Origin of the sequence: Nonomuraea sp. B1E8, from assembly GCF_039871515.1 — a bacterium.
Lineage (GTDB): Bacteria > Actinomycetota > Actinomycetes > Streptosporangiales > Streptosporangiaceae > Nonomuraea.
This window is the reverse complement of the sequence record NZ_JBDPLS010000018.1, coordinates 1-167,719: the sequence shown is the minus strand read 5'-3', so window position 1 is coordinate 167,719 and position 167,719 is coordinate 1. Positions and strand designations below refer to the sequence as shown.

Annotated in this window: 152 protein-coding genes, 2 pseudogenes and 1 riboswitch; of the genes and pseudogenes, 85 read left to right on the top strand and 69 right to left on the bottom strand. The window is 71.7% G+C overall.

What is annotated here, in order from left to right; translation table 11 throughout:
- A partial coding sequence (locus ABGA98_RS40640; protein ID WP_347622310.1) for a helix-turn-helix domain-containing protein occupies positions 1-117 on the bottom strand: 117 nt, incomplete at its 3' end.
- Between the two features lie 149 nt (positions 118-266).
- Here ABGA98_RS40640 and ABGA98_RS40635 point away from each other — a divergent pair.
- Positions 267-695: a hypothetical protein gene (locus ABGA98_RS40635; protein ID WP_347623805.1), complete on the top strand. Its 429-nt coding sequence runs from the start codon at positions 267-269 to the stop codon at positions 693-695.
- Positions 696-1,148: 453 nt separating this feature from the next.
- On the opposite strand, the gene ABGA98_RS40630 is transcribed toward ABGA98_RS40635, so the two are convergent.
- The 5 genes from ABGA98_RS40630 to ABGA98_RS40610 form a co-directional block, all read right to left on the bottom strand.
- Positions 1,149-1,682, bottom strand: coding sequence for a pyridoxamine 5'-phosphate oxidase family protein (locus tag ABGA98_RS40630; protein WP_347623804.1), 534 nt, complete (start codon positions 1,680-1,682; stop codon positions 1,149-1,151).
- Between the two features lie 55 nt (positions 1,683-1,737).
- On the bottom strand, positions 1,738-2,829 hold the full coding sequence (locus ABGA98_RS40625) for a serine hydrolase domain-containing protein (RefSeq protein ID WP_347623803.1): 1,092 nt from the start codon (positions 2,827-2,829) through the stop codon (positions 1,738-1,740).
- Positions 2,830-3,240: 411 nt separating this feature from the next.
- Positions 3,241-6,708: a DNA-directed RNA polymerase subunit beta gene (gene rpoB / locus ABGA98_RS40620; RefSeq protein ID WP_347623802.1), complete on the bottom strand. Its 3,468-nt coding sequence runs from the start codon at positions 6,706-6,708 to the stop codon at positions 3,241-3,243.
- Positions 6,709-6,894: 186 nt separating this feature from the next.
- Positions 6,895-7,890, bottom strand: coding sequence for a WYL domain-containing protein (locus tag ABGA98_RS40615; RefSeq protein ID WP_347623801.1), 996 nt, complete (start codon positions 7,888-7,890; stop codon positions 6,895-6,897).
- A gap of 85 nt (positions 7,891-7,975) precedes the next feature.
- Positions 7,976-8,215 (bottom strand): hypothetical protein, encoded by a 240-nt coding sequence (locus ABGA98_RS40610; protein ID WP_347623800.1) that lies wholly within the window; start codon positions 8,213-8,215, stop codon positions 7,976-7,978.
- Positions 8,216-8,307: 92 nt separating this feature from the next.
- On the opposite strand from ABGA98_RS40610, the gene ABGA98_RS40605 reads away from it, so the two are divergent.
- The 3 genes from ABGA98_RS40605 to ABGA98_RS40595 all read left to right on the top strand — a co-directional run bounded on the left by ABGA98_RS40605 (position 8,308) and on the right by ABGA98_RS40595 (position 10,768).
- Positions 8,308-9,294 (top strand): glycoside hydrolase family 11 protein, encoded by a 987-nt coding sequence (locus ABGA98_RS40605; protein WP_347623799.1) that lies wholly within the window; start codon positions 8,308-8,310, stop codon positions 9,292-9,294.
- Between the two features lie 396 nt (positions 9,295-9,690).
- Complete coding sequence (locus ABGA98_RS40600) at positions 9,691-10,230, top strand: TetR/AcrR family transcriptional regulator (RefSeq protein WP_347623798.1); 540 nt, start codon at positions 9,691-9,693, stop codon at positions 10,228-10,230.
- Positions 10,231-10,285: 55 nt separating this feature from the next.
- Positions 10,286-10,768, top strand: a complete 483-nt coding sequence (locus ABGA98_RS40595) for a nitroreductase family deazaflavin-dependent oxidoreductase (RefSeq protein WP_347623797.1) — start codon at positions 10,286-10,288, stop codon at positions 10,766-10,768.
- 17 nt (positions 10,769-10,785) lie between these two features.
- Here ABGA98_RS40595 and ABGA98_RS40590 read toward each other — a convergent pair whose 3' ends face one another.
- Positions 10,786-11,259 (bottom strand): Rrf2 family transcriptional regulator, encoded by a 474-nt coding sequence (locus ABGA98_RS40590; protein WP_347623796.1) that lies wholly within the window; start codon positions 11,257-11,259, stop codon positions 10,786-10,788.
- A gap of 58 nt (positions 11,260-11,317) precedes the next feature.
- Here ABGA98_RS40590 and ABGA98_RS40585 point away from each other — a divergent pair, with 58 nt between their 5' ends.
- Positions 11,318-12,061: an NAD(P)H-binding protein gene (locus ABGA98_RS40585; protein ID WP_347623795.1), complete on the top strand. Its 744-nt coding sequence runs from the start codon at positions 11,318-11,320 to the stop codon at positions 12,059-12,061.
- A gap of 285 nt (positions 12,062-12,346) precedes the next feature.
- Positions 12,347-12,490: riboswitch (cyclic di-AMP (ydaO/yuaA leader) on the top strand.
- 12 nt (positions 12,491-12,502) lie between these two features.
- Positions 12,503-13,225 (top strand): GH25 family lysozyme, encoded by a 723-nt coding sequence (locus tag ABGA98_RS40580; RefSeq protein WP_347623794.1) that lies wholly within the window; start codon positions 12,503-12,505, stop codon positions 13,223-13,225.
- Positions 13,226-13,278: 53 nt separating this feature from the next.
- Here the strand turns inward: ABGA98_RS40580 and ABGA98_RS40575 are convergent, their stop codons facing one another.
- The 4 genes from ABGA98_RS40575 to ABGA98_RS40560 form a co-directional block, all read right to left on the bottom strand.
- Positions 13,279-14,019, bottom strand: a complete 741-nt coding sequence (locus ABGA98_RS40575; RefSeq protein WP_347623793.1) for an isocitrate lyase/phosphoenolpyruvate mutase family protein — start codon at positions 14,017-14,019, stop codon at positions 13,279-13,281.
- A gap of 123 nt (positions 14,020-14,142) precedes the next feature.
- On the bottom strand, positions 14,143-15,558 hold the full coding sequence (locus ABGA98_RS40570; protein WP_347623792.1) for an amino acid permease: 1,416 nt from the start codon (positions 15,556-15,558) through the stop codon (positions 14,143-14,145).
- A gap of 125 nt (positions 15,559-15,683) precedes the next feature.
- Complete coding sequence (locus tag ABGA98_RS40565; RefSeq protein WP_347623791.1) at positions 15,684-16,139, bottom strand: hypothetical protein; 456 nt, start codon at positions 16,137-16,139, stop codon at positions 15,684-15,686.
- Between the two features lie 145 nt (positions 16,140-16,284).
- Positions 16,285-16,914, bottom strand: coding sequence for a hypothetical protein (locus tag ABGA98_RS40560; protein ID WP_347623790.1), 630 nt, complete (start codon positions 16,912-16,914; stop codon positions 16,285-16,287).
- A 183-nt stretch (positions 16,915-17,097) separates the two neighbouring features.
- On the opposite strand from ABGA98_RS40560, the gene ABGA98_RS40555 reads away from it, so the two are divergent.
- Together ABGA98_RS40555 and ABGA98_RS40550 are read left to right on the top strand one after the other, a co-directional pair.
- Entirely contained in the window at positions 17,098-18,303 is a 1,206-nt protein-coding gene (locus ABGA98_RS40555) for a histidine kinase (RefSeq protein ID WP_347623789.1), read from the top strand.
- A complete protein-coding gene (locus ABGA98_RS40550; protein ID WP_347623788.1) occupies positions 18,303-18,905 on the top strand; it encodes a response regulator transcription factor in 603 nt (200 codons plus the stop codon). Before ABGA98_RS40555 ends, ABGA98_RS40550 begins: the two co-directional genes overlap by 1 nt.
- 6 nt (positions 18,906-18,911) lie before the next feature.
- Here the strand turns inward: ABGA98_RS40550 and ABGA98_RS40545 are convergent, their stop codons facing one another.
- Positions 18,912-19,352 carry an Lrp/AsnC family transcriptional regulator gene (locus ABGA98_RS40545; RefSeq protein WP_347623787.1) on the bottom strand — a complete coding sequence of 147 codons (441 nt, stop codon included), beginning with the start codon at positions 19,350-19,352 and terminating at the stop codon, positions 18,912-18,914.
- 80 nt (positions 19,353-19,432) lie between these two features.
- Between ABGA98_RS40545 and ABGA98_RS40540 the strand changes: the two genes are divergently transcribed.
- Positions 19,433-20,200, top strand: coding sequence for an AzlC family ABC transporter permease (locus tag ABGA98_RS40540; RefSeq protein WP_347623786.1), 768 nt, complete (start codon positions 19,433-19,435; stop codon positions 20,198-20,200).
- Complete coding sequence (locus tag ABGA98_RS40535; protein ID WP_347623785.1) at positions 20,193-20,519, top strand: AzlD domain-containing protein; 327 nt, start codon at positions 20,193-20,195, stop codon at positions 20,517-20,519. The genes ABGA98_RS40540 and ABGA98_RS40535 overlap by 8 nt, the downstream gene beginning before the upstream one ends.
- Positions 20,520-20,531: 12 nt before the next feature.
- Here the strand turns inward: ABGA98_RS40535 and ABGA98_RS40530 are convergent, their stop codons facing one another.
- Positions 20,532-20,771 carry a hypothetical protein gene (locus tag ABGA98_RS40530; RefSeq protein ID WP_347623784.1) on the bottom strand — a complete coding sequence of 80 codons (240 nt, stop codon included), beginning with the start codon at positions 20,769-20,771 and terminating at the stop codon, positions 20,532-20,534.
- Between the two features lie 56 nt (positions 20,772-20,827).
- On the opposite strand from ABGA98_RS40530, the gene ABGA98_RS40525 reads away from it, so the two are divergent.
- The gene (locus tag ABGA98_RS40525; protein WP_347623783.1) at positions 20,828-21,262 is read left to right on the top strand and encodes a serine hydrolase; all 435 of its coding nucleotides are present in this window, start codon (positions 20,828-20,830) and stop codon (positions 21,260-21,262) included.
- A 32-nt stretch (positions 21,263-21,294) separates the two neighbouring features.
- On the opposite strand, the gene ABGA98_RS40520 is transcribed toward ABGA98_RS40525, so the two are convergent.
- The gene (locus ABGA98_RS40520) at positions 21,295-22,479 is read right to left on the bottom strand and encodes a transposase (protein ID WP_347623782.1); all 1,185 of its coding nucleotides are present in this window, start codon (positions 22,477-22,479) and stop codon (positions 21,295-21,297) included.
- A gap of 180 nt (positions 22,480-22,659) precedes the next feature.
- On the opposite strand from ABGA98_RS40520, the gene ABGA98_RS40515 reads away from it, so the two are divergent.
- Positions 22,660-23,082 (top strand): hypothetical protein, encoded by a 423-nt coding sequence (locus ABGA98_RS40515; RefSeq protein ID WP_347623781.1) that lies wholly within the window; start codon positions 22,660-22,662, stop codon positions 23,080-23,082.
- Positions 23,083-23,131: 49 nt separating this feature from the next.
- Here ABGA98_RS40515 and ABGA98_RS40510 read toward each other — a convergent pair whose 3' ends face one another.
- Positions 23,132-24,364: a DUF418 domain-containing protein gene (locus tag ABGA98_RS40510; protein ID WP_347623780.1), complete on the bottom strand. Its 1,233-nt coding sequence runs from the start codon at positions 24,362-24,364 to the stop codon at positions 23,132-23,134.
- Positions 24,365-24,666: 302 nt separating this feature from the next.
- Between ABGA98_RS40510 and ABGA98_RS40505 the strand changes: the two genes are divergently transcribed.
- From ABGA98_RS40505 to ABGA98_RS40490, 4 genes are read left to right on the top strand one after another with little or no spacing between them, the layout of a single operon-like run.
- On the top strand, positions 24,667-25,233 hold the full coding sequence (locus tag ABGA98_RS40505; RefSeq protein WP_347623779.1) for a hypothetical protein: 567 nt from the start codon (positions 24,667-24,669) through the stop codon (positions 25,231-25,233).
- A 29-nt stretch (positions 25,234-25,262) separates the two neighbouring features.
- On the top strand, positions 25,263-25,961 hold the full coding sequence (gene cseB, locus ABGA98_RS40500; protein ID WP_347623778.1) for a two-component system response regulator CseB: 699 nt from the start codon (positions 25,263-25,265) through the stop codon (positions 25,959-25,961).
- Positions 25,958-27,220 (top strand): HAMP domain-containing sensor histidine kinase, encoded by a 1,263-nt coding sequence (locus ABGA98_RS40495; RefSeq protein WP_347623777.1) that lies wholly within the window; start codon positions 25,958-25,960, stop codon positions 27,218-27,220. The genes cseB and ABGA98_RS40495 overlap by 4 nt, the downstream gene beginning before the upstream one ends.
- Positions 27,221-27,235: 15 nt before the next feature.
- A complete protein-coding gene (locus tag ABGA98_RS40490; protein WP_347623776.1) occupies positions 27,236-27,658 on the top strand; it encodes a DUF4440 domain-containing protein in 423 nt (140 codons plus the stop codon).
- Positions 27,659-27,789: 131 nt separating this feature from the next.
- On the opposite strand, the gene ABGA98_RS40485 is transcribed toward ABGA98_RS40490, so the two are convergent.
- Positions 27,790-29,328 carry an AMP-binding protein gene (locus ABGA98_RS40485; RefSeq protein WP_347623775.1) on the bottom strand — a complete coding sequence of 513 codons (1,539 nt, stop codon included), beginning with the start codon at positions 29,326-29,328 and terminating at the stop codon, positions 27,790-27,792.
- Between the two features lie 161 nt (positions 29,329-29,489).
- Here ABGA98_RS40485 and ABGA98_RS40480 point away from each other — a divergent pair, with 161 nt between their 5' ends.
- Both ABGA98_RS40480 and ABGA98_RS40475 read left to right on the top strand, forming a co-directional pair.
- Entirely contained in the window at positions 29,490-29,663 is a 174-nt protein-coding gene (locus ABGA98_RS40480; protein ID WP_347623774.1) for a hypothetical protein, read from the top strand.
- A 4-nt stretch (positions 29,664-29,667) separates the two neighbouring features.
- On the top strand, positions 29,668-30,693 hold the full coding sequence (locus tag ABGA98_RS40475) for an aminotransferase class V-fold PLP-dependent enzyme (protein ID WP_347623773.1): 1,026 nt from the start codon (positions 29,668-29,670) through the stop codon (positions 30,691-30,693).
- A 19-nt stretch (positions 30,694-30,712) separates the two neighbouring features.
- Here the strand turns inward: ABGA98_RS40475 and ABGA98_RS40470 are convergent, their stop codons facing one another.
- Positions 30,713-30,997, bottom strand: a complete 285-nt coding sequence (locus ABGA98_RS40470; protein ID WP_347623772.1) for a hypothetical protein — start codon at positions 30,995-30,997, stop codon at positions 30,713-30,715.
- Between the two features lie 389 nt (positions 30,998-31,386).
- On the opposite strand from ABGA98_RS40470, the gene ABGA98_RS40465 reads away from it, so the two are divergent.
- The 14 genes from ABGA98_RS40465 to ABGA98_RS40400 all read left to right on the top strand — a co-directional run bounded on the left by ABGA98_RS40465 (position 31,387) and on the right by ABGA98_RS40400 (position 47,976).
- The gene (locus tag ABGA98_RS40465) at positions 31,387-32,376 is read left to right on the top strand and encodes a LacI family DNA-binding transcriptional regulator (RefSeq protein WP_347623771.1); all 990 of its coding nucleotides are present in this window, start codon (positions 31,387-31,389) and stop codon (positions 32,374-32,376) included.
- A 171-nt stretch (positions 32,377-32,547) separates the two neighbouring features.
- Entirely contained in the window at positions 32,548-33,768 is a 1,221-nt protein-coding gene (locus ABGA98_RS40460; RefSeq protein ID WP_347623770.1) for a CaiB/BaiF CoA-transferase family protein, read from the top strand.
- A 74-nt stretch (positions 33,769-33,842) separates the two neighbouring features.
- Positions 33,843-34,712: a hydroxymethylglutaryl-CoA lyase gene (locus ABGA98_RS40455; RefSeq protein WP_347623769.1), complete on the top strand. Its 870-nt coding sequence runs from the start codon at positions 33,843-33,845 to the stop codon at positions 34,710-34,712.
- Between the two features lie 266 nt (positions 34,713-34,978).
- Entirely contained in the window at positions 34,979-36,328 is a 1,350-nt protein-coding gene (locus ABGA98_RS40450) for a sugar ABC transporter substrate-binding protein (RefSeq protein WP_347623768.1), read from the top strand.
- 73 nt (positions 36,329-36,401) lie between these two features.
- Positions 36,402-37,313: a sugar ABC transporter permease gene (locus ABGA98_RS40445; protein ID WP_347623767.1), complete on the top strand. Its 912-nt coding sequence runs from the start codon at positions 36,402-36,404 to the stop codon at positions 37,311-37,313.
- Positions 37,303-38,100 (top strand): carbohydrate ABC transporter permease, encoded by a 798-nt coding sequence (locus tag ABGA98_RS40440; protein ID WP_347623766.1) that lies wholly within the window; start codon positions 37,303-37,305, stop codon positions 38,098-38,100. The genes ABGA98_RS40445 and ABGA98_RS40440 overlap by 11 nt, the downstream gene beginning before the upstream one ends.
- Positions 38,101-38,113: 13 nt before the next feature.
- The gene (locus ABGA98_RS40435) at positions 38,114-39,193 is read left to right on the top strand and encodes a glycoside hydrolase family 172 protein (protein ID WP_347623765.1); all 1,080 of its coding nucleotides are present in this window, start codon (positions 38,114-38,116) and stop codon (positions 39,191-39,193) included.
- Between the two features lie 71 nt (positions 39,194-39,264).
- The gene (locus ABGA98_RS40430; RefSeq protein ID WP_347623764.1) at positions 39,265-40,266 is read left to right on the top strand and encodes a LacI family DNA-binding transcriptional regulator; all 1,002 of its coding nucleotides are present in this window, start codon (positions 39,265-39,267) and stop codon (positions 40,264-40,266) included.
- A gap of 193 nt (positions 40,267-40,459) precedes the next feature.
- The gene (locus ABGA98_RS40425; RefSeq protein ID WP_347623763.1) at positions 40,460-41,875 is read left to right on the top strand and encodes an L-fucose/L-arabinose isomerase family protein; all 1,416 of its coding nucleotides are present in this window, start codon (positions 40,460-40,462) and stop codon (positions 41,873-41,875) included.
- Complete coding sequence (locus ABGA98_RS40420) at positions 41,865-43,631, top strand: DUF2961 domain-containing protein (RefSeq protein ID WP_347623762.1); 1,767 nt, start codon at positions 41,865-41,867, stop codon at positions 43,629-43,631. Before ABGA98_RS40425 ends, ABGA98_RS40420 begins: the two co-directional genes overlap by 11 nt.
- 55 nt (positions 43,632-43,686) lie before the next feature.
- Positions 43,687-44,508: an ATP-binding cassette domain-containing protein gene (locus ABGA98_RS40415; protein WP_347623809.1), complete on the top strand. Its 822-nt coding sequence runs from the start codon at positions 43,687-43,689 to the stop codon at positions 44,506-44,508.
- The gene (locus tag ABGA98_RS40410; RefSeq protein ID WP_132596622.1) at positions 44,505-45,563 is read left to right on the top strand and encodes an ABC transporter permease; all 1,059 of its coding nucleotides are present in this window, start codon (positions 44,505-44,507) and stop codon (positions 45,561-45,563) included. The genes ABGA98_RS40415 and ABGA98_RS40410 overlap by 4 nt, the downstream gene beginning before the upstream one ends.
- The gene (locus tag ABGA98_RS40405) at positions 45,560-46,537 is read left to right on the top strand and encodes a substrate-binding domain-containing protein (protein ID WP_347623761.1); all 978 of its coding nucleotides are present in this window, start codon (positions 45,560-45,562) and stop codon (positions 46,535-46,537) included. The genes ABGA98_RS40410 and ABGA98_RS40405 overlap by 4 nt, the downstream gene beginning before the upstream one ends.
- The gene (locus tag ABGA98_RS40400) at positions 46,537-47,976 is read left to right on the top strand and encodes an FGGY family carbohydrate kinase (RefSeq protein ID WP_347623760.1); all 1,440 of its coding nucleotides are present in this window, start codon (positions 46,537-46,539) and stop codon (positions 47,974-47,976) included. The genes ABGA98_RS40405 and ABGA98_RS40400 overlap by 1 nt, the downstream gene beginning before the upstream one ends.
- 74 nt (positions 47,977-48,050) lie before the next feature.
- Here ABGA98_RS40400 and ABGA98_RS40395 read toward each other — a convergent pair whose 3' ends face one another.
- Positions 48,051-48,716 (bottom strand): helix-turn-helix domain-containing protein, encoded by a 666-nt coding sequence (locus tag ABGA98_RS40395; protein ID WP_347623759.1) that lies wholly within the window; start codon positions 48,714-48,716, stop codon positions 48,051-48,053.
- A gap of 288 nt (positions 48,717-49,004) precedes the next feature.
- Here ABGA98_RS40395 and ABGA98_RS40390 point away from each other — a divergent pair, with 288 nt between their 5' ends.
- Positions 49,005-50,315: a PP2C family protein-serine/threonine phosphatase gene (locus ABGA98_RS40390; protein WP_347623758.1), complete on the top strand. Its 1,311-nt coding sequence runs from the start codon at positions 49,005-49,007 to the stop codon at positions 50,313-50,315.
- On the top strand, positions 50,312-51,346 hold the full coding sequence (locus tag ABGA98_RS40385; protein ID WP_347623757.1) for a cobalamin-dependent protein: 1,035 nt from the start codon (positions 50,312-50,314) through the stop codon (positions 51,344-51,346). The genes ABGA98_RS40390 and ABGA98_RS40385 overlap by 4 nt, the downstream gene beginning before the upstream one ends.
- 44 nt (positions 51,347-51,390) lie before the next feature.
- On the opposite strand, the gene ABGA98_RS40380 is transcribed toward ABGA98_RS40385, so the two are convergent.
- Positions 51,391-52,647: a pectate lyase gene (locus ABGA98_RS40380; RefSeq protein WP_347623756.1), complete on the bottom strand. Its 1,257-nt coding sequence runs from the start codon at positions 52,645-52,647 to the stop codon at positions 51,391-51,393.
- 337 nt (positions 52,648-52,984) lie between these two features.
- On the opposite strand from ABGA98_RS40380, the gene ABGA98_RS40375 reads away from it, so the two are divergent.
- Positions 52,985-53,557, top strand: coding sequence for a TetR family transcriptional regulator (locus ABGA98_RS40375; RefSeq protein WP_347623755.1), 573 nt, complete (start codon positions 52,985-52,987; stop codon positions 53,555-53,557).
- 61 nt (positions 53,558-53,618) lie between these two features.
- Positions 53,619-54,119 carry a luciferase family protein gene (locus tag ABGA98_RS40370; RefSeq protein ID WP_347623754.1) on the top strand — a complete coding sequence of 167 codons (501 nt, stop codon included), beginning with the start codon at positions 53,619-53,621 and terminating at the stop codon, positions 54,117-54,119.
- An 18-nt stretch (positions 54,120-54,137) separates the two neighbouring features.
- On the opposite strand, the gene ABGA98_RS40365 is transcribed toward ABGA98_RS40370, so the two are convergent.
- The 5 genes from ABGA98_RS40365 to ABGA98_RS40345 all read right to left on the bottom strand — a co-directional run bounded on the left by ABGA98_RS40365 (position 54,138) and on the right by ABGA98_RS40345 (position 59,424).
- Positions 54,138-55,445, bottom strand: coding sequence for an FAD-binding oxidoreductase (locus tag ABGA98_RS40365; protein WP_347623753.1), 1,308 nt, complete (start codon positions 55,443-55,445; stop codon positions 54,138-54,140).
- Between the two features lie 224 nt (positions 55,446-55,669).
- Positions 55,670-56,611 (bottom strand): ThuA domain-containing protein, encoded by a 942-nt coding sequence (locus tag ABGA98_RS40360; protein WP_347623752.1) that lies wholly within the window; start codon positions 56,609-56,611, stop codon positions 55,670-55,672.
- Positions 56,612-56,731: 120 nt separating this feature from the next.
- The gene (locus ABGA98_RS40355) at positions 56,732-57,523 is read right to left on the bottom strand and encodes a citryl-CoA lyase (RefSeq protein ID WP_347623751.1); all 792 of its coding nucleotides are present in this window, start codon (positions 57,521-57,523) and stop codon (positions 56,732-56,734) included.
- On the bottom strand, positions 57,520-58,677 hold the full coding sequence (locus tag ABGA98_RS40350) for a CoA transferase (RefSeq protein WP_347623750.1): 1,158 nt from the start codon (positions 58,675-58,677) through the stop codon (positions 57,520-57,522). Before ABGA98_RS40350 ends, ABGA98_RS40355 begins: the two co-directional genes overlap by 4 nt.
- A 15-nt stretch (positions 58,678-58,692) precedes the next feature.
- Positions 58,693-59,424, bottom strand: a complete 732-nt coding sequence (locus ABGA98_RS40345; protein ID WP_347623749.1) for an IclR family transcriptional regulator — start codon at positions 59,422-59,424, stop codon at positions 58,693-58,695.
- Positions 59,425-59,674: 250 nt separating this feature from the next.
- Between ABGA98_RS40345 and ABGA98_RS40340 the strand changes: the two genes are divergently transcribed.
- The 7 genes from ABGA98_RS40340 to ABGA98_RS40310 all read left to right on the top strand — a co-directional run bounded on the left by ABGA98_RS40340 (position 59,675) and on the right by ABGA98_RS40310 (position 69,765).
- Positions 59,675-61,123 (top strand): aldehyde dehydrogenase family protein, encoded by a 1,449-nt coding sequence (locus ABGA98_RS40340; protein WP_347623748.1) that lies wholly within the window; start codon positions 59,675-59,677, stop codon positions 61,121-61,123.
- Positions 61,120-62,835, top strand: coding sequence for a thiamine pyrophosphate-binding protein (locus ABGA98_RS40335; protein ID WP_347623747.1), 1,716 nt, complete (start codon positions 61,120-61,122; stop codon positions 62,833-62,835). The genes ABGA98_RS40340 and ABGA98_RS40335 overlap by 4 nt, the downstream gene beginning before the upstream one ends.
- 107 nt (positions 62,836-62,942) lie before the next feature.
- Positions 62,943-64,085, top strand: coding sequence for an ABC transporter substrate-binding protein (locus tag ABGA98_RS40330; protein WP_347623746.1), 1,143 nt, complete (start codon positions 62,943-62,945; stop codon positions 64,083-64,085).
- 1 nt (position 64,086) lies between these two features.
- Positions 64,087-64,956: a branched-chain amino acid ABC transporter permease gene (locus ABGA98_RS40325; protein ID WP_347623745.1), complete on the top strand. Its 870-nt coding sequence runs from the start codon at positions 64,087-64,089 to the stop codon at positions 64,954-64,956.
- Entirely contained in the window at positions 64,953-66,758 is a 1,806-nt protein-coding gene (locus ABGA98_RS40320) for a branched-chain amino acid ABC transporter ATP-binding protein/permease (RefSeq protein ID WP_347623744.1), read from the top strand. The genes ABGA98_RS40325 and ABGA98_RS40320 overlap by 4 nt, the downstream gene beginning before the upstream one ends.
- Positions 66,755-67,456, top strand: a complete 702-nt coding sequence (locus tag ABGA98_RS40315; RefSeq protein ID WP_347623743.1) for an ABC transporter ATP-binding protein — start codon at positions 66,755-66,757, stop codon at positions 67,454-67,456. The genes ABGA98_RS40320 and ABGA98_RS40315 overlap by 4 nt, the downstream gene beginning before the upstream one ends.
- A gap of 242 nt (positions 67,457-67,698) precedes the next feature.
- Entirely contained in the window at positions 67,699-69,765 is a 2,067-nt protein-coding gene (locus ABGA98_RS40310; RefSeq protein ID WP_347623742.1) for a PQQ-binding-like beta-propeller repeat protein, read from the top strand.
- A 50-nt stretch (positions 69,766-69,815) separates the two neighbouring features.
- Here the strand turns inward: ABGA98_RS40310 and ABGA98_RS40305 are convergent, their stop codons facing one another.
- From ABGA98_RS40305 to ABGA98_RS40295, 3 genes are read right to left on the bottom strand one after another with little or no spacing between them, the layout of a single operon-like run.
- A complete protein-coding gene (locus ABGA98_RS40305; RefSeq protein WP_347623741.1) occupies positions 69,816-70,526 on the bottom strand; it encodes a TetR/AcrR family transcriptional regulator in 711 nt (236 codons plus the stop codon).
- A gap of 9 nt (positions 70,527-70,535) precedes the next feature.
- Positions 70,536-72,263 (bottom strand): TIM barrel protein, encoded by a 1,728-nt coding sequence (locus tag ABGA98_RS40300; protein ID WP_347623740.1) that lies wholly within the window; start codon positions 72,261-72,263, stop codon positions 70,536-70,538.
- A 12-nt stretch (positions 72,264-72,275) separates the two neighbouring features.
- On the bottom strand, positions 72,276-73,121 hold the full coding sequence (locus tag ABGA98_RS40295; protein WP_347623739.1) for a shikimate dehydrogenase: 846 nt from the start codon (positions 73,119-73,121) through the stop codon (positions 72,276-72,278).
- 322 nt (positions 73,122-73,443) lie between these two features.
- Between ABGA98_RS40295 and ABGA98_RS40290 the strand changes: the two genes are divergently transcribed.
- The gene (locus ABGA98_RS40290; RefSeq protein WP_347623738.1) at positions 73,444-75,555 is read left to right on the top strand and encodes an alpha-glucuronidase; all 2,112 of its coding nucleotides are present in this window, start codon (positions 73,444-73,446) and stop codon (positions 75,553-75,555) included.
- Between the two features lie 12 nt (positions 75,556-75,567).
- Here ABGA98_RS40290 and ABGA98_RS40285 read toward each other — a convergent pair whose 3' ends face one another.
- From ABGA98_RS40285 to ABGA98_RS40245, 9 genes are all read right to left on the bottom strand, one after another.
- The gene (locus tag ABGA98_RS40285) at positions 75,568-76,254 is read right to left on the bottom strand and encodes a hypothetical protein (RefSeq protein WP_347623737.1); all 687 of its coding nucleotides are present in this window, start codon (positions 76,252-76,254) and stop codon (positions 75,568-75,570) included.
- 20 nt (positions 76,255-76,274) lie between these two features.
- Positions 76,275-77,909, bottom strand: a complete 1,635-nt coding sequence (locus ABGA98_RS40280) for an extracellular solute-binding protein (RefSeq protein WP_347623736.1) — start codon at positions 77,907-77,909, stop codon at positions 76,275-76,277.
- Positions 77,910-77,955: 46 nt separating this feature from the next.
- Positions 77,956-78,831 (bottom strand): carbohydrate ABC transporter permease, encoded by an 876-nt coding sequence (locus tag ABGA98_RS40275; protein ID WP_347623735.1) that lies wholly within the window; start codon positions 78,829-78,831, stop codon positions 77,956-77,958.
- Complete coding sequence (locus ABGA98_RS40270) at positions 78,828-79,817, bottom strand: ABC transporter permease subunit (RefSeq protein ID WP_347623734.1); 990 nt, start codon at positions 79,815-79,817, stop codon at positions 78,828-78,830. Before ABGA98_RS40270 ends, ABGA98_RS40275 begins: the two co-directional genes overlap by 4 nt.
- Complete coding sequence (locus tag ABGA98_RS40265; RefSeq protein ID WP_347623733.1) at positions 79,814-82,177, bottom strand: glycoside hydrolase family 3 N-terminal domain-containing protein; 2,364 nt, start codon at positions 82,175-82,177, stop codon at positions 79,814-79,816. Before ABGA98_RS40265 ends, ABGA98_RS40270 begins: the two co-directional genes overlap by 4 nt.
- A 426-nt stretch (positions 82,178-82,603) precedes the next feature.
- Complete coding sequence (locus ABGA98_RS40260) at positions 82,604-83,386, bottom strand: SigB/SigF/SigG family RNA polymerase sigma factor (RefSeq protein ID WP_347623732.1); 783 nt, start codon at positions 83,384-83,386, stop codon at positions 82,604-82,606.
- A gap of 170 nt (positions 83,387-83,556) precedes the next feature.
- On the bottom strand, positions 83,557-85,179 hold the full coding sequence (locus ABGA98_RS40255) for a heparinase II/III family protein (protein WP_347623731.1): 1,623 nt from the start codon (positions 85,177-85,179) through the stop codon (positions 83,557-83,559).
- Positions 85,180-85,184: 5 nt separating this feature from the next.
- Positions 85,185-86,180, bottom strand: a complete 996-nt coding sequence (locus ABGA98_RS40250) for a hydroxyacid dehydrogenase (RefSeq protein ID WP_347623730.1) — start codon at positions 86,178-86,180, stop codon at positions 85,185-85,187.
- Positions 86,177-87,223, bottom strand: coding sequence for a LacI family DNA-binding transcriptional regulator (locus ABGA98_RS40245; protein WP_347623729.1), 1,047 nt, complete (start codon positions 87,221-87,223; stop codon positions 86,177-86,179). The genes ABGA98_RS40250 and ABGA98_RS40245 overlap by 4 nt, the downstream gene beginning before the upstream one ends.
- A gap of 336 nt (positions 87,224-87,559) precedes the next feature.
- On the opposite strand from ABGA98_RS40245, the gene ABGA98_RS40240 reads away from it, so the two are divergent.
- From ABGA98_RS40240 to ABGA98_RS40200, 9 genes are all read left to right on the top strand, one after another.
- Positions 87,560-88,843, top strand: a complete 1,284-nt coding sequence (locus ABGA98_RS40240) for an extracellular solute-binding protein (protein ID WP_347623728.1) — start codon at positions 87,560-87,562, stop codon at positions 88,841-88,843.
- A complete protein-coding gene (locus ABGA98_RS40235) occupies positions 88,840-89,820 on the top strand; it encodes a sugar ABC transporter permease (RefSeq protein WP_347623727.1) in 981 nt (326 codons plus the stop codon). Before ABGA98_RS40240 ends, ABGA98_RS40235 begins: the two co-directional genes overlap by 4 nt.
- Positions 89,817-90,638, top strand: coding sequence for a carbohydrate ABC transporter permease (locus tag ABGA98_RS40230; RefSeq protein ID WP_347623726.1), 822 nt, complete (start codon positions 89,817-89,819; stop codon positions 90,636-90,638). The genes ABGA98_RS40235 and ABGA98_RS40230 overlap by 4 nt, the downstream gene beginning before the upstream one ends.
- Positions 90,639-90,902: 264 nt before the next feature.
- Complete coding sequence (locus ABGA98_RS40225; protein ID WP_347623725.1) at positions 90,903-91,847, top strand: hypothetical protein; 945 nt, start codon at positions 90,903-90,905, stop codon at positions 91,845-91,847.
- The gene (locus ABGA98_RS40220; protein WP_347623724.1) at positions 91,844-92,938 is read left to right on the top strand and encodes an FAD-dependent oxidoreductase; all 1,095 of its coding nucleotides are present in this window, start codon (positions 91,844-91,846) and stop codon (positions 92,936-92,938) included. Before ABGA98_RS40225 ends, ABGA98_RS40220 begins: the two co-directional genes overlap by 4 nt.
- Positions 92,935-94,161, top strand: coding sequence for a cytochrome P450 (locus tag ABGA98_RS40215; protein ID WP_347623723.1), 1,227 nt, complete (start codon positions 92,935-92,937; stop codon positions 94,159-94,161). Before ABGA98_RS40220 ends, ABGA98_RS40215 begins: the two co-directional genes overlap by 4 nt.
- A 542-nt stretch (positions 94,162-94,703) precedes the next feature.
- Positions 94,704-95,096, top strand: coding sequence for a MerR family transcriptional regulator (locus ABGA98_RS40210; protein ID WP_347623722.1), 393 nt, complete (start codon positions 94,704-94,706; stop codon positions 95,094-95,096).
- A gap of 195 nt (positions 95,097-95,291) precedes the next feature.
- Positions 95,292-96,542: a mannose-6-phosphate isomerase, class I gene (gene manA, locus ABGA98_RS40205; protein WP_347623721.1), complete on the top strand. Its 1,251-nt coding sequence runs from the start codon at positions 95,292-95,294 to the stop codon at positions 96,540-96,542.
- Between the two features lie 69 nt (positions 96,543-96,611).
- Positions 96,612-98,900, top strand: coding sequence for a LuxR C-terminal-related transcriptional regulator (locus ABGA98_RS40200; protein WP_347623720.1), 2,289 nt, complete (start codon positions 96,612-96,614; stop codon positions 98,898-98,900).
- Positions 98,901-99,219: 319 nt separating this feature from the next.
- Here the strand turns inward: ABGA98_RS40200 and ABGA98_RS40195 are convergent, their stop codons facing one another.
- Entirely contained in the window at positions 99,220-100,797 is a 1,578-nt protein-coding gene (locus ABGA98_RS40195) for an FAD-dependent oxidoreductase (RefSeq protein WP_347623719.1), read from the bottom strand.
- A gap of 90 nt (positions 100,798-100,887) precedes the next feature.
- Between ABGA98_RS40195 and ABGA98_RS40190 the strand changes: the two genes are divergently transcribed.
- On the top strand, positions 100,888-101,469 hold the full coding sequence (locus ABGA98_RS40190) for a helix-turn-helix transcriptional regulator (protein ID WP_347623718.1): 582 nt from the start codon (positions 100,888-100,890) through the stop codon (positions 101,467-101,469).
- Positions 101,470-101,515: 46 nt separating this feature from the next.
- Here ABGA98_RS40190 and ABGA98_RS40185 read toward each other — a convergent pair whose 3' ends face one another.
- Both ABGA98_RS40185 and ABGA98_RS40180 read right to left on the bottom strand, forming a co-directional pair.
- Entirely contained in the window at positions 101,516-103,000 is a 1,485-nt protein-coding gene (locus tag ABGA98_RS40185; protein ID WP_347623717.1) for a hypothetical protein, read from the bottom strand.
- Positions 103,001-103,229: 229 nt separating this feature from the next.
- Positions 103,230-103,808, bottom strand: coding sequence for a hypothetical protein (locus ABGA98_RS40180; protein WP_347623716.1), 579 nt, complete (start codon positions 103,806-103,808; stop codon positions 103,230-103,232).
- Between the two features lie 332 nt (positions 103,809-104,140).
- Here ABGA98_RS40180 and ABGA98_RS40175 point away from each other — a divergent pair, with 332 nt between their 5' ends.
- Complete coding sequence (locus ABGA98_RS40175) at positions 104,141-105,223, top strand: TIGR04222 domain-containing membrane protein (RefSeq protein ID WP_347623715.1); 1,083 nt, start codon at positions 104,141-104,143, stop codon at positions 105,221-105,223.
- 186 nt (positions 105,224-105,409) lie between these two features.
- The gene (locus ABGA98_RS40170) at positions 105,410-106,327 is read left to right on the top strand and encodes a TIGR03620 family F420-dependent LLM class oxidoreductase (protein WP_347623714.1); all 918 of its coding nucleotides are present in this window, start codon (positions 105,410-105,412) and stop codon (positions 106,325-106,327) included.
- Between the two features lie 72 nt (positions 106,328-106,399).
- Here ABGA98_RS40170 and ABGA98_RS40165 read toward each other — a convergent pair whose 3' ends face one another.
- Positions 106,400-110,233: a S8 family serine peptidase gene (locus ABGA98_RS40165; RefSeq protein ID WP_347623713.1), complete on the bottom strand. Its 3,834-nt coding sequence runs from the start codon at positions 110,231-110,233 to the stop codon at positions 106,400-106,402.
- 138 nt (positions 110,234-110,371) lie between these two features.
- Positions 110,372-110,959, bottom strand: a complete 588-nt coding sequence (locus ABGA98_RS40160) for a helix-turn-helix domain-containing protein (RefSeq protein ID WP_347623712.1) — start codon at positions 110,957-110,959, stop codon at positions 110,372-110,374.
- Positions 110,960-111,093: 134 nt separating this feature from the next.
- Here ABGA98_RS40160 and ABGA98_RS40155 point away from each other — a divergent pair, with 134 nt between their 5' ends.
- Positions 111,094-111,471, top strand: a complete 378-nt coding sequence (locus tag ABGA98_RS40155) for a MerR family transcriptional regulator (protein ID WP_347623711.1) — start codon at positions 111,094-111,096, stop codon at positions 111,469-111,471.
- 70 nt (positions 111,472-111,541) lie between these two features.
- Here ABGA98_RS40155 and ABGA98_RS40150 read toward each other — a convergent pair whose 3' ends face one another.
- Positions 111,542-112,336, bottom strand: a complete 795-nt coding sequence (locus tag ABGA98_RS40150; protein ID WP_347623710.1) for a hypothetical protein — start codon at positions 112,334-112,336, stop codon at positions 111,542-111,544.
- A 163-nt stretch (positions 112,337-112,499) separates the two neighbouring features.
- Here ABGA98_RS40150 and ABGA98_RS40145 point away from each other — a divergent pair, with 163 nt between their 5' ends.
- Both ABGA98_RS40145 and ABGA98_RS40140 read left to right on the top strand, forming a co-directional pair.
- Complete coding sequence (locus tag ABGA98_RS40145) at positions 112,500-113,252, top strand: HAD-IA family hydrolase (protein WP_347623709.1); 753 nt, start codon at positions 112,500-112,502, stop codon at positions 113,250-113,252.
- A complete protein-coding gene (locus ABGA98_RS40140) occupies positions 113,249-116,155 on the top strand; it encodes a pyridoxamine 5'-phosphate oxidase family protein (protein ID WP_347623708.1) in 2,907 nt (968 codons plus the stop codon). Before ABGA98_RS40145 ends, ABGA98_RS40140 begins: the two co-directional genes overlap by 4 nt.
- 7 nt (positions 116,156-116,162) lie before the next feature.
- On the opposite strand, the gene ABGA98_RS40135 is transcribed toward ABGA98_RS40140, so the two are convergent.
- The 4 genes from ABGA98_RS40135 to ABGA98_RS40120 all read right to left on the bottom strand — a co-directional run bounded on the left by ABGA98_RS40135 (position 116,163) and on the right by ABGA98_RS40120 (position 121,167).
- Entirely contained in the window at positions 116,163-117,002 is an 840-nt protein-coding gene (locus tag ABGA98_RS40135; protein WP_347623707.1) for a universal stress protein, read from the bottom strand.
- A gap of 60 nt (positions 117,003-117,062) precedes the next feature.
- The gene (locus ABGA98_RS40130) at positions 117,063-118,190 is read right to left on the bottom strand and encodes an esterase-like activity of phytase family protein (protein WP_347623706.1); all 1,128 of its coding nucleotides are present in this window, start codon (positions 118,188-118,190) and stop codon (positions 117,063-117,065) included.
- A 179-nt stretch (positions 118,191-118,369) separates the two neighbouring features.
- Positions 118,370-120,244 (bottom strand): DUF6528 family protein, encoded by a 1,875-nt coding sequence (locus tag ABGA98_RS40125; RefSeq protein WP_347623705.1) that lies wholly within the window; start codon positions 120,242-120,244, stop codon positions 118,370-118,372.
- A gap of 116 nt (positions 120,245-120,360) precedes the next feature.
- Complete coding sequence (locus tag ABGA98_RS40120; RefSeq protein ID WP_347623704.1) at positions 120,361-121,167, bottom strand: putative protein N(5)-glutamine methyltransferase; 807 nt, start codon at positions 121,165-121,167, stop codon at positions 120,361-120,363.
- Between the two features lie 224 nt (positions 121,168-121,391).
- Here ABGA98_RS40120 and ABGA98_RS40115 point away from each other — a divergent pair, with 224 nt between their 5' ends.
- Positions 121,392-122,162: an NAD(P)-dependent oxidoreductase gene (locus ABGA98_RS40115; protein ID WP_347623703.1), complete on the top strand. Its 771-nt coding sequence runs from the start codon at positions 121,392-121,394 to the stop codon at positions 122,160-122,162.
- 41 nt (positions 122,163-122,203) lie between these two features.
- Here ABGA98_RS40115 and ABGA98_RS40110 read toward each other — a convergent pair whose 3' ends face one another.
- The 4 genes from ABGA98_RS40110 to ABGA98_RS40095 form a co-directional block, all read right to left on the bottom strand.
- Entirely contained in the window at positions 122,204-123,442 is a 1,239-nt protein-coding gene (locus ABGA98_RS40110; protein ID WP_347623702.1) for a cytochrome P450, read from the bottom strand.
- A 365-nt stretch (positions 123,443-123,807) separates the two neighbouring features.
- Positions 123,808-124,671, bottom strand: a complete 864-nt coding sequence (locus ABGA98_RS40105) for an SMP-30/gluconolactonase/LRE family protein (protein WP_347623701.1) — start codon at positions 124,669-124,671, stop codon at positions 123,808-123,810.
- 72 nt (positions 124,672-124,743) lie between these two features.
- Positions 124,744-125,382, bottom strand: a complete 639-nt coding sequence (locus ABGA98_RS40100; protein WP_347623700.1) for an NAD(P)H-binding protein — start codon at positions 125,380-125,382, stop codon at positions 124,744-124,746.
- A gap of 5 nt (positions 125,383-125,387) precedes the next feature.
- Complete coding sequence (locus tag ABGA98_RS40095) at positions 125,388-126,284, bottom strand: EamA family transporter (RefSeq protein WP_347623699.1); 897 nt, start codon at positions 126,282-126,284, stop codon at positions 125,388-125,390.
- Between the two features lie 77 nt (positions 126,285-126,361).
- Between ABGA98_RS40095 and ABGA98_RS40090 the strand changes: the two genes are divergently transcribed.
- The gene (locus ABGA98_RS40090; protein WP_347623698.1) at positions 126,362-126,865 is read left to right on the top strand and encodes a MarR family transcriptional regulator; all 504 of its coding nucleotides are present in this window, start codon (positions 126,362-126,364) and stop codon (positions 126,863-126,865) included.
- Between the two features lie 13 nt (positions 126,866-126,878).
- On the opposite strand, the gene ABGA98_RS40085 is transcribed toward ABGA98_RS40090, so the two are convergent.
- The 7 genes from ABGA98_RS40085 to ABGA98_RS40055 all read right to left on the bottom strand — a co-directional run bounded on the left by ABGA98_RS40085 (position 126,879) and on the right by ABGA98_RS40055 (position 134,325).
- The gene (locus ABGA98_RS40085) at positions 126,879-127,763 is read right to left on the bottom strand and encodes a pentapeptide repeat-containing protein (protein ID WP_347623697.1); all 885 of its coding nucleotides are present in this window, start codon (positions 127,761-127,763) and stop codon (positions 126,879-126,881) included.
- Positions 127,764-127,809: 46 nt separating this feature from the next.
- The gene (locus tag ABGA98_RS40080; protein WP_347623696.1) at positions 127,810-128,592 is read right to left on the bottom strand and encodes a GNAT family N-acetyltransferase; all 783 of its coding nucleotides are present in this window, start codon (positions 128,590-128,592) and stop codon (positions 127,810-127,812) included.
- A 42-nt stretch (positions 128,593-128,634) separates the two neighbouring features.
- Positions 128,635-129,354, bottom strand: a complete 720-nt coding sequence (gene uppS / locus ABGA98_RS40075; RefSeq protein ID WP_347623808.1) for a polyprenyl diphosphate synthase — start codon at positions 129,352-129,354, stop codon at positions 128,635-128,637.
- Positions 129,355-129,397: 43 nt separating this feature from the next.
- Positions 129,398-130,354: an RNA polymerase sigma factor SigJ gene (sigJ, locus tag ABGA98_RS40070; protein WP_347623695.1), complete on the bottom strand. Its 957-nt coding sequence runs from the start codon at positions 130,352-130,354 to the stop codon at positions 129,398-129,400.
- Between the two features lie 297 nt (positions 130,355-130,651).
- The gene (locus tag ABGA98_RS40065) at positions 130,652-131,839 is read right to left on the bottom strand and encodes a serine hydrolase domain-containing protein (protein WP_347623694.1); all 1,188 of its coding nucleotides are present in this window, start codon (positions 131,837-131,839) and stop codon (positions 130,652-130,654) included.
- Positions 131,840-132,179: 340 nt separating this feature from the next.
- The gene (locus ABGA98_RS40060; protein WP_347623693.1) at positions 132,180-133,610 is read right to left on the bottom strand and encodes a S41 family peptidase; all 1,431 of its coding nucleotides are present in this window, start codon (positions 133,608-133,610) and stop codon (positions 132,180-132,182) included.
- 214 nt (positions 133,611-133,824) lie between these two features.
- Positions 133,825-134,325: a hypothetical protein gene (locus tag ABGA98_RS40055; RefSeq protein WP_347623692.1), complete on the bottom strand. Its 501-nt coding sequence runs from the start codon at positions 134,323-134,325 to the stop codon at positions 133,825-133,827.
- 138 nt (positions 134,326-134,463) lie between these two features.
- Between ABGA98_RS40055 and ABGA98_RS40050 the strand changes: the two genes are divergently transcribed.
- Entirely contained in the window at positions 134,464-135,324 is an 861-nt protein-coding gene (locus ABGA98_RS40050) for an alpha/beta fold hydrolase (RefSeq protein ID WP_347623691.1), read from the top strand.
- 58 nt (positions 135,325-135,382) lie between these two features.
- On the opposite strand, the gene ABGA98_RS40045 is transcribed toward ABGA98_RS40050, so the two are convergent.
- The gene (locus ABGA98_RS40045) at positions 135,383-136,627 is read right to left on the bottom strand and encodes an MFS transporter (RefSeq protein ID WP_347623690.1); all 1,245 of its coding nucleotides are present in this window, start codon (positions 136,625-136,627) and stop codon (positions 135,383-135,385) included.
- A 61-nt stretch (positions 136,628-136,688) separates the two neighbouring features.
- Between ABGA98_RS40045 and ABGA98_RS40040 the strand changes: the two genes are divergently transcribed.
- The 4 genes from ABGA98_RS40040 to ABGA98_RS40025 all read left to right on the top strand — a co-directional run bounded on the left by ABGA98_RS40040 (position 136,689) and on the right by ABGA98_RS40025 (position 139,336).
- The gene (locus tag ABGA98_RS40040) at positions 136,689-137,060 is read left to right on the top strand and encodes a MerR family transcriptional regulator (protein WP_347623689.1); all 372 of its coding nucleotides are present in this window, start codon (positions 136,689-136,691) and stop codon (positions 137,058-137,060) included.
- A 199-nt stretch (positions 137,061-137,259) separates the two neighbouring features.
- On the top strand, positions 137,260-137,568 hold the full coding sequence (locus tag ABGA98_RS40035; protein ID WP_347623688.1) for a hypothetical protein: 309 nt from the start codon (positions 137,260-137,262) through the stop codon (positions 137,566-137,568).
- 99 nt (positions 137,569-137,667) lie between these two features.
- On the top strand, positions 137,668-138,510 hold the full coding sequence (locus tag ABGA98_RS40030) for an LLM class flavin-dependent oxidoreductase (RefSeq protein WP_347623687.1): 843 nt from the start codon (positions 137,668-137,670) through the stop codon (positions 138,508-138,510).
- A gap of 46 nt (positions 138,511-138,556) precedes the next feature.
- A complete protein-coding gene (locus ABGA98_RS40025) occupies positions 138,557-139,336 on the top strand; it encodes a TetR/AcrR family transcriptional regulator C-terminal domain-containing protein (RefSeq protein ID WP_347623807.1) in 780 nt (259 codons plus the stop codon).
- A gap of 21 nt (positions 139,337-139,357) precedes the next feature.
- Here the strand turns inward: ABGA98_RS40025 and ABGA98_RS40020 are convergent, their stop codons facing one another.
- Complete coding sequence (locus ABGA98_RS40020) at positions 139,358-139,720, bottom strand: DUF4180 domain-containing protein (protein WP_347623686.1); 363 nt, start codon at positions 139,718-139,720, stop codon at positions 139,358-139,360.
- A 49-nt stretch (positions 139,721-139,769) separates the two neighbouring features.
- Entirely contained in the window at positions 139,770-140,171 is a 402-nt protein-coding gene (locus ABGA98_RS40015; protein WP_347623685.1) for a helix-turn-helix domain-containing protein, read from the bottom strand.
- Between the two features lie 182 nt (positions 140,172-140,353).
- On the opposite strand from ABGA98_RS40015, the gene ABGA98_RS40010 reads away from it, so the two are divergent.
- Entirely contained in the window at positions 140,354-141,142 is a 789-nt protein-coding gene (locus ABGA98_RS40010) for a hypothetical protein (RefSeq protein WP_347623684.1), read from the top strand.
- Positions 141,143-141,198: 56 nt separating this feature from the next.
- On the opposite strand, the gene ABGA98_RS40005 is transcribed toward ABGA98_RS40010, so the two are convergent.
- A complete protein-coding gene (locus ABGA98_RS40005; RefSeq protein ID WP_347623683.1) occupies positions 141,199-142,542 on the bottom strand; it encodes a 6-phospho-beta-glucosidase in 1,344 nt (447 codons plus the stop codon).
- 10 nt (positions 142,543-142,552) lie between these two features.
- Positions 142,553-143,305: a DeoR/GlpR family DNA-binding transcription regulator gene (locus ABGA98_RS40000; RefSeq protein WP_347623682.1), complete on the bottom strand. Its 753-nt coding sequence runs from the start codon at positions 143,303-143,305 to the stop codon at positions 142,553-142,555.
- Positions 143,306-143,436: 131 nt separating this feature from the next.
- On the opposite strand from ABGA98_RS40000, the gene ABGA98_RS39995 reads away from it, so the two are divergent.
- The 5 genes from ABGA98_RS39995 to ABGA98_RS39975 are packed head-to-tail and all read left to right on the top strand — an operon-like array spanning position 143,437 to position 150,512.
- The gene (locus tag ABGA98_RS39995) at positions 143,437-144,663 is read left to right on the top strand and encodes a PfkB family carbohydrate kinase (RefSeq protein WP_347623681.1); all 1,227 of its coding nucleotides are present in this window, start codon (positions 143,437-143,439) and stop codon (positions 144,661-144,663) included.
- A gap of 4 nt (positions 144,664-144,667) precedes the next feature.
- A complete protein-coding gene (locus tag ABGA98_RS39990) occupies positions 144,668-146,065 on the top strand; it encodes an extracellular solute-binding protein (protein WP_347623680.1) in 1,398 nt (465 codons plus the stop codon).
- Positions 146,062-146,958 (top strand): sugar ABC transporter permease, encoded by an 897-nt coding sequence (locus tag ABGA98_RS39985; RefSeq protein ID WP_347623679.1) that lies wholly within the window; start codon positions 146,062-146,064, stop codon positions 146,956-146,958. The genes ABGA98_RS39990 and ABGA98_RS39985 overlap by 4 nt, the downstream gene beginning before the upstream one ends.
- Positions 146,955-147,755 carry a carbohydrate ABC transporter permease gene (locus tag ABGA98_RS39980; RefSeq protein ID WP_347623678.1) on the top strand — a complete coding sequence of 267 codons (801 nt, stop codon included), beginning with the start codon at positions 146,955-146,957 and terminating at the stop codon, positions 147,753-147,755. The genes ABGA98_RS39985 and ABGA98_RS39980 overlap by 4 nt, the downstream gene beginning before the upstream one ends.
- Positions 147,756-147,770: 15 nt before the next feature.
- On the top strand, positions 147,771-150,512 hold the full coding sequence (locus ABGA98_RS39975; protein WP_347623677.1) for a sugar-binding protein: 2,742 nt from the start codon (positions 147,771-147,773) through the stop codon (positions 150,510-150,512).
- A gap of 52 nt (positions 150,513-150,564) precedes the next feature.
- On the opposite strand, the gene ABGA98_RS39970 is transcribed toward ABGA98_RS39975, so the two are convergent.
- The gene (locus ABGA98_RS39970) at positions 150,565-151,371 is read right to left on the bottom strand and encodes a dihydrofolate reductase family protein (protein ID WP_347623676.1); all 807 of its coding nucleotides are present in this window, start codon (positions 151,369-151,371) and stop codon (positions 150,565-150,567) included.
- Between the two features lie 153 nt (positions 151,372-151,524).
- Positions 151,525-152,499, bottom strand: coding sequence for a pyridoxal-phosphate dependent enzyme (locus ABGA98_RS39965; RefSeq protein ID WP_347623675.1), 975 nt, complete (start codon positions 152,497-152,499; stop codon positions 151,525-151,527).
- Between the two features lie 338 nt (positions 152,500-152,837).
- Between ABGA98_RS39965 and ABGA98_RS39960 the strand changes: the two are divergent.
- The 3 genes and pseudogenes from ABGA98_RS39960 to ABGA98_RS39950 all read left to right on the top strand — a co-directional run.
- Positions 152,838-153,070, top strand: a pseudogene (locus ABGA98_RS39960) (sensor histidine kinase KdpD); the annotation flags it as partial.
- A gap of 13 nt (positions 153,071-153,083) precedes the next feature.
- Positions 153,084-153,371 (top strand): annotated as a pseudogene (locus ABGA98_RS39955) (winged helix-turn-helix domain-containing protein); the annotation flags it as partial.
- A 126-nt stretch (positions 153,372-153,497) separates the two neighbouring features.
- Complete coding sequence (locus ABGA98_RS39950) at positions 153,498-154,412, top strand: LysR family transcriptional regulator (RefSeq protein WP_347623674.1); 915 nt, start codon at positions 153,498-153,500, stop codon at positions 154,410-154,412.
- 12 nt (positions 154,413-154,424) lie between these two features.
- Here ABGA98_RS39950 and ABGA98_RS39945 read toward each other — a convergent pair whose 3' ends face one another.
- Together ABGA98_RS39945 and ABGA98_RS39940 are read right to left on the bottom strand one after the other, a co-directional pair.
- Complete coding sequence (locus ABGA98_RS39945; RefSeq protein ID WP_347623673.1) at positions 154,425-155,504, bottom strand: M20/M25/M40 family metallo-hydrolase; 1,080 nt, start codon at positions 155,502-155,504, stop codon at positions 154,425-154,427.
- A gap of 164 nt (positions 155,505-155,668) precedes the next feature.
- Positions 155,669-155,974, bottom strand: coding sequence for a hypothetical protein (locus ABGA98_RS39940; RefSeq protein ID WP_347623806.1), 306 nt, complete (start codon positions 155,972-155,974; stop codon positions 155,669-155,671).
- Between the two features lie 91 nt (positions 155,975-156,065).
- Here ABGA98_RS39940 and ABGA98_RS39935 point away from each other — a divergent pair, with 91 nt between their 5' ends.
- The 5 genes from ABGA98_RS39935 to ABGA98_RS39915 all read left to right on the top strand — a co-directional run bounded on the left by ABGA98_RS39935 (position 156,066) and on the right by ABGA98_RS39915 (position 158,241).
- Positions 156,066-156,797 (top strand): hypothetical protein, encoded by a 732-nt coding sequence (locus ABGA98_RS39935; protein ID WP_347623672.1) that lies wholly within the window; start codon positions 156,066-156,068, stop codon positions 156,795-156,797.
- 80 nt (positions 156,798-156,877) lie between these two features.
- A complete protein-coding gene (locus ABGA98_RS39930; RefSeq protein WP_347623671.1) occupies positions 156,878-157,045 on the top strand; it encodes an FAD-dependent oxidoreductase in 168 nt (55 codons plus the stop codon).
- A gap of 57 nt (positions 157,046-157,102) precedes the next feature.
- Positions 157,103-157,234: a hypothetical protein gene (locus tag ABGA98_RS39925; protein ID WP_347623670.1), complete on the top strand. Its 132-nt coding sequence runs from the start codon at positions 157,103-157,105 to the stop codon at positions 157,232-157,234.
- A gap of 16 nt (positions 157,235-157,250) precedes the next feature.
- Positions 157,251-157,601, top strand: coding sequence for a DoxX family protein (locus ABGA98_RS39920; protein WP_347623669.1), 351 nt, complete (start codon positions 157,251-157,253; stop codon positions 157,599-157,601).
- 166 nt (positions 157,602-157,767) lie between these two features.
- On the top strand, positions 157,768-158,241 hold the full coding sequence (locus ABGA98_RS39915) for a carboxymuconolactone decarboxylase family protein (protein ID WP_347623668.1): 474 nt from the start codon (positions 157,768-157,770) through the stop codon (positions 158,239-158,241).
- Between the two features lie 104 nt (positions 158,242-158,345).
- Here ABGA98_RS39915 and ABGA98_RS39910 read toward each other — a convergent pair whose 3' ends face one another.
- Positions 158,346-159,380, bottom strand: coding sequence for a helix-turn-helix domain-containing protein (locus ABGA98_RS39910; RefSeq protein WP_347623667.1), 1,035 nt, complete (start codon positions 159,378-159,380; stop codon positions 158,346-158,348).
- A 97-nt stretch (positions 159,381-159,477) separates the two neighbouring features.
- Between ABGA98_RS39910 and ABGA98_RS39905 the strand changes: the two genes are divergently transcribed.
- From ABGA98_RS39905 to ABGA98_RS39895, 3 genes are all read left to right on the top strand, one after another.
- A complete protein-coding gene (locus ABGA98_RS39905; RefSeq protein WP_347623666.1) occupies positions 159,478-160,377 on the top strand; it encodes an alpha/beta hydrolase in 900 nt (299 codons plus the stop codon).
- Between the two features lie 73 nt (positions 160,378-160,450).
- Entirely contained in the window at positions 160,451-162,289 is a 1,839-nt protein-coding gene (locus ABGA98_RS39900; protein WP_347623665.1) for an ABC transporter ATP-binding protein, read from the top strand.
- The gene (locus tag ABGA98_RS39895) at positions 162,286-163,992 is read left to right on the top strand and encodes an ABC transporter ATP-binding protein (RefSeq protein WP_347623664.1); all 1,707 of its coding nucleotides are present in this window, start codon (positions 162,286-162,288) and stop codon (positions 163,990-163,992) included. The genes ABGA98_RS39900 and ABGA98_RS39895 overlap by 4 nt, the downstream gene beginning before the upstream one ends.
- 45 nt (positions 163,993-164,037) lie before the next feature.
- Here ABGA98_RS39895 and ABGA98_RS39890 read toward each other — a convergent pair whose 3' ends face one another.
- Positions 164,038-164,628 (bottom strand): XRE family transcriptional regulator, encoded by a 591-nt coding sequence (locus ABGA98_RS39890; protein WP_347623663.1) that lies wholly within the window; start codon positions 164,626-164,628, stop codon positions 164,038-164,040.
- Between the two features lie 188 nt (positions 164,629-164,816).
- On the bottom strand, positions 164,817-165,380 hold the full coding sequence (locus tag ABGA98_RS39885) for a TetR-like C-terminal domain-containing protein (RefSeq protein ID WP_347623662.1): 564 nt from the start codon (positions 165,378-165,380) through the stop codon (positions 164,817-164,819).
- Positions 165,381-165,562: 182 nt separating this feature from the next.
- On the opposite strand from ABGA98_RS39885, the gene ABGA98_RS39880 reads away from it, so the two are divergent.
- Positions 165,563-166,729 carry an MFS transporter gene (locus ABGA98_RS39880; RefSeq protein ID WP_347623661.1) on the top strand — a complete coding sequence of 389 codons (1,167 nt, stop codon included), beginning with the start codon at positions 165,563-165,565 and terminating at the stop codon, positions 166,727-166,729.
- A gap of 65 nt (positions 166,730-166,794) precedes the next feature.
- Positions 166,795-167,598 (top strand): alpha/beta hydrolase, encoded by an 804-nt coding sequence (locus ABGA98_RS39875; protein WP_347623660.1) that lies wholly within the window; start codon positions 166,795-166,797, stop codon positions 167,596-167,598.
- Positions 167,599-167,719 lie beyond the last annotated feature (121 nt).

Sequence of the window (167,719 nt, the reverse complement as noted above, 5' to 3'; positions counted from 1 at the left end):
TTCCAGGGCTTTGTTGTAGACGAGGCGGACGCAGCCGAATGTCCGGGCAAGCTCGGAGGCTTGCTCGGGGGTCGGGTAGAAGCGGTACTTGTAGGCCCGCTTCACGATCCGCGCCATGCCTCACATCCTACCGCACGATCAGCTAACAATCGTGTGTGTGTTCTATACGGCGGTCCGCCTGGTGGCGCATCGCCTCACCCTGCCCTGCTCCGCAGGAGACCGATTCCTCCCCCGCCTGAAGGCGGGGGTCTCCTCGGAGGTATCCGATGAAGCATCTGCGAATCATTGCGGCATCCAGCCTGACCGTCCTGGGTGTGGGCCTCGCCGTCTTCACGATCTTCGCTTCCGCACCGAACAGCACCGCAACCACCCATCACCACCCGGCTCAACCCGTCGCGGGCCAACCCCTCCCCGGCGCCGGCCTGGACCGCATCCTCGCCGCCATCAGGTGTGACCGGCCGTCGGTTCAGGTCGATGCGAGCGAGCTACGCCAGGTGTCCTGCCAAACCGGCGCCGGCCGCTACGTCGTCATGACCTTCACCACGCGAGAGAACCAGGACGCGTGGTACGAAGGAGCCCGGGCCTACGGCGGGACCTATCTCGTAGGCGACCGGTGGACCGTCGTCTCCGACCCGAAGCTCCTGGCCGAGTCTCACGCTCAACTCGGCGGCCGCATCGAGAGCCACCAGCACTGAACGTACGCCCTGACCGGCCCATGCCGTCGGCGGTGACGTTGCAGGGCTTGTAGAAGCAGTGGGCGAAGTGGCCCGGCACGTCGAAGCCGGGAGGGCTGAGCGGCAGGTGCGGGTGCGAGTAGCAGTAGACGTCCTTGGCGACGGCTCCTCCGAGGCGGAGCTCCTTCGGGTAGCAGGGGTAGGTGATGGCCGGCTGGCTGTGGGCGAAGGTCTCGATCGGGCGGTCGTGGTCGACGCGGACGAGCAGCGCGATGAAGCCGCGCCGGCGGGCCGCGTGCAGGTTCGCGGGGTCCGTTCTCAGGATCTCCTCGTACGCGCGGGCGGCCTGGTCGAACTCCCCGGCCTTGAACGGCGCGTCCGCGTCAGCGCCGCGGGCTCGCGCCGTCGCCGCCCCGCCCGGCAGCGGCGCGGTGGCGGCGGCGTCCGCCGTTCCGACCGCCGGAGGGTCTGCTCTCAGCGCCACTGGTAGCGGGTTTGGGACGACTGGCTACCGGCGGCGAAGGCGAACGCCTTGTCCGGCCGGATCCGGTAGAGCTGAACATTTCCGGTCCGAATGGCTTCGCCGAGTTGATACCAGGTTCCGTCCTCGCGGGTGAGCTGCCAGCCATAGGCCTGTTCGAACGCCGTCGCCACGGCCTGCCTGGTGGCCTGGTCGGTGACCAGGCTCGCGGTGCCTTCGATGACGTAGTCCATGCCGGTCAGGGTGCCGGTTCCGGTGGTCAGCGCGCAGTGCGGGTTGGCGTTGAGGTTCTTGGCTTTCTGCTCGTTGTCGCCGGTGGTGAACCACATCGCGCCGAGCGCCCAGATCGCCAGCAACGGTGTCACGTGGGGGCGGCCATCCCGGCGCACCGTGCACAGCTGGAACTTCTGGGTGCGGCGCAGTGCCCACTCCGTCTCCTCCCACGGCGTCGGGCCGGCGCCTGGCGAGGAGAACGGACCGAGGCTGGTCTGCGGCGGGGTCGAGTCGCCGGCCATGTGAGTGGACATGATTGTCTCCTTGCGATCGTCGCGAACCCCGCCCCGGCGCGGCCGCGGGGAAAGCTCAGCGGGTTCCGGCGAGATGGTCGGCCAGGATCGTGGTGACCGACAGCGCGGTGTCGAAGTTCGGGACGAGCCGGGTTTTCGTCAGCGCGAAGGCGACTCCCCGCGTGGGGTCGGCGTAGGCGTAGCTTCCGCCGCCGCCCGGCCATCCGAGTGCCACGGAGTTCTCCACGGCAGGGGCGCCCATCCTGCCGATCGGGAAGCCCAGCGCCATTCGCGCCGGAGTGCCGAAAACCTGATCCGTACCCTCGAACGCGAGCGCGGACAGTTCCGCCAACCGGGCGGAGTCAACGAGCTTGCCCTGCAGCACGGCGTTGAACATCGCGGCAAGACCGTGCGCGGTGGCGATACCCACCGACGGTACATCGGCGCGCAGGATCTCGCCGTTGTTGCCGAAATCGGCACTCGGCCGGCTTTCCCACGGCGCGAGGATCGCATCACCGTCGTCCGGGGCGGCAGGCCATTGCCGCGCCCGCTGTTCCAGGCGCGCCAGCCCCGGCAGCGACTCCCGCGGAGCGGCGAAGTAGAGCTGCCCCTCGATACCCAGCGGCGCAGTGATCCACTCACGCAGCAGCTCGCCCATGGGCCGCCCGGTCGCGCGGCGGGCCAGCTCGCCGATGAGATAGCCGAAGGTGTAGGAGTGATAGCCCACGGCGGCGCCCGGCCGCCAGCGCGGCTCGGCGGCGGCCAGCGACTCGCACACCCTGGACCAGTCGGGAAGCTCGGCCGGGGTGATCTCGCGCGGCATGGCCGGAAGACCGACCGTGTGGGTCAGCACGTGCCGCAGTGTCGCCGTGGCCTTGCCGCGTGCACCGAACTCGGGCCACAGGTCCGTGACCGGGCTGTCGTACGCGAGGCACCCATGCGCGACGAGCAGATGCGCCAGCGTGGCCGCCATGTTCTTCCCTGTGGAGAAACTGAAGATCGGCGTACCGGAGGTGACCGGCCGCCCGGTGGCCGGGTCGGCCGTGCCCGCCACCGCGTCGACGATCAGCGCGCCATCCTGATAGGCGGCCACCTGCACAGCGGTCTCCGCGCCGGTGGCGACCAGCGTGTCGATATGACGCTGAATCTGTTCCTGTATCTCACTCATCGCAACCCTCGTCCATGTCACCGCTCGCGCGGAGAAAGCACCCCTCCGGCTTGCGGAGAATGCTGTGCCGCACACCGCGCGGTCACAGGCATCCTGGATGCTTCTCCCGAGGGGCATCTTCCGAAGGCAGACGACCGGCAACAGGAAAACTCATCGCCGAACGTGAACAGAGCTGCGGTCCGGTGGGTTGACCGTCACGAGCTCGTCGAGGTGGCCGTCGAGCCATCGCAGCGCGCGTACGCCGCCCCTTCGTCTCGCCGCGGGCCAGGCGCTGCCTCAGCGCCTGGCCCGCCGCCAGGGCGGCCACGTCAGCCTGATCGCCCGCCGGCCGCCACCGAGACTGACGCCGTGGGTCCGGACAAGTCCCGCGGTCGGCACGGATTCGGGGAGCTCATCCGGCAGGACAGGTCGTCAGACTTCTTCGACGCTGCTCGGCTCACGCCGGGACAGGTCGATTCCGAGCTCCTCCGCGGCGCGGAAGACGTCCTCGTCGGTGTCACGCATCTCGATGGACATGCCGTCGCTGGAAAGCACCTCGACGTTCAGGCACAGCGACTGCATCTCCTTGATGAGGACCTTGAAGGACTCGGGGATGCCCGGCTCGGGGATGTTCTCGCCCTTGACGATGGCCTCGTAGACCTTCACCCGGCCGAGAACGTCGTCGGACTTGATGGTCAGCAGCTCCTGCAGGGCGTAGGCGGCGCCGTAGGCCTCCAGCGCCCACACCTCCATCTCACCAAAGCGCTGGCCACCGAACTGGGCCTTCCCGCCGAGCGGCTGCTGAGTGATCATGGAGTAAGGACCGGTCGACCGCGCGTGGATCTTGTCGTCGACCAGGTGGAGCAGCTTGAGAATGTAGATGTAGCCCACCGAGATCGGATAGGGGAACGGCTCGCCGCTACGGCCGTCGAAGAGGCGGGCCTTGCCGCTCCGCTCGACCAGCCGATCCCCGTCACGGTTGGGGACCGTGCTGTCGAGCAGCCCGATGATCTCCTCTTCGTGGGCGCCGTCGAAGACCGGCGTGGCCATGTTGGTGCGCGGGGCGACCCTGTCGAAGCCCTTCTCGCGCAGCCGCCCGGCCCAGGCCTCCTGCACCCCGGAGATGTCCCAGCCCCTGGCGGCGATCCACCCCAGGTGGGTCTCCAGCACCTGGCCGACGTTCATCCGGCCGGGCACGCCCAGCGGGTTGAGGATGATGTCGACCGGGGTGCCGTCCTCCAGGAACGGCATGTCCTCGACCGGCAGGATCTTGGAGATGACGCCCTTGTTGCCGTGCCGGCCGGCCAGCTTGTCACCGTCGGTGATCTTACGCTTCTGGGCCACGTAGACGCGGACCAGCTCGTTGACCCCCGGCGGCAGCTCGTCGCCCTCCTCACGGCTGAACACCCGCACGCCGATGACCTTGCCCTGCTCACCGTGCGGCACCTTCAGCGAGGTGTCCCGCACCTCACGCGCCTTCTCACCGAAGATCGCGCGCAGCAGCCGCTCCTCGGGCGTCAGCTCGGTCTCGCCCTTCGGGGTGACCTTGCCGACCAGGATGTCGCCGGGCACGACCTCGGCGCCGATGCGGATGATGCCGCGCTCGTCGAGGTCGGCCAGGACCTCCTCGGAGACGTTGGGAATGTCGCGGGTGATCTCTTCCGGACCCAGCTTGGTGTCACGGGCGTCGACCTCGTGCTCCTCGATGTGGATCGAGGACAGCACGTCGTCCTGCACCAGCCGCTGGGACAGGATGATCGCGTCTTCGTAGTTGTGGCCCTCCCACGGCATGAACGCCACCAGCAGGTTCTTCCCGAGCGCCATCTCACCCTGGTCGGTGCACGGCCCGTCGGCGATCACCTGGTTGACCTCGACCCGGTCGCCCTCGGCGACGATGGGCTTCTGGTTGAACGAGGTGCCCATGTTGGAGCGCTTGAACTTCGCCACACGGTACGTCGTCTGCGTGCCGTCGTCGTTGAGCACCGTGACGTAGTCGGCCGAGACCTCCTCGACCACACCCGCCTTCTCGGCGCTGACCATGTCGCCCGTGTCGGTCGCGGCGCGGTATTCCATGCCGGTGCCGACCAGCGGCGCCTCGCTCTTGAGCAGCGGCACCGACTGGCGCATCATGTTGGCGCCCATCAACGCCCGGTTGGCGTCGTCGTGCTCGAGGAAGGGGATCATCGCCGTGGCCACCGACACCATCTGGCGCGGCGACACGTCGATGTAGTCGACCTCGCCGGCACGGGCGAGCTCGGTCTCGCCGCCCTTGGTGCGCACCAGGACGCGAGCCTCGGCGAACGACCCGTCGGGGTTGAGCACCGTGTTGGCCTGCGCCTTGACGAAACGGTCTTCCTCGTCGGCGGTGAGGTAGTCGATCTGGTCGGTGACCTTGCCGTCGACCACCTTGCGGTAGGGCGTCTCGACGAAGCCGAAGGCGTTCAGCCGGGCATAGGAGGCCAGCGACCCGATCAGGCCGATGTTGGGGCCTTCAGGGGTCTCGATCGGGCACATCCGGCCGTAGTGGGACGGGTGCACGTCACGGACCTCGAAGCCGGCCCGCTCACGCGACAGACCGCCGGGACCCAGCGCGTTCAGGCGCCGCTTGTGCGTCAGCCCGGCCAGCGGGTTGATCTGGTCCATGAACTGCGACAGCTGCGAGGTGCCGAAGAACTCCTTGATGGAGGCGACCACCGGGCGGATGTTGATCAGGGTCTGCGGCGTGATCGCCTCGACGTCCTGCGTGGTCATCCGCTCGCGCACGACACGCTCCATGCGGGCCAGACCCAGGCGGACCTGGTTCTGGATGAGCTCGCCGACGCTGCGCAGGCGGCGGTTGCCGAAGTGGTCGATGTCGTCGATCTCGACGATGACCTCTCCGTTGGCGCCCGGCATCGACTCCTCGCCCGCGTGGAGGCGGACGATGTACTCGATCGTGGCGACGATGTCGTCCTCGGTCAGAGTGCCCTGGGTGATCTCGGCGTCGACCCCGAGCTTCTTGTTGATCTTGTAGCGGCCCACCTTGGCCAGGTCGTACCGCTTGGGGTTGAAGTAGAGGTTCTCCAGCAGGGTCTGCGCCGACTCCTTGGTCGGCGGCTCACCCGGCCGCAGCTTGCGGTAGATGTCGAGCAGCGCGTCATCCTGGCCGGCCGTGTGGTCCTTCTCCAGGGTGGCCCGCATCGACTCGTACTGGCCGAAACGCTCGAGGATCTTCTCGTTGGTCCACCCCAGTGCCTTGAGAAGCACGGTGACGGCCTGCTTGCGCTTGCGGTCGATGCGCACACCGACGCTGTCGCGCTTGTCGATCTCGAACTCCAGCCAGGCACCCCGGGACGGGATGACCTTGCAGCCGTACAGATCCTTGTCGGACGTCTTGTCGACAGTGCGCTCGAAATAGACGCCAGGCGAACGAGTCAGCTGCGAGGTGACGACACGCTCGGTGCCGTTGATGATGAACGTGCCCTTCGGCGTCATGAGCGGGAAGTCGCCCATGAACACCGTCTGGCTCTTGATCTCACCGGTGGTGTTGTTGATGAACTCCGCCGTCACGAACATCGGGGCGGAGAAGGTCATGTCCTTGTCTTTGCACTCGTCCACCGAGTATTTCGGCGGCTCGAACCGGTGGTCGCGGAACGACAAGGACATGGTCCCCGAGAAGTCCTCGATCGGACTGATCTCTTCGAGGATCTCTTCGAGACCCGACTGGGTCGGGACGTCCCTGCGCCCGGCCTGGCGAGCCGCCTCCACCCGGGCCTTCCACTTCTCGTTGCCGAGCAGCCAGTCGAACGACTCGGTCTGCGGGGCGAGAAGGTCAGGAACTTCGAGAGGCTCCTGGATGCGCGAGAATGACACGCGACGGGGACCGGCGGGTATGGCGGAGGCGTTGCGCGAGGCTGCCAACAGAGGTCCTTCCGGAAGGCACGGACGGAATCGAACTGCGCGCACGCCAAGCGCCCGGCAGAAGCCGGGGGCGTCAGAGGGCAGCGCGAGGAAGCAGCATAACGCAGAAGAGAAACGAATGTCTACACTTAATATAAGTGTCAACCTCGCTGCCGCCTTCAGAATGTCACAGCCGGGTCGATCTCGTCAACTTCTCGCCGTCGCGGCGGCGGCGTAGCGGCGGGCCAGGTACGCGAAGGCGTCCTTGAGCTCGGCGGGGCCGACGACCTCGATGTCGGCGTCGAACCTGCCGATGGCGGCGGCCAGACCGGTCCATGACCACGAGCCCAGGACGAGCCGGCAACGGTCCGGCCCGAGCTCCTCGACGACCCCGTCGCGGGTGTATCGGGACACGTCGGCGGCGGGCGCCCCGAGGATCACCTCGCCGCGGCAGGGCCGGCCCTCAGCATCGCCGGAGCCCAGGAACCTGCCGGCCACGAAGGCGGCCACGTCACCCCCGGGCAGTTCGCGCGGGGTGAAGCGGGGTCCGGCAGGGGTGCGCGGGGTGATCCGGTCGGCGCGGAACGTACGCCAGTCGTCCCGGTCGAGGTCCCACGCGACCAGGTACCAGCGCCCGCCCCAGGTGACGAGGTGATGGGGCTGCACCCGGCGCGGCGGATCGCCCATGCCGTCGTCGTCGCCCCCCGGCGAGGACACGGGAGCGTAGTCGAAGCGCAGCACCTCGCGGCCGTGGACGGCGGCGCTGAGCGCCATGAGCACGCCGCCGCCGACCCGCGGGCCGGGCCGGGCCTCGGGCCGCTCCACGGCCGTGACCTGGAAGGTGTCGATCCGGCGGCGCAGCCGTGCGGGCATGACCTGCCGGACCGTGTTCAGCGCGCGTGCCGCGGCTTCCTCGATCCCGGCGCCGGTGGTGGCCGCGATCTGGAGCGCGATGGCCAGGGCGACGGCCTGCTCGTCGTCGAACAGCAGCGGAGGCAGTTCCGCGCCCGCGTCGAGCCGGTAACCGCCGTCGGGTCCCTTGAACGCCACGATGGGATAGCCCAGCTCGCGCAGGCGGTCGACGTCACGGCGCACGGTGCGCGGGCTGACGTCGAGCCGCTCGGCCAGCAGCGCCCCCGGCCAGTCCCGGCGCGCCTGGAGCAGCGAGAGCAACGACAGCAGCCGGGCTGAGGTCTTCGGCATGGTTCCCATGATGCCCCGAGTAGCGGCCACATCCTGGCCGCTACCGCTGCGACACCTGGGGCCAGGTGCTCGCCGCCGACGGTTTTCACGTGATGGCGTACGACGTGCCCGCGCACGTGCCGTGGAACCCGGGCGAGAACGCCTCGGCCAGGGCGGCGCCCGCCGAGAACTCGATCCGGTGCGGGCCGGCCCGTGGTCGTGCGCTCCGAATGTTTCGGCCAAACGTTGAAAGTTTCATGAACCGGGCACGGTACGACTCGCCGGTCATGCCCGCCGACCAGGCCAGATGCCCGCCCATGACACCGCCGGCCGGCCGAAAACTCACGTTCGCATGGGCGTCGTTGACAGCCTGCCAGGGCCGGACGAACACTGTCGCTGCCCGCCCCCAGCGAGCCCTCACGAGGAGGAAGCACGCACATGAACGACGCCCCCACCCCCCGCCGCAGACGCGGCCGCGCCAGGTTGTTCGCCGCCCGCGCAGGAGCCGTGGTGCTCGCCGTGGTCACCGCGATGTTGCCGTCCGTCGCCAACGCGGCCATCACCTCGAACCAGACCGGCACCAACAACGGCTACTTCTACTCGTTCTGGACCGACAGCAACGGAACGGTCTCCATGGAGCTGGGCTCCGGCGGCAACTACAGCACCTCATGGAGGAACACCGGGAACTTCGTCGCCGGCAAGGGCTGGAGCACCGGCGGACGCAGGACCGTGAGCTATTCGGGCAGCTTCAACCCGTCGGGCAACGCCTACCTGACGCTCTACGGGTGGACGAGGAACCCGCTCGTGGAGTACTACGTCGTCGACAGCTGGGGCACCTACCGGCCCACGGGCGAATACCGGGGCACGGTCACCAGCGACGGCGGCACGTACGACATCTACAAGACGACGCGCTACAACGCCCCCTCCATCGAGGGCACCAGGACGTTCGACCAGTATTGGAGCGTCCGGCAGCAGAAGAGGACCGGCGGGAGCATCACCTCGGGCAACCACTTCGACGCATGGGCCCGTAATGGCATGAACCTGGGCAGCCACGACTACATGATCCTCGCGACCGAGGGTTATCAGAGCAGCGGAAACTCCAACATCACGATCGGCTCCGGCGGCGGCAACCCCGACCCCGGCGACCCGGGCAACCCGGGCGGTTGCACGGCGACGCTGTCAGCGGGCCAGCAGTGGAGCGACCGGTACAACCTCTCCGTGTCGGTCAGCGGTTCGAACAACTGGACCGTGACGATGAACGTGCCGTCTCCGGCCAGGATCATCGCCACGTGGAACATCAGCGCCACCTATCCCAGCTCCCAGGTGCTGAACGCCAGACCCAACGGCAACGGCAACAACTGGGGTGTGACGATCCAGCACAACGGCAACCACACCTGGCCGTCCGTCTCCTGCAGCGCGGGCTGAGCCACCCCGGACCGTGGCGCGGCGCCCCCTTGACCCCTGACGCCGCGCCACGGTCATCAGGGGTCAAGGGGCAGTGCGGCTCAGCCGGCGGGTGGTCCCTGGCCCTGGGGAGCCCGGCGATCCCACGGGTGTCGCGGTCACAGCGGGGCGGTCCACCATTCGGCCGCGATGGACAGCCCGGCCAGGCGGAGCGCCTCGCGTTTCGCCTCGTCCGCGTGGCCGCACACCACCACGACCTGAACCGCGCCGCGCCGCCCGGCCTCCTCCGTGACCGCGCGCAGCAGGTCGGTGCCGATCGTGGTTCCGCGCCCGGTGCCGTTCTGCTACTTTGGCCGTATGACCAACTTGGCCGACCGACCAAATTCGCCCCGCGGGGATCGCCGTCGTGAGCAACTCGTGGCGGCCGGCATCGCGGTGCTGCGGGACGACGGCTGGCAGGGCGTCACGACCCGTGCCGTGGCACAGCGGGCCGGCACCAATCCCGGCCTGATCCACTACCACTTCGGCGGGCTGGCCGGGCTCCACACGGCGATCTTCCGGCAGGCCACCGATCTCATCCTGGGCCCGCTGGTCACCGAGCTGATGGAGGCCGCGGACGAGCGCGCGGCCCTGGCGACCGTACGGCGCCTGCTGCCCCAGGCGACCGGCGACGACCAGACGACCCGGCTGGCCGCCGAGCTGATCGCGGGCGCCACCCGCGATCCCGCGCTCGGCGTGGTGCTCCGCGACGAGTTGCGCCAGGCCCGCGCGCTGATCGCCGGCCGTCTCCGCGGGGCGCGTCCCGGCTGGACGGCGGACCGCCTGGACGGGGTCGCCACGCTGGTCGTCGCGGCGATCGACGGGCTGATGTTGCACTACATGATCGACGGCGACCTTCCCGTCGGCGCGGTGCTGTCCGCGGTGGAGGACCTGCTGGCGACGCCTGACCCCTCGTGAGCGCGGCGGAGGGTTCCCCCTCCGCCGCACACGGCCGACCTCGAAAGGACCTGTCATGGAGATCGTCAAGAAACCCGCACCGCCGACCGGGCTGCGCCGCAGGCTGTGGCGCCTTCCCATCGTGTTGTACCGGGTCGGCTTGGGCCGGCTGCTGGGGCAGCGGGTCATGCTGCTCACCCACACCGGCCGCGTCTCCGGCCGGCCCCGCCAGGCCGTCATCGAGGTCGTCCAGCACGACGAGCGGGGCTATGTGGCGGCCTCCGGGTTCGGGCGGCGTGCCGACTGGTACCGCAACGTCCTGGCCGATCCCGAGGTGACCCTGCACGTGGGCGGACGCGCTCTGCGGGCCACCGCCGCGCCGATCCCGGACGAGCAGGGCGCGGAGATCATGGCCACGTACGCGCCCCGCCACCCCGCCGCCGCCCGCCAGCTCTGCAAGATCATGGGCTTCGCGGTCGACGGCAGCGTGGCGGATTACCGGGAGGTGGGGCGGCACATACCGTTCGTCCGCTTCACCCCGCACGCCCCTGGCGCGTGACGCGACCTGATCTCCGGCTACGTGGTGCCCGACAGGCGCTGCCGGGTGCGGGCCGGCGCCCACTCCGGCAGCTCGGCGAGGATGTCGGCGAGGGTGACGTCGGCGAGGCTGGCCCGCCATGCCCGGTGGGCGTCGGCCATCTTCTCGGCGAGGACGCACATGCGCTCGCACTCCTCCGGGGGCAGCGCGCCGCGTCCCCGCTGACGGATCTCGCGGCACTCGTACGGCGTGGACCGGCCGTCGACGGCCTCGACGATCTGCAGCAGCGTGATCTCGGCGGCGGGCCGCGCCAGCCGGAAGCCTCCCCTCGGTCCGGTGGACGCGGCCAGCAGCCCGGCCTTGACCAGCTCCTTGAGCTGCTTGGTGAGGTAGGCCGCCGGGAGGTCGTAGTGGAGCGCGAGCTGCGCGGCCGACGCGCTGGCTCCCGGCTCGAGCTGGGCCAGCGTGGTCGCGCAGTGCAGAACCCACTCGGTGCTCACAGGCAGCTTCACGCCCCGATTCTATCGCAGCTATTATGGACCCGTTTAGTCCATAATTAAGGGGATCATCATGCGGATCGCAGTCGCCGGCGCGACCGGGAACATCGGGTCGCTCACCGCCGCGACCCTCGAACGCGACGGCCACGAGGTCGTGCGCATCAGTCGTTCGCTCGGCGTGGACCTGGCGACCGGCGACGGGCTCGACGACGTCCTGGCCGGTGCGGAGGCGGTCGTCGACGCCATCAACGCGCCGGCGGCCGGCCCGGAGGAGACGGTGGCGTTCTTCGGCGCCACCACGCGCACCCTGCTGGCCGCCGGGGAGCGGGCGGGGGTGCGCCACCACGTCCTGCTGTCGATCGTCGGGATCCATCGCGTCGAGGGCAACGCCCACTACGCCGGCAAGCGGGAGCAGGAGCGCCTCGTGGCCGCCGGGCCGGTGCCGTGGACGATCGTGCCGGTCACGCAGTTCCACGACTTCGCCGAAATGGTGGCGGGCTGGACGGAGCAGGACGGCGTCGCCACGATCGCGCCGCTGCTCGTCCAGCCGATCGCGCCCGCCGACGTGGCCGGCGTCCTCGCCGAGCTCGCGGCCGGGGAGCCTCGGGGGCGGTACGCCGACGTCGCGGGCCCCGAGCCGCAGGACCTGGTGGACATGGCCCGGCGCACCCACGAGGCGCGGGGCCGTACGGTGCGGCTCGTGCCGACGTGGTCGGGGATCTTCGGCCCGGCGATGGCGGGCGACGTGCTGCTGCCCGGCGAGGGCGCGCACATCGCGCCGACCACCTTCGACGACTGGCTCGCCGGGCAGGGGTAGCCGAAGGGCCCCGGCGCCCCCGGATGACCTGCCGGTGCCGGCGGTACGCCCACCGGCTCGCGTCACAGGGGCATCACGGGTCCCCTTCCGGTGGGACCCGCGTACGGTGCCGGAAAAACTTTGCCGAAGCCCTGGAACGCCTGCGAGAGCGGCGATCCAGGGCTTCCCCATGGCGAACGACATTGCATAGCGATTTGTACCGCTTGCAGCGTTTATGGGGCGTTATATACCTTCTTGGGATTACGGCATACGGCACAGGCGAACGCTTGCCGAACCGTTTGCCGCGACGTTGACAGGCCGAATCCGCACAGCGCGGAACCGGGGACCCACCTTTCCGGGGTGAATCGCACGCCAGCCGAGGGCTGCGCGCGTAGGGCACTTCCAAGCCCGAACCCGTCAGCTAACCCGGTAGGCACATGGAAGCAAGGAGTCAATCCCCCCATGCGCGAACTCACGCGACGTCTCACCCTGTCCGCCGCCGGCGCCCTGCTGGCCGGAACCACCGCCATCGCGGGCGTGAGCCTGCCCGCGCACGCCTCGCCCGTCGAGCCGGCCCCGGCCCAGGCGGCCGAGCAGCGCACGCTCACCTACGGCCAGGACGTGTCCAACCACCAGCCGCTGCACGACTGGGCCGCCAGCCCTGCGCAGTTCGGCATCATCAAGGCCACCGAGGGCACCGACTTCCGCGACGCCGCCTTCGCCAGGCACTGGAGCGAGCTGGGCAAGAAGGGCATCGTGCGCGGGGCGTACCACTACGCACACCCCGGCAACGACCCCATCGCCGAGGCCGACCACTTCCTGTCCATGGTGAACTCCCAGCCCTCCAAGCCCGGCGACCTGCTGGTGCTGGACCTGGAGACCACCGACGGCAAGTCCGTCGAGGAGGTCAACGCCTGGGCCAAGGCGTGGCTGTCGCACGTGAAGGCCGAGACCGGGGTCACCCCGATGTTCTACAGCGGCTGGAACTTCGCCGACACCTACGGCAAGGGCCTGGCCGAGTACCCGCTGTGGGTGGCCCACTACAGCAAGCCGAAGGGGACGGTGACGCCGCCCGCCGACTGGAAGACCTGGACCATCCACCAGTACTCCGACTCCCCCATCGACCAGAACGTCTCGGCGCTCACCCCCGACGAGCTGCGCGCCCTGGGCCGCACGTCGGCCTGACCGGGTTCGGGCAGGCGGGAACCTCCGCACAGCACCTGCCTGCCCGCCGCGGGTCAGGCCGCGTACGGGTCCTGGCCCGCGCGGATGCGGCCCACCATGGTCTTGAGCGCCTCCAGCGCGGTCAGGTACGTCAGCGGGCCGAAGGACACGCGGGCGACGCCGAGGGAGGCCAGCCTGCCCAGGTCCATGCCGGGCATGCAGGCGACGTTGACCGGCCCGGGGACGGCCTTGACGAGGTCGCCGACCACCTCTTCCGACGGGGCCATGATGGGGTAGACGCAGTCGGCGCCGGCCTCCAGGTAGCGGCGCCCGCGCTCGGCGACCTCCTCGGTCGAGGTGGAGCCGGTCAGGAACACGTCGACCCGCGCGTTGATCACCAGGTCGGGGCCCGCCTCCCGGAGGGCCGCGATGCGCGCGGCCTGCGTCCCGGCGTCGACGAGTCCCCCGGCCCGGTGGTCGGTGTCCTCGATGTTGAACCCGGCCGCGCCGATGGCGGTGAGCCGCTCGACGAGCTCGCCGGGCGGCAGGCCGTAGCCGGCTTCGGCGTCGACGGTCACCGGCACGTCCACGGCCCTGATGATCCTGGCGGCGATGTCGAACATCTCGCCGACCGGTGCGCCCTCGTGGTCGTCGCGTCCCAGCAGGGCGGCGATGGACGCGCTGGCGGTCGCCAGGGCGGGATAGCCGGCCTCGGCCACGACGGTTGCGCTGCCCGCGTCCCACACGTTGGGCAGGATCAGCGGGTCGCCGGGCTTGTGCAGGTCGCGCAGGAGAGCGGTGCTGGTCTTCGGCATGGTCGGTCCTTGCCTGTGAGGGTCATGTCCCTCTCTTGACTCCCGCGGCCTTCAGTTCGGGACGGCTGCACGGTGTGATCCTCGCCACAGCAGGCGACGTCAGGCGGACGGCTCGACGGCGCGTCAGCGCTCGCCCGTCCCGGCCGGCGACCGTTCCAGCGCGGAGTGCCGGCGGCTGTAGGCGAAGTAGATGACCAGCCCGAGCACGAACCAGGCGGCGAAGCGCAGCCACGTCACCGGGTCCAGGAACGTGATCAGCCAGATCGAGAAGACCACCCCGACAGCGGGCACGACCGGCATCCCGGGGGTACGGAACTCGCGGTGCAGGCCGGGCTGCCGGTAGCGGAGCACGATCACGGCCAGGCACACGACCACGAACGCCAGCAGGATGCCGATGTTCGTCAGCTCGGCGGCCTCCCGGATCGGCAGGAACCCGGCGATCACCGCGGAGGCGGCGCCCACGATCCAGGTGACGCGCGAGGGCACCCGCCGTACCGGGTGCACCTTGGCGAACCATCGCGGCAGCAGCCCGTCACGGCTCATCGCGAACCACACGCGGGTGACGCCGAGCATGAACGTGAACATCACGGTGAGGATGCCGATGATGGCGCCCACCGCGATCACGGACGCCAGCCCGGAGAGTCCGACCGAGGCGAACGCCGAGGAGAAGCCGCTCTCGGGATCGATCTCCCGGTAGTTCTGCATGCCGGTCAGCACGAGCGTGGCCAGCACGTACAGCACCATGGCGATGATGAGGGAGTAGATGATCGCCCTGGGCATGTGCCGCCGCGCGTCGCGTGACTCCTCGGCCGCGGTGCTCATCGCGTCGTAGCCGAACACGGCGAAGAACACGGTGGCGGCCCCGGTGATGGCCCCGCCGATCCCGAAAGGGAAGAAGGGGTGGTAGTTGGCGGTGTTGATGTGGAAGAAGCCGACCACGATGACGAGCAGCACGACGGCGACCTTCACCCCCACCACGAACGTCTCGAACCGGGCGGCGCTGCGGATGCCGAGGTTCAGCAGGAAGGCGATGAGCAGGCAGAGCAGCACCGCGAACAGGTCCACCACCCGGCCCTCGCCGGTTCCGGGCGCGCCGAGCATCCACGAGGGCAGCGCGAATCCCAGCTGCTGGACGAGGAAGCCGAAGTAGCCGGAGATGCCGATGGCGACGACCGCGACGATCGCGGTGTACTCCAGCAGCAGGTCCCAGCCGATGAACCAGCCGACGATCTCCCCGAGGACGGCGTACCCGTAGGTGTAGGCGGACCCGGCCTTCGGGATCATTCCGGCGAACTCGGCGTACGACAGCGCGGCGGCGGCGCTGGCGACGCCCGCGATGAGGAACGACACCAGAACGGCGGGCCCCGCGGTCTCGTTGGCCACCGCGCCGGCCAGCGCGAAGATGCCCGCGCCGATGATGCCGCCCACGCCGATGGCCGTCAGCTGCCACAACCCCAGGGTTCTGGCGAGCTCCCCCTCGTGCTCGGTGGCCATCTGCTCCACCGGCTTGCGCCTGAAGACGCCTCGCGACGTGACCATGACGCCCCCCAAGCGATCGTGTCCCCCGTGGATCCGCCTTCCCACCTGCGGCGTCAAGTAAGCTCACGCGCCGGGCAAGAGCGCGAGGGCAGCACCCGGCGAGGGGATGCCGCCCCGTTCACGGCTCAGGGCGTCTTGTACTCTGCCGCCCTGCCGCAGTAGCTGGTGCCGAACGGGGAGTTGCTGTAGCGGCACACCTGGACGACCACGCGGTCGATGGAGGTGACTCCGGTCGGGTCGGACAACCCGATCGAGACCGCCACGGTCGCGTCGTCCGCCTTCACCTCCTCGGAGTCGACGACGGTAGTGCCGTTGTAGGCGGTGAAGGCGGCGCGGGAGTGCATCGCGTCGGGGCCGCAGATCGACGGGCCGGCGCTGTCGGACAGGGTGCCCTTGACCTGGACCGTGGGCCGGATGACGGGCCCTTCGACCCACTCCAGCGTGCCCTCGGTGACGCCGTGGCGGCACCGGTCGCCTGCGTCGGCGGAGAATTCCACCGTCGCCCGGGCCGCCGCGGGCTGCGCCGTCAGCAGCACCGCGGTGATCGTGGCGGCGAGCCCGGCCCATAAGCGTGAACGCATGACATCGGCCTTCCGTGTGATGGGGTGCTTCCGGCCCTCCATCGTCGATCACGAGCCGGCGATGTTCCACCGCTGCGAGGCATTCCTGCGCGCAGTTGCAGTGGCCGCCCGCCCGGAGCGGCGCCGGCGTTCGCCTGCGATCCCGTCACACCAGGACGATCAGCTGCACGGCGACCACGACGTCCACGACGCCGCACCACTCGGCGTACGAACGCGCCACGGTCTTGTTCCGCCACAGGTGCACGAAGTCCCACACGCCGTGCAGCAGCCAGCCGGCCGCGACCACGTAGCGGCCCAGGTCGGGGTCGACGACCAGCCCGGTCAGCGCGAGCGCCGTGAACACCACCCAGCCCAGCGCCTGCAGCCGGAACTCCCCGGGCCGTCGCAGATGGCCGTCGAGCGCGCCCCACACCAGCACGATCAGGGCGATCGACACGAAGACGGTGGAGATCGCGACCACGTCCAGCATCCGCAGCCCGACGACGGCGACGAGCCCCACACCGAGCAGCGGCCACGTGAGAGCCCGCCTTCCCACCTTGGCGACGACCAGGTACAGCAGCGGCAGCAGGGTCAGCACCTGCGCGAAGATGCCCACCGCGCCCTCACCGCCGCCACTCGACGGCAGGGCGGTCATGGCCAGGGCGAGCGCCGTGGGCCAGCGGTTCAGCAGGAAACGAGCCCAGTGCGTGCGACCGGGTGTCCGGCGGTCCATGTGCGGCTCCTCATTCCCGGCGTGTTGTGCCGTCGTCTCGTCCATGTGGTGCGAGGTCGCCATGACGCGGCTCCTTCCGAATAGGGGGGCGGGGTATCCGTCCCACGTTCAGCCTGGCCGAGCGGGCTCGCCCGCGACAGGGCCGGAACCGCACGTGCAGGCCTCGATGTGTCACCCGCTCTGATGACATTTGTCATGCGGCGGTCAGGCGGCGGCCCGGACCCGTACTGCTGCGAGAATGGCCGCGTGCGTGACCTGCCGGCCGATACGGGGCTGCGGAGCTTCCGCCGCTTCACGTGGTGGACCCTGATCCTCCTCACCTGCTCCCTCCTGATCCTCAGCAGCGGGCCGTGGATCCTGAATCCGGGGGTTCCCGCGGCGGCCAGGCCGCCCGCCGCGGGCGGGCTGGCCGTCACCGCCGTGGCCGCCGCGGTCCTGTTCGGCCGCCGCCTGAGCGGCGAACCCGGCGGGTCCCCAGGCCGCGCCCCGGCGGTGTGGCTGGCCGCTGGCTGCGCGGGCGCGACCGTGCTCGGCGGGGTGCTGCTGGCCGCCCGCGGTTACGGAGCATGGTCCCTCGCGCCGGCGACGATGGCCTCGATCGCCGCGACGTACCTGCCGGCCGGGCGCCGCTGGACGCTGGTCGCCGCCGCGGCGGCCGCGGCCGGCGTCGCGGGCGGCGGCGTCGCGCTGGCCCTGGGCGACGATCCGCTCCTCGCCGCCGCCCTCCCCGCCGGGCTGGTCGCCCTGACCGGCTGGGTCACCCTCGGCATGTTGTGGTCCTGGGACGTCGCCGATCGGCTGAACCAGGCCCGCCGAATGTCCGCGGAGCTGGCGGTCAAGGACGAGCGGCTGCGCTTCGCCGCCGACCTGCACGACATCCAGGGCCACCACCTGCAGGTGATCGCGCTCAAGAGCGAGCTGGCCGCGCGGCTGGCGGCGGCGGACCCGGCGCGGGCCGCGGCGGAGATGCAGGAGGTACGCCGGCTGGCCGCCGACGCGTTGCGCGACACCCGCGCCGTCGTGCAGGGCTACCGCCGCACCACCCTGGAGGCCGAGATCGCCAACGCCACCAGGGTGCTCGCCGCGGCCGGCATCAACGCCACGACGCACGTCGACCCCGCCGGCCCCTCCGACCCGGCGGGCCTGCCGGAGACCGCCCGCCACCTGCTGGGCCTGGTGATGCGGGAGGCCACCACCAACGTGTTGCGCCACAGCCGGGCACGGCACGCCGAGGTCGGCTACCGGGTCGCCGGCGACCTGGCCCGGCTGCGCGTCGGCAACGACGGCGCCTGCGGCCCGCCCGGCACCGGCACGGGCCTGGCCGCTCTGGCCGAGCGCCTCACCGCGGCAGGAGGCGAGCTGACCTGGGAACACGCCGGCGACCGGTTCACCGTGACGGCCACGCTGCCGGTGGACGGCCGCCCATCACGTACGCGAAACTCGGAGGCGTGATGATCCGGCTGCTGATCGCCGACGACGAGGACCTCATCAGGGGCGCGCTGGCGGCGCTGCTGAGCCTGGAGGAGGACCTCGACGTCGCCGCCGAGGCGGCCACCTCGACCGACGCGGTGCGCCTCGCGCGCGAGCACCGGCCCGACATCGCCGTGCTCGACCTGGAGATGCCCCCGGCCGACGGGCTGCGCGCGGCCGGGGAGATCCTGGCCGAACTCCCCACCAAGGTCATCCTGGTCACGAGGCACGCCCGCCCCGGCGTGTTGCGCCGGGCCCTGTCGGCGGGGGTGAGCGGGTTCGTGCCGAAGACGACGCCGGCGGCCCGGCTGGCCGAGATCATCCGTGATGTGGCGGCCGGGCGCCGCTACGTCGACCCCGACATCGCCGCCTCCGCGCTGACCGAGGACGACTGCCCGCTCACCGGCCGCGAGCTGGAGGTGCTGCGCGCCTCCCGCTCGGGCGCCACCATCAAGGAGATCGCCGCCCAGGTCCACCTCGCGCCGGGGACCGTGCGCAACTACCTGTCGGGAGCCATGGCCAAGCTCGGCGTCACCTCCCGCCACGCGGCCGCCCACCGCGCCTGGGAGGAGGGCTGGATCTAGCCGCCGTCACGGGGCCGACTTGATGTTCTTCATCGTGAAGTTCGACGTGACGCCCCTGACGCCGGGGATCGTCATGACGTACTGGCTGAGGAAGGTCTCGTAGGCGGCCAGGTCGGCGACGGCCACGCGCATGAAGTAGTCGGGGGTGCCGAAGAGCCGGCGCAGCTCGACGACCTCCTCGGCCCGCGCCAGGGTGCGCTCGAAGCGCTCGACGGTCCCCGCGTCCTGCGAGTCGAGGGTGAGGTCGATCAGCACCTCGAAGGACCTCCCCACGGCGGCGGGGTCGATGACGGCCCGGTAACCGCGGATGACGCCGTCGGCCTCCAGCCGCTGGACGCGTCTCAGGCACGGCCCCGTGGTGAGCCCGACCCGGTGGGCCAGCTCGACGTTCGTCAGCCTCCCCTCGCGCTCCAGTTCGGTGATGATTGCTCTGTCTATCGCATCCACAGTAAGAACATTGCACCAGAGCGGCCTTGGCGGGCAACATCGGCAACCACATGGCGGGCGATATGCGAGACCATGGAGAGGTGCGACACCACGTTCCCTCGCAGGTCACCACGTCCCTCCCAGCCACCCGGCGGCAGCAGGTCGCCGCCGGGGTGCGCGACTCGTTCTCCGCCGGGCTGGGGATCCTCCCGCTGGGGATCGCGCTCGGCCTGCTGGTCGTCCAGGCCGGCCTGCCCTGGTGGCTGGCCCCGGCCCTGTCGCTGTCCGCCTTCGCCGGCTCCGTGGAGCTGCTGGTGGTGGGGATGGCGGCGACGGTCACGCCGCTCGGCGCGATCGCCCTGACCGTCCTGGTGGTCAACTTCCGTCACGTGTTCTACGCCTTCTCCTTCCCGCTGCACGTGGTCAGGCACCCGCTCGCCAAGGCGTACGCCGTCTACGCGATGATCGACGAGGCGTACGCGGTCAACGCCGCACTGCCCGAGGCCGAACGCTCGGCGCCCCGGCTGCTGGCGATGCAGATCGCCTGCGAGGCCTACTGGGTCGGCGGCGGCCTGGCCGGCGTCGCTCTCAGCACGGCGCTGCCCGGCCCGGTCAAGGGCCTGGAGTTCGCCCTGGTCGCCCTGTTCACGGCGCTCGCCCTGGACGCGGTCCGCTCGCGCCGCGAGATCCCGTCCGTGCTGCTCGCCGTGGCGAGCGTCGCGGCCGCGCTCATGCTGACCCCCGGCGTCGCCCTGTTCACCGCGCTGCTGGTGTTCCTCGCCCTGCTGCTGGCCCGCCACCTGCTCGCCACCCGCCGGGCCGCTGAAGGGACCGCCGGGGAGGCCGTCGGGGAGGCCGCCGGTGCCTAGCACGCCCTACCTGCTGGCCGTCCTCGCGATCGTGTTCGGCATCACCTTCGCCCTGCGCGCCGTGCCTTTCGCCGCGCTGCGCGCGCTCCGCACGTCGGCGACGGTGCGGCAGCTGTCGATGTGGATGCCGGTGGGGATCCTCGCGATCCTCGCCGTCACCACCCTGCACGGCACCATCGCCGCCGAACCACGGGCGACCCTCCACGCGCTGCTCGCCGTCGCCGTCACCGCCGGCGTCCACCTCGCCTTCGGCCGCCGCACGATCCTGAGCGTCGGCATCGGCACCACCGTGTACGTCGTCCTCGTCAACGCCTTCTGACCTCGCCCGGGGTCAGCGTACGACGGTCGTCTCGTACGTCTCGACCGAGTCACTTCCGAGCGTCAGCGCCGCCCCTCCGGCCAGAATCACGCCCAGTGCCGCCGCTCCCGCCAGAACCCGCCGCCTCCAGGCCCGCGTGCGCCGCACCGGCACGGCCTCCGGTGCCTGCGCCGGTGCGGGCTCGGGGCTGCGCACCAGCGACCCGATCAGCGCCCATCTCGGCCCGGTCCCGCCCGGCGAACGCCAGATCACGGTGCATCACCTGCTGGCCCACACGGCGGGCCTGCCCGAGGCGCTCGGCGACGACTATGACGTGCTGGAACCTGCGCGGCAACGGCGGCATCCTGTCCACCGCCCGCGACATGTTCCGCTGGCACCGCGCCCTGACCGGCGACGCCGTCCTGACGGACAGCGCCAAGGAGAAGCTCTCCACCCCGTACGCGCCGATGCCGAATTCGGAGGAGTCGTACGCGTACGGCTGGAGTGTGCTCGACACCGGCGACGGCCGGATCGCCTGGCACGACGGCGGCAACTCCTGGTCGCTGGCGACCTACGCCAGGTCCTTGGACGACGGCGTGATGGCGTTCTGGGTCAGCAACCACGCCTACCGGGACTCCCGGTGGTACCTCGAGGACCTGGAGCCGGACCTGACGCTGGACCTGCTGGATCACGCCCGCTCCGCCGCGCGACCCACGACCTGGGCGCGCCCGGCACCCTGCTGCTGCTCGGCCTCTACTGGGTGACTCCTCCGCTCCCTGACGGGAGCGGCTTCTCGCTAAGCCGCTTGCGCAGCCTGGCGAAGGGCAAGCCCTGCCCTCATGATGTTGACCGCCGCATTCACGTCGGCGTGTGCGGCATGCCCGCACGCCGTGCAGGCGAAGTCGGCTTGGGTGGCGCGGTTCTCCTTCGCACAGTGCCCGCAGCGGGCGCAGGTGCGGGAGGTGCCGGCGGGGTTCACCGCGATCAGCTTGCGACCGGCGCTTTCAGCCTTGTGCGCGAGGATCGTCAGGAACACCCCCCAGCCCGCGTCCAGGATGCTCCGGTTGAGGCCGGACTTGGCGGCGACGTTGCGGCCGGGGACTTCGATCGTGCCGGACGCCGAGCGGGTCATGTTCGCGATCCGCAGGTCCTCGTGCACGATCACGTCATAGATGCGGACCAGGGCGAGCGCGGCCTTGTGCGCGCCGTCCAGACGTTGCCTGCGCACCCTGGCGTGCAGCGAGGCCACGCGGGCCACCACCTTACGCCGCCGCTTGGAACCCCGTTCCTTCCGGGCCAGGACCCGCTGAGCGGCGGCCAGCCGGCCGACGGTGGCGGCCAGGTGACGGGGGTTGGCCACCCGGTCACCGTCGGAGGTGGTGACGAGCGACGCCACGCCCATGTCGATCCCCGCGACCGCGCCGGTGGCGGGCAGCGGTTCAGTCGGCACGTCGTCGCACGACAGCACCACGAACCAGCGGTTGCCTTCCCGCTTCACCGCGACCGTCTTCACCCGGCCCCTGACCGCGCGGTGCCGGTGAACGCGGACATGCCCGACCCCCTGAAGGCGCACGTAGGTGACGGTCGGGTGGCCGGGCTGGGAGTCCCACCGGCAGCCGTCGCCGTCCTTCGGCCACTCGACCGTGTCGAACCGGCCACGCCCCTTGAAACGCGGAAAGCCCGGCGCGCGTCCGGCCTTGACCCGGTCGAAGAACGCGCGAAACGCCTTGTCGAGCCGTCGCAGGGTGGCCTGCTGGGAGGAGAACGACCAACGCCCCTGCCCGTCCGCATCATCGGCGCGAATGTGTTTCAGCTCGGCCGACTGCTCCCCGTAACGGACGCTCACCCCCGCCCTGGCACAGGCGGTGCGCCGGTGCTCCAGAGCGGCGTTGTACAGCTGCCGGTGGTCCTCCACACACGCCGCCAGCGCCGCCGCCTGCCGGGCCGTGGGGCGCAGCAGGAACTTGAACGACCTGCGCACACCCCACCTCCCGTCACGTTCGGTAACGACACCGCCACGATACCGGCTGGCGCCGACAAAACCAGGAAGGACATCCGTGATGCGCGGACCTGACAGGTCAGGACACACTCGGGCCTTGACGGCCCTCCCGCTCCCGATTCACCCGTCGCCTCAAGTCGACGGTCCCCTCGGGAGACTCTGATGGTGTTCGGCGTCGGCGCGGTGCTCGGCGGGCTCGCGGCCGGCACGCTGCGGCGGCTGCCGCTCTGGCCCGTGACGGTCGCCATCGTGCTCGGCTGGGGGCTCCTGCTGCTGCCGTTCGCCTTCGATGTGCCGGTGGCCGTGACCGTCGCGTGTTTCGGGCTCGGCGGCGCGGTCTACGGGCCGTTCGTGGCGCTGTCGGTGACGCTCATGCAGGCGAAGTCGCCGCCGGAGCACCTGGCCGCGATGCTCGCCGCCCGCAGCGCGGCGCTGCTCACCGCATCGCCGCTCGGCACGGCGCTGGGCGGACCGGTCACGACGGCGCTGGGCCCGCGAGCCACGCTCGGCGCCTCGGGACTGGCCACCGTGCTGCTCGGCGCCGTCGCGTGCGTCCTGCTACTTGCCAGGCGCCGGGGCCGGTGAGCCGGGAAGGGTTCGCGCAGGTCCTCCCCGGCTCGGCCGCGCGCGCCGCCTAGCCGGCCTTGTGCCTGGCCGCCGGGGCGCGGTCCGGCGCGACCATGACGACCCGGTGAACCAGCCATTCCAGCGGCCCGCGCCGGATCCACCGCAACCACAGCGGCGAGACGGCGAACGCGAAGACCACCATGCCGGCGAACAGGGTGAAGGAGTAGGGCGGGTCGCCGGCCACCCGCTGGATGAAGACCTGGTGGGCGGCGTACCAGGTCAGCGCCAGGCTCCCGGCCGCGGTCAGCGGCCGCAGGACCACCTGCCAGCCGGGCCGCTCCAGCAGGGTGAGGAGCCCGGCCAGCAGCAGCAGCGCGACCCCGGTCATCATCGGCGCCATCGGGATGCTCAGCGCGTACAGCTGGTGCGGCGGCAGGGTCAGCACCGACGCCCACGGCTGCACCATCGGCCCGCCGGTCGACTTCATCATCGCCGCCAGCGCGGCCTCGGCGCCCAGCGGGACGAGCGCCACCCACGACACCAGCCAGCTGACGGCCACCAGCAGGGCGCCCCAGCCGGCCATCCTGACGCGCACGGCCGGGCTGCGCAGATCGAGCCGGCCGATGGCCAGCCCGGCCAGCAGCAGCGGGATCGCGTACGGCGTCTGGAAACCACCGCCCATCAGCAGCTGGTGAAGTTCGGCTAGCCAGTCCTGCGGGCTCAGCAGCACCGTCAGGCCGAAGGCCGGCTCGGCGCCGGCGGCGTTCATCGGGGAGATGGCCCAGGTGCGGCCGAAGTTCAGCACGACGAAGCAGAAGACGGGCAGCGCGGCCCCGAGGACGCCGGCGGCGGCCAGGAGCGTGCCCGGGCGCAGGCGTACCAGCGGTATCAGCATCAGCAGCCACACGGCGTAGAACTCGAGGATCGACAGGTTCATGCCGGACAGCTGGTCCACGCACAGGCTGATCAGCAGCAGCATGGCCGCGCGGATCGCGAGCCGTCTCCTGGCGGTCGTCAGCCGCTCGCCGTCCGGGGGCGCGGGCCCACCGGTCATCAGCGCCACCGAGATGCCGGCCATCAGCACGAACAGGCTCATCGACCGGCCGGAGACGGCGTGCTCGACCCAGTCGAGCACCGCCGGTTTCTCCGGCATGGGGGCCGGGCTCGACCATCCGGTCGGGCTGACGTGCATGTAGACCATGCCGACGATGGCCAGCGCCCGCACGGCGTCCAGCCCCAGCAGCCGCCCGCGCGGGGGCCGGGGTCGGTTCGCAGGCGGGGCGTCACGGGGAACGTCCACGGGATGGTTCATTTCAGGTCGGCCTCCCAAGGCAGGGACATGGTCCCGGCTTTCTCCGGGCGAACGTTTCGATGTCTTCTCTGTATGCGTCACGCAATTTCTTCGACGGGGCTCTCACGCGTTATCGGCCGCACGGTTTCCGGCCGCGGCACCGGCCCTGACGCCCAGGCCGGGATGGAGCGCGAAGCTCCATGGCGACCACCGTAAAGGCGGTCGCCGTCGATTCCTTTCCGCTTTTACATCGAAATGCCAGCGGTAATCCATAGGTCTTGTAACAATGCGCGGCAGGTATTATCTGCGGCATGTCGCTGAGAAAACCGTCCGCCGTCGCGGGAGCCGTGCTGTGCGCTCTCGCCCTGGCCGGGTGCGGGATCGATCCGCGGGTGCGGGTGGAGGGGCAGGCCAGCCATGACCGGGCCTCGCCCGCGCCGGCGCAGACGGCTGCCGGCGCGCCGTCCGACCTCGACGGCCTGCAGGTGCTGCGGGACGATCCGCGGCTGGGCACCCAGAGCACGTCCGCGATCAGGCGGTGCGAGCACGGCAAGTTCCCCGTCTACTCCGAGGAGATCTCCCTGTCCGGCGACTGGGGGCGCGTCCGCCTGGTGGCCGTCACCGTCTACACCTGCCCGGGCCGGAGTTGCGGATATGAGGGCACCCGTGGCACCTATGTCTACCGTCTCGCCGGAGATCAGCCGGGTGAGCGCGTCTACGCCCACGAGGGCGCGGGCAGCCGCGTCGAGGTCCGCGACGCGGCCCTGGTCCTGGTCCGGCCGGAATACCGGCCGGGCGACGCCGCCTCCTGCCCGACCGCGACGCGGACGACGCCGCTGCGCTGGAGCGGCCGCACGCTCGTCCTCGACGGCGCGTGAGACGACCCGAGAGGTTGAACAGGGATTCCATGGACGCCACCGAGACCCCGCACGTGTTGTTCGTCGAGGACGACGAGGTGATCAGGGAGGTGACCCAGCTGACCCTCGAACGCGACGGCCTGACGGTCACGACCGCCGCCGACGGGATGTCCGGCCTGGAGTCCTTCCGCGCCCGCACCCCCGACGTGGTGCTGCTGGACGTGATGCTGCCGGGCATGAACGGAGTGAGCCTGTGCCGGCGCATCCGCGAGGAGAGCCTCGTCCCGGTGATCATGCTGTCGGCCCGGGACGACGCCGTCGACGTGGTCGTCGGGCTGGAGGCGGGCGCCGACGACTACGTGACCAAGCCCTTCGACGGCTCGGTCCTGCTGGCCCGCATCCGCGCGGTGCTGCGCCGCAGCGCTCAGGGCGGCGCTCCGGCCGGGCGGCGCGCCCGCCCGCTGCGCTTCGGCGATGTGGAGATCGACGTCGACGGCATGCGGGTGCTGCGCGGCGGCAGGCCGGTGGCGCTCACCCCGACCGAGATGCGACTGCTGCTGCGCTTCGCCGAGTCGCCCGGCACGGTGCTCAGCAGGGACGTGCTGCTGGAAAGCGTCTGGGACTACGCCTACGGCGGCGACTCCCGGCTGGCCGACATCCACGTGCAGCGGCTGCGCAACAAGATCGGCGGCGAGCGCATCGAGACGGTGCGCGGCTTCGGCTACAAGCTGCGCGCGGAGGGCGAGTGAGGCTGTGGAGGGCGACGGGGCCGCGGCGGATGAGCCTGCGCTGGAAGATCAGTGCCACGGTCGCCGCGGTCAGCGTCGTCGTGGCGGTGGCGCTGAGCCTCATCGTCCATCTCGCCTACGCCCGCAAGCAGGCCGACGACGCCCACCGCCTGCAGGCCGAACGCATCCAGCTGCTGCTGCGCGAATATCACCGCGGCAGCCAGCCGGCCTTCGGCAGCCGGCTGGACGACCCGGCCGTGCCGGCGGACCTGCGCGCGGCGGCGCGGGACGGGAACGTCGCCACCGCGCTGCGCCAGACCTCCGAGGGCACCTTCATCTGGGCGGCGGCCGGCACCGGCGACCACGTGCTGTCGTTGCGCTCCGACTACCGGCACAGCCTCGATGACCTGGCCGCGCTCGACCGGGTCCTGCTGCTGGGCTCGGCCGCGGTCGTCGCCGGCGGCACCCTGGCCGGGATCGCCATCGGCGCGCGCCTGTCGGACCGGCTGCGCCGGGCGGCGACCGCCGCCCGCCACGTCAGCGCCGGCGACCCCACCGTCCGGGTGGGTGCGGCGATCGGCGGCCGCTCCCACGACGAGGCCACCGAGCTCGCCCACGCCGTCGACGCGATGGCCGGCGCCCTGCGGGCCCGCCTCGAAGCCGAACGCCGGGTCACCGCCGACATCGCCCACGAGCTGCGCACCCCGCTCACCGGCCTCACCACCGCCGCCGAGCTCCTGCCGCCCGGCAGGATGACCGACATCGTGCGGGAGCGCACCCAGGCCCTGCGCGCCCTCGTCGAGGACGTGCTGGAGGTGGCCCGGCTGGACACCGCCACGGAACGCCCCGCCCTGTCCGACGTCGCTCTCGGGGAGTTCACCACGCACCGCGCGGCGGCGCTCGCCCCGGACGCGCAGGTCGTGGTCCGCGCCGGCGCCGTCGTGGCCACCGACCCGCGCCGCCTGGAGCGCATCCTGGCCAACCTGCTCACCAACGCCACCCGGCACGGCCGGCCACCGATCACCGTGGTGGTCGACGGAGCTCGCGTCACCGTCCACGACCGCGGCCCCGGATTCCCCGGCCATCTGCTGCGCGACGGGCCGGCGCGTTTCCGCAAGAGCGGCGACCAGACGGCCGCAGGTCACGGCCTGGGCCTGACCATCGCCGCCGGTCAGGCCGGCGTGCTGGGCGCCCGGCTCACCTTCGCCAACCCGCCGGAAGGCGGCGCGCTGGCCACGCTCGACCTCGCCCCCGCAGGCGCCGGCGACCCCCGTCCGTGATATGATCATGTTGTCATGAACATTCATGACACTTCCCGGCCTCACGTGGTGCTCGCAGGCGACCCCGGCAGCGCCGCCGCCCGTTTCGTGGCGGCCATGAACGCCCGTGACATTCAAGCCTTCGACCACGTCTACGAAGACGGCGCCGTCCTCGTGCCGGTCCCCGGCCATCCCGTCACCGGCGCCGGCCGCCTGGCCGCCAACCAGCACCTGCAGAGTTTCGGCCTACCGATCGAGGCGCGCCCCCGGCACGTGTACGTCGCCGGCGACATCGCCCTGCTCATCGTCGACTGGTCGATGCGGGGCACCGCCAGCGACGGCAGCCGGATCGACATGTCCGGCACCGCCACCGACGTCGTCCGGCGGGGCACCGACGGCCAGTGGCGCTACGTCATCGACAACCCGCATGGGACGGCCTCGCTCCCCGAGAGCACCTGACCCCGCCATGCGGCAGGCGCGGGGGCCGGGGGAGCCCGGCGGGGCTCCCCCAGGGCGATGACCCCTGCCGCGCACCCGGCGGCTGGTGACCCCTGCCACGCGCCCGGCGGCCGGTGAGACCTGCGGCGGGCTCAGCGGCCGGTGAGCTGGGAGCGATCGACCTTGCCGGTCGGGTTGCGCGGGACCGACGGCACGAACACGACGTCGCGGGGCACCTTGAACCCCGCCAGTTCCGCCTTCACCGCGCTCTTGAGCTCATCGGCCGACAGCGTCACGCCCTCCTCGGCGACCACGTACGCCGCCAGGCGCCGGCCGTACTCCTCGTCGGGCACGCCCAGCACGGCCACGTCGGCGACGCCCGGCAGGCGGGCCAGGAGGTTCTCGACCTCCTGCGGGAAGACGTTCTCCCCGCCGGAGACGATCATGTCGTCGTCGCGGCCGTCGACGAACAGCAGCCCCCGCCCGTCCCGGTGGCCCAGGTCGCCGGTGCTCATCAGCTCGCCCGCCCGCGCGCCGAACGCCAGCCCGCCGCCGACCAGAACCCGCCCCGTCTCGCCTGCCGGCAGCTCCTCCCCGTCCGGTCCCGCGATCCGCACGGTGGCGCCGCGCGGCGGGCGGCCGATCGTGTCAGGGGCCTCCCGCAGGTCCTCGGGCGTGGCGAGGGCGGCCCAGCCGGCCTCGGTGGAGCCGTACAGGTTGTAGAGCACGTCGCCGTAGGCGTCCATGAACGCGGTGGCCAGGTCGGGCCGCAGCGCGGCGCCGCCGGAGACCACCACCCGCAGGCCGGGCAGGTCGCGGGGCTCGCGGGCCAGCAGCCGGGACAACATGGCGGGCACGGCCACCAGCGCGCCGGCCCGGTGCCGCTCCAGGGCGTCGAGCACGGCGTCGGGGTCGAATCGGCGCATCAGGACGACGGGGCATCCGAGCACGAGCGCGGCCGCGTACCAGAGGATGCCGAGCCCGTGGAACAGCGGCGGCGCGATGAGCATCGGCTCGCCGCCGCGCACCGGCACGGTGGCCAGCATCGAGACGAACGGCTCGGCCAGCTCCGCCACCGACAGCCGCCGGGGCGCGCCCTTGGGCAGGCCGGTCGTGCCGGAGGTGAGCAGCACCAGCCGTCCCGGCCGCCGCGGCACCGGAGCGGGCGGGACGCCGGAGCGCATGAGCTCGTCCAGGTCGCCGACGCGCCGCCCGGCGAAGTCCACGGGCGGCAGGCCGGGCGCGGCGACGAGCACGTCGGCCTGTTCGCGGCGCAGCACGTCGCGCAGGGCCGGCCCGGCCAGCCCGGTGTTGAGCAGCAGCAGGTCCGCGCCCAGCCGGGACACGGCCGCGACCGCCTCCGCGAACCCGCGGTGGTTGGGCCACATGACCGCCACCGTCGTACCCGGCTGCACGCCGAGCCGGTGGTGCAGGCCGGCGGCCAGCGCGGCGGCGCGCCCGTCCAACGCGGCGAACGTGAGCGCGCCGTCCTCGTCCACCACGGCCTGCCGGTCCGGCCAGCGCGCCGCCGCCATCGCCAGCCCGGCGGCCGGGGTCACGTGGAAATGCCGGTACGCCTCCACCACGCGGGCGAGCGCGGCCGGATGGGTCGGTCGCAGCAACCCGTTGCGGGTGAGGGCGACGGCGGCCCGCGCGCCGAATTCGCCCAGCTCGGCCAGTTTCTCGATCATCGCCGTACCCCAGGCCTTTCTCACGGGAGGAGGTACGCGTACCCGCCCAGCCCGGCCGGGAACCCGCGGCGCCGCGATCAGCCGCCGCCCCGCGGCATCCACGCCACCGCCACGCCGTGCTCACCCGTGCTCGTCCACACCTTGATCGAAGGGATCCCTTCGTGCAGCTCGCACACGTCTCCATCACGCCCGAAGCCAGGGCCGCCGTACGCTCCCAGCTCGGCACGTTGTTCACCGACCCGCCCACGCTCGACGGCGGCGGCTGGCGGACTGGACGGCCCGGCTCCCGGTCACGTGACCAGTCGGCGCTGGGCGGATCGGGCGGCCTACGCTGAACTCATGGACGCTGATCTCATCTCCACGGCCGGCGAGCTCTGGGACGCCGATCCGGGCTGGCTCAACACCGCCTCCTACGGCCTGCCGCCGCGGCGCGCCGCCGACGAGCTCCAGGCCGTGCTGACCGACTGGCGGCACGGGAGCAGCGACTGGACGCCCTGGGACGCCTCCGTCGCCCGTTCGCGCGCCGCGTTCGCCCGCCTCGTCGGCGCCCCCGTCGCCGACGTGTCGATCAGCTCCACCGTCTCCCAGATCATGTCCACGGTCGCCACGGCGCTGCCGCCGGGCGCGCGCGTGGTCGTGCCCGAGATCGAGTTCACCAGCAACCTGTTCCCCTGGGCGGTGGCCGCCCGGGTGGAGACCGTCCCCGCCGACCGGCTGGCCGACGCGATCGACGGCTCCACCAGCGCCGTCGCCTTCAGCCTCGTCCAGTCCGCCACCGGCCAGGTCGCGCCGCTCGCCGACATCGTGGCCGCCGCCAGGGCCTGCGACGCGCTCGTCATCGCCGACGCGTCGCAGGCCTGCGGCTGGCTGCCGGTGGACGTCGCCGGCATCGACGCGCTGGCCTGCGCCGCGTACAAGTGGCTGATGGCGCCGCGCGGCGCCGCCTTCGGCTACCTGTCGCCCCGCCTGCGCGAGCGCATGCGCCCCCTGGCCGCCGGCTGGTACGCGGGCGCCGGCGAGAGCGGCTCCTACTACGGCCCGCCGCTGCGCCTGGCCCCCGACGCCCGCGCGTTCGACCTGTCACCCGCCTGGTTCTCGTACGTCGGCGCCGCCCCCGCCATCGAGCTGCTGAACGAGCTCGGCGTCCAGCGTGTCCACGACCACGACGTGGCGCTCGCCAACCGCTTCAGGGCCGGGCTGGGCCTGGAGCCCTCCGACACGGCCATCGTCTCCGTGGACGCCCCGGGCGAGCGGCTGGAGGCGGCCGGCATCCGCGCGGCCGTACGGGCCGGGAAGGTACGCGCCAGCTTCCACGTCTACACCACCGCCGACGACGTCGATCGCGCCCTCGACGCGCTGGCCTGATCCGAGCGGGCGGCCGCGTTCACGTGCCGCCTGTGTGGTAGACCTCCAGCTCGGCGATCGAGGTGAACGTCCGGGTGCCGCCAGGGGCGCCGATGATCCGCACCCCGTCACCGCCGGTCGCGTCGAAAGCCAGCTCGTACGCGCGGAAGGGCCCCGCCGTGTCGTCGTACGGATATCCGGGGGTGATCCGCAGCCCGCTCACGTCCGTCCACTCGTGGTCCTTGCGCACCTGCACCCTGAGATCGGCGCCGAACCAGCCGCCGTCACCGAACATCTTCCCGCTGGTGAAGACGACCTTGTCCATCGTGTAGGCGCGCGGCCAGGTGTATCCCCACCAGCTGGCGCCCTTGCGCTCGTCGTTCCAGTCGTCCTCGCTGCGGGATCTGTCGCCGTCGTTGTAGTACGCGGTGTTGCCGAAGTGCGCGACCCTTTCGACGGCCGCGGTGCCCGGTGGGCCGATGACGGTGGGAGGTGTCGGAGAACAGCTGTGAGCAATCGATTTCTGGCCGAACGTACAAGCGTGGCGTGACAGGCGTCAAGCCCTCGCGTGCCAGAGACCGGGCGGGAGCCCGCCCCGCGGGGCCGGCATATTTCGAGAAAGTTTGAAGTGTGACAGGATGATCTTGGAGTTTTCCCTGCTGGACGCCGAAGGCCCGGGAGCGCCGAGCCCGGCGATGGTAGAAACTTGGTGCGATGCCCACTATCTACGATGTCGCCCGTGAGGCCGGCGTGTCCGCCGCCACCGTCTCGCGCGTGCTCAACGGCGCGAGGACGGTCGATCCCGCCATGGTCGCGCGGGTGCTCACCGCGGTCCGCGAGCTCGGCTACCGCCCCAACGCGGTGGCCCGCAACCTGCGGCGCAGCCGCACCACGCTCTGGGCCGTGATCATCTCCGACATCGGCAACCCGTTCTTCACCGCCACCGTGCGCGGCGTCGAGGACGTCGCCCAGCAGGCGGGCTACTCGGTCGTGCTGTGCAACAGCGACGAAGACCCGGCCAAGGAGGAGACGTACGTCGCGGCGGCGCTGAGCGAGCAGATGGCCGGGGTGATCATCGCGTCGTCGGGCAGCGCCAAGGCGGCGAAGAGCCTGCTCGACTCCCCCATCCCGGTCGTCGCCATCGACCGCCAGTTGCCGCGCGGCGAGGTCGACACCGTGGTGGTCGACAACGAGGCGGGCGCGCGCACGGCCACCCGGCACCTGCTCGACGCCGGCTACCGGCGCATCGCCTGCATCACGGGGCCCGAAGGTGTGAGCACCGCCGACCTGCGCCTGCGCGGCTACACCACCGCCCTGTCCGCGCAGCAGCCGCCGGCGGAGCCGCTGGTCGCCAGGACCGACTTCCGCGAGCAGGGTGGCTACGACGCCATGGCGTCGCTGCTGTCCTCCGCCGAGCGCCCCGACGCGGTGTTCGTGGCCAACAACCTCATGACGGTGGGCGCGCTGCGCTGCCTGGCCGACCGCGAGGTGCGGGTGCCCGGGGAGATGGGCGTGGTCGGGTTCGACGAGATCCCGTGGGCCGACCTGGTCCGCCCGTCGCTCACCACGGTGGCCCAGCCGACGTACGAGCTCGGTCGCATGGCCGCCCGCCTGCTCGTCGACCGCATCGCCACCCCGGCGGGCCGGCCCGCCACGGTCGTCCTGCCCGCCGAGTTGCGCCCCCGCCAGAGCAGCGCCCGCTGACCTGGCGCCCGGCCCGCATGTGCACCCCTAGGCCCACCTACGCGCCCTGCCATGGCGTCCTTATGGGGCGCGCTCCCCTTGTTTGTCCAAATATGGGCCTCTATCGTCACAAATAGGCTCTCATTCTCGTTAAATGAGCATCTTTACTCATTATTTGAGAAAGGCACTGTTGTGGACGAAGGAGACCAACCGCCGCTCGCCGGGATCCGGGTCCTCGAACTGGGCAGCTTCATCGCCGCGCCGTTCGCCACCCGGATCTTCGCGGACTTCGGCGCCGAGGTCGTGAAGATCGAGCGGCCCGGCACCGGGGACGAACTGCGCGGCTGGCGGCGCAGCAGGGGCCGGACGTCGATGATGTTCCGTACCATCGCCCGCAACAAACGTTCCGTCACCGTGGACCTGAGCACCGGCGAGGGCCGGGACATCGCGCTCGGCCTCGTGCGCCACTGCGACGTGGTCGTGGAGAACTTCCGCCCCGGCACGCTGGAACGTCTCAGGCTCGGCTCCGACGAGCTGACGGCCGTCAACGCCGACGTCGTGCTGGTCCGCATCTCCGGTTACGGGCAGACGGGGCCGTACCGGGACCGGGCGGGTTTCGGTGGTGTGGCCGAGGCGTTCGGCGGCCTGCGGCACGTCACCGGGCATCCCGACCGCGAGCCCGTCCGGCCCGCCGCACCGGTCGGCGACGCCCTGGCCGGCCTGTACGGCGCGATCGGCGCGCTGATGTTGTTGCTGGCCAAGGCGCGGGGGCGCCCGCACGAGGGGCCGCGGGTCGCGGACGTGGCGCTCTACGAGTCGGTGTTCATGGCCATGGAGTCGCTGGTCCCCGACTACGACGCGTACGACGTGATCCGCCGCCGCACCGCCGGCAACCTACCCGGCGTGGTGCCCAGCGGCATCTACCCCACCAGCGGCGGCGGATCCGTGATCATCGCGGGGAACTCCAGCGGCGTGTTCGGCCGGCTCATGACCGCGGTGGGCCGCCCCGACCTGGGCGCGGATCCCACGCTGGCCGACGGCTCCGCCCGCGACGCGCGCGAGCCCGAGCTCAACGGGGCCATCTCCGCGTGGACCGCCCGCCACACCGCCGCCGAGGCGGTCGACCTGCTCAGCCGGGCCGGCGTTCCCGCCGGGCCCATCTACGACGCCGCCGACATCGCCGCCGACGAGCACTACCGGGCTCGCGACATGCTCCGGCCGCTCAAGGTCACGGTCGACGGGGAGCCCGAGGAGATCCGCTTCCCCGGCGTGGTGCCGCGCGTGCCCGGCGCGCCCGGCGACGTGCGCTGGGCCGGCCCCGAGCTGGGCGCGCACACCGACCAGGTCCTGGGCGAGCTGCTCGGCTACTCGGCCGGCCGGCTCGGCGAGCTGCGCGCCAGGAAGGTGATCTGACATGCCCTGCCGGCGGCGCGAAGAAGGCGAACGGACCCGCCCGTCACCGGTGACGCCGGAAATGAGGGCCTGACATGCCCGTCGCCGCCGAAGTGACGGTCAACGACGTCGTGCTCAGGGACGGGCTGCAGGACGAGCCCGTCGTGGTCTCCGTGCCGGACCGCGTCGCCATCGCCGCCGCGCTGGCCGCCGCCGGGGTGCGCGCGATCGAGGCCGCCTCCTTCGTCAACCCGGCCAGGGTGCCGCAGATGGCGGGCGCGGAGGAGCTGTTCGCCGCGCTTCCCCGCGACGGCTCCGTACGCTACAGCGCGCTCGCGCTCAACGCCCGGGGCGTCGCCCGTGCGGTGGCGGCGGGAGCCGACGAGATCGTGCTCGTCGTGTCGGCCGGGCAGGGGCACAGCCTGGCCAACGCGGGACGCGGCGTCGAGGACGTGCTGGCCGGTTTCCGCGACGTGGTGGCCGGCCACCCGCGGGCCACCTTCACCGGCGGCGTCTCCACCGCGTTCACCTGCCCGTTCGACGGCGAGATCGCCCCGTCCAGATTGCTCGCGGTGGCCCGCGGCCTCGCCGGGATGGGCGTGGCCCGCATCGTCCTGGCCGACACGCTGGGCACCACCGAGCCTGAGCGGATCGCCCGTACGCTGGCCATGATCCGGTCCGCCCTGCCGGACGTGGAGTTCGGGCTGCACCTCCACGACGCCCGCGGCCAGGCGCTCGACACGGTCGACGCCGCGCTGGAGCTGGGCGTGACCCGCTTCGACGCCGCCGCCGGCGGCTACGGCGGTTGCCCGTTCGCGCCGGGAGCGCACGGCAACCTCGCGACCGAGCGCCTGGTGGCGCACCTGCACTCCCGCGGCGTCCGCACCGGCGTCGGCGAGGGCGCCCTCGCCGACGCGGTGGCCCTGGTCAGGGAGTGCCTGGCCCGGGGCACGCCGCCGGCGTGACACGCGGACCCCGGTCAGTGCGGGCCCCGCCTGCCCGGCCCTGCACCGACAATGGGCGCGCCCGGGAAACGGGCGGAAACGGCTCGGGGCCGGCGCGATGACGCGGGCAGCCGGCCGGACGGCGTCCGCGCAGGTCACGCGGAGATATCGATTCCTGGATCTGGCGAGCGGAGCCGTAGGGTCCTTGACGCTCGGCATGCCGACTTCTACATTCTCTGAGAAATCGATTGCTCGCCCCCGAGCACTCAACTCCAGGAGGATGCGATATGTCGGCCTTCGCGAGGGTGACCCGCCGATCGCTGCTGCGCGGCGGAGCCGTCATGTTAGGTTCGGCCGTGGCGGCGCCGCTGCTGTCGGCATGCGGGGGCGGTGACCAGGGCGGCAACCCGAAAGAGCTGACGTTCTGGAACTTCTACGGCCCCAATCCGCAGGCCGACGCCCAGAGCAAGTGGTTCACCGACCTCGTCGCGGAATGGAACGCCAACAACGACGTCAAGGTCAAGCTCCACTACCTGCCCGGGCCGGAATATCTGGCCGGCCGGGCGCTGCAGACCGCGTTCTCCGCCGGGCAGGGGCCGGACATCTTCCTGCTCAGCCCGGGTGACTTCCTGCGCTACCACAACGGCGGCGTGCTGACCGATCTCACGCCGTACCTCAAGACCGACCAGATCGCCGACTTCGCGGACGGCGCGCTCGACACCCGCAAGGTCGACGGGAAGATCTACGGCCTGCCGATGGAGCGCGAGCCGCTGGCCGTCTTCTACAGCGTCGACGCCTTCGAGCAGGCGAAGTTGTCGGAGGGCGACCTGCCGACGACCTGGGGCCAGCTGCTCGACGTGGCCGGCAAGCTGACCTCCAAGGACCGGTTCGGCCTGCTGTTCGAGACCATCCCCGGCTACTACCAGAACTTCACCTGGTATCCGTTCATGTGGATGGCGGGCGGCTCGGCGGTGCCGGAGAACGGCGGGCCCGGCTTCGACTCGCCCGCCGTGCACAAGGCGCTGAAGCTCTGGCAGGACAGCGTCACCGGCAAGATGTCCCCGCGCAAGCCGCAGGGCGACGGCGGCAACGACACCCCGGCCAACCTCGGCAGCGGGTTCGTCGCCATGCAGCAGACCGGCATCTGGGGGGTGTCGCAGCTGGCGCAGAACAAGAAGGACTTCGAGTACGGCGTCTTCCCGCTGCCCGTGCCGGAAGGCGGCACGTACACGACGTCGGTCGGCGGCTGGGCGTTCGTGGCCAACGCCAAGGGGGCCAACCCCGAGGCCGCGGCCAGGTTCATCGCCTGGGCCCTGGGCGGGAACGACGCCGAGGGCATCGAGCGGGGCCGCCGGTGGAACACGGTCGTCAAGACGAACCTGCCGGCCCGCACGTCCGTGCAGGAGGCCGCCAGGTCGGCCGGCGCCTTCGACGATCCCGCGCTGAAGGTCTTCCTGGAGAAGGTCGTCCCCGGTTCCAGGGGCGAGCCCCGTTACACCCCTGAGGTCTACAAGGCCGTGTCGGACGCCATCCAGGCCGCCCAGCTCGGCGGCGCGGATCCGGCCAAGGCGGCGGCCGACGCCGCGGCGAAGATCGGCACCTTCCTGAAGGGCTACAAGGGTGCGGCGATGTTGTGACCGGCGTGCCCCGTCCGCGGCGTGCGCGCCCCGGACGCCCGACCACCTGATCAGCGGAAAGAGGCGATAAGGCATGGCGACCGTTGCCGACCCCGGCACGGCGGTGCGGCGGCCGCCCGGCGCCGCGCCCCCGGTGTGGAACCGGCGCAGGCGCGAGGCACTCGCCGGGTACGCCTTCGTGGCGCCCGACCTGCTCGGCCTGATGATGTTCGTCGGGCTGCCCATGGCCCTTTCCCTCGGCGTCTCGCTGTTCAGCGCGGACGGCTTCGGCGGCTACACGTACGTCGGCCTGGACAACTTCCGGCAGATGGCCGAGGACACCCAGCTCTGGCAGAGCGTCAAGGTCACGCTGACGTACACGCTGGTGTTCGTGCCGATCGGTTTCGTGGTCAGCCTCGGCCTCGCGCTGCTGGTGCGCGACCACTTCCCCGGCGTCGGGCTGGTGCGGACGATGTTCTTCCTGCCGCACGTCATCAGCCTCGTCGTCGTCGGCATCGCCTGGCAGTTCCTGCTGGTCGACAAGCAGGGCGCGGTGCCCACGCTGCTGCGGCCCGTGGGGCTGGGCGACACGTCGTTCCTCGGCGATCCGTCGCTGGCGCTCGGGTCGCTGGTGGCGATCAGCATCTGGTTCCTGATGGGCTACAACATGCTGATCCTGCTCGGCGGGCTGAAGGACATCCCGAAGGAGTACGAGGAGGCGGCCGGCATCGACGGGGCCACCGCGTGGCAGAAGTTCCGCCACGTGATCTGGCCGCTGCTCCGGCCCACCAGCTTCTTCGTGCTGGTCAACTCGGTCGTCGGGTCGGTGACCGGGCTGCAGGCCTTCGACCTGGTCTATGTGCTGACCCAGGGCGGCCCCGCGGGCAGCACGTCGAGCGTGGTCTTCTACGCGTCGGCCCTGACCACGGTCGTCGTCGGGTTCCTCGTCGCGGCGACGGGGACGATGTTCGGGCTCACGAAGGGAGGCCGGTTCGATGCCGGTTAGGCTGCGCGCGATCGTCGGATACGTGCTGGCCATGGTCACCGTGGCCCCGGTGGTGTGGCTGCTGGTGGCGGTGCTGAGGCCGGCCGACGAGCTGTTCGACGTGACGCTGCCGAGCAGGCTGACCCTGGACAACCTGCTCTACGTGCTGACCGAGATGCCGATCGGCCGATACATGGTCAACAGCGCCATCGTCTCCGTGGCGGTGACGGTGATCGCGCTCGTGCTGCACTCGATGGCGGCGTACGCGCTGGCCCGGCTGCGGTTTCCCGGGCGGCAGGTGATCTTCTCGATGATCGTGTCCACGCTGCTGGTGTCGCTGCCGGTGATCCTCGTGCCGCTGTTCCTGGTGGCCAGGGAGCTGGGGCTGCTGGACACGTACGCGGGGCTCATCCTGCCGGCGATCTTCCACGCGTTCGGGATCTTCCTGCTCCGCCAGTACTACCTGACGATTCCGCGGGAGCTGGAAGAGGCCGCGGACCTCGACGGGTGCGGATATTTCCGGCGCTGGTGGCAGGTGGTGGTGCCGCTCAGCCGCCCGGTGCTCGCCTCGCTCGCCGTCCTGTTCTTCCTGGCCAACTGGAACGCGTTCCTCTGGCCGCTGACCGCCATCCAAGACCCGGAGCTGCGCGTGGTGCAGGTCGGGATCTCCACCCTCCAAGGCCAGTACGGCTCGGCCTGGAACTATGTCCTGGCCGCGACGGTGGTCGCGGCCGTGCCCACCTTGGTCGCTTTCGTGCTCGGCCAGCGCCGGCTCGTCGAGGCGATCAAGACCTCCGGACTGAAGTAAGGATCACATCAGCATGACCTATGGCGACTTCGGCAGCAGCCTGCGCGACCTGCCCCGGCTGCGGACGTCCAGGCGCAGGCGCGTCTCCAGCTACGACCGCACGGGCGGCAACGACGACCGGCTGAAGGTCGAGGCGGGCACCACCGTGACCCTGGCCGACATCGAGGGCCCCGGCTCGATCAACCACATCTGGTGCACCGTGGCGCTCCCCCAGCAGGACGTGCCCGACGCGGCGGACCTCGACTACCTGCGCCGCCTGGTGTTGAAGATCACCTGGGAGGACCAGGAGCACCCCAGCGTGCTGGTGCCGCTCGGCGACTTCTTCGGCATGGGCCACGCCAGGACGGCGAACTTCGTCTCGGCGCCGCTGCAGATGAGCCCGCAGAACGGCAAGGGCTTCAACTCGTGGTTCCACATGCCGTTCGCTAGCCGGGCGAAGGTGGAGCTGGTCAGCGAGCTGTCGTCCGAGCCGGTCTTCTTCTACTACTACATCGACTACGAGGTGTTCGACGCCGCCGCCGACGAGCTCGGCTACTTCCACGCCCAGTGGCGCTGTGAGCGGCCGACGGACGGGATCGAGCAGGGCGCGCAGAGCAACCGCGAGTTCCAGGTGGAGGGCGTCAACGACACCGGTGACGGCAACTACGTCCTCCTGGACGCCGAAGGGCGCGGCCACTACGTGGGCTGCGTGCTCAACATCCGCAACCTGCGCGAGACCAGCGACTGGAACTGGTATGGCGAGGGCGACGACATGATCTTCATCGACGGGGAGCCGTTCCCGCCGTCGTTGCACGGCACGGGCACCGAGGACTACTTCAACACCGCCTGGTGCCCCACGCAGACGTACCACGCGCCGTACCACGGCATCACCATGCCCGGCGGCGACAACTGGAGCGGCGAGATCTCGCTCTACCGCTTCCACGTCGAGGACCCGATCACGTTCACCGAGTCGATCAGGGTGACGATCGAGCACGGCCACGCCAACAAGCGCTCGGACGACTACTCGTCGGTCGCGTTCTGGTACCAGACGCTGCCGCACAAGCCGTTCGGGATCGCGCCCGTCGAGCAGCGGCTGCCGTTCCCGCCCCGGTAGTAATCGATTTCCAAGCGCCGCGATAGACTGCCGTAGCTCAGCTGCCGGGCCTGCCACGAGATGGGACGAGGTTGCTCAAAATCCAAGATGTCGCGCGACACGCCGGGGTCTCCGCCGCGACGGTCTCCCGCGTGCTCAACGGCCGTTCCACGGTCAACCCTGAGCTCGCGGCCCGCGTCCACGCGGCCGTCAGGGAGCTGGGCTACCGGCCCAACGGCGTCGCGCGCAACCTCAGGCGCCGGCAGACCACGCTGTGGGCGGTGCTCATCTCCGACGTCGGCAACCCGTTCTTCACCTCGCTGGTGCGCGGGGTGGAGGACGGCGGGCGGCAGTTCGGCTACTCGGTCGTGTTGTGCAACACCGACGAGAACCGCGCCAGGGAGGCCGAGTACATCGCGGTGGCGCTGGCCGACAACATGGCCGGCGTGATCATCTCCCCCGCCGACGACTCCACCGACATCAGCGCCCTGGTCGCCGCCGGCACCGCCGTGGTGACCATCGACCGCGAGCTGGCCGAGACCGAGGTCGACGCCGTGCTGGTGGACAACGAGAAGGGCGCGGAGATGGCCACGGCGCACCTGCTGGAGTCGGGCTACCGCCGCATCGCCTGCATCACCGGCCCGCGCCGGATGTCCACGGCGATGCGGCGGCTGCGCGGCCACCAGCGGGCGCTGCGGGCCTTCGGGCTGCCACAGGACCGTTCCCTGATCCGCCACGCCGACTTCCGCGAGGAGGGCGGCTACTCGGCCATGGCGGCGCTCCTGGACGAGGGGGTCGAGATCGACGCGGTGTTCGCGGCCAACAACCTGATGACCGTGGGGGCCGTGGAGTGCCTCACGGAGCGCGGCGTGACCATCCCCGGCCAGGTCGGGGTGATCGGCTTCGACGACATCCCCTGGGCGCGGCTGTTCCGCCCGGGGCTGAGCACGGTGCGGCAGCCGACGTACGAACTGGGGCGGGCGGCCGCGCAGCTGCTCGCCGACCGCATCGACAACCCGGCAAGGCCGGCCGCCCGCATGGTGCTGCAGACGGAGCTGCACCCCCGCGAGAGCTCCAGCCCTCGCGCCGGCTGACCCCTCCGTCACACCCGGGCCGGCGCCGCTCCCGCGCCGGCCTTTTCGCTGCTCGTACGTGGTAGCGCTACCAGGCGTTCACTGTTGCCATTCTGTGATGTGAAGCGGCATTGACGGTCCAGGAGGCGAGATCTAGCTTGGGTGGAAATCGATTTCTGAGCAATCGATTTCTAAGCATGGAGGTCAACCACCCGTGGCACGTATCGGAGTGCTGAGCATCTCGGACGGGCGCGACTTCGTCGCCCGCGATCTCGTGGAACACATCGACGCCGCCACCACCGCCCTGGCGGAGGCGTTGCGCAAGGAGGGGCACGAGGTGATCGTGGCTCCGGAGATCGTGTCGACCAGCGAGCTGGCCACCTCGCAGGCCCGCCGGCTCGCGGATCAGCGGCCCGACCTGACGATCTTCAACTACGCGGTCTGGGCCTTCCCGCATTTCACCATGCTCGCCGCCGAGGCCACTCCGGGGCCGCTGCTGCTGATGGCCAACATCGACCCCGCCCAGCCGGGCATGGTCGGCATGCTGGCCGGCGGCGGCGGTCTCGACCAGATCGGCAGGGTGCACGCACGGGCCTGGGGCGACATCGAGGACCCCGCCGTGAGGAGCCGCGTGCTGACCGAGGTGCGCGCCGCGCGGGCCGTCCGAGGGCTGCGCGGATCGACGTTCGGCCGGATCGGCGGCCGGCCCATGGGCATGTACACCGCCGTCGCCAACACCGACCAGTGGATGCGCACCTTCGGTGTGGACGTCGAGGAGATCGACCAGTGGGAGATCGTGCGCCGCAGCGAGAACGCGTCCCAGACCCGGGTGAAGGAGGCTCGCGAATGGCTCGAGACCAAGGGCAACGTCCACTACGACGGCAAGCAGCTCACACCTGACCTGCTCGAACGGCAGATCCGTACGTACTACGCGATGCGCGAGCTCATCGACGAGTGGAAGCTGGACTTCTCCGGCATCAAGGGCCAGCCCGAGCTGACCACCCACTTCTGCACGATGGACATCGCCGAGTCCTTCCTCAACGACCCCTACGACTGGGAGGGCCCGAAGGAGACGCACGTCTGCGCGACCGAGGCCGACATGGACGGCGCGCTGAGCATGCAGATCCTCAAGCTGCTGAGCGGCGACCCGGTCCTGTTCGCCGACGTGCGGCACTACCACGCCGACAAGGACGTATGGGACCTGTGCAACTCCGGCCAGCACGCCACCTGGTACGCCGCCCGCTCCGACGACCCCGCGGAGAACCTGGCGAAGACGCACTTCTACCCCGAGGTGTTCTTCTTCCCCGCCGGCGGCGCCAGCGTGCACCACCTGGCCGCGCCCGGCGCCGCCACGTTCGCCCGGCTCACCCGCAGGGACGGCGCCTACCGCATGCACGTGATGCGCGGCGACTTCGAGCTGTACGACGACGCCACGAACGAGGCCATGGCCAGGCAGTCGACGTTCGAGTGGCCGCACGCGTTCACCAGGCTGCACGTGCCGGCCACCGAGTTCCTCGGGCGGTTCGGCTCCAACCACATCCACGCCGTGCCCGGCGACCACGTCGCCGAGCTGCGGGCGGTCTGCACGCAACTGGGTGTCGAGTTCGAGGGGTTCGGCGATGCGGCTTAACACGATTCTGCCGGCGGCCGTCCTGGCGGCCGGGGCGTTGGCGGCCCCCGCGCAGGCCCAGCCGGCCCAGCCGGCCCAGCCGGCCCAGCCGGCCCAGCCGGCGTCGGGCAAGGGGCCGGTCGGGTGGGACGTCTACCGGCGGCTCGACCGGCTGCCGGAGCTGACGACCGGCGTGCAGACCGAACAGTTCTCCAGCTTCGACCGCACGGCCGACAACAACGACGGGTTCGAGGGCACGTACTCCTGCCTGCACACCTCCGGCCAGGGTTGCGTGATCGCCGAGCACACCGGCGCCGGCGAGGTGCAGGCCATCTGGTTCACCAGGGACGGCGGCGACGTCACGAAGACGGGCACGATCACCATCGAGCTGGACGGCCGCAAGGTCGTCGAGGCGAGCCTGCAGGACCTGGTGAACGGCAAGCTCGGCGCGCCGTTCGTCCATCCCCTCGTGGGCAACGCCGACCAGAGCTCGGGCGGCGTCTACGTCGAGGTGCCGATGCCGTACCGGGAGTCGATGCGCATCACGACCGAGCACAACCCGCTCTTCCACCACGTCTCCTACCGCACGTTCGCCGACGCCGAGGGGGTGCGCACGTTCGACCCGTCCGACAAGGCGCAGGACGTGATCGACCGGCTCAAGGCCGGCGGCGACCCCAAGCCCGCGCTCCCGGGCGCGCGCACCCACGACACCGCGATCGACCTCGCCCCCGGCAGGTCGGTCCGGCTCGCCCGCACGCACGGCTCCGGCCTGCTGTCGCAGATCAGGCTCCGGCTGCCCCAGGCCGAGCAGGTCCTGCCCGAGACCGAGGCCGACGAGGGCCGGGCCTTCGGCAAGGACGGCTCCAGCGAGTTCACCGTCACGATCGACCCCGGGAACGACGGGGTGCGGCTGACCCGGCGCATCGACCCGGCCATCGGCAAGCAGGTCGCCAAGGTGCTGGTGGACGGCCAGGAGGTGGCCCAGTGGCCGCCGAGCAAGGTCGGCGCCTCGGGCATGTGGGCCGAGGAGTCCGTCGACCTGCCGGCGAGCGCGACCAGGGGCAAGGCGCAGATCACGATCAAGAACGTGTTCCAGTCGTCCGACCTCGACTACAACGAGTTCACGTACTGGGTGGACAGCGGCGGCGAGCGCACCGACACCGTGGACGTGGGCGACGCTGCGGATGAGGCCGCGCACGACTACACGATCGCCGCGCAGACCTGGCAGGGCGAGCGGACCTTCGCCTTCCCGATGGAGGAGGACGAGCTCGCCAGGGTCAGGGCGGCCCAGGAGGTGCTGCAGGGGCTGCGGCTGCGGATCGCCTTCGACGGCAGGCGCACCGTGGACGCGCCGGTCGGCGAGTTCTTCGGCAGCGGGCACGCGATGATGCCGGTCAAGTCGCTGATGTACGCCGTCGACGCCGAGACGAGCACGATGTCGGCCTGGTGGCCGATGCCGTACGGGAAGGGCGCGACGGTCGAACTGCACAACGGCACCGGCCGGGCGATCGAGGGAGAGGCGTCGGTCACGTCGGCCGACCGTCCCATGGCAGTGCAAGATCGCCGAACGGCAGCTCATCGAGGTGGCCAAGGCGCTGTCGCAGAACGTCCGCGTCCTGGTCATGGACGAGCCGACCTCGGCCCTGGCCGACGCGGAGGTGCGGCGGCTGTACACGGTCATCCGCGACCTGACCGGGCGTGGCGTGGCCGTCATCTACATCTCGCACCGCCTGGAGGAACTGGAGGAGATCGCCGACCGGGTGGTCGTGCTGCGTGACGGCAGGCACGTCGGCGAACGCCCGGAAGTGGACCGGGACGAGCTGATCCAGCTGATGGTCGGCCGACCGCTGGGCGAGATGTTCCCGCGGGCGGACGGCGGCGGGACCGGCGAGGAACTGCTGAGGGTCCAGGGGTTGTCGGTGGCGGGCGAGCCCGGCTCCGGCCGTACCCCGTTGCGCGGGGTCTCCCTGTCCGTACGGGCGGGCGAGATCGTCGGCGTGGCCGGCCTGATGGGCGCGGGCCGCAGCGAGCTGCTGGAAACGATCTTCGGCGTGCACCGGCCGGCAGGGGGCTCGATGAGCCTGGGCGGGCGGCCGTACCGCCCGCGAAGCCCGAAGGGCGCGATCCGGCGGGGCGTCGCGCTCGTCGCCGAGGACCGCAAGGCGCAGAGCCTGGTGCTGGGCCACAGCATCGCCTTCAACGCCGGCCTGCCCTCGCTCGGGCGGTTCCTGCGCTTCGGCATGGTGGACGCCCGCCGCGAGCAGGCGGCCGTCGAGCGGCAGGTGAGCGAGCTGCGCGTCAAGGCGCCCGGCACCCGGTTCACCGTCGGGAACCTGTCCGGCGGCAACCAGCAGAAGGTCGTGCTGGCCAAGTGGCTGCTGACCTCGCCGTCACTGATCCTCATGGACGAACCCACCCGCGGCATCGACGTGGGGGCCAAGGCGGAGATCCACGCGCTGATGTCCGATCTGGCCGCCGGCGGCAAGGGCGTGCTGGTGGCCTCGTCGGAGCTGCCCGAACTGCTCGCCATGTGCGACCGGATCCTCGTGTTGTGCGGGGGCCGGATCACCGCGGAGTTCTCCCGGGCGGAGAACCCCACGCAGGAGGCGATTCTCGAAGCCGCCATGGCACGACAAAAGGTGACGACCCCATGACGACCAAGACCGCGCCGCCCACGCCCGCGAAGGCGCCGGGTGAGAACCGGCTGCGGCGCACGTTCTCCGCTCTCGGCGCGGCTCAGGCCTACATCGGCCTGGTCCTGATCCTCGCGGTCGGCATCGCGACGAAGGGCGACATCTTTCTCAACGAGACGAACCTCACCAACGCCGTCGGCGCCTTCGCCTCGCGCGGCATCCTGGCCGTCGGCGTCACGCTGGTGATCCTGACCGGCGGCATCGACCTGTCCGTCGGCTCGCTGCTCGGCATCGCCTCGATGACGGCGGCGATGATGTTGTCGAAGCATTCGCTGGAGCCGTGGCAGATCGTGCCGATCTGCATGGTGGTGGGCGCGTTCTTCGGCTTCCTGAACGGTGCGGGCACGGCCTGGCTGCGCATCCAGTCGTTCGTCATGACGCTGGCCATGTTGTCCGTCGTACGCGGCCTGGACCGGCAGGTCAGTGACAACGTCAGCGTCGGCACCCAGATCGCCGGGCCCGACGGGAAGCTGACGCCGCAGGCGGAGGCGTTCCAGTTGTTCGGCACGCCGGGGCACAACCTGTTCGACCGGATCTACTACCCGGTGCTGGCCTTCATCGTGGTCTGCGTGGTCTTCCACTTGATCCTGACGAAGACCCGGTTCGGCCGGCACGTGTACGCGGTCGGCGGCAACCCGACCGCGGCCCGCCTGTCCGGGGTCAACGTCACGGCGATCACGATCGCGGTGTTCACGCTGTCGGGCATGCTCGCCGGGTTCGCGGGGCCCATCGACGCCGCCTACAGCGCCTCGGCCGATCCGCAGGCCGGGCAGTCGTACGAGCTGGACGCCATCGCGGCCGCGGTCATCGGCGGCGCGTCGCTGGCGGGCGGCAAGGGCACCATCGCGGGCACGTTCGTCGGCGCCCTCATCCTGACGCTGCTGGACAACGTGCTGGGGCTCAACGCGGTCAGCGACAACTGGCAGCTCGTCATCAAGGGACTGATCGTCGTCGTGGCGGTGGTCCTGCAGCGCCCCGATCTCTTCAAGTTCTTCCGAGGAGGGTCTCGATCGTGAAGAAGGCCATCACCATCGCGCTGTGCGCGGTTCTCGCAGCGGCGTGCGCGTCGAAGGCGCCCGGCCCGTCGACGTCGGCGGACGACGGTGAGAAGAAGAAGTTCGTCGTCGGCTACTCGCAGTCGAACAACGCCGAGCCGTACCGGGCGCAGCTCAACCTGCAACTGCAGCACTTCATGAAGAAATATCCGGACATCGAGCTGCTGCCGATCGCCGACGCCAAGCAGTCGAGCGCCACGCAGGTCTCCCAGGTCCAGAACTTCGTCACGCAGAAGGTCGACGCGCTCATCGTCTCCCCCACGGAGCCCGCGCCGCTGACGGCGGCCGTGGAACAGGCGTGCCAGGCCAAGATCCCGGTCATCATCCTCGACCGCACGGTGAACACCGACTGCTACACCGCCTTCATCGGCGGCGACAACGTGCTCATCGGCAAGAAGGCGGGCGAGGAGGCGGTCAAGCTGCTGCCCGACGGCGGCACCGTCGTCGAGCTGCGCGGCATCATGTCCAACCAGCCGCAGATCGACCGCGACAAGGGCTTCCGCGAGGCCATCGCGGCCAACCCCAAAATCAAGATCATCGCCGACCGCGAGGGCAAGTGGCTGAAGGAGCAGGCCACCCCGATCATGCAGCAGTGGCTGGCCCAGCACGAGAAGATCGACCTCGTGTACGGGCACAACGACCCCATGGCGCTCGGCGCCTACCTGGCCGCCCAGGCCGCGGGCAAGGCCGAGCAGATCAAGTTCATCGGCATCGACGGCCTGGCCATCCCCGACGGCGGCATCCGCGCCGTGCAGCTCGGCCAGCTCTCGGCCACGTTCATCTACCCGACGGGCGCGGAGGAGGCGGCCGAGACCGTCAACAAGATCCTCCATGGCCAGCAGGTGGACAAGAAGCAGGTGCTCGGCACGACGCAGGTCACCAAGGTCAACGCGGCCGAGCTGTACAAGAAGTACGACCTGTCGGGGCAGGGCTGATGTTCCTCGGCATCGACATCGGCACCGCGAGCTCCAAAGGCGTGCTGGTGGCGCCCGACGGGACGGTGGTGGCCACGGCGGTGCGTGAGCACCGCACCGCCACGCCCCGGCCCGGCTGGTTCGAGCACGACGCGGACGAGGTCTGGTGGGCCGGCTTCCTGGCCATCGCCGGGGAGCTGGCCCGCCCCGACGTCGCCGCGCTCGGGCTCAGCGGCATCGGACCGTGCGTCCTGCCCTGCGCCGCCGACGGCACGCCGCTGCGCCCGGCCATCCTCTACGGCGTGGACACCCGCGCCACCGCCGAGATCGCCGCCCAGACCGAGCGGTACGGCGAAGCCGCGATCATGGACAGGTGCGGGTCGCCGCTCACCTCGCAGGCGGCCGGGCCGAAACTGGAATGGCTGCGGGGCCACGAACCCGGCGTGTGGGAACGGACCCGGCGCGTGTTCATGGCGCACTCCTGGCTGGCGTACCGGCTGACCGGCGCGTACGTGCTCGACCACCACTCGGCCAGCCAGTGCACGCCCCTCTACGACACCCGTACCCACACGTGGATCACCGAATGGGCCGCCGACATCGCGCCCGGGCTGGAGCTGCCCGCGCTCGCGTGGAGCGGCGAGACCGTCGGCACGGTCACGGACGCCGCCGCGGCCGGCACCGGGCTGCCCGCGGGGATCCCGGTCGTCGCCGGCACCATCGACGCCTGGGCGGAGGCCCACAGCGCGGGCGTCACCGCGCCGGGCGACGTCATGCTGATGTACGGGAGCACCATGTTCATCATCGAGGTGCTCGCCGCGCGGGCCGCCTCGCCGCACCTGTGGGGGACCGCCGGGGTCGCGCCGGGGACGTACAACCTGGCGGCGGGGATGGCCACCTCGGGGGCGATCACCGGATGGCTGCGCGACCTGACCGGCGCGTCGTTCGAGGAGCTCACCGCCGAGGCCGCGGCCGCCGGGCGCGGCGCGGAGGGGCTGCTCATGTTGCCGTACTTCGCCGGGGAGCGCACACCGCTCTTCGACCCGGACGCGCGCGGCGCCCTCGTCGGGATGACCCTGCGGCACGGGCGCGGCCACCTCTACCGGGCGGCGCTGGAGGCCACGGCCTTCGGCGTGCGGCACAATCTGGAGGCCATGCGCGCCGCGGGCGGCGCGGGCAAGCGGCTCGTGGCGGTCGGCGGCGGCACGCGGGGCGGGTTGTGGACCCGGATCGTGTCGGACGTGCTGCAGCAACCGCAGGTGCTGCCCGCGCACACGGTCGGCGCGGCGTACGGCGACGCCATGCTGGCCGCCCAGGCGTGCGGCGTGGCGAGCGAGGGCTGGAACCCGGCCGTCGCCACGGTCGAGCCCGATGTGGGCGCGGCCGCCGACTACGACCGGCTCTACCACCTCTACCGCGACCTCTACCGGTCGACGCGCCACATCGCCCACGCGCTCGCGTGAGCGTGCGCCCGGCCGGACACGATGACTTTCGTGAGGGGCCCTCAGCGGGACACGATCGGCTTCGTGAGGGGCCCTCAGCCGGACACGATCAGCTTCTCGATGCGCTCGGCGGCGGCCACGACGAGGTCGCCGTACTGGTGGCCGGGCCCTTCCCTGCTGACCCTCGACAGCGGGGCGGACAGGCAGAGAGCCGCCACCACCTCGTCGTTGACCCGGACGGGCGCGCTGACCGAGCTCAGCCCCAGCATGCGCTCGGAGACGCTTTCGAGCCAGCGCCGCTCGGGATGCGCGGGATCCGGCGGGTCACCGGCCTCCAGGATGCGCGCCGCCGAGCCGCGCCCGGCCAGCGGCAGGCGCGAGCCGACGGGCAGGGAGGCACGCAGCTCGGCCTCGGACTCCGCGCTGGCCACGCAGAGCCGGTGATCGCCGCGCCGCACCCAGATGGCCGCCGTCTCCCCTGTGCGCGCCCGCAGGTCGTCGAGCACGGGGCCGGAGACCGTGATCAGGCCTGAGGAGGTGAAGCGCCGACCGACGTGGTAACGCCCCTGGGGGTCACGGCGCAACAACCCGTGCTTGACCATGGACGCGGCCAGCCGCTGCGCGGTCGGGACGGACAGGCCGAGGTGGCGGGCCAGCTCGGTGGCGCTCATCGGGGCACGCTCGACGGTGTCGAGGATGGCGACCGCCCGGTCGATCACCCCGACCCCTGTGACCAGGTTTGCCTGCTCCTCATCCCTCACGGCACGACCTTAGCTCCGCCGGGCGAGCCGCGCCACGACACCGGTCAGTTCTTGATCCCGGTGAGCGTCACGCCGTCGATGGTGGCTTGTGGACGAGCTCGCCTCTGGCGGGCCGTCCTGCACCAGTGCAGGTGAAAGATACGGAAAGAAAGGATATGGCGGGACGGATGCCGTGCCCTGCTGCCCGTAGAGTGACGATTCGGACAGCGGTCGGGGACGGGGCACGATCTGGATGGTGGGGGACGACGGTCGCGGGCTCATGACGTGTTTTCCGCCGGGTTCGCCGGAATGACCGAGTGCCGGCGGACCGTCGAGGCGCTGCACGCCGAGCGCCAGTGGACGACGTACATGGTCGAGGCGTCCGGGGAGCTGCTGTCGTCCCTGAACCTCGACCGCTGCCTGGAGACGACGGCGCGCCTGGCCGCCCGGCGGCTCGCCGACGCCGCGCTGGTCGTGTTGCCGACGCCCGGCCGCAGGTTCGTGCTCGTCCGCTGCGATGCGCGAGGCGAGGTGGTCCGCGAGAGCGCGGCCATCGATACGCGTACGGTGCCAGGCCTCGACGAGGCGCTGCGGGGTTTCCCGCCGGTGCCGGCCCGCTGGATCGATCCGGCCGACGCCCCCGGCTGGGTGCTCCATGACGGATTCGGGGAGATCGGCTCGGTCGCCCTGGCCTCGCTGCCCGGCCGCGGCCTGCCCGCGGGCGCGCTGGTGCTGCTGCGGCACGAGCGCCGGGCCGGATTCTCGGACAACGAGGCGGTGTTCACGAGGCTGTTGTCCGCGTGGGCGGGTGCGGCGATCTCGGCCGCCCGCCTGTACGCCGAGCAGGAGGCCATCACCGAGACCCTGATGGCCGAGCTGCTGCCGCCTCCCACGCCAAGGCTGGAGGGCGTGGAGGTGGCGGCCCGATACCGGCCCGCGGGCGCCGGGGAGCGGATCGGCGGCGACTTCTACGACGTGCATCCCGTCGCGGGCGTGGGGGGCGAGTCGCTCGTGGTGCTCGGCGACGTGTCCGGCAAAGGGCTGGAGGCCGCCGTGCTCACCGGCAGGATCCGCAACACCCTGCGGGCCCTGTCGGCCCTGGCGGACGACCACCAGCGCGTGCTCGAACTGCTGAACGACGTCCTGATCGGCGACGGCGTCCCGACCCGCTTCGTCACCCTCGTCCTCGCCTCGTTCAAGCGCCGCGGCACCCGCGTCGAGTTGCGGCTGACCAGCGCCGGACATCCGCCACCGCTGATCCTGCGCAACGACGGCCGCGTCGAGACGGTCAGGACCGTCGGCACGCTGATCGGCCTGCTGGAGCACATCACCAGCGTCACCGCCTCGGTGGAGCTGGAGCCGGGCGAGACGTGCCTGCTCTACAGCGACGGCATCATCGAGGCCAGGGGCGGCCCGCTCGGCGACGAGTTCTTCGGCGAGGAACGGCTGTGCGAGCAGCTCGCGCAGTGCGCCGGCATGCCGCCGAAAGCGCTGGCCGAACGTGTCGAGATGCTGGCATCAGAGTGGGCCGGCGACGGCGAGCACGACGACATGGCGGTGGTCGCCATCACGGCGTGCCGCGACGTCCCACCCGGCGCGGCAGGAGAACGGCTCCCGTGAACGCCGGCATCGAGAAGCACGTCGAGACGTTGTGGGCGGCGGCGATGGCGGGCGACCAGTACGCCGCGATCGACGCGGCGACGGCCGCCATCGACGCCGGCGTCCCCATGGAGACCCTGCTGATGGACGTCGTCGCCGCCGTGCAGGCCCGTGTCGGCCACGAGTGGGCGGCCAACCGCATCACCGTCGCCCAGGAGCACACCGCGACCGCGATCAACGAACGTGTGCTCGACGCCCTGGCCCACCACCCGGCCATGAGGCAGAACCGGGCGCCGGGCAGGGGACGGGTCGCGGTGGCGTGCATCGACGGCGAGTGGCACGCGTTCCCCGCGCGGCTGCTGAGCGAGGTGCTGCGGGTGAACGGCTGGCACGTCGACTACCTGGGCGCGCAGATCACCACGCCGCACCTGGTCGCGCACCTGCACCGGACGAACCCGGACGCGGCGGCGCTGTCCAGCTCGCTCGCGATCCGGCTGCCCGCCGCGCACGCGGCCATCACCGCCTGCCAGGCGGCGGGCACCCCGGTGCTGGCGGGCGGAGCCGCCTTCGGCCACGACGGCCGTTACGCCCGGCTGCTGGGCGCCGACGCCTGGGCGCCCGACGCCCGTGCCGCCGTGGATCTCCTGGCCGCCGGGCCGCTGCCGCGCAGGACCGCGCCCGGCGCCAGCGGGCCGCCGCACCTCGCCGGACACGAGTACACGCGACTGGACCGGTCCGCTCCCGACCTCGTGAGAGGCGTCATGGACGAGCTGGGCCGGCACGTACCCGAGGTGGCGGCCTACACCGAGCGGCAACTCGGGCAGACCGCCGAGGACGTGGCCTACATCGTCGACTACCTGCGGGCCTCCCTCTATGTCGAGGATCCCGAGCTCTTCTCCTCGTTCCTGGAGTGGATGACGGGCATCCACACGGCGCGCGGCATCCCGGCACGTGTGGTGCTTGCCGCCGTCGACGTGCTGGCCGGCCTCCTCACGGGTTTGCCGCATGCCCTCGCCACGCTCGCGCGGGCGCGTGACGCGCTGCGCGCGTGAGAACCGGCGGGCGGGGCCCCGAGCTCGCCCAGGGCCCGCGGTGACTAACGCCAGGTGATGTCGGAGGAGGAGTAGAGGCAGTTCACGCCATCCGCCCCCTCGCCGATCTTCTCCGGCTCGTCGCCCTTCGGGACGCCCCGGTACTTCTCGCAGATCGTGGTGTCGTCGCCGTACACCGTGATCCGGCTGAAGCGGGCCGTGTCGCCCCAGTTCGTGTTGATGCCGGCCAGCACGTCGGTCGAGCGGGCGGTGACGCCGTCCATGACCACGTGGCGCTGGTAGGAGCTGGAGCAGTTGCCGCAGGCGCGGTAGAGCTTGCCCGCGTTGTGCACCTGGAAGTTCCTGATGGTCAGCGTCCCGGCGCCGTTGTGCTGGAACACCTTGTCGGAGGCGGACTTGGCGCCGCCGCCGTCCACCAGGTAGGTGGCCGACGAGCTGGACGACCTGAACGTGGCGGCGTCCTCACCGACGTCGTTCCACCACACGTTGCGGATCGTGCACGAGCCCTCGCAGTGGATGCCGTCGCCGGCCGGGGCGTCGATGATGACGTTCTGGATGGTGCCGCCGTTGTCCACGACGAACATCGGGTCCTGGCTCTCCCCCTGGCCGCCGTCGCCGATGCCGTAGTAGCGCTTCATGCCGCCGTCGAAGAACGTGCCGACGTCACGGGTCTCGGTGATGTGCACGCTGCCGGTGTCGGAAGGCCACTCGCCGCTGCCGTCGCCGCCTCCGCCGCCGCTGCCCATCTTGACGAGCTGCCACTGCTGGTTGGCGCCGCCGAGGTCGTCCCACTGGGAGATCCTGGCGCCGTCGCCGGTGCCCCACTCCCACACCTCCAGCGCCTTGCCGCTGTTGCGGTTGATCAGCCGGACGTGGCCGCCGTCGGAGTCGGCCAGGCGGAACTGCTGGTTGGCGGCGTTCAGGTCGGCCCACTGGACGATCTCCGCGCCGCCCTCCGTCGACCACTCGTAGACGTCCAGCACCTTGCCGCTGTGGCGGGACTTGAGCCGGTAGTAGCCGCTGCCGGAGCTGACGAACTGCCACTGCTGCTGGTTGCCGTCGTTGCGGGCCCACTGCACGATGGGCGCGCCGTCGTTGGTCGCGAAGTCGTACAGGTCGAGGGCCTTGCCGCTGTGCCGGTTGACCAGCACGTACCACGCGCTGGTGTCGACGCTGGCCGCCTGCGCCGGGAGCGGCGTCACGGCGATGGCGCCCACCATGGCCGTGAACACGGCCGTCAGCATGGCGGCGAGGGTCGCCGGCAGCCGGCGCCATCGCCTGGAACGGGGGTCACGTGTCAAGGTCGTCCTCCTCTGTTGGTAAGCGCTTTCCCAATGGGTGTGACACTGCCGGGATAGCCGAGTTCGTTGGGAGATCCGCCTTACTCGAAGGCCGGTTGTCGCCGTTCGAGCTTTGATCGCACGCGCCGGGGCCACCGTCAACCGGCCCTCAGAGGCATCCCCGCCGACCTGCGCGTTCCCGCGGTGAAAGTTTCATCCCCGAGCCCCGGCGGGATGGCCGGCCGCGCGCAGGATGCCCGCCGCTATCGCCTGGGAGGCGCTCCATCGGAAAGGGCGGGCGCCACCCGGTACGGCTGCCCGAGAAAGCGCGTACGAGTGTTGGCCTACAATCGTTGTCATGGCTTTCACCGAGAGATCGGCCGCCACACGGACCTCCATCCTCTCGGCCGCCAGGAAACTCCTCATCGAGCGGGGCTTCGAGGGCATGACGATCAGGGCCGTCGCCGCACAGGTGGGCGTCGACCCGTCGATGGTCATGCGCTACTACGGGAGCAAGGCAGGGCTGTTCAGCGCCGCCGTGGACGTCGACCTGCGGCTCGACCAGGTCGAGGAGCCGCCGCTCGACCGGCTGGGCGAGCTGCTCGTACGCCACTTCCTGGCCCGCTGGGAGGGTGACCTGTCCGACGACGTGCTGATCCTGCTGCTCCGTTCCGCGAGCACCAACCCCATGGCCGCCGAGCGCATGCGGGAGGTGTTCGCCGGCCAGATCGCCTCACAGGTGGCCCGGCTGACCGGGGCCGAGGGCGCGGCGCACCGGGCGGGGCTGATCAGCACGCAGCTGCTCGGGCTGGCGCTCACCCGTTATGTCCTGTGCCTCCCGCCGATGGCCGAGGCCGACACCGAGACTCTGGTGCGGGAGATCGGCCCGGTGGTGCAGCACTACCTGACGGGATCAGGCATCGCGGCGTGACGGTCAGCCGGGGGCCCACACCCTTATGTGGCTACATAGCGTACATGTAGTATTACTGAGTGTGAGCAGTCAAGAGACAGTGATATCCCTTCCGCACACGTTGCGGGAGCGGTGCGGCGACCGCCCCGCCACCTTTCCCGAGATCCCGCACCAGCAACTCGACCAGATCGCGCCGCTGGAACTGCAGGAAGAGTTGTGGCGGCGGATGGCCGGGCTCGGCCACGTACGCACCGGCGCCAGCGTCGTCTCCCTGCCGGAGACCCGCGCGCTGCACCTGGACCCGGAGCACGCGCTCGGGCCCGGCACGGCGTTCGTCCGCGACAGCACCGAGTTCGCCCACCTGCACGGCGCGTCCGACGGGAGCCTGCACCTGCTGCTGCCCGAGCGGGACGCCGCCGAGGCCGTGGCGCGAGGGTGGGGCGAGTTCCACCCGCTGGTGCTCGAGGGCCGCTGCCCGCCCACTCTGATCATGGTGTACGGCCCGCGCGACGACGACGAGCTGGAGACGGTGTGGGAGCTGGTGCGCCGCAGCCACGCCTTCGCCTCCGGCCAGATCCTCTGACCGGAGGCGAAGGAGTCGTCAGGCGAGCACGGGGAAGTTGGCGCGCAGCACGTTGTGCGGATCGCGGGCCCGCTTGATCTGCCGCAACCGGCCGGCGGCCTCCTCGGTGAAGGCCTGCGCGGCCCGCTCCCCCGGCGCCAGGAACGTGTACGGCTTGCGCCCGCTGACGTCCAGCTCCCCGGCGTACCACCCCTGCTTGGCGCCCACGGCCGCCACCAGCTCGGAGGTCGGCGCGATCCCGAACAGGTAGAGCAGGTACGGCTCCGCGAGCGGCCCGCTGGGCCCGGCGCCGGGCCGCTGCCGGGCGAGCGCGCCGCCGAGGTGCCTGATCTGGACGCCGACCAGCGGCTCGATCGGGCTGTCCAGCAACGTCGCCGCCGCCGCGTCGTCCAGGCCGGTCAGCAGCTCGGCCCGGGAGCGCCCCGGCCCGGGGTCGACAGGATCGGCGGTGATGTCGCCGAGGTCCGCCACGGCGACCGTGCCGCGCTTGTCGGCGATCACGTCGTCGATCCTGCCGAGCCGGCCGAGCAGCGCCCGGCCCTCGTCCTCCGTGCCGAGGAAGGCCAGGTCGAGCACCACCATGGGCGGCGCCTGCGGGAACTGCACCCGGTTGAACCAGAGGCTCAGCTCGTCAGGGGCCTCGGCGGTGAGCTCGCGGAAGGCCTCGAACACCTCATGGGAGCGGTGTCCCGGCCAGATGATCCGCCCGCCGTACAGGGCGGGCGCCGGATGCAGCTCGAACTCCATCGCCGTCACGACCGCGAAGTCGCCGCCGCCGCCGCGCAGCGCCCAGAACAGGTCGGGGTCGGAGTCCGCGGTCACCCTGGCCGGCTCGCCGTCGGCGCCCACGACGTCGAAGGCCCGCACGCTGTCGGCGGCGAAACCGTGCTTGCGGCTGAACCAGCTCAGCCCTCCGCCCAGGGTGTAGCCCGTCACGCTCACCACCGGGCTGCTGCCGGCCAGGCCGGTCAGGCCGTGCTTGCCGGCCGCCGCCAGCACCTCACCCCACCTGGCCCCGGCGCCCACCCGGGCCAGCCGCTCCTCCGGGCGCACCTCGACCTCGCCCAGCCTTCCGGTGCGCAGCAGGATGACGCCCTCGGTGTCGCCCGAGGCGCCGTGCCCGCTCGGCTGCGCGCTCACCGACAGCCCGGCCCCGGCCGCGTACCGCACCACGGCCGCCACGTCGCCGGCGTCGCCCGCCTCGACGACGGCGGCCACGGGTTGATCCACGGACAGGTTCCAGGCTTTCGAGGCCTGCTCGAATCCGTCGTCGCCGGGCAGCAGCACCCGGCCGTCCACCACGCTGCGCATATCGGCGTTCGTCATGATGTCTCCTTCAACGATCATCTCCCGATCCTGCCGGGGTCAACGCTATGACGAGTGACCAGGAGGAAACGTGACAGGTTCACATGGTCGGCCGGAAGGCGATCGTGCGCTTTCTCGCCCACGACTTCCCTCTCTCTTCTCCGCGCGCGACGGTCGAGTGGGAGCTTGACGACCTGGTTCCGTCTTTTGCTCATATGGTGGATCCCGGGGTTTAATCGCTCATCTCAGCGACAGAACGGGGCCATGCCGAGCACGGACCTGACGCCTCCCAGCAGGTGCTGGACGAAGTACCGGTCGCCCTCCATCGGCTCATCGGTCCACGCCTTGACGTCGTGCCCGAGGGTGGTCAGCCAGGCCTTGCCGCCGTCGTAGTACTGGCACCAGCTCACCGGATGATGCCGGCCGTGGCCGGGGTGCCCGAGGTTGCCGCGTACCCCGCGGGCCAGCGTGTTCTCGTCCACCTCGGCCAGCACCCGGACGTGAGTGGGCGCGGGGACGAGGTTGTACCACTCGTCGGAGAAGGTCCAGGTGCGGGGAAGCCCCTGGGTGGAGGCGTCGCGGCGGTTGGCGGTGACCACGGTGCCGGGCTGGTTGGCGCTGTGGTCGTAGAAGTTGGCGTTGCCGAGCAGGCCCTCGTACCAGGGCCAGTTGTACTCGGTGCCGAAGGCGTTGTGCACGCCGATGAAGCCGCCGCCAGCGCGGACGTACTGGCGCAGCGCGGTCTGGGCGGCGTCGTCGAGGGTGTCGCGGGTGGTGCTGAGGAACATCACCGCGTTGTAGTTCAGGAGCCGCCCGGCCGAGGCGAGTTGGGCGACGTCCTCGGTGTAGTCGACGGTGAAGCCGTTCTCCTGGCCCAGCTTGACCATCGCCTTGACGGCGACGTTGTCGTCGTTGAGCGGCGGGTTCATGCCCGGGGCGAGCGGGGTGCCGAGGTGGGCGTGACGCGGGCCGGCGGTGCGGCTGTAGACGAGCAGCTTGTAACCCTCGGCGGGGTCGAAGTTGCCCCAGTCGTGATAGCAGCGGGGGTCGGTGCCCCGGCAGACCCCGTAGTCGGGATCACCAAGGTTGCGCGCCCCCTCGGGGGAGGTGGCGGAGCTGGGGGCGGTGGCGGTGAGCAGGACGGCCGCCGCTGCGGTGGCGATGACGATGGAAAGTTCGCTGCGCATGGACACCTCGCATTGCGATCCGCTAGGCGGATCGATAGGTCCACTTAGAAGCTTGAGCGTAACCACGGATCATCTTCGTGGGAAGGGAGATTCGCCACCGGCGGGTCTCCCTTCCCACGCTCAGAGCCACGTGGGCAGAACGGACGGCGGCATCGGCCCCTTGTTGCGCCGCCCCTGCCCGGCTTCCTCCCAGGCGTGCGCCAGGATGCCGACAGATCTGCTGAGCACGAAGAGCCCGCGTGCCAATGGCGCGGGGAAACCCAGTTCGGCGTAGACCACGGCGGTCGCGCCGTCGATGTTCATCGGCACTGGTGCGATCAGCCGCTCGACCTCGATCGCGGCTCGCAGGTGTGCGCCCGGCACCACTCCGGCCGTGACGGCCTCGGACACCAGGTCGAGGAGCGGATCCCGGCGTGGATCGCGCGTGTGGAAGCGATGCCCGAACCCTGGCAGATACTTGTCCCGCGAGCGCTGCCGGGTGACCACGGCGGCCACGTCGCCGTCTGCGACCACCTCCTCCAGCAGGGCCACGCACTGTTCGCCCGCGCCACCGTGCACGTCGCCGAGCAGGTTGACGCCTGTGGCAACCGCATTGTTGAGTCCCACCCCGCAGGTGGCGGCCATCCGGGCGACGGCGATGGACGGAGCGTGCGGCCCATGGTCGACCGAGGAGACCAGGGCCGCCTCCAGCAGCGCCGCCCGGCGCGGGTCGGGGCGCTCGCCGCGGAGCATGAGCCAGATCATCTCGGCGAAGCCGATCCGCCCGATGAGATCCTGGACCGGCTGCCCCCGCAGCTCGATGACGTCGGGCTCGATCCGCGACACCGCGGTCGCCCACCAGCCGGCCACCGCGGTCTCCTGACCGCCACCTGCCGCGGGGGCGGCGTCCTTGGTCCTGGCTCGCTCGCTCATGACACGGCCCCGAACTCGTCGTTGTGCTCGCCGAGCAGCGGGGCCGGCCCGCGTGGGCGCAGGGCGACGCCGTCGACGACGACACCGTTCCCTGTCACGGTGACCCGCCGCCCGTCCGCTCCGGCGAACGGCACCTCCGTCAGAAAGCCGCGGTGACGCACCTGATCGAGTGCGAGCGCTTGGGGGACGGTGAGGATGCGGGCGGCGGGCACGCCCTCGCGGGAAAGTATCTCTTCCCACTCCAGCGCGGTCTTGGCCACGAGCGCCTGGTTGAGCTCCTGGTTGAGCTCCCGCCGGTGGGTCTTGCGCGCTTCCCGCTCGGTGAAGCGGGGGTCGTCGGGCAGGTCGGGCCGCCCGATGAGCCGGCACAGCGTCTCGAACTGGGGCTGCTGGTTGGCGGCGATGTTGAGCGGCCCGTCGGCGGTCTCGAACGTGCCGGAGGGGGCTGCGGTGGCGTTCTGGTCGCCCATCGGCTCCGGTTCCGCACCGCTGATGAGGTAGTTCGACACCGTCCAGCCCATCGCCGAGATCGACGCCTCCAACATCGACAGGTCCAGAAAGCAGCCCTGCCCTGTGCGGTGACGTCCGGCCAGCGCGGCGGACACCGCCATCGCCGCCATCAGCCCTCCGATGGTGTCGCAGATGGGAAAGCCCACCCGCAGTGGCGCGGTGTCCGGGGTGCCGGTGACGCTCATCATGCCGGACAGCCCTTGGATGATCTGGTCGTAGGCGGGCGCCGCGCTCATCGGCCCGCTCTGACCGAAGCCGGAGATCGCGCAGTAGACCAGGCCGTGGTTGAGTTCGCGCAGGCGGTCCCAGCCATAGCCGAGCCTCGTCAGCACGTCGGCGCGGAAGTTCTCCAGCAGGACGTCGGCCCCGGCCACCAGCGACTCGAAGGCGGCCCGCCCTGCCGGGTTCTTGAGGTCGAGCTCTACGGACTTCTTGCCGGCGTTCTGGGCGAGGAAGGAGGCCCCCATCTGCTCCCGGTTGAGCTCCGGGTCGGGTCCGAGCCGCCGGGCAAGGTCCCCTGCGCCGGGCAGCTCCACCTTGACCACATCCGCGCCGAACAGCATCAGCTGGTAACTGCAGTACGGCCCGGCCAGAACGTTGGTCAAGTCCACGACCTTGACGCCGTCCAGTGGCAACTGCTGCATTCACGCTCCATAGGGTCAGGTCAGTGGATGGTCGAACCCGCGCTCCGACATGCGCTTGGCGGCCTCGCGCAGATCTGCGGCGAATTCCCCGACACGGTCTTCGGTGAAGCGGACGGTGGGGCCGCTGAGCGTCAGCGCCGCCACGGTCGCCCGCGAGCCGCCCGTGACCGGGACGGCGACCGCCGACAGGCCGGGCTCGCGCTCGCCGTGGCTCACCGCGTACCCTCCGTGCGCCGCCTCGTCGATCCAGCTTCGCAACGTGGCCAGGTGCGCCGCACCGTCGGGAGAGGAGCGGGCCACCCGCTGGAGCAGCCGCTCCGAGGCGTCCTTCAACAGGATCTTGGAGGAGGCGCCCGCCCACAGGGGCAGCTCGTCGCCGACCCGCACCACGTGGCGCAACGGCTGCGGACTCTCCTGCTGGGCGATGCAGATGCGGTGCGTGTCGCGCAGCACGTAGAGGTTGACGGTCTCACGATGCCGGGCGCCCAGCTCACGCATGAGCTGAACGGTCTCGGGCGGCAGTTCCCACGCTGATCGGGCCAGGTGGGCCCAGCGCCACAGCGCCGGCCCGGCCGTGTAGCCCTTGGGCGTGGCCCACAGCAGACCCATGTGCTCAAGCGTCTGCAGCAGCCGCAGAGCCGTGGTCTTGGCCAGCCCGGTCTCGTCGACGACCTCGCGGATCGTCAACGTCCGGCGATCCTCGGTGAGCAGGGAGAGAATGTCGAACGCGCGCTGGACGCTGCGCACACCCCCGCTCTCCCCCGGCTCCGCAGGAAGGTTTGAAGGCACGGATCCTCACTTGTGAGTCGAAGGTGAACCTGCCGCTCACCTTCTCATGTGGTCCGTACGCTAACACTCAGTCCGCTTAGCGGTCCACAAGAACCATCAAGCGGATAGCTCGGCCCTCTTGCCAGAACCTTTGGCAGGCTCATACCGTGAGGCAATCCACACGGCGGAATTTGAGAACCACTGCGCGGATCGATGGGAGTCCTCAACCATGCACACCATCACCGAAGCCAGGTGCTTAGTCGCCGGGGAGTGGTCGGCCGGCGGAGAGCACGCCGACCGCGTTGGCCCTTACCTGCGGGAAGTCGTAAGCCGGGCACGAACCGCCCTACCCGGCGACATCGACGCGGCCCTGGCCTACGCCCGGCAAGCGGCCAGACGTGTCGCGCGGCTGGCGCCCGCCACCCGGGCCGACGTCTTGGAACGTGCTGCCGCCGCCGTCACGGCGCAGGGCGACCGTCTGGCGAACCTGCTGGCGTTGGAGCTGGGCAAACCCATCAAGGACGGGCGTGGTGAGATCCTGCGTGTCGCCGACACCTTGTCCGTCGCCGCGGCCGAGGCGAGGATGATCGGCGGCGAGGTGCTGCCCGTGGCGGGCTGGGGCCGCGGGGTGGGCAACACCGCGCTCACCCAGCGGGCCCCCGCGGGCCCGGTGCTGGCGATCACGCCGTTCAACGCGCCCGCGAACCTGCTCGCGCACAAGCTCGCCGCCTCCTTCGCGGCCGGCAACACCACGATCGTCAAGCCGCCGCCGCAGGCCCCCGCGGTTTCGACCGCCCTGGTGGAGCTGCTGCTGGAGGCCGGCATGCCGGTGGAGGCGGTGCAGGTCCTGCATGGGAGCGGCGACGTGGGCGCGCGGCTGTGCGCCGCGCCGGAGATCACCGTCGTCAGCTTCACCGGCGGCGTCACGTCCGGCCACGCCGTCGCCCATGCCGCCGGGCCGAAGCGGGTGATGCTGGAGCTCGGCGGCAACGCCGCCACCATCGTCTGCGAGGACGCCGACATCGCCGAGGCGGCGTCCGTGTGCGCGCGCACCGGCTACAGCAACTCCGGGCAGAGTTGCATCTCCGTCCAGCGTGTGTACGTCCACCGCAGCCGCTTCGAGGAGTTCGCGCAGGAGCTGACCGCACAGGTCAAAGGCTTGGTCGTGGGCGATCCCCTGGATCCGGGGACCGACGTCGGCTCCATGGTGGACGACGACGCGGCCGAGCGGGTGGTCCGCTGGACCTCCGAGGCCGCCGGTCAGGGCGCCCGGGTGACGGCCGGCGGCACGCGCGACGGCGCGGTGATGGCGCCGACCGTCGTCGTCGCGCCGCCCGCCGAGGCTCGGGTGGTTCGCGAGGAGGTGTTCGGCGCTCTGGTCGCCGTGCTGCCCTACAACGACTTCGACGCTGTGATCGAGGCGTGCAACCGCAGCCCGTACGGGCTGCAGGCCGGGCTGTTCACCCACGACGTCCGCCGTATCGTCACCGCCTGGCGCGAGCTGGAGGTCGGCGGCCTGGTCGTCAACGGCTCCTCCAACTTCCGGCTCGACCACGTCCCGTTCGGCGGGGTGAAGGACTCCGGCATCGGCCGCGAGTCGCCGCGCTGGATGATCGAGGACTTCACCGTGACCAAGACCCTCATGCTCAAGGGCCTGACGATCTGGGGAGACCAGTGACCACCACAGCCGCTCACGCCCTCGTCGCCCAGCTCGAGGAGCTCGGCGTCGAATACGTCTTCGGCACGTGCGGCCACACCAACATCGCCGTGCTGGACGCGCTGGCCGACAGCCGCATCCGCTTCGTCATCGGCCGCCACGAGCAGGCCGCCGCGCACGCCGCCGACGGCTACGCCCGCGCCTCCGGCAAGCCGGGAGTCCTGCTGGTCCACGTCGGGCCCGGCCTGACGAACGCGGCCACCGGCGTCATGACGGCCGCGCTGGACTCGGTGCCGCTGGTGGTGATCTCCGGCGACATCCCGTCCTACTACCAGGGCCGGCATCCCCATCAGGAGATCAACCTGCATGCCGACGCCGACCAGGCGACCGTGTTCCGGCCGTTCGTCAAGCGGGCCTGGAACGTGCACCGGGCCCAGGACCTCGGCCGCTTCGTCGAGCGCGCCTTCTGGACGGCCACGGCGGGACGTCCGGGCGCCGTGCTGGTGAACGTGCCGATGGACGTCTTCTCCCGCCCCGCCGCGCCGTATCCGCCGATCAGTCACGCGACGCCGCCCGGGCTGCCACGGGCCACAGCCGAGCTGATCGCCGCGCGGTTGGCCGCCGCGGAGCGGCCTCTGATCTATGTAGGTGGCGGGCTGCGCGAGAAGCCCGAGGCCCTGATCCGGCTGGCCGAGCACCTGGACCTCCCCATCGTCCACTCGCTCATGGCCAAGGGCACCGTACCCGACGCGCACCCGCTGGTCCTCGGCATGCCCGGCTTCTGGGGGCTGGAGCTCACCAACGCCTACGCCCGCGAGGCGGACGTGGTGCTCGCGCTCGCCACCCGCTTCGCCGAGACCGACTCCAGCTCCTGGGATCCCCGCTTCACCTGGGATTTCTCCGGCAGCACGCTCATCCAGATCGACATCGACCCGGCCGAGATCGGCCGCAACTACCCCGCCGCGATCGGCGCGGTCGCCGACGTCCGGCTCGCGGTCGAGGCGATCGCCGACGCCGCCACGTCTCACGCCGCGCATTCGAGACCCGAGCTTCGCAAGCGGATTCTGGAGGCTCGATCGGAGTTGTTCTCGGCCAGCCGGGAACGCGGCAGAAGCGCGGACTTCCCGCTGCGGCCCGAGCGCATCTTGAAGGACCTGCGGGACACATTGCCGCCGGACGCGTTCCTGGTCACCGACGTGGGCTGGAACAAGAATGGCGTCGCGCAGTGCTACGAGCTGCCCGCCGAGGGCCGCTTCATCACCCCAGGCGGCGCCTCCACCATGGGCTTCGGCCCGGCCGCCGCCGTGGGCGTGCAGCTCGCCTGGCCCGAGGCCGTCGTGGTGGCGCTGATCGGCGACGGCGGCATGAGCGCGCAGTTCCCCGCGCTGCCGCTCGCGGTCGAGCAGGGCGCTCCGGTGATCTTCGTAGTGATGAACAACCGCTCCCACGGCACGATCTCCGACCTGCAGTCGGCGCACTTCGGCCGCAGCCACGGCTGCGACTTCATCGACCCCGGCGGGCGGCCCTACAGCCCCGGCTTCGCCGCACTCGCCCAAGCCTGCGGGGCCGACGGATATACCGTGGCCATCCCTGACGACCTCGGCACAGCACTACGCGAGGCCGTCACGAACCGACGACCCGCCGTGATCGATGTGCCGATGGTGAACGAGCCGGTGCCGACGCCCGGCCACTGGAACATCAAGGACATATACCAGGGTCTCTTCACCGACTGACAGGCCGAAACCGTTGTAAGTTCGAGATTCCCTCCGCCCCTCCCGTCGCTTATAACGAACGTACTAGTCCGTGAATTAAGACTCACCTACCCTCTACGAGGTGAACCGTGCGTTCCACGAGATTCTCCATCGCAGCAGCGGTCCTGATCACCGTCGCCGCCTGTGCCCCACCCGGCCAGCAAGCCGAAACCGCAGCCACGGCCACCGGCCCGATCAAGATCGCCAACGTCAACGCGCAGAGCGGCCAGCTCAGCTCACTCGGCCAGTGGGAGCACAAGGGCGTCAGACTCGCCATCGACGAGGCCAACAAGGCCGGGGGCGTCAACGGACGGCAGATTCAGCTCGACCTGTTCGACAGCCAGGGCGACCCGACCGTGGGCACGAACGTGGCCAGAAAGATCGCCGCCGAAGGCTACATCGCCATGCTCGGCACCGCCGAGAGCGCGGTGACCCTGGCCATGGCGCCCATCCTGAAGGACGCCAAGATCCCTAACATCACCTCGGGCCAGTCGCCCAAGCTGGCCGAGCTGAAGAGCCCTTTCATGTTCCTCAACGCGCCGACCAGCGTCACCTTCGACGAGACGCTGGCCAAGCACCTGGTGGACGACAGGGGCATGAAGAAGATCGCGCTGATCAGCAACAACGGCGCGTACGGAGCCGGCGAGCACGACGCGTTCCTGGCCGCGCTCAAGAGCAGGAACGTCACCCCGCTGGCCGACGAGGTCGTCACCCCCGACCAGAAGGACTTCAACTCCAACCTCGCCAAGATCCGCGAGCAGGATCCGGAGGTGCTGTTCATCGGCGCCGAGGAGGTCCAGTCAGGGCTGATCGCCAAGCAGGCCCGCGAGCTTGGAATCAAGGCGGTCTTCGCCGGCGGCGCCCCGGTGGGCACCGACGTGTACGCGACCACCGCCGGCTTGGAGAACGCCGAAGGCACCATCGTCAGCTCCCCCTACTTGAGCAACGAGGCCAGCCCGCAGATCAAGGAGTTCGCCGCCAAGTACAAGGCCGCCTACAATGAGGACGCCCGCATGCACGTGGCCAAGGCCTACGACGGCGCGTCCATCCTCGTCGAGGCGCTCAAGCAGACGGGCGGCGAGGGCGGTCAGAAGCTGGCCGACGCCATCCGCGGCACCAAGCGCGCCGGACTGCTCGGCACCTACACCTACGACGCCAACGGCGTCGGCATCCACGAGACCAAGATCGGCCTGGTCGAGGACGGCAAGGTCGTGCCCGAGGCCGCGAGCTGACGTGCAGGTCTTCCTTCAGACCCTGATCGGCGGGATCACCTTCGGGGCGGTGTACGCGCTGGTGGCGATGGGCTTCTCGATCGTCTACCGCACCATGGGCCTGGTCAACTTCGCCCACGGCAGCGTCGTGATGATCGGCGCGTACGCCGCCTCAACCTTCTACATGGCCAGCAAACTGCCCTTCGCAGTGGCCGTCGTGGTCGCGATCGCGGTCACCGGCCTGATCGGTCTGGTGATCGAGCGCTTCCTGCGTCCGCTGGAGAACAAGGACTTCACGCTGATGCTGATCGGCACGATCGGCTTCGGCGCGGTCCTGGAGGCCGGCGCGGTGCTCGTCTGGGGCGCGACCGGGCACGCCGTGCCGTCGCCGGTCGCGACGGGGCCGATCGATGTGGGCGGCATCCGCATCCCCGCCTACAGTTTGCTCGTCATCGCCGTCGCCGCCGCCGCGACCGGGCTGCTGGCGCTGTTTCTGCAGCGCACCAAGCGCGGCGCGGCCATGCAGGCAGCCGCCATGGACCACCAGGCCGCCACCGCGTGCGGCATCCACGTCGGCCGCAGCAACGCCCTGGCCTTCGCGATCGGCGCGGGGCTCGCGGCGCTGGCCGGCAGCCTCATCGGGCCCCTGCTGTACGTCAACCCGACCATGGGCGGCACGCTCGGCATCAAGGGCTTCGCCGCGGCCATGCTCGGCGGGTTCGGCAGTATGCCGGGTGCGATCGTCGGCGGCCTGGCCTTCGGCCTGCTCGACTCCTTCGCCGCCGGCAACTTCCAGGAGTACTCCGAGCTCGTGACCTTCCTGGTGTTCGCGGTGATCGTGATGATCCGCCCCACCGGCATTTTCGGAGAGGCAATGGTGAACCGCGCATGAAACGTCTGGTGCTCATCGCCATCGCCACGGTCGTGGCTTGGCTGCTCCCCTACGGACTGGGCGGCTACGCCATCCACGTCGCCGACGTCGCGATCATCTTCGCGATCCTGGCCATCGGGCTCGGCCTGACGATGGGCGTGGCCGGGCAGATCAACCTGGCCCAGGTCGCCTTCTTCGGCGTCGGCGCCTACACGGTGGCCATCCTGACCACGGAGGCGGGGTTCGGCTTCTGGACGGCGGCCGTACTGGCGCTGCTGACCGCGGTGGTGTTCGGCGTGCTGACCGGCATCCCGGCGCTGCGCATGCAGTCGCACTATCTCGGCATCGTCACTCTTGGTCTCGCGCTGGCCTTCACCAACTGGGTCACCAACTCCACGATCGCGGGCCGCGCCGAGGGCATCAGCGACATCCCGGTGCCGCCCATGTTCGGCATCGATCTGTCCAGCGGCTACCTGTTCTACTACGTCGAGCTGATCATCTTCGCGATCGCGCTGGCCTTCGCTCTGCTGGTCACCCGCTCGCCGCTGGGTCGTCGGCTGCGCGCGATGCGCGACGACGACCTGGCCGCGGGCTCGCTGGGAGCGGAGATCCCGCTGCTGCGCATGACCGCGTTCGTGCTGTCCGGCCTGTACGGCGGCCTGGCCGGCATCCTGTACGCCGGGCTCATCCGCTTCGTCGCCCCCGAGTCCTTCAACATCGCCAACATGTTCCTGCTGCTCGCCATGGTCATCATCGGCGGCCGGAGCAGCATCCTGGGCTGCGTCGTCGGCGCGATGGGGCTCTCCCTGATCAGGGAGGCCCTGCTGGACGCCTCCGGCTACGCCCAGCTCGGCTACGGCTTGGTGGTCGTGCTCGTGGTGGTCTTCGCTCCCAAGGGCCTGGCGGGCCTGCCCGGCCAGATCAGGCACCTGGTGCGCCGGCACACCGGCGCCTCACGGGCTCAGCTGGGCCCGTTCCTGCCCTACGACGCCGCGCCTGTCGTCGACGGTGAGGCCGCGCTGGAGGTCCGGGAGGTGACGATGCGGTTCAAGGGGCTGGTCGCTCTCGACGCGGTGTCCCTCACCGTTCCCACCGGTCAGATCCGCGGCATCGTCGGCCCGAACGGCTCGGGCAAGACGACGCTGTTCAACGTGATCAGCGGCTTCTACACGGCCACGCAGGGATCGGTGGAGCTGCACGGGCGCGAGGTGACGGGGATGGCACCGTACCGGCTCTCGCAGCGCGGCGTGGCGCGCACGTTCCAGAACCTGCGTCTGTTCGAGGAACTCAGCGTGCGCGAGAACCTGCTGCTCGCCCTGGACCGCACCCGCACCTTCTGGATCTGGCGATACCCGATCCTGCCGTGGAAAGTGCTGGGCCAGGAGCGGGCGCTGCACCGGAGGGCGGAGGAGCTCATCGAGCGCTTCGGACTCACCGAGGTCTGCGACGCCGAGCCGCGCTCGCTCCCGTACGGGATCCAGCGCCGCATCGAACTGGCCCGCGCCATGGCCATGTCCCCGACCCTGCTCCTGCTCGACGAGCCCGCCGCCGGGCTGAACGGCGAGGAGGTGCGGCAGCTCGCCGAGATCGTGACCTCCATCAGGGCCTCGGGCGTCACCGTCATCATCATCGAGCACAACATGGGGCTGGTCATGTCCCTGTGCGACCAGGTCACCGTGCTGTCCAGCGGCAAGGTCATCGCGGACGGCCCGCCGGCCGAGGTCGCCGTGCACCCGGATGTGGTGGCCGCCTACCTCGGTGACTCGATGGATGCACCGACCGAGGAGACCGCCGAGGCCGCAGTAGCGGAGGCGACCCGATGACCACGCTCACCGTCGAAGAACTGTCGGTTCACTACGGGGGTGTCCGCGCCACCCACGGCGTCTCCTTCACCGTCGAACCCGGCCAGTCGCTGGGCATCATCGGCGCCAACGGCGCGGGCAAGTCCTCCACTCTCAAGGCCGTCATGGGACTGGCGCCACGTCAGGCCAAGGCCATCCGCTTCGGCGACCACGACCTGCTGCGCGCGCCCGCGCACACGCTGGTCAGGCACGGTATCGGATACGTTCCCGAAGGCAGACACGTCTTCCCAGGGCTCACGGTGGAGAAGAACCTCCTGCTCGGCGCGTACACCAGGAGCTGGAAACGCACTCCCATCGACGAGGTGTACGAACTGTTCCCGGTGCTGGGCGAGATGCGCCACCGTCTGGCGGGGGCGCTGTCCGGCGGGCAGCAGCAGATGCTGGCGGTGGGCCGGGCTCTGATGTGCCGGCCCCAGGTGATGCTGCTGGACGAGCCCTCCATGGGCCTGTCGCCGATCCTCGTCGCCGAGATCGCCGGCGTGCTCAAGCGGCTCAACGCCGACGGCCTGGCCATCCTGCTCGTCGAGCAGAACGCCAAGCTTACCTTCGACGTCACCACCACCTGCCTGGTCATGGAGAACGGCGCGATCGCCGCCACCGGCGCCTCCGCCGAGCTGAGCAACGACCCCCAGGTCCGGCGCATCTATCTCGGCCTGTGACGGTCCGCTCCGGCGCGCCGCTCGCGGCACGGGGTTTGCTCCTCCCGGCGGTCGCGCCCGGCGCGGCGCCGGGTCCGTCACTCGTCTGAACATGCCCGGCAGGGCGGAGACGTCATGGGCATGGGAGGAACATGGTCCGCCAGACGGATCGAATGGTCCGTTGACGAGCACAGGGACGCGATCTATGGTGCGTCCATCAGACGGATGCATCAGTCCACAGAATGGAACGTTAGGGGATGGTCATGGTTCGTCGCAGAGAATTACTCGCGGGCGCCGTTGCCGCCGTCGCGCTTGCGAGGGCCGGACAGGCACCGGCCTCGGCAGCCACCGAGCGCTCCGATCGGGATTTCCCGAAGATCGGCGGCAATCTGGCCAACCAGAACCACAGCCGGCTGCGCGCCCTTCACCGAGGCAACATCAAACGGCTGCGCGCCGCGTGGGTGAACAACATCGAGGGCGGCCTGGCATCCGGCAACAGCCAGAGCACCACCGTGGCCGTGAACGGCGTTCTCTATATCGAATCGGCGCTGGGCAACGTCGTCGCGGTGGACGGCCGTACCGGGGCGACGATCTGGAAGTACGAGCAGACACGCGGCGCGGTCACCCGCCGCGGCGTCGCGATCGGCGCCGGCAAGGTATACACCTGCGCCAACGGCAACTGGCTGATCGCCCTCGACCAGCGCACCGGCCAGGTCCTCTGGGAGCGGCAGCACAACGGCTACGGCAACTTGGAAAAGGTGGCCGTCACCTACCACGACGGCATGCTCTACTGCGGCACCAACGGTGGCCCGCGCGGCGCGGCCCTCGCCTTCGACGCCGAGACCGGCGACCTGGTCTGGCACTTCTGGGGCACCGCGGCTCCGGGCGAGATCGGCGGCGGCACCTGGGAGGGCGACTCCTGGCAGGTCGGCGGCGCGACACCGTGGATGCACTGCGCGATCGATGCCGAGCTTGGCATGGTCTATTGGACGTTCGGCAACGCCAGGGGCAGCAAATCGTCGCAGGACGGCTCCGAGCGCGGCGGGCAGAACCTGTTCGCCAACTCGATTGTGGCCATGGATCTGAAGACCGGCACGTACCGCTGGCACTTCCAGTCCGTCCACCACGACATCTGGGACATGGACAACGTCATGGCGCCGGTGCTGGTGGACGTCCGCGTGCGCGGCCGGATGCGCAAGCTCGTCGTGTACGGCAGCAAGACCGGCATGTACTACATTCTCGACCGGGTCGACGGCTCCGCCCCGCTCGGCATCGACGAGCTGCCCGTGCCGCAGGAGCCGCGGCAGAAGACGTGGCCGACGCAGCCCTTCCCGCGCCAGGGCGGCTGGACAGAGCTGGAACCGGTGTGGCAGCCGCTGGGCACGGAGATCCCCGGCCTCCCGCACCGGGCAGTGCCGAACTACACCATCGGCTCGCTGTACACGCCGCACTGGGACGAGCCGATCCTCACCATCCCCGGCCACGGCGGCGGCGCCGACTGGAACCATCAGTCCTACAGCCACAGCACCTGCCTCGTCTACACCGGCTTCGGGTACGTGGCCGCCGCCCACTCCCTCACCGAGTCCTCCAACGGGCTGCGCCCGCCGGGCGAGTACATGACCGGCGGCCTCGTGGCGGTGGACCCGTCCACCAACCGGATGCGGTGGAAGAAGAACCTGCCCTACTCGTCGGCCCACGGCAACGGCATCCTCACCACCGCCTCCGACCTGCTGTTCATCGGCCAGCCCGACGGCAACCTGCTCTGCCTGGACGCCCGCGACGGCCGCGAGCTGTGGCGCTGGCAGACGGGTGCGGCCATCAGCAGCAGCCCCATCGCGTACGAGGTGGACGGCGAGCAGTACGTCGCCGTCTACGCCGGCGGCACGGGCATCCCCTACGGCAACTCCGCGCCGCGCGGCGACCACCTGTGGGCCTTCAAGCTCGGCGGACGGGTGCACCCGGCCACCGCGCCGCCCCCGCCCGTGGTGCGCCGACCGGTTTCGGGCGGACCGGTGGAAGGAGCCGCCGTGAACGACACGGTCGTGCTCGCCCGCGTCTACGCCGACGGACAGGTGGGCGCGGTCGAGTCCACGGCCGTGAACGCCATGGCGCCCACCCACCTGCGGGTGCCGGTGGGGACCACGGTGACCTTCGTCAACCCGCCGGACAACGTGCACGTGCACGGGGCCACCCAGTTCTTCGAGGGACTGTTCGACGTACGGCTCAGGCCTGGCGAGTCGTTCCGATACACCTTCACGAAACCGGGCGAGTACTTCTTCAACGACTGCCACAGCCCCCGACCGACCGGGAAGGTCGAGGTCACGGACTGATCAGCGCGACGTCGGGGCTCAGGAGAGGGAAACGTTCGAGCGCCGGCGGGTCATGGCCGGCGATCACGAGCCGGGGCCGCCGGCCGGCTCCTGGACACGTCGGAGGCCAGGACCACGCCCGCGCCGCGTAGATAGGCCACGACCGCGTCCCCCACCATCCGCCGTAGCCGGTCACGGTGTTCGGGTGCGGTCATGTCGCGCCCGAACAGCGCGCCGAAGGTGTGCTGGTTGGCCACCCGGAAGAAGCAGAACGAGCTGATGAGCATGTGCACGTCGATGGCGTCGGCTTCGGTGACGAAGTCGCCGCTCGCCGTGCCCGCGTCGAGGATCGCCTTGATGAGGTCGAGCACGGGCGTGCCCAGGCCGGCCAGCGCCTGTGACTTGCGGATGTGCTCGGCCTGGTGGATGTTCTCGATCGTCACCAGCTTGATGAATTCGCGGTGCAGGTCGTGGTGGTCGAAGGTCAGCTCGGCCAGCGTGCGGATGGCCTCTAGCGGGGCCAGGTGCTCCACCTCGATGGCCCGCTCCATCTCGCGCACCTCGGCGTAGGCCTTCTCCAGGACGGCGATGTAGAGCCGTTCCTTGCTGCCGAAGTAGTAATAGATCATGCGCTTGGTGGTCCGCATGCGGGCGGCGATCTCATCGACCCGCGCCCCCGCGTAGCCGTGGCGGGCGAACTCCTGCTGGGCGACCACGAGAATCTCCGCCTTGGTGCGGTCGGGGTCCCGCTGGCGTTCGGGGGCGGCGGGCTGAGAGGTCACCAGCCCATCCTAGTGACCTCCCGCATGTTGCACGGCGAGCCGGATGGGGGCGTTCGCGGCACCGTAGCCCTGATAACCACCGACGCGCTGGACGAGTTCGAAGAAGACCCGGCCCACCGTGACGGTGTAGAGGTGAAGGAACTCGCCGCCGTGCTCGTCCCGGTCGTACAGCACCCCGAGGCGGCGCAGCTCGTGATCGGCCTCGTGGCGGGCCACCAGGTCATCGTAGTAGTTGCCCGGGATGGGCAGGAGCAGGCCGGGATACTCGCTCCGCAGCCTGCGGGCGGCAGCCACGACGTCGTCGCAGGCCAGCGCGATGTGCTGCCACGGAAGGTGGTCGGCGCCGACCTGGGCGATGTTCATCACCATGCGCACGGCGCCGCCGGGGCCCGACATGGCCTTGCTGCGCAGCATCCCGTACGGGTCGGGCACCTCCAGGCTTTCCTGCGGGCGCAGGCCCAGCACGCTGCGGTAGAACAGCGCGGCCTCGTCGAAGTGGTGCCGCGGCTGGGCGAGCGCGACGTGGTCGATGCCGGTGACCGGGCCCGGCATCGGCCCGGCCGGCGCGAAGTCGGCGAGCCAGGCCTCGTCGCAGAAGAAGATCTCGGTGCCGTCCGGCGCGGCCACCGCCTCCAGCTTGGCCTCCTCAGGGGCGCGCTCGCGGGGCAGGACCGGCGAGAGCAGTGACTCGGCGTGCCTGGCCGCGCCGGCCGGATCGGGGCTGTCGAGGCCGATGGCGATGAGCGCGGGGTCGGCTCGGGTGGCGTTGAGCAGCAGCCGAGCGCCGCCCTGCTCCCACAACTCGACCGGCTTGGTGGGGTGCGTGCCCGTGCGCGCGAAGCCGAGCGCGCCCAACAGCCTGCCTACCGATCCCGTGCCGGACAGCTCGGCGAAGGCGAACCCCGTGGCGACGGCCGGATGCGTCTCACCGCGCAGGCTCTGCTCCAGGGCGATCAGCGAGCGCATGCCGTCCAGCGCGGTGCGCTCCACCGACGCCTGGCGGAAGACGTCGTTGAACACCTCCAACGACAGCGGCCCGGCGTAGCCCGCACGCAGCACGCTGGCCACGAACCCGGTCAGGTCGAAGGTGCCCTGCCCTGGGAAACAGCGGTAGTGGCGGCTCCATTGCAGCACGTCCATGGCCAGCAGGGGTGCATCGGCGAGCTGCAGGAAGAAGATCTTCTCGCCGGAGATGGCCTCGATGCCGATGGGGTCGGAGCCGCGCGAGAGGATGTGGAAGCTGTCCAGACACACGCCCAGGTTGGGATGGTCGGCCAACCGCACGACGCGCCAGGCATGCAGGTACTCGTTGACATGCCGGCCCCAGGCCAGTGCCTCGTAGGCGATGCGGATGCCGTGGCCGGCGGCGCGCTCAGCCAGCAGCCGGAGCTGCTCGGCGGCCAGCTCGTCCCCGGCGATCGCGTCGGACGAGACGTTCGAGCAGACCAGCAGCATGTCCGCACCGAGCCGCTCCATCACCCGGAACTTGTGCTCGGCCCGGCGCAGGTTGCGCGCCAGCGTGTCGGCGTCCACCGCCTCGAAGTCGCGGAAGGGCTGGTAGAGGTCGATACCGAGGCCGAGATCGGCGGCCCTGGCCCGCACCGCCTCCGGCGGCAGTGGGCTGGCCAGGAGATCATTCTCGAAGATCTCCACCCCGTCGAACCCGGCAGCGGCGATGGCCTCCAGCTTTTCGGCCAGCGTGCCGCTCACGGACACGGTGGCGATGGACTTGCGCACGGTTTCTCCTCTTCAGACGGCGATGAGGTCGGTCAGGTGGGCGAGCATCCGCTCGGCGTCCGGTTCCCGGCCGGTGAACAGCCTGAACGCGTGCACGGCCTGGAAGACGACCATGCCGCCGCCGTCCAGCGTGCGGCAGCCGAGCGCCCGGGCCTGCTTGAGCAACTCCGTCTCCAGCGGACGGTAGACGATGTCGGCCACCCACAGCCGGGGGTGGAGCAACTCGGCCGACAGCGGCAGGCCCGGATAGTGGGCCATGCCGGTCGGGGTCGCGTGCACCAGTCCGTCCGCCCGCTCCAGCTGCTCCGGCAACTCGGCCTGGACCGCGGATCGGGCGCGCCCGGCGCCATACCGGGCGGCCAGTTCACCAGCGAGGGCGCGCGCCCGCGCCACGTCGGCGTCGATGACGGTGATCCGGTCGGCTCCCATGGTGAGCAGTGCGTGCGCCACCGCGGCCCCCGCTCCCCCGGCACCGAGCTGCACGACCCGGTGGGTAGGCGCGTCGGGCAGGCCGCGGGCGAACGACTCGGCGAATCCCGTCCAGTCGGTGTTGTGGCCGATGGCCCGATCGCCGTCGAACACCACGGTATTGACCGCGCCCAGCATGCGGGCATCCGACGACAGCTCATCCAGGAACGGGATGACAGCCTGCTTGCAGGGGTGGGTGACATTGAGCCCGTCGTAGCCGAACCGCCGCGCCGTACGGACCAGTTCGTCCATGTCACTGCCCACGCGATCGATGTCGAGCAGCCGGTAGACGTAGTGCAACCCGTGGTGCCCGGCCTCCTGCTCGTGCAGCGGCGGGCTCAAGGAGGGGCCGATGCCCGAGCCGATCAACCCCACCAGGAATGAATCCATCACGTCTCCCTTTCCAGCAGGTACGACAGACGCGTGAACGCCGGCGCGGGCCCGTAGACGACCAGCACTGCACGTCTGGCTCTACTAATGTACGTACTAGTGAGTTACGTTACTAGCTCCGATGCATTCCCTGCTCGCAGCAATGTCCCTTCGAGTACCTGCCGAACGCGAATGGCAGCGCATGCCGCCAGTCGCCTCGTGACGCGGGGGCAGTGCTCGCCCCTGGCACCCTTACCGCCGACGGCTGCTGACGGGTCCGCGTGATCTGTTTTCGGTAGATTCACGATGGATCAACCCATCGTCGAGCAGACCAGAGGAACACGTGAGCATTCCGGACCTGACCGACGTCCATCCCGCGTGGCTTCCCCCCGGCGCGTTCCGCGCGGTCGGTGCGCGCCGCGTCCTCGTGCTCGGCGACGGGCTCCTCACCGGCACCGTACGCGCGGAGGTCGAGCAGGCCTGCGCCCGGCACGGGGGCACCCTGGAGCAGGACGCGGCGGGATCCCCCGACCTCGTGCTCGCGCTCTCCGGCGCGGTTCCCTCGACGGCGGCCGTACGGGCGGTCCTGGCGGGGCAGGGCGGGTCCGCCATCGGCGATGAGGGCTACCTGCTCGCCCGCCGCGACGGTGTCACCGTGGTGCTGGCCGACGATCCGGCCGGCCTGCTCTACGGGCTGTTCCACGTGGTCAGGCTGGGCGAGGAGGCGTTCGCGGGCGAGCGCCCCGCCGAGCCGCACCGGCCCGCGGCGCGCCGGCGCATGCTCGACCACTGGGACAACGTCGACGTGCATCCGGTGATGGGCCAGGTCGAGCGGGGCTATTCCGGCGGGTCGATCTTCTGGCGGGACGGCGGCCCCCGCGGCGACCTGGCCAGGGTACGGGCCTACGCGCGGCTGCTGGCCGCGACCGGCGTGAACGCCATCACGGTGAACAACGTCAACGTGCACGCCACGGAGGCCCATCTCCTGACCGACCGGCTCGGCGACGTGGCCGCCATCGCCGGCGAGGTGCGCCCGTACGGGATCCGGGTGCACCTGTCGGTCAACTTCGCCTCGCCGATGAGGCTCGGCGGGCTGCCCACCGCCGACCCGCTCGACGAGCGGGTGCGGGAGTGGTGGGCGCGCACCACCGAGCACGTGTACGCCGCCATCCCCGACTTCGGCGGGTACGTGGTCAAGGCCGACTCCGAAGGCCAGCCGGGCCCGTTCGCGTACGGGCGCAGCCACGCCGACGGCGCGAACACGCTCGCCGACGCCCTGGCCCCGTTCGGCGGGATCGTGCACTGGCGGGCCTTCGTCTACAACCACCGGCAGGACTGGCGGGACCGGTCGACCGATCGTGCCCGCGCCGCCCACGACCATTTCGCGCCGCTCGACGGGCGGTTCAGGGACAACGCGATCCTGCAGGTGAAGCACGGCCCGATGGACTTCCAGACGCGCGAGCCGGTGTCGCCGGTGATCGCGGCCATGCCGTCCACCCGCCTGGCGGTGGAGCTGCAGGTGACGCAGGAGTACACCGGCCAGCAGCGGCACGTGTGCTACCTGGCGCCGATGTGGAAGGAGGTGCTCGGGTTCAGGCCGTGGGGCCCCGGCGAGGCCGGGGACGGGGACGGGGACGGGGACGCGGCTGGGGACGCGGCTGGGGACAGGGCCGGGCGCAGCGTGGCGGACGTCGCGATCGGCGAGTCGGGCGAAGGCGGCGGCCTGGTCGCGGTCTCCAACGTCGGCGACGACTTCTACTGGACGGGCCATCCGCTCGCCCAGGCCAACCTGTACGCCTTCGGCCGCCTGGCCTGGGACCCGCGGCTGGAGCCCGGCGCCGTCCTCGACGAGTGGATCGGCCTCACGTTCCCGCCGGCGGAGGGCGGTGACCCCGGGCCGCTGCGGCGCACGCTGCACGCGATGATGGACGGCTCGTGGCGCACCTACGAGCGTTACACGGCGCCGCTGGGCGTCGGGTTCATGGTCCGTCCCGGGCACCACTACGGTCCCGACGTGGACGGCTACGAGTACACGCCGTGGGGCACCTACCATTTCGCCGACCGCGACGGCGTCGGGGTCGACCGCACCCGCGCGTCCGGCACCGGGTTCACCGGCCAGTACCCGCGGCCGTGGTGCGACGTCTACGAGTCGCTCGGCACCTGCCCCGACGAGCTGCTGCTGTTCTTCCACCACGTCCCGTACGGGCACGTGCTACACGACGGCACCACGGTCATCCAGCACATCTACGACACCCACTTCGCCGGGGTCGAGGAGGTGGCCGAGAGCCGGCGGCTCTGGGAGCGGGCGGAGCTGGGGGACGCGGCGCTGCACGCCCGGGTGACGGAGCTGCTCGACGAGCAGCTGCGCTGCGCGGAGGAGTGGCGCGACCAGGTCAACGCCTACTTCTTCCGCAAGTCGGGGGTGCCCGACGCCCGGGGCCGGCGCATCCCGTGACGCGCCGGCGGCTCAGGCGGTGAACCTCTCCCTGATCTCGTCGATCATCGGGCGGCTGTTGCGCAGCAGCGCCGCCGCGAAGACGACGGCCAGGAGGGTCACCGCCGCCTCGGTGGCGACCAGCGTGAGACCGGCCGCCACCACGAGCAGGCAGAGGTTGCTCACGGTGACGCCGGGAAACCGCACGAGCGAGTACGACGCCAGCCGGGCGACGTCGGCCGCCCGGAACGCGAACAGCGAGGTGATCACCAGCGCGGCGGCGGCCCAGAGCGCCGCCGCCACGGCGACGGCGACGAGCAGCACCGCCCACCAGCCGGGGACGCCCGCGGCGGCGAAGTTCGCCAGGTTCGTCCCCACGACGGCCAGCCCCGCCAGCCACGGCGCCCAGATCTTCATGACCCCGGCGACGTTGCCCCGGTAACCGCGCCAGAACGCCGCCGCGGGACGCAGGTCCGTCAGGTCGGACCTGCGGTGGCGCAGGGCGTAGAGGGCGGCCGACAGCGCCGGTCCTGCGGGCAGCGCGCACAGCGCGGCCAGCGGGATGTTGCTCGCGTCGCGGTCGAGCAGGACGAGCGCCGCGAGCCCGGGCGCGGCGGTGACCAGGAACAGCAGCTCGACGACCAGCAGGGTGTAGACCAGCGCGGCGACGCGCGAGAGCGGCCCCGTGCCGAACCGCCGCTCCGCGGGCGCGTCGCTCATCGGGAAGGCTCCGGCTCCACTCAGCCGTGCTCCTTCTTGAACCGTTCGTAGGCGGTGTTGACCAGGTTGATGTAGGAGGCCATGTTGTTGCCCTCCAGCTCCTTGACGTAGGCGTCCCACTCGCTGAGGTCGCGCTCGCCGAGGATGAACTTGAGCGTCTGCTGGGTGACGAAGTCCTTCAGCGGCGTCTCCCACAGCGTGGCCTGCTCGCGCTCCTCCTCCTTCAGCGGGTGGGGCGGATCGACCGGCCAAGGCTTCCTGGCGTTCATCACCTTCTGGAACTCCAGCTCCTCCTCGGAGAAGGTGGACTCCAGCAGCTTGGTGGGACCGCCGTAGGCGAACACGCCGTTGGAGAAGCCGAAGTCCTTCTGCAGGTGCTTGGACGCGTCGGGGTTGAGCCCGACGAAGTCGACGTCGTCGGCCAGCTTGTAGCCGCCGGAGGCGTCCTTGGTGTGCGTCGTGCCCTCGACGCCCCACTTGGCGAACTCCAGGCCCTGGTCGGAGTACCAGAGCCAGTCGACGAACTGCATCATGGCGACGAAGTTCTTGTGCTCCAGCGCCTTCTTGGAGATCATGACGCCGTTCTCGAGCCGGGTGCCGATCTTGTAGTCGCCGACGGGTCCCATGGGCACCGGGATCTTGGCGATCCTGGCGTCGGGGTTGGCCTTCGTGAGCGCGCCGCGGAACTCGTTGACCAGGGTCTGCGCGTTACAGCTGATCACGAACGACTTGCCGGAGATGAGCTTCTGGTCGGCCTGCTCGTCCTGCTGGGTGAAGGCCTCGGGGTCGAGCAGCTTCTCCTTCACCAGCTTGTGCAGGTATTCGATCATCTGCTTGTACTGCGGCATGGCGCCGGTGTAGACGAACTTGCCGGCGGTGGCGTCCCAGAAGGCGTGCTGGTACTCCCAGCCGCCCTTGGTGCCGTAGGCCTGGGCGACGAGCTTGAGCAGGTTGCCGCCGGGCGTGGGGATGCCGAACCGGTCGGTCATGGGGTAGAGATCGGGGTATTTGGCCTTCATGGCCTTGAGGACGGTGTAGAGGTCTTCCCAGGTCTTCGGGACCTCCAGGTCGAGCTCCTCCAGGATGTCCATCCGGACGGCGAGGGTGTAGTCGACCCAGACGTTCTCGTGCAGGCCGGGCAGCAGGTAGATGCGGCCGTCGGCCTGCCGGAGCGTGTCGAGCTCCGGCTCCATCTTCCACTTGGCGACCTTGTCCTTGAAGTTCGGCATCAGGTCGAAGTACTCGCTGACCGGCAGGACCGCGCCGGAGGCCACGAAGGCCTCCTCCTGCGGGTGGTACGTCTTCGGGATGATGAGCGGGGCGTCCCCTGCACCGATCATCAGGCTGCGCTTCTTCTCGTAGTCGCTCAGCGGCACCGCGACCGGCTTGAGCGTCACGTTCGTGCGCTTGGTCAGCTCTTCCCAGAACAGCCAGTCGTTCTTCAGCGGGTAGAACGGGTGGTTGTTGTAGAGCACGTCGAACGACAGCGGCTCGGTGGCCTTGAACTGCTGGGCGACACCGTAGTTGGCCATCGCGCCCGCCTTGTTCGCGGACTGGGCGGCCTGCTTCGGGGCCTCGTCTTCGCCGCAGCCGGCGAGGACGAGGGTGAACGCACCCAAGCCGATGATCGCCTGACGCCGTGAAAGTTCGCGCATTTGGGTTCCTTTGCCGTGTCCGGGGGGTTGTAGAGGCGTGAGGAGGCTAACCCTTGACCGCGCCGAGCATGACTCCGGAGACGAAGTACCGCTGGACGAAGGGGTAGACCGCGAGGATGGGCAGCACGGTGAGCATGATCGTCACCGACTGGATGTTGGCCGCGACCTGCGTGAGGTCCGCCGCGCCCGCGCCGGCGTTCTCGGCGCCGGTGGCGCCCGCGATGATGTTGCGCAGATAGACGGTGACCGGGAACAGCTCCGTCCTGTTGAGGTAGAGGAACGCCGAGAACCACGAGTTCCAGAACGAGACCGCGTAGAACAGCACCATCGTGGCGATGACCGCCTTCGACAGCGGCAGCACGATCCGCCCCAGGATGCCGTAGGTGTTGAGCCCGTCGATGGCGGCGGCCTCTTCCAGGTCGCCCGGCAGGTTCTCGAAGAACGCCTTCATGACCAGCAGGTTGAAGACGCTGATCGCGTTGGGCAACACGATGGCCCAGATGGAGTTCGTCAGCCCGAGGCTGTTGACCAGCACGTAGTTGGGGATGAGGCCGCCGTTGAAGAACATCGTGAAGACGGCGACCCAGATGAGGAACGTCCTGCCCTTGAGGTGCCTCTTGGACAGCACGTACGCGTAGCAGGTGGTCAGCACCATCGCGATGGCGGTGGCGACGACGGTGTAGACCACGGTGTTGCGGTAGTTCGTCCAGAACATCGGGTCGGCGACCACGATCTGGTACGTCGTGAGGTTGAACCCGCGCGGGATGAGGTTGACCTCGCCCGACAGGATGTACCGTTCCTCGCTGAAGGAGCGGGCGACGATGTTGATGAACGGATAGAGCGTCACGATCACCACGCCGGTCAGGACGACGGCGTTGACCACCTGGAAGGCCCGGTAGCCCCGGCTTCTGGCGAGTGTCACCACAGGCTCGTCCCCACTGCTCGACGGGAGATCAGGTTCGCCGACAGGATCAGGGTCAGCCCGATGAGGGCCTCGAACAGGCCGATCGCGGCGGCGTAGCTGAAGTTGCTGGACTCGACACCCATCCGGTAGAGGTACGTGGAGATCACGTCGGCGGTCGGATAGGTCAGGGGGTTGTAGAGCAGGAGCACCTTCTCGAAGCCGACGGCCATGAACGTGCCGATGTTGAGGATCAGCAGGGTGACCGCCGTCGGCCGGATGCCGGGCAGGGTGACGTGCCAGATCTGCCGCCACCGGCCGGCGCCGTCGATCCTGGCCGCCTCGTAGAGCTGCTCGTCGATGGTGGTGAGGGCGGCGAGGTAGAGGATCGTGCCCCAGCCGACGGTCTGCCAGATCTCCGACGAGATGTAGATCGTCCGGAACCACTCGGGTTTCTGCATGAACGTGATGGGGTCGTCGCCGAACGCCCGCACCAGCTGGTTGACCGGCCCGTCGATGGCCAGCGTCTGCATGACGATGCCGGCCACGACCACGATCGACAGGAAGTGCGGCAGGTAGGACACCGACTGCAGGAACCTCTTCAGCCCGCGGTTGCGGACCTCGTTGAGCAGCAGCGCCAGCACGATGGGCAGCGGGAAGCAGAACAGCAGGGTCAGCCCGCCGAGGATCGCGGTGTTGGTGAAGACGTTCCAGAACGTGGGGTCGTTCAGGAACAGGTTCACGTAGCGCAGGCCCACCCATTCCTCGCCCAGCACGCTGCCTCCGGGCTCGAACTTCCGGAACGCGATCACGTTGCCGATCATGGGGGCGTACCGGAAGATCGCGAAGAACAGCAGCGGGAGGATGGCCAGCGAGTACAGCTGCCAGTTGCGGCGGAACGCCCCGCTCCAGGAGGTGGCGGCGCCGGCGGGCCGCCGGCGCCGGATGGGGGGCCGGGTCTCGCTGGTGTCCGGCGGCGGGTTCACGGTCGTGGGGGTGTTGCTCATCCTCTCTCCTCCGCTGCGATGCGCTCGATCCGCGCCCGTGGCCGCATCCGCCGCTCGTGGCCGACCTCGCGCACGTCGCCGGTCAGGCGCAGCGGCACGGCCGCGACCACGTCGGCGCTCGACCGCGCGAAGCGCAGCTCGACCTCGCCCGGCTCGACGATGCGCCGGCCGCGCACCCCGGTGAACGAGGTGACGTCCGCCGGCACGTCGAACGTCACGCGGGCGGCCTCGCCCGGCTCCAGCGGCACGCGGGCGTGACCGACCAGGCGGACCACGGGCCGCGTGGTCTGCGCGACCGGATCGTGCAGGTAGAGCTGGACGACCTCGGTGCCGGGCCGCGGCCCGGCGTTGCGGACGGTGACCGCGACGCTCACCTCGCCGTCGACCGGCCAGGCGGCCGGCTCGCCGGGCTCCGTCACGTCGCTCCACTCGAACGTGGTGTAGCCCAGCCCGTGGCCGAACGGGAAGGCGGGGGTGGGGTCGACGGACGACACCTGGGAGCGCCGGCCCAGCCACGGCGACAGGTAGGTGGCCGGCAGGCCGCCCGCGTCGCGCGGCACGCTGACGGGCAGCCGCCCCGACGGGTTCACCGCGCCGGTGAGCACCTCGGCCAGCGCCTGGCCGCCGCGCTGGCCGGGGAAGAACGCGTACACGATGGCGGCGGCGCCGTCCACCTCCTCGCCCAGCGCGTACGGCCGCCCGGCCAGCAGCACGAGGACCACGGGGGTGCCGGTGGCGAGCACGGCCCTGACGAGCTCGGACTGGACGCCCGGCAGGCGCAGGTCGGTGGCGTCGCAGCCCTCGCCGGAGGTGCCGCGGCCGAACAGCCCGGCCCGGTCGCCGACGGCCAGCACGCACACGTCGCTGGCGGCCGCGACCGTGGCGGCGGCCGCGATGCCGGAGGTGTCGTCGCCGGTGATGTCGCAGCCGGGCGCGTAGGCGAGGCGGGGCACGAGCGCGCCCAGGGCCTCGCGCAGCGAGGGGATCTCCAGCCCGAGCCCGTGTTCGGGGTGGGCGCCCACGTGCGCGGGGAAGGCGTAGCAGCCGAGCATCGCCATCGGGTCGTCGGCGACCGGCCCCACGAGGGCCACCCGCCGGCCGGGCGCCAGCGGCAGGATTCCCCCGGTGTTGCGCAGCAGCACGGCCGACTCGCGGGCCAGGCGCAGGGCGATGTCCTGGCTCTCGGGGTCGTCGAGGCGGAGCCGGTCGGCGCCGTCGGGCAGGCACTGCCAGCCCTCGTCGAGCAGGCCGAGCTCGGCCTTCTGCGTCAGCACCCTGCGCAGCGCGCGGTCGACGAGCTTCTCGTCGACCGCGCCCGCCTTCACCGCCTCGATCAGCGGCTCGCCGAACGTGTCGACGGTGGGCAGTTCGACGTCGATGCCGGCGCGCAGGGCGAGCCCGGCCGCCTCGGCGGCGTCGGCGGCCACGCCGTGCAGCTTCTGCAGGAACCGGATCGCGAAGTAGTCGGCGACGACCGTGCCGGTGAAGCCCCACTCGTCGCGCAGCAGCCCGGTCAGCAGGCCGTCGTCGGCCGCCACGGGAACGCCGTCGATCTCGGCGTAGGAGTTCATCACCGACCGGGCGCCGCCCAGGCGCAGTGCCATCTCGAACGGCGGCAGGACGACGTCGGCCAGTTCCCTGCGGCCCATCGGCACGGGGGCGAGGTTGCGCCCGCCGCGCGAGGCGGAGTAGCCGGCGAAGTGCTTGAGCGTGGCGACGACGCCGGCGCCCTCCACTCCGCGCACGTAGGCCGCGCCGATGGTGCCGACCAGGTAGGGGTCCTCGCCGATGGTCTCCTCGGTACGGCCCCAGCGGTAGTCGCGGGTCACGTCGAGCACCGGGGCCAGGCCCTGGTGCACGCCGGCCGCCCGCAGGGAACGTCCGATCCGCCCGGCCATCTCCTCGATCAGCCCGGGGTCGAACGTCGCGCCCCAGCTCAGCGGCGCCGGGTAGACGGTCGCCCGCCAGGCGGCGAACCCGGTCAGGCACTCCTCGTGCACCTGGGCCGGGATGCCGAACCGGCTGGTCGCGACGATCTCGGCCTGGGAGGCGGCCAGCGACCGGGCGCCGGCGACGGGGTCGACGGGCGCGGTGCCGTACGGCCTGGTCAGCTGGCCGAGCCCGTGGCGGATGACGGTGCTCCACTCGGCGCCGCCCGCCATCTCGGTCTGGTGCGGGGCGACGCCCTCTCCCGAGGCGTCGGCGCCGACCCACACCCCGACCAGCTGGGCGACCTTCTCCTCCAGCGTCATGAGCGGGATGAGGGCCTCGGCTCGCTCGCCGGGGGACAGCCCCGGGTCCCGCCATCGCGTGCTGTCGTCCGGCGTGGGGCTCGTGTCGATCGTTCCTTGGCCCGTCATGCCATCCCTTCGGGCTCCTCACGGCAACATCCCACGCGCATTGCGGTATGTGAAGCCGAAACTTTCAAGGAAAACTGCTTAATATTGCGGCAACATAAGGGGCCTCGCGGAAAACTGTCAAGAGTGTCTCCAACTGCTATGTTGCAGATCTGACCGGCGTACGAGGCTCCGAGCGCACCGGCTCTGCCGGTCGTCGTGTGGCAACAACTTTCCTGAAATTTTCGGAGCAATGTGAGGGTGTCGTGGCAGTGACGAATCCGGACGCGTCGGTCAGGAAGAACCGTACTGCGAATGCCGTGATCATCGTCACCCCGGACGGCGTTCCGCTGCCGGATCGGGATGTGGCCGTCGTTCTCGCGCGCGACATGACTCCGCCCACCGGCGCGGGCATGGGCACGGGCGGCCGGTGGGCGGGAGCAGGGGAGGTCAGTCCTGCAGGGCGGTGCGCAGCTTGGTGAGCACGGCGCGCAGGATGCGGGAGACGTGCATCTGCGAGATGCCGAACTCCGTGGCGATCTCGGACTGGGTCATGTTGCCGTAGAACCGCATCAGCAGGATGTTGCGCTCCCGGTCGGGGAGCGCGTCGATGAGCGGCTTGATCGCGTGCTTGCCGAGCATGTTGTCGAGCGAGTCGTCCTGCGCGGGCAGGAAGTCCCCCAGGTCGGCCGCGTCGTCCTCGCCGCCGACCGGCGCGTCCAGCGACAGGGTGCTGTACGCGGCGGACGCGTCGAGGGCGAGCAGCACGTTCTCCTCCGAGATGCCCATCTTGCCGGCCAGTTCGGCGACCGTGGGGGCGCGGCCGAGGGTCTGGGTGAGCTCGCTGGTCACCTTGTTCAGCTCCAGGCGGCGCTCCTGGTAGACCCGCGGCACCCGGATGGCCCAGGTGCGGTCGCGGAAGTGCCGCTTCACCTCGCCGACCATCGTGATCATCGCGTAGCCGCGGAAGTCGTGCCCCAGGGTGGGGTCGAATCCGTTGATGGCCTTCATCAGGCCCACGTACGCGGCCTGGCGCAGGTCCTCCATCGGCTCGCCGCGGTAGCGGTAGCGGCGGGTGACCTCGCCCACCAGAGCGTCGTACATGGCCACGACCCGCTCACGGATCCGTACCTTGCGCAGCTCCGGCGTCTCGGGCCGGTGCATCTCGGTGAGCAGCTGCTCGGCGGTCATCTCTTCGAGTGCGATCTCCAGGACGGCCATCTGATGCTCCAAAGGTCAGATCATGGCGGCCCCTGCAGACGCGAAAAAGCCCAGACAGAGGCACGCCACACGTAAAGCGTGGGTCGGAGCCCTCTGCTGGACTTCTGGATCAGAGTATTCCCCATTCGGGGGCATTAATCAACATATCGGGTTACAGATTCGCTCGGTTGCTCCAGCGACCGTCAACGCACGGTGAAGACGAAGGTATGCGGGCCGGACGGGACGGCCGCGGTCAGGCGTACGCGGTGCACGGTCTCCGGCACGCCGTCGTGGCCGCGTACCTCCAGCTCCTCCGCCTGGGCCCGCCACGGGGGCGGGACCTCCAGCACGACCGGCCCCCAGCCGACGGTGTCGCGGCCCACCTCGGGGCGCAGGCGGGAGACGAACAGCTCCGTCACCGGGCAGTCGCCGCCCGCGAAGGCGAAGGTGTCGGTGAGCTCCAGCCGGGCCGGCCGCCAGGCGAAGGCGCGGGTGAAGCGGATGAGCCGGGGCGCGTCATAGGCGGCCGTCAGGTCCAGCGTCCACTCCACGGTGTCGCGGCCGGCGGCGTACCGGACGGTCTCGGCGCGGCGGTCACGGCCGGGGCGCTGCGCGACGCCGTCGATCAGCGGGATCGAGTGCCACTCCGCCGAGGCCTGCGGCACCGCGTAGCGGCCCGCGCCGAAGTAGTCGCGCGTGTACTCGGGGGCGCCCAGATCGTCCAGGACCGTCCTGCCATGGGCGTGGAGGACGAAGTGGCCCAGATCGAGATGGTTGTGCGGCTCGTCGTTGTGGCCGCCCTTGGCGGCGAAGGCCGTGGCGCCCGCCCTGGCGACCACGATCGCGGCGTCCGGCAGGCGGTCGTACGGCGCCGGCGGGGTGCACGGCGCCTGTCTTGTCCGTGCCGTCCACCACAGGGTGCGGCTCAGGTGGGCCCAGCGGTAGCAGTGGTCGTCGTGGAACGACGGCTCCCGCCCCCGCGGCACGGGCACGCCCAGGCGTTCGGCCAGGCGGTTCATCAGGCCGGCCGGGTAGGCGCCCGTGCCGGAGGAGTCGGCGAAGGCCGGGCGCGCGCCGCCGCCGAGGTCGATCCTGGCGGGGTAGGCGGCCATCTCGCGGACGTGGGGGTCGTCCAGCAGGTCCCTGCCCGTGCGCTCGCGCAGCGCCTCGGCGAAATAGACGAAATAGCCGAAACCGTAGGACCAGTAGTCGGGCCCCTCCAGGCAGGCGCCGTCCGGGCCCGCGCCCGCCAGGAACGACTCCAGGGCCCGCTCCAGGCGGGGCAGGAGAGCCGGCAGGTGCCCGGAGTCCAGCGCCAGCGCCGCCATCCCGGCCGCGCCCGCGCAGACGGCCGCCCAGTTGTGCCCGGCCGACTCCCACCACAGGGGAGGCGCTCCCTCCTGGAGCGGGCGCAGGACCCTGCGCTCCACCTCCTCGCGCGCCCGGGCCCGCACCCGGGGGTCGAGGTGCTCGCCGAGCAGGCCCACCGCCTCCGCCAGGGCATGGCCGGTCTCGGCGGCGAACAGGTCGACGAACGCGTTGACCGGGCGGTCCCGCGGCTCGTGCGCCGGCAGCACCCAGGTGTACTCGTCGCACACCGACCACAGCAGGTCGTCGAGCGCCGGGTCGGGGCGATCGTCCAGGTGCGCGGCCAGCATGAGGGCGGCCAGGCGGCGACGGCGCTCGAAGTAGACGCGCTCGTAGGCCTGGCGGTCGCCGGAGTCCGCGTAGCGGCGCCACAGGGCGAAGGTCAGCGCGGGCAGGGGCTCCGTACGCGCCCTGACGGCCTCCTCCCGCGCCTGCCGCGCCAGCGCGTCCCAGCTCATCGGCCTCAGGCGATGCGGTGCAGGTCGGCAGGGCGGACGGCGCCCCGGAGCGGGCGGCCGCGGGTGAGGCGTTCCACCTCCGCCACCGCGAACTCCCCCAGCCGCCGCAGCTCCCGGCCCCTCGCCCCGCTGATGTGCGGGGTCACCAGGACATTGGGCAGGGCGAGCAGCGGGTGGCCCGGGGGCAGCGGCTCGGGGTCGGTCACGTCGAGGACGGCGCCGATGCGGCCGCCCGCGCAGTGGCGTACCAGGGCGTCGGTGTCGACCAGGGCGCCGCGGGCGGTGTTGACGAGCACCGCCCCGTCGCGCAGGAGCGACAGCCGCCGGTCGTCGAGCAGGCCGCGCGTCTGCGGCAGCTCGGGCGCGTGCACGGTGAGGAGCTCCGCGCGCCGGCACAGCTCGTCGAGGGGGACGAGGCCCGCGCCCAGCGCGGCGGCCTCCTCGGGGCTCGCGTACGGGTCGCTGAGCAGGATGTCCGCGCCGTGGGCGCGCAGCCGTGCGATGACCATCCGGCCCACCCGCGAGGCGCCGACGACCCCGACCACCGCGCCGGCCAGCCCGCCGCGCTCCCCCGGCGTGGCCACGCCCGGCAGCGCGTCACCCGACCAGCCGCCGGCGGCGTACGCCCGGGCGCGGACGAACGCCTGCTTGGCCGCCAGCACCAGCATCGCCAGCGTGAAGTCGGCCACGGGCACCGCGTTGGCCTGAGCGGCCGAGGAGACGACGATGCCCCGGTCGAACACCTCCGCCGTCAGATGGCCCTTGACGCTGCCCGCCGCGTGGACGACCGCGCGCAGCCGGGGCGCTGCGGCCAGCACGCCGGCGTCGATGCGCGGGCAGCCCCAGCCGGTGATCAGGATGTCGGCGTCGAGGGGCCCGTCGAAGCGGTCGATGACGCGGTCGTGCACCCGGGCCACCAGCGACAACCGGCGCCGCAGGTCCGGCGGGAACAGCTCGGGCAGCAGCGGGGGCCGCAGGGCGAAGGCCACGAGCGGGCTCATCGGGAAGGTCGCCGCGGGCCGAGCGGCCGGACCGAGCCGCGTACCACGATGTGGGTGCCGAGGACCAGCGGGCCGGCGCTCACCCGGCCGAGCGCGAGCCGCACGGCGGCCCGGCCGAGCTCGTCGTGCGGCAGGTGCACGGTCGTCAGGCGCAGGTCCTGCGCCGGCGGGACGTCGTCGTAGCCGACGATCGAGATGTCCTCGGGGACGCGCAGCCCGTGCTCGTCCAGCGCCTGGACGGCCCCGGAGGCGACCAGGTCGTTGCCGGCGAAGACGGCGGTGAAGCCGGGCGGCCCCTCGGCCAGGCGGCGTTTCATCGCGTCGTACCCGGCCTCCCGCGAGAACTCCGCCTCGACCTCCAGCGCCGGGTCGGCGGGCACGCCGTGCTCGGCCAGCGCGCTGCGGTAGCCGGCCACCCTGCTGTCGGAGGTGGTGTGGCCGGGCCGCAGCCCGAGGTAGAGGATCCTGCGGTGGCCGGCCGAGAGCAGGTGGGCGGTCACGGCGTGGGCGCCGCCGGTGTTGTCGTAGCCGACGACCAGGGCCGGCACCCCCTCCCCCAGCGGCGGGCGGCCGCACAACACCAGGCGTGAGCCCGCGGCCGCGAGCGCGTGCGCGTACTCCGTCATCCGCTTGCGGTAGTCGTCGTCCAGGATCACGCTGCCGACCAGGATGACGGCCTCGGCCCGCTGCTCGCGCAGGAGCCGCACGATCGACAGTTCGCGGCCGGGGTCGCCACCGGTGGTGCAGATCAGCGACAGCCGGCCCTCGAGCGCCGCCTGCTCCTCCACGCCCTGGGCGATGTAGGCGTAGTAGGGCATGGCCACGCTGTCGACGACGATCGCGATGGCGCCGGGGCGGGCCGCCGACAGGGCCCTGGCGTGGGCGTTGGGGACGTAGTCGAGCTCGCGCACGGCCCTGACGACCTTGTTGCGGGTGGCGGCCAGCACGGGGTAGTCGCCGGCGAGCACCCGGGAGACGGTGGCCACGGACACCCCGGCCCGCCTGGCCACGTCACGGATGGTGACCCGGCCGGACGGGGTCACGTGGCCCTGCCTTTCCGAGGCTCCCCGGTGACGATGCCGCCGGGGACGCGCGGCGCCACCTGCTCCCGGGCCGGGCCGGTGCACGCGCGGGCGGCCCGATCGGGCGGCAGTCTCACGGCGGGCCTCCAGGAGGGTAACCGGTTACTTGGCTGATGCCCGCGACGCTAAGAGATCTGTCAGGGTCCGTCAAGACCGAGTCCAGCAGCTTTGTAACGAAAAGTTAACAGCGCATTGACGCCACCCCTCGGACGCGTCTAGCGTCCGCCTCACGACGTCAGAAGTAACCGGTTACCTCGCATCGGCACCGATCTCACTCCCCCACGAGAGGTGGCCCCGATGGACAGACCACTCACCCGCCGCGGACTGCTCAAAGGATCCGTGCTCTTCGTCGCCGGCGCCGCCGTCTCCGCGTGCGGCGGCGACCCGCTGGCCAAGACCAAGACCCCGCCCGCCACCGGCAGCGCCAAGATCACCCTCAACCACTGGTACCACGAGTACGGCGAGGAGGGCACGCAGCAGGCGGCCATGCGCTACGCCGCCGACTTCACCAAGGCCAACCCGGACATCGCGGTCAAGGTGTCCTGGATCCCCGGTGACTACGGCACCAAGTGGACGGCCGCCGTCCTGACCCCGGACGGCCCGGACGTCTACGAGGTGAACGACGTCGGCCCCAACATGGTCAAGGCCGAGCAGGTCACGCCGCTCGACGACGTGCTCGGCGCGGAGAAGGCCGACTTCGACCCCAAGGTGCTGGAGCCGTACACGTGGGGCGGCAAGGTCTACGCCGTGCCCATGGTCGTGGACCCGATGCTGGTGTTCTACCGCAAGTCGTTGTTCCAGAAGGCCGGCGTGGCCGTGCCGGCGAGCTTCGCCGAGTTCGCCGCGGCGGCCGAGAAGCTGACCACGGGCAGGCAGAAGGGCCTGTTCGTCGGCAACGACGGCATCGGCGACCTGGGGATGCTGGTGCCCTGGTCCAACGGCAACCTGCTGGTCGACGACCGGAAGATCACCTACGACGACCCGAAGGTGGTCGAGGCGCTGACCGCGCTCAAGGCCCTGCACGACAGCAAGGTCACCCTGCAGGGCTACTCGACCGACTGGTGGGATCCCGGCGCGCTGATCACCGGCGCGGCGGCCATGCAGTGGGTCGGCATGTGGGCCGTCCCCGGCATGACCGCCGAACTGGGCGACGACTTCGCCGCCTTCCCGCTGCCGGCCTTCGGCCCCGGCGGCCGCCAGGTGGTCAACATGGGCGGCTGGGTGCAGGTCGTCAACGGCAAGAGCGCCAACCTGGAGGCGGCCACGAAGTACGTGCGCTGGTTGTGGGTGGAGAACACCGCCGCGCAGACCGACTGGAACCTCGGCTACGGCTTCCACATCCCGCCCCGCACCAGCACCGCGAACGCGGCGGACAAGCTCAGGACCGGCCCGGCGCAGGCGGTGATGGAGGCCGCGAACACGCACGGCGTCAAGCAGCCCGCGCTGTGGACCCCCGAGGTGCGCCAGCCCTACGACGACGCCGTCACCGCCATCGTCAAGAAGGGCGCCGACCCGGCTAGGACCCTGGCGGAGGCGGCCGAGCGGTCCCAGGACATCCTGGACAAGGTGCCCACGCTATGACGACGGCCGCGCCCGCCCGCCCCCGCGCCGGCGGGCCGCACCGCGCCCCCGCGCGGTGGGCCTCCAGATGGCCGGCCTGGCGCGCGTTCGTGCTGCTCACGCTGCCGATGGTGGCAGGGCTCTTCCTGTTCAAGTACGTGGCCATCGGCTGGGGCCTGCTGCTCAGCTTCAACGACGCGCGCGGCACGATCAGCCTCGGCTCGTGGAACGGCCTGGACAACTACCGGCGGCTGCTCGGCGACCCCGCCTTCACCAGGTCGCTGGTCACCATCCTCGTGTTCACGCTGTTCATCGTCCCGGTGACGTTCGCGCTGGCGCTGGGCCTGGCGGTGCTGGTCAACCGGCTGCGCGGCGGCCGGGCGTTCTTCAGGACCACGTTCTTCATCCCGGCGGCCGTCTCGTACGTGGTCGGCGCGCTCGTGTGGAAGATGAGCCTGTTCAGCGGCACGCCGTCGGGCGTGGCCAACAGCCTGGCCTACCTGCTCGGCCACGAGGACTCGATCGGCTGGGTGGCGACCGTGGACCCGCCGCTGTACTGGATCGTGCTGGTCACGGTCCGGCTGTGGCTGCAGACGGGCTTCTACATGATCCTGTTCCTGGCCGGCATCCAGCAGATCCCCGGCCAGTTGTACGAAGCGGCGCAGGTGGACGGCGCGCACACCGAAGGGCAGCTGTTCCGGCACATCACCTGGCCGATGCTGCGCAACACGTCGGTCGCGGTGACGCTGCTGCTGATTATCAACGCGTTCCAGGCGTTCGACGAGTTCTACAACATCCTGGCCTCCAACCTGTCGGGGCTGGGCGGCGCGGACGGCAGGACACCGCTGATCTACCTGTTCCAGACGGCGCTCGGCGAGCAGAACTACGGCGCCGGATCCGCGGGGGCGTTCGTCGTCACCGCGCTGATCGTGGTGTTCACGCTGCTGCAGGGCCGCTTCGCCGGCTTCGGCAGGACCGAAGAAGAGGAGGGGCGATGAGGAGACGGCATCCGGGCTCCTACGCGGCGGCGATCGTCTTCGCGGTGCCGTTCCTGCTGCCGTTCTACCTGCTGATCCGCAACGCGCTCATGACCAGGCGGGAGCTGGGTTCGCTCGACTGGCACTGGTGGCCCGAGGAGATCAGCTTCCAGGGCTTCGCCGACGCCTTCGGCAACGAGGCGGTGCCGCTGGCGCACGCCCTGTGGAACTCCACGCTCATCGCGACGATCTCCGCGCCGCTGTCGACGCTGCTGGCGTCGATGGCCGGATACGCGCTGGCCCGCATCCCCGTGGCGGCGTCCAGGCCGGTGTTCTTCTTCATCATCGCCACGATGATGGTGCCGGGCGCGGCCACGTTCATCCCGACGTTCGTCGTGGTCGGCTCGATGGGCGGGGTCAACACCATGTGGGGCCTGATCGTCCCCGGCCTGTTCAGCGCGTTCGCCGTGCTGCTGTTCCGCGGCTTCTACCTGCGTTTCCCACGCGAGCTGGAGGACGCGGGCCGGGTGGACGGCCTGGGCTTCCTCGGCCTGTACGCCCGGCTGGCGCTGCCGAACTCCGGCGCCCTGTTCGCCTCGCTCGGCATCCTGTCCTTCATCGAACACTGGAACGCCTTCCTGTGGCCGCTGGTCATCGGCCAGGACCCGGAGTACTGGACCGTGCAGGTGGCGCTGTCCACCAACCTCAACCAGCAGGCGGTCAACCTGCCCGCGCTGTTCGCCGGCGCGCTCGTGGCCATCCTGCCCCTGGTGGCTCTCTTCCTCATCGCCCAGCGGTGGATCGTCAGGGGCGTCCTGCTCACCGGCATCAAGGGCTGAACCGGCGGTGCACCGGGACGCCCCCCGCAGGGCGCGCCGCGGCCCCGCCCGAAAGGCCTCGCGGGCGGGGCGCGGTCTTGGTTACGTGCGCGTACGTACCGGAACCTTTTGACGGGCGCCCACGTCTTCCTGGCCGACGAACCCCTCCTGGCCGTACGCAAGATCTGGGCGCCGCTGGGACAGCACCTAGATGCGGTCATGTCCGGGTAAATACCCTGACCATGCCCTGTTTCGCCACAAATTGCGACGATACAGTGACGTACTGTGAACGAGACTAAGCGTGTGGAAATAACCTGGCCCAGCCTCGGCATCACCGTGGCGGCCCAACTCGACGAGCGCAACCCCGCCCTGGCCCAATGCCTGTGGGACGCGCTCCCCTACCGCAGCCTGCAAGGGCACGCCCTGGTCGCGGGATACCACCTCTACCACGTGGCCCCGGTCCACTCGCTGCTGCACGCCCCCGCGGAATACCGCGTGGACCGCCGCACCGTGCCCGACGGCACCCTGTTCTGCTCGCGCCTGCAGCACCTGGGCATCAAGTACGGCGAGCTCACCGAGCCCATGACCGCCACCCCTGTCGGCCAGGTCGCCGAAGAGGACCTCGACGCCCTCATCCAGGCCGGCCGCGAGGTCTGGAACGCCGTCTACGCCACCAAGGAACCCATCATCGCCGAAGTGCGCCGCGCCGGCGGGGACGGCGGCCACGTCCTGCCCCGGCTGCCCGTCGGCGACCCGCAGCTCAACGAACTCGTCAAGGACGTCCACGCCGAGACCCAGCGCATCTGGCTCGACCCGCCCCGCGAGCTCGTCGACCTCCACGAGGGCCGCATCCCCTCCGGCGCAGGCAGCTACGAGACGGTCCTGACCACACTCCTGTTCGTCAACGGCGAGACCCGCCCGCTCGGCTACAGCTGCTACGGCGGCCTCGTCCGCGCCGCCCTCGACGGCATGCCCATGCCGTGGCTGCGCCAGATGACCCGCCAGCTCGCCGCCACACCCGCCGAGTTCCTCGGCTACTGCGGCCTCGACACCCTGTGGGACTTCACCCAGCGCCTCCTGGCGGGCCTGGAACGCCTCGACAGCCACGAGGACTTCATCTCCGTCATGGCCCACATGGCGCTCTACTGCAACTGCCTGGGCGGCTGGAACCTGCACCTGTTCCCGTGGCAGGCCGGCGAGAGCCTGCGCGCCGTACGGGAGCTGGTGTGAACGGCGGCTCACGGGTGGTGGTGGTCGGCGGCGGCGTCATCGGCCTGTCGATCGCCTACCACCTGGCCGAAGCCGGCGTCGACGTCACCCTGCTCGAACGCGGCACGCTCGGCTCCGGCGCCTCCCGCGCCACCGCCGACGTGGTCCGCTCCTACTTCGCCGGCAACCCGGTCAGCTCAGCGCTGGCCGTACGCAGCCTGCGGGCCTACCACGCCTTCCCCGACCGGCCCGGCACCGACCTGCCCCTGCGCCAGGTCGGCTACCTGATCCTGTTCACCGAGCCCGAGCAGCTGTCCGTCTTCCAGGCCGACCTGCCCGCCCAGCACGCCGCCGGCGTCGACGTCCGCCTCATCACCGCCGAGGAGGCACGAGAGCTCAACCCCCTCGTCGGCGACGACACGCCGCTGCTGGCCGCCGCGTACTCGCCGCAGGCCTACATCTCCGACACCACGGCCATCGTCACCGCCTACGCGCAGGCGGCCGAGAAGGCCGGCGCCGTCCTGCGTACCGGCTGCCCGGTCACCGGCATCGACGCGCAGGCCGGCCGCATCCGCACGGCCAGCGGCGAGATCGGCGCCGACGCGATCATCTGCGCCGCCGGCGCCTGGTCGGCCTCGCTCGTCCGCTGCGCGGGCGTCGACCTGCCGCTCACCGAGCCCATCGAGCAGGAGCTGCTCACCACCGACCCGCTGCCGCCCGGCACGCCCGACGTCCCGGTCACCCTGCACGCAGCCACCGGCCTGCTCATCAGGGTCCGCGACGACCGCATGCTGATCGGCATGGGCTACCCGGGGCCCGACCGGGAGGCCTGGCGGCGCGAGGTGGCCGACCGGGTCGCCGACGTCTACCCGAGCCTCGCGGAGCTCGCGCTGCACACCGCCGTCACCGGCCTGCGCGACGCCAGCCCCGACCGCACCGCCTTCATCGGCCACCAGCCGGGCCCTCCTGCGTTCCTGTACGCCACCGGCTTCTCCGGCCACGGCCTGTGCAACGCGCCCGCGGCCGGCGAGCTGGTCCGCGACCTCTACCTCGACCAGGACCCCGGCTTCGACGTGACCGCGCTGGCGGTCGGCCCACGACGAACGGGATGACCATGACAGACGACCACCGCTTCGTCCTCGACCCGGCCACCCCCGACCTGCACGGCGACGACGACCGGCTGCGCGCGGCCGGACCGCTCGTCCCGGTGACCGCGGAAGGCGTGCGCACCTGGGCCGCCACCCGCTACTCCACGCTGCTGGCCGTGCTGACCCACCCGGACCTGTCCAGGGAGCTGCGCTACTGGAAAGACCGCGACAGCGCCCCGCCGGGCACGGCCATCACCCGCATCGTCACCGACACCTCGATGCTCAACGCCGAAGGCGACGAACACCGCAGGCTGCGAGCCCCGCTGACCGCCGCGTTCACGCCCCGCCGGCTGAAAGGGCTGCGCCCGAGGATCGAGGAACTCACCGCCGGACTCATCGACCGGCTCGCCGCGATGCCACCCGACCGGCCGGTCGACATGCGCAAGGAGTACGCCTACCCGCTGCCCCGCGACGTCATCTCCGACATGATCGGCATCCCGGCCGCGCACCAGGAGAGACTGCACGCGCTCACCGACGCCGTCGCGCAGGTCGGCGGCAGCCTCGACGACACACCCGACCTTCGCCAGGCCCTGCACGTGCTGCTCGGCCAGATCATCGACGAGCGCCGCGACAGCCCCGGCGAGGACCTCATCACCGACCTGATCACGCTGCGCGAGCAGGACGGCGGCCGGCTCTCCAACGAGGAGCTGTTCGCCACCATCGAGCTGCTGTTCATCGCCGGCCACGTCACCACGGTCAACCTCATCACCAACGCCATCGGCGCCCTGCTCCACGTGCCCGACCAGGTCGAGCTGCTACGCGCGGGCAAATGCCCCTACAGCGCGGCCGTCGAGGAGACCCTGCGCTGGGACTCGCCGATCGCCTACTTCCCCATGCGCTACGCCCGGCGCGACGTCGAGATCGACGGCGTACGCGTGCGCGCCGGGGAGCCCGTGCTGGCCTGCTTCGCCTCCGCGGGACGCGACCCTGACCAGTACGGCGAGGACGCCCACCTGTTCGACCTCACCGACCAGCCGGCCACCCACCTGTCCTTCGGACACGGCCCGCACTTCTGCCTCGGCGCGCCACTGGCCCGCCTCGAGGCCGAGGTGGCGCTGTCCGCGCTCTTCGACGCGTTCCCGGAGATCGCGCCCGCCGTACCGGCCGAGGAGCTGCGCCCGCTGGACACCCTGCTCGGCAACAGCACCCGCACCATGCCCGTCCTGCTGGGCCCGCGCGCCCAGTGACCCGCCGCAGGCCTGGCGCTCAGCCGCCAGAAAATCTGTTGTCGTCAGGGTAGACATTCGCGCCTACGGGGGGTAGTGTTTCTGACATCGCAAGGGATGAATCCACGAGGGCAGCGCAGAACGAGCACCATGACGAACTGCCCGGACGGACGTGGACAGCAGTGCGGAAACATGAGGAAAGGCAGGAAGGCAGAAGGTCGGACTGCCGCGGCCAGTGCGGTTGGTAGAGGGCCGGGGCGGTGGACGCGCTGCCGTTGCACAACGTCGACGCAGGCTGTCGACGCAGGAAAAACCGGAAAGGAGTGTTGAACGCCATCAGGATCGCCCGTTGCCGGCTGGATGTCATCGCCGCACGGGTACCGCAGCTCCACGAACAGGACGGTGGTCTACGGTCACGATTACGCGATCCCCGCACCTCGCCTCAGCTGGCGGGCGTCTGCGGAAGAAGTGAACCGGCCGGATGGCCGGTCGATGGTGTTAAACCTCATTCGGGCCCCGGCGCATCCATGCGCCGGGGCCCCTGTTCGCATTCAGGAAGGTTGATGGATCAAGCACACCAGGTGTCGCCCTCCGGGCGAAACCCGCACCACCGCACACAGGACACGGCGGCCGGCAAGGCGGCCGCCGCCTCCGGCAGTCCCGAGCAACGGCTCGATGACGACGACTACCCGGCCTACAGCATGGGCCGGGCCGCCGAGATCCTCGGCGTCAGCCCGGCGTTCCTGCGCAGTCTCGGCGCCGCCAAGCTGATCGAGCCGCTGCGCTCAGAAGGCGGCCACCGCCGTTTCTCCCGTTACCAGCTCCGCCTGGCCGCCCGTGCCCGCGAACTCGTCGATGCGGGCACGGCCTTGGAGGCGGCCTGCCGCATCATCATCTTGGAAGACCAGCTCGCCGAGGCGCTGCGCATCAACGAAGAACTGCGCCAACGTAACTGACCACCGCATTAGGGCCCCGGCAGAGCCGGGGTCACCGCGACCCACCACGCAGCATCGACGTCGTGACAGCGTCGCGACGAAAGGACGAGGCGGCTTGCCTGAGCCGTAGGAGTTCCGGGCCGCAACACGGCACCTGAGTGCTCACGCCCGCCGGTCGCGTTCTACGCTCCATGGACGACGATTGGAGCCGACGCCGTGCCACAGACCGACCTGCCACCGACCGGCGCCCCCATGCGCCTGGCCACCACCATCCGCCCCTACGACTGGGGCTCGGTCACCGCCCTGCCCGAGCTGTTCGGGACGGAACCCACCGGCCGGCCGCAGGCCGAACTCTGGATGGGCGCCCACCCCGGCGCCCCCTCGACCGTCGACGGCATCCCCCTCAACGACCTCATCGCCCGCGACCCCGCCGCCACCCTCGGCGAGCGCTCCACCACCCGGTTCGGGCCCGCGCTCCCCTACCTGCTGAAGGTCCTCGCCATCGAGCGGCCGCTCTCCCTCCAGGTCCACCCCACCACCGCGCAGGCCGAAGCCGGCTTCGCCGACGAGAACGCCCGCGGCGTCCCCCTCGACGACGCCACCCGCACCTACAAGGACGCCTCGCACAAGCCCGAGATGGTCTGCGCCATCACCCCCTTCCACGGCCTGTGCGGGTTCCGCGACCCGGCCGCCACCGCCGACCTGCTCGACCGCCTGCGCCTGCCGGACCTGCGGCCCTGGACCGACACGCTCCGCTCCGGCGAGCCGGACACCGCCCTGCGCACGGTGTTCGCCGAGATGCTCGACGACGCGTCCCGGCCGCTGCGCGCCCAGGTCGAGCGCGCCCTGCTGGACATCTGGCCCGACACCGGGCCTGACGCCGGGCCTGACGCCGAGCCCGACACCGGGCCCGGCACCGGCGGCGACGACCTCGCCCCCTACGCCGGCATCGCCCGCGCGTGCCCCGGCGACCCCGGCATCGTGGCCGCCCTCCTCCTCCACCACGTCGACCTGCTCCCCGGCCAGGCGCTCTACCTCGGCGCCGGGGTGCCCCACGCCTACCTCGGCGGCATCGGCGTGGAGATCATGGCCAACTCCGACAACGTGCTGCGCTGCGGCCTCACCACCAAGCACGTCGACATCCCCGAGCTCATGCGCGTCGTCGACTTCACGCCGGCCGCCCCGCACGTCGTCCCTCCCGGGTGCGACACCGCCGGCGAGCACCGCTACCGGCCGCCCGCCCCCGAGTTCGCGCTCACCCGCTACGACCTGACCGGCCAGGCCGTCCACACCCTGCCCGGCGGCGTGCCGCGGATCGTGCTCTGCCTCGACGGCGAGAGCCGCCTCGGCGACGGCCTCACGTTGCACCCCGGGCAGTCGGCCTTCGTGCCGGCCGCCGCGCCGCCGGTGCGGCTTTCCGGCAAGGGCACCGCGTACGGCGCCGAACCCGGCGCCTTTACAATGTAGATTCCTAGGCGTCGAAGCTCGGGCTCCGGGCGGCCGAAGCCCGCTTGACCTCGCACGTTACTGTAAGACATGGTCACGAAACGGCGCGGCGGCAACCTTCCGCGCGAACTGACCAGCTTTGTCGGCCGCCGCCACGAGCTCGCCCGGGCCCGGCGGCTCATGACCCAGACCCGCATGCTGACGCTGACCGGCGCCGGCGGTGTGGGCAAGACGAGGCTCGCGCTGCGCATCGCGGCCGACGCGCGCCGGGCGTTCCGTGACGGTGTGTGGCTGGTCGACGTCGCCCCCCTGACCGACGGCGAGTCACTCGCGCCCGCCGTCGTCGACGCCCTGGGATTCCGCGACGAATCGCCGCGACGGCCCGACTCCGGTCTGGCGGAATTGCTGGAGTCCAGGCAGCTGCTCCTGGTGCTGGACAACTGCGAGCACATCCCCCTGGCGGTTGCCGTACTGGCCGGCAAGCTGCTGGGCGCGGCCCCCGAGCTACGGATCCTCGCGACCAGCCGCGAGGCCCTCGGCGTGGAGGGCGAGTGCGTGTTCACGGTGCCGCCGCTCGCCCTGCCCGAGCGCGGGAAGTCCCCGGCCACCAACGAGGCGGTGACCCTGTTCGCCGAGCGGGCGGCGGCCGTCCAGCCGGACTTCGCCCTCGGGGACGACAGCGAGCCGGTGGCCGAGCTGTGCCGGCGGCTGGACGGCGTTCCGCTGGCCATCGAGCTCGCCGCGGCGCGGCTGCGGGTGCTGCCCGTGGCCCAGATCCTCGATCGGATGCACGACCGGTTCCGGCTGCTGGCGGACCGCCGGCAGGCCGCCGTCCCCCGGCACCGGACGCTGCGCGCGGCGATCGACTGGAGCTACGACCTGTGCGATCCCGCCGAACGCACCCTGTGGGCCCGGTTGTCGGTGTTTCCCGGCGAGTTCGGCCTGGAAGCCGCTGAGCAGGTCTGCTCCGGCGACGGGATCGCCGCCGACGAGGTGTTCGACCTGCTCGTCGGGCTGCTGGACAAGTCGATCCTGACGCGCGCCGAGCGCGCCGGGCGCGCCCGCTACCGCTTCCTCGACGCCATCAGGGAGTACGGCCATGGCATCCTGGCGGACTCCGGCGAGGAGCCGGTGCTGCGCCGGAGGCACCGCGACCACTATCTGAGCCTGGCGCGGCGGGCACGGCACGAGTGGTTCGGCCCCGACCAGGCGGAGTGGGTCACCAGGCTCCAGCACGAGAAGGACGGCATCAGGACGGCGCTGGAGTTCAGCCTCGACGAGCCCGGCGAGGCGCACGCGGCGCTGGAGATCGTCAGCTCGCTGTGGCATTACTGGCTCTTCGCCGCGGGTTCGTTCGGCGAGGGCCGCCGCCTGCTGTCCCGGGCCCTGGAGTCGGCCCCCGAGGCCACTCCGGTCCGCGCCGACGCGCTGTGGGTGGCCGCCTGGTTCGCGCTCAGGCAGGGCGACCTGGACGCGGCCATGCCCTTGCTCAGCGAGTGCCGCGACCTCGCGCTGCGGCTGGACCATCCGGCCGCGCTGATGAGTGCCGCCCATTTCTCAGGGCTGGCCGCCCACCTGAGGGGCGAGCACCGCGAGGCGCTCGCGCTGCTGCTGGAGGCGCGCGAGCGCTACTTGGCCGACGGCGATCAGGCGGGCGTGTGGATGGCACTGTTCCACCTGGTCATCGTCCACTCGGCGCTGGGCGACAGTGACCAGGCCGCGTCCTCGGCGGCCGAGTGCCTGGCGATGTGCGAGGGCCGCAGCGCCTACCTGTCCAGGTCCAACGCGCTGTGGGTGGCGGGCCTGGCGCACTGGTTCCAGGGGGCGCAGGACCAGGCGGCGGCGCTGGTCAAGAAGGGGCTCGACGTCATGCGCCGCCACGACGACCGGTGGGGCGTCGCCGAGAGCCTGGAGGTGCTGGCCTGGATCGGGGCGGCGAACGGCCAGGAGGAGCGGGCGGCCACCCTGTTCGGCGCCGCCGGCACGGCGTGGAGGGCGGTCGGCACGGCGACGCCCGGGCTGCGGCCTTTCACCGACTTCCACAACATCTGCCAGACGCGGGTGCGCGGCGCCATGGGCGGCGGCGCGTACATGAGCGCCTTCCAGCGGGGCGCCGGCCTGTCCCCCGACCAGGCCGTCGACTACGCGCTCGACATCGACCGCAGCTCCTCGGCCGAACGCCCGCAGCCCTCCGTCCTCACTCCCCGCGAGCAGGAGGTGGCCGAGCTGGTCGCCCAGGGACTGAGCAACAAGGAGATCGCCGCCAGGCTGGTCATCGCGCCGCGCACCGCCGAAGGGCACGTCGAGCACATCTTGACCAAGCTGTCCCTCTCGTCCCGGGTCCAGATCGCGACGTGGTTCACCACCCACGGCCGCTAGAACGGGCGACGCCGAGTCCCCATCCGGCGCTGTCGCCGCGAGGGCCGTCCGGGCGCCGGGCGTCGGCGCTCCGGGACAGCGGGGCCCCCTCAGGCGTTGGGGCACCGTCGGGGTGGAGCAGGCTCGCCGCGCACGCGCACGCGCACGCGCCCGCGTGAGCCGGGAGCGCCGGCGCCACGAGCGCGACGACCGTCAGGACCAGCGCGACCATGACACGGGACAACCGTCGCATGGGACACCCCCTCCGCACGGAACGGCCGCGGGGGACGGGGCCGCGTGATCAGAAGATCAGGGCTCAGCGGCCCCGTCAACGACGACCCTAGGGGAGGCGGCGGATCTTCAGCACGTTGTCGGTGCGGGTGCCCGGCCGGCCCTCGGGGTCGTGCTGGCTGCGCTCGTACTCCTCGCTGCGCAGCACCTCCCACTCCCCCTCCGGCAGGTCGAGCGCGTCGAGCACGTCCTGGGTCGTCGGGAAGTGCACGCCGGGCATCGGGTCGTGCTCCCAGCTCGGCCAGCCGCCGTGCCCGAGGACGAGCAGCACCCCGCCGGGCGCGACGGCCGCCGCCGCGGAGCGCAGGATCTTCTCGCGCGGCAGCTCGCTCTTCGAGTGCAGGAACGAGGCGGAGACCAGGTCGTAGTGCCCGTCGGGGAACGTGCTGCCCAGGTCGTGCCGCTGCCAGTCGATGCGGTCGGCCACCTCCGCGGCCTTGGCGTGCTCGGCGGCCCGGTCGAGCGCGACGCGGGAGATGTCGGTGGCGGTCACCCGCCAGCCCCGCTCCGCGAGCCAGATCGCGTCGGCGCCCTCGCCGCATCCCAGGTCGAGCGCCCGGCCCGGCTCCAGGTCGGTGGCCTCGCGCACGAGCATGACGTTGGGCCGCCCGCTCCAGATCTGCGGGCGCTCGGTGTAGAAGGCGTCCCAGAACTCCTCCGGGGAGATCTGGCCGCCCGCGTGCGCCCGGCGGAGGGCGACGGCCCGGCGGGTCTCCTCGGCGATCAGGTCGGCGTTGATGGCCGCGCCCGCGCGCACGCCCGCCGCCGCCGCGCCGATGACCTGCTCGACCAGGTTCGTCACGTTCCCCGCCACCCACACGCCGGGCACGCTGGTCGCACCCGCCGGATCGGCGGGGACGTAGGTGCCGACCACGTGCCCGGCCATCTCCTGCTCGGCCGTCTCCAGCCCCAGCCCGGCGAGCAGGCCGGAGCGCGCGGTCAGCCGGGTGGCGACGGCGAGGGCCCGGCGCGGCACGACCGTGCCGTTCACCCGCACGCCGCTGAGCCGCCCGCCGGTCAGCTGCAGCCCGGTGACACGTCCTTCCACCACCGTGACGTCCCTGGCGACGAGCTGCTCGACCTCCTCCTCGCCGAACTCGGGCGCGGTGTGGCGGAAGAGGGTCACGTCGTCGCTCCACTGCCGCCACAGCAGGGCCTGGTGCACGGCGAGCGGGCCGGTGGCCACGACGCCGATCGGCTGGTCGCGTACCTCCCAGCCGTGGCAGTACGGGCAGTGCAGCACGTCGCGGCCCCACCGCTCGGCCAGCCCCGGCACGTCGGGCAGCTCATCGACCAGCCCGGTGGTCACCAGCAGCCGGGCGGCCTCGACCTGCGACCCGTCGGCGAGCACGAGCCGGAACCCCTTGCCGGCACGCTCGGCGGTCTCGACCGTGCCCGTGACGATCTCGCCTCCGTACCCGGTCACCTCCTCGCGGCCCGCCGCCAGCAGCTCGTGCGGCGGCACGCCCTCGCGCCCCAGGTAGACGTGCACACCATCGGCGGGCGCGTTGCGCGGCTCCCCCGCGTCGATCACCAGCACCCTGCGCCGCGCCCTGGCCAGCGTGAGCGCGCCGCTCAGCCCGGCGGCGCCGCCGCCGACGACGATCACGTCATATCTCGTTTCCATTGCCGCTCCTCTTGTCCGTGTGGTGCGGCCACTGTCCGCGACGAGGCGCGGGTTTGACAAATATCATTGCCGAAATGGCAAGCTGGATCCATGGAACTCGACGAAGTGCTGCAGGCGGTGGGGCCGCGGCTGCGGGCGTTGCGGCAGGAGCGCGGCGTGACGCTGGCGCAGTTGTCCACGAGCACGGGCGTCTCCGTCAGCACGCTGTCGCGCCTGGAGGCCGGGCAGCGCAAGCCGACACTGGAGTTGCTGCTCCTGCTGGCCACGGCCCACCAGGTGCAGCTCGACGAGCTGATCGACGCGCCCGTCACCGGCGACCCGCGGGTGCACATGCGGCCGGTCAAGCTCAGGGGAGGCAGGACGTACATCCCGCTGACCCGCCGGCCGGGCGGGTTGCAGGCGTTCAAGCAGATCTACCCGCCGCACTGGCCGGGCTGCGAGCTGGAGCAGCAGGTCCATGAGGGTTACGAGTGGCTGTACGTCCTGTCGGGGCGGCTGCGCCTGCTGCTCGGGCGGCACGACGTGATCCTCACCCCGGGCGAGGCGGCCGAGTTCGACACGCGCACGCCGCACGCCTTCGCCAACCCCGACTCCGAGCCCGCCGAGGTGCTGGCGCTGTTCGGCCCGCAGGGCGAGCGCATGCACGTCAGAGCCAAGCCCGCCCCCAAATGAGGGCGGGCCGGTCTCTCGGCCGCCGGGAGGCGGCGTTGCCCTACGATCAGCGAACGACGTGGATCCTGAAGTACGCGACGGTGCCGCGCGGGTCCGGGTTGAGGTGGGTGCGCTCGACGGCCGCACGGAACCGGTACCTGCCGGGGGCGACGTCGTCGGCCGCGATCCGCAGGTTGAGCTCCACCGTCTGCCCCGGGTAGATGGTGTCGATCGTGCAGGTCACCTCGCCGCGCGTCCCCTCGCAGTCGGACTCGGAGTCGGGCACCAGGCGGAACCCGCGCGGCAGCCTGACGCTGACGGGCACGTCCGCCGCACCGCTCAGGCCGTTCATGGCGACCGTCAGTGTGGCTATGGTGCTCTCGCCCTGCTCGATCGTCCCGTCCGCCACGTCCGCGCTGATCGACAGCTGGTCGTAGACCCCCTCCGGGTCGGCCGCCTTGACGATGGCGCCGTACGAGTCGATGCCCAGCGCCGTGGCGGTGGTGCTGCCGTTGTCGCCGTTGTGCGACCGGCCCGTGGAGGTCACGCCGACGAGGCCGCTGCCCGGGGCGCGCAACATCCACGGACCGCCGTTGTCGCCGTCGACCAGCTGGCAGTTGTGGGTGGTCAGCCCGCCGAACCGCACGTCGTTATGGCGCGGCTCGTAGGGGCGGGCCGGGCGGGTGCGGCCCTCGCACCACATCTGGTCCTTGCCCTGGTAGGCGCGGTTCTTGTGCACGGCCGGGTAGCCGATCGTGTTGACCTTGAAATAGCCTCCCTGGTTGCGCAGCACGGTGTAGCCGCCCACCCGGTCCTGCAACGTCTGGTCGGTGTAGATGTTCTCGACCTCCACGAGCGCGACGTCGTACGGCGAGTTGGCGCCCCCGCCCTCGTGGCCGGTGTAGGCGCTCGGCTTCCACGCGCGCACCGCCCCCCAGCGGCTGTACGGCTCCCGCTCCTTCCGCCCGTCGTAGGCGGGCACGAACAGCAGGTAACGATGCCAGCCGTGGTGCCGCGGATCCTGGCGGTATCCCCCTTCGTGGTGGTCGCCGGGCTCGCCGTACACGCACTGCGCGGCGGTGACGATCAGCGACTCGTCGCGCGAGCGCACCACGGCCCCGGTGCAGGACCTGAGCTTGTCGTGGGCGTCGACGAAGAACAGCCGGCCGGCCGCGCGGGTGTGCGGGAGCTTGCTGTAGGGGCGCCGGACCTTGCCGTAGCCGTTGCTGTCACCGCCGGGCGTCAGCCGCTGGGACGACGGGATGCCGGTGACCCGCGCCGCGCCCTCGCCGTGGTACGGCGTCAGCTCGGTCTCCGGCAGGGGCGCGCCGAGCGCGGCCGCCATGCGGGCGGGCGTCCAGAAGTCGCTCGACTCGTGGGCGTCCATCTCCGGCGACTTGTCCGCGCCGTGCGGCCACCGCGGGCGCGTGTCCGCCGGCCCCGCCGCGGGCGCAGCGGCCCGACCGGCCCCCGACGCGGCGGCCACCGGCACCATGAGGCCGGCCATGGCCAGGGCGGCGGCCGTCGTGATCGGGATGGTCCGTGATCTCATCTGTCCCCCTGAACAGGCGATGACTGAATGACGGGGAAACTGTAAGTCATCGACGTGACACCCTCCGTGCATGTCGGCGGGCGTCGACCACACTCGCGCCGGTTACGGGGGTTGCGCGCTGCCGGGCGTGTCGGCACCCGACGGCCATAGCAGGAAATATCACCATGCGCACCGACCGTGCGAAATCATCCGTCACGGGCGATATCACCTTGGACGATGGGGGATGCGCCTATGAGCGGCGGCGCCGCCGTTCGTCGACCAGGGACCAGGCGTCCTCCCACGCGCGGTACCGGCCGCGGTTCACCAGCCACCGGAAGCCCGCCAGGGCCGTCAGCACCGCCGCCACCGCGGCCAGCATGACGAGCATCCCCGTCACCACGCCCGCGACGTGGATCTCCACCGCGGTCGGCGGCGGGAGCGCCGGCCGGCCGGTCTCGTCGACCCAGATCCGCACCGTCGTGCCCGCCTTGGCCAGGGCGGGCGCGCGTACCTGACCGGTGTGCTCCTGCCCGGAGGGCATCCGCCACCGCGCCTCGACCGGGCCGCCCCTGGGCACCGAGCCCAGCGACGTCGGGCTGACGGGCACGTCCGCCAGCAGCGTCGCGTCCACCTGCAACCGCCCGCCGGCGCCCGCGCTCGCCGCGCTCTGGTACGCCTGCCGCCCGGCCGTCACCGCGGGCCACACGCTGAGCAGCACCAGCAGCACGGCGACCAGCAGCGCGAGACTTTCCAGGCGGTCGGATCGGCGGCGCAGCGGGTTGCGGTCGAACCGGTATCTCCGCACTTGTCGCATCACCGAGTCGCGCATCACGAACACCCCCTGACGGCACTCTCCGGGTGGCGCCATCCGGCAGAGGCATGGGTCCCTCATAGGTCCCTGCCCGCCCGAACCCCGCTGTATCAGGATATTTCCTGGTTAAACCCGACATGGGCGCATGCCGCGCGCAAGCCCCGCGTTCCACGCCGAGACGGGTCGCGGCCGGGCCGGCGCCGCACGGTGATCACCGGATCGCGGCCCCCGCTCGCGGCACTTCTGCTCGTTCTGCTCATCCGCCGGGGAACCGCCGGCCCGACGGGGAACGTCTCTCAAGCACAGGGGGCCGCCTGCGTTTCATCATTTCTCTGCTCAAGGGGAGACACATGGACGGGGTTTCCTACGCGATCGCCATCTCGCTGGTCGCACTCATCGCCCTCGCCGCGGCACGTACACACCTGGCGTTGTACGCCGCCCGATCCCGGACGGCGGCCGCCACAGGCTCTCCACTCGACCTCTACCAGGCGGCCTATCTCGCGGGCGGGCCGCGCCGGGTGATCAACACGGCGCTGGTCTCGCTGGTCGCCCAGAGTGGGGTGCGGGTGTCCAGCGAGGGGGTCGTCACGGCGGTGCAGGGCTTCCGGCCGAGCAAGCGGGTCCGGATCGAGCGAGCGGTCTACCGGCAGGTCAAGGGCGAGGTGGGTGGATCCACCGCTGCCGAGGTGCGCCACGGCGTCGGCAACGCGGAAGCGATGCGATGGTTGTCCACGCCCCTGCTGCGGCGGGGCTACCTGATGCCGCCGGCCGTCCGGGTGAGGGCGCGGCGGCGTACCAGCCTGCTGGTCGTCCTCGCGGCGCTGGCGGGGCTCGCGGCCGCGGTGGGGACGGCTCTGCACGGGCCCGTGGGCGCGGTCGCCATCGCGGTCGTGGCCGCCGTGGCCGGGCTCGGCTGCTCGTTCCTGCTCCGCCGGCGGCTGGCCGACCCGCTCACCAAGGCCGGACGGGCGGCGCTGGAGCGGGCGGACGTCCGGGCCCTCGCGGACGGCACGTGGCAGAGTTCCGACGACATCAGCGAGGTGGCGTTGTACGGGTTGACGAAGCTGCCCGACCGGCGGCTCGCCGACACGCTGCGCCGCGACACCCGGGCCAGGACCCGATCGCGCGCCGCGTGCTGCGCTCCAGGGCACTGCGGGTCGTACGGAAGGAGGAGCATCCCGGTCCACAACGCCGCCATCGGCTCCGGCGGAGGGTCGTGCGGTGGCGGGTCGTGCGGTGGCGGCTTCTTCGACTTCGGCAGCCTGTTCGGCTCCGACCGCTCGGGGTCGCACTCGGGCGGCGGCCACGGCGGAGGCGGGGACAGCGGAGGCTACGGCGGAGGCGACTTCAGCGGCGGCGGCAGCAGCGGCGGCAGCGGGGACGGCGGAGGCGGTGGCTGCGGCGGAGGCGGCTGCGGCGGGGGCGGTATGTGACAGAAGCGGCGCGTGCCGGAGGTGGCGCGCCACGAAGGGGGCGCGCCACGAGGCCGGCGCATCACGAGCGCGTGCCGGGCGCGTGGCGAAGACGACGGCGAGTCATGAGGCGGGCCTTGCGCTACGCCGACGTTACGCCACATATCGTGGTGGCCTGGGTGACTGGTGACTGAGGTGGTGACTGCGATGCCGGAGGCGAGCATCGACGTGGCGGCGCTGAAGCGGCGCATGGGGCGGGTGGGCGTCTGGAACGCCACGCTGACCGGCGAGTCCGCCGCGGTCGAGCGGGACGCGGCGGGCGAGATCGAGAGCCTGGGCTTCGGCACGCTGTGGTTCGGTGAGACCCCGGCGGGCAAGGAGTCGCTGGTCCATGCGGGGCTGCTGCTCGACGCGACCCGGAGCATGATGATCGCCACCGGGATCGCCAGCATCTGGGCCCGCGACGCCACCGCCGCGGCGAACGGCGCGAGCGCGCTCGCCGAGGCGTACGGCGGACGGTTCGTGCTCGGCCTGGGCGTGAGCCACGCGCCCGCCGTGGAGATGCGCGGCCATGACTACAGCAGGCCGGTGTCGGCGATGCGCGACTACCTCGACGCCATGGACGCGGCGAAATACGGCGGCCCGCTGCCCGCGCCGGCGCCGCGGCTGCTGGCCGCGCTCCGCCCCCGGATGCTGGAGCTGTCCGCCCAGCGCACGCAGGGGGCGCACCCCTACTTCGTCCCCGTGGAGCACACCACGCGCGCCCGTGCCGTCCTCGGCCCCGATCCCGTGCTCGCGCCGGAGCAGACGGTCGTGCTGGACAGCGATCCGGCACGCGCGCGGCAGACCGCCCGCCGCTTCATGTCGCTCTACCTCGGCCTGCCGAACTACGTGAACAACCTGCTCGACCTGGGCTGGAGTGAGGACGACGTCACCGATGGCGGCAGCGACGCGCTGGTCGACGCCATCGTGGCCTGGGGCGACCCGGAGGCGATCATCGAGAGGGTGCGCGACCACCTCGACGCGGGCGCCGACCACGTCTGTGTCCAGCCGCTCGCCGCCACGACAGAAGACCTGCTGGAACACCTGCGCGTCCTGGTCGGCGCCGGCCTCGCCTCGGTCTGACCCGGTCCGTTCGAGGCGGGGCGCCGGCCCCGCCTCGATCCGACCCGGCTCAGCTCCCGCGCGGTCCGAGGCTCACTTCAGCGCGTACGCCCGCTCGATGGTCTGCGTGACCGTGGCTCCGGCCTCGTTCGACGCGGTGACCCGCAGCGAGACGTACCCGCTGGTGGCGCGGAGCGGCGGATGCACCACGAGCGCCTGGTAGCGGTCCTGGCCCCGCTTCCCGGTGAGCGCCGGCAGCCAGGTGGCGCCGTCGTCGACCGAGTACTCGGCCTTGAGCCGCTTGACCGCGTGCTGCTTCGGGACCGATCCGTGCGGGCCCGCCCCGATCTCGAACGTGAACGGCAGGCCGGCCCGCGCCCGGTTCAGCAGGTCGAGCGGGAGGTCGTAGCTGAGCAGGATCGCCGGCTGGACGGCGCACGACGGCCCGTACGAGCAGGTCTGCCCGTCAGGCGTGCCGGACGGCGGCGAGGAGGCGAACGACCACTCGGTGCTCACCTGCGGCGACAGTGTCCGTTTGGTGGTGTCGACGCTCTCCAGCCGGTACGCCGCGCTCCCCTCGGGGACGGTGAACGAGCGGGGCGCGCGCCCCTGCACCGGGATCTCCCGGTCGCCCGCGAACAACCGTGGCGCGGACTTGACCTCGGCCGTGCTCAGGTCGGTGAGGTGGCGCGGGTCGGAGTCCGACCACCGGTCGAGCGGCACGAACCGGTCACCGTCGCGGCACATCACGCACGGCACGCCGGCCGGGTAACCCTTGGGCTGCTCGGCGGCGCCCGGCGCCAGGGGCGCCTTGAACCAGTGCTCGCTCTGCCGGCGGTCGTGCCGGGTGAAGCGGTCGCTGGAGTGCAGGCGCAGGCTCTGGTTGCTGATCTCGCGGCTCCAGGTGACCTTGTCGTCGACCGGGCCGAAGTACTCGGTGCGGGCCAGCGGCATGGTGAGCGGCTGCCCGTACGTGATCTCGCCAGGCTCCTCGCCCGTGGTGGACGACCCGAACTCCCGGCCGGCGGTGCCCGGCTGGTCGGCGTGGTACTGGGCGTCGATGCGCACGAGGTCCCGGGTGTCCACCTTCGGGGCCTTGCTGGGGATCCGGTCGCGCTCGTCGTAGCGCAGGCGGTACACCGGTCCCCCGTCGTCCGGCACCAGGCGCATGGAGACCGGCCGCCCGTCCACGGCGGCGCGCAGCGCGCGGCCCTGTTCGGCGCTCAGCCCCAGCCCCAGGAACGTCCTGGTGGAGTAGGGCGCCCTGGCCCTGCCTCCGTCGACGTCGAGGTAGCCGGCGAAGCCGGCGGCGCCGCGCTCGGCGGCGAGCCTGGCGGCCTGGTCCATCGCGCCGGCCGCGTCCCGGTACGAGGCGTCCCCGACCGGCACTCCGGCCAGGACCAGCTTGCCCGCCACGTCGACGTCCTGGAAGTCCGCCTCCCTGCCCTGTCCCACGGACACGACGGGAAGGGTGCGGTCCCCGGTCAGGGCGGCGTGCGTGTCGGCGACGTCGTAGACGGGGTCGAGCCGGAGCCGGCCCGCGGTCGCGGAGGCCAGCGCGGCGGGGTCGAGCCGCCACCCGTGGGAGAGCCGCATCTCGCCGGCTTGGACCCTGCCGACGGGCGTGACGTAGAGGTCCTGGCCGGGGCCGGTGCCCGCGTACACGGCGACGGGGTTGTCGCGGTCGGTGAACGTGCGGACGTACCAGGCCCTTCCGTCGCCTTCGGTCTTCTCCCCGGTGACCGGCCGGATCGGCGCGGTGTCACGGGCGTCCAGGGTGACGGTCCTGTCGCCGTCGAGCGTGACGGTTGCGATGACCATGCTGCTCCGGTTCGCGGTCGTCGCGTCGTTGATCACCGTGACGACCTCGTACTCGCCCGCGGGCAGCGGCACCTGCCGGTCGCCCCGGGCGTCGGTGCGGGCGGTGTAGTAACCGGCCGGGTGGAACGGGTCCTCGGGGCTGACCTTCCGTTTCGTCGGGATGTAGTAGACGAGCGGCTCGGTGCCCTCGCGTCCGCTGCCGAACTCCTTGACGCCGTAGGAGTTGATCAGCGAGACGGTCAGCTGGTGGGTGGGCAGGCCGGTGTAGTAGCTGAACGGCGTGACCAGTTCGGCGCCGCCGCCGCTCGCGGTGATCCAGCCGCCGTACGCGCCGATCTCCCCCTTGGCGGGATCGACGGTGACGTCGACGGTGGCGGAGCCGTTCGCGGGCACGGTGACGCTCCCGGCGCTGAGGCTCACCGCCCCTTCGGGCGCGGGCCTGCCGCTCCAGCCGCGGGTCGCGGGCGCGACGGCCAGGGTGACGTCCTCGCTCCCGGTGTTGCGGTACGTGACCTGCCGCGTGACGGGCTCGCCGGCGAGCACGCGGAAGTCGACGGCCCAGGTCGCGAACACCTGCTGGGTGACCGCGCGGGCCACGTCGACGCGGCCGCTGCCCTGCTCGAACCAGCTGTGGCCGCCGTCGCGCGCGGCGGTGGAGGTCAGCGCGTCGCGCAGCTCGCCGGCGTCCCAGCCGGGGTGCTGCTGGGCCAGGATCGCCGCGGCGCCGGCCACGTGCGGGGTGGCCATGGAGGTGCCCGAGCCGGTGGTGTAACGCTCGTTGCCCGGGTACGGTTCGCCGGACGAGGCGGAGGAGAGGGCGGCCACGATGCCGTCGCCGGGGGCGACGATGTTCGGCTTGACGGCCGCGTCGTGCAACCGGGGTCCCCTGCTGGAGAAGCCGCTCAGCGACGTGCCGGTGTCCTTGTCCACCGAGCCGACGGCGACGGCCTCGCCGGCGGCGGCGGGGGTGTCCACCGCGAGCGTGTCCCCGGCGTTGCCGGCGGCGGCGACGAACAGCGTGCCGTGTTTCCTGGTGAGCTCGTCGACGGCCTGGCTCATCGGGTCGGTGCCGCCGCCGCAGCAGCTGCCCAGGCTCAGGTTGACCACGTCGGCGCCCTGCTCGGCGGCCCATTCCATGCCGGCGATGGCCCACGACCAGTCGCCTCTGCCGTTGTCGCCGAGCACCTTGCCGATCAGCAGGGAGGCGCCGGGCGCGACGCCCTTGTACGTCCCTCCCGACGCGCTGCCGGAGCCGGCGATGGTGGAGGCGACGTGGGTGCCGTGGCCCTTCTTGTCGGTGATGTCCGGTGACGTGGTGAAGTTCTCGCTGGCGGCGATCTTCCCGGCGAGGTCGGGGTGCTCGGCGTCGATGCCCGTGTCGAGCACGGCGACCTTGGTCCCGGTGCCGTCGAAGCCCTTCTCCCAGCCGGCGGGCGCGCCGATGAGCGGCACGCTCTTGTCGAGCGACGCGGTGACCTGCCGGTCCAGCCAGACTTTGGCGATGCCGCCGGCCGTCCTCTCGAGCGCGGGCCGCTCGCCGAGGAAGCCGTTCCAGAACCGGCCCGCGTCGGCCGGCTTCACGGTGAGCGCGGCCCCGTCGACGCTGGGCAGCGGGCGCACGTCCGTGGCGCCGGCCAGGGCTCTCGCGGTCGCGGGCAGCGCGGACGCGGTGGGCTCGCCCCGGTAGGTGACCAGCAGCGGGATGCGGTCGGTACGCCCTTCTCGGGCCAGCGTGACGACGTCGAACAGCGTCTCGTCCAGGGTTCCGGACGAGACCAGCGGCGCGGCGTCGGACGGAAGGACCAGCCGGCCGCCGTTCCCGGCCGGGAGGGTCGCGAAGGTGACGGGCGTGCCGTCGGGGCGCGGGGCCTCCTGGATGGAGATCTTGGGTACGCCGTCCTTGACCGGCGTGTACGTGACGACGTCGCCGGTGATGAGCGTGATGGTCAGCGGCGCGCCGGCTTCGGCGGCGACCTGGCCGGCCGTTGCGGGGACCGCGGTGATGGTCTGGCCGGGAGGGGCGGCGTGGCCGGGGCTCGCGCCGAGGGCGAGGACGAGTGCGGCGCCGGCTAAGAGCGCCGGGAGCCTGTGGTGCCGGTGGTGCACGAGGGTTCTCTCTTCAGCTACCGGTGGGAACGCTCCCACGCTGGAAGATCGGGTTCGCCTCCCTTCTATCAGCGCCCACAGGGCCCTCAACCGGCGCGGGCCAATTTTCGGTATACCGAATCGGCGTCCCGCGACGGGTCAGACGTTCCTGTAGGGGCGCAGCGTCTCGTCGAGGGCGTCGCGCATCGCGTCGGCGAGGGCGCCCTCGCCGGTCAGCGCCCAGAGGATGAGCACGCCGTTGTAGGTCACCTGCACCGCGTGGGCCAGCCGCGCGACGTCCGTCTCGCCAGCGAGCTCCCCCGCCGCCACCGCCTCGGCCAGCAGCGCGGCCATCTCGTCGCGCGTACGACGGGCGTGCTCGGCGGCGTGCGCGCGGAACCCGGTGTCGGTCAGGTCGAGTTGCAGGAAGCCGAGGCTGTTGGCCAGCGCTTCGGGGGTGGCCACGCCCTCCGACAGGCCTGCCACGGCGGCCCGCAGCGCCTCCAGCGGCGACCCGTGCTCCTGCCTGGCCCGCAGGAACGGCTGCGCCACGCTCTCCTTGGCCTGCCCGGCCACCGCGAGGAGCAGGCCGCGTTTGGAGCCGAACCGCTGCACGAGGGTGGCCGGGGACAGCCCGGCCTCCTGCGCGACCGCGGCCAGGGTGAGGCTCTGCGGCCCGTGCCGGCCGATCGCGCGGGCGGCGGCTTGGAGGATCGCCTCGTCGCTGGTCGTCCGGGGCCTGCCCATGGTGCCTCCGCTGGTCAACGAACGGTCATTCATGGTATCCGCCGAGGCCGGGCGATCGCGGTACGGCGAGTAGGCTGAACGCTCACATGGATGTCAGAGGCAAGCCTGTGCCGAGATCATACGGGGAGGACGACGTGCGCATCGGTGAGCTCGCGTCACGCACGGGAGTCAGCGTCCGGTCGTTGCGCTACTACGAGGAGCAGGGGCTGCTCATCAGCGCCCGCAGCGCGAGCGGGCAACGGCACTACACGGACGACGTGGTCGGACGGGTCACGCTCATCCAGCGCCTGTACGCGGCGGGCCTGTCCAGCCGCACGATCGCCGAAGTGCTCCCGTGCGTCGATTCGCCCAGCGAGGACACCTCCGACGCCGCCCTGGAACGGATGGCGCAAGAACGCGACCGGCTCTCCGCGCACATCGCCGACCTCGTCCGCACCCGCGACGCGCTCGACGAGCTGATGGCGGTGAACCGCGCATATCGCGCGAAGCTGCGGGCGTCGCCGGTCGGCTGAGCCAGGTTCGCGCCGCCGGCACCCCCGGCGGCAGGGCCTCGAGACGCTCTCACCGGCCTGCCGATGCCGTTCACGACGTGACGGTGACGCCCGTCACCGCGAAGCGTTCGACCGTCGCCACGTGACCGCCCGTGGAGGCCACGACGGTGAGGGTCTTCCCCGGCCGGGCCGTGAAGTCGACCGTGGCCGACCAGGCTGCCTTCCGGCCGCCGGCGGGCACGCAGCACCGCTCGCCCAGCGGGGCGTCCGAGCCCGGCCGGCGCACGTGGACGGTGATGCTCTCGTCCACGCCCGAGATGCGCCCTCCCACGGTGAGCGGCGAGCTCACGGCGGCGCCGTACGCCGGCTTCGTCAGCGTGAACGAGGTGTCGTCGGTGCCGACGACCTCCCACGGGGCGTCCTCGCCCGGCCCGTACCGCATGAGGTGCACGACGGCCGCGACCGCCGGCCGGTCGCCCTCCTGGCTGCGGTAGCCGACGTGCACGCGCGCGTGCACGCCTTCCTGCTCGGTCCTGACGGCCCGGTCGATCTCGGTGAAGCCGAGGTAGTCGCGGGTGAAGGCGAGCGCGGTGCGGGCGGCGTCGAGGTGCCATGCCTGGTCTCCGTCCGCGCCCTGGGCGTCCCGCCAGCGCGCCGCCTCCTCCTGGGTGGAGAACGGCCACAGCGGCTGGTACCGCCCGGCGATGAGCGACTCGCCCGGCGCTGGCGTGCCGGCGTCCGGGGTCGTCGAGGGAGAGCCGGACGGGCTGGGCGGGCCGGTGGGCGCGGCCGAGGGCGGCGCGGTGCTCGCCTCCGGGTCCGTCCCGCCGCCGCAGCCGGCGACGGCGAGCGCCGCCAGCAGGGGCAGCACGCGGAACACCTTCATGCGGACCTCCTGCGACAGAGCTCACCGTGGCGAACCCAACGTACCTCCGATGGTCCGGGACCGCGGGAAGCCCGCGCGCTCGCCGTCCCGGCCGTCCCGTCCCGGGTGGAAGCCGGGTCGTACGGTCAGGGCTGGCCGGCCCGTACGCGGGTAGCGTCCTGACATGTCCACCTTCGACCTGAGCAGACTCCGCGCGGTGGTCTTCGACACCGACGGGGTGGTCACCGACACGGCCCGGGTGCACGCGGCCGCGTGGAAGCACGTGTTCGACGCCTTCCTGCGGGGCCGGGGGGCGGCGCCGTTCGACATCCGCGCCGACTACCTGGCGTACGTGGACGGCCGGCCGCGGCTCGACGGGGTGCGGACGTTCCTGGCCTCGCGCGGCGTCTCGCTGCCGGAAGGCGGCCCGCGCGACGAGCCGGGGGCGCCGACCGTGCACGGGCTCGGGCTGGCCAAGGACGCGTTGTTCCAGGAGCAGATCGACAGGCACGGTGTGGCCGCGTTCCCTTCGACCGTCGCGCTGCTGCACGACCTGCGGCGCCGCGGTGCCCGTACGGCGGTGGTCTCGGCCAGCAGGCACTGCCGCGCGGTGGTGGCGTCCGCGGGCCTGCTGCACCTGTTCGACGTGGTGGTCGACGGCAACGACGCGGCCGGGCTGGGGCTGCCGGGCAAGCCGGATCCCGCGCTGTTCCTGGAGGCGGCCCGCCGCCTGCAGGTGTCCGCGGCCGAGGTGGCGATCGTGGAGGACGCGTTGCCCGGGGTCGAGGCCGGCCGCAGGGGCGGGTTCGGGCTGATCGTCGCGGTGGACAGGAGCGGCTCGCAGGAGGCGGCGATGCGCGCGGCCGGAGCCGACGCGGTGGTGGCCGACCTGGCCGACGCGAGCGTGACCGGGCGGGTGCCCGTGGGGCGGCGATGAACGCCTGGACACTCGTCTACGAGGGGTTCGATCCCGCCGGCGAGGGGCTGCGCGAGGCGCTGTGCACGCTCGGCAACGGCCGGTTCGCGACGCGGGGGGCCACCCCGGACGGGCGGCCGCGCACCCCGGGCACGTACCTGGCGGGCTGCTACGACCGGCTCGACTCGGTGGTGGCCGGCCGTACGGTGACGAACGAGGACATCGTCAACCTGCCCGACTGGCTGCCGCTGACGTTCGCCACGCCGGAGTCCGGCTGGTTCCGGCCTGAGGAGGCCGGCCTGCTGCGTTACCGGCACGAGCTGGACCTGCGGCACGGCGTGCTGACGCGGGAGCTGCGCTGGCGCGACGGCGCGGGCCGGGTCACGCACGTACGCCAGCGCCGCCTGGTGTCCATGGCCGACCCCATGCTGGCCGCGCTGGAGACCACGTTCACCGCGGAGAACTGGTCAGGGCCGGTGCGGGTGCGCTGCACGCTGGAGGGCCGGGTGACGAACTGCGGCGTGGCCCGCTACCGCGACCTGCGCGGCGACCATCTCACCGGGCACGAGACGGGCGCGGACAACGGCATGGCCTGGCTGACGGCGACCACGCGCAACGCGCACGTCATGGTGGCGCTGGCCTCCAGGATCGACGGGGACACGCCGCCCGCGCGGCCCACGCTGGGCGGCGACCACATCACCTCCGACCACGTGCTCGACCTGGCCGAGGGCGAGCCGGCCCGGATCACGAAGATCGTGGCGCTGACGAGCTCGCGCGACCCCGCCGGCCACGACCCGCGCTCGTCGGCCCTGCGCCACGTACGCCGCGCGCCGCGCTTCGACGAGCTGCTGGCCCGCCACGCGTCGGCGTGGGAGTGCCTGTGGCGGCGCGCCCGGCTCGACGTGGACGGCCCTGAGCTGTCGCAGCTCGTCCACCTGTACGTCTTCCACCTGCTCCAGACGCTCTCCCCGCACACCGCCGACCTCGACGCCGGGGTGCCCGCCAGGGGTCTGCACGGCGAGGCGTACCGGGGGCACGTGTTCTGGGACGAGTTGTTCGTGGAGCCGTGGCTGAACCTGCGTTTTCCCGAGATCTCGCTCGGCCTGCTGCGCTACCGCTGGCGGCGCCTGCCCGAGGCCAGGGACGCGGCCGCGGAGGCCGGGTACGAAGGCGCGATGTTCCCGTGGCAGAGCGGCAGCGACGGGCGCGAGGAGACGCAGAGGCTGCACCTCAATCCCGTCTCCGGTCGCTGGCTGCCGGACAACTCCCACCTCCAGCGCCACGTCGGCCTGGCCATCGCCTACAACGTGTGGCACCACTACCTGGCCACCGGCTCGATGCCGCCGTGGTGCGCGGAGCTGGTGCTCGACATCGCCAGGTTCTTCGCCTCGCTGGCCGAGTTCCGCGACGGCCGCTACGAGATCCGCGGCGTCATGGGCCCCGACGAGTATCACGACGCCTACCCGGGCTCCGACGAACCCGGCCTGGCCAACAACGCCTACACCAACGTCATGACCGTGTGGCTGATGACGCTCGCCCGCGAGACCGCCGTGCTGGCGCCGCAGCTGGCGCCGCCGGCCGCCGAGCTGGCCCTCTGGGACGACGTCAGCCGCCGCATGCGGGTCGACTTCCACCACGGCGTCATCAGCCAGTTCACGGGGTACGGCGACCTGCTGGAGCTCGACTGGGAGCGCTATCGCGGCGTGCGCCGCCTGGACCGGGCGCTGGAGGCCGAGGGCGACGACGTCAACCGCTACCAGGCCTCCAAGCAGGCCGACACGCTCATGCTCTGCTACCTGCTGGGCGACGCGCAGCTGACCGCCATCCTGGAGCGGCTCGGCTACGCGCCCGACCCCGGCCTGATCTCCAGGACGATCTCCTACTACCTGCGGCGCACCAGCCACGGCTCCACGCTCAGCGCCGTCGTGCACGCCTGGATCCTGGCCCGCCGCAGCCGGGAGCGGTCCTGGGAGTTCTTCATCGAGGCCCTCACCGGCGACGTCAGTGACGTGCAGGGCGGCACCACCCCGGAGGGCATCCACCTGGGAGCCATGGGCGGCACGCTCGACCTGCTGCAGAGCTGTTACCTGGGCCTGGAGCTCGAACGGGGCGGGCGGCTGCGGCTGGATCCGCTGGTGCCCGACCGGCTCGGCCTGGTGTGCATGCCGCTGCGCTACCACGGGCGCCAGCTCTTCGTCGACGCCGACCATCGCGAGGCGCGCATCAACGGCACCGTGCGCCGCACCTATACGCGAGGAGATGTGATCATGACTGGTACCGGCGATTTCGGGCGCCGCATCATTCACCACCGCGAACGTCTCGGCTTGACCCGGGAGCAGGTCGCCGACAAAGCCGACATGTCGCCCGGTTACGTGAAATATCTGGAAGAGAACGCCGACACGCCCGACACCGGCGCCCTCTACCGCCTGGCGGACGCCCTGCAGACCACGGTCGAGGAGCTGCTCGGCGGCGGCCGGGACCGTCCGCCCGGACGCGGCCCCGCCATGGCCCATCCCACCCTGGAGGTGCTGGACCGGGAGGAGTGCCTGCGGCTGATCGAGTCCGGCGGGATCGGGCGGGTGGCCTTCAACGGCTCGCACGGGCCGACGGTGCTGCCCGTCAACTACAAGCTGCACAACGGCGACATCGTCTTCCGCACCGCGGCCGGCGGCGCCATGGACGACGACCTGCGCAGCGGGGTGAAGGGGGTCGACATCATGATCGCCTTCGAGATCGACCGGATCGACGAGGTCAACCGCGAGGGCTGGAGCGTCCTGGTGCAGGGGCCCGCCCATCACGTGCCGGCCGAGGAGGTGGCGGACGCGGCAGGCTCCGGCGTCACCCCGTGGGCGGGCGGCGAGCGGCTCCTCTACGTCCGCATCTCCCCGCGGCAGATCACGGGCCGCCGCATCCACGGCGTGTGACCGCACCTCACGGGGCGCGTACCACGGCGACCGGGCAGTGGGCCCGCTGGAGCACGCCGTGGCTCACCGTGCCGAGCACCGTCGCGGTGAGCCGGCTCAGCCCGCGCGACCCGACCACCGCCAGGTCGGCGCCGCTGGACGCGCGTACCAGCGCGGGAACCGGGTGCCGGTCGACGAAGGAGTCCTCGATCGGCACGTCCGGGTACATCTCCCGCCACGGCTCCATCGCCGCCTCCAGTTCCTGGCCGAACCCGGCCCCCGGCAGCGGCCCGTACCCCACGGGGTGGGGCGCCAGCACGGACACCTGGCGGCCGTACACGACCCGGACCCGCGCTCTGCGCGCGTTCGCCTGCTCCAGCGCGTACGCCATGGCCGCGTCGGCGTCGGCGGACCCGTCGTACCCCACCACGACCTCGCCGCGTTCCGGCCCGGGCGGCTCGTGCACGATGACCGCGGGGCAGCCTACGTGCCCGGCCAGCGCGAACCCGGTGGAGCCCAGCATCAGGCCGGCGATCGCGCCGCGTCCCCTGCTGCCCAGCACCAGGCTGTCGGCGTCGGCGCCCTCGGTCCGCAGCCGCTCGACCACCGCGCCGGTGATCAGCACGGCCGTCGTCTCCACCTCGGGCGCGATGGCGTGTACCCTCTCGACGGCGTCCGACAGCAGCGCCTCGCAGCGCTCGCTCAGTGTCAGGCGCGTGCCGGCCAGCGGCCGCTCCGGCTGCCACGGCTCGCGTACGTGCACGATCCGCAGCGGCCGCCCGCGCCGCGCGGCGTCGTCCGCGGCCCACGTCAGCGCGGTCCAGGCCCGGTCCGTCCCGTCGATCCCGACCACGATCGGTCCGCTCATCGCCGCCCTCCCGTCCGGCCTGTCCCTGTCCCGCACAGCTACCCCGGAGCGGGGAGTCATTCAGCGGCAGCCCGTCGCGCCGAACACCAGGACGTTGGTCGACTCGCGCTCGTCGAAGTTGTCATCGGAGCCGATCACGAGCGTGCACTCGCCGCCGGCCAGGCGTGGCCCCCAGGCCAGGCTCTCCCAGTTCTGTACCGGGGGCCGGAAGGTGCCGAGGTCGAAGACCAGGCGCTTGGTCACCGCGCGGTACGGGCTCCCGCTCGCCAGTGCGTCCGTCTCCAGCACGTCGGTGGCGTCGCGCAGGTCGATCTCGTAGAGCTTCGCGCGGTAGCCGGTGCCCTCGACCCAGGAACGCTCCAGCGCCAGGTAGCGGGACTCGTCGATGGCCAGCAGCTCGGACACGCCGGTGTCCGACTGCCCCGTGGGCGGGACGGGCGCGGCGGGCAGCGGGTCGAGCGGGTAGACGTACTGGCCTTTCGGAGTGCCCTGGCGGCTCCACACGGTCAGCCGCGCGGGCGCGCCGCGTTCGGCCGTCGGCGGCTGCCCGTCCTCGTAGCGCGGGCCCTCGGTCACGGCGGTGATCGTACGCCTGGACACGGCCAGGCCCTCGAACCCGAGATTGCGCCGCGGCCCGGTCTCGGCGGTCGTGAGCCGCAGGTTGTCCGGCAGGGGCAGAGCGCTCGTGTGGCGGCCGCGGTGGTCCATCGAGCGCACCGCCGGGGACGACACCGGAATATCCGGATTCCGGGTGTCCGGTCGATCGCCTTCGTCGCCCCAGAACAGCCGCCGGCTCCACGGGTCGTACCTGATGGACTCCGGATCGGCCGACCCCTGCCTGCCGTAGGCCGGGTACGGTGTCCCGTCGGCCCTGAGCATCGTCGTGACCCCCGTCAGGCGTATTCCGGAGAACGCCCCCGACCGGCGGTCGATGTCGAGCCGCCCGGTGTAGAAGCGGGCGGGGTTGTAGCGCCAGCGGTCGTCGGAGATGAAGTACCACGTGTCGGTGCGGGGGTCGCGGTCGATGCCGGACAGACCGCCCACGGTGGTCCCCGCGAACTGCACCAGGTGCGGCACCCGCTGCTCGCCCAGGAAGCGCGTGATCCGCACGGACTGCGGCGGCGCGCTCCCGGCCGCCGCAGGCGGTGCGGCGCTCACCACCATCGCGAACGCGATGGTTATTTCCATTGTTTTCCGCGAACGACCCATATGATCCCCCGTAATTTCACCGGCCGTCGAGCGAAATCGACGGAGGACATGAAATCGCGGATCACCAGGGAAGTCCACGGACGCCAAACTCGCACGTCACCACAGAAATCAGGGAAATTCCCCTTTTTTCGGCGCCCGTACCGCATATCTCCCGGACATCAAGAAATGTCAGGAAGCGTGAGGAGGTGCAGGGTGCCGTCGCGGAGCACCGCGGCCGCGACGTCCAGCACGCCGGCGTCGCCGTCGGCCTTCACCGCCGCGCCGGCCCAGGCCCCGGCCGCGCCGCGGGACCGGTTCCACACCCCGGACCCGGGCACCACGGTCTGCACCTCCAGCCCGCCGTCCGGCAGAGCGGCGCTCGACAGGGCGGTCACCGACCCGTTGGCGTCGATCTTCACCGAGCTCGCCCACGCCCCGCCCGCACTGCGCGAGCGGTTCCACACTCCCGCGCCCGGCACCGCGGTCTGCACCTGGAGCGTGCCGTCGGGCAGCCCGGCGGCCGAGAGCGCGCGCACCGCGCCGTTCTCGTCGATCCCGACGGAGCTCGCCCACTGACCGCCGGCGCCCCGCGTGCGGTCCCAGACCCCCGCCCCCGGCACCAGCGTCTGCACGTGCAGGCTGCCGTCCGGCAGGGCCGCCGCCGACACGTCGGAAACGGAACCGTTGCCGTCGATCCTGACCGAGCTCCCCCACTCGCCGCCGGTGCCCCGCGTACGGTCCCAGACCCCCGCCCCCGGCACCAGCGTCTGCACGTGCAGGGTCCCGTCCGGCAGGGCCGCCGCCGAGATGCGGGAGATCGAGCCGTTGTCGTCGATCCTGACGGCCCGCTCGTCCCACTTCCCGGACGGGCTGCGCCCGCGGTCCCAGACCCCGCTGCCCGGCACGAGGGTGAGCACGTGCAGGCTGCCGTCCGGCAACGCCGCCACGGCCACGTCGGAGATGCCGCCGTTCGCGTCGATCTCGGTCGCGTCGGGAGCCCAGGCGCCCGAGGAACTACGGGTGCGCTCCCACACCGTGCCGCGCAGGCTCTGGTCGGCGACGCCGTAGTACGGGCTCCACACGCGCGCCTTGTAGAAGGCCGCGCCGGTGCGCCTGCGCGTCATGGCGGGCGCGAAGAAGTCGACGGTGTCGGTGCACCAGGTGCTGTCGGTGCACGCGCCCGGCGGCGTCTTGGCGGCGTCGGGCCTGGTCTGCACGATCTGCCCGGACGGCTGGTCGCCGATGGACTTCACCGCGGCCCGGTTGGCACCGCCCGGCAGGTCTCCGTCGAAGGTCTTGGTGGCCTTGTCGTACAGGTAGGCGGCCGAGCCCGTGGTGAGCCAGAGCTTGCCGGGGTCGGTGGCGTGGCCGTACACGTCGTGCCCGCCGCCGGTCGGCAGGACGGCCCTGCGCTGGATGTCCTCGCGCAGCGTCGGCCGGGCGGGGGTGCCCTCGACGGCGAGCGCCGTCAGGATGTGCTGCCCGGACGCGGGGTCCTGGCCGATGACCCACAGCCGCCTGATCGCCGGGTCCCACAGAGCGGCGTGCGCGTCGGTCAGCTCGAACTCGGCGTACGTGGCCGCGTTCGGCCCCTGCGAGGACGCGTACACCCTGACATAGCCTCCGGTGGAGGCGGCGACCGCGATGTTGCCGTCGGGCAGCAGCTCGGCGGCGTGCAGGTTGCCCGGCAGGATCCGTGCCCACTGGCGGACCCCCTCCGGATAGGACACGATGGCCGCGATGCCCCGGCCGCCTCCGGCCGCGACGACGACGCTCTGCGCCCCGGACGGCCTCGTACGCAGCTTGAAGTCGGCGATGAGCCCGAACGCCGACACCTCGTCGCCGGAGAACCGGCCGGGCGTGACGCTCGGCTCCCACGACCACTTCACGGCCGCCGAGCTGTTCCAGTCGGTGACGGCGGGATCGAAGGCCAGCAGTCTTCTGCCCGTCTGGTCTCCTCCGGCGACCCAGTAGTCGCCCGGCGCCGCGGCGGCGCCCCCGGCGGGGACGACCAGGCCGGCCAGCATGACGGCGACCATCGATGACACCCGCACGCGCTTCCTCCTTCGGCGACGACCCACCGATTATCCGTGAACCGGGCCCGGGGCCCAATGCCGTCAACGCTGCTTCCACGCCGCCGCGCGCACGCGTCGGCGGTCAGTTGTGCGGGCTAGGGGCGGGTGCCGATGACGGCGGTGGCGTCCAGCTCCTCAGAGCGCTCGGCGCGGGCGCGCAGCCCGGCGCCCGCCACGGCCGCGGCGGTGGCCTCCGCCTGGCGTTCGCTGGTCTCGACCAGCAGGTGGCCGCCCGGCACCAGCCACCGCGGCGCCTCGGCGATCACCCGCCGGGCGACGTCGAGCCCGTCGCCGCCGCCGTCGAGCGCCATCAGCGGCTCGTGCAGCCTGGCCTCGGACGGCAGCAGGCCGATCGACCCCGACGGCACGTACGGCGGGCTGACGATGAGGAGGCCGACCCGGCCGCGCAACGAGGAGGGCAGCGGCTCGAACAGGTCGCCCTCGTAGACGTGCGCGCCCGGGAGGTTGCGCCGGGCACAGCGCACGGCGGCCGGGTCGACGTCGGCGGCGTGCACCTCGGCCCCGCCTCCCCCGGCGCCGGCGAGCTCGGCGAGCACCGCGGCGCCCATCGCGCCCGTGCCGCAGCACAGGTCGAGGATCACGGGCGGGCCGGCGGCCGCGCGGGCCAGTGCGACGGCCCGGCGGACGAGGAACTCCGTGCGCGGCCGGGGCACGAACACCCCCGGCTCGACGACGACGCGCAGGCCGCAGAACTCCGCCCAGCCCAGCACGTGTTCGAGCGGCTCGCCGGCGACCCTCCTGGCGACCATGGCGGCCAGGACCTCGGGGGCCGACGCGGTGGAGAGGAGCAATGCCGCCTCGTCCTCGGCGAACACGCATCCTGCGGCGCGCAGCCTCGTGACGATCTCAGCGGTCTGGACGGGTGACGGGAGAACAGACATGGAAGCCTTCCGGGATGCCGATGGGCGCTCCCGCGGTCACCTGGTCCCGGTGGTCCGCCTGGCCGGGAAGGGGAGCACCCAGCCTGTCACAGCGGTAATGGGTCTCACCTCCCTGGCCGGTCCGTTCGGGGATGGTCACGCTAGCAGATCCCTGTCGCAAAGGTCCTGTCCGTCCCCCGGTCACCGGCCTACATTCGAGGTGGAGAACGGAACGGGGGCACGGCATGGGTCCTGTGGTGATCACCGGCGGTTTCGGGAGGGTGGGCAGCCTGGTGCGGCCCGCGCTGCTGGCGGAGCACCGGCTGCGCGTCGTCGACCGGACGGCCGGGACGACCCTGCCCGGCGAGGAGTCCATGGTGGCCGACCTGGCCGAGCCAGGGGTGGCCGAGCGGGCGCTGGCCGGGGCGTCCGGGCTGGTCCACCTCGCGGGCGACCCCAGGCCGCACGCGACGTGGGAGGAGGTCTACCGCGCCAACGTGGCGCTCACCCGCCGCGTGCTCGACGCCGCCACCGGACAGGGCGTGCCGCGGGTGGTGCTGGCCAGCACGGTGCACGCCATGGGCGAGTACAACCGGCCGGAGCACCGTCCGGTGGACCCGGCGTGGGAACCCCGGCCCTGCTGCGCGTACGGGCTCAGCAAGGTCATCACCGAGAACCTCGGCCGGCTGCACGCGGAGCTGACCGGCGCTTCCGTGGTCTGCCTGCGGCTCGGCTCGACCGGCTACGCGCTGGACGAGGCGAGGTACCTGGGCATGTGGCTGTCCGGCCGGGACGCGGGCGCGCTGCTGCTGGCGGCCCTGACGGCCGGCCCGGGGTGGAGCGTGCACTTCGGCATGTCGGCCAACACCCGGCGGCACTGGGATCTCGCCTCGGCCGGGAAGCTCGGCTACGAGCCGCGCGACGACAGCGAACCGTACGCGGAGACCGCCGGGCCGCCCACGGTGATGGTCTGCCGCATCTTCGACGGCGCGGACAACCCACCCGCGCAGCCCTGAACGGGGGGCAGGCACCGCCCGGTGGCCGCGCGGTGCGGGGCTCAGGCGGACTTCTCGCGCGGTTCACCGTCGTGGTGGCCGCCCGGCACGAGGGTCGGGCGCAGCGTCACGGGCAGGGAGGCCAGGCGCAGCGTGCCCGGGTCGGGAGTGTACGCGGCGTCGCCGGCGAGCGCCAGGTCGGGGAAGCGGCGCAGCAGCGCGCCGAGCGCGGCGCCCGTCTGCACCCGGGCCAGCGAGGCGCCGACGCAGAAGTGCGGGCCGTGCGCGAACCCGAGGTGGCCGGACGCCTCCCGCCGGATGTCGAACGTGCCGGGATCGTCGAACACGCGGGGGTCACGGTTGGCGGCGGCGATCGCGGCGGTGACGGGCTCTCCCTTGGGGATGAGCACGCCGCCGATCTCGACGTCCTCGGCGGGGAAGCGCGGGATCGTCAGCAGCTGGGGGCCGCACCAGCGCATCAGCTCCTCGACGGCGCGCGGCATGAGCTCCGGGCCGGCGCGCAGGGCGGCGAGCTGCTCGGGGTGGCCGAGCAGGGTGACCACGGCGTTGGCGATGAGGTTGACGGGCGTCTGGCCGGCCAGGACCAGCTGCCAGACCATGGTGACCAGCTCGACCTCGCTCAGCCGGTCGCCGTCCTCCTCCATGACGCGGGCGAGGTCGGAGATCAGGTCGTCGCCGGGCTCGGCGACGCCGCGGGCGACGGCCGCCGTGGCGCCCTCCATGATGGCCGGGATGGCCTCCCGCAGGCCCTGGCCGTGCCCGGTGGCGACGGCGGCGCCGTACTCACGCCAGCGGGGGCGGTCGGCGGCGGGGATGCCGACCAGCTCGCAGATCACCTCGATCGGCAGGGGCCGCGCGAAGTGGGCCAGCAGGTCGACGGCGCCGTCCCCGGCGGCGTGCCCGGGCAGCTCGTCGAGGAGGCGGTCGGCGATCCGCTCCATGCGCGGCCCGAACGCGGCGGCCTTGCGCGGCGTGAACGCGGGTGCGACCAGCCGGCGCAGCCGGGAGTGCTCGGGGCCGTTCAGCACGGACATGGTGCGCATGTACCGCCGGCAGTGCTCGGGCACGTCGAACTGCACATAGCTGTCCGCGCTGGTCTTCAGGCGCGGGTCGCCGAGCATCGCCCTGGCCTCCGCGTGCCGCGTCACGGCCCAGAACGGGCCGAACCCGGGCGCGGCCAGCCGCACCACGGGCGACTGCTCGCGCACCTGGGTGAACGCGGTGAGCGGGTTCCCGAGAACCGCGGGGTCGCTCAGGTCGATCTGGGGCACCTCGGTCATCGCCGCTCCTCGTCCATTCACATGATAACAACATCTGGATGGTGAGAGTATCTCGATCGGAGAGTGCGCGGTAACATGAGGACGCTTCGGATGCGAACCCGGGAAAGTCGTTCGCCGAGGGAACCGGAAGGCGCCGACGTGCGGTCCAAGCCATGGGCGACGTTCACGCCGGCGCCCATCGCGCACCGCCCGCTCAGGTGGCGACGGTGGCCGCGACGGGAAGCCGGCCGAGGCCGCGGGCGGCCCTTCCCGTCCGCCGGCGAGAGCTGGACGCCGCCCCCGCCAACGTCACGCCACGCTGCCGTCCAGCACCTTGGCGAGGAAGGCGTCCAGGTCGGCGGCGGCCCGCGCGATCAGCCGGAGGATCAGAGGGCGGCGGGCAGGACCGGGCGGCCGCGCACACCCGGGTCGGCGGCGAAGAGCGCGCCGGCGGCGGGCTGCTCGCCCCTGTCGACGTCGAGCGCGGAGGTCGTGATGAACAGCCGGTCGAGGCCGTCGCCGCCGAACGCCACCGCCGTGACCTTGCGTACGGGCAGGGTGACGACCGCGTCGAGCCGGCCATCCGCGTCGTACCTGTGCACGGCCCCGCCCTGCCAGAGCGCCACCCACACCCCGCCCTCGGCGTCCACGGTCAGCCCGTCGGGCGCCCCCTGGGCCGGGTCGACGACCGCGAACGGCCGCCGCCCGCTCAGCCCGCCGTCCGGGGTGTAGTCGAGCACGTCCACGCGGCCGGTCCCGGTGTCGGCGTAGTAGGCCAGGCTCCCGTCGGGGCTGAAGTCGAACCCGTTGGAGATCGTCACTCCTGGCAGCACCACGCGCAGCTCCCCGCCCGGCCCGGCCACGTAGAACGAGCCGCGCCCCGGGGTGGCGTCGTAGGCCATGCTGCCGATGTAGAAGCGGCCGTCGGGGTCGCAGCCGCCCTCGTTCATCCGGATGGCGGGGTCGGTCCACGCCTCGCCCAGGGAACGCAGCGGGGCGTCGAGGTCGTCGGAGTCGGACAGGAGCAGCTCGCGCTCGGCCGCGACCACGTAGCCGCCGGAGACGCGGGGCCGTACGACGGCGGCGAGCGCCCCGGCGTGCCGGCGGCGCACCCCTCCGCCGGCGTCCAGCGCGAGCACGTCACCGGCGAGCATGTCGACCCAGCGCAGCCCGCCCCAGCGGCTCGACCACACGGGCCCCTCGCCGTGCTCGGCGACGGGGTCGGTCACGGTGTACGCGGCGATGGTCATGCGGCTCTCCTCGGCGGGATCACGGGGGCGTGGTCCACGACTCTAACGGCGGCCCGCCGCCAGGCCACGGCGTCAGTACGCCACCGTGAACCGGCACCGGCGGTGCCGGGGTCGCTCGGCCTCGTCGAGGAGCGCCACGGCGAGGTCCTCCATGGAGATCATCGAGCGGCCGTCGGCGCCGACCAGCAGTTCGTCGGCGCCGAGCCGGTAGCGGCCGGTGCGCTCGCCCGGCTCCAGCAGCGCCGGCGGGCTCAGGTAGGTCCAGTCGGCGCGCGGGGCCGCGCGGCAGGCGGCGAGCTGGGCTTCGCAGGCCAGCGCGATGGGCCGCCAGGAGGGCGGGAAGTCCGGGGTGTCGACGACGGTGAGCCCGCCCGTGCCGGGCACGGTCAGCCCGGCCGCGCCACCGACGAGCAGCAGCCGCACGCCGGTGGCCGAGGCCCCGGCCAGCAGGGACTCGGCGGTGGTCACCAGGTCGTGCTCGTGGCCGGGCGCGGGGCGGGTGGCGCTGATGACCAGATCCTGCCCGGCGCTGAGCGCGGCGACGTCGCCGACGTCCGACGCGTCGCCGCGGCGGACCTTCGCGCCGGGGTGCGGCAGCGGACGGCGGGCGGGGTCGCGGACGACGGCGGTGACGTCGTGGCCGCGCGACAGCGCCTCGGCCAGCGTCCTGCTGCCGACGGCGCCGGCGGCGCCGAAGAGGGTGATGCGCATGACGGTCAGGATTCCTTTCCTGCGAGTACGGCCTGCGCCGGCCGCGGCCGGGCGGGGCGGAGCTGGGCGGCGACGAGCGCGGCCAGGACGACGACCGCGCCGAACGCCTGGGCGGCGGTGAGGCGCTGGCCGAGCACCAGCCAGCCGAGCGCGGTGGCGACCACGGGGCTGAGCAGGCCGAGGAACGTCACCTGGGTCGCCGACAGCCGTCCCAGTCCCCAGAACCACAGGGCGTAGGCGAAGGCGGAGCCGATGACGGCGAGATAGGCGTACCCGGCGAGGTTGGCGGTCGTGAGGACGGCGGGCGGCGGCCCTTCGACGAGCAGGGCCACGGGGAGCAGCAGCAGGCCGCCGGCGACGAGCTGCCAGCCGGTGGTGGCCAGCAGCGGCGCGGGCGAGCGCCACCGCTTGCTCAGCACGACCCCGGTGGCCATGACGGCGGCGCCGCCGAGGGCCGCGGCGACGCCGAGCGCGTCAAGGCGCGCGTCGGCGCGCAGCACGAGCAGGCCGACCCCCGCCACGCCCGCCATGGCCGCCAGCGCGGTGCGCAGGGACAGGCGCTCGGCGAGCAGCCCGGCCGACAGCAGCGCGACGAGCAGGGGCTGGACGGCCCCGACGGTCGCGGCCACCCCGCCGGGCAGCCGGTAGGCGCCCACGAACAGCAGCGCGAAGAACACCCCGATGTTCAGCGCCCCCAGCACCAGCGAGCGCCACCACCAGATCCCCTCCGGCAGGCGCCTGGTGATCGCCAGGAGGAGCAGCCCGGCGGGCAGGGCCCGGATCAGCGCCGCGAGCAGGGGCCGGCCGGGCGGCAGCAACTCCGTGGTGACCAGGTAGGTCGTCCCCCAGATGGAGGGGGTCAACGCGGTCAGCAACACGATTCCCGTTCGATTTCTTAGCACTAAGACAAAGTAACTCACCACTAAGATATTTGCCTACGTGATGTACCTCACCGCTAAGACATCGCTAGGCTGGAGGAGTGGCAGATCACGTCGACCTCGTGCTTGAACAGTGGGCCGCCCAGCGCCCTGACCTGGATGTCTCCCCGATGGCGGTCATCGGCCGGCTGTCGCGGCTGTCGCGGCTGATCACCGCCGAGCTGCGCCGCACCTTCGACGCCCACGGGCTCGACCCGGCCTCGTTCGACGTGCTGGCCACGCTGCGCCGCAGCGATCCCCCGCACCGGCTGACGCCCGCCGAGCTGATGCGCGCGTCCATGGTCACCTCGGGGGCCATCACGCAGCGGCTCGACCGCCTGGAGGCGCGCGGCCTGGTGACGCGCGCCCCGAGCGACCTGGACGGGCGCGGCGTCCACGTGACCCTCACGGACGAGGGGCACACGTTGATCGACGAAGTGCTGCCGCACCACATCGCGACGGAGCAGCGGGTGCTCGCCGCGCTGCCGGAGGAGCGGCGCGACGACCTCGCCGACACGCTGCGCACCCTGCTGGAATCCCTCGGCGACACGACCGGCCCCGCCTGAGCGGGGGCGGTGGTCAGCGGCGGCGGCCGGCGCCGCGCGCTCTTCCTCCGCCCCTTGCGCGAGGCCGGGACGGCCGGTCCTGCGGGGCGGACCAGTGCGCCGGGCGGGTGAGCGCGGCGGGCAGGCGGGTCGCCCGGTCGCCCCTGGCGGAGTCGATCTGGGGCTGGGTGAGGAAGAGGGCGCCGTCGAGGTCGGCTCCCGACAGGTCGGCCCCGCGCAGGTCGGCCCCGATGAGGTCGGCCTGGCGCAGGTCGGCTCCCCTCAGGTCGGCCCCGATCAAGTACGCACCGCGCAGGCTGGCCGCGCGCAGGTCGGCGCCGCTCAGGCGGGCGCCGATCAGGTCGGCTCCCCGGTGATCCTTGCCCGCGCGCCCCGCCCTGACCAGCTCGCTGACCCGCAGCAGCAGCGTGTTGACGCGCACCCGCTCCGCCTCCACGTCGACCTTCTCCAGCTCGCCGGCGCTGCGCAGGGTGAGGCGCTCGGTCGCGGCGAGGGCCTCGGCCAGCTCCGCGTGCACGGGCCGGGCGGCGTCGAGCGCCAGCGCCTCCGCCAGATACCACAGCAGCTCGTGCAGCTGCCGCATGACCGGGAACACGGAGTACATCAGCCGGGCCGTGCCGGGCGCCTCCCGCCAGCTCGTGCCCTCGAACGTGACCTGCGAGACCTTCTGCCCCGCCCCGAAGCAGTCGAAGACCGTGCAGCCGGCGAAGCCGCTCTGCCTGAGCCGGTCGTGGATGGAGCAGCGGAAGTCGTCGCGCAGATTGTGGCAGGGCTGCCCGGCGTCCTTGTCGGCGGCGAAGTCGGCCGAGGCCGAGAACGGCAGCGCCACGCAGCACAACCCGAAGCAGCTCTCGCAGTCGGCCAGCAGGCCGAGCTCGCGCGGGTTCGTTCCGGGCACGTGCAGGTCTCCTCACAGGTGACGGGGTGCGGCCCACCCACCCTAGTCAAGGATGCGTGTACGGCGTCGTGGTGGTGAGCGCGGCGAACCCCAGCCGCTCCAGGATGGGACGGCTCTGGCTGGACGCGTCCACCTGCAGGTAGGGGTGGCCGAGCGCGACCGCCTCGCGGGCACGCCAGGCGACCAGCGCGCGGTAGACGCCCCGCCCGCGCCATCCGGGCACGGTGCCGCCGCCCCACAGCCCGGCGAAGCCGGTGCCGGGATACAGGTCCAGCCGGGCGGCGCTGACGGGCTCGTCGCCGGCCAGGGCGAGCACGGCGTTGAGCGTGCCGGCCGCGAGCCGGTCGAGGAGCTGCCGCCTGAAGTGGTCGCCGTCGCGCTCCCCGACGTGGCCGAAAGCGCGCTCGTGCACGCCGGCCATCAGCTCCACGCCGTCCGCACCGGTCACCGGGACCAGGCGTACGCCCTCCGGCTCGGCGGGCGGGCCCGCTGCTATCGCGGCGGACTCGGCCACCATGACCGTCTCCTGCGGCTCGGCGGTGAACCCGGCTGCCAGCAACCGGTCGCCGAGGTCGGCGGGGAGGTCGTGGGCGTACAGCTTCCACTCGAACGCCAGCCCCAGCGACCCGAAGTGCCGCACCTGCCCCGCGATCGCCGCGTCCGCGTCCCGCTCGTCGAGGCCGGACCACAACACGCCGTTCCAGCCGTGCGCGGGGCCGGTCTGGCGCACCACGCCGCCCGCCCGCTCGACCCGCATTCCCGGCCCGTCGGGGCGGGCCTCCCGCCGCAGTTGCCGGTCGAACAGGGCCAGCACGTCGTCATGTTTCACGCGGACACCTCAGCATTCCCCGGACGTGCCGGGCAACCGGTTTTACCCGCCGTAACGCCGCTGCCGGGCGGCGAAACTCCGCAGCGCGCGCAGGAAGTCGATCTCGCGGAAGGCGGGCCAGTACGCCTCGCAGAAGTACAGCTCGGAGTAGGCCGACTGCCAGAGCAGGAAGTTCGACATGCGCTGCTCGCCGCTGGTGCGGATCACCAGGTCGGGGTCGGGCTGCCCGGCGGTGTACAGGTGCGGGGCGATGTCGTCGACGGTCAGCGTCGAGGCCAGCTCCACCATGGACTGCCCCGACTCGGCCCGCTCGTACAGCAGCTCGCGCAGGGCGTCGACGACCTCCTGGCGGCCGCCGTACCCGATGGCCAGGGTGAGGTGGAAGCCGGTGGCGCACGTGCGGGTCGCCTCCACGGCGCTCTTGAGGGCGCGGGCCGTGGTGTCGGGCAACATGTCGAGCATTCCGGCGACGTGGACCTGCCACCGGGCGTCGGGCCGGTCGAGCTGCTCGGCGACCATGCGTTCGATGACACCCAGCAGGGAGGCCACCTCCTCGTCGCCGCGGCGCTGGAGGTTCTCCGTCGAGCAGAGGAACACGGTCAGATGGTTGATGCCCAGCCCTTCGCACCACGCCATGACGTCGGCGATGTGCTCGGCGCCGGCTTTGTGGCCGAGGCCCGGATGCGCCAGGCCCTTCTGCTTGGCCCAGCGCCGGTTGCCGTCGATGATCAGGCCGACGTGGCCCGGGAGCGGGCCCGCCATGACCTGCCGGCGCAGGCGCCGGGCGTAAAAGGCGTGAAGGAGGTCAGTCGTCTGCACCCTCACAGGATGGCGTGCCCGGACGGTCGGTATCGGATCTTTCCGGATTTCGGTCGGTGATCCGTACCAGCTTGTCGGGGTTGGTGACGGCGTAGATGCCGGCCACCTGCTCACCGTCGGGGGTCAGGTCCAGCACCATCATGCCGAACGGCGCGTCGCCGTCGAACAGCACGGCCGACGGGTCGCCGTTGATCTCCCGGTAACGCACGTCCAGCCCTTCCGGCACGCGCCCGGGGCCCGCGGCCAGGAGCCTGGCCACCTTGTCGCGGCCGCGGACGGGACGCAGGCGGGCGGGCGCGGGAGCCTTGCCTCCTCCGTCCGACCACAACGTCACGTCGGGGGCCAGCAGCCGCAGCAGCGCCGCCAGGTCGCCGCCGAACACCGCCGCCAGGAACTTCTCCGTGGCCCTGCGCCGCACCCCGGGGTCGACGTCGTAGCGGGGGCGCCGGGCGTGGACGTGCTCGCGGGCGCGGTGGGCGAGCTGGCGCACGGCCGCCGGCGTGCGCCCGAGGATCCCGGCGATCTCGGTGTGGGCGTAGCCGAACACCTCGTGCAGCAGGAACACGACGCGTTCGAGCGGGGTGAGCGACTGGAGCACCACGAACAGGCCCATCGACACCGACTCGGCCCGCACCGCGGGGCCGGCCGCGTCCTCGCCCTCGGTGACGAACGGCTCGGGCAGCCACGGGCCGACGTACTCCTCGCGCCGCCTGCTGATGCTCGCCTGGCGGGCCAGCGCCGCGTTGACCGCGATCCGCACCAGGTAGGCGCGCGGGCTGGCGACCTGCTCACCGGCGGACGGCGCGCTCCGCCTGGCCCAGGACAACCACGTCTCCTGCAGCACGTCCTCCGCGTCGGCGACGCTGCCGAGCATGTTGTAGACGATGGAGAACAGCAGCTCACGGTGGTCGATGAAGACCTGCGTGGCCTGCTCGTCGGACATCGCGGCGTTCCTCCCGGCGCGGCTTGCGGCTGTCACGGACATAGAGCCCGTACGCCCCGCGAGTGTGACATCGGCGCCGCGAATGTGACCGGCCTCCCTCCGGCACGCGGGCGGGGGGCGGTTCCGGCCCTCGCCGCTCCCCCATCCCGCGACGAGCCCTCGAAGAGACCCGAGTCCTCATCCCGGGCGCCATCGACAAGGGAATGACCGAGGCGGCGAAAGTCTTCGGCGTGGGTCGCTCAACCATCTTCGGCTGGCTCCGGTTGCGCAAGGAATCCGGCCCGCTCGCACTCGCAGTCAGGATGCCGCCGGGACGTGAACCCGCTCTGACCGACTGTTACTCGGCTCGGTGACGAGCCGGCGTTCCAACTGGACGATGGGCTTGGAGTGCGCGCTGCCGTGATTTCCGAGGATCACCGACACGCAGTCCAGATCGGGATAGACGTTGTAGCTGTCGCCCACTCCCTTGCCACCGCCGGTGTGGCCGTAAATACGCTGGAAATTGTAGATGCTGGTCGCGAATCCATAGCCGTAGTGCGTGCACTGCAGCAGCGGATCCGGCTCCTCCTCGGGGGCCACATCCGGCTCCTTACCACTGGTGGCCAGCTCGGCGAACGAGTGCCTGAGCAGCTTGCCGTCCTCTCGCAACGCCATCACGAACTTCAGCAGTTCCCGAGCGGTGGAGAAGCAGCCGCCGGCCGGCAGACCGATGAACGGGAATTCGTCACTCGTCGTGAAATCGAAAGGCTCGCCCTTGTTCGGGGTCGCGTAGTTGTGGGCGATGTCGTCCGCGGCCAGCACCTCCGGCCTGGTGTAGAAATCCGTGCGCTCCATCCCGGCCGGAGCGAACACGTGCTCACGCACGTAGTCGTAGTAATTCTGCCCCGACACCTCGGCCACGATCGCACCGAGCACCGTGAACCCGTCATTGCTGTACTGCCAATCCGTCCCCGGAGTGAACCGCGGCTCCTGCGCACGGATGGCCTTCAGGGTGCCCTCCCACACCTCCTCGACCGAGTCCCACGCCTGCTCCACCGGATCGGGCGGCCGGACAGGGGGCCGGCCGACACCCGAGGTGTGCGTCAGCAACTGGTGAACGGTCGCCGTCTTGGCCACCGCGGCAGGGAACCCGCCCAGGTAGGTGCCCAGCTTCTCCCTCAAGTCCACCTTGCCCTGCTCAACCAGCTGCAACAGCGCCGTGGCCGTGAAGGACTTGCCGATCGAGGCGAGATTGAACAGAGTGTCGGTCCGGTTGCGGATCGACTTTCCCTTGTCGGCCATGCCGTACGCCCGCTCCAGCACCGGCTTGCCGCCGTACGCCACCAGAATGGTGCCGGAGAACTTATCGGCACCGGCCTGCTTGGCGACGTACTGGTCATATTCCCCGCCAGGGCGCATCGCCTTCGGCCCCCTGGCACGCCTCGACGACTCAGCGGATGCCGGACCTGTACCCGCCATCACGGCACCAGCCGCCGCGACCGGCACGGCCCCCATCAAACCCAGCACCGACCGCCGGGACGCCCCTGACCGTTGACCCTCCATGACAATGCCTCCTCATACACAACCGATGCGATGTCTCCCAACGCCAGCAGGGCCGCAATCGGTTGGAGTGCTGTCGCTCTGACCATTCGGAGGAGATTCAACAGAACAGCGTGTTTCGCCCGCGTTACCGCCCTGGGCGTGGCCCTTTCCTGGCCAGAGAGGCGGCGAACTATTACATCCGGGTGTGAAGTTGCCAATTGCGCCCGGCCAGGCGATCTTCTCCCAAGCGTTTGCTCATCTGTTGGCGCGGCTGCCCGCGGGTGCGGTGCCCAAGCAGGTGGCCTTATGGCACCAGAGTGAGCGCCTTGGCCAGAGCGGGATCGCGGCCTGCGGCCAGATCGGCGGGGGTCATCGGGGCCTGGTAATCGGCGGGGACGCCGATGGTGTTGATCAATTCCCGGTTGGGGCCGAAGTGGTGGACTGACGGCAGCTGCAGCGCACTGCCGTCGTTCAGCGAGTACGTGATTCCCGCGCCGGCCACCCAGCCCGCAGTCCGGGTGCCGACCAGCGGGGCGATGTCATGCCACTTGGCGGCGGCGCTGAAGTCGTCGCAGGCAGAGACACAGGCGCGGTCGACCAGCACGACGAGGGGGAGACCGAGCAAGGGAACGCTGTCGTCGGTGCGCGTGGGGACGCACTCGTCGTGGACGTCGCAGTGGTAGTTGATGATCTTGTCGTGGGCGAATGCGCCGAGCAGCCTGGGGACCTCCGTCCCTCCTCCGCCGATGTTCCCTCGCAGATCCAGGACAAGCCCGCGGAGCTCTTTGTCCTCACGCAGCCGTTGCACCGCCGCCAGCGTGTCGTCGGCCGAGCCCTGGTAGAACCCGGGGAGTTCGACGTAACCGATGTCGCCGTCCAACCGCTTGGCCGACGCCTCCAGCGAAGGCGGATCGAAAGGTCCAGGCTCGATCGACACCGTACGCTCGCGTCCGCTCGTCGGCTCTTTCAGCTTGAGCCGTACCGGCTCGCCGTCGGTAGCGTTCAGCCGGTTGATGACGCCCGTGGAAAGCAGCCCGCCGAGGAAGGGCGGCGCGCCGTCGACTGAGACGATCACGTCGCCGGGACGCACGCCCTCCTTGGCAGCCGGGCTGTTCTCGACCACGTCGGTCACGAACAGCGGCTCGGTGGCGGCCGGGTCGAGGTTCTCCCTGCGCGCTCCCGACACCGTGATGCCGAGTCCGCCTGCCTCCCCGCCCGGCTCAGGGCGCACCCACTTCGTGTGGTTGCTGTCGAGGCTGGTGACCATGCCGTTCATCACCGCCGCGGCGAGCGCCTGCTGTGTGTCGGCGTCAGCCTCTATCTGCTCGTAGACGTCGCTGAACGCCTGCCAGTCGCGGTCGCGGTCCCCGCTCATGGGTGGCGTGGTGGCGTCCGATTGGTCCATGCCGCGCCGGTGGAGCTCCTGGGTGAAAGCGGCGAAGGCGGCGGCCACCAGGTCCCGGTGGTCCATTACCGGGCCCGCGTAGAAGCGGGTGAGGATGCAGTCGTAGGCCTGCTTCAGCGTCTCAGGCGTAGTGGGCTTGAGGTCCTGCGACGGGCGCCCGGGGGTGCATGCCTCCGCCTGGACGGCGGCTGCCTGGGCCGGTTGGCTCGCGGCGAGGCCCGACGCCGGCACGGCCCAGCCCGAGAGCAGCAGAGCGCTCGCCACGCCGGCCGACGCCACGGCGCCGCGCCGTGTCCCGGACATCCTCCGGATGCGTTGTGTGATCTTCATGGCCGGTATCATCACGGTAGGCGTGTTTCCGGGACGTTTCGGTTTCTGGCGAACACCTGACTGGGCACCGCTATCGTGCACGCCCCGCAAGGAGGCTCTCCCACAGTCGTTCGGCTTCGGCGACCCGGACCCACAGGCTTTCGGTGACGCGATCGCCTATTGCCGACTGCACCGTCCGGCGAATGTGAGCCAAGTGTCCCCTCTCCGTCCGGTGTCACCGTTCCTGGACGCCTCCGATCTTCTGATGGCAGGCCGGGGCGCGGCCACCGCTTTTCGCCCGGTGCCCCCCGAGCGGCCGCCGCGCGTGGTGCCTGCGGCGTACGTCACGCGTGGCCAGGAACAGCAGCACCGCCCACACGGCGCAGTAGGCGCCGAAGACCGCGCCCCCGCGATCGGTCACCAGCGCGCCACCCGTCATCCCCACGGCGCCCACGGCGGCGATCGCCGTGCAGACCCCGTGCGCCCAGAGCACCACCAGGTACGGCAGGCGCCCCGTGAACCGGATCCGCCCCGCCAGCAGGATCGCCATGATCACCACCCCGGACGCCACGTTGCCCCACTGCGCCACTGCCACCTCGCCGGGGCCGTAGGCGAGGTAGCTGTCCGGCGACACCTGTGGCCCGCCGGTGACGCCCAGCTTGCCCTCCAGGGCGTAGACGACCTTCGACGCCACGTACAGACCCGTCCATGCGACGCCCGCCATCACGATTCTCATGGCACCGACTCTGCCGACGGGGCCGCCGCCGGGGCTCCCCCGCCAGGGGGACGGGCCTCCCCCTGAGGAACCGTTCGGCGGCTGTGCCCACGGCGAACGGCCGCGCCCGCTCAGCCGGCCCGCGGTAGCGTCCCCGGCATGGTGACGATCGGCGGCGTTGAGATCGCCTGCGAAGAGGCCGGCCCCGAGGAGCCGGCGGGCACCGTGGTCCTGGCGCACGCGGGGGTGGCCGACATGCGCATGTGGGACCACCAGTTCGCGGCGCTGTCGCGGCGCCACCGCGTGGTCCGCTACGACTGGCGCGGCCACGGCCGGTCAGGCGACGCCGAGGGCGAGGTCTGCCATCACGAGGACCTGCTCGCCGTCATGGACGCCATGAAGATCGAGCAGGCGGCCCTGATCGGCTGCTCGATGGGCGGCGCGTACGCCGTGGAGGCCGCGCTCGCCGCCCCTGAGCGGGTCGCCGCGCTCGCCCTGATCAGCTCGGGCCTGGCCGGTCACCGGTGGCCGCGGGCGATGCTCGATCAGGCCCGCGACCGCGTGCACGCCTCGGTGCCGCCCGACCGGCTGGCCCGCTACCGCGCCGGCGCCGCGGGCCACGTCGACCCCGCCGACGTGCGCGCGATGGCCGAGGCTCACACGCTGTGGCAGGTCGCCGGCCCGGACCGCGGTCGTGATGCCCTCTCCGACGAGGTGTGGGCGGCGGCGGTGGAGATGTGCGAGCTGGTGTTCCGACGGTCGTGGTCCGGCCCCAGGTCAGCCGAACGCCACCTCGACCCGCCCGCGGCCACCCGCCTGCCCGAGATCGCCGTGCCTGCCCTGGTGGTCAACGGCCTGTCGGACGTGCCCGGCATCCAGGAGGTGTCCGGCCTGCTCGCGGAGGGCATCCCCGGGGCCCGCCGCCTCGACCTGCCGGACACGGGCCATCTGGCCCCGCTGGAGCGGCCGGCGGAGGTGACCGCGGCCCTGACGACGTTCCTCTCCGAGGTCTTCACCTGACGCGCCCGTTCACCCGCTCCGGGCGGCCTCGGCAACTCACGCGCCGCCGTCGACCCGCTCACGGGCGACCTGCTGCCCCACCTGTCGCACGAGGAACGCGAACGCGTCGAGCCCCTGGCCAGGCACGGTCTCCAGCGGCCCGGCGGCCGGGGAAGGCGTGCCGGCGCGCCGCGAGCACGATCGCCAGGGCGACCGCCACCAGCGGCAGGGCCGTCCACGGCAGCGCGCCCGCGCCGGCGCCCTCAAGCACCAGCCCGCCGGCCAGCGACCCGCCCGCGATGCCGGCGTTGTACACCGTGGTCTGCATGGAGGTGGCCACATCGGCGTTCTCCGACCCTGACGCGTTCACCAGCGCCGTCTGCAGCAGCGTCGGCACGCCTCCGAAGGCCGCGCCCCACAGCGCCACCGCCGCCAGGGAGACCGGCCCCCCGAGCGCGCCCAGCACGACCATCGCCCCCGCCACCACGGCCAGCACCACCACGAGCGTCACGCGCAGGGCCCGGTCGATGACCGCGCCCACCACCCAGATTCCCACGACCGTCCCCACGCCGAACACCAGCAGCACCGCGCTCGTCCGCCCGGCCCCGGTCAGCGCGGCGAGCGGCGCCAGGTACGTGTACACCGCCTGGTGCGCCACCAGCACCAGCACCGTCACCCCCAGCACCGTCGCGACCCCGGGGACGGCGGCGACCCGCCGCAACGGCACGCGTCCGGCCGCCGTCTCGCCGGGGAAACCGGGGACCGTGGCCAGCACCCACCCCACCAGGACGACCGCCGCGACGGCCAGCGCGCCGAACGCGGCCCGCCATCCGAACGTCCCGGCCAGCGCCGCACCCGCCGGGATGCCCGCGCACAACGCCACCGTGATCCCGGCGGAGACGATCGCGATCGCCCGCCCCCGCCGCTCGGGCGGCACCATCCGGGCGGCGTAACCGACCAGCATCGCCCACAGGATCCCGCCCATCGCCCCGGCCAGCACCCGGACCCCGAACGTCACCGCGTACGACGAGGACAGCGCGGTCGCCGCGTTGCAGGCGGCGAACCCCACCAGCGTCCCCACCAGCACCGGCCGCCGGGCGAAGCGCCGCAACAGCGCCGTCAGCGGGATCGCCGCCAGGAACGACGCCACCGCGTACGCCGTCACCAGGAACCCGGCCCGCCCTTCCGGCACCTCCAGCGCCGCTCCGATCTGCGGCAGCAGCCCGGCGGGCAGCAACTCCGTCATCACCGCCGTGAACGCCGCCGCGAACAACGCGAGCAGTCCCGGCCACGGCATTCTCCCGTCGCGCACCCCATCAGCCATGGGACTAGGCTGAAACCTTCACATCAGTGTGAAGGCAAATCCCAGCGGACCGAGGCCTGCCATGAGAATCGGGGAGCTCTCCCGGCGCACCGGCGTCCACACGCGCATGCTGCGCTACTACGAGGAGCAGGACCTCCTCCACCCGGAACGCGCGGACAACGGCTACCGCGTCTACCCGCCCTCGGCCGTGCACCGGGTCCAGCAGATCCGCGGCCTGCTCGACTCGGGGCTCACGACGGAGATCATCCGCCGCATCCTCCCGTTCCTCGACGGGCCGGGCGGGATCCACCTGCACCCGCAATGCCTCACGCCCGAGCTCGCCGGCCTCCTGGAGGCCGAGGCGGAGCGCATCCAGCAGCGTATCGACTGCCTCGCCCGTAACCGCGACGCCATCTGGGCCTACCTGGCCGCCGTACGCGATCTGCGGACATGATCCCGCCGCCCGCCTTCCGCCGGGTTCCGCGTGCAGGCCGAAGGCGACCCGTGGCCGCTGCTGTGCTATCCGCGGGCGGTCAGACCGTAGTCCTGCGCGGCCACCCTGTTGATCAGAAAAGCGCGTGGCGCTCCGCGCCCTCACAAGATCGCTACGTATAGTGATGGCCGATGACACTTCGTGATTACAGGGGGAGATCATGAGAAGTACCCTCATCGCCACCGGCGGTGCACTGGCCGCGGCGGCCGTGGTGTTCGGGGCCGGCGCGGCCGCCGCCGACTCCGGCCGGCACCCGCACCACTGTGACCTCGCGGTGAACGAAGACTCGACCTACCACCACGTGACGCATCACGGAAGGTTCGCCGGCACCCGCGACATCGACGCCTGCGCTCCGGGCCACGGGCACGGGCACGGGCACGGGCACGGGCACGGGCACGGGCACGGGCACGGGCACGGCAAGCCGCACCATAGCGATCGCAGCTGGGTGTTCGACTGGCTCAGCCGCTGACATCCCGCGACCCGCCCGGTCCCGGCCCTCCGCGGGGGTGCCGGGACCACGGCTTCTCCGCCGCGCCCTCCGGTCGTCCGCGTTCGGTAGCCTGGCCCGGTGCGACTTGGCGTGAACGTGCCCAACTTCGGCCCCGGCACCGACCCCGGCATCCTGCGGCGGTGGGCGCAGACCGCCGAAGGGCTGGGGTTCGACCTGCTGATGGTGTCCGACCACGTGGTGATCACCCCCGACGTGGCGCAGAAATATCCGGCGCCCTTCTACGAGCCCTTCACCACCCTCGCCTGGCTCGCCGGGTGCACCAGCCGCATCGCCCTCGGCACGACCGTGCTGATCGTCCCCTACCGGCACCCGCTGCTCGTGGCCCGCATGGCGGCCAACCTCAACGACCTCAGCGGCGGGCGGCTGGTGCTGGGTGTCGGCGTCGGGTGGGCGCGGCAGGAGTTCGAGGCGCTCGGCGTGGCGCACGAGCGGCGCGGCCGGCTGACCGACGAACATCTCGCGGCGATCCGCGCCGCCTGGGCCGCCGAGCACGACTACCGCTCCGGCGCCATACCGATCTGGGTGGGCGGCAACAGCGACGCGGCGCTGCGCAGGGCGGCACGGTTCGGCGAGGCCTGGCACCCGCTCAAGAACACCATGTCCTACCTGCGGGAGACGTGGCCGCGGCTGGAAGACCTCGCCGCCGAGCAGGGACGGCCGGCGCCCGACCTGGCGCCCAGGATTCTGCTGCGGGTCACCGCGTCGCCCGTCACGGGCCCCGACCGGCTCGCGGGTGAGGGCACGATCGAGCAGATCGCCGACGACCTCGAGCAACTGCGCCTGCTCGGTGCGGAGACCGTCGTCCTCGACCCCTTCTCCGGCGACCCGGACGAGACACTCCACCCGGAGGCGGCCTGGGAGATGATCGCCGCGGTGGCCGCCCGCAGAGGCGCCCGCTGATAGCCTTTATGGCGTAAAGAGTTTGTTCCGCGTGGGGAGTTCCGCGTTGGTCGTCTTCGCCGGGCAGGGTGACGCACGCCGTTCGATGGCACTGCTGTGGCGCACGGGAGGGCCGGGAGAGGTGCGGCCCGGCCCCAAGCCGGGGCTGAGCGTCGACGCGATCGTCGACGCCGCCATCGCCGTGGCCGACAGCGAGGGCATGGCGGCGCTGTCCATGCGCAGGGTCGGCGAGCGGCTCGGCCGCACCGGGATGGCGCTCTACACCTACGTGCCGAGCAAGGGCGAGCTGGTCGACCTGATGTACGACCGGGCCCTGGCGGAGGTGCCCACCGGGCACGACCTGAGCGGCGGGTGGCGGGCGGCCGTCACGTCGTGGGCCGAGCACGTGCTGGCGTTCTACCTGCGGCATCCGTGGGTGCTGCAGGTGTCGCAGGCGCGGCCGGTGCTGGGGCCCAACGAGTTCGCGGTGCTGGAGGGCCTGGTCCGGATCCTGCGCGAGACCGGCCTGCGGCCGCGCCGGTTGCGGGGGGTCGTGGCGCTGCTGTCCGACTTCGTCCGAGGTGCGGCGAGGACGGTCTCCGAGTCGCGGCAGGCGCCGTCGGCGACCGGGGTGTCCGACGAGGAGTGGTGGCAGGCCCGCTCGTCGCTGCTGGAGGAGGTGGCGCCCGGGTTCGCCGCCCGGTTCCCCATGGTGACGTGGGTGGAGTCGGAGGACGACGAGCCCGCGACGGACGAGCCCTACCTCGAACACCGGGTCGGCGAGACGTTCGCCGTCGGCCTGGCCGTGCTCCTCGACGGCATCGAGGCGGCCGTCAAGTCCGGCTGAGCCCCGGCCGGCCCGCTCGCCTCAGCGCGGATCGGCGGGGTCGTCCCGGCCCGACCGCCGTTCCGCCAGCTCGTCGAGGTCGCGTACGAACCAGATGTGCTCGCCCCGGTTCGACTCGGTCACCCACGCCTCCAGCGCGGAGCCGGGAGGGGCGTGACGCGAGACGTCGCCGACCACCGCCAGGCCGATCCGGTAGTTGACGAACTTCTGCGCGAACTCTCCCGCGACACCGCTGCGCAGGACGAAGAAGTCGTCGTGCAGGCGCTCCATGGGGACGGCCACCCAGGTGGCCTGCCGCCCCCAGGCCTCGCCGATCAGGTCGAGCGCGTCGCGGGCCTCGCGCAGGGGCTCGCCGTGCGGGTCGCAGACGTACAGGTCGGGCATGGTGGTCTCCAGACGGTGATCCGGTCAGTGATCGGGTTCGGCGGCGAGGTCATTCGCGCACGAGGGCGTCGACGATCCGCAACACCTGGGCGGTCTCCTCGAGCCCGCCCAGAACGATGATCTTCAAGTGGGAGCGCTCCTCGTCGTGGACGAACTCCACGCGCAGCCCGCGTGGCTCGCCGGCCAGGGCGCCCAGGACCATCGTGCTGACGCGATCCATGTCGGCCCTGGCGATGCCGTCGATCTGCACGATGCTCGACACCTCGGCGCGGCGCGCGGGAGCGGGCGCGGCGACCGGCAGGCCGGTGAACGCCGCCAGGTCCTCCTTGGTGATGCGGTACTGCTTGCCGATCCGGACGGCGGGCAGCCGTCCGGATCGCACGTAGTTACGCACGGTCTTGACGTGCAGCCCCAGCTGGGCCGCCACCTGCTCCACGGTGTAATGCTCCATAACACTCCCTATTATGGGGCATGAAAGGGAGTGGCAGGGATGTTCAGAACCTGAACGACGCCCGTCGCACCTATGCGCTGTCTCACGGATCAGTTCTCTGCGGCACCCCCGACTAAAGTCAACATTCCTACGTGCCGAACGGCAGATGTGGCGGCCTCCCCCCGCGCGCCAGGCTTCCTGGCATGCCACCGATCACCATCGCTCCCACGTCGGTTCACCCCAACGCCTGGTTTCCCGGGCGCTTCCTCGGAGGCGGCGCCCTGGTGCTCGGGCCGCTCCTGTGGTTCGCCGGGTTGACGCTGCGCCACCTGGCGCAGAGCACGGCGGAGTTCACGCCGCGGCAGCGGGCGTACTTCGCCACGCAGCCGTTCGCCGCGCCTGAGCAGCTGGCCGCCTACACCGTGAACCCGGGGCTGGCCACGGCCGGGTACGCCTGCTACACGGCGGGAGCCATCGTGTTGTGCCTGGCCATCGTCGTCCTGGCCCGGGTGGCCGCTGCCCGATCGCCCTGGACGGCCCGCGTGGGCGGCGCGATGGTGGTCGTGGGACTGTTCTCGCGCCTGTACTGGGCGGGTGTGGACGAGACGGCCCTGCAGCTCATCGGGACGCTCGGGCTGGAGCGCACCACCGAGATCGTGATGGACCTGTACGCGGACATCTCCTACGGGCCCTGGCGCGTGCCGGTTTCGGCGGCCTTCGGCCTCTACATCGGGACACTGCTGCTCGGTCTGGCCGCATTCCGCTCGGGCACGTTCGGCACCGGGCGGCTGGTGTTGTTCCTGTTCTCGGGCTGGTTGTGGACCGGTGTGCTGAAGAGGAGCGAGCTGATCGACGGGGTTCTGTCAGGCGCGGCCCTGTGCCTGGTGCTCGTGCCGCTCGGGATCAAGGTGCTGCGCGATGCCGTGCCGGAGCTGCGCACGCGAGCCGAGCCCGCCGGGGACTGGGCCCCGTTGCGGGTGCTCAGCTGGTGACAGGCCCTTCCTGTGTCCTGGTGAGTGAGTCGCCGCGCGTCAGAGGCCCGCGCGGATCAGGGCCGGGAGAAGACCGCGTCCAGCTCCGGGATGCGGGCCCGGTAGCCGTCGAGCAGGTCGCGGGCCACCCCCGCCGAGTCGACCAGCGGATGCAGCGCGAACGCCGCCGCCGCCAGCCGCGGCGACCCCGACAGCGCCGCCTCGATGGCCGTCTGCTCCACCGCCTTCACCTGCTGGACCAGGCCGAGGAAGCGGCCGGGGAGCGGGCCGGCGGCCAGCGGCCGCACTCCTCCGCCGCCCACCGCGCACGGGATCTCCACGACCGCCTCGGCGGGCAGCCCGGGCACCGCGCCGCCGTTGCGCACGTTGAGGATCATGGTGGACGGCTCCCCGCGCGCGATGGCGGCCATGAGGGCGAGCGCGATGCCTTCGTAGCCGCCCGCCTCCAGGTCGGCGGCGTCGCGCTCGCCGGCCGCGGTCACGTCACGGGCCTCGGCCATGTACGACTCGTCGCGCTCCCTGCGTGCCCTCTCCCATGCGGCCAGGGCGTCGCCCGGCCGGGCCCGCACGGCCGCGTAGAAGTCGTCCTGCTGCCGCAGCAGGGTCTCGCCGCGGGTGCGGCCGGAGATCGCGGCGACCGACTCGCGGGTGAAGTAGTAGTAGTACAGGTATTCGTTGGGGATCGCGCCCAGCGTGCGCACCCAGTCGGCGCCGAAGACGCGGGCCTCCTCCACCTGCCGCAGCGCCGCGTCGTCGGCGAGCAGGCGGGGCAGGACGTCCTCCCCCTGGTGGGTCAGGCCGCACAGCCAGCCGAGGTGGTTGAGCCCCACGTACGCGGGCGACACGCGTGCCGGGTCGACCCCGAGCGCGGCGGCGGCCCGGCGCACCAGCCCGATCGGCGAGTCGCAGATGCCGATCACGCGGTCGCCGAGCACCTGGCGCATGGCCTCGGTGATCATGCCAGCGGGGTTGGTGAAGTTGATGACCCAGGCCTGGGGGGCGAGGGCGGCCACCCGCTCGGCCACCCGCACCGCGACGGGGACGGTGCGCAGGCCGTAGGCGATGCCGCCCGGGCCGGTCGTCTCCTGGCCGAGCAGGCCCAGCTCCAGAGCGACCCGCTCGTCGGCGACGCGGCCCGCCAGCCCGCCGACGCGGATGGCGGAGAAGACGAAGTCCGCGTCGCGCAGCGCGGTGTCCAGGTCGGTGGTGACGCGCACCTCGGGCGGGTCGTCGTGCCCGGCGGCCTGGGAGCGCAGCACGTGCCGGACGGCCTCGAGCCGCTCGGCGGACACGTCGTGGAGCACCACCTCCTCCACGCGCGGCTTGGCGGCGTCGCGCAGGAGCGCGCCATAGACGAGCGGGACCCTGAAGCCTCCGCCGCCGAGGACGGCCAGTCTCATCCGCACCCCTTCATGTGAGAAGCACCTGGGCGCCCGCGGCGACGCAGGCGCCCAGCGTCGTCTCGTCGGCGCCCTCATTGGTGACGATCACGTCGATGTCCTCGGGCCCGCACACCCGCAGGGCGCCGGTGCCGGGGAACTTGTGCCGGTCGACGAGCAGCACCACCTGCTCGGCCGCCGCGATCATGGCGCGCTTCAGCGGGACCTCGGCCAGCGTGGTGTCGACGAGCTGCCCGTCGGGCCGCACCCCGCTGGCTCCCAGGAACACCCGGTCGGCGACGACCTGGCTGAGCGCCGCCTCGGTGAGCACCCCGACCAGCGAGTGGTACGTCCTGCGCACCATGCCGCCGAGCAGCAGCAGCTCGACCGCGGAATCGGAGCGGAGCGCGTCGAGCACGGCCAGGCTGGAGGTGACCACCGTGACCCGCCGGCCGCGCAGCCGCCGGGCCAGCCGCATCGTCGTGGTGCCGATGTCGAGCAGCAGCACCTCGCCGTCGGCGACGAGTTGCGCGGCCCGGGCGGCCACGGCCTCCTTGTCCTGCTCGTCGACCCCGGCCACCTCGGCGAAGGGCCGGTCGTCGTCGGCGTCGGCCAGGGCGCCGCCGCGGACCCGCCTGAGCGTGCCGTCGCGGTCGAGCACCTCCAGGTCCCTGCGGATGGTGGACGGGCTCACGCCGAGCTGGCTGGCGAGATCGCGGACGCTGGTCGCGCCGGAGAGCCGGACCCTTCGCATGATCTCGGCATGCCGGAGGCGCTGAAGCACGGCGCGAGTCTATCAGTCAAATCCGCGCAAGAGTGAGCATCACTGCGCAAAAACACCGGCAAAGCACTTGAAGTACGCGAGCAAACATGCAAGATTGCGCACCATCACAGTGTCGAGGAGGCCCCATCCCCGTGTCTGCCCAGGCGTACGACCCTCTCGCCGAAGAGCGCACCCCGGAGGGTCCGCAGTTCGACGTGTTCCTGGCGGGCACCGTCTTCCTCGACATCATCTTCACCGGCCTGCCCGCCATGCCCGCCGCGGGCACCGAGATCTGGGCCGAGGGCATGGGCTCGTGCCCCGGCGGCATCGCCAACCTGGCCATCGCGACCAGCCGGCTGGGCCTGCGCACCGCGCTGGCCGCCGCGTTCGGCGACGACGACTACGGCGACTTCTGCTGGCGCACGCTAGAGGAGCAGGAGGCGGTCGACCTGTCCAGGTCGCGGCGCTTCGAGCACTGGCACTCGCCGGTGACGGTCTCGATGGCGGTCGACCGCGACCGCAGCATGGTGACGCACGGCCACCCCGCCCCCATGGCGAGCGCCGAGATGATCGGCTCCCCGCCCCGCTCCAGGGCGGTGATCGTGACGATCTCTCCCGACGAGCCGCTCGGCTCGCCCGGCGGCTCGAGCAACTGGGCCGAGCCGGCCCACCGGAACGGCGCCCTCATCTTCGCGGACGTCGGCTGGGATCCGTCGGGCTCCTGGCCGGCGTCGATGCTCGATCAGCTGTCCTTCTGCCACGCGTTCATGCCCAACGCGATCGAGGCGATGGCCTACACCGGCGCCGACACCCCGCGCGACGCGCTCTACGCGATCGCCGACAAGGTCCCCCTCGCGGTGGTGACCGACGGGGCCAACGGCGCCATGGCCATCGACTCCACGACGGGCGAGGAGGCGTTCGTCCCCGCGCCACGGGTGACGGCGCTCGACCCCACCGGCGCGGGCGACGTCTTCGGCGCCGGGCTCGTGCTCGGCACGCTGTGCCGCTGGCCGCTCGCCGACCGGCTGGCCTTCGCGCAGGTCTGCGCGGGGCTCGCGGTGCAGCAGTTCGGCGGCTCGCTGGCCGCGCCCGGCTGGGGCGACATCGCCGACTGGTGGCACGAGGTGCGCGCGGCGGCCGACCACAGCGGCGCCTACGGCAGCTCGCTGGCCCGCCGCTACGCCTTCCTCGACCGGCTGGTGCCCACCGTCCCGGTGGGCGCGGTCCGCCGCGCCGCGGCCACCATCGCCCGCTACGCCGACGTGGGCATGCCGCCCGGAGCCACGGGTACGCAGCCGCACCAGACCCCCCACGAGGCGTCCGGCGACCCCGGCGACGAGGGCCCGGCCACGTCTCGCGTGCCTGCGCAGAAGGAGTAACACCATGATCGCCCCGACGCGAGAAGGCCGGAGCACGAGATCGCCGGGTTCCAGGACGCTCGCCGCGCTCGCCGCGGCGGCCCTGGCCCTCACGGCGTGCGCGCCCGGCTCCTCGGCCCCGCCGGCGGCCACCCCCGCGCAGCCGAGCGCGTCGGCGGTCCGCACCGACGCCGCGACCCTCGGCGACGTCACGCTCACCGTCTGGGACCAGGAGGTACGCGGCGGACAGGCGGCCCAGATGAAACAGCTCAACGCCGCGTTCGAGGCGAAATACCCCAACATCAAGCTCAACCGAAGGTCCCAGTCCTTCGACGACCTCAACACCACCCTGCGTCTGGCGCTCAGCGGCAACACGCCGCCCGACGTGGTGGAGGCCAACAACGGCCGCTCGTCGATGGGCGCGTTCGTCAAGGCCGGGCAGCTGCTGCCGCTCGACGCCTACGCCGAGGCGTACGGGTGGAAGGAGCGCTATCCGGAGTCGGTGCTGCGCTACTCGCGCTACAGCGCCGACGGCAAGCTGTTCGGCGAGGGCAACCTGTACGGCCTGCCGCAGGTCGGCGAGGTCGTCGGCATCTTCTACAACGCCGCCAAGCTCACCGAGCTGGGTCTGGAGCCGCCGAAGACCTGGGAGGAGTTCCAGGCGGCGCTGGCCAAGGCCAAGGCGGCCGGCGAGGTGCCGATGCAGCTGGGCAACCTCGACAAGTGGCCCGCCGTGCACGTGTTCGGCACCGTGCAGAGCCGCCACGTACCCGCCGGCCAGATCCGCACGCTGGCCTTCGGCCGCAAGGGCGCCTCGTGGAACACGCCCGAGAACACCAGGGCCGCCCAGCAGCTCGTCGACTGGGTCCGCAAGGGCTACTTCAACAAGGGCTTCAACGGGCAGGGCTACGACCCGGCATGGCAGGCGTTCGGCAAGGGCGAGGGCGTCTTCATGATCGCCGGCACGTGGCTCCTGGCCGACCTGCAGAAGAACCTGGGCGACGACGTCGGCTTCATGCTTCCGCCGGGCGCCACGGCCGGCGCCGCGCCCATCGCGACCGGGGGCACCGGCCTGCCGTTCGCGATCACGGCCAAGAGCCCGCACCCCGAGGCGGCGGCGGCGTACATCGACTTCATCACCAGCGCCGACGCGATGAAGGTGCTCACCGACACCGGCAACCTGCCCGTCGCCGACACGGCCGCGCAGAAGGTGGCCGAGGGCCCGCAGCAGGACGTCTTCACCGCGTTCGGCACGGTGACCGAGCAGAACGGGCTGGTCCCCTACCTCGACTACGCCACCCCGACGTTCGCCGACACACTGGGCGCGGCGCTGCAGGACCTGCTGGCGGAGAAGGCGAGCCCGCAGGAGTTCCTGGCCACGCTGGAGAAGGACTACAAGACGTTCGCTGAGAGCAACGGGTGACCCAGCGGACGGGCGCGGCCCGGCCCCCGGGGGAGCCGCGCCGCGTCGCCTACCTCTACCTGCTCCCGGCGTTCGTGATCTACGCGGCGTTCCTGCTCTACCCGATCGGCCGCGCGGTCCACCTGTCGTTCTTCGACTGGGACGGGCTGTCGCTCGGCCGCTGGGCGGGCCTGGACAACTACGTGGCGGTCGTCGCCGACGAAGGGCTGCGGGCGGCCTTCGGGCACGCCCTGGTGCTCATGGTGTTCTACGCGGTCGTGCCGCTGGCCATCGGGCTGGTGCTGGCGGCGATCCTCCACCACGCCAAGGTCCGCGGGCTCGGGTTCTTCCGCACGGTGGTGTTCCTGCCGCAGGTGATCGCCATGGTCGTGGTGGCCGTCGCCTGGCGGCGCATCTACGCCCCCGACGGCACGCTGAACAGCCTGCTCGGCGCGCTCGGACTCGACTCGCTGACGCGGGGCTGGCTGGGCGACCACACGTTCGCGCTGCCCGCGGTCGGGGTGGTCGGCACGTGGTTCGAGACAGGGCTGGTGACCGTGCTGCTGCTGGCCGGCATGAGCCGCATCCCCGGCGAGTTGTACGAAGCGGCGCGGCTCGACGGGGCCGGCGCCGTCAAGGAGTTCTTCGCCGTCACGCTGCCGTCGGTGCGCGGGGAGATCGCGGTGGCGCTGACGTTGACCATGATCGCCGCGCTGCGCACGTTCGACCTGGTGTACGTCACCACGCGCGGCGGCCCGGGCGACTCCACGTCGGTGCCGTCGTACGAGGTCTACCACCGGGCTTTCGGGCTCGGCCAGGTCGGCTCGGCGGCGGCCATCGGCGTGACGCTCACCGTCGTGATCTTCGCCATCTCGTTCGGCATCAACCGGTTCGCGGACAGGAGCACCACGTGATCTCGCGCGCGGAGCGGGTGGCCAACTACGTCATCCTGTCGGCGTTCGCCGCCTTCGCGCTCTTCCCCATCGTGACGATCCTGTCGGCCGCGCTCGGCCCCGCCGACAGCGGCGGGACGTCCGGGCTCGGCAACTTCGCCGCGGCCTGGGAGATCGGGCACTTCGGCACCTACCTGCGCAGCAGCTTGCTGGTGTCGGGGTTCGTCGTGGTCGTCAGCGTGATTCTGTCGATCATGAGCGGGTACGCGTTCGGCACGATGCGCTTTCGCGGCCAGTCGGCGCTGTTCTACCTGTTCCTCGTCGGGATCATGATGCCGAGCGAGGCCATCGCGGTCCCGCTCTACTTCGACCTGCGCACGCTCGGCCTGATCGACACGTTCTGGTCGGTGACGCTGCCGCAGGTCGCGCTGTCGGTGGCGTTCGGCACGTTCTGGATGCGGGCGTACTTCCGGGCGTCCAACCGGGCGATCGTCGAGGCGGCGCGCATCGACGGCGCGTCGAGCTGGCGCATCCTGTGGCGGGTGCTGCTGCCGCCGGCCCGGCCCGCCGTCGTCACCCTGACCCTCCTGGTCTTCATGTGGACCTGGAACGAGTTCCTCATCCCGCTGATCATGGTGACCAGCGAGTCGTTGCGGACGGCTCCGCTGGGTCTGGCCTTCTTCCAGGGCCAGTACACCTCCGGGTTCACCCTCCTGGCGGCCGGCTCGGTGATCGTGGCGACGCCGGTCGTGATCTTCTATCTGTTCCTCCAGCGCCATTTCGTCCGCGGGCTGCTCCAAGGGGCGGTCCGCGAGTAGTCATCCGGAGGTTCCATGCGTCCAACAGCCGTGGGCCGGCTGGCCGTGGCGGCGGCCGTCCTGCTCGCCGTCCTGCCGGCCGCACCGGCCGTCGCCGCCCCACCCGGCTCCCCCGCCTCCCCCGTCGACCTCGACGCGCTGTTCGTCGGCGCCCACCCCGACGACGAGGCCTTCAGCCTGTCGACGCTCGGGCAGTGGAACGAGGACCACGGCGTACGCACCGGCGTCGTCACCGTGACCAGGGGCGAGGGCGGCGGCAACGCTGTCGGGCCCGAGGAGGGCCCGGCGCTCGGCCTGCTGCGCGAGGCGGAGGAGCGCACGGCCGTGGGCAAGGCGGGCGTGCGCGAGGTGTTCAACCTCGACGACGTCGACTTCTTCTACACGGTGAGCGCCCCGCTGACGGACCAGGTGTGGGGCGGCGACACGCTGGAGAAGGTCGTCAGGATCGTCCGCACGACCAGGCCCGAGATCCTGCTGACCATGGATCCGGCCCCCACGCCCGGCAACCACGGCAACCACCAGCTGGCCGCGCGGCTGGCCGTCGAGGCGTTCTACGCGGCGGCCGACCCCAAGGCGTTCCCCGAGCAGATCAGCCGCGAGGGGCTGCGTCCGTTCGCGCCCGCCCGGCTGCTGACCGGCGGCGGGCGCGGCACCTCCAGGAACGGTCCCGACTGCGCCTCGACGTTCCGGCCGGACAATCCGGCGCAGAACGTGTACGGCGTGTGGAGCGGGCGCGCCTCCGCGGCGCAGGGCGCCACGTGGGCCGCCGTCGAGCGCGACGCCCAGCGTACGTACGCCTCCCAGGGCTGGGCCGGCTTCCCCGACGTCCCGGCCGACCCCGCCCAGCTCGGGTGCGACTTCTTCACCCAGGTGGACGCGCGGGTGCCGTTCCCCGAGCCGGGCACGGACGCGGCGGCGGCGCCCACGGCCATCCTCGACGGCGCGCTGACCAGGGCGAAGGGCGCCGTGCCGCTCGGCACGCTGTTCGCCCTGCGGACCGGTACGTTCGACGTGCGCCCCGGGACCGCGTTCACCGTCGAGGTCACCGCGACCGCTCCCCCGCGCACGCCGCTGGGCCGCTCGTCGGTGGCGCTGCGCGTGCCGGACGGCTGGCGGGTCAGCGGGTCCGGCGACCTCGGCAGGCTCGGCCCCGGCCGCAGTGGCGAGGCGACGTTCACGGTGACGCCTCCCGAGGGCGGCGCGGGACAGCGGGCCGGAGAGCGGGCCCGCCTCGCGGCCACGCTGACCACCGAGCGGGGCGGCGGCTACACCGACCGCCAGGTCGAGCTCAGCCCCGCCGTCCGCGGTGAGCAGCAGCCGCTCCCCCAGGTCGCCCAGTTCCGCACGTGGGTGGCCGAGGTGGGCGTGCCGCAGTTGCGCGGCCTGGTCACCCCGGTGCTCACGCTGCCGTCGGGCGGCTCCCGCCAGGTCGGCGTCGTGGTCACGAACCTGAGCGAGCACACCCGGTCGGGCACCGTACGCCTGGACCTGCCCGACGGCTTCACCGCCGATCGGGCCGAGGCCGCCTTCGACGACCTGGCGGCGGGCAGGTCGGCGACCGTGCCGTTCACCGTCACCAACTCCGACCCGTCGCTGAAGACGTCCAACGAGGGCGGCGACTACGCCTACACCATCACCACCGGCACCAGCACCGCCAGCACCGGTGAGGACGGCTCCAGCACGAGCAGGCCGGCGCTCGAACTCGTGCCCGCGGCCACCGTCCCGCAGGCCGGTTCCGCGCCCGCCGTCGACGGCGCCGAGGGCGACGGCGAGTACTCCGGCAGCGCCCTCGACGTCTCCCGCCGCTGGGAGGGCGACGCCTGCTCGTCGGCGGCCGACTGCTCGGGCACGGCCAAGGTCGCCTGGCACGACGACACGCTGTACCTGCTGGTCCACGTGAAGGACGACGTGCTCGGCACGCGGCTGCCCGCCTCCGACTGCAAGCGGCACTGGCGCACCGACTCCGTGGAGGTCACGCTGGATCCGCGCGGCACGTCCGAGAACACCTCCACGACGTTCAAGGCCGCGGTGCTGCCGGTGACCAGCGAGGGCCCGCCGTGTTTCCTGCGGGACGCCGACCACCACCAGGGGCCGGGCGAGGAGACCGCTCCGGGCATGCGGGTGGCCTCGGCGGTGTCCGACGGGGAGTACACCGGCGAGTACACCGTGGAGATGTCCGTCCCGATGGAGGTGCTGCCCGCCGCCGTCGATCCGAAGCACCTCGGGCTGAACGTCCTGGTGTACGACTCCGACACCCAGGACAAGACCGGCCAGACCCGGATCGGCTGGTCGACGTGGGGCGGGGTGCAGGGTGACCCGTACCGGTGGGGCGTCGCGACGCTGCCCGGATACGAGCCGCCGGCGGACCGGCCGACCACCCCGGCCGACCCGGTGATCCCCGACACGGCCCTGTCCAGCCTGGACTCGCCGCAGTCGCTGGAGCAGGCGGTCCGCGTGCACGTGCCGCCGGCCGGCGGCCCCGCGGCCAAGCCGTCGCAGAGCGGCGAGGCCGTCTCCGCGAAGCGCGGTGAGGGTGCGGTGAAGGTGCGGCTGCGGGCCGGCGCGGCGGGCAAGGCGCACCTGTTCGTCCGCGACGGCCGGGGCACGGCGGGCGGCCGCGTCGTCACCGTGCCCCGCGAGGGGACGTCGACGGTGACGGTCACGCTGGACCGGGCCCTGGGCACCGATCCGAAGGTCGTGGCCGGGTGGGAGGCCACCGGCGGCGGGACGGCCGTCTCGCAGGTCCCCGTGCGCTGACGTCGAACGAGGGATGAGCGCGTCCCGCTCGGGCGGGACGCGCGACTCGTGTTCAGGAGGTGGCGCCGGCCTCGCGGATGACTTCGTAGCGCAGCCAGAGCATCCCGTCGCCGCCGACATGGGCGAAGAGCAACCGCAGCCGGGTGGGAAGCTCTGCGGCCGCGAGCTGGGGGCCGTCGAAGAGCGCCGGTGTGCCGCGCCCGCCGATGGCGGCGGGGATGACGAGCAGCTGGATCTCGTCGATGAGACCGGCCCGGAGCAGCGCGCCGTTGAGCCCGCCCCCGGCCGTCGAGACGACGCAGGTGACCGCCAGCTTGTCGCGCATGCGCCGCAGGGCGGCGGCGAGGTCGACGCGTTCCCCGCCGGCGACGAGGTAGGGGATCCGCTCCCGGCGGAGATGGGCCAGATAAGCCGCGGGCGTGGCGCGGGCCACCAGCACCAGCAGGTCGAATCCGCCGTTTCGCTTCATCGACCACGGCACCCGGCCCCGGCTGTCGACGACCGTGAACCACTTCTCGTGCCCTGGCCGCCCGACGACCTCCTCGGGCAGGAAGTCCGTGAACAGTGTGTCCACCGGCTCATCGAACTCTTCGGGCAATCCGGTCAGCGGCCCGGTGGAGTCGGTGACGAGCGACCCGCTCCCTTCCAGGACCGCCTGCGGCTGGTGCAGACCGGCCAGCAGCGCCGAACGTGCGTCCTCGGCCGCCTGCGCCCCCTCCGGCTGCATGGATTGCCAGATCCGGGCGGCATCGGCCTCCATCAGCAGGCGATCGCTGCCGAGCGTCACTCGCCCGTCGACCGACGTCGACACGGAGACCACGACGCGCGGCCGGGCGGCCGGCCCGGATTCCTGCTCCATGACTGCCCACTCCTCATGCCGGGGATCTGACGGTGGCCCCCTTTCTATCGATGGCCACCGACAGTTACGCGGGCCCAGCTCCGCCCCGGCGGGAGCTCATTCCTGGCCTGCCTGATCTCCTTGATCGCCCGCGTGATCTCGCGCTCGGCCCGCTTACGGGCGGACCCAGCGCTGATAGACGTCCAGGTCGACGTTGCTGCCGCAGACGATCGTGACCACGTGGCGTCCGGCGAACCGGTCAGGGTTTTCCAGCACGGCGGCGACGCCGAGGGCCGCCGAGGGCTCGGCGACGAGCCCCGCGTGCTCCAGGAGCATCCGCATGCCCGCGACGATCGACGCCTCCCGGACCAGGACGGCGTCGTCGGCCACCTCGAGGAGGTCGTCCAGGACCTCGGGGATGGGATAGCGGCCGGCCACGCCGTCGGCGATGGTGTCGGCCGACTCGGTGGTGACGACCCGGCGCTCGTGCCACGAGCGGGTCATCGCGGGTGCGCCGAGGGGCTGCACGCAGATCACCTCGACCGCCGGCAGCAGGGCCTTCATGACGTGGCCCACGCCGGTGGCCATCGCGCCGCCGCCCAGGGCGATCAGGACGGCGTCGAACGAGGGCGTCCCGCTCGCCAGCTCCAGGCCGATGGTCGCCGCGCCCTCGCAGGTCTCGATGTCCAGGCTGTCCTCGACCAATCGCACGTCACGCTGTCGCGCGATGCTCGCCGCCCGCTCGCGGGCCGTTTCGAAGTCGCCCTCCACCAGCTCCAGCTCGGCACCCAGCGCGCGGATCCGATCGAGCTTGGCAGCCGGCGCCCAGCGTGACGCCACGACCGTCACGCCGAGACCACGGCGGCGACCCGACCAGCCGAGCGCCTGGCCCAGGTTGCCGGCGCTGGCGCACACCGCGGCCTCCCTGCCCTGGCCGGCCAGCCGGCTCGCGACCAGTTCGGTGCCCCGCCCCTTGAAGCTGCGGACCGGGTTCGCCGTTTCCAGCTTGACGCTCACCGTGCAGCCAAGCCGGTGTCCCAGCGCGTCGCACTCGTAGAGCGGCGTGTCCAGGAATTGCGGGTGGATCACCTGGCGGGCCGCGCGGATCCGGTCAAGGTCAAGACGCGTGTGGGGCACGACTGATTCCATAGCCTCATATTTCATCACTTACTGCGCCCGTCCCGTCGGACCTCCCCGCGCGCCGGGCCGGGACCACCGCTCGCGAGGCAATCGCCAGTTTCGCGAGAGGGCTTGCGCCGTCACGCGGTCAGGGATATGTCGGCCGAGGAACGACCGGATCAGCCGCCCTACCGTTTCGGGCGAGTCGGCCGGCAACCCGTGACCGGCCTCCGGCACGATCTCCGTGCGGTTGCCGGGGAGCCTCACTACCGGGGTTTCTTGCTTCATATCCTCCCGGGGAGGCGCGGCAGAGCACATCTGTCCAGATTGAGGAGCGGGATGGCCGACGTCATCTTCGTCGCCCTGGCCGGGGGACAACCTTCACCGAGCTGGACGTCGAGCGGTCATCGAGCGCGCGCCCAAGGTGGCGCTGATCGACGAGCTGGCCCACACCAACGTGCCCGGCTCCGAGAACGCCAAGCGCTGGCAGGACATCGAGAAGATCCTCGACGCCGGCATCGACGCCGGCATCGACGTCGTCTCCACCGTGAACATCCAGCATCTGGAGTCCGTCAACGACGTGGTCCAGGAGATCACAGGAGGCCGAGCTCACCCCCGTCCAGATCGGCGAGCTCACGGTGGACCTGAACCGCAAGACCGTCTCCGGGGAACTGCGCCTGACCCCCACCGAATGGCGCATCCTGGAGATCCTGCTGAGCAACCCCGGCAAGCTCATCACCCAGCGCCACCTGCTGAGCGAGGTGTGGGGCAGCAATTACGTCAAGGAGACGCACTACCTGCGCCAGTACATGACGCAACTGCGCAAGAAACTCGAACGAGACCCCGCCCACCCCGTACACCTGATCACCGAACCGGGCATGGGCTACCGGTACACCCCCTGATCTCCCGCGCCGTCCCTGCCCTCGACCGCCACCCATCGGACAAGCGGCAGAATGGTCAACGTTTGAGCGCCGCCGGCCTGGTGGAGGCGAATTGGCCTCCCATACCTGCCCCAATAACCTGTCGGCATGGATGTCGACACCCGGCTGTTGCGCTACTTCGCCGTCGTGGCGGAGGAAGAAAGCCTTACCCGTGCCGCGGAGCGACTGTTCGTCTCCCAGCCGGCGCTGACCAAGCAAATCAAGCAACTCGAGGCCCGGCTCGGAGTGTCGTTGTTCGCCCGCTCCCGGAACGGCATGGCCCTCACCGAACCTGGCCGTTCGCTGGCCGAGCACGTGCCCGCGCTGCTGGCCGGACTGGACCAGGCACTGCGCGCGGCCAAGAGCACGGCCGCCCAGGCCGCCCGCGTGCTGCCGGTCGGCTTCCTGGCCAGCGCCGCGAACGAAGCCACCCCGCACATCATCGCCGAGTTCGCCCGCCTGCGGCCAGGCTGGCGAGCCGACCTGCGACAGGCGTCCTGGGCGAACCCGACGGCCGGATTAGCCGACGGAGACGTCGATGCCGCCCTGGTGCGACTGCCGTTCCCCGGCCAGGAGAGCTTTCGTGTGGAAGAGTTGTTCTCCGAGCCCCGCTTGATCGCGCTGCCCACCGCGCACCCCTTCGCCGTACGCGAGGAGATCCCCTTCCGGGATCTGTGGGATGAGCCGTTCGTGGCCGCCCCCGAGGAAACCGGACGGTGGCGCGACTTCTGGCTGGGCATCGACGAACGGGAAGGCCGCCCCGCCCGTGTCGGCGCCGTCACCGACCATCCGGACGAATGGCTCAGCGCCATCGCCAACGGTTACGGCATTGCGCTCGCTCCCGAGTCCGCCGCTCGTTTCTACGCCCGCCCTGGCGTCACCTACCGGCCGGTGACCGGCGTCAGTCCTACGCGGGTCGGCATCGCCTGGGCTCCCTCTGACGACGCCAATCCCGTCGTCCAGGACTTCGTACGCTGCTGCCTGGACACCAGGCCCTCCCCTCCGGTGCCACCCGAGCGCTGAAACACTTCCTGGTCAGGTCAGGAGGTCGCCTGCGTAGCGGGCGTACACGGCCGCGCAGCGGCGCATGGCGGCTTCGTCGACGTACTCGTGGGGGCCGTGGGAGACGTCCAGGCGGCCCGCGCCGTAGCCGAAGGCGGGGATGCCGAGCTGGGCGTACCAGCGGATCTCCAGGATGCCCGCGCACATCTCGAACCGGGCGGGCGTGCCTTCGACCTCGCCGACAACGCGGGCGAGCGCGCGGGCCGCGGGATGGTCCTGGTCGGTGGCGGCGGAGGGCTGGAGCTGGGTGGTGCTGAAGTTGGAGCCGCCACCGGACAGGCCACCGACCACGAGCATGCTGCCACGGGCGTCGCCGGGGTTCATGCGATACGCGGTGTGCCGCCCGGCCAGGTCGGCCGCGTACCGCTCGGCGGGGCGGGCGATGTGCAGCATGTGCTGGAAGGCGTTCACCCCACGATCCGCCTGTCCGACATGGGCCTCACGGCCCTGGATGTCGACGCGGAGGGAGACGGCGCCGCGGGCGGCGTGCCAGATGCTCCCGCCGCTCGGCTCGGCGGTGATCATAGCCAGCGCGCCGGGGTCGATCAGGCCCGCGGCGCGCAGGTGCCCGGCGCCTGCGACGCTGCCGGTCTCCTCGTCGCACACCAGGTGGACGACGATCCGGCCGTCGCCGAGCAGGCCCAGCTCCTTGGCGGCCGCGGCGCCGTAGAGCATGCTGACGATGCCGCCCTTCATGTCCGCCGTTCCCCGCCCGATGATCTTCCCGTCGCGGCGTACGGCCGTGAACTGCTCCCGGCTCTGAGCCGGCACCGCGTCGAAGTGCCCGTGGAAATAGATGAGCTTGCCGCCGTCGCCTGCGGTGCCGCGGACGACGCACGGGTCGGCCAGGCCGCCGGACGGGTCGGCGACGTCGATGACCTCCGGTGCCGGCCCGAGCCGGTCCATCGCCTCACGCAGGACGCCGGCGCAGCGGCGCAGCTCGCGGCCGGGCGGGTTCTCGGAGTCGACGGCCACGAGCCGTTCGAGCAGGTCCGCCATTTCCCCGGCCCGTTCGTCCAGCCAGGCCTCGACCTGTGCGGCTTGGTTCGTCATGGAGCTTGGCCCTTTCTCGGACGCCGTCACGTTCCGGCTGATCGCCACCCTTGCCGGGTGGGCGGTGTGATGTCCAATGCCCGCGGCCCTTCCACATCGGAATGATCGTGCCGTCGACCTGATCGCCCGCAGGGCCGACGCGGTGGTGGAGCTTCCGCCCTGGTTCAGGGGCGCGGACGGGCGGGTTTCAGGAGTTCGTACAGGCTGGAGAAGCTGTCGTCGCCGTACCCGTCCGCCGATCGCCGGTCGAGCAGCGCCTTGAGCGGGTGGTGGACGCGCGGGTCGACGCCGCGCTCAGTGCTGGCGGCGATCAGGGTGTCCACGGCGGGGCGGTTCAGGTCGATGGTGGAGGCGGCGTCCGCGTAGGAGCCGGATGCGGCCTCCTTCGCCAGGTGCGGCAGGAACGCCGCCATGTCGCGCAGCCAGACGGCCGCCAGCGGGGCGAACCTCTCGGGGCCGTCATCTCGCAGTGGTCCCCAGCATGCCGACCGGCTCTGTCGGTCCTCTGTCGGTCCTCTTTCGGAACGCCGGCGGCCGGCAGGACTCGGTTAGCCTGACGGCGTGTACTTCCGCGTACTCGGCCCGCTGTCCGTGCTGACCACGGACGGCGGGGCGGTCCGCCTGCCCGAGACCAAGATCCGCGCGCTGCTGGCCGACCTGCTCGTGCACGCCGGGCGGCCGGTGGCGGCCGAGCGGCTGGTGGACGACCTGTGGGGCGATGCCCCGCCGCGCAACCCGGCCGGCGCGCTGCAGACGAAGGTCTCCCGGCGGCTCCACGAACAGGCCGCGCGGCTGGCCGCCGAGCACGCCTACCGAGCCGGCGAGATCCACGCTCTCATCGGGCTCGCGCTGGTCGCCCGGCGCGCCCACGACCTGGACAACGCCGAGCGGCACCTGCTCGACGCGCTGGAATGGCACCGCCGGGTCGCGTTCGGGCCGGGGCCCGCGCTGCTGCTGGCCGAGCTGGGCTTCGCCGCCGAGCAACGCGGCGACGCCGGCACCGCCCTGGCTCGCCACCGCGAAGGGCTCGAACACGCGCGGGCGGGCGGCGATCCACGCGCGGTCGCGCTCGCCTACGAAGGGCTGGCCGGTGCGCACGCCCTCGCGGGACGGCCGCAGCGGGCAGCCCGCCTGCTCGGCGCCGCGGCCAGGCTCCGCGCGGACGCCGGCGCTCCCCTTCCGCCGGCCGAGCGTGGCGACGCCGACCGCGCCACGGCCACGGCCGTCGCCGCACTGGGCCGGGAGGCGTTCGACGCCGAGTACGGTGCAGGGTTCGAGGGAGCCTCCGCCTAGAGAGTGATCTGCCTCACACGCTGTAACAACGAGCGGTCACGGGGTGTCTTGAGGGAGAACACAGCGAAAGGGGAGACTCCATGACCGAGAACATCGATGTGGTCGTGATCGGCGGCGGATATGCCGGCGTCATGGCGGCCAATCGCCTGACCCAGCGCGACGACGTGACCGTGACCCTGATCAACCCGCGCCCGGATGCCGACATCCATGCCAACCGGTTATCGAAGCAGGTATTGGACACCAACTAGGCGGCTCCACCAGGCTGGGAAACGCTCAAAGGGCCGATCAAGGGGGAACGAGCCGACGTGCCCGTGACGACGACCCGCCACCAGGTGGCCGACGAAGGTGTCGCGGAGGGTGTCGCGGAGGTGCGGACGGCCATCGCGGCGGCACCGCAACCCCTCGACGTCCTCGGTAGCCACCGGATGTTCGGCTGAGCAGAGAGAACGCGCCATGCTCACTGTGTACGCAACTGTCACCATCGTCACGATCGTGTTCAACGCCTGGGCCGCGATCGCCGACTTCCTCAAAGCCGACTTCGTGCTCGCCAACGGAGTCCAGCTTGGTATCCCGCAATCCTGGCTGCCGACGCTCGGAGCGCTCAAGGCAGCCGGAGCCGTGGGGCTGCTGCTGGGGCTCCTGGGCGCCCCGTGGGTCGGCATTGCCGCCGCCATCGGCCTCGTCCTGTTCTTCGTCGGCGCCATCGTCGTGCACTTCCGTGCTCGGGTCTATCTGAAGACGCTGATTCCGGGCTGGTTCCTGGGGCTGGCCATCGCATCGCTCGTCCTCGCCTTCCAGCAATGACCATGTTCCCGCTGATCGGCCAACGCGACACCCCATGGACGCCACGCCCGCGGGGTGCTGGACGACGCGTTAAGCGCGGGGTGGCCCATGTCACACCCGTTCCTGTCACACATCGCCGGGCAGGCCCGTCAATCAGGCGACCAGCAACAACGACAAGGAGCCCACCATGGACGCTCGTCTGAACGTCTTCGGCAACCAGCTCGCGGCCAAGGCGATGAAGCACTTCGTCGCGGTGAGCAAGGTGGTCGCGGACTCGAGCCTGCCGGCCACGACGCGGGAACTGGTGCAGCTGCGCGCCAGCCAGATCAACGGCTGCGCCTTCTGCATCGACATGCACACCAAGGACGCCGCGCACGCCGGGGAGAGCTCGGTGCGGCTCAACCTGGTCGCGGCCTGGCGGGAGGCGACGGTGTTCACCGAGGCCGAGCGCGCCGCCCTGGAGCTGGCGGAGGAGGGCACCCGCCTCGCGGACGCGGCCGGCGGTGTCTCCGACGAGGTCTGGGCGAACGCCGCCAAGCACTATGACGAGGAGCAGCTGACCGCCCTGGTGACGCTCATCGCCACCATCAACGCCTTCAACCGCCTGAACGTCATCACCCAGCAGCCGGCCGGCGACTACCAGCCCGGCCAGTTCGGGTAAGGGGAAGGCCCGGACCCGCCGGCGCCGGGGCACCGGCGGGTCCGGCGGTACGTCCCGGAAGTGGATGTCCGCCGCCCGTGCGAGGGCCGTACGGCGGGCGCTCCTCACGCGTCGAGGAGCCGCCACGTGGTGAGGGCGATTCTGGCGCGGGTCAGCCCGGCCGGTTCCGTGAGGTCGATGGCCAGGGCCTTGCCGATCTGTTCGAGCCGGCGGGCGATGCTGCTGTGGTGCAGGTGGAGGAGGTCGGCGGCCTGGCGCAGGGAGCCGGTGGCGCAGTAGGCGTCCAGGGTCTCCAGATCCTCCGGGGTGCCGGCCATGCGGTCGATCGCGGCCACGTCGGCGTTGCCGCGCGCGACGTCCGGGGGGATCTCGGCCAGGAGGGCCAGCGCGCCCAGGTCGTCGTAGTGGATGACCGGCCGGCGCGGGGTGGTGTAGCGCAGCGCGGTGCGGGCCTGCTGCCAGGACGTGCAGGGGCTCGCCGCGACGCCGATGCCCGCCTGCACGTCCGCGGGGAACCGGCTCTGGTCGACGGTGGTGGCCAGGATGACGCCCACGCCGCCGAGCGGCGCCGCCTTGACCGGGCGGGACGGGCAGATCAGGCCGCCGACCTGGTCGAGCGGGAGCTGCGAGCGTACGGCGGCGACGCGGACGGGCAGGTCGGCGGCGAATCCCAGCAGCCGCAGCGCCCGGGCTCTGGCGGCCTCCTCGCTGCCGGGGCTGATCGCGAGCTCGACGAGGGCGGGGTCGGCCATCGTGGTGCTGGCGGGGCCGTACCTCTCGACGACGGCCGCGGCGGCGATGGCGAGCCGGTCGAGCAGGAGTTCGTCGAGCAGGACGGGAGGGGCGGCGCGTTCGAGCCAGACCGTGCCGATCTCCTCGTCATCGAGGGTGATCGGCGCCGTGGTGGACGCGGGGGACGGCGGGTCGGCGGGCTGCCTGCCGTCGGGTGAGTAGCGGATGACGCGTCCCGGGCCGTGGAGCCGTATCCCGGTCACGCACCCGGCCAGGTTGGCCGACGCCCGGGCGAGCGCGGGGAGATCCACCCGGCGGCGCATCAGCGTGTCGTAGAACATGACGACCCGGATCGCGCCACCGGCTTCCGTGTCGAGGTGCGACAACCGTACGGCCAGTGCCTCCATGCCCGGAAGGGTACGCGACGATCGGCGCGCGACCCAGCTCTGATCGGCGACGGTTGGCGGATGATGGCGCGGGGCGGCAGCGGCCAGGATGAGCCGCATGGATCCCGAACTGGAAGCCTTCATCCCGCTGTTCCCCCAGTCGGATCTTCGTGATCCGATCGCCGAGCGGCGGGATTTCGCCGCCCTGGCCGCCGCGGTGGCGCCGCCGGACACCTCGGACCTGGAGATCGAGGACCACATGGTGCCCGCCGATCCTGACGTGCCGGTGCGCGTCTACCGCCCCCGGCAGGCGGCGCGGGGCGCCGTCGTGTGGCTGCACGGCGGCGGCTGGGTCATGGGCGACCTGGAGACCGAGCATCCCTGGGCCGCCCGGCTCGCCGGCGTCTCCGGCACGGTGGTGATCTCGGTCGGTTACCGCCTGGCCCCCGAACACCCCTTCCCCGCCGCCCTGGACGACGCCTACGCCGTGCTCCGCTGGACGGCCGAGCACGCCGCCGGCCTCGGCCTGGACCCTGCCCGCATCGCCGTCGGCGGCCACAGCGCCGGCGCCGGACTGGCCGCCGGCATGACCCTGCGGGCCCGCGACGAGCACGGCCCGTCCATCCGCTTCCAGCTGCTCAACCAGCCCGGCCTCGACGACCGCCAGGAAACCTGGTCCGCCCGCGCCTTCACCGACACTCCCTGGATGAACCGCGACAAGGTCACCGCCGCCTGGCGCCACTACCTCGGCGACGCCCCCGCCACCCCCTACGCCGCCCCCGCCCGGGCCGGCGACCTGACCGGCCTGCCCCCCGCCTACATCGCCACCGCCGAACTGTGCCCCAACCGCGACGAGGACATCGCCTACGCCGCCCGCCTGCTCCAGGCGGGGGTCTCGGTCGAACTCCACCAATGGCCCGGCACCTTCCACGGCTCACAGGCCATCCTGTCCGCCGAGGTCTCCCAGCGCCAGATCGCCGAACTCGGCGCCGCACTCCACCGCGGCCTGGCCGGGTGACGCCGCCCGGGGAACGCGGCCACCGCCTCGACACGGCCCTGGCCGCGACGAGATCCACGAAGACGGGAGACTCATGACCGCCACCGACCTCGCCCAGGCCGGGGAGCAGTCCGCCCCACCACCGGGCGCGGTTTCCGGGCCGGGGCAGAGCATGGCACGGTTGCTGCGCCCCCACGGATGGGGTTTCGCCGCTGTCGTCCTGTCGCAGGTGATCGGCTCCGTCGCGGGCCTGGCGCCGCTGCTCGCAGTCGTCGAGCTGGGCCGTGTCCTGCTGTCGCCGGGCCCCGTCGACCACGGCCACGTCTGGTTCGTGGTGATCGCGGGCGCGGCCGGGCTGCTCGTCCGGCTGCTGTTCACGGCCGCTTCCTCGGGGATCGGGCACGTCATCGACGGCCAGGTGCAGCTGACGTTCCGCCGGCAGCTGGCGGAGCGGCTGGGGCGCGTACCGATCGGCTGGTTCTCCCGGCGCGGGACCGGAGAGCTGGCCAAGGTGGTGGGTGAGGACGTGAGCGCCGTGCACCCGTTCATCGCCCACTCCCCCGGCGAGCTGGTCTCCGCCTTCGTGGTGCCGCTGGTGTCGCTGGTCTACCTGGCCACCGTCGACTGGCGGCTGACGTTGATCACGCTGATCCCGGTGGCCATGGCGGTGTCGCTGGTCCCGCTCATGATGCGGCCCGCCCGGCTGCGTGAGCAGGAGGAGTTCGACGCGGCCATGGGACGGATCGCGAGTTCCGCCGTCGAGCTCGTCCAGGGGATCGCGGTGGTCAAGACGTTCGGCGGGTCCGGGCGCGCCCACCGCACGTTCCTCGAGGCCGCCGACGATTTCGTCAGCGTCTTCTTCCGGTGGGTGCGCAGCATGTCCCTGATCGCGGCGGGCATGCAGGTGGCGCTGTCGCCGCCGTTCGTGCTGCTGGTCGTGCTGGTCGGCGGGGCGGCCCTGATCACGTCCGGCGGCATGGCTCCGGCCGGCCTGCTGCCGTTCCTGCTGCTCGGGCTGGGTCTGACCGCTCCGGTGGCGGCCCTCGGCCACGGCTTCGACGACCTGCAGGCCGCCCGGCGCGCGGTCGGCCGGATCAAGGACGTGCTCGAGGTGCCGTCGCTGCCGGAGCCGGACGACCCGGTCGCGCCGCGGGGGCACCGGGTGGAGTTGCGTGACGTGCGGTTCGGTTACGACGACGGTCACGAGGTGCTGCGCGGAATCGACCTGGTGCTGGAGCCGGGGACGGTCACCGCGGTCGTCGGGCCGTCGGGAAGCGGGAAGTCCACGCTGGTCCAGCTGCTGCCGCGGTTCTTCGACCCCACCCACGGCTCGGTCCTCCTCGGCGGCGTCGATCTGCGCGAGCTCGGCAGCCGGGAGCTCTACCGGAAGGTCTCCTTCGTCTTCCAGGACGTGCGCCTGCTGCGCGCCTCGGTCGCCGACAACATCGCCCTCGCGGTGCCGCACGCCGACCGCGACGACGTGGTCCGCGCCGCCCGGCTGGCCGGCATCCACGATCGCATCCTGGAGCTGCCGCGGGGATACGACACCGTGCTCGGGGACGACGCGCGGCTGTCGGGCGGCGAGGCGCAGCGCATCTCCATCGCCCGCGCGCTGCTGGCCGACGCGCCCGTTCTGGTGCTCGACGAGGCGACCGCGTTCGCCGACCCGCGGACCGAACAGGCGGTACGCCGGGCCCTGGCGACGCTGGAGGGCGATCGGACGATCCTGGTCATCGCCCACCGCCTGGAGACGGTCGCCGACGCCGACACCGTCGTGATGCTGGAGAACGGGTCGATCGTCGAACGCGGCAGCCCCGCCGAACTCCTGGCACGGAACGGAAGGTTCGCCGCGTTCTGGCGATCCCACCGATCGGCGGTCGCCGGCACGAGCGGCACCCCCGGTGACGTACGACAAGGAGATGAGCCCCGATGATCCGCATGCTGCTGCGCGTGCTCGGACACGAGTACGCCGGGACGATGCGCCGCACCATGGCCCTCATGACGATCACCGCGACGGCCGAGGGCCTGTCCTACGCGCTGCTGGTTCCCGTGCTGCGGGCGCTGCTCGGGGACACGCCCGCGGACGCCTGGCCGTGGCTGGCCGCGTTCGCCGCCGCGGTCGCCGTCTACGCCGTGCTGCGCTACACCAGCGACCTGTCCGGCATGCGCGTCGGGACCACGATGGTGCGCGGCCTGTACCACCGGCTCGGCGAGCATCTGGCCCGCCTGCCCATCGGCTGGTACACCGCCGGCCGGGTCGGCGAGGTGTCCCTCATGGCCGGTCGCGGGCTGCTGGCGGCGATGAGCGTGGCGGCGCATCTGCTGGCGCCGTTCATCTCCGCCGTGGTGACTCCCCTGGCCATCGTCGCCGTGATGCTCGTCTTCGACTGGCGCATGGGGCTGGCCGCGCTGGCCGCCGTGCCCGTCGTGGCCGCGATCCAGATCTGGACGGCCCGCTCGATGGCCGCCACCGATGACGAGCGCCACGAGCGCGACCACGAGGCGGCCGGGCGGGTCATCGAGTATCTCCAGGCCCAGCCGGTGCTGCGGGCCGGCGGCCGGACCGCGGAGCGCTTCGCGCTGCTCGACGACTCCCTGCGGGCAGTCCAGCGCGCGTCCCGGCGTAGCGTGCTGGCGACGCTGCCCGGCATGGTGGGGTTGACGCTCGTCGTGCAGGCGATCTTCACCGTGCTGCTGGTCCTGGGCGCCTACCTCGTGCTCGGCGGGTCCATCGGCGCGGCGGAGTTGCTGACGATCCTGGTGCTGGCCGCCCGCTGCGCCGACCCGCTGCTGTCGCTGTCGGACATCGGCGGCCGGCTGCGCGGCGCCCGGTCCGAGCTGGACAGGCTCGACAAGGTGTTGCGCGCCGAGCCGCTGCCGGAACCCGCCGAGCCGATCGAACCGGCGGGCCATGACCTGGAGCTCGCGTCCGTCACCTTCCGGCACGGCGACCGTACGGTGTTCGACGACGTGTCGTTGTCCGTGCCGCAGGGACAGCGGCTCGCCGTCGTCGGACCGTCGGGCGCGGGCAAGAGCACCCTGCTGCAGTTGCTCGCGCGGTTCCACGACGTGGACGCGGGCGCGGTGCGCGTGGGAGGAGTGGACGTGCGCTCGGTCGACGCGGAGGTGCTGATGGCGCGGATCGCCATCGTCTTCCAGGACGTCTACCTCTTCGACGGCACGATCGAGGAGAACGTACGTCTCGGCCGTCCCGACGCCGGCGAGGCGGAGGTGCGGGCGGCGGCGGCCGCGGCGCGGCTCGACGAGGTGGTCGAGCGGCTGCCCGGCGGATGGGCGGCCAACGTCGGCGAGGGCGGCGCGCTGCTGTCGGGCGGCGAGCGCCAGCGAGTCTCGATCGCGCGGGCGCTGCTGAAGGACGCGCCCATCGTGCTGCTGGACGAGGTGACCTCCGCGCTGGACCCGGAGAACGAGACGGCCGTCCACGAGGGGATCGAGCGCCTCATGGCGGGCCGGACGGTGGTGATGGTGGCGCACCGCATGCGGACCGTCCGGCGTGCCGACCGTGTCGTCTTCGTGGACGGCGGCCGGATCGTCGAGGACGGCGGTCACGACGAGCTGCTGCGCCGCGGCGGGCGTTACGCCGGGTTCTGGGAGATCTCCACGGCCGGCGTGTGACCGGTTGGGGCGGTGAGCACGTCAGGCCGCTGAGGTCCGCGAGGGTCAGGTGCCGTTCGGGCGTGGCCGGGCGCGGACGTGAGCGCGTTCCCCCTGGGGCCCGAACAGGATGAGCACCTCGACCGGTGTGGGCCCGGCGTTGCCCATCCAGTGCGGGGCACGCGTGTCGAACTCGGCCACCTCGCCGGGCGCCAGGGTCATGTCCTGGTCACCGAGCACGAGCCGTAGCCGGCCGCTGAGCACGTACAGCCACTCGTAACCTTCGTGCCGCTGCGGAACGGGCTCGGCGGGGCCCGCCGCTCCAGGAAGGATCAGCTTGTACGCCTGGGCGCCGCCCGCCCGCTGGGTCAGCCGGATGTAGGTCATGCCGTCGCGCCGGATCGGCCGCAGGTGGACGCGCGGGTCACCGGTCTGCGGCGCCCCGATCAGCTCCTCCAGCGGCATGCCGTGCGCCCTGGCAAGGGGGAGGAGCAGTTCGAGGTTCGGTCGCCGGTGGCCGCTCTCCAGGCGCGACAGTGTGCTCTCCGAGATGCCGGTCTCCGCAGCCAGGCCGGCCAGGGTGAGGCCGCGATGGCGGCGCAGCCGGCGAAGCCGCGGGCCCATGGCCGTCAGCGCGGCGTCGAGATCGTCGTCCACAGTGGCCGTCCATGCTGAATTGGCAACGAGGAACTCCAGCACCGGACGCGGCTGCCGCGTCCGCTCCGCCATCAACCGCGGACGGATGCGCCCCTCACCCAGCACACATCGATGGCGCGTCACCGGGTCGGGGTGACGAACCAGGTGTGCACATGGTCGCCCGGTCGGAGATGACGGTGCGGGTGTGGTCAGTCCGGCAGCAGGTGTGACACCAGGGTGCGTGCCCATTCGGGAGTAGGGGCCTGGTCGGTGAAGACGGCGCGGTAGTAGAGGGGGGCGAGCAGGGCGTCTGTGGCGCGTTCGATGGGCGGGGTCTCGTTACCCCGGGCCTGTTCCCGTTCGAGCATGGCTTCGAGCTGCCGCTGGCGTTCCGCCCGGCACACGCCGGCGTTCTCACCACCCGTGCCGACGATGGCTCGTACCAGGGTGAGGGTGTCCGGGTCGCTGAGGTCCTTGGCGAGGTCGGAGGCGAAGCGTTCGAGGTCCTCGCGCAGGCTTCCGGTGTCCGGCACCACGACATCTCCGGAGAAACGGCTGGTCGCGACGTCGGCGAGCAGGTCTCCGACGGAGCCCCAGCGGCGGTAGACCGTGGTGGCGTGCACGCCTGCGCGGGCGGCTATCACCGGGATCGTGAGTTCGCCGGCCTCGTCGCTGAGCAGTTCGCGGACGGCCTGATGGACGGCGGCGCGGACCCGGGCAGAGCGGCCGCCGGGCCGGCTCTCGGTGCGAGATGAGGAAGGCGCAGGACACATGTAACCAGTATCGCACTGATCGTTGCTTTTTAATCGCAATGATCACTGCGTTTGTGATACCTTGAAGCCACTAACGCAACGATCACTGCGAGATGCCCATGTCTGTTGAGTCTTCTGACGTCCCCGCACCGCTCGTCGGCGGTCGTCACTGCCGCGTGCCACGGAAGGGAGCCTTCCCCTCCGTGGCCGCCGTCCTCGTCCTCTTTCTGGCCGCGTCCAGCGCCCCGTCCCCGATCTATGTCATCTACCAGCAGCAGTGGCAGTTCACGGCGTGGGTGCTGACGGTCGTCTTCGCCCTGTACGTGTTCGGCCTGCTCGGCTCGTTGCTCGTCGTCGGAGCGCTGTCCGACCATCTCGGCCGCCGGCCGGTGCTCGCCGCGGCGATCGCACTGGAGATGATCGCGCTCGTCCTGTTCCTGGTCGCAGGGAACGTACTCGTCCTGTCGGCCGCCCGGGTGTTGCAGGGCATCGCGACCGGGGCGGCGACGACAACGCTGAGCGCCACGCTGGTCGATCTCGAGCCGTCCCGGGGGCGGGCGGGCGTCGTCACCTCGGTGGCTCCCCTGACCGGGCTCGCTGCCGGCGCTCTCGGCAGCGGCGCGCTGGTGGAGTTCGGCCCCGCCCCGACCCGGCTGGTCTACGCGCTGCTGCTCGGCGGGATGCTGCTGGCGGCGGTGGTCGTCGCCCTCGTCCCGGAGACGTCGCCGCGCCGGCCGGGAGCCGTCGCCTCCCTGCGACCCCGGGTCGCGATGCCCGCGCACCTGCGCGCCGACATCGTCCCAGTGGTGCCGGCGATGATCGCCACCTGGGCCCTGGCCGGGATGTACCTCTCGCTCGGCCCGTCCGTCGCGGCCGAGTCGCTGGGGCTGCACAACCACCTGATCGGCGGCGTCGTCGTGACGCTCCTGGCCGGAACCGGAGCACTCGCGGTCTTCCTGCTCCGCTCCCGGCCCGCCTCCCGGCTGCTGGCTCCCTCGTCCGCGATGCTCGGGCTGGGCACCCTGATCTCGCTCGGTGGGGTGGCGCAGGACCTCGCCTGGCTCGCCGCTGCCGGCACCGTCGTCGCGGGTCTCGGCTTCGGCGCGTCGGTGCTGGCGACGTTCGGCACCTTCGCCCGGATCGCCAGGCCGCACGAGCGCAGCGCGGTCTTCGCCCTGGCGAACACCATCAACTACCTGGGCAACAGCGTGCCCGCCGTACTCGGCGGAATCGCCGTCACCACCCTGGGACTGAGGACCGCCACCATGATCTACGCGCTGGCGATCGCGGTGATCACGTTCTCCGCCTTCGCCCTGCGCCTGAACCAGCTACGGGCCAACCGCCGCACCGTCATGGCCACGTGCGGCTGAGAGCCCGCGCCCACCCTGCTCCACCCAGCACATGCGTAACACGTAACAAGTAACAAGGAGACATCGTGACGGAGACAAGCAGGAGCAAGAAGCACCTGAGGATCCGGCGAGCGGATCACACGACCATCCGGTACACGGCCAGCGGTCCGGTCGGAGGGCCGACCCTGGCTCTCATCCACGGCTGGGCGTGCGACCGCGGCGACTTCGACGCCGTGACCGACCATCTGCCCAAGAACCACCGTGTCCTCGCGATCGACCTTGCCGAGCACGGCGAGTCGCGGTCGACGCGGGAGCTATGGACGATGGAGGAGTTCGCCCGCGACGTGGCGGCCGTGCTGGAGGCCGAGTCGGTGGACAAGGCGGTCGTGGCCGGGCACTCCCTCGGTGGGGCGGTCGCTGTCGAGGTCGGCCGGCTGCTTCCCGATACGGTCTCGCGGGTGGTGGCGCTCGACGCGCTGCACTATCTGTCCCTGTTCCCGGCGATGAGCGACGAGCAGGTCGAAGCGATGCTGCGCCTGTTCCAGGAGGACTTCGCCGCCGGGGTGCGGGGCCTCGTCGAGGGAGGCTCGCCGGCGGGGACCGATCCGGCTGTCAAGGAAACGTATTTCGAGAAGATGGTCGCCGTACGGCAGCCCGCGGGGCTGCGTTCCATCGAAGGGCTCATGCGCTGGGACATGGATGCGGCGCTGCGCGAGACGAAGCAGCCGATCACCGTGTTCGCGATCCGTGACCTGGTGACGCAGGAAGCGATCGACCGCTACGGGGATCGGCTCGACATCGTTCTCATCGAGCTGGGCAGCCACCACTTCCCGGTGGAGGCGCCCGAGGGCACGGCGAAGCTTCTGGCCGATGTGGGAACCGACTATTGACATCCTCCCCCTCCTGAAGGAGGGGGATTCCCACGGTCGCCCGTGAGGGTTCCTGCTTCATCGCCGGTTGCCCGTCCGAGAGGATTCTCGTTGAGGTCTTACACCAGCTCCACAGGCGTTT

Excerpts from the sequence above, each read along its gene's own strand:
- ABGA98_RS40455 (WP_347623769.1), top strand. The coding sequence starts at position 33,843 with ATGCCCGTCGCCGCCGAAGTGACGGTCAACGACGTCGTGCTCAGGGAC.
- ABGA98_RS40250 (WP_347623730.1), bottom strand. The coding sequence starts at position 86,180 with ATGAGCCCGCTCGTGGCCTTCGCCCTGCGGCCCCCGCTGCTGCCCGAG.
- ABGA98_RS40105 (WP_347623701.1), bottom strand. The coding sequence starts at position 124,671 with ATGACCATCGCCGCGTACACCGTGACCGACCCCGTCGCCGAGCACGGC.
- ABGA98_RS39885 (WP_347623662.1), bottom strand. The coding sequence starts at position 165,380 with ATGTGTCCTGCGCCTTCCTCATCTCGCACCGAGAGCCGGCCCGGCGGC.
- ABGA98_RS40035 (WP_347623688.1), top strand. The coding sequence starts at position 137,260 with ATGAGAAGTACCCTCATCGCCACCGGCGGTGCACTGGCCGCGGCGGCC.
- ABGA98_RS40210 (WP_347623722.1), top strand. The coding sequence starts at position 94,704 with ATGGATCAAGCACACCAGGTGTCGCCCTCCGGGCGAAACCCGCACCAC.
- ABGA98_RS40200 (WP_347623720.1), top strand. The coding sequence starts at position 96,612 with ATGGTCACGAAACGGCGCGGCGGCAACCTTCCGCGCGAACTGACCAGC.
- ABGA98_RS40055 (WP_347623692.1), bottom strand. The coding sequence starts at position 134,325 with ATGAGAATCGTGATGGCGGGCGTCGCATGGACGGGTCTGTACGTGGCG.
- ABGA98_RS40435 (WP_347623765.1), top strand. The coding sequence starts at position 38,114 with ATGACCTATGGCGACTTCGGCAGCAGCCTGCGCGACCTGCCCCGGCTG.
- ABGA98_RS40005 (WP_347623683.1), bottom strand. The coding sequence starts at position 142,542 with ATGAGACTGGCCGTCCTCGGCGGCGGAGGCTTCAGGGTCCCGCTCGTC.
- ABGA98_RS40605 (WP_347623799.1), top strand. The coding sequence starts at position 8,308 with ATGAACGACGCCCCCACCCCCCGCCGCAGACGCGGCCGCGCCAGGTTG.
- ABGA98_RS40450 (WP_347623768.1), top strand. The coding sequence starts at position 34,979 with ATGTCGGCCTTCGCGAGGGTGACCCGCCGATCGCTGCTGCGCGGCGGA.
- ABGA98_RS39910 (WP_347623667.1), bottom strand. The coding sequence starts at position 159,380 with ATGGAGGCACTGGCCGTACGGTTGTCGCACCTCGACACGGAAGCCGGT.
- ABGA98_RS39900 (WP_347623665.1), top strand. The coding sequence starts at position 160,451 with ATGACCGCCACCGACCTCGCCCAGGCCGGGGAGCAGTCCGCCCCACCA.
- ABGA98_RS40115 (WP_347623703.1), top strand. The coding sequence starts at position 121,392 with ATGGGTCCTGTGGTGATCACCGGCGGTTTCGGGAGGGTGGGCAGCCTG.
- ABGA98_RS40585 (WP_347623795.1), top strand. The coding sequence starts at position 11,318 with ATGCGGATCGCAGTCGCCGGCGCGACCGGGAACATCGGGTCGCTCACC.
- ABGA98_RS40575 (WP_347623793.1), bottom strand. The coding sequence starts at position 14,019 with ATGCCGAAGACCAGCACCGCTCTCCTGCGCGACCTGCACAAGCCCGGC.
- cseB (WP_347623778.1), top strand. The coding sequence starts at position 25,263 with ATGGACGCCACCGAGACCCCGCACGTGTTGTTCGTCGAGGACGACGAG.
- ABGA98_RS40525 (WP_347623783.1), top strand. The coding sequence starts at position 20,828 with ATGACGTGCTGGAACCTGCGCGGCAACGGCGGCATCCTGTCCACCGCC.
- ABGA98_RS40255 (WP_347623731.1), bottom strand. The coding sequence starts at position 85,179 with ATGAGCTGGGACGCGCTGGCGCGGCAGGCGCGGGAGGAGGCCGTCAGG.
- ABGA98_RS40015 (WP_347623685.1), bottom strand. The coding sequence starts at position 140,171 with ATGGAGCATTACACCGTGGAGCAGGTGGCGGCCCAGCTGGGGCTGCAC.
- ABGA98_RS40505 (WP_347623779.1), top strand. The coding sequence starts at position 24,667 with ATGTCGCTGAGAAAACCGTCCGCCGTCGCGGGAGCCGTGCTGTGCGCT.
- ABGA98_RS40110 (WP_347623702.1), bottom strand. The coding sequence starts at position 123,442 with ATGACCGAGGTGCCCCAGATCGACCTGAGCGACCCCGCGGTTCTCGGG.
- ABGA98_RS40060 (WP_347623693.1), bottom strand. The coding sequence starts at position 133,610 with ATGAAGATCACACAACGCATCCGGAGGATGTCCGGGACACGGCGCGGC.
- ABGA98_RS40010 (WP_347623684.1), top strand. The coding sequence starts at position 140,354 with ATGCCACCGATCACCATCGCTCCCACGTCGGTTCACCCCAACGCCTGG.
- ABGA98_RS39970 (WP_347623676.1), bottom strand. The coding sequence starts at position 151,371 with ATGGAGCAGGAATCCGGGCCGGCCGCCCGGCCGCGCGTCGTGGTCTCC.
- ABGA98_RS40565 (WP_347623791.1), bottom strand. The coding sequence starts at position 16,139 with ATGCGTTCACGCTTATGGGCCGGGCTCGCCGCCACGATCACCGCGGTG.
- ABGA98_RS39920 (WP_347623669.1), top strand. The coding sequence starts at position 157,251 with ATGCTCACTGTGTACGCAACTGTCACCATCGTCACGATCGTGTTCAAC.
- ABGA98_RS40465 (WP_347623771.1), top strand. The coding sequence starts at position 31,387 with ATGCCCACTATCTACGATGTCGCCCGTGAGGCCGGCGTGTCCGCCGCC.
- ABGA98_RS39965 (WP_347623675.1), bottom strand. The coding sequence starts at position 152,499 with ATGGAATCAGTCGTGCCCCACACGCGTCTTGACCTTGACCGGATCCGC.
- ABGA98_RS40630 (WP_347623804.1), bottom strand. The coding sequence starts at position 1,682 with ATGTCCACTCACATGGCCGGCGACTCGACCCCGCCGCAGACCAGCCTC.
- ABGA98_RS39950 (WP_347623674.1), top strand. The coding sequence starts at position 153,498 with ATGGATGTCGACACCCGGCTGTTGCGCTACTTCGCCGTCGTGGCGGAG.
- ABGA98_RS40135 (WP_347623707.1), bottom strand. The coding sequence starts at position 117,002 with ATGAGCGGACCGATCGTGGTCGGGATCGACGGGACGGACCGGGCCTGG.
- ABGA98_RS40270 (WP_347623734.1), bottom strand. The coding sequence starts at position 79,817 with ATGAGCAACACCCCCACGACCGTGAACCCGCCGCCGGACACCAGCGAG.
- ABGA98_RS40235 (WP_347623727.1), top strand. The coding sequence starts at position 88,840 with ATGACGACGGCCGCGCCCGCCCGCCCCCGCGCCGGCGGGCCGCACCGC.
- ABGA98_RS40625 (WP_347623803.1), bottom strand. The coding sequence starts at position 2,829 with ATGAGTGAGATACAGGAACAGATTCAGCGTCATATCGACACGCTGGTC.
- ABGA98_RS39905 (WP_347623666.1), top strand. The coding sequence starts at position 159,478 with ATGGATCCCGAACTGGAAGCCTTCATCCCGCTGTTCCCCCAGTCGGAT.
- ABGA98_RS40470 (WP_347623772.1), bottom strand. The coding sequence starts at position 30,997 with ATGGACAAGGTCGTCTTCACCAGCGGGAAGATGTTCGGTGACGGCGGC.
- ABGA98_RS40145 (WP_347623709.1), top strand. The coding sequence starts at position 112,500 with ATGTCCACCTTCGACCTGAGCAGACTCCGCGCGGTGGTCTTCGACACC.
- ABGA98_RS39990 (WP_347623680.1), top strand. The coding sequence starts at position 144,668 with ATGATCGCCCCGACGCGAGAAGGCCGGAGCACGAGATCGCCGGGTTCC.
- uppS (WP_347623808.1), bottom strand. The coding sequence starts at position 129,354 with ATGGCGGGCCCGCTCCCGGGCCACGTCGGCCTGATCATCGACGGCAAC.
- ABGA98_RS40420 (WP_347623762.1), top strand. The coding sequence starts at position 41,865 with ATGCGGCTTAACACGATTCTGCCGGCGGCCGTCCTGGCGGCCGGGGCG.
- ABGA98_RS40615 (WP_347623801.1), bottom strand. The coding sequence starts at position 7,890 with ATGCCGAAGACCTCAGCCCGGCTGCTGTCGTTGCTCTCGCTGCTCCAG.
- ABGA98_RS40100 (WP_347623700.1), bottom strand. The coding sequence starts at position 125,382 with ATGCGCATCACCCTCTTCGGCGCCGCCGGCGCCGTCGGCAGCAGGACG.
- ABGA98_RS40285 (WP_347623737.1), bottom strand. The coding sequence starts at position 76,254 with ATGAGCGACGCGCCCGCGGAGCGGCGGTTCGGCACGGGGCCGCTCTCG.
- ABGA98_RS40475 (WP_347623773.1), top strand. The coding sequence starts at position 29,668 with ATGGACGCTGATCTCATCTCCACGGCCGGCGAGCTCTGGGACGCCGAT.
- ABGA98_RS40485 (WP_347623775.1), bottom strand. The coding sequence starts at position 29,328 with ATGATCGAGAAACTGGCCGAGCTGGGCGAATTCGGCGCGCGGGCCGCC.
- ABGA98_RS40045 (WP_347623690.1), bottom strand. The coding sequence starts at position 136,627 with ATGGCTGATGGGGTGCGCGACGGGAGAATGCCGTGGCCGGGACTGCTC.
- ABGA98_RS40350 (WP_347623750.1), bottom strand. The coding sequence starts at position 58,677 with ATGCAGCAGTTGCCACTGGACGGCGTCAAGGTCGTGGACTTGACCAAC.
- ABGA98_RS40195 (WP_347623719.1), bottom strand. The coding sequence starts at position 100,797 with ATGGAAACGAGATATGACGTGATCGTCGTCGGCGGCGGCGCCGCCGGG.
- ABGA98_RS40390 (WP_347623758.1), top strand. The coding sequence starts at position 49,005 with ATGACCGAGTGCCGGCGGACCGTCGAGGCGCTGCACGCCGAGCGCCAG.
- ABGA98_RS40160 (WP_347623712.1), bottom strand. The coding sequence starts at position 110,959 with ATGGGCAGGCCCCGGACGACCAGCGACGAGGCGATCCTCCAAGCCGCC.
- ABGA98_RS40410 (WP_132596622.1), top strand. The coding sequence starts at position 44,505 with ATGACGACCAAGACCGCGCCGCCCACGCCCGCGAAGGCGCCGGGTGAG.
- ABGA98_RS40180 (WP_347623716.1), bottom strand. The coding sequence starts at position 103,808 with ATGCGCGACTCGGTGATGCGACAAGTGCGGAGATACCGGTTCGACCGC.
- ABGA98_RS40490 (WP_347623776.1), top strand. The coding sequence starts at position 27,236 with ATGAACATTCATGACACTTCCCGGCCTCACGTGGTGCTCGCAGGCGAC.
- ABGA98_RS39915 (WP_347623668.1), top strand. The coding sequence starts at position 157,768 with ATGGACGCTCGTCTGAACGTCTTCGGCAACCAGCTCGCGGCCAAGGCG.
- ABGA98_RS40365 (WP_347623753.1), bottom strand. The coding sequence starts at position 55,445 with ATGACGAACGCCGATATGCGCAGCGTGGTGGACGGCCGGGTGCTGCTG.
- ABGA98_RS40440 (WP_347623766.1), top strand. The coding sequence starts at position 37,303 with ATGCCGGTTAGGCTGCGCGCGATCGTCGGATACGTGCTGGCCATGGTC.
- ABGA98_RS40020 (WP_347623686.1), bottom strand. The coding sequence starts at position 139,720 with ATGCCCGACCTGTACGTCTGCGACCCGCACGGCGAGCCCCTGCGCGAG.
- ABGA98_RS40295 (WP_347623739.1), bottom strand. The coding sequence starts at position 73,121 with ATGGATTCATTCCTGGTGGGGTTGATCGGCTCGGGCATCGGCCCCTCC.
- ABGA98_RS40560 (WP_347623790.1), bottom strand. The coding sequence starts at position 16,914 with ATGGCGACCTCGCACCACATGGACGAGACGACGGCACAACACGCCGGG.
- ABGA98_RS40400 (WP_347623760.1), top strand. The coding sequence starts at position 46,537 with ATGTTCCTCGGCATCGACATCGGCACCGCGAGCTCCAAAGGCGTGCTG.
- ABGA98_RS40315 (WP_347623743.1), top strand. The coding sequence starts at position 66,755 with ATGACCACGCTCACCGTCGAAGAACTGTCGGTTCACTACGGGGGTGTC.
- ABGA98_RS40360 (WP_347623752.1), bottom strand. The coding sequence starts at position 56,611 with ATGCGCAGCGAACTTTCCATCGTCATCGCCACCGCAGCGGCGGCCGTC.
- ABGA98_RS39895 (WP_347623664.1), top strand. The coding sequence starts at position 162,286 with ATGATCCGCATGCTGCTGCGCGTGCTCGGACACGAGTACGCCGGGACG.
- ABGA98_RS40150 (WP_347623710.1), bottom strand. The coding sequence starts at position 112,336 with ATGAAGGTGTTCCGCGTGCTGCCCCTGCTGGCGGCGCTCGCCGTCGCC.
- ABGA98_RS40130 (WP_347623706.1), bottom strand. The coding sequence starts at position 118,190 with ATGGAAATAACCATCGCGTTCGCGATGGTGGTGAGCGCCGCACCGCCT.
- ABGA98_RS40445 (WP_347623767.1), top strand. The coding sequence starts at position 36,402 with ATGGCGACCGTTGCCGACCCCGGCACGGCGGTGCGGCGGCCGCCCGGC.
- ABGA98_RS40320 (WP_347623744.1), top strand. The coding sequence starts at position 64,953 with ATGAAACGTCTGGTGCTCATCGCCATCGCCACGGTCGTGGCTTGGCTG.
- ABGA98_RS40570 (WP_347623792.1), bottom strand. The coding sequence starts at position 15,558 with ATGGTCACGTCGCGAGGCGTCTTCAGGCGCAAGCCGGTGGAGCAGATG.
- ABGA98_RS40550 (WP_347623788.1), top strand. The coding sequence starts at position 18,303 with ATGATCCGGCTGCTGATCGCCGACGACGAGGACCTCATCAGGGGCGCG.
- ABGA98_RS40050 (WP_347623691.1), top strand. The coding sequence starts at position 134,464 with ATGGTGACGATCGGCGGCGTTGAGATCGCCTGCGAAGAGGCCGGCCCC.
- ABGA98_RS40375 (WP_347623755.1), top strand. The coding sequence starts at position 52,985 with ATGGCTTTCACCGAGAGATCGGCCGCCACACGGACCTCCATCCTCTCG.
- ABGA98_RS40515 (WP_347623781.1), top strand. The coding sequence starts at position 22,660 with ATGGTGTTCGGCGTCGGCGCGGTGCTCGGCGGGCTCGCGGCCGGCACG.
- ABGA98_RS39930 (WP_347623671.1), top strand. The coding sequence starts at position 156,878 with ATGACCGAGAACATCGATGTGGTCGTGATCGGCGGCGGATATGCCGGC.
- ABGA98_RS40265 (WP_347623733.1), bottom strand. The coding sequence starts at position 82,177 with ATGACGGGCCAAGGAACGATCGACACGAGCCCCACGCCGGACGACAGC.
- ABGA98_RS40120 (WP_347623704.1), bottom strand. The coding sequence starts at position 121,167 with ATGTCTGTTCTCCCGTCACCCGTCCAGACCGCTGAGATCGTCACGAGG.
- ABGA98_RS40310 (WP_347623742.1), top strand. The coding sequence starts at position 67,699 with ATGGTTCGTCGCAGAGAATTACTCGCGGGCGCCGTTGCCGCCGTCGCG.
- ABGA98_RS40175 (WP_347623715.1), top strand. The coding sequence starts at position 104,141 with ATGGACGGGGTTTCCTACGCGATCGCCATCTCGCTGGTCGCACTCATC.
- ABGA98_RS40140 (WP_347623708.1), top strand. The coding sequence starts at position 113,249 with ATGAACGCCTGGACACTCGTCTACGAGGGGTTCGATCCCGCCGGCGAG.
- ABGA98_RS40040 (WP_347623689.1), top strand. The coding sequence starts at position 136,689 with ATGAGAATCGGGGAGCTCTCCCGGCGCACCGGCGTCCACACGCGCATG.
- ABGA98_RS40240 (WP_347623728.1), top strand. The coding sequence starts at position 87,560 with ATGGACAGACCACTCACCCGCCGCGGACTGCTCAAAGGATCCGTGCTC.
- sigJ (WP_347623695.1), bottom strand. The coding sequence starts at position 130,354 with ATGTCCGACGAGCAGGCCACGCAGGTCTTCATCGACCACCGTGAGCTG.
- ABGA98_RS40340 (WP_347623748.1), top strand. The coding sequence starts at position 59,675 with ATGCACACCATCACCGAAGCCAGGTGCTTAGTCGCCGGGGAGTGGTCG.
- ABGA98_RS40185 (WP_347623717.1), bottom strand. The coding sequence starts at position 103,000 with ATGAGATCACGGACCATCCCGATCACGACGGCCGCCGCCCTGGCCATG.
- ABGA98_RS40230 (WP_347623726.1), top strand. The coding sequence starts at position 89,817 with ATGAGGAGACGGCATCCGGGCTCCTACGCGGCGGCGATCGTCTTCGCG.
- ABGA98_RS40580 (WP_347623794.1), top strand. The coding sequence starts at position 12,503 with ATGCGCGAACTCACGCGACGTCTCACCCTGTCCGCCGCCGGCGCCCTG.
- ABGA98_RS40595 (WP_347623797.1), top strand. The coding sequence starts at position 10,286 with ATGGAGATCGTCAAGAAACCCGCACCGCCGACCGGGCTGCGCCGCAGG.
- ABGA98_RS40355 (WP_347623751.1), bottom strand. The coding sequence starts at position 57,523 with ATGAGCGAGCGAGCCAGGACCAAGGACGCCGCCCCCGCGGCAGGTGGC.
- ABGA98_RS40635 (WP_347623805.1), top strand. The coding sequence starts at position 267 with ATGAAGCATCTGCGAATCATTGCGGCATCCAGCCTGACCGTCCTGGGT.
- ABGA98_RS40170 (WP_347623714.1), top strand. The coding sequence starts at position 105,410 with ATGCCGGAGGCGAGCATCGACGTGGCGGCGCTGAAGCGGCGCATGGGG.
- ABGA98_RS40280 (WP_347623736.1), bottom strand. The coding sequence starts at position 77,909 with ATGCGCGAACTTTCACGGCGTCAGGCGATCATCGGCTTGGGTGCGTTC.
- ABGA98_RS40190 (WP_347623718.1), top strand. The coding sequence starts at position 100,888 with ATGGAACTCGACGAAGTGCTGCAGGCGGTGGGGCCGCGGCTGCGGGCG.
- ABGA98_RS40415 (WP_347623809.1), top strand. The coding sequence starts at position 43,687 with ATGGTCGGCCGACCGCTGGGCGAGATGTTCCCGCGGGCGGACGGCGGC.
- ABGA98_RS39945 (WP_347623673.1), bottom strand. The coding sequence starts at position 155,504 with ATGACGAACCAAGCCGCACAGGTCGAGGCCTGGCTGGACGAACGGGCC.
- ABGA98_RS39975 (WP_347623677.1), top strand. The coding sequence starts at position 147,771 with ATGCGTCCAACAGCCGTGGGCCGGCTGGCCGTGGCGGCGGCCGTCCTG.
- ABGA98_RS40215 (WP_347623723.1), top strand. The coding sequence starts at position 92,935 with ATGACCATGACAGACGACCACCGCTTCGTCCTCGACCCGGCCACCCCC.